The 230,686-nt window shown below is 64.2% G+C and carries 225 protein-coding genes, 3 tRNA genes, 1 other RNA gene and 1 pseudogene (2 of these 230 running past the window's edge); 94 read left to right on the forward strand and 136 right to left on the reverse strand.

The genetic code is table 11. The features are described from left to right. Positions 1–86: the start of a MarR family winged helix-turn-helix transcriptional regulator gene (locus U1702_RS05840; protein ID WP_332722884.1), read on the reverse strand. Its footprint begins 280 nt before the window's first position; the window shows 86 of its 366 coding nt (coding positions 1–86); the start codon lies at positions 84–86; its stop codon lies off the left edge, out of view. A gap of 141 nt (positions 87–227) precedes the next feature. Between U1702_RS05840 and U1702_RS05845 the strand changes: the two genes are divergently transcribed. Next, a complete protein-coding gene (locus U1702_RS05845; RefSeq protein ID WP_332722886.1) occupies positions 228–1,298 on the forward strand; it encodes a PA0069 family radical SAM protein in 1,071 nt (356 codons plus the stop codon). On the opposite strand, the gene U1702_RS05850 is transcribed toward U1702_RS05845, so the two are convergent. Then, a complete protein-coding gene (locus U1702_RS05850) occupies positions 1,295–3,247 on the reverse strand; it encodes an AAA family ATPase (protein WP_332722888.1) in 1,953 nt (650 codons plus the stop codon). The two genes, U1702_RS05845 and U1702_RS05850, sit on opposite strands and share 4 nt — an antisense overlap. Positions 3,248–3,448: 201 nt before the next feature. Here U1702_RS05850 and U1702_RS05855 point away from each other — a divergent pair, with 201 nt between their 5' ends. Together U1702_RS05855 and U1702_RS05860 are read left to right on the forward strand one after the other, a co-directional pair. Continuing rightward, complete coding sequence (locus U1702_RS05855) at positions 3,449–3,985, forward strand: helix-turn-helix transcriptional regulator (protein WP_332722890.1); 537 nt, start codon at positions 3,449–3,451, stop codon at positions 3,983–3,985. 84 nt (positions 3,986–4,069) lie between these two features. Then, the gene (locus U1702_RS05860; protein ID WP_332722892.1) at positions 4,070–4,666 is read left to right on the forward strand and encodes a DUF4199 domain-containing protein; all 597 of its coding nucleotides are present in this window, start codon (positions 4,070–4,072) and stop codon (positions 4,664–4,666) included. On the opposite strand, the gene rutA is transcribed toward U1702_RS05860, so the two are convergent. Further along, positions 4,602–5,663 carry a pyrimidine utilization protein A gene (gene rutA, locus U1702_RS05865; protein ID WP_332722894.1) on the reverse strand — a complete coding sequence of 354 codons (1,062 nt, stop codon included), beginning with the start codon at positions 5,661–5,663 and terminating at the stop codon, positions 4,602–4,604. The two genes, U1702_RS05860 and rutA, sit on opposite strands and share 65 nt — an antisense overlap. A gap of 4 nt (positions 5,664–5,667) precedes the next feature. Beyond that, positions 5,668–6,453, reverse strand: coding sequence for a pyrimidine utilization protein D (gene rutD / locus U1702_RS05870; RefSeq protein ID WP_332722895.1), 786 nt, complete (start codon positions 6,451–6,453; stop codon positions 5,668–5,670). A gap of 78 nt (positions 6,454–6,531) precedes the next feature. Between rutD and U1702_RS05875 the strand changes: the two genes are divergently transcribed. Beyond that, positions 6,532–6,747, forward strand: a complete 216-nt coding sequence (locus U1702_RS05875) for a hypothetical protein (protein ID WP_332722897.1) — start codon at positions 6,532–6,534, stop codon at positions 6,745–6,747. On the opposite strand, the gene rutC is transcribed toward U1702_RS05875, so the two are convergent. Next, positions 6,748–7,131 carry a pyrimidine utilization protein C gene (rutC, locus tag U1702_RS05880; RefSeq protein WP_332722899.1) on the reverse strand — a complete coding sequence of 128 codons (384 nt, stop codon included), beginning with the start codon at positions 7,129–7,131 and terminating at the stop codon, positions 6,748–6,750. It lies immediately after the preceding gene. A 3-nt stretch (positions 7,132–7,134) separates the two neighbouring features. Then, on the reverse strand, positions 7,135–7,866 hold the full coding sequence (gene rutB, locus U1702_RS05885; RefSeq protein ID WP_332722901.1) for a pyrimidine utilization protein B: 732 nt from the start codon (positions 7,864–7,866) through the stop codon (positions 7,135–7,137). A gap of 108 nt (positions 7,867–7,974) precedes the next feature. Here rutB and U1702_RS05890 point away from each other — a divergent pair, with 108 nt between their 5' ends. Next, positions 7,975–9,174, forward strand: coding sequence for a GGDEF domain-containing protein (locus U1702_RS05890; RefSeq protein WP_332722903.1), 1,200 nt, complete (start codon positions 7,975–7,977; stop codon positions 9,172–9,174). Here U1702_RS05890 and U1702_RS05895 read toward each other — a convergent pair. The 7 genes from U1702_RS05895 to U1702_RS05925 form a co-directional block, all read right to left on the reverse strand. After that, positions 9,171–10,766, reverse strand: a complete 1,596-nt coding sequence (locus tag U1702_RS05895) for a long-chain fatty acid--CoA ligase (protein WP_332724591.1) — start codon at positions 10,764–10,766, stop codon at positions 9,171–9,173. The two genes, U1702_RS05890 and U1702_RS05895, sit on opposite strands and share 4 nt — an antisense overlap. Positions 10,767–10,844: 78 nt before the next feature. After that, the gene (dnaE, locus tag U1702_RS05900) at positions 10,845–14,327 is read right to left on the reverse strand and encodes a DNA polymerase III subunit alpha (protein WP_332722905.1); all 3,483 of its coding nucleotides are present in this window, start codon (positions 14,325–14,327) and stop codon (positions 10,845–10,847) included. A 194-nt stretch (positions 14,328–14,521) separates the two neighbouring features. Further along, entirely contained in the window at positions 14,522–15,001 is a 480-nt protein-coding gene (locus tag U1702_RS05905) for a glutathione peroxidase (RefSeq protein ID WP_332722907.1), read from the reverse strand. Positions 15,002–15,010: 9 nt separating this feature from the next. After that, positions 15,011–15,613 carry a signal peptidase I gene (lepB, locus tag U1702_RS05910; RefSeq protein WP_332722909.1) on the reverse strand — a complete coding sequence of 201 codons (603 nt, stop codon included), beginning with the start codon at positions 15,611–15,613 and terminating at the stop codon, positions 15,011–15,013. Further along, complete coding sequence (locus U1702_RS05915) at positions 15,610–16,284, reverse strand: ABC transporter ATP-binding protein (protein WP_332722911.1); 675 nt, start codon at positions 16,282–16,284, stop codon at positions 15,610–15,612. The genes lepB and U1702_RS05915 overlap by 4 nt, the downstream gene beginning before the upstream one ends. After that, complete coding sequence (locus U1702_RS05920) at positions 16,277–17,527, reverse strand: lipoprotein-releasing ABC transporter permease subunit (protein ID WP_332722913.1); 1,251 nt, start codon at positions 17,525–17,527, stop codon at positions 16,277–16,279. The genes U1702_RS05915 and U1702_RS05920 overlap by 8 nt, the downstream gene beginning before the upstream one ends. Positions 17,528–18,086: 559 nt before the next feature. Then, positions 18,087–20,591 (reverse strand): TonB-dependent receptor, encoded by a 2,505-nt coding sequence (locus U1702_RS05925; protein WP_332722915.1) that lies wholly within the window; start codon positions 20,589–20,591, stop codon positions 18,087–18,089. Between the two features lie 251 nt (positions 20,592–20,842). Here U1702_RS05925 and U1702_RS05930 point away from each other — a divergent pair, with 251 nt between their 5' ends. Beyond that, on the forward strand, positions 20,843–21,307 hold the full coding sequence (locus U1702_RS05930) for an Hsp20 family protein (protein ID WP_332722916.1): 465 nt from the start codon (positions 20,843–20,845) through the stop codon (positions 21,305–21,307). A 103-nt stretch (positions 21,308–21,410) separates the two neighbouring features. On the opposite strand, the gene pyrG is transcribed toward U1702_RS05930, so the two are convergent. Together pyrG and secG are read right to left on the reverse strand one after the other, a co-directional pair. Then, entirely contained in the window at positions 21,411–23,048 is a 1,638-nt protein-coding gene (pyrG, locus tag U1702_RS05935) for a CTP synthase (RefSeq protein WP_332722918.1), read from the reverse strand. An 84-nt stretch (positions 23,049–23,132) separates the two neighbouring features. Beyond that, on the reverse strand, positions 23,133–23,480 hold the full coding sequence (gene secG / locus U1702_RS05940) for a preprotein translocase subunit SecG (RefSeq protein WP_332724592.1): 348 nt from the start codon (positions 23,478–23,480) through the stop codon (positions 23,133–23,135). A gap of 191 nt (positions 23,481–23,671) precedes the next feature. Here secG and U1702_RS05945 point away from each other — a divergent pair, with 191 nt between their 5' ends. The 8 genes from U1702_RS05945 to eda all read left to right on the forward strand — a co-directional run bounded on the left by U1702_RS05945 (position 23,672) and on the right by eda (position 30,962). After that, complete coding sequence (locus U1702_RS05945) at positions 23,672–24,031, forward strand: MarR family transcriptional regulator (protein WP_332724593.1); 360 nt, start codon at positions 23,672–23,674, stop codon at positions 24,029–24,031. Between the two features lie 73 nt (positions 24,032–24,104). Further along, positions 24,105–24,341 carry an SH3 domain-containing protein gene (locus tag U1702_RS05950; RefSeq protein ID WP_332722920.1) on the forward strand — a complete coding sequence of 79 codons (237 nt, stop codon included), beginning with the start codon at positions 24,105–24,107 and terminating at the stop codon, positions 24,339–24,341. Then, positions 24,338–25,270, forward strand: a complete 933-nt coding sequence (gene argC / locus U1702_RS05955) for an N-acetyl-gamma-glutamyl-phosphate reductase (protein WP_332722921.1) — start codon at positions 24,338–24,340, stop codon at positions 25,268–25,270. The genes U1702_RS05950 and argC overlap by 4 nt, the downstream gene beginning before the upstream one ends. Before the next feature lie 75 nt (positions 25,271–25,345). Then, positions 25,346–26,803, forward strand: coding sequence for a glucose-6-phosphate dehydrogenase (gene zwf, locus U1702_RS05960; RefSeq protein WP_332722923.1), 1,458 nt, complete (start codon positions 25,346–25,348; stop codon positions 26,801–26,803). 21 nt (positions 26,804–26,824) lie between these two features. After that, complete coding sequence (gene pgl / locus U1702_RS05965; protein ID WP_332722925.1) at positions 26,825–27,532, forward strand: 6-phosphogluconolactonase; 708 nt, start codon at positions 26,825–26,827, stop codon at positions 27,530–27,532. 14 nt (positions 27,533–27,546) lie between these two features. Beyond that, positions 27,547–29,364: a phosphogluconate dehydratase gene (edd, locus tag U1702_RS05970; RefSeq protein ID WP_332722927.1), complete on the forward strand. Its 1,818-nt coding sequence runs from the start codon at positions 27,547–27,549 to the stop codon at positions 29,362–29,364. 9 nt (positions 29,365–29,373) lie between these two features. After that, positions 29,374–30,345: a glucokinase gene (glk, locus tag U1702_RS05975; protein ID WP_332722929.1), complete on the forward strand. Its 972-nt coding sequence runs from the start codon at positions 29,374–29,376 to the stop codon at positions 30,343–30,345. Further along, positions 30,342–30,962, forward strand: a complete 621-nt coding sequence (gene eda, locus U1702_RS05980; RefSeq protein WP_332722931.1) for a bifunctional 4-hydroxy-2-oxoglutarate aldolase/2-dehydro-3-deoxy-phosphogluconate aldolase — start codon at positions 30,342–30,344, stop codon at positions 30,960–30,962. Before glk ends, eda begins: the two co-directional genes overlap by 4 nt. Positions 30,963–31,021: 59 nt before the next feature. Here the strand turns inward: eda and mltG are convergent, their stop codons facing one another. The 5 genes from mltG to fabD all read right to left on the reverse strand — a co-directional run bounded on the left by mltG (position 31,022) and on the right by fabD (position 35,567). Further along, positions 31,022–31,990 (reverse strand): endolytic transglycosylase MltG, encoded by a 969-nt coding sequence (mltG, locus tag U1702_RS05985; protein WP_332722933.1) that lies wholly within the window; start codon positions 31,988–31,990, stop codon positions 31,022–31,024. Between the two features lie 187 nt (positions 31,991–32,177). Continuing rightward, the gene (gene fabF, locus U1702_RS05990) at positions 32,178–33,437 is read right to left on the reverse strand and encodes a beta-ketoacyl-ACP synthase II (RefSeq protein ID WP_332722935.1); all 1,260 of its coding nucleotides are present in this window, start codon (positions 33,435–33,437) and stop codon (positions 32,178–32,180) included. 106 nt (positions 33,438–33,543) lie between these two features. Further along, positions 33,544–33,780, reverse strand: a complete 237-nt coding sequence (locus tag U1702_RS05995; protein WP_332722937.1) for an acyl carrier protein — start codon at positions 33,778–33,780, stop codon at positions 33,544–33,546. A 103-nt stretch (positions 33,781–33,883) separates the two neighbouring features. After that, complete coding sequence (fabG, locus tag U1702_RS06000; protein WP_332722939.1) at positions 33,884–34,621, reverse strand: 3-oxoacyl-[acyl-carrier-protein] reductase; 738 nt, start codon at positions 34,619–34,621, stop codon at positions 33,884–33,886. A gap of 10 nt (positions 34,622–34,631) precedes the next feature. After that, entirely contained in the window at positions 34,632–35,567 is a 936-nt protein-coding gene (gene fabD, locus U1702_RS06005) for an ACP S-malonyltransferase (RefSeq protein WP_332722941.1), read from the reverse strand. Positions 35,568–35,763: 196 nt separating this feature from the next. On the opposite strand from fabD, the gene U1702_RS06010 reads away from it, so the two are divergent. The 5 genes from U1702_RS06010 (at position 35,764) to U1702_RS06030 (ending at position 38,555) form a co-directional block, all read left to right on the forward strand. Continuing rightward, on the forward strand, positions 35,764–36,141 hold the full coding sequence (locus tag U1702_RS06010) for an RcnB family protein (RefSeq protein ID WP_332722943.1): 378 nt from the start codon (positions 35,764–35,766) through the stop codon (positions 36,139–36,141). Positions 36,142–36,395: 254 nt separating this feature from the next. Beyond that, entirely contained in the window at positions 36,396–36,791 is a 396-nt protein-coding gene (gene rpsF, locus U1702_RS06015; protein WP_332722945.1) for a 30S ribosomal protein S6, read from the forward strand. Between the two features lie 12 nt (positions 36,792–36,803). Then, the gene (gene rpsR, locus U1702_RS06020) at positions 36,804–37,028 is read left to right on the forward strand and encodes a 30S ribosomal protein S18 (RefSeq protein WP_332722947.1); all 225 of its coding nucleotides are present in this window, start codon (positions 36,804–36,806) and stop codon (positions 37,026–37,028) included. 11 nt (positions 37,029–37,039) lie between these two features. Continuing rightward, complete coding sequence (gene rplI / locus U1702_RS06025; RefSeq protein ID WP_332722949.1) at positions 37,040–37,651, forward strand: 50S ribosomal protein L9; 612 nt, start codon at positions 37,040–37,042, stop codon at positions 37,649–37,651. Between the two features lie 289 nt (positions 37,652–37,940). After that, positions 37,941–38,555 (forward strand): CAP domain-containing protein, encoded by a 615-nt coding sequence (locus U1702_RS06030; RefSeq protein WP_332722951.1) that lies wholly within the window; start codon positions 37,941–37,943, stop codon positions 38,553–38,555. A gap of 2 nt (positions 38,556–38,557) precedes the next feature. Here the strand turns inward: U1702_RS06030 and mutL are convergent, their stop codons facing one another. Then, the gene (gene mutL, locus U1702_RS06035) at positions 38,558–40,330 is read right to left on the reverse strand and encodes a DNA mismatch repair endonuclease MutL (RefSeq protein WP_332722953.1); all 1,773 of its coding nucleotides are present in this window, start codon (positions 40,328–40,330) and stop codon (positions 38,558–38,560) included. Positions 40,331–40,476: 146 nt separating this feature from the next. On the opposite strand from mutL, the gene U1702_RS06040 reads away from it, so the two are divergent. The 6 genes from U1702_RS06040 (at position 40,477) to U1702_RS06065 (ending at position 46,277) form a co-directional block, all read left to right on the forward strand. After that, positions 40,477–41,520, forward strand: a complete 1,044-nt coding sequence (locus U1702_RS06040) for a rod shape-determining protein (RefSeq protein ID WP_332722955.1) — start codon at positions 40,477–40,479, stop codon at positions 41,518–41,520. Between the two features lie 15 nt (positions 41,521–41,535). Next, complete coding sequence (locus U1702_RS06045; protein ID WP_332722957.1) at positions 41,536–42,417, forward strand: rod shape-determining protein MreC; 882 nt, start codon at positions 41,536–41,538, stop codon at positions 42,415–42,417. After that, positions 42,414–42,926 (forward strand): rod shape-determining protein MreD, encoded by a 513-nt coding sequence (gene mreD / locus U1702_RS06050; protein ID WP_332722959.1) that lies wholly within the window; start codon positions 42,414–42,416, stop codon positions 42,924–42,926. Before U1702_RS06045 ends, mreD begins: the two co-directional genes overlap by 4 nt. Then, positions 42,923–44,971, forward strand: a complete 2,049-nt coding sequence (gene mrdA, locus U1702_RS06055; protein WP_332722961.1) for a penicillin-binding protein 2 — start codon at positions 42,923–42,925, stop codon at positions 44,969–44,971. Before mreD ends, mrdA begins: the two co-directional genes overlap by 4 nt. After that, complete coding sequence (gene rodA / locus U1702_RS06060; protein ID WP_332722962.1) at positions 44,968–46,098, forward strand: rod shape-determining protein RodA; 1,131 nt, start codon at positions 44,968–44,970, stop codon at positions 46,096–46,098. The genes mrdA and rodA overlap by 4 nt, the downstream gene beginning before the upstream one ends. Before the next feature lie 103 nt (positions 46,099–46,201). Next, a tRNA-Lys gene (locus U1702_RS06065) sits at positions 46,202–46,277 on the forward strand. 208 nt (positions 46,278–46,485) lie between these two features. Here U1702_RS06065 and U1702_RS06070 read toward each other — a convergent pair. Next, positions 46,486–46,893 (reverse strand): RidA family protein, encoded by a 408-nt coding sequence (locus tag U1702_RS06070; protein WP_332722964.1) that lies wholly within the window; start codon positions 46,891–46,893, stop codon positions 46,486–46,488. 183 nt (positions 46,894–47,076) lie between these two features. Between U1702_RS06070 and U1702_RS06075 the strand changes: the two genes are divergently transcribed. The 8 genes from U1702_RS06075 (at position 47,077) to U1702_RS06110 (ending at position 59,825) form a co-directional block, all read left to right on the forward strand. Beyond that, the gene (locus U1702_RS06075; protein WP_332722966.1) at positions 47,077–47,406 is read left to right on the forward strand and encodes a hypothetical protein; all 330 of its coding nucleotides are present in this window, start codon (positions 47,077–47,079) and stop codon (positions 47,404–47,406) included. A gap of 60 nt (positions 47,407–47,466) precedes the next feature. After that, the gene (locus tag U1702_RS06080; RefSeq protein ID WP_332722968.1) at positions 47,467–48,750 is read left to right on the forward strand and encodes a TolC family protein; all 1,284 of its coding nucleotides are present in this window, start codon (positions 47,467–47,469) and stop codon (positions 48,748–48,750) included. After that, positions 48,747–49,928, forward strand: a complete 1,182-nt coding sequence (locus U1702_RS06085; RefSeq protein WP_332722970.1) for an efflux RND transporter periplasmic adaptor subunit — start codon at positions 48,747–48,749, stop codon at positions 49,926–49,928. Before U1702_RS06080 ends, U1702_RS06085 begins: the two co-directional genes overlap by 4 nt. Positions 49,929–49,932: 4 nt before the next feature. Then, complete coding sequence (locus U1702_RS06090; protein WP_332722972.1) at positions 49,933–53,166, forward strand: efflux RND transporter permease subunit; 3,234 nt, start codon at positions 49,933–49,935, stop codon at positions 53,164–53,166. Between the two features lie 324 nt (positions 53,167–53,490). Further along, positions 53,491–55,584: a S8 family serine peptidase gene (locus U1702_RS06095; protein WP_332722974.1), complete on the forward strand. Its 2,094-nt coding sequence runs from the start codon at positions 53,491–53,493 to the stop codon at positions 55,582–55,584. Further along, positions 55,581–56,870 carry a ComEC/Rec2 family competence protein gene (locus U1702_RS06100; protein WP_332722976.1) on the forward strand — a complete coding sequence of 430 codons (1,290 nt, stop codon included), beginning with the start codon at positions 55,581–55,583 and terminating at the stop codon, positions 56,868–56,870. Before U1702_RS06095 ends, U1702_RS06100 begins: the two co-directional genes overlap by 4 nt. 313 nt (positions 56,871–57,183) lie before the next feature. Next, positions 57,184–58,818, forward strand: a complete 1,635-nt coding sequence (locus tag U1702_RS06105; RefSeq protein WP_332724595.1) for an alpha-amylase family glycosyl hydrolase — start codon at positions 57,184–57,186, stop codon at positions 58,816–58,818. After that, positions 58,815–59,825: a glycosyltransferase family 4 protein gene (locus U1702_RS06110; protein ID WP_332722978.1), complete on the forward strand. Its 1,011-nt coding sequence runs from the start codon at positions 58,815–58,817 to the stop codon at positions 59,823–59,825. Before U1702_RS06105 ends, U1702_RS06110 begins: the two co-directional genes overlap by 4 nt. A 6-nt stretch (positions 59,826–59,831) precedes the next feature. Here U1702_RS06110 and U1702_RS06115 read toward each other — a convergent pair whose 3' ends face one another. Continuing rightward, entirely contained in the window at positions 59,832–62,354 is a 2,523-nt protein-coding gene (locus U1702_RS06115) for an ABC transporter permease (protein ID WP_332722980.1), read from the reverse strand. Continuing rightward, complete coding sequence (locus U1702_RS06120; RefSeq protein WP_332722982.1) at positions 62,351–63,052, reverse strand: ABC transporter ATP-binding protein; 702 nt, start codon at positions 63,050–63,052, stop codon at positions 62,351–62,353. The genes U1702_RS06115 and U1702_RS06120 overlap by 4 nt, the downstream gene beginning before the upstream one ends. Between U1702_RS06120 and U1702_RS06125 the strand changes: the two genes are divergently transcribed. Both U1702_RS06125 and U1702_RS06130 read left to right on the forward strand, forming a co-directional pair. Further along, on the forward strand, positions 63,051–63,761 hold the full coding sequence (locus U1702_RS06125; protein WP_332722984.1) for an arylesterase: 711 nt from the start codon (positions 63,051–63,053) through the stop codon (positions 63,759–63,761). The two genes, U1702_RS06120 and U1702_RS06125, sit on opposite strands and share 2 nt — an antisense overlap. Before the next feature lie 40 nt (positions 63,762–63,801). Then, entirely contained in the window at positions 63,802–64,830 is a 1,029-nt protein-coding gene (locus U1702_RS06130; RefSeq protein ID WP_332722986.1) for a sensor histidine kinase, read from the forward strand. Here U1702_RS06130 and U1702_RS06135 read toward each other — a convergent pair. Together U1702_RS06135 and U1702_RS06140 are read right to left on the reverse strand one after the other, a co-directional pair. After that, the gene (locus U1702_RS06135) at positions 64,825–65,838 is read right to left on the reverse strand and encodes a cupin-like domain-containing protein (RefSeq protein WP_332722988.1); all 1,014 of its coding nucleotides are present in this window, start codon (positions 65,836–65,838) and stop codon (positions 64,825–64,827) included. The two genes, U1702_RS06130 and U1702_RS06135, sit on opposite strands and share 6 nt — an antisense overlap. An 11-nt stretch (positions 65,839–65,849) precedes the next feature. After that, entirely contained in the window at positions 65,850–68,396 is a 2,547-nt protein-coding gene (locus U1702_RS06140) for a beta-N-acetylhexosaminidase (protein WP_332722990.1), read from the reverse strand. Positions 68,397–68,495: 99 nt separating this feature from the next. On the opposite strand from U1702_RS06140, the gene U1702_RS06145 reads away from it, so the two are divergent. Together U1702_RS06145 and U1702_RS06150 are read left to right on the forward strand one after the other, a co-directional pair. Continuing rightward, complete coding sequence (locus tag U1702_RS06145; protein ID WP_332722992.1) at positions 68,496–69,560, forward strand: glycosyl hydrolase family 18 protein; 1,065 nt, start codon at positions 68,496–68,498, stop codon at positions 69,558–69,560. Between the two features lie 84 nt (positions 69,561–69,644). Further along, positions 69,645–70,385, forward strand: coding sequence for a GntR family transcriptional regulator (locus U1702_RS06150; RefSeq protein ID WP_332724597.1), 741 nt, complete (start codon positions 69,645–69,647; stop codon positions 70,383–70,385). A gap of 12 nt (positions 70,386–70,397) precedes the next feature. Here U1702_RS06150 and U1702_RS06155 read toward each other — a convergent pair whose 3' ends face one another. From U1702_RS06155 to U1702_RS06180, 6 genes are all read right to left on the reverse strand, one after another. After that, a complete protein-coding gene (locus tag U1702_RS06155) occupies positions 70,398–71,258 on the reverse strand; it encodes a DUF3037 domain-containing protein (protein WP_332722994.1) in 861 nt (286 codons plus the stop codon). Next, positions 71,252–72,043: a HipA family kinase gene (locus tag U1702_RS06160; protein WP_332722996.1), complete on the reverse strand. Its 792-nt coding sequence runs from the start codon at positions 72,041–72,043 to the stop codon at positions 71,252–71,254. Before U1702_RS06160 ends, U1702_RS06155 begins: the two co-directional genes overlap by 7 nt. Before the next feature lie 64 nt (positions 72,044–72,107). Continuing rightward, positions 72,108–73,610 carry a tryptophan halogenase family protein gene (locus U1702_RS06165; RefSeq protein WP_332722998.1) on the reverse strand — a complete coding sequence of 501 codons (1,503 nt, stop codon included), beginning with the start codon at positions 73,608–73,610 and terminating at the stop codon, positions 72,108–72,110. Further along, on the reverse strand, positions 73,607–74,962 hold the full coding sequence (locus U1702_RS06170; protein ID WP_332722999.1) for a tryptophan 7-halogenase: 1,356 nt from the start codon (positions 74,960–74,962) through the stop codon (positions 73,607–73,609). Before U1702_RS06170 ends, U1702_RS06165 begins: the two co-directional genes overlap by 4 nt. Before the next feature lie 8 nt (positions 74,963–74,970). After that, positions 74,971–76,476 (reverse strand): tryptophan halogenase family protein, encoded by a 1,506-nt coding sequence (locus U1702_RS06175; protein ID WP_332723000.1) that lies wholly within the window; start codon positions 76,474–76,476, stop codon positions 74,971–74,973. 67 nt (positions 76,477–76,543) lie between these two features. Next, positions 76,544–79,747, reverse strand: a complete 3,204-nt coding sequence (locus U1702_RS06180) for a TonB-dependent receptor (protein WP_332723002.1) — start codon at positions 79,745–79,747, stop codon at positions 76,544–76,546. A 174-nt stretch (positions 79,748–79,921) separates the two neighbouring features. On the opposite strand from U1702_RS06180, the gene U1702_RS06185 reads away from it, so the two are divergent. The 6 genes from U1702_RS06185 (at position 79,922) to U1702_RS06210 (ending at position 88,515) form a co-directional block, all read left to right on the forward strand. Beyond that, positions 79,922–81,004 carry an acyltransferase family protein gene (locus U1702_RS06185; protein WP_332723004.1) on the forward strand — a complete coding sequence of 361 codons (1,083 nt, stop codon included), beginning with the start codon at positions 79,922–79,924 and terminating at the stop codon, positions 81,002–81,004. A gap of 88 nt (positions 81,005–81,092) precedes the next feature. After that, complete coding sequence (locus U1702_RS06190; protein WP_332724599.1) at positions 81,093–82,136, forward strand: SIS domain-containing protein; 1,044 nt, start codon at positions 81,093–81,095, stop codon at positions 82,134–82,136. Further along, positions 82,133–83,299 (forward strand): N-acetylglucosamine-6-phosphate deacetylase, encoded by a 1,167-nt coding sequence (nagA, locus tag U1702_RS06195; protein WP_332723006.1) that lies wholly within the window; start codon positions 82,133–82,135, stop codon positions 83,297–83,299. Before U1702_RS06190 ends, nagA begins: the two co-directional genes overlap by 4 nt. A gap of 11 nt (positions 83,300–83,310) precedes the next feature. After that, a complete protein-coding gene (gene ptsP / locus U1702_RS06200; protein WP_332723008.1) occupies positions 83,311–85,800 on the forward strand; it encodes a phosphoenolpyruvate--protein phosphotransferase in 2,490 nt (829 codons plus the stop codon). Then, entirely contained in the window at positions 85,797–87,479 is a 1,683-nt protein-coding gene (gene nagE / locus U1702_RS06205; RefSeq protein WP_332723010.1) for an N-acetylglucosamine-specific PTS transporter subunit IIBC, read from the forward strand. Before ptsP ends, nagE begins: the two co-directional genes overlap by 4 nt. Beyond that, on the forward strand, positions 87,472–88,515 hold the full coding sequence (locus U1702_RS06210) for an SGNH/GDSL hydrolase family protein (protein WP_332723012.1): 1,044 nt from the start codon (positions 87,472–87,474) through the stop codon (positions 88,513–88,515). Before nagE ends, U1702_RS06210 begins: the two co-directional genes overlap by 8 nt. Here U1702_RS06210 and U1702_RS06215 read toward each other — a convergent pair. After that, entirely contained in the window at positions 88,500–89,321 is an 822-nt protein-coding gene (locus U1702_RS06215) for a glycoside hydrolase family 16 protein (RefSeq protein ID WP_332723014.1), read from the reverse strand. The genes U1702_RS06210 and U1702_RS06215 overlap by 16 nt on opposite strands. Before the next feature lie 95 nt (positions 89,322–89,416). On the opposite strand from U1702_RS06215, the gene U1702_RS06220 reads away from it, so the two are divergent. Then, on the forward strand, positions 89,417–89,950 hold the full coding sequence (locus tag U1702_RS06220; protein ID WP_332723016.1) for a carbohydrate binding domain-containing protein: 534 nt from the start codon (positions 89,417–89,419) through the stop codon (positions 89,948–89,950). An 88-nt stretch (positions 89,951–90,038) separates the two neighbouring features. Beyond that, a complete protein-coding gene (locus U1702_RS06225) occupies positions 90,039–90,677 on the forward strand; it encodes a YceI family protein (RefSeq protein WP_332723018.1) in 639 nt (212 codons plus the stop codon). An 18-nt stretch (positions 90,678–90,695) separates the two neighbouring features. Here U1702_RS06225 and U1702_RS06230 read toward each other — a convergent pair whose 3' ends face one another. Then, complete coding sequence (locus U1702_RS06230; RefSeq protein ID WP_332723020.1) at positions 90,696–91,091, reverse strand: BLUF domain-containing protein; 396 nt, start codon at positions 91,089–91,091, stop codon at positions 90,696–90,698. Between the two features lie 271 nt (positions 91,092–91,362). On the opposite strand from U1702_RS06230, the gene leuA reads away from it, so the two are divergent. Both leuA and argJ read left to right on the forward strand, forming a co-directional pair. Continuing rightward, a complete protein-coding gene (gene leuA, locus U1702_RS06235) occupies positions 91,363–93,027 on the forward strand; it encodes a 2-isopropylmalate synthase (protein WP_332724601.1) in 1,665 nt (554 codons plus the stop codon). A gap of 10 nt (positions 93,028–93,037) precedes the next feature. Next, positions 93,038–94,261 (forward strand): bifunctional glutamate N-acetyltransferase/amino-acid acetyltransferase ArgJ, encoded by a 1,224-nt coding sequence (argJ, locus tag U1702_RS06240; RefSeq protein WP_332723021.1) that lies wholly within the window; start codon positions 93,038–93,040, stop codon positions 94,259–94,261. Here the strand turns inward: argJ and U1702_RS06245 are convergent. The 8 genes from U1702_RS06245 to U1702_RS06280 all read right to left on the reverse strand — a co-directional run bounded on the left by U1702_RS06245 (position 94,239) and on the right by U1702_RS06280 (position 106,543). Beyond that, positions 94,239–94,829: a hypothetical protein gene (locus U1702_RS06245; RefSeq protein WP_332723023.1), complete on the reverse strand. Its 591-nt coding sequence runs from the start codon at positions 94,827–94,829 to the stop codon at positions 94,239–94,241. The two genes, argJ and U1702_RS06245, sit on opposite strands and share 23 nt — an antisense overlap. A 26-nt stretch (positions 94,830–94,855) precedes the next feature. Continuing rightward, a complete protein-coding gene (trxA, locus tag U1702_RS06250) occupies positions 94,856–95,182 on the reverse strand; it encodes a thioredoxin (protein ID WP_332723025.1) in 327 nt (108 codons plus the stop codon). 51 nt (positions 95,183–95,233) lie between these two features. Next, positions 95,234–98,632, reverse strand: a complete 3,399-nt coding sequence (gene addA / locus U1702_RS06255; RefSeq protein ID WP_332723027.1) for a double-strand break repair helicase AddA — start codon at positions 98,630–98,632, stop codon at positions 95,234–95,236. Continuing rightward, complete coding sequence (gene addB, locus U1702_RS06260) at positions 98,619–101,552, reverse strand: double-strand break repair protein AddB (RefSeq protein WP_332723028.1); 2,934 nt, start codon at positions 101,550–101,552, stop codon at positions 98,619–98,621. Before addB ends, addA begins: the two co-directional genes overlap by 14 nt. A gap of 351 nt (positions 101,553–101,903) precedes the next feature. Further along, positions 101,904–102,602, reverse strand: a complete 699-nt coding sequence (locus U1702_RS06265) for a nucleotidyltransferase family protein (protein WP_332724603.1) — start codon at positions 102,600–102,602, stop codon at positions 101,904–101,906. Between the two features lie 59 nt (positions 102,603–102,661). Then, on the reverse strand, positions 102,662–103,627 hold the full coding sequence (locus U1702_RS06270; RefSeq protein ID WP_332724605.1) for an aminoglycoside phosphotransferase family protein: 966 nt from the start codon (positions 103,625–103,627) through the stop codon (positions 102,662–102,664). Between the two features lie 14 nt (positions 103,628–103,641). Continuing rightward, on the reverse strand, positions 103,642–104,088 hold the full coding sequence (tsaE, locus tag U1702_RS06275) for a tRNA (adenosine(37)-N6)-threonylcarbamoyltransferase complex ATPase subunit type 1 TsaE (RefSeq protein WP_332723030.1): 447 nt from the start codon (positions 104,086–104,088) through the stop codon (positions 103,642–103,644). Positions 104,089–104,200: 112 nt separating this feature from the next. Next, entirely contained in the window at positions 104,201–106,543 is a 2,343-nt protein-coding gene (locus tag U1702_RS06280; protein WP_332723031.1) for a PAS domain-containing sensor histidine kinase, read from the reverse strand. Between the two features lie 246 nt (positions 106,544–106,789). Between U1702_RS06280 and U1702_RS06285 the strand changes: the two genes are divergently transcribed. From U1702_RS06285 to U1702_RS06295, 3 genes are all read left to right on the forward strand, one after another. Then, a complete protein-coding gene (locus U1702_RS06285) occupies positions 106,790–109,891 on the forward strand; it encodes a TonB-dependent receptor domain-containing protein (protein WP_332723033.1) in 3,102 nt (1,033 codons plus the stop codon). Positions 109,892–109,969: 78 nt separating this feature from the next. Continuing rightward, positions 109,970–110,755, forward strand: a complete 786-nt coding sequence (locus U1702_RS06290) for a sulfotransferase family protein (RefSeq protein ID WP_332723035.1) — start codon at positions 109,970–109,972, stop codon at positions 110,753–110,755. Then, complete coding sequence (locus U1702_RS06295) at positions 110,752–112,323, forward strand: tetratricopeptide repeat-containing sulfotransferase family protein (RefSeq protein ID WP_332723037.1); 1,572 nt, start codon at positions 110,752–110,754, stop codon at positions 112,321–112,323. The genes U1702_RS06290 and U1702_RS06295 overlap by 4 nt, the downstream gene beginning before the upstream one ends. A gap of 59 nt (positions 112,324–112,382) precedes the next feature. On the opposite strand, the gene ahcY is transcribed toward U1702_RS06295, so the two are convergent. Beyond that, positions 112,383–113,798, reverse strand: a complete 1,416-nt coding sequence (ahcY, locus tag U1702_RS06300) for an adenosylhomocysteinase (protein ID WP_332723038.1) — start codon at positions 113,796–113,798, stop codon at positions 112,383–112,385. A gap of 198 nt (positions 113,799–113,996) precedes the next feature. Between ahcY and U1702_RS06305 the strand changes: the two genes are divergently transcribed. After that, a complete protein-coding gene (locus tag U1702_RS06305; RefSeq protein ID WP_332723040.1) occupies positions 113,997–115,586 on the forward strand; it encodes a hypothetical protein in 1,590 nt (529 codons plus the stop codon). On the opposite strand, the gene U1702_RS06310 is transcribed toward U1702_RS06305, so the two are convergent. Further along, a complete protein-coding gene (locus tag U1702_RS06310) occupies positions 115,583–116,143 on the reverse strand; it encodes a YqgE/AlgH family protein (RefSeq protein WP_332723042.1) in 561 nt (186 codons plus the stop codon). The genes U1702_RS06305 and U1702_RS06310 overlap by 4 nt on opposite strands. Positions 116,144–116,251: 108 nt before the next feature. Between U1702_RS06310 and U1702_RS06315 the strand changes: the two genes are divergently transcribed. The 4 genes from U1702_RS06315 (at position 116,252) to U1702_RS06330 (ending at position 119,315) form a co-directional block, all read left to right on the forward strand. Further along, positions 116,252–116,731 carry a peroxiredoxin gene (locus tag U1702_RS06315; RefSeq protein WP_332723044.1) on the forward strand — a complete coding sequence of 160 codons (480 nt, stop codon included), beginning with the start codon at positions 116,252–116,254 and terminating at the stop codon, positions 116,729–116,731. Positions 116,732–116,826: 95 nt separating this feature from the next. Further along, positions 116,827–117,069: a hypothetical protein gene (locus U1702_RS06320; protein ID WP_332723045.1), complete on the forward strand. Its 243-nt coding sequence runs from the start codon at positions 116,827–116,829 to the stop codon at positions 117,067–117,069. Positions 117,070–117,163: 94 nt separating this feature from the next. Next, positions 117,164–118,600 carry an AMP nucleosidase gene (locus tag U1702_RS06325; protein ID WP_332723046.1) on the forward strand — a complete coding sequence of 479 codons (1,437 nt, stop codon included), beginning with the start codon at positions 117,164–117,166 and terminating at the stop codon, positions 118,598–118,600. A 73-nt stretch (positions 118,601–118,673) separates the two neighbouring features. Further along, positions 118,674–119,315, forward strand: coding sequence for a hypothetical protein (locus U1702_RS06330; protein WP_332723048.1), 642 nt, complete (start codon positions 118,674–118,676; stop codon positions 119,313–119,315). Between the two features lie 75 nt (positions 119,316–119,390). Here the strand turns inward: U1702_RS06330 and U1702_RS06335 are convergent, their stop codons facing one another. Both U1702_RS06335 and U1702_RS06340 read right to left on the reverse strand, forming a co-directional pair. Beyond that, positions 119,391–121,226 (reverse strand): M2 family metallopeptidase, encoded by a 1,836-nt coding sequence (locus tag U1702_RS06335; protein WP_332723050.1) that lies wholly within the window; start codon positions 121,224–121,226, stop codon positions 119,391–119,393. A gap of 59 nt (positions 121,227–121,285) precedes the next feature. Next, on the reverse strand, positions 121,286–122,038 hold the full coding sequence (locus U1702_RS06340) for an alpha/beta fold hydrolase (RefSeq protein WP_332723052.1): 753 nt from the start codon (positions 122,036–122,038) through the stop codon (positions 121,286–121,288). 128 nt (positions 122,039–122,166) lie between these two features. Here U1702_RS06340 and U1702_RS06345 point away from each other — a divergent pair, with 128 nt between their 5' ends. Genes U1702_RS06345 through U1702_RS06355 form a run of 3 tightly spaced genes read left to right on the forward strand, consistent with a single transcriptional unit; the run spans position 122,167 to position 125,248 of the window. Then, the gene (locus U1702_RS06345) at positions 122,167–122,610 is read left to right on the forward strand and encodes a MarR family winged helix-turn-helix transcriptional regulator (RefSeq protein WP_332723054.1); all 444 of its coding nucleotides are present in this window, start codon (positions 122,167–122,169) and stop codon (positions 122,608–122,610) included. Next, positions 122,603–123,661 carry an HlyD family secretion protein gene (locus U1702_RS06350; RefSeq protein WP_332723056.1) on the forward strand — a complete coding sequence of 353 codons (1,059 nt, stop codon included), beginning with the start codon at positions 122,603–122,605 and terminating at the stop codon, positions 123,659–123,661. Before U1702_RS06345 ends, U1702_RS06350 begins: the two co-directional genes overlap by 8 nt. After that, on the forward strand, positions 123,662–125,248 hold the full coding sequence (locus U1702_RS06355) for a DHA2 family efflux MFS transporter permease subunit (RefSeq protein ID WP_332723058.1): 1,587 nt from the start codon (positions 123,662–123,664) through the stop codon (positions 125,246–125,248). A 2-nt stretch (positions 125,249–125,250) separates the two neighbouring features. Here the strand turns inward: U1702_RS06355 and U1702_RS06360 are convergent, their stop codons facing one another. Beyond that, entirely contained in the window at positions 125,251–125,715 is a 465-nt protein-coding gene (locus U1702_RS06360) for a hypothetical protein (RefSeq protein WP_332723060.1), read from the reverse strand. Between the two features lie 46 nt (positions 125,716–125,761). Next, positions 125,762–126,787 carry an aspartate-semialdehyde dehydrogenase gene (locus U1702_RS06365; RefSeq protein ID WP_332723062.1) on the reverse strand — a complete coding sequence of 342 codons (1,026 nt, stop codon included), beginning with the start codon at positions 126,785–126,787 and terminating at the stop codon, positions 125,762–125,764. Between the two features lie 387 nt (positions 126,788–127,174). On the opposite strand from U1702_RS06365, the gene U1702_RS06370 reads away from it, so the two are divergent. The 8 genes from U1702_RS06370 (at position 127,175) to U1702_RS06405 (ending at position 134,813) form a co-directional block, all read left to right on the forward strand. Next, positions 127,175–128,104 (forward strand): alpha/beta hydrolase, encoded by a 930-nt coding sequence (locus tag U1702_RS06370; RefSeq protein ID WP_443026830.1) that lies wholly within the window; start codon positions 127,175–127,177, stop codon positions 128,102–128,104. After that, entirely contained in the window at positions 128,101–128,607 is a 507-nt protein-coding gene (locus U1702_RS06375; protein WP_332723064.1) for an RNA pyrophosphohydrolase, read from the forward strand. Before U1702_RS06370 ends, U1702_RS06375 begins: the two co-directional genes overlap by 4 nt. Before the next feature lie 32 nt (positions 128,608–128,639). Beyond that, on the forward strand, positions 128,640–129,563 hold the full coding sequence (locus U1702_RS06380; protein WP_332723066.1) for a DUF481 domain-containing protein: 924 nt from the start codon (positions 128,640–128,642) through the stop codon (positions 129,561–129,563). Between the two features lie 159 nt (positions 129,564–129,722). Further along, positions 129,723–130,928, forward strand: a complete 1,206-nt coding sequence (locus tag U1702_RS06385; protein ID WP_332723068.1) for a hydrolase — start codon at positions 129,723–129,725, stop codon at positions 130,926–130,928. Continuing rightward, a complete protein-coding gene (locus U1702_RS06390; RefSeq protein WP_332723070.1) occupies positions 130,925–131,935 on the forward strand; it encodes an arginine N-succinyltransferase in 1,011 nt (336 codons plus the stop codon). The genes U1702_RS06385 and U1702_RS06390 overlap by 4 nt, the downstream gene beginning before the upstream one ends. Further along, positions 131,922–133,178: an N-succinylarginine dihydrolase gene (locus U1702_RS06395; RefSeq protein WP_332723072.1), complete on the forward strand. Its 1,257-nt coding sequence runs from the start codon at positions 131,922–131,924 to the stop codon at positions 133,176–133,178. The genes U1702_RS06390 and U1702_RS06395 overlap by 14 nt, the downstream gene beginning before the upstream one ends. Before the next feature lie 64 nt (positions 133,179–133,242). Beyond that, on the forward strand, positions 133,243–133,458 hold the full coding sequence (locus U1702_RS06400; RefSeq protein WP_332723073.1) for a beta/alpha barrel domain-containing protein: 216 nt from the start codon (positions 133,243–133,245) through the stop codon (positions 133,456–133,458). A gap of 47 nt (positions 133,459–133,505) precedes the next feature. Continuing rightward, the gene (locus U1702_RS06405) at positions 133,506–134,813 is read left to right on the forward strand and encodes an ATP-binding protein (protein WP_332723075.1); all 1,308 of its coding nucleotides are present in this window, start codon (positions 133,506–133,508) and stop codon (positions 134,811–134,813) included. 2 nt (positions 134,814–134,815) lie between these two features. On the opposite strand, the gene U1702_RS06410 is transcribed toward U1702_RS06405, so the two are convergent. The 9 genes from U1702_RS06410 to U1702_RS06450 all read right to left on the reverse strand — a co-directional run bounded on the left by U1702_RS06410 (position 134,816) and on the right by U1702_RS06450 (position 144,135). Beyond that, entirely contained in the window at positions 134,816–135,301 is a 486-nt protein-coding gene (locus U1702_RS06410) for an FKBP-type peptidyl-prolyl cis-trans isomerase (RefSeq protein WP_332723076.1), read from the reverse strand. Beyond that, positions 135,298–137,316: an ATP-binding protein gene (locus U1702_RS06415; RefSeq protein WP_332723078.1), complete on the reverse strand. Its 2,019-nt coding sequence runs from the start codon at positions 137,314–137,316 to the stop codon at positions 135,298–135,300. The genes U1702_RS06410 and U1702_RS06415 overlap by 4 nt, the downstream gene beginning before the upstream one ends. Next, positions 137,316–137,696 carry a hypothetical protein gene (locus U1702_RS06420; protein ID WP_332723080.1) on the reverse strand — a complete coding sequence of 127 codons (381 nt, stop codon included), beginning with the start codon at positions 137,694–137,696 and terminating at the stop codon, positions 137,316–137,318. The genes U1702_RS06415 and U1702_RS06420 overlap by 1 nt, the downstream gene beginning before the upstream one ends. Then, a complete protein-coding gene (bioB, locus tag U1702_RS06425) occupies positions 137,693–138,688 on the reverse strand; it encodes a biotin synthase BioB (protein WP_332723082.1) in 996 nt (331 codons plus the stop codon). Before bioB ends, U1702_RS06420 begins: the two co-directional genes overlap by 4 nt. Next, a complete protein-coding gene (locus U1702_RS06430) occupies positions 138,685–139,038 on the reverse strand; it encodes a hypothetical protein (RefSeq protein WP_332723084.1) in 354 nt (117 codons plus the stop codon). The genes bioB and U1702_RS06430 overlap by 4 nt, the downstream gene beginning before the upstream one ends. Further along, positions 139,035–141,170: a methylmalonyl-CoA mutase gene (gene scpA, locus U1702_RS06435; protein WP_332723086.1), complete on the reverse strand. Its 2,136-nt coding sequence runs from the start codon at positions 141,168–141,170 to the stop codon at positions 139,035–139,037. Before scpA ends, U1702_RS06430 begins: the two co-directional genes overlap by 4 nt. After that, the gene (locus U1702_RS06440) at positions 141,167–141,955 is read right to left on the reverse strand and encodes an enoyl-CoA hydratase-related protein (RefSeq protein WP_332723088.1); all 789 of its coding nucleotides are present in this window, start codon (positions 141,953–141,955) and stop codon (positions 141,167–141,169) included. The genes scpA and U1702_RS06440 overlap by 4 nt, the downstream gene beginning before the upstream one ends. 3 nt (positions 141,956–141,958) lie before the next feature. Beyond that, on the reverse strand, positions 141,959–142,378 hold the full coding sequence (mce, locus tag U1702_RS06445) for a methylmalonyl-CoA epimerase (protein WP_332723090.1): 420 nt from the start codon (positions 142,376–142,378) through the stop codon (positions 141,959–141,961). Between the two features lie 230 nt (positions 142,379–142,608). Continuing rightward, the gene (locus U1702_RS06450; RefSeq protein WP_332723092.1) at positions 142,609–144,135 is read right to left on the reverse strand and encodes an acyl-CoA carboxylase subunit beta; all 1,527 of its coding nucleotides are present in this window, start codon (positions 144,133–144,135) and stop codon (positions 142,609–142,611) included. A 99-nt stretch (positions 144,136–144,234) separates the two neighbouring features. Here U1702_RS06450 and U1702_RS06455 point away from each other — a divergent pair, with 99 nt between their 5' ends. Then, positions 144,235–145,629, forward strand: a complete 1,395-nt coding sequence (locus tag U1702_RS06455; RefSeq protein WP_332723093.1) for a helix-turn-helix domain-containing protein — start codon at positions 144,235–144,237, stop codon at positions 145,627–145,629. 267 nt (positions 145,630–145,896) lie between these two features. Here U1702_RS06455 and U1702_RS06460 read toward each other — a convergent pair whose 3' ends face one another. Together U1702_RS06460 and U1702_RS06465 are read right to left on the reverse strand one after the other, a co-directional pair. Further along, positions 145,897–147,480, reverse strand: coding sequence for an MFS transporter (locus U1702_RS06460; RefSeq protein ID WP_332723095.1), 1,584 nt, complete (start codon positions 147,478–147,480; stop codon positions 145,897–145,899). Between the two features lie 148 nt (positions 147,481–147,628). Beyond that, a tRNA-Arg gene (locus U1702_RS06465) sits at positions 147,629–147,705 on the reverse strand. An 85-nt stretch (positions 147,706–147,790) separates the two neighbouring features. Between U1702_RS06465 and U1702_RS06470 the strand changes: the two genes are divergently transcribed. Then, positions 147,791–148,282, forward strand: a complete 492-nt coding sequence (locus U1702_RS06470; RefSeq protein ID WP_332723097.1) for a hypothetical protein — start codon at positions 147,791–147,793, stop codon at positions 148,280–148,282. A 3-nt stretch (positions 148,283–148,285) separates the two neighbouring features. Here the strand turns inward: U1702_RS06470 and U1702_RS06475 are convergent, their stop codons facing one another. The 8 genes from U1702_RS06475 to U1702_RS06510 form a co-directional block, all read right to left on the reverse strand. Further along, on the reverse strand, positions 148,286–150,526 hold the full coding sequence (locus U1702_RS06475; RefSeq protein ID WP_332724608.1) for a fused MFS/spermidine synthase: 2,241 nt from the start codon (positions 150,524–150,526) through the stop codon (positions 148,286–148,288). An 11-nt stretch (positions 150,527–150,537) separates the two neighbouring features. Beyond that, positions 150,538–151,083 (reverse strand): GNAT family N-acetyltransferase, encoded by a 546-nt coding sequence (locus U1702_RS06480; RefSeq protein WP_332723100.1) that lies wholly within the window; start codon positions 151,081–151,083, stop codon positions 150,538–150,540. Continuing rightward, on the reverse strand, positions 151,080–152,066 hold the full coding sequence (gene hemB / locus U1702_RS06485) for a porphobilinogen synthase (protein ID WP_332723102.1): 987 nt from the start codon (positions 152,064–152,066) through the stop codon (positions 151,080–151,082). The genes U1702_RS06480 and hemB overlap by 4 nt, the downstream gene beginning before the upstream one ends. Before the next feature lie 18 nt (positions 152,067–152,084). Continuing rightward, positions 152,085–153,476, reverse strand: a complete 1,392-nt coding sequence (locus tag U1702_RS06490) for an MATE family efflux transporter (protein WP_503623846.1) — start codon at positions 153,474–153,476, stop codon at positions 152,085–152,087. 61 nt (positions 153,477–153,537) lie between these two features. Beyond that, positions 153,538–156,270: a valine--tRNA ligase gene (locus U1702_RS06495; RefSeq protein WP_332723104.1), complete on the reverse strand. Its 2,733-nt coding sequence runs from the start codon at positions 156,268–156,270 to the stop codon at positions 153,538–153,540. Between the two features lie 36 nt (positions 156,271–156,306). Further along, on the reverse strand, positions 156,307–156,768 hold the full coding sequence (locus U1702_RS06500) for a DUF2497 domain-containing protein (RefSeq protein ID WP_332723106.1): 462 nt from the start codon (positions 156,766–156,768) through the stop codon (positions 156,307–156,309). A 67-nt stretch (positions 156,769–156,835) separates the two neighbouring features. After that, a complete protein-coding gene (locus tag U1702_RS06505) occupies positions 156,836–158,347 on the reverse strand; it encodes a TolC family outer membrane protein (RefSeq protein WP_332724611.1) in 1,512 nt (503 codons plus the stop codon). 11 nt (positions 158,348–158,358) lie between these two features. Beyond that, positions 158,359–159,021: a protein-L-isoaspartate O-methyltransferase family protein gene (locus U1702_RS06510; RefSeq protein ID WP_332723108.1), complete on the reverse strand. Its 663-nt coding sequence runs from the start codon at positions 159,019–159,021 to the stop codon at positions 158,359–158,361. 162 nt (positions 159,022–159,183) lie between these two features. Here U1702_RS06510 and U1702_RS06515 point away from each other — a divergent pair. Together U1702_RS06515 and U1702_RS06520 are read left to right on the forward strand one after the other, a co-directional pair. Continuing rightward, positions 159,184–159,257: transfer RNA gene (locus U1702_RS06515), tRNA-Cys, on the forward strand. A gap of 97 nt (positions 159,258–159,354) precedes the next feature. Next, entirely contained in the window at positions 159,355–160,056 is a 702-nt protein-coding gene (locus U1702_RS06520; protein ID WP_332723110.1) for an META domain-containing protein, read from the forward strand. 16 nt (positions 160,057–160,072) lie between these two features. Here U1702_RS06520 and U1702_RS06525 read toward each other — a convergent pair whose 3' ends face one another. Continuing rightward, on the reverse strand, positions 160,073–160,720 hold the full coding sequence (locus U1702_RS06525; RefSeq protein ID WP_332723112.1) for an AAA family ATPase: 648 nt from the start codon (positions 160,718–160,720) through the stop codon (positions 160,073–160,075). Between the two features lie 106 nt (positions 160,721–160,826). Next, entirely contained in the window at positions 160,827–162,221 is a 1,395-nt protein-coding gene (locus tag U1702_RS06530) for a DNA recombination protein RmuC (RefSeq protein ID WP_332723114.1), read from the reverse strand. A gap of 127 nt (positions 162,222–162,348) precedes the next feature. Here U1702_RS06530 and U1702_RS06535 point away from each other — a divergent pair, with 127 nt between their 5' ends. Further along, on the forward strand, positions 162,349–162,786 hold the full coding sequence (locus tag U1702_RS06535) for a hypothetical protein (protein WP_332723116.1): 438 nt from the start codon (positions 162,349–162,351) through the stop codon (positions 162,784–162,786). 4 nt (positions 162,787–162,790) lie between these two features. Here U1702_RS06535 and def read toward each other — a convergent pair whose 3' ends face one another. Both def and recR read right to left on the reverse strand, forming a co-directional pair. Next, entirely contained in the window at positions 162,791–163,318 is a 528-nt protein-coding gene (gene def, locus U1702_RS06540; RefSeq protein ID WP_332723118.1) for a peptide deformylase, read from the reverse strand. A gap of 31 nt (positions 163,319–163,349) precedes the next feature. Next, positions 163,350–163,946, reverse strand: coding sequence for a recombination mediator RecR (recR, locus tag U1702_RS06545; RefSeq protein ID WP_332723120.1), 597 nt, complete (start codon positions 163,944–163,946; stop codon positions 163,350–163,352). 53 nt (positions 163,947–163,999) lie between these two features. Between recR and fmt the strand changes: the two genes are divergently transcribed. Then, positions 164,000–164,914, forward strand: coding sequence for a methionyl-tRNA formyltransferase (gene fmt / locus U1702_RS06550; protein WP_332723122.1), 915 nt, complete (start codon positions 164,000–164,002; stop codon positions 164,912–164,914). After that, positions 164,911–165,657 carry a tRNA pseudouridine(38-40) synthase TruA gene (gene truA / locus U1702_RS06555; protein ID WP_332723123.1) on the forward strand — a complete coding sequence of 249 codons (747 nt, stop codon included), beginning with the start codon at positions 164,911–164,913 and terminating at the stop codon, positions 165,655–165,657. Before fmt ends, truA begins: the two co-directional genes overlap by 4 nt. Here truA and U1702_RS06560 read toward each other — a convergent pair. The 9 genes from U1702_RS06560 to U1702_RS06600 form a co-directional block, all read right to left on the reverse strand. Further along, entirely contained in the window at positions 165,647–166,843 is a 1,197-nt protein-coding gene (locus U1702_RS06560) for a class I SAM-dependent RNA methyltransferase (protein ID WP_332723125.1), read from the reverse strand. The genes truA and U1702_RS06560 overlap by 11 nt on opposite strands. After that, complete coding sequence (locus U1702_RS06565) at positions 166,840–167,634, reverse strand: NAD(P)H-hydrate dehydratase (protein WP_332723127.1); 795 nt, start codon at positions 167,632–167,634, stop codon at positions 166,840–166,842. The genes U1702_RS06560 and U1702_RS06565 overlap by 4 nt, the downstream gene beginning before the upstream one ends. Continuing rightward, positions 167,634–168,344: an N-acetylmuramoyl-L-alanine amidase gene (locus U1702_RS06570; RefSeq protein ID WP_332723129.1), complete on the reverse strand. Its 711-nt coding sequence runs from the start codon at positions 168,342–168,344 to the stop codon at positions 167,634–167,636. The genes U1702_RS06565 and U1702_RS06570 overlap by 1 nt, the downstream gene beginning before the upstream one ends. Before the next feature lie 37 nt (positions 168,345–168,381). Continuing rightward, complete coding sequence (locus U1702_RS06575) at positions 168,382–169,233, reverse strand: CheR family methyltransferase (protein WP_332723131.1); 852 nt, start codon at positions 169,231–169,233, stop codon at positions 168,382–168,384. Next, entirely contained in the window at positions 169,233–170,291 is a 1,059-nt protein-coding gene (locus tag U1702_RS06580; RefSeq protein WP_332723132.1) for a chemotaxis protein CheB, read from the reverse strand. Before U1702_RS06580 ends, U1702_RS06575 begins: the two co-directional genes overlap by 1 nt. 13 nt (positions 170,292–170,304) lie before the next feature. Beyond that, positions 170,305–170,670, reverse strand: coding sequence for a response regulator (locus tag U1702_RS06585; RefSeq protein ID WP_332723134.1), 366 nt, complete (start codon positions 170,668–170,670; stop codon positions 170,305–170,307). A gap of 107 nt (positions 170,671–170,777) precedes the next feature. Next, positions 170,778–171,209: a chemotaxis protein CheW gene (locus U1702_RS06590; RefSeq protein ID WP_332723136.1), complete on the reverse strand. Its 432-nt coding sequence runs from the start codon at positions 171,207–171,209 to the stop codon at positions 170,778–170,780. A gap of 2 nt (positions 171,210–171,211) precedes the next feature. Continuing rightward, entirely contained in the window at positions 171,212–173,512 is a 2,301-nt protein-coding gene (locus U1702_RS06595) for a chemotaxis protein CheA (protein WP_332724613.1), read from the reverse strand. Between the two features lie 59 nt (positions 173,513–173,571). After that, a complete protein-coding gene (locus tag U1702_RS06600) occupies positions 173,572–174,216 on the reverse strand; it encodes a histidine phosphotransferase family protein (protein ID WP_332723138.1) in 645 nt (214 codons plus the stop codon). A gap of 119 nt (positions 174,217–174,335) precedes the next feature. Here U1702_RS06600 and U1702_RS06605 point away from each other — a divergent pair, with 119 nt between their 5' ends. Beyond that, positions 174,336–175,613: a serine hydrolase domain-containing protein gene (locus U1702_RS06605; protein ID WP_332723140.1), complete on the forward strand. Its 1,278-nt coding sequence runs from the start codon at positions 174,336–174,338 to the stop codon at positions 175,611–175,613. Here U1702_RS06605 and U1702_RS06610 read toward each other — a convergent pair whose 3' ends face one another. After that, entirely contained in the window at positions 175,614–175,991 is a 378-nt protein-coding gene (locus U1702_RS06610) for a winged helix-turn-helix transcriptional regulator (protein ID WP_332723142.1), read from the reverse strand. It abuts the gene before it with no gap. Positions 175,992–176,085: 94 nt separating this feature from the next. Between U1702_RS06610 and U1702_RS06615 the strand changes: the two genes are divergently transcribed. Then, a complete protein-coding gene (locus U1702_RS06615; protein ID WP_332723144.1) occupies positions 176,086–176,847 on the forward strand; it encodes an SDR family oxidoreductase in 762 nt (253 codons plus the stop codon). An 18-nt stretch (positions 176,848–176,865) separates the two neighbouring features. On the opposite strand, the gene U1702_RS06620 is transcribed toward U1702_RS06615, so the two are convergent. Continuing rightward, complete coding sequence (locus U1702_RS06620) at positions 176,866–177,012, reverse strand: lmo0937 family membrane protein (RefSeq protein WP_332723146.1); 147 nt, start codon at positions 177,010–177,012, stop codon at positions 176,866–176,868. A gap of 59 nt (positions 177,013–177,071) precedes the next feature. Beyond that, positions 177,072–177,473 carry a M67 family metallopeptidase gene (locus U1702_RS06625; protein ID WP_332723147.1) on the reverse strand — a complete coding sequence of 134 codons (402 nt, stop codon included), beginning with the start codon at positions 177,471–177,473 and terminating at the stop codon, positions 177,072–177,074. Between the two features lie 19 nt (positions 177,474–177,492). Here U1702_RS06625 and U1702_RS06630 point away from each other — a divergent pair, with 19 nt between their 5' ends. From U1702_RS06630 to mtgA, 3 genes are all read left to right on the forward strand, one after another. After that, entirely contained in the window at positions 177,493–178,440 is a 948-nt protein-coding gene (locus U1702_RS06630; protein ID WP_332723149.1) for an RluA family pseudouridine synthase, read from the forward strand. 101 nt (positions 178,441–178,541) lie between these two features. Beyond that, positions 178,542–179,447 carry an RNA polymerase sigma factor RpoH gene (gene rpoH, locus U1702_RS06635; RefSeq protein ID WP_332723151.1) on the forward strand — a complete coding sequence of 302 codons (906 nt, stop codon included), beginning with the start codon at positions 178,542–178,544 and terminating at the stop codon, positions 179,445–179,447. Positions 179,448–179,666: 219 nt separating this feature from the next. Beyond that, on the forward strand, positions 179,667–180,347 hold the full coding sequence (mtgA, locus tag U1702_RS06640) for a monofunctional biosynthetic peptidoglycan transglycosylase (RefSeq protein ID WP_332724615.1): 681 nt from the start codon (positions 179,667–179,669) through the stop codon (positions 180,345–180,347). 3 nt (positions 180,348–180,350) lie between these two features. Here mtgA and U1702_RS06645 read toward each other — a convergent pair whose 3' ends face one another. The 11 genes from U1702_RS06645 to U1702_RS06690 form a co-directional block, all read right to left on the reverse strand. Beyond that, positions 180,351–180,611 (reverse strand): hypothetical protein, encoded by a 261-nt coding sequence (locus U1702_RS06645; RefSeq protein WP_332723153.1) that lies wholly within the window; start codon positions 180,609–180,611, stop codon positions 180,351–180,353. Positions 180,612–180,813: 202 nt separating this feature from the next. Next, on the reverse strand, positions 180,814–181,137 hold the full coding sequence (locus U1702_RS06650) for a YbaB/EbfC family nucleoid-associated protein (protein ID WP_332723155.1): 324 nt from the start codon (positions 181,135–181,137) through the stop codon (positions 180,814–180,816). Continuing rightward, on the reverse strand, positions 181,134–182,750 hold the full coding sequence (locus U1702_RS06655) for a DNA polymerase III subunit gamma/tau (protein ID WP_332723156.1): 1,617 nt from the start codon (positions 182,748–182,750) through the stop codon (positions 181,134–181,136). Before U1702_RS06655 ends, U1702_RS06650 begins: the two co-directional genes overlap by 4 nt. Before the next feature lie 48 nt (positions 182,751–182,798). Continuing rightward, positions 182,799–183,383: a hypothetical protein gene (locus U1702_RS06660; RefSeq protein ID WP_332723158.1), complete on the reverse strand. Its 585-nt coding sequence runs from the start codon at positions 183,381–183,383 to the stop codon at positions 182,799–182,801. A gap of 44 nt (positions 183,384–183,427) precedes the next feature. Further along, positions 183,428–183,526: signal recognition particle sRNA small type (gene ffs / locus U1702_RS06665), an RNA gene on the reverse strand. A gap of 34 nt (positions 183,527–183,560) precedes the next feature. Next, positions 183,561–183,863, reverse strand: a complete 303-nt coding sequence (locus tag U1702_RS17105; protein WP_443026831.1) for a type II toxin-antitoxin system RelE/ParE family toxin — start codon at positions 183,861–183,863, stop codon at positions 183,561–183,563. Then, positions 183,842–184,093 (reverse strand): ribbon-helix-helix domain-containing protein, encoded by a 252-nt coding sequence (locus U1702_RS06670; protein ID WP_332723160.1) that lies wholly within the window; start codon positions 184,091–184,093, stop codon positions 183,842–183,844. The genes U1702_RS17105 and U1702_RS06670 overlap by 22 nt, the downstream gene beginning before the upstream one ends. A 34-nt stretch (positions 184,094–184,127) precedes the next feature. Further along, positions 184,128–184,994, reverse strand: coding sequence for a class A beta-lactamase (gene bla / locus U1702_RS06675; protein WP_332723162.1), 867 nt, complete (start codon positions 184,992–184,994; stop codon positions 184,128–184,130). Then, entirely contained in the window at positions 184,994–185,329 is a 336-nt protein-coding gene (locus U1702_RS06680; RefSeq protein ID WP_332723163.1) for a 2Fe-2S iron-sulfur cluster-binding protein, read from the reverse strand. Before U1702_RS06680 ends, bla begins: the two co-directional genes overlap by 1 nt. After that, complete coding sequence (locus U1702_RS06685) at positions 185,326–186,411, reverse strand: cysteine desulfurase family protein (RefSeq protein WP_332723165.1); 1,086 nt, start codon at positions 186,409–186,411, stop codon at positions 185,326–185,328. The genes U1702_RS06680 and U1702_RS06685 overlap by 4 nt, the downstream gene beginning before the upstream one ends. After that, on the reverse strand, positions 186,408–187,487 hold the full coding sequence (locus tag U1702_RS06690) for a cysteine desulfurase family protein (RefSeq protein WP_332723167.1): 1,080 nt from the start codon (positions 187,485–187,487) through the stop codon (positions 186,408–186,410). Before U1702_RS06690 ends, U1702_RS06685 begins: the two co-directional genes overlap by 4 nt. A gap of 109 nt (positions 187,488–187,596) precedes the next feature. Between U1702_RS06690 and U1702_RS06695 the strand changes: the two genes are divergently transcribed. From U1702_RS06695 to U1702_RS06705, 3 genes are all read left to right on the forward strand, one after another. Then, on the forward strand, positions 187,597–188,253 hold the full coding sequence (locus U1702_RS06695) for an alpha/beta hydrolase (RefSeq protein WP_332723169.1): 657 nt from the start codon (positions 187,597–187,599) through the stop codon (positions 188,251–188,253). A 109-nt stretch (positions 188,254–188,362) separates the two neighbouring features. Then, positions 188,363–188,920, forward strand: coding sequence for a lipocalin family protein (locus tag U1702_RS06700; RefSeq protein WP_332723171.1), 558 nt, complete (start codon positions 188,363–188,365; stop codon positions 188,918–188,920). Beyond that, a complete protein-coding gene (locus U1702_RS06705) occupies positions 188,917–189,384 on the forward strand; it encodes a GFA family protein (protein ID WP_332723174.1) in 468 nt (155 codons plus the stop codon). The genes U1702_RS06700 and U1702_RS06705 overlap by 4 nt, the downstream gene beginning before the upstream one ends. Here U1702_RS06705 and U1702_RS06710 read toward each other — a convergent pair whose 3' ends face one another. Both U1702_RS06710 and U1702_RS06715 read right to left on the reverse strand, forming a co-directional pair. Then, positions 189,385–190,878 (reverse strand): hypothetical protein, encoded by a 1,494-nt coding sequence (locus U1702_RS06710; protein ID WP_332723176.1) that lies wholly within the window; start codon positions 190,876–190,878, stop codon positions 189,385–189,387. It abuts the gene before it with no gap. Between the two features lie 80 nt (positions 190,879–190,958). After that, complete coding sequence (locus U1702_RS06715; protein ID WP_332723178.1) at positions 190,959–191,135, reverse strand: hypothetical protein; 177 nt, start codon at positions 191,133–191,135, stop codon at positions 190,959–190,961. Between the two features lie 215 nt (positions 191,136–191,350). Here U1702_RS06715 and U1702_RS06720 point away from each other — a divergent pair, with 215 nt between their 5' ends. From U1702_RS06720 to U1702_RS06750, 7 genes and pseudogenes are all read left to right on the forward strand, one after another. Then, complete coding sequence (locus U1702_RS06720; protein ID WP_332723180.1) at positions 191,351–191,665, forward strand: hypothetical protein; 315 nt, start codon at positions 191,351–191,353, stop codon at positions 191,663–191,665. Further along, a complete protein-coding gene (locus U1702_RS06725) occupies positions 191,662–192,471 on the forward strand; it encodes a ferredoxin--NADP reductase (RefSeq protein WP_332723182.1) in 810 nt (269 codons plus the stop codon). Before U1702_RS06720 ends, U1702_RS06725 begins: the two co-directional genes overlap by 4 nt. Positions 192,472–192,602: 131 nt before the next feature. Then, a complete protein-coding gene (locus U1702_RS06730) occupies positions 192,603–194,210 on the forward strand; it encodes a GNAT family N-acetyltransferase (RefSeq protein WP_332723184.1) in 1,608 nt (535 codons plus the stop codon). Between the two features lie 80 nt (positions 194,211–194,290). Next, positions 194,291–194,449: pseudogene (locus U1702_RS06735) on the forward strand (ferredoxin--NADP reductase); the annotation flags it as partial. 128 nt (positions 194,450–194,577) lie between these two features. After that, a complete protein-coding gene (locus tag U1702_RS06740; RefSeq protein ID WP_332723188.1) occupies positions 194,578–195,186 on the forward strand; it encodes an SRPBCC family protein in 609 nt (202 codons plus the stop codon). After that, entirely contained in the window at positions 195,186–196,376 is a 1,191-nt protein-coding gene (locus U1702_RS06745; protein WP_332723190.1) for a zinc-dependent alcohol dehydrogenase, read from the forward strand. Before U1702_RS06740 ends, U1702_RS06745 begins: the two co-directional genes overlap by 1 nt. Positions 196,377–196,382: 6 nt before the next feature. Next, positions 196,383–197,168, forward strand: a complete 786-nt coding sequence (locus U1702_RS06750) for an SDR family NAD(P)-dependent oxidoreductase (protein WP_332723192.1) — start codon at positions 196,383–196,385, stop codon at positions 197,166–197,168. Between the two features lie 255 nt (positions 197,169–197,423). Here the strand turns inward: U1702_RS06750 and U1702_RS06755 are convergent, their stop codons facing one another. After that, the gene (locus tag U1702_RS06755) at positions 197,424–198,392 is read right to left on the reverse strand and encodes a threonine ammonia-lyase (protein WP_332723194.1); all 969 of its coding nucleotides are present in this window, start codon (positions 198,390–198,392) and stop codon (positions 197,424–197,426) included. Positions 198,393–198,537: 145 nt separating this feature from the next. On the opposite strand from U1702_RS06755, the gene U1702_RS06760 reads away from it, so the two are divergent. Both U1702_RS06760 and U1702_RS06765 read left to right on the forward strand, forming a co-directional pair. Then, positions 198,538–199,749 carry a type III PLP-dependent enzyme gene (locus tag U1702_RS06760; protein ID WP_332723196.1) on the forward strand — a complete coding sequence of 404 codons (1,212 nt, stop codon included), beginning with the start codon at positions 198,538–198,540 and terminating at the stop codon, positions 199,747–199,749. 4 nt (positions 199,750–199,753) lie between these two features. After that, positions 199,754–200,641, forward strand: coding sequence for a hypothetical protein (locus tag U1702_RS06765; protein ID WP_332723198.1), 888 nt, complete (start codon positions 199,754–199,756; stop codon positions 200,639–200,641). A 26-nt stretch (positions 200,642–200,667) separates the two neighbouring features. On the opposite strand, the gene U1702_RS06770 is transcribed toward U1702_RS06765, so the two are convergent. The 27 genes from U1702_RS06770 to rpsL all read right to left on the reverse strand — a co-directional run bounded on the left by U1702_RS06770 (position 200,668) and on the right by rpsL (position 218,385). Beyond that, a complete protein-coding gene (locus U1702_RS06770; RefSeq protein ID WP_332723199.1) occupies positions 200,668–201,318 on the reverse strand; it encodes an adenylate kinase in 651 nt (216 codons plus the stop codon). A gap of 27 nt (positions 201,319–201,345) precedes the next feature. Next, entirely contained in the window at positions 201,346–202,710 is a 1,365-nt protein-coding gene (gene secY, locus U1702_RS06775) for a preprotein translocase subunit SecY (RefSeq protein ID WP_332723201.1), read from the reverse strand. A gap of 122 nt (positions 202,711–202,832) precedes the next feature. Next, complete coding sequence (gene rplO / locus U1702_RS06780; RefSeq protein WP_332723203.1) at positions 202,833–203,384, reverse strand: 50S ribosomal protein L15; 552 nt, start codon at positions 203,382–203,384, stop codon at positions 202,833–202,835. Positions 203,385–203,494: 110 nt separating this feature from the next. Further along, the gene (gene rpmD, locus U1702_RS06785; protein ID WP_332723205.1) at positions 203,495–203,674 is read right to left on the reverse strand and encodes a 50S ribosomal protein L30; all 180 of its coding nucleotides are present in this window, start codon (positions 203,672–203,674) and stop codon (positions 203,495–203,497) included. Between the two features lie 5 nt (positions 203,675–203,679). Next, positions 203,680–204,393, reverse strand: coding sequence for a 30S ribosomal protein S5 (rpsE, locus tag U1702_RS06790; RefSeq protein ID WP_332723206.1), 714 nt, complete (start codon positions 204,391–204,393; stop codon positions 203,680–203,682). A gap of 1 nt (position 204,394) precedes the next feature. Beyond that, positions 204,395–204,751 carry a 50S ribosomal protein L18 gene (gene rplR / locus U1702_RS06795; RefSeq protein WP_332723207.1) on the reverse strand — a complete coding sequence of 119 codons (357 nt, stop codon included), beginning with the start codon at positions 204,749–204,751 and terminating at the stop codon, positions 204,395–204,397. Next, positions 204,751–205,284: a 50S ribosomal protein L6 gene (gene rplF / locus U1702_RS06800; RefSeq protein ID WP_332723209.1), complete on the reverse strand. Its 534-nt coding sequence runs from the start codon at positions 205,282–205,284 to the stop codon at positions 204,751–204,753. The genes rplR and rplF overlap by 1 nt, the downstream gene beginning before the upstream one ends. Continuing rightward, positions 205,284–205,679 carry a 30S ribosomal protein S8 gene (rpsH, locus tag U1702_RS06805; RefSeq protein WP_332723211.1) on the reverse strand — a complete coding sequence of 132 codons (396 nt, stop codon included), beginning with the start codon at positions 205,677–205,679 and terminating at the stop codon, positions 205,284–205,286. Before rpsH ends, rplF begins: the two co-directional genes overlap by 1 nt. A 10-nt stretch (positions 205,680–205,689) precedes the next feature. Further along, positions 205,690–205,995: a 30S ribosomal protein S14 gene (gene rpsN / locus U1702_RS06810; RefSeq protein WP_332723213.1), complete on the reverse strand. Its 306-nt coding sequence runs from the start codon at positions 205,993–205,995 to the stop codon at positions 205,690–205,692. Positions 205,996–206,014: 19 nt separating this feature from the next. Then, positions 206,015–206,599 carry a 50S ribosomal protein L5 gene (gene rplE / locus U1702_RS06815; RefSeq protein WP_332723215.1) on the reverse strand — a complete coding sequence of 195 codons (585 nt, stop codon included), beginning with the start codon at positions 206,597–206,599 and terminating at the stop codon, positions 206,015–206,017. Next, a complete protein-coding gene (gene rplX, locus U1702_RS06820; RefSeq protein WP_332723217.1) occupies positions 206,592–206,909 on the reverse strand; it encodes a 50S ribosomal protein L24 in 318 nt (105 codons plus the stop codon). The genes rplE and rplX overlap by 8 nt, the downstream gene beginning before the upstream one ends. Further along, positions 206,909–207,277 carry a 50S ribosomal protein L14 gene (gene rplN / locus U1702_RS06825; RefSeq protein ID WP_332723218.1) on the reverse strand — a complete coding sequence of 123 codons (369 nt, stop codon included), beginning with the start codon at positions 207,275–207,277 and terminating at the stop codon, positions 206,909–206,911. Before rplN ends, rplX begins: the two co-directional genes overlap by 1 nt. Positions 207,278–207,364: 87 nt before the next feature. Continuing rightward, complete coding sequence (rpsQ, locus tag U1702_RS06830; protein ID WP_332723220.1) at positions 207,365–207,634, reverse strand: 30S ribosomal protein S17; 270 nt, start codon at positions 207,632–207,634, stop codon at positions 207,365–207,367. Positions 207,635–207,645: 11 nt separating this feature from the next. Continuing rightward, positions 207,646–207,849 carry a 50S ribosomal protein L29 gene (gene rpmC / locus U1702_RS06835; protein WP_332723222.1) on the reverse strand — a complete coding sequence of 68 codons (204 nt, stop codon included), beginning with the start codon at positions 207,847–207,849 and terminating at the stop codon, positions 207,646–207,648. Positions 207,850–207,854: 5 nt separating this feature from the next. Beyond that, a complete protein-coding gene (rplP, locus tag U1702_RS06840) occupies positions 207,855–208,286 on the reverse strand; it encodes a 50S ribosomal protein L16 (RefSeq protein ID WP_332723224.1) in 432 nt (143 codons plus the stop codon). Positions 208,287–208,296: 10 nt separating this feature from the next. Then, positions 208,297–209,004 carry a 30S ribosomal protein S3 gene (gene rpsC, locus U1702_RS06845; RefSeq protein WP_332723226.1) on the reverse strand — a complete coding sequence of 236 codons (708 nt, stop codon included), beginning with the start codon at positions 209,002–209,004 and terminating at the stop codon, positions 208,297–208,299. After that, positions 209,004–209,384 (reverse strand): 50S ribosomal protein L22, encoded by a 381-nt coding sequence (rplV, locus tag U1702_RS06850; protein WP_332723228.1) that lies wholly within the window; start codon positions 209,382–209,384, stop codon positions 209,004–209,006. Before rplV ends, rpsC begins: the two co-directional genes overlap by 1 nt. Further along, positions 209,384–209,659 (reverse strand): 30S ribosomal protein S19, encoded by a 276-nt coding sequence (gene rpsS, locus U1702_RS06855; protein ID WP_332723230.1) that lies wholly within the window; start codon positions 209,657–209,659, stop codon positions 209,384–209,386. Before rpsS ends, rplV begins: the two co-directional genes overlap by 1 nt. A gap of 3 nt (positions 209,660–209,662) precedes the next feature. Next, a complete protein-coding gene (rplB, locus tag U1702_RS06860; protein ID WP_332723232.1) occupies positions 209,663–210,514 on the reverse strand; it encodes a 50S ribosomal protein L2 in 852 nt (283 codons plus the stop codon). 1 nt (position 210,515) lies between these two features. Next, positions 210,516–210,833: a 50S ribosomal protein L23 gene (locus tag U1702_RS06865; RefSeq protein ID WP_332723234.1), complete on the reverse strand. Its 318-nt coding sequence runs from the start codon at positions 210,831–210,833 to the stop codon at positions 210,516–210,518. After that, the gene (rplD, locus tag U1702_RS06870; protein WP_332723236.1) at positions 210,826–211,440 is read right to left on the reverse strand and encodes a 50S ribosomal protein L4; all 615 of its coding nucleotides are present in this window, start codon (positions 211,438–211,440) and stop codon (positions 210,826–210,828) included. Before rplD ends, U1702_RS06865 begins: the two co-directional genes overlap by 8 nt. A 2-nt stretch (positions 211,441–211,442) precedes the next feature. Beyond that, entirely contained in the window at positions 211,443–212,306 is an 864-nt protein-coding gene (rplC, locus tag U1702_RS06875; protein ID WP_332723238.1) for a 50S ribosomal protein L3, read from the reverse strand. Between the two features lie 357 nt (positions 212,307–212,663). After that, positions 212,664–212,972, reverse strand: a complete 309-nt coding sequence (rpsJ, locus tag U1702_RS06880; protein WP_332723240.1) for a 30S ribosomal protein S10 — start codon at positions 212,970–212,972, stop codon at positions 212,664–212,666. 883 nt (positions 212,973–213,855) lie between these two features. Next, positions 213,856–215,049, reverse strand: coding sequence for an elongation factor Tu (tuf, locus tag U1702_RS06885; protein WP_332723242.1), 1,194 nt, complete (start codon positions 215,047–215,049; stop codon positions 213,856–213,858). A 216-nt stretch (positions 215,050–215,265) separates the two neighbouring features. Continuing rightward, entirely contained in the window at positions 215,266–217,362 is a 2,097-nt protein-coding gene (gene fusA / locus U1702_RS06890) for an elongation factor G (protein WP_332723244.1), read from the reverse strand. Between the two features lie 124 nt (positions 217,363–217,486). Continuing rightward, positions 217,487–217,957, reverse strand: a complete 471-nt coding sequence (rpsG, locus tag U1702_RS06895) for a 30S ribosomal protein S7 (protein WP_332723246.1) — start codon at positions 217,955–217,957, stop codon at positions 217,487–217,489. A gap of 56 nt (positions 217,958–218,013) precedes the next feature. Then, positions 218,014–218,385 (reverse strand): 30S ribosomal protein S12, encoded by a 372-nt coding sequence (rpsL, locus tag U1702_RS06900; protein ID WP_126175288.1) that lies wholly within the window; start codon positions 218,383–218,385, stop codon positions 218,014–218,016. A gap of 343 nt (positions 218,386–218,728) precedes the next feature. Between rpsL and U1702_RS06905 the strand changes: the two genes are divergently transcribed. Then, positions 218,729–219,274, forward strand: a complete 546-nt coding sequence (locus U1702_RS06905) for a hypothetical protein (RefSeq protein ID WP_332723248.1) — start codon at positions 218,729–218,731, stop codon at positions 219,272–219,274. Position 219,275: 1 nt separating this feature from the next. After that, positions 219,276–219,794, forward strand: coding sequence for a bactofilin family protein (locus U1702_RS06910; protein WP_332723250.1), 519 nt, complete (start codon positions 219,276–219,278; stop codon positions 219,792–219,794). Positions 219,795–220,370: 576 nt separating this feature from the next. Here U1702_RS06910 and U1702_RS06915 read toward each other — a convergent pair. The 8 genes from U1702_RS06915 to U1702_RS06950 form a co-directional block, all read right to left on the reverse strand. Continuing rightward, positions 220,371–221,642 (reverse strand): Xaa-Pro dipeptidase, encoded by a 1,272-nt coding sequence (locus tag U1702_RS06915; RefSeq protein WP_443026806.1) that lies wholly within the window; start codon positions 221,640–221,642, stop codon positions 220,371–220,373. 11 nt (positions 221,643–221,653) lie between these two features. Further along, positions 221,654–222,118, reverse strand: coding sequence for an MAPEG family protein (locus U1702_RS06920; protein WP_332723252.1), 465 nt, complete (start codon positions 222,116–222,118; stop codon positions 221,654–221,656). Positions 222,119–222,184: 66 nt separating this feature from the next. Further along, complete coding sequence (gene lpdA, locus U1702_RS06925) at positions 222,185–223,585, reverse strand: dihydrolipoyl dehydrogenase (protein ID WP_332723254.1); 1,401 nt, start codon at positions 223,583–223,585, stop codon at positions 222,185–222,187. After that, a complete protein-coding gene (locus U1702_RS06930; protein ID WP_332723256.1) occupies positions 223,578–223,997 on the reverse strand; it encodes a hypothetical protein in 420 nt (139 codons plus the stop codon). Before U1702_RS06930 ends, lpdA begins: the two co-directional genes overlap by 8 nt. Further along, positions 223,994–224,383 (reverse strand): acyl-CoA thioesterase, encoded by a 390-nt coding sequence (locus tag U1702_RS06935; RefSeq protein ID WP_332723258.1) that lies wholly within the window; start codon positions 224,381–224,383, stop codon positions 223,994–223,996. The genes U1702_RS06930 and U1702_RS06935 overlap by 4 nt, the downstream gene beginning before the upstream one ends. After that, positions 224,376–224,588 carry a hypothetical protein gene (locus U1702_RS06940; protein WP_332723260.1) on the reverse strand — a complete coding sequence of 71 codons (213 nt, stop codon included), beginning with the start codon at positions 224,586–224,588 and terminating at the stop codon, positions 224,376–224,378. Before U1702_RS06940 ends, U1702_RS06935 begins: the two co-directional genes overlap by 8 nt. Beyond that, entirely contained in the window at positions 224,588–225,025 is a 438-nt protein-coding gene (locus U1702_RS06945) for a hypothetical protein (RefSeq protein WP_332723262.1), read from the reverse strand. Before U1702_RS06945 ends, U1702_RS06940 begins: the two co-directional genes overlap by 1 nt. Positions 225,026–225,030: 5 nt before the next feature. Further along, a complete protein-coding gene (locus U1702_RS06950; protein ID WP_332723264.1) occupies positions 225,031–226,323 on the reverse strand; it encodes a pyruvate dehydrogenase complex dihydrolipoamide acetyltransferase in 1,293 nt (430 codons plus the stop codon). A gap of 135 nt (positions 226,324–226,458) precedes the next feature. Between U1702_RS06950 and U1702_RS06955 the strand changes: the two genes are divergently transcribed. Next, positions 226,459–226,914: a universal stress protein gene (locus U1702_RS06955; RefSeq protein ID WP_332723266.1), complete on the forward strand. Its 456-nt coding sequence runs from the start codon at positions 226,459–226,461 to the stop codon at positions 226,912–226,914. 4 nt (positions 226,915–226,918) lie between these two features. Continuing rightward, the gene (locus U1702_RS06960; protein ID WP_332723268.1) at positions 226,919–228,220 is read left to right on the forward strand and encodes a M20/M25/M40 family metallo-hydrolase; all 1,302 of its coding nucleotides are present in this window, start codon (positions 226,919–226,921) and stop codon (positions 228,218–228,220) included. A gap of 18 nt (positions 228,221–228,238) precedes the next feature. Here U1702_RS06960 and U1702_RS06965 read toward each other — a convergent pair whose 3' ends face one another. The 4 genes from U1702_RS06965 to U1702_RS06980 form a co-directional block, all read right to left on the reverse strand. Beyond that, a complete protein-coding gene (locus tag U1702_RS06965; protein ID WP_332723269.1) occupies positions 228,239–229,204 on the reverse strand; it encodes an RcnB family protein in 966 nt (321 codons plus the stop codon). Positions 229,205–229,344: 140 nt separating this feature from the next. After that, positions 229,345–229,830: a free L-methionine (R)-S-oxide reductase MsrC gene (gene msrC, locus U1702_RS06970; protein ID WP_332723271.1), complete on the reverse strand. Its 486-nt coding sequence runs from the start codon at positions 229,828–229,830 to the stop codon at positions 229,345–229,347. 212 nt (positions 229,831–230,042) lie between these two features. Next, positions 230,043–230,444 (reverse strand): alternative ribosome rescue aminoacyl-tRNA hydrolase ArfB, encoded by a 402-nt coding sequence (gene arfB, locus U1702_RS06975; protein ID WP_332723277.1) that lies wholly within the window; start codon positions 230,442–230,444, stop codon positions 230,043–230,045. Beyond that, a protein-coding gene (locus U1702_RS06980; RefSeq protein WP_332723280.1) for an RluA family pseudouridine synthase crosses the window boundary here: on the reverse strand, positions 230,437–230,686 show its final stretch. 440 nt of this gene lie beyond the right edge of the window; only the last 250 of its 690 coding nucleotides appear in the window; its start codon lies off the right edge, out of view — the gene reads right to left on this strand; the stop codon is at positions 230,437–230,439. The genes arfB and U1702_RS06980 overlap by 8 nt, the downstream gene beginning before the upstream one ends.

A 230,686-nucleotide genomic window follows, 5' to 3' on the forward strand; every position in this document is an offset into this window, starting at 1 on the left:
ATTCGATCAAGCGTCCGCAGAATGGCAAATTGGGTCGTGCTGAGACCCGCGGGTAAAAGCGCTTCGTCGTAAAGCGTCGCCGCCACTCGCGTCGCACGGCGAAGGCGTGAACAAGTGCAAGAGGCAGGTGTCATAAAGCGTGCATATACACGCTTATCGATAAGTCGCAACCCGTGCCTCATAGCGATTGTTCTTTATTTGTTCTATCGTTGCGCCTAGCCTGTGACATGGCCAAGACTCGCTCAGTTCGCGGCGCCACCAACAACACCGACAGCACGCGCTTCAATGTACCGCAGCGCGAAGCCGATGGCGATTGGCTGGACGAGCGCGAAACAATTGACGGCGACCTGCCTCCATTGCGCACCACCGTCACGGTCGAAAAACCCCGCACGATCCTGACCCGCAACCAGTCCCCGGACATCGCCTTCGACCGCTCGGTAAATCCTTATCGCGGGTGCGAGCATGGCTGCATCTACTGCTTTGCCCGGCCCAGCCACGCCTATCTCGACCTCTCCCCCGGCCTCGATTTCGAGACGCGCCTGTTCGCCAAGCGCGACGCCCCGGTCCTTCTGCGCCAAGCCCTCTCAAAACGCGGCTATAGCTGCCAGCCGATTGCGTTCGGTACCAACACCGACCCCTATCAACCGATCGAACGCGAATGGCGGATCACGCGCGGCTGTATCGAGGTGCTGGCCGCGTGCGACCACCCGATCACAATCACCACCAAGTCCGACCGCGTCACCCGCGACATCGATCTGCTTGGGCCCATGGCGGCGAAGGGCCTTGCCGCCGTGATGATCTCGGTCACCTCGCTCGACCCGAAAATCGCCATGACCGTCGAGCCCCGCGCGCCGCATCCCGAACGCCGCCTTGCCGCCGTCGCCAAATTGCGCGCGGCGGGCATCCCGACCTATGTCTCGCTCTCCCCCGTCATCCCCGCGATCACCGATCACGAGCTGGAACACATCATGCAACGCGCGGCGGAGGCAGGGGCTATGGGCGCATTCTTCCTGCCTGTCCGATTGCCTCACGAGGTTGCGCCGCTGTTCCGCGCCTGGCTCGACACCCACTTCCCCGATCGCGCGGCAAAGGTGATGGCGACGATCCAGTCGATCCGTGGCGGCCGGGACAATGATCCCAACTTCCACACGCGCTTTCGCGGACAGGGACCCTGGGCGGACCTGCTTCACACGCGCTTCAAGATCGCGGCGAAGCGTTACGGCCTCGACAGCGCCTATATTCCACTGCGCCGCGATCTGTTCCGCCCGCCTGCCGGGCCGCAGGGCGAGTTGTTTTAGAACCCGATCCGCCCACCCCCGCACGGCTTCGCCGCGACCTCGTCCCGCAGCCGCTCAACGATCCACGCGGCATCACCCCCGCTAAAGCGCAGCTGCCGCTTTACCACCGCGAAATCCCCCGGCGTCAGCCCGGCAATTTCCGCCAGCCCCGCCGGTGCCGTCATGCCAAAGAACCGCTCGAACGCCCGCACCGCCCGCGTCGGCGACAGCGCGCCAAGGTCGAGCTTGAACACGAACCGCCGCAACGCCGCCGGATCGAGTCGCCCGGCATGATTGGTCGCGGCCACGAACGGCAACGGATGCCGATCGAGCCAGGTCAGCAATTCGTTCACCTGCGTCACTTCCCAGCTCGCCTTCGCGGTGCTGCGATCGAACAGGATCGAATCCGCCTCGTCGAACAACAGCACGCCCTCGCGCCGCTCCGCCTCACGAAAGGCGTCGGCGATATTCTCCTCGGTCCCGCCCACCCATTTAGACAACAGGTCGGACGCGCGCTTGACGATCAGCGGCCGGTCGAGCGTGCGCGCCAGATGCCCCGCCAGCCCGGTTTTGCCAGTCCCCGGCGGTCCGGTCAGCAACAGCGAAACGTCCGCCGCCGCCCCCGACGCGGTGATCGCGGCGAACAGCGCCGGAATATCGCGGTCGGCCTCGAACAGGTCGAGATCGATTGGGTCTTCCTGCGCCCGCACTGGCTCTCCGCGACGCAGCGCCCCGACCAGCGACGCCGCCACCCGTGCGACATCCTCGCCGCCTTCGCCCAACCGTCCCGCGCGCGCCGCCACCCGCATGACACTCGCCGTCTCCGACGCGACACCCGCAAGCGAGCGCACCGATTCCGGGATCGCGACACCCTCTTCGCCCGCAATCCGGTCGATCATCGCCGCCGCCGCCCGCGCCGACGGCGGGTCGAGCCGCAATACGAAGCTCATTCGCCGCAGGATCGCCGGATCGATATTGCCGACCGCATTGGTGGTCCAGATCACCGGCACGGGGTTGGTTTCGATCATGCGGTTGACCCACAATTTCGACCCCTGCCGCCCTTTCATCCAGTCGCCGTCGGACGGTCCGGCATCGCCGATCATGTCTTCCATCTCGTCAAACAACAGCGCCGCCTGGCCACGCGTGGCCAGCATCCGTTGCGCCAGCCGCAGTGCGGTCACGCGATCCCAGCGGGTCGGTTCGTCGCCATCCTCATCCGCCTCGCCGACGCTGTAGAGCGCCGCAGCCGCATCGCCCGCCAGCGTCCGCGCAAGCTCGGTCTTGCCGGTTCCGGGCGGCCCGTGAATCAGGATATTGACCCCTTCCGCCCGCCCCGCGACAGCGCCGCGCAGCAATCGGACGAGGAATCCCAGATCGTCCTGCTGCCCGCCGAAATCGCCCAGCGCGATCCGCGCCTGCTGACGCGGACCGACCACGATCTCCAGCAATTCGTCGCCCGAACTGCCAGGGCGATCGAGCAACCGCTCCAGCGTCCAGCCGATCTCGATCTCGACACCGCCGCCGCGCCGGTCGTGCAGCCGGACCAGGCCCAGCCGCACCGGCTGGCACCGCCGAATCGCATGCGGATCGACGCCCGCAATCTCCGCCAGCATCGCCGCCAGATCGCGCTCCTGATCGAGCAACAGCCGCGACAGGCCGCGCGCGCGCGGACAACGCTCCATCGCGACCGCCGCTATCAGCACGCGCGCGTCCACTTTGCCCAGGCACAGTGCCTCGGCCAGCCGCGCCGTAACCTCAAGCGGGCGCGACTCCACATCTGCCCGCTCATCGACGACCGCCATCGCGGCGCGCAGCTCGCGCCAGTTCAGCCGCTCGGCACGCTTGCCCAGCAGCCATTTCGCATTTGGCCGCGCCCAACCGAGCACGGCCTTCGCCAATGGCGAGGTGCCGGGCGTGTCCCGGCCGATCCGCAGCAATATCGCGCGGACCACATCATGTTCGTCCAACATACCCATCCCTGCCCGCCGGACGGCACGCAGATGCATGCAGTGGTGCGGGACTTGTCCAATTTGTTCTGGGATTTTCGCGGAGGTGCCTTCACCCGCCGCAGCGCTTGGGCAGGCGCTTTACGGAAGGGTGCTGACGGTCCCGGGGTTCATCCCCAACAGGAAATAACGGTCCAGCAATTCACGTCTCCAATGGCTCCGGGCTTGGCCGCGAGCGGCTGGCCGATTAGCCGAATCGTTCCGCTTGCGCAAGACCGGCACATTGCGAACCCATCCAGCATCGGCGATGACAGAATAAAGCGGAACACTGCGACACGATCAACCTTCTGGTGGCGGCAGGTCGCGGTCTATGGTGTCCTGCTCGCGCTCGGCACGGCGCTGTTGCAATTGCTCGACTATCGCTGGCTGGCGCGGGCGCATTCGACCGAACTCTACCTGCTGATCGTCGCCGGAGCGTTTCTCGCGCTTGGATTGGTCATCGGCGCGCGGGTGCTGGGATCGTCTCCCCTCGCCCGGTCTGCGCGTAATCCCGCCGCTCAAGCCACGCTCGGCATCAGTGAGCGTGAGATGGCCGTGCTCCGCGAGATCGCCGCGGGCCACAGCAACAAGCAGATCGCCCGCAACCTCGGCATCTCGCCCAACACCGTCAAAACCCATATCGCCCGGCTGTTCGAGAAACTGGGCGCCAGCCGTCGCACCGACGCGCTCGCCCGTGCCCGCGAGCTTGGTCTGATCGGGTGATTTTCCAGAAATCACCTTTTTGGGCGATTGCCGACCTTCGATCCCACCGCTCTGTTCACCGCATCGATCAACAGGGGAAATCGCATGCTTAGAACCATTTTGACCTACGGCCTGATTGCAGGCGTCGTCGTCGGCACGCCGCTGTTCCTGATGGGCACGCTGATGGCCGACAACCCGCCGACGGGCGCGATCGGCATGGCGATTGGCTATCTGACGATGCTGATCGCGCTCAGCGCCGTGTTCGTCGGGGTGAAAAGGTGGCGGGATCACGAACTGGGCGGGGTAATCCGCTTCCTGCCCGCCTTCGGACTTGGCCTAGCCATCTCGGTCGTCGCGGGCTTGGTCTATGTGCTGGTGTGGGAGGGTGTTCTCGCGGTCAATAGTGGCAACTTCATCGCCGACATGAGCGCACGGATGATCGAGGAGCGCCGCGTCGCCGGGGCCAGCGCTGCCGACCTCGCCGCGCTTCAGGCGCAGATGGCGAGCATGCAGACGCTCTACGCCAACCCGTTCGCCCGCCTCGCCATTACTTTCAGCGAGATTTTTCCGGTTGGTCTGCTGGTCTCGCTGCTCTCCGCAGCGCTCCTTCGCAACCCGCGCTTTCTGCGGCTCCCGATCAACGCTGACGACACTTCATCAGAGGCTGAATCCGTGTCCCGAACGCCTCCACCCCCTCGATGAAGTCGTCGAACGTCAACAACACGCCGCCCGTGTTCGGCACCTCCGACATCTCGTCCAGCATCCGCGCAACGCTCTCATAGCTGCCGACCAGCGTCCCCATATTGATGTTCACCGCCCCCTCCGGCGCGGCGAGCTGGCGGACATTGGTGGTGGCATTATGCTTGTCCGCCGCGCCCTGATCTTTGAGCCACGCGATCGCGTCGATATCGACGCCATCATTATACGATTTCCACTTCGCCATCGCCGCTTCGTCGGTCTCGTCGGCGATAATCATGACCAGCACGAAAACCTTCACGTCGCGGCCCGTCTTGGCGGTCGCCTCGGCCAGCCGTTCGTTGTTGAAGGCGAACGCGGTCGGCGTATTCACGCCCTTGCCCAGGCAAAAGGCATAGTCGGCCCATTTTGCGGAGAAGGCGAGCCCCTCGTCCGACGATCCCGCACAGATGATCTTCATGTCGCCTCCGGGCTTCGGACGGACGAGGCAATCGTCCATCTCGTAATAATCGCCCTTGAAGTCGCTTCGCCCGGTTTCCCACAGTTCACGCAAGATGCCCGCATATTCGTCCAGCATCTTGTAACGATTCCGGAAATGCTCGTCGCCGGGCCACAATCCCATCTGGCTATATTCGGGCCGCTGCCATCCCGTGATGAGGTTCAGCCCGAAGCGGCCATGACTGATCGAATCGATCGTATTGCACATTCGCGCGGCAAAGGCGGGCGGAATGACCAGCGTGGGACAGGTGGCATAGATCTTGATCTTCTCGGTCACCGCGGCCAGCCCCGCCATCAGCGTGAAGCTTTCCAGCCCGTACTCCCAGAACTCGGTCTTGCCCCCGAAACCGCGCAGCTTGATCATCGACAACAGGAAATCGAGGCCGTGCTTTTCGGCACTCTGGGCGATCTGTTTATTGAGATCGAACGACGGCATGTACTGCGGCGCGTTCTCGCTGATGAGCCAGCCATTGTTGTTGATGGGGACAAAAACGCCGACTTCCATGGCCTTAGCTCCTCAGAAATTCGAGAATGATGCGGTTGAACAGCGCGGGATCGGTAACGTTACAGGCATGACCGCCCCGCGGCATATTTTCGAGCGAGCACGAACCCAGTTCGTGGTGCAACCGGCCACCCGCCGACGCCGGGACCAGCATGTCATCGGCGGCGACCAGCACCAGTACACGGTCCCCCAACTCGGAAAGTTTCCCCCGCGCGTCGAATCCGGCGAGTGCGGCAATCCGCTTCTCCATCGTTTCGCGGCCCGGAAACGCCGCGATCTGGTGAGGCAGTTCGGCATCGAGTTCGGCGCTGTTCGCGCTGATCCAGTCGGCGGGATAGAGAAAGATCGGCTGTGCGCGCAGAAAAGCCTCCACACCCGAATGCCGCAACAGGTTCAACCGCGCCTCGAAACAGCGCAGAAAATGCGGGTCCGCGCTCGCCCACCCATTGACCACCACGAGCTTGTCGAGCCGTTCCGGAGCCTTGATTCCCAGCGCCAGCCCCGCGACGCCACCTGCGGCATGTCCGACGATGCCGGCGCGATCCCAGCCCAGCGCATCCATCAGGCCAAGCATATCGTCTGCGAGGTCGTCGACGGTGACCGCATCCGGCAACGCCCGGTCGCTGCGCCCGGTCCCGCGATGATCGTACGCCAGCACGCAATGCCCAGCGGCCAGCGCTTCCAGATTGAGCTGCCAATAGCTCGCCGACCCACCCAGCCCCGACGACAGAATCAGGGGCGGCCCGTCCGACGGACCATGAAGCTCAAAATAGATTCCCGCCGCATGCGGCAAAACGCGATCTCCCCCCAGCGAGAGGCGAGCATAAGAGAGCGTACGTTGTTGTCCAGTTGCACCCGGTTATCATGGGGCATGAGCAATCAAGTGCATGCAGCGATCGAGGCTCTGCTCGACGCCATCGAAGCGGACAATAAAGACCGCATCGAATATGAACCCGCAGTCACGCGCGCGGCGACGCGTGACGTGCTAGGTGCGATCGCATGGCTCTATGGTGCGCGAAACGGATCGGCGGCGAGCATCTACGCCGCCGATTCGCTTCAGAACGCGACCAAGGCGATCACATGGTAGTCAGCCGATATGCGCGATCGATGCAATCTCGATCAGGCAATCGGCCTTGACCAGATCGGTCTTGATGCAAAACCGCGCAGGTTTCGCGCCGGGGAAATACTCGGCATAGACGATGTTGAACGCGGCATAATCGGCATAGTCCTTCAGGAAGATATGGTTCATCGCCACATCCTCCAGCGTCGCCCCGCCCGCCTCCAGCGTCGTCTTGATCACCTCCAGCACGTGCCGCGTCTGGGCCGCCGCGTCACCGACATGCAGCACCACCCCGCCTTCGCCCAGCGCGAGCACGCCGGACACGTAAACGGTGTTACCCGCCTTGGATCCTGCCGAATAGGGCGCGATCGGCGTCGGGAATTGCGGCGGGTTGATCGGCTCGAAGGGCATTATTTACTCCTGTGGACGCTGGCCGAAACTGCCGCAGAAATCGGCAGTCGTCGAAACCCAGCCAAAGAATTTCTCGATATTATAGACGCTCGCCGCCTGCATTTCTGGCGGCCCCAGATGGTGCGTCGCATCCTCCAGCATCACCCCGAAATATTCCAGGTGAAATCCGTCGCGCAGCGTGCTCTCGACACAGACATTGGTGGCGATGCCGACGAATATGATCGTCCGAATGCCGCGCGATCGCAGCACGCTGTCCAGTTGCGAGTTGAAGAAGGCGGAATAGCGCGTCTTGCCGATGACGATGTCCTGCGGCTGCGGTTTCAGCGCATCGACCAGATCATAATCCCACCCGCCGCGCGCGAGCAACTTACCCGCCAGATCCGGCCGCTTGCGCATCGTCTTCAGCGCGTTGGACTTGTGCCAGTTCGGCGACCCCGGCCCGCCTGCCTCGACATAATCGGCGTCCCAGCCATTTTGCAGATACACGACCTGCACGCCCGCGCCGCGCGCCGTATCCAGCACCTGCGCGATCTTGCCGATCACCCCCGCCGCGCCCGAAATGTCGAACCCCGCCTGATCCACATAACCGCCGGACGAGGCATAGGCATTCTGCATATCGATGACGACGACGGCCGTTTCGGCAGGATCGATCCGCAACGCCTCGGGCCGCGCGCTCAGCGTCACCCCCGGTCCATTCGTCGCCGCACCGATATTCAGGGGTTCGCGTTGCTCCATGCCCGCGAAGGTGAACCATTCACCGCATCCAGCGCAAGTGCCGCAAGCCTCTGTTTACCAGTCGGGCTTATATCAGCGCTTTGGGGGCGACCGGCTCAAAGGACGCTCATGGACATCACGACCCACTTCGATAACGATCATCGCAGCAGCCGCAGCCGCCATATCTGGGGCTTTGGCGCGCTGATCGCCGCAGTGCTTCTGCTCGCGGCGATGACCGCGAACGCGATCTGGACCGCCAACGCCCGCAAATCGGCACAGCGATGGCAAATGCACACGCTGGAAGTACTGCTGACCGCCGAACAGGTGCGTTCGGCGACCAACAAGGCGTTGCGCGGCGAGCGCGGCTATCTGTTGACCAATGACGAACGGTTCCTGGAGCCGTTGCGGCAGGGCCGCGTCGAGGCGCCCCGCGCCGCCGCGAAATTGCGCGCACTGACCGCCGACAACCCACTTCAGCAGCGCGACGTTGCCCGGCTGACGCAGCAACTCCCGCCCTATCTGCGACTGCTCGAACGCGCCACCGCTCTGGCGCGACAAGGGCGGCAGAGCGACGCAATTGCCATCGTAAGATCGGGGACCGGACGGCGCGAGATCGAAGCGATCCTTGCCATCCTCAACCGCATCGAGGCCGAGGAGCGCCGTCTGCTCGACGTACGCACCGCCGCCAATGACCGCTCGGCCTGGGCCAGCGAGCTTGCCGATTATGCGCTGGCGACGCTGGCATTGCTGTTCCTGCTGGGTGTGGGCGCCGCCGGATATGGCGCGTCGAAGGCACGCATGCGGACGATTTTGGCCGAGGCTGCCCTGCGCCGTGCTGCGACGATAGACGATCTGACCGGCCTCCTCAATCGGCGCGCTTTTCTCGCCGCGCTTGATGTCGAGATTGCCCGTGCGACGCGCAGCGGCGGATCGATGGCGGTGGCGTTGATCGACCTGGACCATTTCAAGCGGATCAACGACCGCTTCGGCCATCAGGGCGGCGACGAAACGCTCCGGAAATTCGCCGAAATCGCGACTCAGACCATGCGCAACACCGACGCGATGGGGCGGATCGGGGGCGAGGAATTCGCGCTGCTGATGCCCGATACCGACCAAATCCAGTCGGGGATCGCCGGTGAACGCCTACGTGAAGCGATCGCCCGCCGCCATTTCATCCTGCCGAGCGGCGGCATTGCCCCGGTTACGATCAGCGTTGGCGTCGCGCACTTCAAACCGGGCGAAACCGCCGAACAGTTGCTTCAGCGCGCGGACGAGGCGTTGTACGAAGCCAAGGACAGCGGTCGCAATATGACCCGGCTTGCCGCTTAAGCCGCCGCGAGTTTGAAGTCCTTGAACTGCTCGCGCAGCGCGGTCTTCAGCAGCTTGCCCGTTGCGGTATGCGGCAATGAATCGACGAACACGATCTCATCGGGCAGCCACCATTTCGCAACCTGCGTCGCCAGATGCGCCCGGATCGCCTCGACCGTCACGTCGCTATCCGGCTTGCGCACCACGACCAGCAACGGCCGCTCGTCCCAGCGCGGATGATAGATGCCGATCGCCGCCGCCTCGGCCACGCCCGCGCACCCGACTGCCGCATTCTCCAGATCGACCGAGCTGATCCATTCGCCGCCGGACTTGATGACGTCCTTTGCCCGGTCGGTGATCTGCATGATGCCATCGGGGTGCAGCACCGCCACGTCGCCGGTATCGAACCAGCCGTCGTCAGTAAGACAAGGGCCGCCCTCGTCCTTGAAATACTGCTTGATGATCCACGGTCCCTTGACCTGCAAATTGCCTGAACTGGTGCCGTCACGGGGCAATATATTCCCCTCCGGGTCGACCACGCGCAGTTGCACACCGAACGGAGCTCGGCCCTGATAGACGGTCTGGTCGATCTGCTGCTCGAACGACATATCGTCCCAGTTCCACGGCGGCGCCCCCATCGTGCCGATCGGCGACGTTTCGGTCATGCCCCAGGCATGGTTGACGCGTACGCCCATCTTCATGATCCGCTCGATCATCGCGCGCGGGGCAGCCGATCCGCCGATGGTGACGACCTTCAGGTGCCGGGGCGCATCGCCGGTCGCATCCATATGCTGGAACATGGCGAACCACACGGTCGGCACGCCTGCGGTGTGCGTCACCTTCTCACGGTTCATCAGTTCGCACAGTATCTTGCCCTCGTTGATCGCGGACATGACCAGCTTCGCGCCCACCATCGGCGCGGCAAAGGGCATGCCCCAGCCGACAGCGTGGAACATCGGGACCACGGGAAGCGCCACCGTCTGCGTCGACATGTCGAACACCGCCGGCTGAATTTCCGCCATTGCGTGGATCACCGACGAGCGGTGGCTGTACAGCACCCCCTTCGGATTGCCGGTCGTGCCGCTGGTGTAGCAGAGCATGCACGGCTCGCGCTCGTCGCCCTCGACCCAGCGATAATCGCCATCCTCCGCGCCGATCACCGCCTCGAAACTGTCCGCGCCGTCGCCGTCAAAGACGATATAATGCTCGATCGTCGTCCATTGCGATTTCAGACGGTCCACGATCGGCTGGAACATCTTGTCATACAGCAGCACGCGATCCTCGGCATGGTTGCCGATATAGGCGAGCTGATCGTCGAACAGCCGCGGGTTGATCGTGTGGATCACGCCGCCCATCCCGATCGCGCCATACCAGGCGACCAGATGACGGCTGTGGTTCATCGCCAGCGTCGCCACGCGATCACCGGGCCTCAGCCCCATCCGTTCCAGCGCCTGCGCCAGCCTGCGGGCATCGCGCGCGATCCCGGCCCAGTCGGTGCGCGTCTCGCTGCCATCGGCCCAGCGGCTGACGATCTCACGCTGCCCGTGCTCGCGCTCGGCATGCTCGATCAGTCGCGGCACCCGAAGCTCGAAATCCTGCATCGCGCCCAGCATCATACTCTCCTGAATCTCGCGGCTAACCCGCGTTTTGCGCCATCCTGCGGATTCGATGGGGCGGATGCAAGGGGGCGGCTAACTCGCCAGCGCCAGCCTCGGCTGTTCGGTGGGTTTCAGCTCGGCGCGCACGATCCCCGCAAGCGCCTCGATCCGCGTCGCCAGTTCTCCGTCCAGCCGAAAATTGCGGCCCAGCACCAGTTCGGCCTCGCCACCGTCGGGCAGGGGCGCGTCGAGGATCACCTCGCACCGCCCGCCGCGTGCGTCGTCCAGCAATCGTGCGACGTCGGGCAACACCCCCGCCGCCTCCACCGCCAGCCGCAATGTCAGCCGCACGTCCTTGGCCATGGTCTCGAACGGCTGCACCTTGCGTACCGTAACGCGCGGCGTGTCCTCGCCGGCACGCCGATCCAGTTCGATCGTCAGCAATCCGCACCCGCCGACGCGCGACGCATCCTCCATCTCCTTGGCGGTATGCTCGTCGAAACAGGTGCAGGGCACCGTCCCGCTCGCATCGGACAGCGTCGCCATCATATATTTCTTGCCGCGCGCCGAAGTTCGCCAGCGCGCATCCTCGATCAGCGCGGCAATGGTCGCGCCCGCACGCCCGCCTTCGGCAATGTCGATTTCGCCCAGCGTCGCAATGCTGCGTGCCGCGTGGATGCGCGCAAGATGCTGATAGCGGTCGAGCGGATGCGCGGAAAAGAAGAAGCCGAACGCCTCCTTCTCCGCCTCGATCCGCTGACTCAGCGTCCAGCTGGCGCTTTTGGGGAGCTGGATCGCCGACCCCACCGGCTCGGATTCGCCGAACAGCCCGCCCTGCCCGCTGGTGCGGTTGGCGTGCGTGCGTTGCGCCACCGCCAGAATCGTTTCCGCCGCCATGTAAACAGCGGGCCGGTCTGGCGCGACGCTATCGAACGCCCCCGCCCCCGCCAGCGCCTCAACCTGCCGCTTGTTGAGGAGCCGTGGATCGACCCGCCTCGCAAAATCGTCGAGGCTCTGGAACCGCCCCGCATTCTCGCGCTCCTCGACGATCAGTTCCATCGCCTTTTCGCCGACGCCCTTCAGCCCCGCCAGCGCGTATCGCACCGCAAACCCGTCATCGACCGCCTCGACCGAGAATTCGGCATGGCTGGCGTTGATGTCGGGCGTCAGGCAAGCCGCCCCCAGCCGCTTCATATCCTCGACGAAGATCGCCAGTTTCTCGGTCTGGCCAAGCTCGAAGCACATCGATGCCGCGTAGAATTCGTGCGGATAATGCGCCTTGAACCACGCCGTGTGGTACGCCAGCAGCGCATAGGCGGCCGCGTGCGACTTGTTGAAGCCATAGCCCGCGAACTTGTCGATCAAATCGAACAACTCGTTCGCCTTGCCCTCGGCGATATTGTTCAGTTTCGCGCAGCCCTCGACGAAGATCGCGCGCTGCGCATCCATCTCCGACTTGATCTTCTTGCCCATCGCCCGGCGCAACAGGTCCGCGCCGCCCAGCGAATAGCCGGCCAGGATCTGCGTGGCCTGCATCACCTGTTCCTGATAAACGAAGATGCCGTAGGTTTCCTTGAGGATGTCCTCCAGCAACGCGTGCGGATATTCGATCGGCTCCTGCCCCTGTTTGCGGCGTCCGAACATCGGGATGTTGTCCATCGGGCCGGGGCGATAGAGCGAGACGAGCGCAATGATGTCGCCGAAATTGCTCGGCCGCACCGCTGTCAGCGTGCGCCGCATCCCTTCGGATTCCAGCTGGAACACGCCGACCGTGTCACCGCGCTGAAGCAATTCGTACACCGCCGGATCGTCCCAGCCGAGCGTCTCCAGGTCGATCGAAATGTTGCGTTCGGCCAGCAACTCGACGGCCTTTTGCAGCACCGAAAGTGTTTTCAGGCCAAGGAAATCGAACTTCACCAGCCCCGCACCCTCGACATATTTCATGTCGAATTGCGTGACCGGCATGTCCGATCGCGGATCGCGATACAGCGGCACCAGTTCCGCCAGCGGCCGGTCGCCGATCACCACGCCCGCCGCGTGGGTCGAGCTGTGGCGCGGCAACCCCTCTAGCTTCATCGCCAGGTCGATCAGATGCCGGACCGCATCGTCGCCCTTATATTCGGCGTTGAACTCGTTCACCCCGTTCAGCGTGCGGGGCAGCGTCCACGGATCGGTCGGGTGGTTGGGCACCAGCTTCGCCAACCGGTCGATCTGACCATAGCTCATCTGGAGCACGCGCCCGGTGTCCTTCAGCACGGCGCGCGCCTTCATCGTCCCGAAGGTAATGATCTGCGCCACCTGATTGCGGCCGTATTTTGCCTGAACGTAACGGATTACTTCCCCACGCCGCGTTTCGCAGAAATCGATGTCGAAATCGGGCATCGACACGCGTTCCGGGTTCAGGAATCGCTCGAACAGCAGCCCCAGCGGGATTGGATCGAGATCGGTGATCGTCAGCGCCCAGGCGACCACCGAGCCCGCACCCGAACCGCGCCCCGGACCCACCGGAATCCCGTTCGCCTTTGCCCATTTGATGAAGTCGGCAACGATCAGGAAATAGCCGGGGAATCCCATCTGGACGATGACGTCGGTCTCGAAATCCAGCCGGTCGAAATACTCGGTGCGGCGCTCGGGATCGGTAATCCCCAGCTTCTCCAGCCGCGCTTCCAGCCCGGCGCGCGCATCCTCACGCAACTGCGTCGCCTCGCCCGTCAGATCGCCAGCCAAGCTCGGCAGGATCGGCTTGCGATAGGGCGCGGCATAGGCACAGCGCTGTGCGACGACGAGGGTGTTGTCGATCGCCTCCGGCAAATCGTCGAACAGCCGCTTCATCTCGCTCGCTGGCTTCACCCACGCATCGGGTGAGGAGCGCGCGCGTTCGTCGCTGGCGACATAGCACGACCCGGCAATGCACAGCATCGCGTCATGCGCTTCGTGAAACCCCGGCTCGGCGTAACAGGCCGGGTTGGTCGCCACGAGTGGCAGATTGCGGTCATAGGCCAGTTCGAGCAGCTTCGGCTCGGCCTTGCCCTCGACCTCATCCAGCCGCCGCACGATCTCGATATAGAGCCGGTCGCCGAACAGCCCTTGCAACCGGTCGGCATAGGCGAAAGCGGCGTCGTCCTGTTCCTCCGCGAACAACTGCGCCAGCGCGCCTTCCTTGCCAGCCGTCAGTGCGATCAGCCCGTCGCTGCGCCCCTCCAGCGCCGCGAACGACACATGCGCATCCTTTTCGATCGGCCGATCGAGATGCGCCATCGAGACGAGGTAACAGAGGTTCTGATACCCAACTTCGTCCTGCGCAAACAACGCCAGCCAGTCCAGCGGCGGCGTCACGCCTTCCGGCACATCCGGACGCTCGACGCACAGCAAGGTGCCGACGATCGGCTGCACCCCGGCCTTTTTCGCCGCATCCCCGAACGGCATCGCGCCGTACAGCCCGTTGCGGTCGCACAGCCCCGCGGCAGGAAAGCCCAGCTCGCGCGCGCGCGCCGCAATCGCCTTGGGCTCGATCGCCCCTTCGAGCATCGTGTAGGCGGAAAAGACACGGAGGGGCACGAAGCCGGAATGGGGCATGGGCCGGTTATAGGTAGGGATCGGGAAGGGTCAAAGCGACTGGCCGTGTTTTCCACAGCTAATCCTCCTCGACGCGGGGAGGTGGCAGCGCGCAGCGCTGACGGAGGGGCTATCCGCAGCTGACTCCGTTGTCCTATGCCCCTCCACCACGCCGCTTCGTGTCGCGGTCCCCCTCCCCGTGCCGGGGAGGATATTTAAAGCAACTTCTCGATATCCTTGGCGATATCCTCGGGCTTGGTCGTCGGGGCATAACGATCGACGACCTTACCGTCGCGGTTCACCAGGAACTTGGTGAAGTTCCACTTGATCGCCTCCGACCCCAATATCCCAGGCGCTTCTTTTTTGAGGTGCCGGAACAGCGGCGCGGCATCGTCGCCGTTGACATCGACCTTGCCGAACACGGGAAAGGTCACGTCATAGGTCAGCGAACAGAAACTCGCTATTTCCGCCGCATCGCCCGGCTCCTGCGCGCCGAACTGATTGCACGGAAACCCCAGCACCGCGAACCCGCGATCCTTGTCCTCCCGATAGAGCTTTTCCAGCCCCTCATATTGCGGCGTGAACCCGCATTTTGAGGCAACGTTGACGATCAGCAGCACTTGTCCGGCATAGGTCGACAGGTCTGTTTCGCTGCCATCGGCCTTCGTGACAGGAATGTCCGTGATAACGCTCATCTTACCTCCCTAACCGCCGTCGATTTCCTCGGGCGGCACAATGCCATAGACATTCTCGAATGACACGAGCCCGCTTCCCCCGACGGGACCGGCTGGAAAACGGCTGTCCGCCGCATTGTCGCGATTGTCACCCAGCACGAACAGCCGCCTTGCAGGCACTGTCACGTCGGGAACATTGTCTCCCTGCGTCGGTTCGAGATCGAGCACGCGATGCGATTGCGCCTCTCCCGGAAGACGTTCGGTGCGCACCCGTGCCTCGCGCCCTTCGATGCTCAGCTTGCCCGCATCGGTCTGCGCGATCGGCTTGCCGTTGAGGATAACCACACCATCACGCATCCCGATCCGATCGCCTGGAAGTCCTGCGACTCGCATTATCCAGAACGAATCGCCGACCGAAAAGACCGCGATGTCGCCCCGTCGCAGTTCTGCGGGCGCTCGCTTTCGCGCAGTGATCGTCGTGCCGGACCGCAGCGTCGGCGCCATGCTTTCCGACACTGTACGCATCTTCCGGAACGGGAGCCCGTCATTCAGGACGAGCACCGCCGCGCCATAGCCGGCCACCGCGAGGATCAAAACGATCACAGCCAGCAGCAATCCGGTGCGCAGTTTCACTCCAGCACACCCTCGTGCAACCGCATCACGCGGTCCATCTTCGCTGCCAGCCGCTCGTTATGCGTGGCGATCAGTGCCGCCGCGCCTTCGCCGCGAACCAGCCGCAACAGTTCGGCCAGAACGATGTCCGCCGTCTTTTCGTCCAAGTTGCCGGTCGGTTCGTCCGCCAGCACAAGGTTAGGCCGGTTGGCGAGCGCACGCGCCACGGCGACCCGCTGTTGCTCACCGCCCGACAGCTGGCTTGGCCGGTGCGTCAACCGCTCGCCCAGTCCCAAAGCCGTCAGTAAGGATTCCGCCCGCGCCCGCGCATCGGCCAGCGTGGCATTCTGGATCAGCTGCGGCAGCTCGACATTCTCGACCGCGTTGAAATCCGGCAGCAGATGATGAAACTGATAGACGAAGCCGAGCTTGTCGCGCCGGGTGATCGTGCGTTCATGACTCTCCAGCTTGGACGCCTCGACACCCGAGATGCGGATCGATCCCTCGAACCCGCCCTCCAGCAGTCCGACCGCTTGCAACAAGGTCGATTTGCCCGAACCGGACGGGCCGAGGAGCGCGACGATCTCACCCGGCTCCACGGTCAGGTTGACCCCGCGCAGCACATGGATCGTCACCTCGCCCTGTACGAACGCGCGGCACAGGCCCGTGGTCTGGAGGACAGGCTCACTCATAACGCAACACCTGCACCGGATCGGTGCTTGCCGCCTTGAACGCCGGGTACAGCGTCGCAAGGAAGCTGAAGCCCAGCGCCATCAACGCGATTCCGGCAATCTCGACCGGATCGGTCTTGGACGGCAATTCGGTCAGATAGCGCATCGACGGATCCCAGATTTCCTGCCCCGTCAGGAACCCCAGCACGGTCAGCACGCCCTGCCGGAAATAGAGCAGGATGAACCCCAGGATCAGTCCGGCGACGATCCCCAGCGATCCGATCACCGTTCCCACCGTCACGAAAATCTTGATGAGGCCGCTGCGCGTCGCCCCCATCGTCCGCAATATCGCGATGTCGCGGGTCTTGGCGCGCACCAGCATGATGAGCGACGACAGGATGTTGAACACCGCCACCAAAATCAGGATCGACAGCACGGTGAATGTCACCAGCCGGTCCACCGCCAGCGCCTCGAACAACGTCGCATTCAGCGTGCGCCAGTCGGTCAGTTGGCCATATGCCGCAACCTTCTGCGCCAGCGGACGCAGGATTTCGCCGACCTGATCCGGGTCGTTCGTGTCGATCTCCACCATCCCGACCGCATCGCCCATCAGCAACAGGGTCTGGGCGTCCTCCATCGGCATGACCACGAACGCCTTGTCATAGTCATAGACGCCGACCTCGAAGATCGCGGCAATGCGGTAGGACACGATCCGCGGTACGGTCCCGAACGGGCTGGTCAGCCCCTGTGGACTGAGCAGCGACACCGTGCTGCCCACCGAAGCGCCCAGCGATTGCGCCAGCCGCGACCCCACCGCGACGCACTCGCAATCGGGTGACAGTTGTTTCAGGTCGCCCAGTACGACATTGCGATTAAGCGTCGGGTTGGCGCGAATGTCGGACACGTTCATCCCGCGCACCAGCACGCCCTCGACGCGACCCTGAAAGCTGGCCATCAGCGGCTGCTCGATCAGCGGCGTCGCGCTCACAACGCCGGGTGTCTTGCGCGCTTCGTCGGCAATCTCGCGCCATCCGCGCAGCTGGCCGCCATAGCCCTGCACCACCGCATGGCCGTTCAGCCCGGTGATCTTGTCGAACAGCTCGGCGCGAAACCCGTTCATCACGCTCATCACGATGACCAGAGCGGCGACGCCCAGCATCACCGCGACCAGGCTGATCGCAGCCACCAGGAAGATGAAAGCCTCGCCCCGCCCGGGTAACAGGTAGCGGCGCGCGATCATCCGTTCATATCGGGAAAGCAACATATCCCCGCCTGTTAGGGCGGCGTGAAGGGCGGCGCAATCACGCTGTTGCCGATTCAACACAGGATCGTCGCAAAGCGTGCGCGTGACGTCATCGACCGGTGACAAGCGCCGATCCGCGTCCTAGCAGAACGCTACGAAGCGCAGGCAATGGCCGTGGTTCGGGGAGGCTTTTCTGCCCCGTCGGTTTTCGGATCGATGTGCGGGCGAAAAGGCCATCAAGGGGGCTGACGAGGCATCGTCACGCAGGGGCCCGGGTCGGAAACGGCCCGGGCCTTTGCTTTTTTGGGCATTCCGACATTAGCGCACGAAGATCGATGTCTTATCCTCCCCGGCACGGGGAGGTGGCATCGCGCAGCGATGACGGAGGGGGCCGCCTCACCGGATTCCGCTGCCTCGCTCCCTCTCCACCGCTCTGCGAGCGGTCCCCCTTCCCGTGCCGGGGAGGATTAATAGGGTCAGGGAGGAGAACTGCAGGAGCCTAAATTGCAGCTCCCCTCCCCTAGCTTCTGCCGTCCGCGCTTTCCCATATGTGTTCAATCGCGGGGGCAGATGCGTCTCGTCAGAAACTGAACTTTATCGTACCGCCATAGGTACGCGGATCGCCGACCTGTGCCGCGATCAGCCCTGTGTTGCCGCCCGTGCCCGCCAGATACAGGTCGATATAGTCCTGGTCGAACGCGTTGCGGACCCAACCGAAAACATCGAACTTCCCAGTGCGGAACCCCGCACGGAAATTGTGCAGCGAGTAGCCATCGACCCAGGTGTACCTCGAGGGCGACGGGTTGGACGACCAGCGCGAGCGCGAGCTGGCGTCATAGCCGAGATAGAACTGACCATCTTCACCGAACAACTTGCTCGGCTGATTGACCTCGCCACCCCAGGAGAATGCCCATTTCGAAACGCCCGGCAGTGGCGCGCCGGAAGCGTCGTAGACCGGCGGACTGTTACCACCTGGCGTACCCGGCGCGCTGGGCGTCCCGACATAGGCGCATTTGTCGCCCGCCACGCCCGGCAGCGCCGTCCCGCCTGCGAGTTCCGGCGGCGGCGGCGCGTCGCAGAAGCTGTCGAACTTGGCATCGGTGTACGCGCCGCTGACATAGGCGCTGAACCGCGCGCTCGGCCGGACCGAGAAGTCTGCCTCGATCCCTTTGCTGCTGACCTTGTCGGCATTGGCGAGATAGCCGCGCACCGTGGTGCCTTGGCCATTGCTGACGCTGGCCTGGAAGTCCTTGATCTTCGTGTAGAAGCCCGTGAGATTGAACGTCGCGCGACGATCCCAGAACTGCGTCTTGAGGCCGATTTCAAAGTGATCGACCTTTTCCGGTTTGATCTGGAAATAGATCGGGATTGCGACGCCCGCACTGTCCGCCGGCACGCCATTCAAGTTGAGACCCGCCGTTTTGAACGAACGCGCATAGGTTGCGTAGGCGTTGACGTTCTCCGTCACCTCATAACGCAGGTTAAGATCGTAGGACAGGTTCCACGCGCTGACCTCCGGCGCATAGTTCTGCGATGCCTGCACGCCGCGCTGCGCCGCCGTCCATGCATCGGTATAGGACGGCGAGGCGGGATTGGCCGAAACAATCTGTCGCGTGCCGTTGGACGCCGTGCCAGTCACCACCGAGTCGTACAGGCCATCCTTCTTGTCGTAATTGACACGAATGCCCGGCGAAACGGTGAAGCGATCGGTCACTTCCCAATTCAGCTTCGCAAAGGCGGCAACACTGGTGTTATCGAGGCGGATGTCGTTGATCGCCACGACGTTGTTCAGCACTGCCGGATTGTTCGACAAGGCGCTGGTCGGATTGAGCAACCACTTGCTGGCGCCCAAACCAGTTTCCTGAATACCGCTGGTGCGGATCTTCTGGTGGAAGCCGAACAGGCCCACGGTCAGGTTGTAGCCTTGCCCTTCATGGTTGAAACGGAACTCCTGGGTGTACTGGTTCTGCCGCGTCGGATTGTTGACCTTGGTATAGACTGGGTAGATCGTGTAATCGCGGTCGTTCGCCGGCTTCCAGTCCCAATAGCGCCATGCGGTGATCGAGGTCAGCGTGTTGCTGTCGTCAATGTCCCACACCCCGCGCAGCGACAGGCCGCCATGCTCATTGCGGGCTCGCAGCTGAGCATCGACGTCGGTGGTGCGGTCATAGGGATTGGCATTGGCCGGCACGACACCGGGAAACTGCACCTGCTGTGCGGTAACAAGTGCGGGGTATTGCCGGTTCGCGGCGCGCTGGGTCGGGCCATAACCGCCATATTGAAACGCGCAGCAGATTGGATCCTGCAGGTTCCAGTCGCCCGACAGCGTCAGGTTGAAGTTGTCGCTCGGCTTGTACAGCAGCGAGCCGCGAATACCGATGCTGTCCTGCGACTGGATGTAGTTGCCGGTCCGCGTGTTGTAGATCGTACCGCGACGGTCGGTCGAAGTGACACTGATGCGCGCGGCCAGATTCTCGCTGAGCGGCCCGGAAATCGATGCCTTGCCCTGCTTGAAATTGAGGTTGCCGAGCGAAACCTCGGTCTTGCCCTCGAACTCGAACGATGGTGCGCGGGTAGTGATGTTGATCGCGCCGGCAGTCGTATTTTTGCCGTACAGCGTGCCCTGCGGCCCGCGCAGCGTTACGATCTGATCCACGTCGACGAAATCCAGCGTCGCTGACGCGATGCGGTTATAGAACACGTCATCGACATAGATGCCAACGCCCTGTTCGAACCCGTCATTGGTCAAGCCGAACGGCGCGCCGATGCCGCGGATGTTGATGAAGGTGTTGCGCGGGTTCTGCGAATAGAATTGCAGCGTCGGCTGAAGCCGCGTCAGGCCGCTGATGTTATAGGTGCCCTGCGCATCGAGCGTGGTCGAATCGACGACCGAGATCGCGACCGGCACCTCCTGCACATTTTCCGAGCGGCGGCGCGCGGTGACGACGATCTCGGCTTGGCCTGAAGGTTCCGGATCGGCCTCACTGGAAGGCTCAACCGCTACCGGTACGGGCGCTGGCTCTTCCGCGAGCGCCGCTGGCGACGTGCTGGCTAACAACAGAACTGAAAGTGCGCTCAAGCTCATGTGGGGCTCCCTTTTTGCGATGTTGAGCGCAAACTCCACTATTTCGATGGGGTTTAGCGACAAAGTGATTCTATTCCCATCTGTTCACTATGCTTTATATCGCAATCGCGGCACATTCCGTCGCTCTTGAAACCGCAAACACCATCCCCAAATCAATGCTGCATGGTGCCTTCGGGGCCATGCTGGCCACGCGTCGCGGACTGTCCGGGCGCAGCCAAGACGTTGAAATTGCTCATTGGAGGATTAACACCATGCGTCAGATCGACCTTACCCCCTTCCGCCGCTCCGCGATCGGCTTCGACCGGCTGTTCGACATGCTCGAAACCAGCGCGCGCCAGTCCGGCGGAGAGAATTACCCTCCCTTCAACCTCGAACGCATCACCGACGACCGCTATCGGATCACGATCGCCGTCGCAGGCTTCAAATCGGACGAGATCGAAATCACCGCTCAGCAGAACCTGTTGCTGGTGGCTGGCAAGAAGATCGAATCGCAGGATAATGAACCCGCGCAGATGCTGCATCTCGGCATCGCCAACAGGGGCTTCGAGCGGCGCTTTGAACTCGCCGATTTCGTGCTGGTGGAAAGCGCCGACCTGACCGACGGTCTGCTGGTCATCAACCTGCTGCGCGAAGTGCCGGAGGCGATGAAGCCCAAAAAGATCGCCATCGGCGGCACCGCCACGGCGACCCCGATCGAGCATAGCTCGGCGGCCTGACCCGCACCAAAGGCGGCGCGTTTCTCCCCCTTTTCGCGCCGTCCCAGGGCGCGCTCGGACGCAAGTCCGGGCGCGCTTTTGTTTGGATCAGACCTCTATTTGGTCAGACGAGACGCGACTGCTTTACCGCCGCTTCGATAAAGCTGGCGAACAACGGGTGCGGGTCGAACGGCCGGGATTTCAGCTCCGGGTGGAACTGCACGCCGACGAACCACGGATGGTCGGGTCGTTCGACGATTTCGGGCAGCATCCCGTCGGGTGACATGCCCGAAAACACCAGTCCGCCCTGCTCCAGCGCATCACGATATCCGGTGTTCACCTCATAACGGTGGCGGTGCCGCTCGCTGATCTCGTCGCCGCCATAGATCGATGCGACCACCGAATTTCCGTCAAGCTTCGCGGGGTACGCGCCCAGCCGCATCGTGCCGCCCAGATCGCCGCCGTCCTCGCGCGTCTGCACGCCTTCCGCCGACATCCATTCGGTGATGATGCCGACCACCGGCTCGTCGGTCTTGCCGAACTCGGTCGATGACGCGGCCTCGATCCCCGCCAGATTCCGCGCGCCTTCGACGCACGCCATCTGCATCCCGAAGCAAATGCCGAAATACGGCACTTTGCGTTCACGGGCAAAGCGCACACTGGCAATCTTGCCTTCGGCACCGCGTGACCCGAAAGCGCCTGGCACAAGGATGGCGTGACAGGATTCAAGGTTCGCAGCGACCTCGGCATCGTCGCCCTTCTCGAACAGTTCGGCGTCGATCCAGCGGATATTGACCTTCACCCGGTTGGCGATGCCGCCATGCGCCAGCGCCTCGTTCAGCGACTTGTACGCATCGGGCAAGCCGACATATTTGCCGACGACGCCGACGGTCACCTCGCCTTCCGGATTGAACAGTCGGTCTGTGATGTCGGACCAGCGGCTCAGGTCAGGCGCAGGCCCGACTTCCAGTCCGAATGCACGCAGCACTTCGCTGTCCAGCCCCTCGGCATGATATTGCATCGGCACCGCATAGATGCTTTTCGCATCCAGCGCCGGGATCACCGCGCTTGCAGGCACGTTACAGAATTGCGCGATCTTCGCCCGCTCCCCCACCGGCAACGGATGCTCGCACCGGCACACCAGCACGTCCGGTTGCACGCCCAGCGACGCCAATTCGCGCACGCTGTGCTGCGTAGGCTTGGTTTTTAATTCGCCTGCCGCCGCAATATACGGCACCAACGTCACATGCACGCTGATCGAGCGTCCCCGACCGAGCTCGTTCTTCAACTGGCGGATCGCCTCGATGAATGGCAGCGATTCGATATCGCCAACCGTGCCCCCGATTTCGCACAGCACGAAATCCAGCCCCTCGGTCTCGGCCTGTGCGAATTCCTTGATCGCGTCGGTGACGTGCGGAACGACCTGCACCGTCGCGCCGAGATAGTCCCCGCGACGCTCGCGCTGAATGATCTGCTGATAGATACGGCCGGAGGTGACATTGTCCGACTGACGCGCTGAAACCCCGGTAAACCGCTCGTAATGGCCAAGATCGAGGTCGGTTTCCGCGCCGTCGTCGGTCACATAGACTTCGCCATGCTGATACGGCGACATCGTCCCCGGATCGACGTTCAGATAGGGATCGAACTTGCGAATGCGCACCGTGTAACCGCGCGCCTGAAGCAGCGCGGCGAGGCTGGCGGCCATCAGGCCTTTGCCAAGCGAGGAGACCACGCCGCCGGTGATGAAAATATACCGCGTCATGGGAGTATTCGCCTAGCCGTTATGCACGTGTGGGGGCAAGCGCCCGACTCCGGGCGCTGCCGAAAAAACTGTTGAAACGCGGTTTTAGTTGGCGAGCGGAACGGCGCTGTTGTCGGCCGGAGCATTCGGCTGTGCGGCCGGTGCCGGGCCGCTGGCCGGTGCGCTCTGCGTCGGCTGCGCCGCCCGGCTGGTGTCGATCTTGTCGTTTGTCCTAGTCGCCGCCAGCACGGCCAGCGTGATGCTCATCGCCACGAACAGCCCCGCCAGCACCGCCGTCGCCCGCGTCATGAAGTTGGACGCGCCGCGCGCCGACATCAGCCCCGATGGACTCCCACCGGTGGTCAGACCGCCGCCTTCCGAACGCTGCATAAGAATCACCGTCACCAGCAAGGCTGCGATGATGGCGTGAACGACGAGGAGGAAGGTGAACAGCATATCGGTCTTTCGCGGGAAAGCGGCGACATAGGGGAGGTGCGCCCCGCGATCAACCGCTCTTCGCCCCGCCGATCGTCACAGAAGTGGAACATTTCCCGCCCGCCCTGAAACTCGTTGGCTATCGGGGCGTTAATGTCGCTGAAAGCCCGGACCTTTGCGGGTGTGTAACGGAAAACGAGTGTAATGCGATGAACGCCGTGAGCGACCATTCGCTGTATCAGTGGAAAACCACACTGATCCATTATGTCCGGTCAGGCGAGCCGGATCTTACCAATCGCCAGATGGCGCTGATGCTGCTGGTCTATCTCGATTCCGGCCCGCACACCGTGCGTGGACTGGCCAAGGCGTTGAACGTATCGAAGCCGGTCGTCACGCGCGCCTTGAACAGACTGGGTGCCCTAAGCTATCTGCGCCGCCAGCGTGACGATACCGACAAACGAAACATCTTCGTCGCGCGCACACCGGAAGGGGCGGACTTTCTTGCAGAATTCGGGCAATTCGTCACCGGCGACGGCGGCACCGGGCAACCTCTCAGGCGCAGCGCGTAACCGATTCGCACTGACCGGTCGCTCGGCCCATATCGATCCGCGCACGGACGCTGCACGCCGTGACCTTGCCGATGTGCGCCTCGCCGATCGCGTGTTTGCGCCGCATTACGCTGCCGCGATCACGCGCGTCGTCAGCGTCGCCATCGCGCTGCGCGCCAGCCGCGACGCTGACTCGCAAACGCTCGTGACGCTTGCGCCGGGCGATGTGTTCGAGGTGCTCGAGCTTTCGGCCGGGAGCGCATGGGGCCGTGCGCCCGCCGCCGGTCTGGTCGGCTATGTCGATGCCGCCAGCCTGACCGCTGCCGCATGACCGTCAGTGTTTTCATCGACGGTGCCTTCGGGACCACTGGTCTCGAAATCCGCGAACGGCTTTCCGGCCGTAGCGAGATCGAATTGATCTCGCTCGCCGACAAGGATCGCAAGAACGCAAAAAAGCGCGCCCAAGCGCTCAATTCCGCCGATTTCGTGATCCTGTGTCTGCCCGACGACGCCGCGCGTGAAGCGGTCGAGCTGGTCACCAACACCGCCACCCGCATCATCGACGCATCGACCGCGCACCGCGTCGTCGATGGCTGGACCTATGGCTTTCCCGAGCTCGAACCCGCCCAGTCCGCGCTGATCGCCGAGGCACCGCGCGTATCGAACCCGGGCTGCTGGCCAACCGGCTTTCTCGCGCTCGTCCGCCCGCTGGTGCGCGCCGGCTTCATTCCGCCCGACTGGTCGCTCACCGCCAGTGGTGCTTCGGGCTATTCCGGCGGCGGCAAGGCGATGATCGCCGAGTTCGAGGACGGCGCCGACGCCACCGGCTATCGCGCCTATGGCCTGGATCTCGAGCACAAGCATCTGCCGGAAATGCAGAAGCATGCCCGGATCGGACACGCCCCGATCTTCCAGCCCGCCGTCGCCCGCGCCTATCGCGGCATGCTGATCGAAGTGCCGCTCGCACTCCATTATCTGCCGCGCAAACCTTCGCCTGCGCAGGTCGAACAGGCGCTGGCCGATGCCTATCGCGATTCGCCCATCGTCCGCGTGTTACCGACCGAGGATGTTTCCGTCGTGCGGATCGAGGATGATGCGAACACCGATCGCCTGAGTATCCGCGTGTTCGGCAATGCCGATCGCGGTCAAGTTCGTCTCGTCGCCACGCTCGACAATTTGGGCAAGGGCGCGGCGGGTGCGGCCGTCCAGAACCTCAACATCATGGCCGGGTTCGACCAGACCGTCGGACTCGTGCTTTAGCGGTCAAAAGCTCAAGCGCGCTTCGCATGTCGCGCAACCGCTGCTAGGGACCGCGCGACGACAATGGGAGGATCGATGCGACAGCCATTCGGCAAACTGCTGCTGTTCGGAGCGACCGGCGATCTGTCGCAGCGAATGCTGTTGCCGTCGCTCTACGGCCTCCACGCCGATGGATTGCTCCCGCCCGCACTGACCATCACCGGTACGGCGCGGTCAACGCTGTCAGATGCCGAGTTCCGCGACTTTGCCGCCAAGGCGCTCGACACCTATCTGCCCGATGATCGCAAGGATCAGGCGACGATCGCCGCCTTCCTCGACCGACTGCAATATCAGGCGCTGGATGCATCGAACCTCGATGGTTATGCGGAGCTGGCTACGAAGCTCGGCGATATCTTCGACGGTCTTGCCATTTTCCTGTCCACCGCACCGAAATTTTTCGAGCCGACGATCAAGGGCCTCGCGTCGGCCGGACTCGCGGGCCACAACGTCCGCATCGGCCTCGAAAAGCCGCTCGGCTTCGACCTGGAGTCGAGCCGCGAGATCAACGACGCCGTTGCCGCCGTATTCCCCGAAGAACGCACCTTCCGCATCGACCATTATCTGGGCAAGGAAACTGTCCAGAACATCCTCGCACTGCGCTTCGGCAATTCGCTGTTTGAACCCATCTGGAACGCGGCGGGCATCGATCATGTCCAGATTACCGTGTCCGAGACCGTGGGTCTGGAAGGGCGCGCGGGCTATTATGACGATGTCGGCGCATTGCGCGACATGGTCCAGAACCACATCCTGCAACTGCTCGCGCTGATCGCGATGGAGCCGCCTGCCCGCTTCGACGGCACCTCGATCCGCGATGAGAAGGTCAAGGTTCTCCGCTCGCTCCGTCCGATTGCGGGTGCCGATGCGGGCAACCTCACCGTCACCGGCCAATATACCGGCGGCGCATCGAACGGAAAGATCGTCGCGGGCTATGCCGAGGAGCTTGAAAAGCCCTCGCGCACCGAAACCTTCGTGTCGATCAAGGCCAATGTCGACAATTGGCGCTGGCAGGGCGTCCCCTTCTACCTGCGCACCGGCAAGCGCATGACCGAGCGCCGCAGCGAAATCGTCGTCCAGTTCAAGCCCGTCCCCCACTCGATCTTCGCCGAACGCGGCGGCGTGCTGCAATCGAACACGCTCATCATCCGCATTCAGCCGGAAGAATATGTCCGCCTGCTCGTGATGGCCAAGGAACCCGGCCTCGACCGCGAGGGTGTGCGGCTGCGCGAGGTGCCACTGAACCTCAGCCTCGACACCGAATTCGCCGGCACCCGCCGCCGCATCGCCTATGAACGGCTGTTGCTGGACTTGCTCGAAGGCGATCCCACATTGTTCGTGCGCCGCGACGAGGTCGAGGCGCAATGGCACTGGATCGACGCGATCCGCGCGGGCTGGGAAACCGCCGACGTGAAGCCCAAACCTTATGCATCGGGCACGTGGGGGCCATCCGCCTCCGTCGCGCTGACCGAGCGCGACGGCGTCACCTGGAACGAATAAAGCTCACCTGGAGAAGTTGAAATGGCCGAAGAAATCGAATGGTGGGACTATGAGGACACCGATGAGTGGTCCGACGCGCTCGCCGGTGACATCGGTTTCATCATCGAAAGCGCGATCGACGCGCGCGGCGGTGCTGTGATTGCGCTGGCCGGTGGCCGCACCCCGGCCCCGGTCTATGAAAAGCTGGCCAAGGCCAAGCTCGACTGGAAGCGCGTAACGATCATTCCGACCGACGACCGCCTCGTGCCGCTCGGCGATGCAATGTCGAACGTCACCGGCCTCGCCAAGGTCTTCCTGTCGAAGGGCGCGCGCGTGATCCCCCTTATCAGCGAGAAGGCCGACGACTATAAGGCCGCCGGTCGCGCGGCGGACGCCCGGCTTCAAGATCATCACTGGCCGCTCGACCTCGTCCTGCTCGGCATGGGCGCGGACGGCCATACCGCCTCGATCTTCCCCGGCCCCGATTTCGACGAAGCGATGAATGGTCCAAAGGATCGCCGCGCATTGGGCGTCATGCCCGACCCGCTGCCGCCCGAAGCCCCCGTCGCCCGCGTCACCCTCTCGTCGGCCGCCATCGCATCGGCCAAGTCGCTGATCGTCGCCATCACCGGCGCGGAAAAGCGCAAGGTGCTGGAGGCCGCCGCCGAACAGGGACCGTCGTCGGCCTACCCGATCGGCCGCGTCCTCGCCGAAACTGAACTGCCCGTCGATATCCACTGGGCCGCCTGAAACCGGAGCGAAAAATGTCCCTCCATCCCGAAGTCGCCGCCGTCACCGACCGCATCATCGAGCGGTCGAAGCCGGGTCGTGCCGCCTATCGCGCGCTGATGACGCAGCAGCGCGAAGGCGGCGTCGGTCGACCGCGGCTCGGCTGCGCCAACCTCGCCCATGCCTATGCCGGCACGGACGAGCAGCGCGACGCGATGAAGGACGGGCGGCGGATGAATATCGGCATCGTCACCGCCTATAACGATATGCTCTCCGCCCACGCGCCCTATTACCGTTATCCCGAACAGATGAAGGTCTGGGCGCTGGAGGCGGGTGCCACGGCACAGGTCGCGGGCGGCGTCCCCGCGATGTGCGACGGCGTGACTCAGGGCTACGCCGGCATGGAGCTCTCGCTGTTCAGCCGCGACACCATCGCGCTGTCCACCGCCATCGCGCTCAGCCACAATGTGTTCGAGGGCGCGGCACTGCTCGGCATTTGCGACAAGATCGTCCCCGGCCTGCTGATGGGCGCACTGCGCTTCGGCCATCTGCCGATGGTGCTGATCCCCGGTGGGCCGATGCGCACCGGCATCGCCAACAGCGCCAAGGCCCGCGTCCGCGAATTGTATGCCGAGGGCAAGGCAAGCCGCGACGAACTGCTTGACAGCGAAATCGCCGCCTATCACGGCAAGGGCACCTGCACCTTCTATGGCACCGCCAATTCCAACCAGATGATGGTCGAGGCGATGGGCCTGCACATGCCCGGCGCCGCCTTCATCAACCCCGGCACGAAATTGCGGCAGGAACTGACCAAAGCTGCGGTCCAGCGCCTCCCCGAAATCGGCTGGAACGGCGATAATTACCGCCCGATCGGTGAGATTGTGGACGAACGCGCCATCGTCAACGCCGCCGTCGTCCTGCTCGCCACCGGCGGCTCGACCAATCACTTGATCCACTTGCCCGCCATCGCGCGCAGTGCCGGGATCATCATCGATTGGGAGGATTTCGACCGCCTCTCCCGCGCTGTTCCCCTGCTCGCCCGCGTCTATCCAAACGGGTCAGCCGACGTGAACGGGTTTGAGGATGCCGGTGGCCCGACCTTCGTTATCCGCGAATTGCTGCGCGGCGGCCTGATGCATGGCGACACAATGACCATCGCTGGCGACAGCCTTGCCGCATACGGCCAGCATCCCGCATTGGAGGACGACAAACTCGTCTGGCGCGATCATGCCCCGGCCAGCGGCGACGACACCATCCTGCGCACGATCGACGCGCCCTTTTCCGAAGAAGGCGGCTTCCGCATCCTTTCCGGCAATTTGGGTCGCGCCTGCATCAAGGTCAGCGCCGTCGAGCGCGACCGCTGGACGATCGAGGCTCCGTGCCGCGTGTTCAGCGACCAGCACGCGGTCCATGACGCCTTCACCGCGGGCGAACTGAATCACGATGTCGTCGTCGTCGTCCGCTTTCAGGGGCCACGCGCCAACGGCATGCCTGAACTGCATAAACTTACCCCCCCGCTCGGCGTGCTTCAGAACAAGGGCTATCGCGTCGCGCTGCTCACCGATGGCCGCATGTCCGGTGCGTCGGGCAAGGTGCCGGCCGCCATCCACCTCTCACCCGAAGCAATCGGCGGCGGCCCGATCGGCAAGCTGCGCGATGGCGACATCGTCCGCCTCTGCGCGGAGGAGGGCATTCTCCAGGCGCTGGTCGACCCCGCCGAATGGGACGCCCGCGAACTTGCCCCCGCCCCGCCGCCCGAACTGGGCACGGCCCGCGAACTCTTTGCAATGATGCATCAGGCGGACGAAGCCGAAAAAGGCGCGTCGGCCATGCTCGCCGCCGCCGGATTGTAGGAGCCTAGAATGGAAGTCGTCGCGGTCGATATCGGCGGAACCCATGCCCGCTTCGCCATTGCCGAGGTGGCGGGCGGTCGCGTCGTCTCCATCGGCGAACCGGTCACACAGAAAACCGCCGATCATGGCAGCTTCCAGCTCGCCTGGCAGGCATCGGCGGAGGCCTTCGGGCGCGACATGCCCCGCGCCGCCGCCATCGCCATCGCGTCGCCGATCAACGACGAACTGATCAAGCTCACCAACAACCCGTGGATCATCCGCCCGCCGCTCATCAAGGATCGGCTCGACGTCGACAGCTTCTCGCTCATCAACGATTTCGGCGCGGTCGGACATGCCGTGGCACAATTGCCGTCAGAGCATTTCCTGCACCTCTCCGGTCCGGACGTGCCTTTCCCCGAAAAGGGTTCGATCACCGTCTGCGGCCCCGGCACCGGCCTCGGCGTCGCACAGGTGTTCCGTACCGGCGCACTCAGCTATCACATCATCTCGACCGAGGGTGGCCATATCGACTTCGCCCCGCTCGACACGATCGAGGACGCCTTCGTCAAGCGGCTGCGCACGACCTACACCCGCGTCTCCGCCGAACGCATCGTCGCCGGCCCGGGCATCGTCCCGATTTACGAGACGCTCGCGCATCTGGAGGGCAAGCCGGTCCACAGCCGCAACGACAAGGATATCTGGACGCTGGCGCTGGAGGGCAAGGACAGCCTCGCGATGGCCGCGCTCGACCGTTTCTGCCTCAGCCTTGGTGCGGTGGCGGGCGATCTCGCGCTCGCGCACGGCCCGACCGGCGTGGTCATCGCGGGCGGCTTGGGTCTGCGGCTCAAGGATCACCTCCTCAATTCCGGTTTCGCCCAGCGCTTCACCGCCAAGGGGCGGTTTCAGTCGTTGATGGCGTCGATTCCGGTCAAGCTCATCACCCATCCCCAGCCCGGCCTCTATGGCGCAGCGGCAGCCTATGCGCAGGAGCACACGCAATGAGCCCAGCTACGAATATCGAAACCATCATGCGCACCAGCGCCGTCATCCCCGTGCTGGTGATCGACGACGCCGCCACCGCCCGCCCATTGGCCGAGGCTTTGGTGCGCGGTGGCCTGAAGGTTCTCGAAATCACCTTGCGCACCCCCGCCGCGCTCGATGCGATCCGTGAGATGAAAAAGGTCGAGGGCGCGATCGTCGGCGCAGGCACGGTCGTGAATACCGAACAATTCGCGCAGGTGATGGACGCCGGCGCGGAATTCATCGTCTCCCCCGGCCTGACCACGAAGCTGGGCGAAGTGATCGTCCAGAGCGGCGTCCCCTTCCTCTCCGGCATCGCCAATGCCGGCGACATCATGCGCGGCTATGACCTGGGCCTGCGCCACTTCAAATTTTTCCCCGCCGAAACCAGCGGTGGCCTGAAAGCGCTCAAAGCCCTCGCCGCCCCCTTTTACGAAGCCAAATTCTGCCCCACTGGCGGTATCAGTCCGGCAACCGCCCCTGACTGGCTCAGCTTCGACCCCGTCCTGTGCGTCGGCGGCAGCTGGATCACGCCAAAGGGCGCGAGCATGGACGAAGTCGAGGCACTGGCGCGTGATGCGGCGGGGATGCGATCTTGACCGTCATCCCGGCGAAAGCCGGGACCCCGTGTGAAGGAGCAGGGCGCTCGGCATACGTCCTACATCTCGCCCTTCGCCCGGCGCAGCGCATACCATTTCTGCACGTTCGCGTTGTGCTGCTCCAGCGTGTCGGCAAAGATATGCCCGCCGGTGCCATCCGCCACGAAATACAGCGCGCTGGTCGCCTCCGGGTTCAGCACCGCGTCGATACTCGCGCGCCCGGGATTGGCGATCGGCCCGATCGGCAGCCCTGCGCTGGCATAAGTGTTATACCCGTTCTTGTCCTGAAGCTCCGAACGCAGGATGCGGCGGCCCAGCGGCTTCCCCTTTGTCACCGGGTAAATCACCGTCGGGTCGGCCTGTAATGGCATCCCCCGCTTCAGCCGGTTGGAATAGACGCCCGCCACCATCCGCCGCTCCTCCGCCTTGCCCGTTTCCTTCTCGACGATCGAGGCCAGGATCAGCGCCTCGCGCGGCGTATTCACCGCGATACCCGGCTTGCGCTTCTCCCACGCGCTCGCCAGATATTTCACCATCGCCGTCTGCATACGGTCCAGCACCTGCTGCCGGGTGTCGCCGCGATTATAGGCATAGCTGTCGGGCAGCACCGTGCCCTCGACCGGCACCTTCGCCTCGCCCTGCAATTGCGGCGCGGCCATCAGCCGTTCGTGGACCAGCACCGACGGCATTCCTTCCGGCACCATCACGAAGCGCTGGAGCGTCTTGCCGCCCTGAAGCATCTTGAGGATATCGGACTGGCTGATCCGCGCTGGCACGCGATATTCGCCCGCCTGAATCGGCCCGTCCCCGCCGAACACCCGCGCCATCCACAGAAACGTGTCGGCGGAGCGCAACGCCCCCGCCTTTTCCATCTCCTGCGCCGCTGCGGTCATCGTCGCGCCCTCCGGCACCTGCACGGTGACATTCCGCGCAGCCGGTCCCGGCCCACCCCACAACTGCATGGCATAAAAGCCCGCCCCGATCAGGGCGAGGATAACGATCACGCCAAAGCAGCCGATTTTACGCATTCCAGTCTCCAATTCCTCTCCAGGTGGGAGAAGATTAGCGCAGCTTGGCGGCGTGCCGCCTAGCGGAGCTTGGTGAGGGTCTCACGCTGTCGAGAGGGGGACACCCTCACCCAGCTCCGACTAGAGCCGCGTGAAGAACGCGACCGTAGTCTGCGCAACCCTCTCCCACAGGGAGAGGGATCGTTCGTCAAACCGCCTTCATCACCAGCGAAGCGTTGGTGCCGCCGAACCCGAACGAGTTGTTCAGCACCGCCTTGATCTTCCGCTCCTTGGCCTTGTGCGGCACCAGATCGACGCCCGCGCAATTCTCGCTGGGATTGTCCAGGTTCAGCGTCGGCGGCGCGATGCCGTCGCGCATCGCCAGGATACAGAAAATGCTCTCGACCGCGCCCGCACCGCCCAGCAGATGCCCGATCGCGGACTTGGTCGACGACATCGACAGATCCTCGATGCTGCTGCCGAACAGCTTGCGCACCGCACCCAGCTCCAGCTCGTCGCCCAGCGGGGTCGAGGTGCCGTGCGCATTGATATAGTCGATGTCCGACAGATCGAGCCCGGACTTCTTCATCGCCATCTGCATCGACCGGAACGCGCCCGACCCTTCGGGATGCGGTGCCGTCACATGATAGGCATCGCCCGACAGGCCATAGCCGACCACTTCGGCATAGATTTTCGCGCCGCGTGCCTTGGCGTGCTCATATTCTTCCAGCACCACGACACCCGCGCCTTCGCCCATGACGAATCCGTCGCGGCCCTGATCCCATGGACGGCTCGCCCGCCACGGCTCGTCGCGGAATCCGGTCGACAGCGCGCGTGCCTGGCCGAATCCGGCAATGCCGATCGGGCAGATCGCGCATTCGGCACCGCCCGCCAGCATCACATCGGCGTCGTCCATCGCGATCATCCGCGCGGCGTCACCGATCGAATGCGCGCCGGTCGAACATGCCGTTACGACTGCATGATTCGGCCCCATCAGGCCGTATTTGATGCTGACCTGACCCGAAATCAGGTTGATGAGCCGCCCGTGGACGAAATGCGGCGAAACGCGCTTCGGTCCCTTCTCCGCCAGCACCAGCGATTCGCTCTCGATCCCCGGCAACCCGCCGATGCCGGAGCCGATCGAACAACCGGCGCGAAACCGCTGCTCCTCGGTCATGTCCAGCAGTCCGGCATCCTCGATCGCCTGCCCTGCGGCATCGATGCCATAGATGATGAACGGGTCGACCTGACGCTGCACTTTGTGGTCCACGCGCTTGTTCGGGTCGAATCCGTAATCGTGATCCGCCGGTTTGATCTCACACGCATAATTGCTGTGATAATCGGTCGCATCGAACCGGGTGATCGTCGCCGCGCCCGATTTGGCGGCGATGATGTTCTTCCACGCGGTTTCGACATCCGCCCCCAACGGGGTCACGAGGCCCAGGCCTGTCACGACGACGCGGCGCATAACGATTCTCCGTAGTCTTAAAAGCGAAACGGCTCCCCACCCCTTTCGGGAACGGGAAGCCGTTCGTCAAATCCTGCCCATGCGGGCCGGCATAGCGGTTGCCCGCTTAGCCCTGATTTTCGTCGATAAAGGTGATCGCGTCCTTGACGGTCGTGATCTTCTCAGCGGCGTCGTCGGGAATTTCGACGCTGAACTCTTCCTCGAACGCCATGACCAGCTCGACGATGTCGAGGCTGTCCGCACCCAGGTCGTCGATGAAGCTCGCATCCTCGGTCACCTTCTCGGCTTCGACGCCAAGGTGCTCGACGACGATCTTCTTTACGCGATCTGCGGTCTCGCTCATGCCCTGTTCCTTCTTAAATTGGGTCGTTGAATGTCTGGTTCCTGAACGCACGTAGAACGCCACTTGGCCCCGCGCAAGGGGTCCCGAGTGGCACCCTGCCCGTTCAAATCATCGCCATGCCGCCATTCACGTGGATGGTTTGCCCGGTCACGTAACCCGCTTCCTTGCTGGCGAGATACACCACAGCCGCGCCGATATCTGCGCCATCGCCCAGATCGCCCGCTGGAATCTTCGTCAGCAGCGCGGTTTTCTGCGCCTCGGGCAGCCCGTCGGTCATCGCCGACCGGATAAAGCCGGGTGCCACGCAATTCACCGTGATATTCCGGCTCGCGAGTTCCTGCGCCAATGCCTTGGACATTCCGACCAGACCCGCCTTCGACGCTGCATAGTTCGCCTGACCCGGATTACCGGTCGTCCCGACGACAGAGGTGATCGAAATCATCCGTCCGAACCGCGCCTTCATCATCGGCTTGGCGGCGGCGCGCATCAGGCGGAAAGCTGCCTCCAGATTGATGCGGATGACCGTGTCCCACTCCTCATCCTTCATCCGCATCGCCAGATTGTCGCGCGTCACCCCGGCATTGTTGACCAGGATATCGACCTTACCCAGCGCCTCGACGGCTGAAGGCACCAGCGCATCCACCGCCGCCCCGTCCGACAGATTGCACGGCAATGCGACGTGCTCGCCCCCCAGCGCGGCCCGAAACGCCTCCAATTTCTCCGCATTGGACCCCGAAACCGCCAACCGAGCCCCCTGCCCCGCCAACGCCTGCGCAATCGCCGAGCCAATCCCCCCGGATGCGCCAGTCACCAGCGCAGTCATGCCTGTAAGGTCGAACATGCTTTTCTCCTCAGAGCGCCTTAACCAGCGCTTCAATATCATCCATCGTCAACACGCTGGTCGTGGTCGCGTCCGGCGCGCTGCGCTTGACCATCGCGCCTAGCACCTTGCCGCCCAGCTCGACATAATCCGTCACCCCGGCGTCGAACATCGCCACCACCGACTCGCGCCACCGCACCATGCCGGTGACTTGCTCGACCAGCAGCGTACGGATCGTGTCGGGGTCGCTCACCGGGGCCGCCGTCACATTCGCGTACACCGGCACCAGCGGTGCCTGGATCGCGACATCGGCCAGCGCCTTTTCCATCGCATCCGCAGCGGGCTGCATCAGCGGGCAATGAAACGGCGCGGACACCGGCAGTAGCACCGCCCGCTTCGCCCCATGCTCCTTCGCAATAGCTACGGCCCGGTCGATCGCGCCCTTCGCCCCGGAAATCACCACCTGTGACGGGTCATTGTCATTGGCGACGGTGCAGACCTCGCCTTCCGCCGCTGCATCGGCAATCGCCTGTGCCTTGACCAGATCCGCGCCCAGCAAAGCCGCCATCGCACCGACGCCAACCGGCACCGCCGCCTGCATCGCCTGCCCGCGCAGCTTCAGCAGCTTCGCTGTCGTCGACAGATCGATCGCCCCCGCCGCACACAGTGCCGTATATTCCCCAAGCGAGTGCCCTGCGACATAGTCCGCCTTGTCCGCCAGCCGCACGCCGCCTTCACGCTCCAGCACGCGCAGTACCGCGACGGCATGCGCCATGATCGCCGGCTGCGCATTCTCGGTCAGCAACAGCTGATCCTCCGGTCCCTCGGTCATCAGCTTGAACAGATTCTGGCCGAGCGCGTGGTCCACTTCCTGAAACACTTCGCGCGCGATCGCGCTGGCGTCCGCCAACGCCTTGCCCATGCCGACGGACTGGCTGCCCTGCCCCGGAAAGATGAAGGCGCGCATGATCGGGTTCCTCTCAAAAATCAGGTCGCCGCCCTATGACGCCCCGCGCAATCCCGCAAGATGAACGAACCCGTCAGCCTTGCGACAAACGGCGACCATTTAGCCGCATCCCCGCGATACTTCCGCGACACCCTGCGCCCATTTTGTGGATGTCGCCAATCACGGTGACCGCCTGAAACGACGAAGGAAACATGAGATGAAAAAGTTCGTACTCGCGGCGGTGGCCGCATCGATGATCGCCAGCCCGGTCCTGATGGCCGCTCCGGCAGCCGCAGCCCCGCAGCGCCACCAGACGGTGGTCAAGCAGAAGCCAAACGGCAAGATCGTCGTGAAGCAGAAGGTCAACAAGCAGGCTGCCAAGCGCGCCCAGCGGGTTCAGTATCGCACCTTCCAGCGCGGCCAGCGCTTCGATCAGCGCTATGCCCGCAACTATCGCCAGGTCGATTACCGCCAGTATCGCGGTCTTCGGGCTCCCCCGCGCGGCTACCGTTATGTCCAGTCGGGCAATGACGCGGTGCTCGTCGGGATCACCAGCGGCATCATCGCCGCCGTGTTCTCCGGCATGATCCGGTAACGCGACACCATCGCCACCCTTTCCTTCCTCCGGGGGTGGCGAACCGGGCGGCGGGGCAGCAATGCCCCGCGGCTTATTTGTTGAGCGGCTTGGGGGGCAGCAATGCCCCGCCGCTTGCCTTTTCCATCACCCGCGCGTAATGGCGCGTCGTTGAGCGGCAGCTTCGGCTGGCCGCTTTTCATGTTTGAACGACAGCCGGAGGGGCGTTTCGCATGGTGCGGGCGTCAGCGATCGGCCAAAAGTGAGAAGAAAGCATGGCTCTTTACGAGCACGTCTTCCTTGCGCGCCAGGATCTGGCACAGGCGCAAGTCGACGTATTGGCGGAAACCGCCACCAAGATCATCGAAGACAACAAGGGCAAGGTCATGAAGACCGAATCCTGGGGCCTTCGTTCGCTTGCCTACAAGATCGCGAAGAACCGCAAGGCGCATTACGTGATGCTGGAAATCGACGCCCCTGCCGGTGTCGTTGCTGAGCTGGAGCGCCAGACGCAGATCAACGAAGACGTGATCCGCTACATGACTGTCCGCGTGGACGAGTTGGAAGCAGGTCCGACGGTGATGATGCGCAAGGGTCAGGACCGCGAGCGTCGCGGCCGTCGTGATCGTGAAGAAGGTGGCAACACCGGCTTCGGCGGCACTGGCGAGTAAGGAGAAGATATCATGGCACGCCCATTTTTCCGCCGCCGCAAGAGCTGCCCCTTCTCCGCGAAGGACGCGCCCCGGATCGACTATAAGGACGTACGTCTGCTTCAGGGCTTCGTGTCCGAGCGTGGCAAGATCGTCCCTTCGCGCATCACTTCGGTGAGCGGGAAGAAGCAGCGCGAACTCGCAATCGCGATCAAGCGCGCTCGCCATTTGGGCCTGCTGCCCTTCATCGTTAAGTAAGGAGCGGACCCATGCAACTCATTCTGCTCGAACGAGTCGAAAAGCTCGGTCATATCGGCGACGTTGTGACCGTTAAGGACGGGTTCGCCCGTAATTACCTGCTGCCCAACAAGAAGGCGCTTCGTGCCAACGAAGCCAACCGCAAGGTTTTCGAAGCCAACCGTGAACGCATCGTGGCCGAAAACGCCGTGAAGCGCACCGAGGCCGAAACCGAATCGAAAACGCTTGAGGGCGTTTCGGTGACCCTGATCCGTCAGGCATCGAACACCGGCCAGCTGTACGGCTCGGTCGTGGTTCGCGACATCGTCGACGCGCTCGTCGCCGATGGTCACAAGGTCAACAAGTCGCAGGTCGTGCTGGACAAGCCGATCAAGTCGATCGGCCTGACCACGGTTCGCGTTGCACTGCACGCCGAAGTCGCCGTGACCGTAAAGGTCAACGTGGCGCGCTCGCCTGAAGAGGCCGAGATGCAGGCACAGGGCGTCGACGTGATGACCGCGATGTTCGAAAAGGACGAAGCGGGCTTCGTCGAGGCTTACGACCCCAACGCCGAACCCGGCGCGACGGCCGACAAGCCCGAAGCATCTGACGACGCGGATCAAACGGAGCAGGCAGAGGGCTAACCCTCAGCCGCTATCAGTCGAACACAAAATCGAGGCCGCCCGGATCACTCCGAGCGGCCTCTTTTTTCGCTTGGGGGCGAAGGGTATGCGGTTCAGGGAACCGCGATAACGACTGTCAGCATGGCCAAAAACGGACCGAGCGCGAGAGCCAGTGGCATAACCTTGTTCATCTCAGCATCCTCATGAACGCCTGTTCATGGCTAATAATGCGTTGCTGTGAATAAGGTTGCATCGGTCGAAACCTGACAGCGCTATGGCATCGAAAATATCTGGCGGTTAGGCTGGCACAATGCGTTTGCTTGCCATTCCCTGCCTTCTCGCCGTTGTTGCACAACCCTCCGCCGCCAGCCCCCGGCTGGAACGCGAAATTCTCGAAGAAATCAACCGCGCCCGCAGCAACCCTGCGGCCTATGCGGATCGCTTGCGCATCTATCGGGGCTATTTCCGGGGAAAGGTCGTTCGCTACCCCGGAAATCCCAACGGTCTGCGCACCGCAGAGGGGACCGCCGCCGTCGATGAGGCAATCGCAGCGTTGCGACGTCAGCAACCACGCACGCTTGTAAAGCCAGCCACCCTGCTCGCCCACGCCGCCCGCGATCATGTCGCCGAACAGGGGCCACGCGGTGTCACCGGGCACGAATCCGCGAATGGCGATCGCGCGCCCAAGCGCGTCGTGCGACGCGGCGGCGGTAACTATGTCGCAGAAGTCATCACTTACGGCCCACCCAGCGCGGTAGAGGTCGTTCGGCAACTGATCGTCGATGACGATGTCCCCGGTCGCGGTCACCGCATCACCGTCTATGCCGCCGAATGGGCATTCGCCGGTGCCGCCTGCGGCCCGCACAAACGCTATGGCACGATGTGCGTCGTCAACTTCGCTCGCACGCCGACGGGCATTCCCTGAAGTTATTTTCGCCCGAACAACTTCTCGATATCGCCATGCGCCAGTTTCACCCAGGTCGGGCGGCCGTGGTTGCACTGGCCCGAATGCGGCGTGACCTCCATCTCGCGGAGCAGCGCATTCATCTCGGCGACCGACAGCACCCGCCCCGCCCGCACCGATCCGTGGCACGCCATCGTCGCGGCGACATGATCCAACTTTTCCTTCAACGACAATGCCTCGTCGAACGCCGCCAGCTCATCGGCGATATCCGTGACCAACGCGCTCACATCCCCCGCCCCCAACAGCGCCGGGGTCGCCCGTACCAGCATCGCGCGCGGCCCGAACCGTTCCAGCTCCAGCCCGAATTCGGCAAGCTCCGCCGCCCGTGCCTCCAGCCGGTCGCACGCCGGTTCGTCCAGTTCGACCACTTCGGGCAGCAACAATGCCTGACTCGCCACCCCGCCGCTGTTCACGGCGCGCCGCATCCGCTCCAGCACCAGCCGCTCATGCGCGGCATGCTGATCGACCAGCACCAGCCCGTCCTCGGCCTCAGCCACGATATAGGTACGCGCCACCTGCCCCCGCGCCACGCCCAGCGGGAATCGCGCCGTCTCCGGCACCGGTTCTGCGGCGGGTTCAGCGCGAGCCTGCGGTGGCGCGATAAACGATGAGCGGCGATCGAACACCGCGTGCTGGCGCGGCATCGTTGCCACCCCGCCGCTGCCCCATAAATCGTCCTGCGGGGGTTCGACGCGCACCGGCTCCGACGTCCAGTTCCCCATCACCACCGCATCCGCGCGCTGCGCACTCCGATGCCCCGCCTCGTCCAGCGCGCGCCGCAGCCCGCTGACGATCAGCCCCCGCGCCAGTTGCGGATCGCGGAAGCGCACCTCGGTTTTCGCCGGATGCACGTTCACATCCACCTGATCCACCGGCACGTCCAGGAACAGCGCGACCACCGGATGCCGGTCGCGTGCCAGCATTTCGGCATAGGCACCGCGCACGGCACCGGTCAGCAACCGATCCTTCACCGGGCGCCCGTTCACGAACAGATATTGATGATCCGCCACCCCGCGATTGAATGTCGGCAGGCTGGCTACCCCGCCCAGCGCAATCCCCTCCCGATCGAAATCCACACCCACACTGTTCGCCACCAGATCGCGATCCGTGAGTGCCGCGACACGCTCGGGCCGCGTCACCCCCTCCTGCACGCTCAGCACGCGCCGCCCGTCATGCTCGACCGAAAAGCCGATATCCGGCCGCGCCATCGCCAGCCGTTTCACCACATCCATGCACGCCGCATATTCGGAGCGCGCCGATCGCAGGAATTTGCGCCGCGCCGGCACCTTCTCGAACAGCGCCTCGACCCGCACCCGCGTACCCGGCGGCAGCGCCGCTGGCCCCTCCGCCACGACGACCCCATTATCCACCGCGCGCGACCAGCCCTCAGCGCCCCGCACCCGGCTCTCGATCGTCAGTTGCGCCACGCTGGCGATCGACGGCAACGCCTCCCCCCGAAACCCCAATGTCGTCACCGCTTCGATCGCGTCATCGGGCAGTTTCGACGTCGCATGCCGCTCCAGCGCCAGCGCCATTTCGGCCCGGTCCATCCCGCATCCGTCATCGGTCACTTCGATCAGATCGGTGCCGCCCCCGGCCAGTCGCACGGCGATCCGCACCGCGCCGGAATCGATCGCGTTTTCCACGAGTTCCTTCAGCGCGCTGGCGGGGCGTTCCACCACTTCGCCTGCGGCAATTCGGTTGACAAGATGCTCGGGCAAACGGCGTATTGACATGCAGGTTGGTGTAGCCCAAGCGACGCCATCCCGCGACCCGTATCCGCCAGATTTCCGAGGTTGGAGTAATCCACCCCGGGCAGGTCGAGGCTAAACCATAGTGCGAACCGCGCCGCCCCTGTCGAGCGCGAAGGACGGAACAATAAATGGCGCTTTTCTCCCGCTTTTTCAAATTCATGTCTCACGATCTTGCGATCGATCTCGGGACCGCGAACACCGTCGTGTACCTGCGCGGTCGGGGCGTCGTGCTCAACGAACCGTCGGTTGTGGCGGTCGAGACGATCAACGGGGTCAAGCGCGTCAAGGCGGTTGGCGACGACGCGAAGCTGATGATGGGCAAAACACCCGGCTCGATCGAAGCGATTCGCCCGCTTCGGGACGGCGTCATTGCCGATATCGACGTCGCCGAGCAGATGATTTCGCACTTCATCCGCAAGGTTACCGGACACCGCAAATTCATGCGCTGGCCCCAGATCGTGATCTGCGTCCCCTCCGGCTCGACATCGGTCGAGCGCCGCGCGATCCGCGATGCCGCGCAAAATGCCGGTGCGTCGCAGGTCTGGCTGATCGAGGAACCGATGGCCGCCGCAATCGGTGCCGACATGCCGGTGACCGAGCCGATCGGGTCGATGGTCGTCGACATCGGCGGCGGCACGACGGAAGTCGCGGTCCTGTCGCTGCGCGGCCTTGCCTACTCGAACAGCGTGCGTGTCGGTGGCGACAAGATGGATGAGGCAATCGTCTCTTACGTTCGTCGCAACCACAATCTGCTGATCGGTGAAAGCACGGCAGAGCGGATCAAGCAGGAAGTCGGCGTGGCCAAGCCACCGGCTGACGGCATCGGCAAGACGATCCACATCAAGGGCCGCGATCTCGTCAACGGCGTGCCCAAGGAAATCCAGATCAACCAGGGTCAGATCGCCGAGGCGCTGTCCGAACCGGTCGGCACGATCGTCGAGGGTGTTCGCATCGCGCTCGAGAACACCGCGCCTGAACTGGCGGCGGATATCGTCGATCAGGGGATCGTCCTGACCGGTGGCGGCGCGCTGCTCGAGGGAATCGACGAAGTGCTCCGCGATGAAACGGGTCTGCCCGTAACCGTCGCCGAGGACCCGCTGACCTGCGTGGCGCTCGGTACCGGTCGTGCGTTAGAAGATCCTGTGTTTCGTGGCGTTCTCATTCAAGTCTGATAGGATAACGGGGGTATGGCGCCGCCACTGAACCGGCGCCCGGGATTTTCGCGGCGGGCGCAATACGGCCTTTTCATCAGCTATGTGCTCGCGGTCGGCGGTGCGCTGGTCGGCGTGGCCTTGCTGCTGCTCTCGACGTTCAACCCGCCTGCCTATGCCGTGGTGCGCGGTGCCTTCTCCGAACTGGTCACCCCGATCGCGTCCGGGCTGGACTGGACCCGGCGCGGCGTTTCCAGCATTCCCGGTGGCGTTTCCAGCTATTGGGGGGTGCGCGCCGACAATGCGAAGCTGCGCGCCGAACTCAAATCGAACAGCACGCTGGTCGATCGCGCGCGTGTCATCAGCCATGAAAATCGCCGGTTGCGTCAGCTGCTCAAGCTGCGCGACCGGATCACCAACCCCATCGTCGCGGCGCGCCTCGTCTATGCCACCGGTTCCAGCACGCGGCGCTTCGCCACCCTCAACGCCGGTTCGTGGCAGGGTGTGCGGGCGGGCCAGCCCGTGCGCGGCCCCGACGGACTGATCGGCCGCGTGGTCGAGGTCAGCCCGAATACCGCACGCGTGCTCCTGATCCTCGATCCCGAAAGCATCGTGCCGGTGCGGCGCGTGAGCGACGGGCTTCCGGCGATCGCTGCCGGACGCGGCGACGGGCTGATCGAGATTCGCTCGGCGGGTGCCGCGCAAGCGCTGTTCGAGGCTGGCGACGCCTTCGTCACTTCCGGCACCGGCGGGATCTTTCCGCCCAACATCGCCGTGGCGCGCGTCCGTGAACGCGCGCGCGACATCGCCCAGGCGGCCCCGCTCGCCAGCCCGGACTCGCTCGACTACGCCCTCGTCCAGCAAAGCTATTTCCCGGAGGCGGGTGAGGTGCGCGCGCCAGAGGCAGCCCCCCGGTGAGAGGGTCGCCCTTTGTCGGCCTGGGCAAGGCGGATACATCGACCCGCGCCAACTGGCTGGCCCCGCTGACCATCGTCATCGGATCGCTGCTGACCTTGCTGCCGTTCAAGGCGTCGTTCCCGATCCTTCCGCCGTTCGGCCTCATGATGCTGCTCGCCTGGCGTCTCCACCGGCCCGATCTGCTCAAACCGTGGTCACCCGTGCTGCTCGGCCTGCTCGACGATCTCGTCAGCGGACAGCCGCTGGGCAGTTCGATGCTGTTCTGGACGGTGTCGTTCATCGCCATCGATGTGTTAGATACGCGCATCGTGTGGCGTGATTTCTTACAGGACTGGCTATTGGCTGCGGGCGCGATCGGCTTTTGCCTGATCGGCGGACGCCTGGTCGCGGCTCCGATCGGCGCGCATGTCGATACCGTGCTGCTGATCCAGATTTTGATCTCGGTCGCCTTGTTCCCGGTCCTCTCTCGTCTCGTCTCGCGCCTCGATGGCAAACGGCGGACGCGATGAGCGGTCCCATCCGCATGATTAGCGAGGCGCAACAGGGTTACAGCTTCTCGCGTCGTGCAGTGTTCCTCGGCGCGGCACAGGCGACCCTCGGTCTCGTGTTGGCGGGCCGGATGACCTGGCTCGCGGTCTATGAGAATGATAAATACAAGCTGCTGGCGGAGAGCAATCGCGTCAACCTGACGCTCATTCCGCCCCGTCGCGGCTGGATCGTCGACCGGCGCGGCGTGCCGATCGCCAACAACCGCACCGATTTCCGCGTCGACATCATTCCCGACCGGCTGGAGGGCAAGGGCCGAGTGCTCACCACGCTGCGCGACCTGCTCGCGCTCACGCCCGAAGACATCGCCCGGATCGAACGCGATCTGAAGGACGCGGCAGGTTTCCAGCCGGTGCAGGTCGCGGAAAATCTCGACTGGGAACGTTTTGCCGCAGTCAGCGTCCGCCTGCCCGAACTGCCCGGCGTCGCCCCCACCCGCGGCTTTGCCCGCAACTATCCGGCGGGCGCGGCGGTCGGCCATCTCGTCGGCTACGTCGGCGCGGCCACCGCCGAACAGTTCAAGGAAACGAAAGACCCCTTGCTCGTCACCCCCGGCTTCAAGCTTGGCAAGGACGGTCTCGAAAAGATGCTCGAAGGGCCGTTGCGCGGCAAGGCGGGTGCCAAGCGGGTGGAAGTCACCGCGCGCGGAAAGCTGGTTCGTGAGCTTGCCACCCGCCCCGACGAACCCGGCAGCACCGTCCGCCTGACCATCGACGCCGGGCTTCAGGAATATGCCGCGCGCCGCCTGGGCAATGAATCCGGTTCGATTACCGTATTCGACGTCACCAATGGCGACATTCTGGCGATGGTGTCGATGCCTTGTTATGATCCGAACGCCTTCTCGGACGGGATCAGCCGAACCGAATGGGCCATGCTGTCAACGGACGACCATCTTCCGCTGATGAACAAGACGCTTCAGGGCCTCTACCCGCCCGGATCGACGTTCAAGCCCGCCACCGCGCTCGCCATTCTGGGCACGGGGGTCGATCCGAAGCGGGTGGTCTATTGCAATGGCGGCTATCAGCTCGGCAATCGCCGCTTCGGCTGCCTCGGTCGTCACGGCCCGATGACGATGCACACCGCCATCGCGCGCAGCTGCAACACCTATTTCTACACGATGGGGCGTGAGATCGGCATTGATCCGATCGCCGTCGCCGCGCGAAAGCTGGGCTTTGGCGCCGAGTTCAAGCTGCCCACGCCGTCACAACGCTATGGCACGATGCCCGACAGTGCCTGGAAGCTGCGGCGCTACAAACAGGAGTGGACGCAAGCCGACACGCTCAACGCGTCGATCGGTCAGGGTTATGTGCTGGTCAGCCCATTCCAGCTCGCGCTTTCCGCCGCGCGTCTGGCCTCCAGCCGCGAACTTATTCCCGCACTCGTCGTCGGCAAACCGACCCCGCCCCGCCGCCTCGATTTCCCCGAGGAGCACATCGCCATCGTTCGCGCAGGCATGGACGAGGTGGTGAACGGCCACGGCACGGCGGGCGCATCGAAACTGCAACTCGACGGCATCCGCATGGGCGGCAAGACCGGTACCGCCCAGGTCCGTCGCATCATGGACCGCAATCGCGGTCAGGGTGGCGACTGGAAATATCGTGACCACGGCCTGTTCATCTGCTTCGCGCCGGTCGAAAACCCGCGCTATGCCGCGTCCGTCGTGATCGAACACGGTTTGGGCGGGGCGAGAGCGGCAGCGCCGGTGGCCAAGGATGTCCTCACTTGGCTGTTCGACCGCGAACAGGCGATGGAGGCACTGTTGCGGCGTGAGGTGGAATGGGGCGGCGACATCCGCACCCGCATGGCGGCGAAGGAGGCAGCCTATCGCGCTGCCGAGGGGCTTCCCGCCCCGAAGCCCACGCCGGGCGCATCCCCCGTTCCGCTGACGACGCCAACGCCACGCGCCACGACAAGCGCGGGACCCGCATCGACGCCAGCACCTGTACGCACCACGCCCGCTGAGCCCGTCGCAACACTCACGCCACAACCCCAGGTGCCCAGCGAATGAACCGCAGCAGTTCCAGCACCGGCTTCGTCCCCGCCCCGCTCGCACAACTGCCATGGATGGTGATCGTTCTGGTCTGCGCGATCGGCGGCTTTGGCGTGCTCGTCCTGTTTTCCGCCGCCGGTGGCGACCCCAAATGGGCGATGCCCCAGGGTGTGCGCTTCTCCGCGTTTCTCGCCATGGCGCTTCTTCTGTCGCGCGTGCGACAGGATATGTGGTCAATGCTCGCCTTCCCGCTCTTCGGCATCTTTCTCGTCCTGCTGATCGGCGTCGAACTGCTCGGCGCTGTCGCCGGCGGTAGCCAGCGTTGGCTCGACCTTGGCATCATCCGCATTCAGCCGTCGGAGATGATGAAGGTCGCCATCGTGCTCGCCTGCGCCCGTTTCTATGAAATGCTGCCCGCCGGCGAGACGCGCAGCTTCACCGCCGTGGCCGCACCCGCCGCGATGATCGGTGTGCCGTTCGCGCTGGTGATGCTTCAACCCGATCTCGGCACCGCGCTGATGATCGTCGCGGGCGGCCTCACGGTGATGTTCCTCGCGGGCATCCCGCTGCGCCTGTTCATCGGTGGGGCGATGGCACTGGCGGTTTCGATCCCGATCGTCGTCAATTACGTGCTGCACGAATATCAGCGCAACCGCGTGCTGACCTTCCTCAACCCCGAAAACGATCCGCTCGGCACCGGCTATCACATCAGTCAGTCCAAAATCGCGATCGGATCGGGCGGCTGGTTCGGCAAGGGCTTCCTGAACGGCACGCAAAGCCACCTCGACTATCTGCCGGAGGGGCACACCGATTTCGCGCTGGCCACGATGATGGAGGAATGGGGCCTGATGGGCGGCCTGTTCGTCATCATCGCCTATGGCTTGCTGATCCGCTGGGGCATCGTCGTGGGCATGCGCAGCCAAAGCCGGTTCGGCAAGCTCACCGCCGCCGGCATCTCGACCACCATCTTCTTCTATGTGTTCATCAACATGGCCATGGTCATGGGCCTGGCCCCCGTTGTCGGCATCCCGCTGCCGCTCATCAGCTTCGGCGGATCGGCCCAGATGACGACGCTGATCTGCGTGGGCCTGCTGATGTCGTTGGACCGCCAAAATCGCCAGAGCAGCCTTGCCGCGCGCTGGTAACAGAAAACACCGATAGGGTGTTGCAATCCGCAAACCCGGATAGTATGCGCCCCCCTCCCACCGAGGCAGCGCCATCCAACGGCGCATCAAACTTCCCCGGAACGGACGCATAGCTCAGTTGGTAGAGCAGCTGACTCTTAATCAGCGGGTCCTTGGTTCGAGCCCAAGTGCGTCCACCACATTCCAATGACTTAGGGCGGCAATTCAACTCATCCTATAGCGCTTTCATGGCTGCTCTTGGGCCGACTGCCGACTGACAGTATCAAAACGATTTCAGCGGTTAGCTGCCCGTAGTTCATATAAGCTGCTACGGTCTTCATGCCAAAATGATCGCTTGCGCCTATCTGCGGCGACATCTCAACCGCCGTGCCGGGCTGCAAGGACGAATCACGTCGCGATCTCGATCACCGCATCCACCTCGACGGCATAGCCCATCGGCAGTCGGAAGACGCCGACCGCCGACCGGGCATGGCGTCCACGATCGCCGAACGCCTCGACGATCAGGTTGGACGCGCCGTTAATGATGGTTGGTATCGCCTCGAAATCCGGGCCAGCCTGCACGAACCCGCCCAGCTTCAGCACGCGGGTTACACGGTCGAGATCGCCGTCACAGGCGGTCTGAGCCTGGGCGATGAGGTTGATCGCACAAAGCCGCGCAGCGTACACCGCGCGGTCGAGATCGACATCGACGCCGACCGTCCCGCGCACTTCGTCGGCCACGCCCCTGGAGAGCTGACCCGACAGGTGGACGATCCGCCCGGACACGGTGAACGGCACATAGTTGACGATCGGCAAGACGACACGGCGCTACTTCACCGAACTCCGGCGACCGCGCTGAAGGCCGAGCCTGAAGAATAAGGGCGCGGTGCTGCGCTGCGTATTCCTTGTTTCGATGTGCTCAGGAGAGCCTCTCGTTACTCGCCGATGAAAGGTCGCCGTGATGACAAGTCCTGCACAGCGCGGTATGCGGCGGTAGAAATGACCCGCCTTGTTACCTTGATGTTCCTGGCATTTGCGGTGCTGTCGCTCGGCACTGCGCCGGTCGTGCATGCCGCAGAACAGGTGATTTGCGTCGAGGGCACAGAGACGGCGCATATCGATGTCGATCAGAGCGGCGGGGATTCGCCGGAAACCGACAAGACCGTTCAGCACCAGCATGGCGGCTGTCATGGCCATCATTGTGCCTCGCTGACCGCTGGTTCGGCGACCGCGAGCCTCGTGCGCGCCGCTGGATTGCGCATTACCGGCCCCGCCTCCGTGCTGGCCGCCAGCGCCCCCGATCCGGCGCTGAGACCGCCGCAAGCCTGACGACCGTTTCGCCGCCGGCTTGAAGCCGGGCGGCCTCTTCGGTTGTCAGGAGCTATCATCATGAAATCTGTTTATGCGGCGCTGCTTGCCGCAGCGTCGTGCGCAGCGAATGTGCAGGCGCAAAGCGCGCGCCCTGTCGCCTTGGGCGAAGCGGGCGATACGCTGACGCTCGACGCCGCATTGGCGCAGGCCGACGTGAATTCCCCTGCAAACGACGTCGCAACGCTCGGTGTCGAGGTGGCCGAAGCCGGACGTGCGGTCGCCGCGCTGCGACCGAACCCGACGGTGAGCGCGGATGTCGAGAATGTCGTCGGCACCGGTCCTTACAGAGGGATCGACGAAGCCGAGACGACGATCGTTTTCGCATTGCCGTTCGAGCTCGGCGGCAAACGCGGGGCGCGTGTCGCATTGGCCGATGCGCATACGGCACGCGCACGCATAGATGCCGTCATTGCACGGGCCGACCTGAGGCTACAGGTGACCAAGGCCTATATCGAGACGGCCGTTGCCGAGCGCCGGCTGGCAGTGGCGCAGGATCAGTTCGGCGTCACCGTCGAGAATCTGCGGATTGCACGCGACAGGGTCACGGTGGGCGCCAACTCCCCCATCGACGAAGAACGCGCGTCGCTGCTTGCCGCAAATGCGGCGGCCGCGCTTGAAAATGCGCGATACGATGTCGCGGCAAGTCGGTTCGCGCTGACGCAGTTGATCGGCACCGACCTGCGCGGATCGCTCGATCAGGCGTGGTTCGATGCGGTCGACACTGGTCGCGCGGGGCCGGTCGTCCCCGCAAATGCCGATGGCACCCTCGCGCTTAGCGCAGCCGGTGCAGACATCACCGCCGCCGAGGCGCAACTGCGTCTGGCGCGTAGTCAGCGCATCCCCGACCTGACGGTCAGTGCAGGCACGCGCCGCCTGCACGCCAGTGGCGACATGGCAATGGTGTTCGGCGTGTCCGTGCCCTTGCCCGTTTTCAACAATGGCCGTGCTGCGCTGGATCAGGCGGGGGCGTTGCGCAGGCAGAGCGAGGCAAGGCGCCGCCTGGCGCGATTTGAAGCAGAGCGGGCGATCATCGCTGCCCGCGCTGACCGTGACCGGGCGGCTGCCAGCGTGCGCGCGCATCGCCCCGCTTTGGCGGCGGCACAGGAGGCGGTGCGCATCGCGCGGATCGGCTATGGCGAGGGAAAGTTTGACCAACTCGTTCTGCTCGAAGCGGAGCAGGCCTTGCTCGACACGCGCACCGCCGGGATCGACGCGCGGGCGCAATATCACGACGCTCAGGCACGGCTGACCCGGCTTACCGCCGCGGTCCCGACCCCGCCGGTAACAGGAAACGCCCCATGAAGAAGCCCATGTCCGGAGCCACGGCCACATTTGCTTTGGCGATGTTGCTTGCCGGCTGCTCAGGCGGTGAACCAGCCGCCGACGATATCGCGCCGGCCGAAACGGAGACCGAAGCCCATGGCGACGATCATGGTGAGAACGAAGCGGCCCATGACGAAGAAGAAGGCGCAATCACGCTGACGTCGCAACAGATCAAAGCAGCGGGAATCGAGGTCGTGCGGACATCATCCAACAGTGGTGGCGCACTGACGCTGCCCGCGACGATCGATGGCGACCCGCAGGAAACGCAAGTCGTCTCCGCGTCGATCGGGGGCCGCGTCGTCGCGCTCAACCGCAATCTCGGCGAACCGGTCGTGCGCGGGCAAATTGTCGCTGTGATCGAAAGCCGGGAGGCCGCTTCGCTGCGCGCCGAGGTCGAAGCATCGCGTGCGCGCGCCGCTCTCGCCCAGTCGAACTTGCGACGTGAGGAACGGCTGTTCAAACTGCGGGTCTCGCCCGAGCGCGATCTCATCGCCGCACGCACCGGAGCGACCGAGGCCGCCATCGCGCTGAGACTGGCGCAGCAACAGCTTTCGGCGGCAGGTGTCGGCGGCGGCGCGCTGAACCGGATCGGCATCGCCGCGCCGATCGCCGGTCGCATTACCGCACGGTCGGTGGTGCTGGGCCAGACGGTCGCGGCCGATGCCGAGCTGTTTCGCGTGTCCAACCTTTCGCGCGTTGCAGTGAGCATCTCGCTGTCACCCGCCGATGCCGCTCGCATTTCGGCAGGAACGCCGGTGGAAATCAGCGCGGCCGGTCGGCGTTCGTCGGGTCACGTCAGCTTCGTCTCCCCCGTTCTCGATGAAACCACGCGCCTCGTCACGGCAATCGCACTGATCGACAATCGCGCGGGCCAGTGGCGGGTTGGCGAGCCGGTTACCGCGATACTCGGCTTGCCGGGCGAAGGGGGCGGTGCGGTGAGCGTGCCCGCCGCTGCGATCCAGACGGTCGAGAACCGCAATGTCGTGTTCGTGCGCACTGCCGGTGGCTTTCGTGCGCAACCCGTGACGCTCGGCGCGCGCGGCGCGGGCAATGTGACCGTCACTTCCGGCCTTACGGGGCGTGAGGAAGTGGCGGGAAATGGCAGCTTCACCCTCAAAGCTGAGCTCGGCAAAGGCGAAGCGGAACACGGACACTAAACCGATGATCGAACGCATTGTTACTTTTGCGGTCGAGCGGCGCTGGTTCGTGCTGCTGCTGACCCTTATCGCTGCGGTTATCGGCGCGGTCTCACTGTCGAGGCTGCCGATCGACGCCGTTCCCGACATCACCAACAATCAGGTGCAGATCAACATTCGCGCGCCCGCGCTGGCACCCGAGCTGGTCGAGAAGCAAGTCGCCTTCCCGATCGAAACCGCGCTGACCGGTATCCCCGGCCTTGAATACACCCGATCGTTGAGCCGCAACGGCTTTGCGCAGGTCACCGCCGTCTTCACCGATGGCACGGACATATATTTTGCGCGTCAGCAAGTGGCGGAACGCCTGCGCACGGCGGAGGCGAGCCTGCCGGTCGACGCGGTGCCGGAGATGGGACCGATCGCCACCGGCCTGGGCGAAGTCTATATGTGGACCGTCCACATGGCGCACCGGAAGGAGGATCGGCACAGGCCGGGCGATCCCGGTCTTCAGCCGGACGGCAGCTACATCACGCCCGAAGGCGACCGGCTGGTCAGCGAGGCCGACCAGGCGACCTATCTGCGCACCGCGCAGGACTGGATCATCGCGCCCCTGCTCAAATCGGTTCCGGGCCTTGCGGGCGTGGACGCGATCGGCGGCTATGTGAAACAATATCAGGTGGTGCCTGACGTTCAGCGTCTCGCGGCGCTCAAGCTCAGCCTGGGCGACCTCGCCACGGCGCTGGAGCAGAATAACAGCGCAGTCGGTGCGGGCGTCGTCGATCGCAACGGCGAGGGGCTGGCGGTGCGGTCGGACGCGCGCATCGCCAGCGCCGATCAGCTCGCCCGCACCGTCATCGCCACGCGCGAGGGGGTGCCGATCCCGCTCGATCAGGTCGCGTCGATAAAATTGGGCCAGGCCATCCGCATGGGTTCGGGGTCTGAAAACGGCAGGGAGGTTGTCGTCGGCACGGCGGTCATGCGGATCGGCGAGAACAGCCGCAACGTCGCCTCCGCCGTCGCGGCGCGGCTTAAGGAGGTCAATGCCTCTTTGCCCACCGATATCATCATCCAGCCGGTGCTCGACCGCACCGGTCTAGTCAATTCGACGATCCGGACGGTCGGCAAGAACCTCACGGAAGGCGCATTGCTGGTCGTGGTCGTGTTGTTCCTGCTGCTCGGCAATTTCCGCGCGGCGCTGATCGCCGCTCTGGTGATACCGGTCACGATGCTGATGACCAGTTTCGGCATGTTGCAGGGCGGAGTTTCGGCGAATTTGATGAGCCTGGGGGCGCTGGACTTTGGGCTGATCGTCGACGGCGCGGTGATTATCGTCGAGAATGCGCTGCGGCGGATCGCCGAGCGACAACATCAAATCGGCCGGACCCTGGACAAGGGCGAACGGCTGCAAATTGTGGCAAGTGCGACGCGCGAGATGATCCGCCCGAGCGTCTATGGCCAGACGATCATCATCCTGGTGTATTTCCCGCTGCTCACTCTGGCGGGGGTGGAGGGCAAGACGTTCACGCCGATGGCGCTCACCGTCATCCTCGCGCTCGTCTTCGCCTTCATCCTCTCGCTCACCTTCGTACCGGCGATGCTGGCGATCTGGCTGTCGAGGCCGGTGGCGGAAAAGGAAGGGCGGATCATGGCATGGCTGAAGCGGCGATACGAACCGGGGCTGACGGGCGCCATGCGTCGCCCGCGCACGACCATCGCCGCCGCGGTCGGCGCGTTCCTGATCGCGATCGGCATATTCGCCATGCTGGGGCAGGAGTTTCTGCCGCAGCTGGATGAAGGCGACGCGACGGCGCAGGTGCTGCGCGTGCCGGGGACATCGGTCGAGCAGAGCCAGGCGATGCAGTTTCGTGTCGAGCGCGCCATCTCCGCCATTCCGGAAGTGAAGTTCGTCTTCTCCAAAACCGGCACTGCGGAGCTCGCATCCGATCCGATGCCGCCCAACATTTCAGACACGTTCATCATCATAAAGGACCGCAAGGACTGGGCCGATCCGAAACTGCCCAAGGCCGAGCTGGTCGGCAAAATCGAGAACGCCCTGAAAGGGTTACCGGGTAACGCATTCGAGATCAGCCAGCCGATCCAGATGCGGTTCAACGAGCTGATCGCGGGCGTGCGCGGCGACATCGCAGTCAAGGTGTTCGGCGACGACACCGACACGATGAATGCCACCGCAAACCGGATCGCGGGCATCCTGCGCGAGGTCGAGGGCGCGACCGATGTGCGGGTCGAGCAGACCGAGGGTCTGCCGATGCTCGATATCAGACCCAACCGCGATGCGATGGCCCGGATCGGAATCACCGCGCGCGTGATGCAGGATACGCTTGCTGCGGCCATCGGCGGGCGCGATGCGGGGATGATCTTCGAGGGCGACCGGCGCTTTGCGGTGACCATCCGTCTGACCGATGCAGCGCGTGCCGATCTCCAGACGCTGGGCCAGATCCCTGTGCCGACCCCGGACGGCGCATTCGTACCGCTGGAAACGATCGCCGACATCGCCGTGACCACCGGCCCCAACCAGATCAGCCGCGAGAATGGCAAACGCCGGATCGTCGTGCAGGCAAATGTCCGCAACCGCGACGTGGCGAGTGTCGTGGCGGACGCACAGACAGCCGTCGCCGTGCAGCTGCGCCTGCCCGCTGGCGAATATCTGGAATGGGGTGGGCAATTCGAGAATCTCCAGTCCGCCACCCGGCGATTGATGCTGGTGGTGCCGGTGTGCTTCGCGCTGATTATCCTGTTGCTCTATGGCGCATTGGGGAGCGTGCGCGATGCCGCGATCGTGTTTACCGGCGTGCCGCTGGCCCTGGTCGGCGGGGTGCTCGCGCTGTTTCTGCGCGGCATGCCGTTCTCGATCTCCGCTGCCGTCGGGTTCATCGCGCTGTCGGGTATCGCGGTGCTCAACGGGCTGGTCATGGTCACCTCGATCCAGGATCTAATGGCACGCGGCGTCGGCCGGGCCGAAGCGGCATGGCAAGGCGCGCTTGCGCGGTTGCGACCGGTGGTGATGACCGCGCTGGTGGCCTCGCTCGGGTTCGTGCCGATGGCAATTGCCACCGGGGCAGGTGCCGAGGTGCAAAAACCGCTGGCCACCGTCGTGATCGGCGGTCTCGTCTCGGCCACGCTGCTGACGCTGTTCGTGCTTCCCACGCTTTATGCCCGCCATGGTCGGCGGGACACTGGCGTGGCCGAGACAAAGCGGATCGAAACGACCGAATTGAGCTGGGTGCCAGTGCCGCCATAGCTCCGCGCGACATGTCCCAGATACTCCTTGGATATTGAGTTTCAGGGTCGCCATAAATCACCCCAGCCTTTGAGGCGTCGCCCACCCTCGTGTGAAGGGACTGCTGACGAGGCACATGACCGACGTCATCGGTCGGCATGCAATACGTCCGCATCCAAAGTCACGCGATACAGGTTGCCTGAAACATCGATCCCGAACCGCTTTGGGTGCTTTTGCTTTCACGACCGCATCGGAATTCATGCTAGTCTTGTCGCGCTACGCGAGCGCGCCAGGTATCCGCCGATTCGCACAGCAGATATGCGTGCCACTTCTTCGGGGGATAGAATGGCTGGACCGCTGGATCGCCTGACCAAGCTCGACAGCCGCCTGCGGTGCGTCGCCAATGGTGCCACCGAGGTCAACGCCATCCGTGCCGAACAGAATGGCGCTGTCCGGCTCACGCCTCGCTCGCATCAGGCGATGGCGTCATCGCTCGCCATTCCGACCGACGGCGAAAGCCTCAAATCGCGTGGCCAACCCCTTCGCGCCGTCAAACGCGGCAAAAGCCAAGCCAGCCTGCCCACCGACGTCGAGGTCAGTGTGTTCGTGCTATTCAACCAGATCGACGCCCCGACCCCGGCGATCGTCTCGCGACGAAACGGCCGTGTCGGCGTAGCGATTGCTACGCTCGCCGAACTCGAGAAGCTGAACGACAACCCCGCGATCCAGTCGATCGAGCTTGGCGAGACGCTCAAGCTGCCAACGCCGTCGGTTGCCGATGCCATTCCGCTGGCACCCGCCGCCAACCGTCATGCCCATCTCAACAAGGGCATGCTCAACATCGCGGGAGGCGCAAGCGTCTCGCTCGACACTGTCGGTGAAAATGTGCTGATCGGCATCATCGATGTCGGTGGCATTGATTTCGCACACCCTGATTTTCTCGACGACGCCGGCGCATCGCGCGTCATCGCGATCTGGGACCAGGGTGGCGACGCCTTTGCGCCGCCGGACCTGACCGTCAGCGAAGGCAAGGCCGGCAAGCTGACCGGTTATGGATCGGAGATCCGCGACACCGACATCGCGTTCGCCATAGCCCAGGCCAAGACGTCAAAATTGTCGCCGCATGACCTCGCACCGCAATCGGTCCGCGAACGCGGATCGCACGCGACGCATGTTGCCAGCATCGCTGCCGGGCGTTCGGGGCTGTGCAAGCGCGCGAAGATTGCCGGTGTGATGATCGCGCTGAGCGAGCGGGATTACGATCGCGGCCGCAGTTTCTACGACACGACGCGCATCGTCGATGGCCTCGCCTATCTGTTCGACCTCGCGCGCCGCGAGAAGTGCGACGCGGTGTCGATCAATATCAGCCTTGGAACCAATGGCGGCGCGCATGACGGGTCCGAGTTCGTCTCGCGCTGGATCGACACCTCGATGTTCGAGCCGGGTCGCGCGATCTGCGTCGCTGCCGGCAATAGCGGTCAGGACCAGCCGCAGTTCGATGGCGATCTCGGCTTCTGGTCGGGACGCGTCCATGCCAGCGGCACGATCCCGGCGGCGAGCCTTCGCCGCGATCTCGAATGGACCGTGGTCGGCAACGGTCTTGAGGACATATCGGAGAACCAGATCAACATCTGGTATGGCGCGGAGGACGAGTTCCTGGTCGAACTGTTCGCACCTAATGGCGAGCGCATTGGCGCGGTCGCGCCCGGCGAGCAGATCGAGAACCAGATGCTCGCCGATCGAACGATGGTGTCGATATATAACCGGCTGAGCGATCCGAAGAACGGCGACAATTGCATTTCGGTATTCCTGAGCCCGTTCATGGGCCGGCCGGTGATCGGCATCACGGCCGGGTCGTGGAAAGTCCGCCTGACCGGCAAGGTCATCCGCAGCGGCGCGTTCAATGCCTGGATCGAGCGCGATGATCCCGGACAAGGCGCTGCCGGTGGGCAATGGAGCCTGCCCTCCTTCTTCGGCAACACCACCTATATCGACAATTCGACCTTGAGTTCGCTCGCTTGCGGCCCTCGGGTTACTGGCGTCACCAACTATGATCAGGCGCGCGAGGCGCTTGCCGCCTCGTCGAGCCAGGGACCGACTCGCGATGGTCGCCCCAAGCCGGAGATCGCGGCACCCGGCACCGATATTGTCGCCGCCAGCGGGTTCGATCCCACCGCGCTGTGGGTGGCGATGAGCGGGACCAGCATGGCCAGTCCTTATGTCGCCGGCGTGTCCGCGCTGATGCTCTCACTCAACCACAAGCTCACCGCAGCACAGATCAGCGGCATCATTCGCCGCACCTCGCAGCCGCTTCCGGGCGCCGACTATGCCTGGAGCAACGATGCCGGGTTCGGCGTGATCGACGCCCAGGCTTGTCTCGCCGAGGCGGTGCGGATCGGCCTGCCGACCAGGGACCTGACGAAGAAAGGGACGGCATGAAGATCGAGATTTTCCCGAGCGCCAGTGGCGACTGTGTGCTGCTCACCTCATCGGACGACAAGCGACTGCTCGCCGACGCCGGTCTGCCCAAGGCCTATGACCATTTCATCGCCTCGCCGCTTGCCAAGCTGCGCACCGCCGGCAAGTCCATCGATGTGGCCTATGTCTCGCACATCGACCAGGACCATATCGGCGGCATCCTGAAACTGCTCAGCGACGAGGTGGCTTGGCGCGCCTTCGATCATGCTCAGGCCAATGGCGGACGGCTCGGCAAGCCCAAGGTGCCCCGCCCGCCTGAGATCAAGCAGCTGTGGCACAATGCCTTCCTCGAAGACATTGAGCGCACCGAGCAGGTCGACCTCGGCACCGCGCTGGCGTCGAGCGCCGGTGTCTTGTCGGGACTGAATGCCGCAGCGCTTGGTGGACGCGAGGCGCAGCAGATTGCAAGCGAGACGCGCATGCTGGCACTCAGCGTCGGCGAAGCGATCGAGCTCAATTGGCGCATCGGGCGCGATCAGCTCGGTATCCCGCTCAACCCGGAGTTCGCCGGCGAGCTCATGACCGCGCGACCGAACACGCCCATCACGCTCGGCGCGCTCAAGATCACCGTGCTTGGCCCAACCGCCAAGCAGCTCACCGCACTTCGCAAGGCGTGGATCGTCTGGCTGAATAAGAGCAAGAAGCGCATCGAGGAACTGCGCAAAGCGCATCAGCGTGATGCCGACGCCATCGGGTCAAGCACCACCGCGCTCGATCTCGCCAACCTCAGCCGAGACATTGCGCTGGCGGTCGAAAAGGATGTCACGCCGCCCAATCTCGCCTCGCTCGTGTTGCTGGTCGAGGAACGAGGCAAGCGGGTGCTGCTGACCGGCGATGCTGGCGACGAAAGCCTGCTCGAATATCTCGAGGCCGCGAACCTGCTGGACGCATCTGGCAAGATCGAGGTCGATGTGCTGAAGGTCCCGCACCACGGCGCCCACAACAGCTATTCACCCAGGTTCGTCGCGTCGGTGCGCGCCAGCCATCTGATCTTCTGCGGCGATGGCGAGCACCACAATCCCGAGCCCGATGTGGTCAAAGGCTATATCGATGCGGTCAAGGCCGCGCCGCTGAGCGACGGTCGGACAACCACCTTCTGGTTCAACTGGTCGTCGGTGCGGGCATCCGAGTTTCAGGATCTCTGGGATGAAGTCGAGGGTCTGTTCAATGCCGCGACGAGTGCGGCCAAGATCACGCGCCGGTCGCTGCGCAAGACCGAGACCAGCATGGCGATCGATCTGGCATAGCACCCACAAATCAAAGGGGGGCGGCAATTTACGGACCGATGCTCTGGGCCAACTGGAGCAAGGAACCGGTCACGGTGAACCTGAAGCACGTTCACGGGATGCATGACATTCAGAAGGGTAATATGCGCGCGAGGTAACTACCAACACGCGAATTGATCGACTTCATTAATCTATCTTGTCGGATCCTAATCAGCGGATTCTTGGCGCAAGCCAAGTGCATCCATCGCATCTTTCAGATACCGTTCCAGAAAATCCGATGGTCCCCGGCGTCTGTCCGGCGGACCCGCAGCCGGTATTGAAGGGTTGGAGCATCATGCCGCACGAACGACCATGGTGGGAATATGGGGTGGTCTATCAGATCTATCCCCGGTCGTTTCAGGACAGCGATGGCGACGGGGTCGGCGATCTTGCCGGGATCGAGCGTAGGCTCGACCATGTCGCCAACCTCGGCGTCGATGCGATCTGGCTGTCGCCGGTCTTCCCGTCGCCGATGGCGGATTTCGGCTATGACGTTTCGGACTATTGCGGGATCGATCCGATGTTCGGCGACCTCGCCGCATTCGATCGCCTGATCGCCGCAGTCCATGCGCGCGGATTGAAACTGATCCTCGACTTCGTCCCCAATCACAGTTCCGACCAGCATCCATGGTTCCTTGAAAGCCGTCGTTCGCGCGACGATCCGAAACGCGACTGGTACATCTGGCGCGACCCGGCGTCCGATGGCGGGCCACCGAACAACTGGATCAGCGATTTCGGCGGATCGGCATGGGAGTGGGATGCCGCGACCGGCCAATATTATCTCCACGCCTTTCTGAGGGAACAGCCCGACCTCAACTGGCGCAACCCGAATTTGCGCGCGGCGATGATGGAGGTGCTGCGGTTCTGGCTGGACCGCGGCGTCGACGGGTTTCGCATCGACGTGCTGTGGCACATCGTGAAGTCCGAGAGCTTTGAGGATAATCCGCTCAACCCCGACTGGACGCCCGACCGCACCGAGCGCGACCGCGTCCTTCAGCTTTATTCGACCGATCAGCCCGAGGCGCACGCCATTTCGGCCGAGATGCGTGCGCTGGCCGATGATTATGGGGCCAAGACGGGCAACAGGCGCGTGCTCATCGGCGAAATTTTCCTGCCCAACGATCGCCATGCGCGCTGGTATGGCACGGTCGAGCGCCCGCAAGTCCACCTGCCCTTCAATTTCCAGCTGATCGAAAATGACTGGAATGCGCGCACGCTGGAGCGCGTGATTTGCGAGTATGAAGCTTCATTGCCGCACGCCGGGTGGCCGAACTGGGTGATCGGCAGCCATGACGCGCCGCGTATCGCCGCGCGAATTGGCGAGGCACAGGCGCGAGTTGCGGCCATGCTGTTGCTGACGCTGCGCGGTACGCCGACGCTCTATCAGGGGGACGAGCTCGGCATCGGTCAGGTCATGATCCCCCCGGACCGCGTGCGCGACCCGCAACATCTACGTCAACCGCATCTCGATATCGGGCGTGACCGATCGCGCACGCCGATGCCGTGGGACGGATCACCGAATGCCGGTTTCAGCAGCGCTGAGCTGTGGTTGCCGCTCAATGCGGACTGGCCCGTGCGCAATGTGGCTGCGCAAGCAGACGATCCTGGGTCGATGCTCGCGCTGTATCGCAAGCTGCTGGCACTCCGTCGCGCGCACCCGGCGCTGGCGATCGGCGAAATCTCGGACGTAACGGCCGACGACCATGATGTGCTGGTCTATGATCGCACATATGAGGGGCAACGGATCAAAGTCGTTCTCAACCTGACAAGCGACGCAACCCATCATTATCCGGTCGAGGTGCAGTCCGCCCGCGTGTTGCTGTCGACCCGTATGGATCGCATTGCACCGGATATCGTTGAACCGGGATACTTCATCCCGCTGCTGCCCGACGAGGGCCTTATTCTGGAATATGAAATGCCAAAGGCGTGAAGATTGCGATGCTCGCACCCATCGCCTGGCGCACCCCGCCCCGGCATTACGGTCCGTGGGAGCTGGTCACCAGCCTGTTGACCGAGGCGCTGGTTGCGCGCGGGGTGGACGTAACCCTGTTCGCCACGCTCGACAGCGTGACCGAAGCAACGCTGGATGGCGTTGCACCCGCCTCCTATAACGAAGACCCGGCGATCGACGCCAAGGTATGGGAGTTCCGCCACCTCTCGCATCTGTTTGCGCAGGCCGACCGGTTCGACCTGATCCACAATCAGGCGGATTTCCCGGCGCACGCCTTTGCACCGCTGACCGAAACGCCGATCGTCACCACGATCCACGGTTTCTCGTCGGACCGCATTCTGCCGATGTACGAACCCTATCAGGACCGCGTCCATTATGTCGCGATCAGCGATGCCGACCGGCACCCGGCACTGCGCTATGCCGCGACGATCCACCACGGCATCCCGCTCGACGACTTCATCTTCGATCCGACCGGCAGCGATAACCTGTTGTTCTTCGGGCGAATCCATCCGGACAAGGGCGCAAAGGAGGCAATCGCCGCCGCCCGTGCCAGCGGCCGATCACTCGACCTGTATGGCCTTGTGCAGGACGAGGGCTATCACGCCCGCGAAGTCCTGCCCGCGATCGACCCGTCGATCCGCTTTCACGGCGTTATTGGCGGCGCGGAGCGCATCCGCGCGCTCGGCAATGCCCGCGCGCTGCTCCACCTGATCAATTTCGACGAGCCGTTCGGCCTGTCGGTGATCGAGGCGATGGCATGCGGCACCCCCGTCATCGCGATGCGGCGGGGGTCGATGCCCGAACTGATCGAGCACGGCGTGACGGGCATGTTGGTCGGCAGCCTCGACGAGGCGATTGCCGCGATCGACACCATCGGCGATCTTGACCGCGCGACGATACGCCGCGCGGTCGTTGAGCGGTTCAGTGTCGAGCGAATGGCCGATGCGTATCTGGCACTTTACCGCGAGATATTGGGAACCAGCTAACCTAGCCTACAAATCCCGCAACGCCCGCGCCGGTCGCACCGACATCAGCGGGATCGACCCCGCCAGCCCGATGCCCAGCGTAATCAGCGCCCCGCCCGCCAACGTGCCCAGCACCGTCGGCCAGTCGGGTGCCCATCCAAACTCGAACACCTGCACGATGACATACCACGCCGCGCCCATACCCAGCAGCAGCGACACCGATGCTAGGATCAGCGCGAGCAGACCATATTCCAGCGCCTGAGTCCCCAACACCTGCATCCGCGTCGCGCCTAGCGTCTTCAGGATCACGCTGTCGTAGCTGCGCGCCTGTCGCGATGCGGCGATGGCACCGATCAGCACAGCGATGCCCGCCAGAATCGCGATCGATGCCGCCGCGACGATCGCGCTCGACATCTGGCCCAGGATGCCGCTGATCTGCCCGACCACCTCGTTCACCGCGATCACCGACGCGCCGGGGAATGCGGCCAGCAAGGCCCGCGTCACCGCGCCGTCCTTCGCCGGCGGCATCGTCACCGTCGCGGTCAGGCTGTGCGGCGCGGCCTTCAGCGTGTTGGGCGAAAACACCAGCACATAGTTGAATCCCATTGTGTCCCAGTTGACCTTGCGCAGCGACGCGACCTTCGCCTCGATCTCGCGCCCCAGCACGCTCACGGTCATCATGTCGCCGACGCCGATGTTCAGGACTTTCGCCGCATTCTCGTCCAGCGACAATAACGGCGGCCCGGCATAATCCGCTGCCCACCACTGACCCGCCACCAGATCGCTCCCAGCGGGCAGCGTGGCACTGTACGTAACGCCACGCTCCCCACGCAGGAACCACGCCCCCTCGGGCAGTTCCGCCATATCGGCAACGCGCTTCCCGTCATACGCCACGATCGTCCCGCGCAGCGCCGGTACGACGTTCAACTCCGCTTTCTCCGCCTCCCGCGCCACCAGCGAGCGGAACCGCGCCTCGTCGGTTGAGGGAATGTCGAGCACGAACAGGTTCGGCGCGGTCTTAGGCACTGTCCGCGCGATCTCGGAATCCAGGCTTGTCTGGATGCCCGCCAGCGTCACGAACAGGGTTAGCGCCAGCCCCAGCGCGACCACCAGCGCCGATGTCTGCGCGCCCGGTCGATACAAATTCGCCAGCGCCAGCCGCAGCAACGGTCGCTTCGGTCGCGGTATCCGCCGCGCGATTTTGCTCACCGCCCAGTCCAGCGCCAGCAGCAGCAGCAAGACGCCAACCACCGCCCCCAGCACCGCCGCCGAGAACAGCGGTTCGCGCGCCGTCAGCAACGCCACCGCAACCAGCGCCGCGCCCGCAATCGCCACCAGCCCGGTGCTGCGCCAGTCGATCTTTCGCTTCGGGTCGATCAACGACCGAAAAATCGCCGCCGCCGGTTGCGTCCGCGCGCGCGCCAAAGGCGGCAGCGTAAAGATCAACGCGATCAGCAAGCCATAGGCCGCACTCGTCGCCAGCGGTAGCGGATGCACCCGGAACCCCGGCTGCACCGGCAGCACGCTCCCCGCCAGCGTCACGATCGCGGGCGGCAACAGCGCGCCGACCACCAGCCCGCATGCTATCGCAACCGCCGCCACCGCGCCGACCTGCAACAGATAAATACGCTCGATATCGCCCGATGTCGCGCCCAGCACCTTCAGCGTCGCGATTCCGCCGCGCTTCTGCGCCAGATAGGACGACACCCCATTGCTCACGCCAATCCCGGCGATGACCAGCGCCGCCAGCCCGATCAGCGACAGAAACTGCCCCATCCGCTCGAAAAACCGGTTCGCACCAGGGGCCGCGCGCTCATGGTCCTTCAACTCCCAGCCATCGCTGCGATGCGCCTTTTCCAGCCCGTCGCGCACCGCCCGCGCATCGGCACCCGCGGCCATGCGCACGCGATATTTGCTCTCAAACAGACTGCCCGGCTGAATCAGCCCGCTGCGCCGCATGCCCTCCATCGACACGATAGCCACCGGTCCCAGCGTAAAGCCCTCGCTCACCCGGTCCGGCTCGTCGGCGATGATCCCGGCAACGGTGAAATCGGCGGTGCCATAGCGCAAACGCGCGCCCGTCCCGACGTCCAGTCGATCCGCCAGCGCTTGTCCGATCAACACACGATCGGGAGCCAGCGGCGCATAGGCTCCGCTCTGCAACGTCATCGTGCCGTACAGTGGATAGACCCCATCCACCCCCTTCAACTCGGTCAGCACCGCCGCTGGGCCACCATTCGCAACCGCCCCTGTCCGCTGCGCCATCGCGCGCATCCGGATCGTCTCGCTCACCCGGCCCAGCCCGCGCAGTTCCGCCTTCTCCGCCGCACTCGCCTCGCGCTGAGTCATCGCTACTTCGATATCGCCGCCCAGCAACGTGCGCCCGCGCGCGCCCAGTTCGCCGGTGATCGACGCCGTCAAACTCCCGATCGCTGCCAGTGTTGCAACGCCCAGGAACAGGCACACGAACAGCAATCGAAGCCCGCGAAACCCGGTATGCAGATCGCGCCGCGCAATCCGCCAGCTCTGGCTCCAGCCCAACGTCCTCAAAGGACGCGCTCGCCGACGATCTGCCCGTCGCGCATCTCCACGATCCGCTGGCACCGCTCCGCCAATGCCGGATCATGCGTGATGATGAGCAACGTCGCCCCCGCCGCTGCCTGCCGCGCAAACAACAGGTCGATCACCGCCGCCCCCGTCGCCGCGTCCAGATTGCCGGTCGGCTCATCCGCGAACAGGATCGCAGGCTTCGGCGCCACCGCGCGGGCAATTGCCACCCGCTGCTGCTCGCCACCCGACAATTGCGCCGGATAATGGTTCAGCCGGTGCCCCAGCCCGACCGCCGTCAACTCCTCTGCCGCCCGCTCGAACGCACCGTCCGCGCCCGACAGTTCCAGCGGCACCGCGACATTCTCCAGCGCCGTCATCGTCGGCAGCAAATGAAACGCCTGCAGCACGATCCCCACACGCCCGCGCCGCGCCAGCGCCAGCCCATCCTCGTTCAGCGCGCCATAATCGACCCCGCCGACGAACACGGTTCCACCGCTCGCCTGCTCCAGCCCCGACAGGATCGCCATCAGCGACGACTTGCCTGATCCGGAAGCGCCCAGAATCGCCAGGCTCTCGCCGCGCGCGATATCCAGGTCGATGCCCTTCAAAATTTCGACCGGGGCCTCCCGGGTTCCCAGCGACAGGGTGACATTGCGCGCGCGGATCGCAATATGGTCCGCATCGATGGGTGCATGCATGAAGGAAAGTCGCTCCGTGACGAGAAGATTGATGCAATATGGCGCGGCGCTGCTGGTTTTCCACCTCGCGGTCGCATGTTCGCCCGCGACGCCCGATCCTCAGCCGACCGCAACGGTCAGCGCGGCCCCCAAAGCCGCCGAATCCGCCGACACCCGCGCTGTCGTCGTCTTCGGCGACAGTCTGTTCGCGGGCTATCAATTGCCACAGGACAAGGGCTTCGCGCCCGCCCTGCAACGCGCCCTCGCCGCCCGCGGTATTGCCGCAAACGTGTTCAACGCCGGTGTCTCCGGCGACACCAGCGCGGCGGGCTTACAGCGTCTCGCCTTCACCCTCGACGGTCGCCCACGCAAGCCCGACCTCGTCATCGTCGGCCTCGGCGCGAACGACATGCTCCGCGGTCTCAGCCCCGATGCGACGCGCAAGAACCTCGACGCGATTCTCGCCGAACTGAAAAAGCGCGAGATTCCCGCGATGCTCACCGGCATGGTCGCCGCCCCGAACATGGGGCCAGACTATGCCGCATCGTTCAACGCGATCTATCCCGATCTGGCGGAGAAGTACGACTTGCCGCTCTATCCGTTCTTCCTCGATGGCGTGATTACGGATCAAACGTTGCTGCTCGGCGACGGTATCCACCCGAACGAAAAGGGTGTGGAAGCAATCACCGCAAAAGTGGTGCCGGTGGTAGCGACGCGGTTGGGGGATTGATGCGCTAACGGTTGCCGTCCCGCAGGTTAAATATAAGGAAGTGAAACATTTAATCAGAGGTGACGACGTGACCCCCGCACTGCCAACCGAGCATGAGTGGAAGCCTGAGCATCTGCGTCTCGCCGTGACCGCCGCTGGCGTGGCGCTTTGGGCCTGGAATGTGGACACCGACGTGCTGACGATGGATGCCCATGGGTTCGAGCTGTGGGGCATACCGTGGAGCGACAAGGTCACGTTTGAAAAGCTGTCGTCGCATATTCATCCGGCTGACCGCGACCGCGTCCGCTCGGCGTTTGCGGCGACCCGGGCTGTTCTCGGCGCTTATGAAACGGATTTCCGGATCCTCGTTGGCGATGAGGTGCGTTGGATAGCCGCACGGGGCAAAGGCGATGATGCCGGGATCGTCGGTCGCACCATGTTCGGCATTTTTCTTGATGTCACGGGCCGCAAACAGGCCGAAGAAGGACATGAGCTTCTCGCTGGCGAAATGAGTCACCGCGTTAAGAACCTGCTCGCCATCGCGTCCGGGCTGACCAATATTACGTCACGATCCGCGAAAACCACGGACGAAATGGCAAGCGACCTGACCGGTCGCCTTGCCGCACTGGGTCGTGCTCATGATTTGGTGCGCCCATTGCCGAATGGCCAGGGGGCAGCGGCGCTGCTGGGAGACCTGCTGTCGATCCTTCTCGCGCCCTATGACGACTTGGGTGCGTTCAAGGGGCGAATCCGCGTCGCTGTCGAACGGCTCGGCGTCGGCGAAACTGCGGCAACCGGGATCGCACTAACCATTCACGAGCTTGCCACCAACTCGATGAAATATGGTTCACTATCCCAGGCATCGGGCACACTCGACGTCTCAAGCACGTCGGAAGTCGATCATGTGGTTCTGACGTGGCTTGAGCGAGGTGGCCCCAGCGTGGAAGCGCCCGATACGCCGGATGGTTTTGGCAGCCAGCTGGTGCGACGGACCGTCGACAGCCAGCTGAAAGGGTCGATCGACTATAACTGGTCGGAGGGCGGCCTGATCGTCACGCTGCGTATTGCGCGAAACAGGCTGGCGTTATGACCGCGTAGCCGGTCTCCGGCACATCCCAGCCACATATTCCATCATCATCCGGTCCCGCGCCGCCGTCGGCACGCCCAGCACGCCGCGTGCATGCTCGGGCAGATGCGCGGCGGCGGCCTTCGCGCCGTCACCGAACACATAATGGTCGAACCACACCCGCCACGCCGCGCGCTCGGCATCCGGCAACTCGCGGATCGAATGCAGCGCCAGCATCAGTGCCGCGAACGGAAACCGGTCCTGCGGCTGTCCGAACCAGTAATTGACGAGCACGTTCAGCGCGCCCTCCGATCGCACATGATGCCACCACATCGGCGGCATGAAGATCGCGTCGCCGGATTCCAGTTCACCGACCAGCGCATGCCGTTGCGCCTCGGCAAAGCGGGGGAAGCGCGTCAGATCGGGGTTGTCCGGATCGACCATGCTGGTTGGCTGTCCCGCCACGGTGCGCTCGACCGGGCCGACATACAGGTTCACGATCTGCTCGGGCGGGAACAATGTGAAGCGGCGCGTGCCCGCAACCACCACCGCGATATTGGTCGCCATGTCGTAATGCGGCGCGATGCGGCTGGCATTGCCCACCCAGATACGCGGATCGACGCCCTGCACGTCCAGCAGCAACGGGTTCTCGGCGGCAAAGCTGCCCACACTCTCCGGCGTCGGCGTCGATCCGGCATATAGCCCCGGCGCATCCGCCGCACCGCGCACCGCCAGCAACCGCTCAACCAGCGCGCGCATCGGCATCTTCTCGCTGCGAAAGTTCAGCCCGCGCATGTCGTCGCTGTAGAAATATCGCCCGCCCACCTCGGGCGGCGCGACCAGCACCGTCACCGGGCGGCCATTGTCGCGCGCGGCCAGATACCCGGCAATCGCCTCGTCCCCATCCCGCGCAGCCGCCACCGCTGGCCAGTCGGCAGCGATGCCCCGGATCACCGCCGGACGATCCGCCGCCGCCATCACCGCGGCTATGCCTGTGCTATCGCCGCCGTCCAGTTCCTCGATACGCCGCACGCCAACCCCACTTACTTCGCGGGTTCGACCCGAACCGTCCGGCTCGCCCGCTTGCCATCGGCGGAGCGCGTGCGCACGTCCACCGCGCCGCTCACCACCACCGGCCCGGCATAGCGCGTCCAGCCGCCATTCCCCATCCGATATTCGATCGCCATGCCGGGAAGTTCGCTATTCGCCTCCAGCTTGCCGCCAACAATACGTGCACCCGGCGGCGCGACGCGATACGCGATCCCCGCGCGTTCCAGCACCGGCAACTGCGCCGTCACCCGTCCGGCGAAATCCATCCACCCGGCGTCCAGCTTGGCGCGATCGACGCGCTTGTCCGCCCAGTCATAGCTCACCCCGGCCTGATAGGGCGGCGTCCACGGCGCGACGCTCCAGCCGCGCTCGGCCAGTGCCAGCAGGCGCGGGAACAGCATATAGTCGACCTGCGCGTCGGTGCGGACGGTCTCGCTCCACAATTGCGCCTGCACGCCCGCCACGCGCCGTCCTGCTTCCAGCACCGGCTTGTCCTCGATTCCCTTGCCCTCAGCATAAATGTTGCGGATCGTCGCGGCGTTGGCGGGGAGGTTGTCGGGCATGAAGCCGAACACCTGGTAAATGCTCACCCCGCGCGATGCCCAGTCATAGCCGCCCTCTTCCGGATGCGGCGCATAGGGCATGTCGAAATAGCCGAGGTCCGGGATCGACAGCACCACGTCCCACCCGCGGTTCATCTGGTCATGCGCTTCACGGATCGCGCCGGTGTGCAGCACGCCCCAGATATTGGTCTGTGGCCTTTTCGGCATCTTCGCCGCATCGGTATGCCCCATACCGTCGCTCCAGCCGCCCGCCTGAAGCCCCTTCGCCGCCAGCGACTGCGACACGCGCTCGATGAAGCGCGGGGTCAGTTTCGTGGCATCGCCGCCATTCGCCGCGATCATCCCCGCACAGGCCGGCGATTTCACCCACGCCCCCGCCGTCTCGTCCGCACCCAGATGGAATGTCTTCAGCGGCACGCCCGCCTGTTTGTGCATATCCGCCAGCGCATCCACCACCGTATCGACGAAGCGATAGGTGCTGGGCAGGCACACGTTCAGCGTATTGTCGTCGTAATTCTGGATACTGCGATAGACCGTCGTATCCGCCGGGTCGATCAGCCGATAGGCGTCGGCCTCAGCCGGTTTCCCCGCCGCCGTTAGCCGCGCGTGCCGCAACTCCATCGCCTTGATCGCCGCGCGCGAATGGCCGGGCATGTCGATCGACGGAATCACCTCGATCTGCCGCGCCGCCGCCGCCTTCACGATCGCGACATAATCCGCCACGCTCAGATAGCCGTTGACCCCGCTCGTCCCGTCCGGCCCCGCGCCCAATTGCGGCAACAGGCACGTCTTCTCCGTTGGGTCCGCACAACGTTTCGACCCGATCTCCGCCAGTTCGGGCAGCGCCGGAATCTCGATCCGCCAGCCTTCATCCTCCGCCAGATGCAGATGCAGCTTGTTGAGCTTGAACGCCGCCATCCCCTCGACCAGCTTCAAGATCTGGTCTCGCCCGTGAAAGTTTCGACCCAGATCGACGTGCAGCCCGCGATACCCATAGCGCGGCGCGTCCTCGACGCGGAGCGCGCGCATCTTGCCTTTTTCGAAACTCGCCTGTTGCGCCAGCGACCGGAGCGCATGGCTCACCCCCGCCGCATCGCGCGCCACGATCGAAATGCCGCCGGGTTTTGCGTCGAGCACATAGCCCTCAGCCGCGATTTTCGACGACGGATCGACACGGATCGACAGCGGCAGCTTACCCTCGCCAATACCCAAGGCTGCCAAACCTGGCGCCACTGCCGCGCGGTCCACGCCCACCAGCGTAACCGCCACACCGCCGCTCAAATCCACAAACCCGTTACCGCGCTTTACCGTCACCGGCTTGGGCAGGATCACCACACCGCCCGGTGCTGCGCCCTGACGCCCTGCCTGCAACTCGAACGCGCGTTCGGCGGTCAGCCACTTCGTCTTGTCGGCGGCGCTCTTTGTCGCCAGCCGCGCCTCGTCGGTCATGTCCGCCACAAACGGCAGGATTTCCAGCCCCGTCTCCGGATCGATCACCGCCCGCGTCGCCGCAATCGTCCGCGCCTTCAGCCCGTCCGCCGCCAGATAGGCGTTGGGCATCGCAAACGCTTTCGAGAAATTAGCCCCCACGCCCCACAGCTTGACGACATGCACCGCCCCCGGCTTCAGCACCGCGCCGGGTTTCAGCGTCAGCCGGTTGACGTCGCCATTGATCAGCCTGTTCTCGAAGATATCGCTCTCGACCAAAGGGAGCCGGTTGACGAAACTAAACGTCAGCGACAGCCGCTCGGGCAGTCCGGCGGGGATCGTTTCCGGCAAGGTCAGTGTGATCGTCGATAGAAAGCAGGCATCGATGCCGGTAGGACAGGAAGGCCGATTATCGACCATCGTCAGCCGGTATCCGATCGTGTCGGCCAGCTGGTCCAACGCGGTCTGTGGTGCCGGCTCCTGAGCAACCGCGGGCACCGCCATCACCGTCGCCGCCGTCATCGCCAGCCAGCTCATGCCACGCATCATCTTTCCCTCACTCGACAAGTTGTATCTAATTTGTCATGCACCACCCGACCGGTCAACGCCTTTCGGATTCGACTGGATTTCAAAGGGGAGAAGGCGATCATGACGCTTCATCATACACTGCGCACCCTATTCACCGCAGCAATTGGTGCCATATTGATATTGTCGCCCGCCACCGCCGCCCCACCAGAGGCGCGCCCCGTTGTCGTCGGCTATCTCGCCGCGTTCAAGGGCCTCGAAATGTCGATCGCTCGCACCGATCTCAAAAGCTTCACCCATTTCAACCTGTCCTTCGCCAACCCCTCCGCTGACGGCGCGTTCGTCCGCGACGGTCGTCTCACCTGCATGGGTGACGAGACTGGCCAGAACCTCGACGTCGCCACCCTCCGCGCCACCGTCGCCAAGCTCCAGGCGAGCGGTGCAAAAGTCCTCGTCTCGGTCGCCGGCGGCGTCATCCCCGGCTGCTCGGGAGACTGGAAGGCGTTGCTCGCCCCCGACAAGCGCACCGCCACCGCCGCCGCGCTGATTGCCCTTGCCGACACCCTCAACCTCGACGGTGTGGACATCGACATCGAGGGCGAACTGCTCACCGCGATCGACCGCGCGGGCGACTACACCCCCTTCATCCAGACGCTGTCCGCCGCGATGAAGGCGCGCGGCAAGCTGCTCACCTGCGCCACGGCCTCATACGAAGGTGGCATGATCCCGGTCAGCTCGATCCGCTATTTCGACCTCGTCAACGTCATGTCCTATGACGCAATCGGCCCAAGCTGGGGACCGGCCGGTGCCGAACATTCGACCTATGCCATGGCAGAGCGCGACCTCAACCTGTGGCGCGCCCGCGGCGTCCCGCGCGAGCGCCTGATCCTCGGCGTTCCATTCTATGGCTATGGTTTCAACGGCGAAAAACCCAATTGGTCCTATCGCGATCTCGCCACCGAACGCGGGGCAACAGCATCAAAAGGAGACCTGATCGGCAAAGCGTGCGCGGGCTGTCGCTACATCACCTATAACAGCCCCGCCACGATCGAGCGCAAGGCAGCCCTCGCGCTCGCAAAGGGCGGCGGCGTGATGGTGTGGGAATTGTCGCAGGACACGCCCGATCATGCCCTCACGCGCGCCATTCATCGCGGCCTCTCCGGCGACGAAAAACGCGCAAAAGATTGACGCGGTGATACCAATGCAACACATGTGATCCCACGCACTGGTATTATCGCCAGCGCGCCGGGGCCACAGCTGGAGCATTCGTCCTTGTCGTTGATCGAACATGTGGGTCCGCTCCAGAAAAGCGACCCCACCCCGCTCTATCTTCAGCTGCAAAAGATCCTGCGCGACGCGATCGAGGGTCAGGTGGTCAAGGCCGAAGAGGCGATCCCCACCGAACGCGACCTGGCCGAGGAGTTCGAGGTTTCGCGCATCACCGTGCGCAAGGCGATCGACGGCCTCGTCGCCGACGGCCTCGTCGCCCGCCGTCGCGGCGCCGGCACCTTCGTCACCCGCCCGCGCGTCGAAAAAAGCTTCTCGAAACTCACCTCCTTCTCACAGGACATGATTTCACGCGGCCGCAAACCGTATAGCAAATGGGTGAGCAAGACCGCCGGCACCGTCACGCCCGAGGAAGCGCTGTCGCTAGGCCTATCCCCCGGCACGCTCGTCTATCGCTTCCACCGCATCCGCTATGCCGACGACACGTCAATGGCGCTCGAATACGCCACCGTCCCCGCATACTGCCTGCCCTCGGCAGAGACCGTCGCCAACTCGCTCTACGAAGCCCTGGAGGCATCAGGCCACCTCCCCGTCCGCGCGCTCCAGCGCCTGCGAGCGATCGCCTTCACCGAGGAACAGGCCGAAGTCCTCGGCATCGAACCCGGCTCCCCCGGCCTGTTCATCGAACGGAGGGGGTTTTTGACCGACGGCCGCACGGCGGAGTTCACGCAAAGCTATTATCGCGGCGATGCGTATGACGTGGTGGCGGAGTTGAACAGCGGGTAGGTGTGAGGTTGATTACGACGCCGCCCCATGCGTTCGCACTGCATCTTCGATACGATCTACAAGCTGCTCAATTTCAGTCTCTTCAAAGACTTCAACCTGCCCCGGCGATTTCCTAAGAATCTTCAGCGCTCTCCGGTAAGCGGGCTCAAGCTCCGGATCAGACGGTGCCCCAACAATAAAATACGGATGGAAAGGCTCAGTGGCGTCCGGCGCGACCGAAGCCAGTTGCCCCAGCCATCTATGGGCCTTGCGATAAATACCTTCGGCATCTGCCAAATCAAGCGACACAGGCTCATACATGTGCCACGCGCCTTTCTTCCATGCGTGCTGGAAGTCGATTTTGTCGTCACCACCCACAATGGTTTTCGGCTCAAGTGCGATTGGAAGATGTCGCTCTTCCAACCGTTGACGGACGGGCTTCCAGATTTCTTCGTCAGACCGACGTGGAGCGTTACGTGAATCGTACTTAGTGACAAAGCGCTGATATAAGCGCTGAAAAGTTTTGTCTGGATCTTCAGCGATACCGCCGCCAATCGGCGACCACTGCAATGAACTATCATCAGACGGCAAAACCTGACGAGCGAATGTAAGCGCATCGCCAGGCGACGCAAACATTCCATCCTTACCCAATTGATCTGCTAGCTTGATTAACACCCGCTTGATTGAGCGCATAGTGGCACCGAACGCGATTCGATCCAGATCAGGAAACATATCTCGCATCCGGCCGATCGTATTGCGCGTACCTGTTTTCAATATGGCTGGACCGAGCGGCGATTCGGAGAAATGTACGACAAGCCCAACGTTCACGAACTCCGCGGTCAACGGATCGTGAACGTACCTCAAAACGGTATATGTGTAACGGCGCTTCAACATTTCAGCACCCTCTGTACCTCAATCGCACACTCTTCGATATGGTCGCGTGCATTCCCGATCTTTTCGATAGCTGCTTGCACAGCAGGCAGCGATGCTGACCACTCCTGTGGGATGGCGCTCGCATAATCAGATATGGTGGCGTCTGACAATTGTTTCCACGCGTGAGTGATCACTGCCCAATCAACATCTCTCCCCCGCAACGCATCACGGAAAATATGATGGCCGGGAGTTGCCATATGGTGAAGAGCGCCGACCTCCCACGGAGGTCTCCAGCCAATGATCATATCTCCAAAGCATAGCTCGTGGTCGATTATATGCAGTTGGTCACCGCGCTGAAGGCAGTTCGGATTTGTTTGCCGTCTGTCGGGGTTGTCGATCACGGCATCGAACAGAAGGATGGCGGCCGCCGTGGACGTCAGGGGCTCTACCATGCTTGTGCCTGATACCCATTGGCCGAAACCAGCGGGCACTCTCTTGGAGCCAAACGCTAGCGGAACGCTCATGCGGGCAGCCGCTGCCCAGCTGTCATCCACGATAGAATCAATCCATTCGGCATCGAGATCAACGATATAAGGCTGAGGTACTGGCAAATTAAGATCGCCAGCTAAGCAAGCGCAGAGCAATTCCATCGCCAATGATGTCGCGCCACGATCGCATTTTGCCGATAGCTTCGCAATTAACTCGATATCTTCCCCAGTAGAATTCTCGGCGACCACAAATCCGGGGTTAGTGCGACCGTTACCGGCCTGCTTATCGAATTGGATTGCCGCCAGCCGTTCAATCATTTCGCTACCGGCATATCGGCGATAATTGACTTAGTCGATTCCAGAATAACACATTTGGCAAACATTAGTTGAGGTTACCCCCCAACCCCCGCAACCAATCCCCATGCGCCGGCAATTCCCGCACCTGCTCCGCCACCCGCCCGCGCAACGTCGCCAGCCGCGCGTCCAGCTCCGCCCCCGGCAACCCATCCGCAATCGGATGCCAACTTGCCGGCCGCACGCCCTGACCCGTCAGCACGCAATACCAGTTGGTCGGCCCGAACAAATCGCCCGGCTCGAACAGGATATTCCCCGTCGCCCGAAACGCCTCGATCCGTTCGGCCAGCGTGTCCGGCACGCCCGCCGCTGCCACGTCGCGCCAGAAATCCGTGTCGTCGCGCCTGGCCGTCGCATAATGCGCGATCACGAAGTCACGCACCGTCTCCACCTCATGGATCGCGTCGCGGTTGAACCGCGCCGCCACTGACGGATCGAACCCGTCGCGCGGCAACAACGCCAATAGCCGGATAATCGTCGTCTGGATCAAATGGATGCTGGTCGATTCCAGCGGCTCCAGGAACCCGCCCGCCAGCCCGATCGCCACGCAATTGCGGTTCCAGATCTTCCGCCGATGCCCCGCCACGAAGCGCAGCCGGTTCGGCTCCGCCAACGCCGCGCCGGGCAGCCGCTCGGTCAACAACCGCGCCGCCTTGTCATGCGCCAGATGCGCGCTCGAATAGACATAGCCATTGCCGTCGCGATGCTGCAACGGGATGCGCCATTGCCACCCCGCCTCGCGCGCGGTCGATTTGGTATAGGGCGGCGGATCGCCTTCGCGGCTCGCGGGCATCGCCACCGCGCTGTCGCATGGCAGCCAGCGCTGCCAATCGACATAGCCCGTCTCCAGCGCCCCCTCGATCAACAGTCCGCGAAACCCCGAGCAATCGACGAACAGATCGCCCGGAATCACCCGCCCGTCGTCCAGCGTCAGCCGCTCGATAAACCCGTCCTCCGGGTCCAGTGCCACATCGGCAACCTTGCCCTCGACCCGCACCACCCCCGCCGCCTCGGCGTAACGGCGCAAAAACCGCGCATAGCCCGCCGCGTCGAAATGCACCGCGTGATGCACTGGCCCGGCCCTCGTCCCGGGCGCGAACTTGCCCGCGCGCGCCGCCATCGTCTCCAGATTATACGGCCCGTGATCCGCATCCCCGCCCCCGGCCAGATGCCGCAGCCAGTAATGGTGGAAATGGATGCCGGACATCTCCACGCCCAGATAGCCGAACGGGTGGAAATAGCTGTGCCCCGCCCCGCCCCATCCGTCAAACTGGATGCCCAGTTTGATCGTGCCGTTGGTCTCACGCAGGAATTCGGCCTGGTCGATCTTCAGATAGCGGTTGAACTCATGGATCGGCGGCACCGTTGCCTCGCCCACGCCGACCGTCCCGATCGCCTCCGATTCCACCAATGTGATGCTGTAGTGCGGCTGTCCGCTCAGCGCGCGACCGAGTGCAGCGGCGGTCATCCACCCCGCGCTGCCGCCACCGACGATAACGATGCGGCGAACCGGCCGGGTGCGGGCGCTCATGCTGCGGGCCTCCGCATGCGAGCCAGCGCCTCGGCATGCGTCTCCATACCGCGCACTTCCGCCGCCACGCTGCGCAATTGCCGCTGAAATTCCGCCATCAACGCCTGATCCTCCACCAGCAACGCTTGCGGGTCATGGCTGCGCGGCACCACCCCGTGCCCGGCCATGCACAGCGCCCAGCCATCCTCGACATGCGCCTCATGCGCGTGATGCGCGAACATGCCCCGCGCCGCGAACAGCGAGATCTTGGACTCCAGCTCGTGCGAAACCGGAGCCGCCCGCGCCGCCTCCCAGAACGGCTCACTGCGTCCGTTCAGCCGGAAATGCTGCGCGGAAAATTCCGCGATCCGCGCCCGCGATCCTGCCATCTCGTCATTGTAAATGTCGGCTTCCGGCATGGCGTCGCGGTCGATCGGCCATAACAGGATCAACTGCGCGATCGACAGCTGCGACGACAACAATTCCGCCGCGTCCAGCGGTGAAGCGGCGTCACCAATCCGCACGCGATTGCCGACCCACGACGGAGAATGCGGGCCGCCAGCCACTGGCACAGCCACGCTTTGCCCGGTGATCGACAGATTTGCTGCATGCAATGCTGCGTCCGCCGCCGCCTCGGACATGCTGCGGCTGTCATAGAAAAACTCGATCGCCGTGCGGTCGCTCAGCGGGATCAACGTCATCCACCCCGCAGCATGCGCCGTCACCCGGCTGAACAACGGCACCGGATCGAACGCCTGCGCCGACGCCCGGATCACCCGGTCGCACAGCGGCGTATTGCCCCCCGCTTGTCCGGACGAAGCATCGACAATCAGGTCAGCCTCAGCATCCAACGCTTCCACGATCCGCACGCCATCGCGCACACACGCGGCCCGCAACAGCGCAGCATAACCCGCAGCATCCAGATGCCAGCCATGCTTCACCGCCTGCGCCTTCGACGCCCCGAACCGCCCCTGCTTCGCGGCAACCGCAGCCAGACAAAACTCCTCCAGCGCCACGCCCATCCCGGCCCGCCGCGCCCGTGTCCAATGCTGCACGAACGGCAGTGAAGCAAAGGGCGACCCCGCGTCGCCATACGCATGCAGGAACGCCTCCTCGCTGCCCGCCCAGCCCGCGAATTGCTGACCCATGTTCAACGTCGCGGATGCGCGCGAAATCAGCGCAGCATCATCAATCCTAAGCAACCGGTGAAACGTCGCCAGATCGGGCGGTGCGATCAGCGCAGCATGCGCGGGCGGCGCTTCCCCGCTATCGACCCACGTCACCTCGGTCCCCAGCCGCCCATAGGCCCGCCGGATCGCCAGCGCCGCCATCGCCGCCGCCACCCCGCCGCCCAGCACCGCGACCTTCCGCACCGGCCCACTCACGGCACAGGAGCCGGACAATATCGCGCGACGAACTCAGCATGCGACGACACGCCCTCGACACCCCGCGCAATCGCATCAGCCACCCCCGCCAGCCGCTGCTCCAGCACATCATTCGGCAACGCATCCGCCAGCCGGTCCGCCGCCACCGGCTCGATCCCCTGCCCCACGAACACCGCATGCCAGCTCGGCGGTCCGAACAGCCCGTCACGATATGCCGCGACATGCCCGCGATGCCGAAACCGCGCGATCTTGTCCGCCAGCGTGTCCGGCACCTCCATCGTCGTCACCCGCTCCCACAGCGGCGCATCGGCTTCGTTCGCCATGTAATGCAGGATCAGGAAGTCGCGGATCCGATCATACTCCACGTCCATCACCCGGTTGAATTCGGCGGGCAACGCAGCGTCGACCCCGTCCGCGTCCGGCAACAGCGTCAACATATGCATGATCGCCATCTGCACCAGATAGATGCTGGTCGACTCCAGCGGCTCCAGGAACCCCCCGGCCAGCCCCATGCCAATCACATTGCGAGACCACGCCGCCTTACGCTTCCCCGCCTTGAACCGCAGCACCCGCGGCTCCGCCAGCGCCTCGCCATCAAGGTTCGCCAGCAACGTCGCCGCCGCCTCGTCGTCCGAGATATCCGCGCTGGAATAGACGTAACCGTTGCCGGTGCGATGTTGCAGCGGGATGCGCCACTGCCACCCCGCCTTGCGTCGCGTCGATCGTGTATAGGGCGTGAAGTCGCTCGACCGCACCGAAGGCACCGCCGCTGCGCTGTCGCACGGCAACCAGTGCGTCCAGTCGTCGAGCTCGACACCAAGGGTCTGCCCGAGCAGCAACGAGCGAAACCCCGAGCAATCGATGAACAGATCGCCCGCGACCTTCACCCCGGACGCCAGCGTCACCGCCGCAACATCGCCACCCTCGCCGTCCCGCTCGACATCGACGATCCGCCCCTCCACCCGCTCGATCCCGCGCGCCTCGGCCCAGCGTCGCAGGAAGCGCGCGTAAAGAAATGCATCGAGGTGATAGGCATAAGAGAATGCATTGCGCACATCGTCGGGCTTGCCACTCGGTAGCATGAACTTGTTCTGCTGCGCCGCGACGATCGGGAAGCAATAATCGAACAGCGGCGCTGCCTTGTCCGCGCGCCGCGCCCGTACCCAATAGCTGAAGAAATCTGCCTCGCCGATCGGGCGGCCGAACGTACCGAACGGGTGGATATAGCGATCCCCCTCCCGCCCCCAATTCACGAACTCGATGCCGAGTTTGAAACTGGCCTGAGTCGCCTGCATGAACGCGACTTCATCAAGCCCCAGAAAGTCGTTGAAATCCTTCATCTGCGGCAGCGTCGCTTCGCCGACGCCGACCGTCCCGATCTCTTCGGATTCGACCAGCCGCACGCGCGCACGCGCCGGGTCCAGCTTGGCGGCACAGGCCGCCGCGCACATCCACCCGGCGGTCCCCCCGCCCACGATTACGAGTTCAAGCGGTCGCGCCATCGCCATCGACCTTAACCTAGCGGGCATTCGGCGCCAGCCCCCACAGGAAGCCGGCGCCGGTGTCGCATCAGAAGTTCAAGCGAGCGCCAAGCTGAAAACGCCGGTCCTGCTTGAACCAGGCGTTCGGCTTGAGCAGCCCGTCCGAGTTTACCTGCTGCTTCAGCACGGTATCGGTGCTCAGCAAATTGGTACCCTCCAGTACGAACTCCAGCGCCTTGCTCACGCGGAAGCGAAGCGACGCATCCAGATAACCGGCCGCATCCTGCCAGATCGGGAAGCCGACACAGCAATCGATCGCCGTCACCAGATATTTGGAGCGCCAGTTATATGCGACGCGCGCCGATACCTGACCCTTTTCATACATGCCGACCAGGTTGAAGCTGTGCTCGGACACACCTTCCAGCGCCTTTGCCCTTACGGTCGTTGTTTCGGTGGAAAGTCCACCGCCCACCGTGCCTGCACCCGTTTCATTCGTAAGATTGACGGTCTCAATCCCGTCATTCTTCACATAGGTATAGTTCGCCTGCACGCCGAACCCGTCGAATGGCGCAGGCAGGAAGTCGAAGAAGCTCTGAAAAGCAAACTCCGCACCATAAATGCCCGCGCCTTCGCCATTGACCGGCCGGTTGAGCCGGACATTCTCGGTCACGCCGTTGTTGGTGACCGACAGGTTAAACTGTCCCGCCTGAATGTAATCGTAGAACTGCTTGTAGAAACCGGTGACGGTGACCGACCCCGCGCGCGCGAAATAATATTCCAGCGTCAGATCGACTTGGTCCGCCGTGATCGGCTTCAACCCTGGATTCCCGGACTGGCCGGTATATTGCCAGTCATAGGCGATCGCATTGCCCGCGGCATCGCGTGTCACGCGCGGATCGGTCGTATCGTTCAAATTAGGCGAGAGCCGGTTGACGTTCAGGAAGTTCCTCAACAGCCCGAAATCAGGCCGCGACATCGCCCGCGAATAGGCGAAACGCGACACCAGCTTGTCGGTTAGGTCGAACTTGATGTTGAAGCTTGGCAACACATGGAAATGGTTGACCGCGGTCGTGTCGGCCACCGTCGCGCCATTGTTGAACGCCAGTTCCGACCCGCCGACCACGCAGCCCGATGTCGCCGTCGGACGACCCGTCCCCGGATCGGTGCCACGCGTACAAACCAGCGCGTCCGCCGTGAACGGGTTGGCGAAGGTCGTCGCACCTTGCGTCGCATCCTTGGTCCAGATCAGTCGTGCACCCAAGTTACCGGAAACCTTGACGCCACCGATCCGCAGGCTGTCGCCCCCGAACTTCGCCATAGCATAGGCGGCAACCGTCCGCTCGCTCACCTTATGGATCTCGCTGGGCAGGTAACAGCCATAGTCACCCTGGATCGTCTCACCGGCGCGATACCCCGCGCCGGAGCAGACCGGGTAATACTCGCCTACGCCGATCGAAGGACGGCCCAACGTCGATGCCAGCGCGGCGCTATCGACCAGCTTGTCCATGTTGAAGAATACGAACGAGTTCTGGTTGGTCTGGTTGCCCGCGAAGAAATTGCTGCCGAAATTGTGAATCTGGGTGGCGTTCGCACCATAAATTGGGCGATCGGTGTTGAAATAGGATGCCTGGGTATAGGTCCAGTTGTTGGAGATATTCGCCCAGTTATACGCGCCCCAGCGAACCGTCTGATCGCGATCGGAATAGCGCGCGCCGACCTTGATCGCATCCAGCCAGCCCGAGTCCACCGAATATTCCGCGTCCATGCGGAATGCATACTCCTCGCCGTCACTGTCCTCGGTGTGATCGGTGATCGCATAGAAATGATAGTTATTGGCGTTGACCAAACCGCCTGGCGACAGATTGATGTTGTCCGCCACCGTCGGGGTGAACTGCAACCGCGGATATTCGCCGGTCAGATCGACGAAGGTGTTGGCATAGCTGCGCGCCGTAACGGACGCGTTGTAGTTGTTCACGCTGGCGTCGACATATTGGCCGTCGAACGAAACGCGCAGCCGGTCGGTCACGTCCCAGCGGAAGTTGAGGCCGAAATCCTGCGTGATCTGCTTGTTGCGCAGCGCATTTGCGGCGGTATCGACCTGCGGTGCCTTTTGCGTGTTGGTGCAACCTTCCCACGCATAGCAGCGGTTGAAGAACGCCTGCCCGCTCTGGTTGACGCCCAGCCCCAGATTGTCGTTGCCTTCGCCCACATACGGACGCGGTACCGACCACCAGCCGCTCAGGAAATCGCCGTCTTCATCGAACTTGAACGGTGCCGTGCCATTTAACGGACCGATCAGCGCCGAATCGGTGAATTCAAAATTGCTAGGTCGACCATAAAGCTCGGGGCCCACCGCGCTGGAATAAACCGCATATTCGCGCCAGCTGTTATTGTACTGCGACCGGTTATACTGGCCCGTCAACTGCATCGATTCATCGGTCGACTTCCACTGAAACGCCGCGGCAACGCCATAACGTTTCCGGTCATATTCGTTCTCGCGCAGATAGATGCCGCTCGGCATATATTGCTTGCCGGGGCCGAACACGCCGTTGAAGATCGCCGTTCGGTCGAACTGCACACCCTGGCTTGACGTGATTGCGTGCGAATAGGCACCGTTGACCATCAGGCCGATCTCGCCGATCCCGGTATCCCAACGGTCGGAGATGATGCCCGAAACTTCGGGCGTCGATTTCTTGGCGATGTCGCCATAGGTGTTCTTGATCGAGAGCGAAATCAGCCGCCCGTCGCTGTCGAACGGTACACGCGTGCGCAGATTGACCGTGCCGGCGATGCCGCCTTCGATCAGGTCGGCGGTCTGGTTCTTGTAGGTGTCTATACCGCCCAGCAATTCGGGCGAAATATCCTGCCAGCTCAGACCGCGCGAGGAGTTGGCGCTGAACGTGTCGCGGCCATTGAACTCCGACCGCACCTGGCTCAGACCGCGAACGATAACGCCCGACGGCTCGGCCGAAAAGTGCGAGGTATCGTCGGTACCGGCAAAGCGGACGACGGTGATGCCAGGTACGCGTTGCAACGCCTCGGCCACCGATTTGTCGGGGAACGAACCGATATCTTCCGCAGTAATCGAATCGACGACCGTATCGGCGTTGCGCTTGCGATTCTGCGCTGACTCCAGATTTTCGCGCGCGCCGGTGATGACGACTTCATCGGCCGCATCGGCCTCTGCCGCATCCTGCGCCATCGCGGGCGTAATGCCGCTGACCAGCGCCGCGACGCAGATGCCGCGCAGCAGATTCTGACGAACGCCTAACCCCTTAACTCGATCAACCATGTCGCACTCCCCCTTCCCTGAAGGATCTCCCGGTCGCTTTGAACGACCTATATGAGACCAATTGCGCTATTGGACTATTACCAATAGACTACAAATTAGATCGGCTGTCCATTGCAAATTTATGGCATCTCGATGATGCTGCCGGCCGGCGAAGTTCATGGGGGGAGCGAAGCGATGCGCCTGATTTCACTGGATGTGTTGCGCGGCTTGACTGTCGCGGGAATGATTCTGGTCAATTCAGCGGCCGGCATGAAATATAGCGCGGAGGCCAATGTCGCGCCGATTCTGTTGCACGTCAGCTGGGCGGGTCTAACCCTTGCGGATCTCGTCTTCCCGGCCTTTCTTACCATGGTCGGGCTCGCCATTCCGTTCTCGATGCAGAATCGCGCCCCGGGCAACGGACAGAGTGGGCACGCCCTCGCGCGCGCCGGCCGTATCGTCCTGCTCGGCTTTATTCTCTCCAACCTCTACTGGTTCGCGGATTTCGGCGAACGCGACTGGCGGCTGTTTGGCGTGCTTCAGCGAATCGGGCTGGTCTATGGTGCCTGCGCCCTGCTTTTCCTGTTCGTCGGACCGCGCGTGCGACTCGCGCTTATCGCCGTCATGCTCATCGCTTATTGGCCGCTCACGCTCGCGCCGGCACTCGACGGATTGTCCAATGATATCTGGCAACGCGGTCACAATTTCGTCGCCTCGGTCGACCGCGTGCTGCTCGGAAACCACCTCTACGTAAAGGGACCGGAGGGCTATGATCCAGAGGGGATTTTGGGCACCCTGGCTGCCATCGCGCACGGCCTGATCGGCGTCGCCATCGGGGAGTTGCTGATCCGGCGCGAGGGGCAGCGCACGGGCCTGCTGGCGATCGCCGGAACAACGATGCTGGCCGTGGGACTGGCGTGGAGCTTCGCCTTCCCGATCGTGAAAGACATCTGGTCCAGCAGCTTCGTGCTGGTCACCTGCGGCATCACTGTGCTGACGCTGGCCGTACTTCACCATTTCCTCGACCGCGAAGGTCGCGCGCCGGGGTTCGCCGCCACCGCGATGCTGGCATTCGGCGTCAACGCCATTGCCGCCTATACGCTGCATCAGGTGACGGCGGGGGTCGTGACCTGGGACCTGTTGCTTGTCCCCTTCCACGCATCGCGCGCGACTTTGGGCGATCCAATCGCGTCGCTGTTCCCTGTCGTACTCTATATGCTCCTGATCTGGGGCGCGATGGAGTGGCTGCGGCGCAAACGCTGGATCATCAAAATCTGACCCAGTTCAGGATACATCTTGATGAGACCAATATAACCTATATAGTACCTATCGAGCCGGTACGGACTGAGGCGGGGACGATTTGACGATGACGGCGGGGGTGATGGTGGCGCAATGGGCGACTCTGATGGCAAGCGAAGCGGCCGAGGCCAGCGTTGCCGTCGCCCGGATGCTCGCCGCGAACGCCCCGGCTTTTGCTGCAATTGGCGAGCGTCTGCGTGCCGCGCCGCCATCGGGCGTAATCACCTGTGCGCGCGGATCGTCCGATCACGCCGCAACTTATGCCAAATACCTGATCGAAACAGTGACCGGCGTCCCGACCGCATCGGCGGCGCTGTCGATCGCGTCGATCTATGACGCGCCGGTCGCGGCGGGCAACCGCCTGTGCCTAGCCATCTCGCAATCGGGCCAAAGCCCGGACCTGCTCGCCACGGTCCACAACCAGCGCGACGCCGGCGCATTCGTCGTCGCCCTGATAAACGCGCCTGATTCGCCGCTCGCCGATCTGGCCGATGTCGTGATCGCGCTCAGCGCCGGACCGGAAAAATCGGTTGCGGCGACCAAATCCTATATCTGCTCGCTCGCCGCCATCGCCGCATTGGTCGCCGCATGGTCGGACGATGCCGAACTGACCGAAGCCGTTGCCACGCTCCCGGCACAGCTCGATGCCGCACACCGGCTCGACTGGACGGCGGCGGTCGAGGCACTCACCGACGCGTCCAACCTGTTCGTGCTGGGTCGCGGTCTGGGCTATGGCATCGCACAGGAGGCCGCGCTGAAATTCAAGGAAACCTGCGCGCTTCACGCCGAAAGCTTCAGCGCCGCCGAAGTCCGCCACGGCCCGATGGCGATCGTCGGCGATGCCTTCCACGTCCTCGCGCTGGGTGGCAGCGACCGGGCGGGCGAGAGCGTCCGCGAAGCCGCCGCAGAGTTTCGCACGCGCGGTGCCGATGTCCTGCTCGCGGATCCCGGCGCGGACGCGAGCGATCTGCCCGCGATCCGCGCGCATCCGGCGATCGAGCCGATACTGATGATCCAGAGCTTTTACCCGATGGCCAACGCGCTCTCGCTCGCACGCGGCCTCAACCCCGACACGCCCCCGCATCTCAACAAGGTTACCGCTACGCTATGATCGTTCGCATCGACAATGGCCGCATCGTCACGCCATCGGGCGTGCTCGGGGCCGCCGACCTTGTCGTCAAAGGCGACATCATCGCTGCGTTGACCACGCCGGGGATTGGTCGCGCAGACGAGACGATCGACCTCGACGGCGGCTGGCTGTTGCCCGGCTTCATCGACACGCAAGTCAATGGCGGCGGCGGCGTGCTGCTCAACGATCAGGCCGATGTCGACGCCATTGCCGCGATCGGCGCAGCGCATGCGCGCTTCGGCACCACCGCGTTCCTGCCCACCCTTATCAGCGACACGCCCGCCCAGATCGCGGCGGCATTAGCCGCAGTCGACGCCGCGATCGACGCCGGGGTTCCGGGCGTGCTCGGCATCCATATCGAGGGGCCGTTCATCAACGAGGCGAAACGCGGGATCCACGAGGCGCATCGCATTCGTCGCCTCGATGCCGATACGCTGGCCCTGCTGACCGCGCCACGCCGGGGTCGCGTCATGCTCACACTCGCGCCCGAACTGTGCGACGAGGAGGACATCCGTACCCTCGTGCAGCACGGCGTCATCGTCAGCGCGGGCCACAGCAACGCGACCTATGACGAGGCAAAGCGCGCCATTGCTGCCGGACTGCGCGGCTTCACCCATTTGTTCAACGCCATGTCGCCGCTCAACCATCGCAAGCCCGGTGCGGTCGGCGCGGCGTTCGATTCGGACAGCTATTGCGGCCTGATCGTCGACGACGCGCACCTCCACCCCGCCGTCGTCAGGCTGGCGGTGAAGGTGAAGGGCATCGACCGTCTGATGCTCGTCACCGACGCCATGCCCAGCGTCGGCACCGACGTTTCCGAATTCACGCTTCAGGGCAAACGCATTGCTGTCCGCGACGGCGTTTGCCTGTTCGAGGACGGCACGCTGGCGGGGACGCATCTCGATATGGCCTCCGCGCTGCGCAACACGGTGGAGGCGACCGGCCTGCCAGTGCCGGATGTTTCGATGATGGCCAGCGCCACCCCGGCGGACTTCCTCTCGCTGGGCGCCAGCCACGGCACCCTGGCGGCAGGCAAGCGCGCCGACTGGGTCTGGCTCGACCGCGATCTTCAGCCACGCGGCACCTGGATCGGCGGCATGTCGATTGCGGAACCGATGCCCGCGCTGGCCCGCGCAACGCAGTAAAAGGATATTCGATGACGCTGATCGTCACCTCGCCGCTCAGGGGCTGGGCCTCGGCACTCGATTCGGTGCCGGATCCCGTATTCGCCCAGCGGATGATGGGCGACGGCGTTGCGATCCAGCCGCTCGACGACACGATCTGCGCGCCATTTGACGGCGAAATCGTCACGCTCCACGATTCGGGTCACGCCGTCTCGCTGCGCAGCGCGGAGGGAGCGGAGATCCTGATTCATATCGGCCTCGACACCGTCGCGCTGAAGGGGAAAGGCTTCACTCCGCTGGCAAAGGTGGGGCAAATGGTGTCGCGCGGCGACCCGCTGATCCGCTTCGATCTCGATGCCGTCGCGCTCTCCGCCACCAGCCTCATCACCCCGGTCATCGTCACCAATGCAGAGGCGTTCACAATCACCCGCCGCACCGTGGATCGCGCGGTTGGTGCGTGCGAGGAACTGATGGCGCTGACCCTCATCCGCGCCGACACGCGCCGCCGTTCCGACGATGGCATCGTGATCGAGGATCGCGTCACCCTCTCGCTCCCCCACGGCATCCACGCCCGCCCCGCCGCCCGAATCGGCGAGTGCGCGCGCGGGTTCGAGGCTGAGGTGCATCTGCTACTCGGTGAGAAGCGCGGCGACGCGCGCAGCACGGTCGCATTGCTCGCGCTCGGGTCGCGCTTCGGCGACGAAGTCGTCGTGCAAGCGCGCGGCGACGATGCCGAGGCTGCGCTCAGCGCGATTGTCGCATTGTTGGCGTCGGATATGGGCGAAGCCGTTCCGGCACCGCACGCAGCCCCACCAATTGCGGTCGAGGCATTGTTGCCCGGCCAAATCGGTGGCGTCACCGCCTCTCCCGGCCTCGCTATCGGCCCCGTCACACGGCTCCGTCAAACCGCCATCGTTGTCGAGCTTGAGGGCGAGGGCGATGCGCATGAACGCGCCGCTTTGACCGCTGCCCGTGCCGTCGTGCGCGATCGGATCGAGGGTCGCGCCAATGCCGAGGGCGGAAGCATCGCCGCCGTCATGGGGGCGCATCTCTCGCTGCTCGACGACCCGTCACTGCTCACCGCCGCCGAAACCCGCATCGCCACAGGCACCAGCGCCGGATTCGCGTGGCGTGGCGCGATCCACGACCAGATCGAAGTGCTGCGTCAAACCGGCAACGCGCATCTGATGGAGCGGATCGACGATCTGATCGACATCGAACGACAGGTGCTGTCGACGCTCACCGGAGCACCGGCGGAAGCTGCGGCGATACCGACCGGTGCGATTATCGTCGCCGACGATCTGTTGCCGTCGCAGTTGGTCGCGCTGGCCGCAAACAAGCCCGCCGGCATCTGCCTCGCGCATGGTGGCCCGACCTCGCATGTGGCAATCCTGTGCGCGGGCATGGGCATCCCGGCGCTGGTGGCGATGGGCGACGCGCTCGACGGGATTGCGGATGGCATGACACTCTTGCTCGACGCCGATGCGGGCTGCGTTTCGACCACGCCATCCGCCGAAGAAATCACTGCCTTCACCGCCCGTGTCGCCGCTCGCCAGGCCCGCCGCGACGCCGCGCACGCCGCCGCGTCCGACACGTGCCACACCGCCGACGGGGTGCGCATTGAACTGTTCGCCAATCTCGGGAGCGTCGAGGATGCCCGCGCCGCCGCCGGGCAGGGCGCCGAAGGCTCAGGCCTGGTCCGCAGCGAATTCCTGTTCCTCGATCGCGCCGACGCACCGTCGGAGGACGAGCAGTACGCCGCCTATCAGGGCATCGCCGATACGCTCCCCGGTAAGCCGGTCATCATCCGCCTGCTCGATGTCGGCGGCGACAAGCCCGCCGCTTACATCCCGATCGCGGCAGAGGAGAATCCGGCGCTGGGCCAGCGCGGCATCCGCGTCGGCCTCGCCCACCCCGCCCTCCTCGAAACGCAAATTCGCGCGATTCTGCGCGTCCAGCCGGTCGGCCAGTGCCGCATCATGATCCCGATGGTCACCTGCGTCACCGAAGTGCGACAGGTCCGCGCCATCGTCGATCGCCTGCGTGGCGAAATGGGCATCGCGGAACCGGTCGAGGTCGGCGTCATGGTCGAAACCCCCGCTGCCGCGATGACCGCAGATCTGCTCGCCGCCGAAGCCGACTTCCTGTCGATCGGCACCAACGATCTCACCCAATATGTGCTTGCGATGGATCGCGGCAATCCCGCAGTCGCCGCCGGGGTCGACGCCATGCACCCCGCCGTGTTGCGCATGATCGCGCAGACCTGTCGCCTTGCCACCGCGCAAGGCCGTTGGGTCGGCGTCTGTGGCGGCCTTGCTTCCGATCCCGCAGCCGTGCGGATCCTGATCGGCCTGGGCGCGACCGAATTGTCCACCGTCCCCGGCTTCGTGGCCGAGGCGAAAGCGATCGTCCGCACCCTCACTCTCGGCGACGCCCGCGACCATGCGGAGCGCGCACTGGCCTGCACCTCCGCTGCCGAAGTCCGCGCACTGGCTCGCGCATTCGAGGAGTCCTGCCCATGAGAAAGATCCTCGAAACGCTTCAGCCACTCGGTCGCGCGCTGATGCTGCCGATCGCAGCGCTGCCGATCGCCGGGCTGCTGCTGCGGATCGGCGCGCCCGATCTGCTCGATATCGCTTTCATCTCGGCGGCGGGATCGGCCATTTTCGCCAATCTCGGAATCCTGTTTGCGATCGGCGTCGCGGTCGGCTTTGCACGAGACGGCAATGGTGCGGCGGCGCTCGCCGGGGTCACCTGTTATCTGGTGACCGTCACCGGTGCGCAGACGTTCCTGATCGCACCGCCAGAGATCGGCGCGGGATTGCCCGACGCGGCGGCCGCGCTCGCGGCAAAGGACTGGGCGCTTGGCCAGATCGACAAGCTGGAGGTTCCGATCGGCATCCTGTCCGGCCTGATCGCCGGAAAATTCTACAACCGCTTTGCGACGATCGCCTTACCCGAATATCTCGCCTTCTTCGGCGGGCGACGCTTTGTCCCAATCGCCAGCAGCGTCGCCGGACTGCTGCTCGCAGCGGTGATCGGCTATGGTTATGCCCATATCAGCGGCGCGATCGACAGCGCCAGCCGCACCGTCGTTGAAAGCGGCGGGGTCGGCCTGTTCGTGTTCGGCGTGCTCAACCGGTTGCTGATCGTCACCGGGCTCCACCATATCATCAACAACGCCGCCTGGTTCGTCGTCGGCGATTTCAACGGCGCGACCGGCGATCTCGGGCGCTTCTTCAAGGGCGATCCGAACGCCGGCGCATTCATGTCCGGCTTCTTCCCGGTGATGATGTTCGGGCTGCCCGCCGCATGCCTGGCAATGTATCACGAGGCACGGCTTGATCGACGCAAGGCGGTGGGGGGCATGTTCTTCAGCCTGGCCTTCACCAGCTTCCTGACCGGCGTGACCGAGCCGATCGAATTCACCTTCATGTTCGTCGCCCCCTTGCTCTACGCGATCCACGCGCTGCTCACCGGCATTTCGATGGCGCTGATGGACGCGCTGGGGGTGAAGCTCGGCTTCGGCTTTTCGGCGGGGCTGTTCGACTATGTGCTAAACTTCAAGCTGGCGACGCACCCGCTATGGCTGCTGCCGATCGGTGCCGCCTATGCCGCGCTCTATTACGGGCTGTTCCGCTTTGCCATCCGCCGCTTCAACCTCGCCACGCCGGGGCGCGAGCGCGGCGAAACCGCCGAAGCCGCGACCGCGTCAAAGGGCAGCGAACGCGGTGCAGCGTTTGTCGCAGCGCTCGGTGGCGCGACCAATCTGACCAGCGTGGACGCCTGCACCACCCGCCTGCGCCTGATCGTCGTGGACCAGAAGGCAATCGATGACGCCGCGCTCGCCAGCCTCGGCTCACGCGGCATCATTCGCCCTTCGGCCAGCGCGGCACAGGTCGTGCTCGGCCCGATCGCCGATCTGGTGGCGGAGGAAATTCGCGGCGTGCTGGGCGGCGCTTCCGCCACGCCTGCACCCAGATCCGTCGCGGCTGAACCTGCGACCGAAACCGCCACGCTTCCTGCGGCGATCCTCTCCGCACTTGGCGGCAACGACAATATCCGCTCGATCCTCCTGCTCCATGGCCGCATCCGCGTCGAGCTGGCCGATGCGACGCAGATCGACGAACCGGCACTGGCGAGCGCGACGCGCGGCATCGTTCGCCCCCAACCGGATGTCTGTCACATCCTGCATGATTAGGGTCGCCGCCGCCTTTATCACGCTCGCTGTGCCCGCTCTGGCGCAGACAAACGTTGCCCTTCCCGTCCACACCGCTGGTCGGGTCGTGGCGGCAGCGGACGGCAGCTTCAGCTTCGGCTGGCCCGGAATCTATATCGAGGGGCGGTTTCGCGGCACCGCCGTCCGCGTGCGGTTCGATGCGCCGACCGACCATATCCGGCTCTCGATCGACGGGGTGGAGCACACCGTCTTCCGCGCGCCCGGCATGGTCGATACGACCATCAGCGGACTTCCCGACGGCGAGCACGTCGTCCGCCTCGACAAGCTCACCGAGACCCAATTCGGCAGCAGCCGTTTCATCGAATTCGAGGCTGTCGGCGGCACGCCTCTCCCCGCAAAACCCCGCCCGCGCCGGATCGAGTTCATCGGCGACAGTTTCACCGTCGGCTACGGCAACACCGCGCCTGGTCAAAAATGCACCGGACAACAGGTCCACGACCTCACCGACACCAGCCAGGCATTCGGCCCGATCGCCGCGCGCGGCCTGAACGCCGACTATCGCATCAACGCCTTTTCCGGCTTCGGGGTTGTCCGCAACTATGACGGCAACGTGCGCGGCCAAAGCCTGCCCACCATCTATCCGCGCGCCATTCCAGGCAACGACGCCTCGCCCCGCGACGACATCGCATGGCAACCACATGTGATCGTCATCAACCTTGGCGGCAACGATTTTTCCACCGCCTTGAAACCCGGCGAACCTTGGGGGAGCGCCGATGCACTCAAGACGGATTATCACAGGCGTTACGTCACCTTCGTCACCCACCTTGCGGCGCGCGAGCCGCAGGCACGCTTCATCCTGATGGGGGCGGACTTATATTATGCCGAGGTCGAAAAGGTCGCGTCCGACCTGACAGCGTCATTGCCCGGTCGCGTCACGCTGCTGCATTTCACTGGCCTCGACCTCGCCGGCTGCCACGGCCACCCCTCGCTCGCCGATCACCGCCTCCTCGCAAAACTGGTGACCGGCCAGATCGAAAAGATTCAGGGCTTTCGCTGATAAACCCGGACATGTTCGATCTCGAACGTCGCCGGAAAAATCGCGTCGTCCACAGCGCCACCCATCGCCCCGCCGACCGCTAGGTTCAGCAACAAATATTGCGGTTTGTCGAACGGCCATTGCGCAACACCGGTGCCCTCATTCACGTATTTGTGATACGCCTTGCCATCGACGGCAAAGCGCAACTCCTTCGGCGTCCACACCAGCTGATAATCGTGAAACGCCTCGCACGCATCAGCCACCACAACCTTGGCGCCATTGCCGGACGTCCCCACGCTGGCGCGCGTATGCACGGTCCCGAACACGTCGCCGGGAGTCATGCCGACATGTTCCATGATATCGATCTCGCCGCCATCGGGATGGCTCGCCGTCGATCCCAGCGTCCAGATCGCCGGCCATGACCCCTTACCACAGGGCAGCTTCGCGCGGACCTCGATCATGCCATAGGTCCATTCCGCCTTGCCCTTCGTAATCAACCGCGCGGACGTGTATTTCTGTCCACCATGATCGGCCCGATCGCTCAGCGTCTCCTTGCGCGCGGTGATAATGAGACGCCCCTTCTCAACCCGCGCGTTTTCGGACCGGTCGGCGGCATAGTATTGCAGTTCTTTGTTGTACCAGCCAGTCTTGTTGGCGTGCGTGTCCCAAATCCATTTCGCCGGATCGGGCAGACCGTCGCGGTCGAACTCGTCCTCCCACACCAGCTCGTAGCTACCGGTGCGCGCTTCCTGCGGTTCGGACGCCGCAACCCCCGCCAAGGGAACCAGGCTCAACACGAATTTCCAGCGTGAAAGCGCGGTCAACATCGGATCGATCCTTTGCCAATTGGTATTAGATTGATCTGATACTTGTCCCTATAATATCATGCAATCGACTCGGGCGATAAAAAGGGAGAGAAATCGTGATCCAGATCCGACTTGCACTGGCCGCAATCGCCATCGCACTGACCGGAGCCGCTGCTCTCGCGCAGACCGCCGCCGCACCGCCGCCGATGCTCAACGAACCCACCGCCGGGTGGAATGTGTTCGGCCCCGGCCAAACGCATAAGGCGCGCAAGGACGCAGCGGTGCAGGGCGGCATAGCGATGCGCGTCACCATTGCCAGCAAACCCGCCAATCCATGGGATATCGGCGCGTCGGTGCCGGTACAAAAGGGCGTGGCAAAGGGCGACAAGCTGATCCTCGCCTTCTGGGCACGTATTGCCGATGCCGGCGACGGGCGGGCCGATGTCGGCGCAACGATTCAGCAGAACAGTGCTCCCTATGCCCCGATCGTCGCTGGCCGGGTCGAACTCACCAGCGAGTGGAAGCTGGTGCATATCAAGGGGATCGCCGCCGCCGACTACACGGCCGGTCAGGTCAACGCCGCACTCACACTGGGCGACGGCGCGCGCACGATCGACCTCGGTCCGGCGTTTGTGATGAAGAGCGAATAACCGGAAACCTTGTGTTCCCGGATCGTTGTTTGACCGTCACGCTTCCTTGCGAGAGAAGTGGCACCGACTTCATTTCCGGGAGATTTCCATGCGCCTCATTATCGCCGCGCTCGTTGCGACCACCGCCATCGCCACTCCGATTATCGCGCAACAGATGCAAAAGCCCGGCTCGAAGAGCACCGCCGCGCTCACCGGCGGCACTTACACAGTCGATCCCAACCACACGCTGGTAAAGTGGGAAGTCGATCATCTTGGCTTCTCCCCGCTTTACGGCCTGTTCGGTCAGGTCACCGGCACGCTGACGCTCGATCCCAAGAACCCGTCCGCGTCGAAAGTCGACGTGACCATCCCGGTGTCGAAGATGGCGACCGCTGTCCCCGGCTTCACCGCGCACCTGCTCAGCCCCGGCAAGGACGGCAAGAAGCCCGATTTCTTCGGCGCGACCCCGGCTGACGCCAAGTTCGTATCGACCAGCGTCGTCGTCGATGGCGGTGGCGATGAGGCCAAGGTGACCGGGAATTTCACGCTCAACGGCGTGACGAAACAGATCGTCCTCGACGTGGATTTCTATGGCGCGGGCAAGGCTCCGGCCCCGATGGGCGGCAAGGAAAATGTCGGGTTCGAGGCGGAAGCCACGGTCAAGCGCAGCGATTATGGCCTCGGCTATGCTGTCCCGATGGTCAGCGACGAAGTGAAGCTGGAAATCGCCGCCGCGTTCCAGAAATAACCAGTCGCGCCGCGCGGTTCACGCCGCGCGGCGCACCTGACAAAACCCCTCGAACGTCGCGCGCACGCTGGGCGAGGCATTGGCCGCAAGCTGGCCGATACGGGCGATAACAGCGTCGGCGTCGGTGCCCGGATCACGGTGTGCCATCGCCCATTGACCGAACTCGCGCGTCTCGACGTTTCGCATCGACAGCATCACAACGGCGCGATGGCGCGTGTCCTGCTCGATCCGCGCCATCGCCTCCAGCAGCTTGTTCTCCGGCCCCTCCAGCGCCTGAAGAAACCGGCTGGCATCGGCATAGAGCAGCCCACTGATCCCGTCCCGGGCGTTGTTGCGCCGCGATACGGTCAGAATATTGCCGAGCGAAATCACCTGTCCCGGCGTGACCGAACTGACATAGACAAGCTGCAACATACGCGTGCACTCCACTTGGAACCGGCATCGTTATCGCGCGCATTTCTTTAAAATCAGTGACTTGCGCCACCACTCGCCTTTCGCACTGGACAGCCCCGGCCCACTTCGCCATTACCCCGCGCATGACCGCCATCCATGGCCTTCTCCTCCTTGCACGACTTACGCGCCCTTAAGGCGCGTGTCCCCGCGCGGCCATCCGCCAGCGCACACGGCCTTAAGGGCAAATTGAACCCTGAACGCCAATCGTCCTGCCAAGAGAAACGCCATGACCATGTTGCGCGACCCCAGCGTCAAATACCGCCCCTTCCCCCAGATCGACCTGCCTGACCGGCAATGGCCCTCGAGGACGATCACCCGCGCGCCACGCTGGCTTTCCACCGACCTGCGCGATGGCAATCAGGCACTGATCGACCCGATGGATGCGGAAAAAAAGACGCGCTTCTTCGACCTGATCTGTCGCGTCGGGATTAAGGAAATCGAGGTCGGCTTTCCCGCCGCCGGAGCGACCGAGTTCGATTTCATCTCCGGCCTCGTCCGCGACGGTCGCATCCCTGACGACGTGACGGTACAAGTGCTGACACAGGCGCGCCGCGACCTGATCGAAACCACCTTCAACAGCTTGGCCGGTGCCAAGACCGGCATCGTTCATGTCTATAACGCGGTCTCGCCTGCCTGGCGCAAGATTGTGTTCGGGATGACCCGCGACGAGATCAGGGGCATCGCCATCGAAGCAGCAAAGCTGTTGCGCGACAACGCCGCCGCCCGGCCCGATACCGACTGGCGCTTCGAATACTCACCCGAGACCTTCTCCACCGCCGAGATCGACTTCTCGGTCGAGGTGTGCGCGGCGGTGATGGACGTGCTCCAGCCAACGCCCGACAAGCCGATCATCTTCAACCTGCCCGCTACGGTCGAAGCGGCAACGCCGAACATCTATGCCGACCAGATCGAGTATTTCTGTCGCAACATCCCCAACCGCGATGCCGTGATCGTCTCGCTGCATACGCATAACGATCGCGGCACCGGCGTCGCGGCGGCGGAGCTGGGGCTGATGGCCGGGGCAGACCGGGTCGAGGGCTGCCTGCTTGGCAATGGCGAGCGCACCGGCAATTGCGATCTCGTGACCGTCGCGCTGAATATGTACACACAGGGTATCGACCCCGGCCTCGACTTCTCCGACATCGACGAGATCGTGAACACGGTGCAATATTGCACCAATATCCCAGTCCATCCGCGCACGCCCTATGCCGGCGATCTGGTGTTCACCGCCTTTTCCGGCAGCCATCAGGACGCGATCAAAAAGGGTTTCGCCGCGCAGGACGCGAAGAACGATATGTTGTGGGAAGTCCCCTACCTCCCCATCGATCCCGCCGATCTTGGCCGCAGCTACGAAGCGGTAATCCGCGTCAATTCGCAAAGCGGCAAGGGTGGCGTCGCCTGGGTGATCGAACAGGATAAGGGGCTGAAACTCCCAAAGCGCCTGCAAGCTGATTTCAGCCGTCACGTTCAGCGCCTTGCAGACGAGAGCAGCCGGGAGCTCAACGCCCAGGACATCTGGGGCGCGTTCGTCCGCGCCTATCGCCTTGAGGTGCCGCAACGCTTCACGCTGGGCGCCTATGATGAAACCCGCGCCGCCAATGGCGAACGCATCTTCGCGGGCGCGGTCGAGGTCGATGGCGTCCAGAAATCAGTCAGCGGGCGCGGCAACGGGCTGATCTCCAGTGTCGTCGCTGCGATGCGCGAAGGCTTCGGCATCGACCTCGACATCGCCGATTACGCCGAACACGCGATCGGCCACGGCTCTACCGCCCAGGCCGCCGCCTATGTCGAATGCCGCACCGCCGATGGCCGCACGGTGTGGGGCGTCGGCATCGACGAAGACGTCGCCACCGCCAGCGTCCGCGCCGTGTTGAGCGCGGCGAGCGCGGTCGGCTAAAGGAAACGCAATGACTCGCTCCCCCCTCGCTCCGCTCGGTTTTCCCTACCTCCCCCCGATCGCGGGCGTCGCCCTCCGCGTCGCCCGCGCGCGCTACAAGGAATGGGACCGCTGCGACCTCACCTTCGTCACGCTCGACGAAGGCACCGCCGTAGCAGGCGTCACTACCACCAGCAAATGCCCCTCGCCCGAAGTCGAATGGTGCCGCGACGCGCTGATCCTCGGCAAGGCGCGTGCGCTGGTCGTCAACGCGGGCAACAGCAACGCCTTCACCGGCAACAGAGGCCGCGCGGCGGTCGAAGCTATCGCCGCCCGCACCGCACAGCATCTCGGTTGTAACCCCTCTGACGTGTTCGTCAGCTCGACCGGCGTGATCGGCGTCCCCCTCCCCATCGACAAGGCCGAAGCGGGCCTTGATGCCGCCTTCACCGCCACGCCCTGCGGCTGGGAGGATGCCGCCAACACGATCGGCACCACCGACACCTTCGCCAAGGGCGCGGTCACCACCGCCGTCATAGGCGACAAGACCGTCTCCCTCGTCGGGATTATCAAGGGCAGCGGCATGATCGCGCCCGACATGGCGACGATGCTGGGTTACGTGTTCACCGACGCCGCCGTCGATCCGGCGTGGCTGCAACGCGCGCTGAGCGAGGCCAACACCAAATCCTTCTCGTGCATCACCGTCGATAGCGACACCTCGACCAGCGACACCGTCCTCGCCTTTGCCACCGGGGCGGCGGGCAATGCACCGCTGGCCGACGACGATGATGACGGTGCCGACGCCTTCCGCGCCGCGCTCACCGACCTCTGCCTCCGCCTCGCCCACCTCGTCGTCCGCGACGGCGAAGGCGCATCGAAGTTCATCCGCATCGATGTCGAGGGCGCGGAAAGCGACAAGAGCGCGCACCGCATCGCACTCAGCATCGCCAACTCACCTTTGGTCAAAACCGCCATCGCGGGTGAGGACGCCAATTGGGGCCGCATCGTCATGGCCGTCGGCAAGGCCGGCGAGCCCGCCGACCGCGACAAGCTCGGCATCAGCTTCGGCGGCGTGCAGGTGGCGCAGGCGGGCCTCGCGGTCGAAGGCTATGACGAAGCTCCCGTTGCCGCGCATCTGAAAGGACAGGACATCGAGATCGGCGTCGATCTCGGTCTCGACGAAGGCCGCGCCACCGTGTGGACCTGCGACCTGACGCACGGCTACATCTCGATCAACGCGGATTACCGGAGCTGAAGGGCTTACGTATAATTATGTCGGGGCCAGCATATCCTTTGTTCTGGCTCTCATAAATCTGATGCGCCCGGACTACTCGATCGACAACAAAACTATGGTCGGACGTCCCCATATGGCCATGCCGACCCTTTTTCAGGGTTTTTCGGCCGACAAATTCGACCTCAAACGCTCGGGTGCGACCATCTGGCTTTTCCAGCAGGGGCCTGGTGCCAACTGCGTACTGCGTCAAATCGTCGAACTCTGGCCATATCGTTTCTTCGGCTTCACGATAGGGTGGGCCTGAATCCTTACCTTCAATCAGAGAATCGCCTTCAAACTCTTGAAAATAAACTCCGACAAATCGTCGCGGAGATTCGAAATCGTAACATAGGCGCTCGGACAAGGATCGGGCGATCTTGAAACCGTTCGCCGTAGTCTCACTCGGCAATCGACAGCGCGTGTGTGGATCATACCCAAAAACGACGTTCGTCAAACGATCCCAATTGGCCGCGACAATACGAGGGGCGCGACCTGAACTGGTCCATTCACCGATGCCCCAATAAGCGAGCGGCATTGCAAGCAGCGCCATAGCGGCACCCGCAACCCATCGCCACATTACACGATGCTCTCGATCCACGCCTTCAGCTTGGACTTCGTATTGATGTCCTGAATGCCGACCTGTTGCGCGACCTTCTCGCCATTCTTGTACAGGAACAGCGTCGGAATGCCGCGAATACCCAGCTGGCCCGGCGTATCCGGATTTTCCTCGATATTCAGCTTGGTGATCGTCACCTTGTCGGCCAGTTCTTCCGACAGTTCCTCAAGGCTCGGCCCGATCAGCTTGCACGGGCCGCACCACTCCGCCCAGAAATCGACCAGCACGGGCTTTTCGGATTTCAGAACGTCGGCTTCAAACGATGCATCGGTGACGGCCTTGGCCATTTTCATTCTCCTGAACTATTGTTGCCAAGTTAGGGTCGCAGCGCGCCTGTCTCAAGCGCCCGGCACCAAAGTTTCCTCCGTCCCGGCGAAGCCCGGCTTGTGCGCCGCGACCAGATCGTCGGGCAGCGCGTGCAGCACCGGACCCGCCGTGTAGAGCAACGCCGCCTCCACCCGCCGTCCCGGAAACACCACCTCCAGCGCCGCGACATAGGCTGCCATCTGCCGGATATGATAAGGCGGCACATCGGCCAGTGTATCCGGCGCGCGCCGCCCGGTTTTGAAATCCACCACCAGCACGCGATCGTCAGTGACCAGCAGCCGATCCGCCGTCCCCGACACAACATGCCCGCCCGCGACCACCGCCGCGATCGGTGCCTCCGCCAGCGCGTCCGGTCCGAACAGATCGGCGAACCGCGTGTCGCTCAGCACAGCCAGCGCCGCCGCAGCCAGTTCAGCCCGCGCGCCCGCATCGTCAACCCCTCCAGCCCCGGCCAGCCAGTGCTCCGCCACCTCGCCACGCCGCTCGACCGCTACCGCCGGTAACCGTTCCAGCAACGCATGGATCAACCGCCCGCGCTCCGCCGCCGCCCGCAACGCCGGTCCCGGTGGCGGATCGGACACCAGATCGTCGCCCAGGGAAGACGGTGCCAACGGACGCGAAGGCCGCGCCTCGACCGGTGCCGCCTGCGTCACCCAATCCGGCAGCGCTGCCACCGCCTCAGCCACCGCCGCTATGCCACACTTGCGCACGACCGCAACGCCCGGCACCCGCCCGCCAAACACCCGCTCGCCGTCAAATTCCTCGACTCCCAGCGTATCGAACGCTGCCCGTGATGCCGCATACCAGCTGGCCGCCGGAGCCTCGCCCTTCGCCTTCGGCCCCAGCGCGCCCGCAATCACCAGCCGCTCCTCCGCCCGCGTCGCCGCGACGTAGAATAGCCGCCAATGCTCCTCCAGTTCGCGCGCGTCGACCAGCGCGACGACATCGTCCACCGGCCCGCCACGCTCGGCCTTGCCCGGCCGGAACACCGGAAACGGCGCCTGCCCCTCGGGTGCCCATTTCACGAAATCGAACATCTTGTTGCCGCCGCTCGGGTCGGCGCAAGCATCCGCCAGAATGACCAACGGCGCTTGCAACCCCTTTGCCCCATGCGCCGTCATCACCCGTACCGCCGCCTGCGGCGTCGCGGAATCGCGGACGATCTCGACATCACCCCGGTCGAACCAGTCCAGAAACCGCTGCAACGTCGGCGTCGCCAGCCCCTCGAACCCCAGAGCCGCCGTCAGCAATTCCTCGACCGGGTCCAGCGCCTCACGCCCCAGTCGTCGCACCAGTTTCCGACGCCCGTCCAGCGGGCCGGACAATATATCCTCCAGAAACCGATAGGGCGTCTGGAAATCTGCCCGCGCAAGCAGTCCCTGCAACGGAGCCAAACGCTCCGGCGTCTGCGTGGCACGCAAATGCCGCCACAGGCTCCCGCGCGACCGCATCGCGGCATGCATCAACTCGTCCTGGGTCCACCCGATCAACGGTGACGCCAACAGCGCCGCCAGTGACAGATCATCGTCCGGCTGCAACGCAAAGCGCACTGCCGCCAGCAAATCCTGCACCGCCAGCGGCGCGTTCAGCCGCAACCGGTCCACCCCAGCGACCGCTACCCCCTCGGCATAGAGCCGCGCGACCAGCAACGACGCCAGTTCCCCGCGCCGCTTGACCAGGATCATCACGTCCTTCGCTTCCAGCGGCGTCCCGTCCCGCTTCAGCACGCTGCCATCGGTCATCCGCTTGATATAGCGCGCGATCCGGTTCGCCAGTTCGCGTGTCGCATCGTCGACCCAGCTTTCCTCATCTTCGGGATCGCCGCCCGCCACCACCGGCGGCCACAATGTCACCATACCCGGCCCCTCGACCCGGCTGGCATGCGCCTCGCTCTCGGTCCCCATCCCCGGCTCCGGCAGCGCCGCCACCGCCTCGTCGACAAACTCCAGAATCGGCAATGTCGAGCGGAAAGAATGCGTCAGTGAGAGGGTCTCCAACGCGCCATCCGATCGCTCGCTGAAATGCCGGTGCGCTGCCGCGAAATTGACTGGATCAGTCCCCTGAAAGCCAAAGATCGCCTGTTTGTAATCCCCCACGGTGAACAGCGTCCGCACTTCCTCGCCATGCGCGCCCTCGCCTGCGAAAAACTCGTCGGCCAATGCGCGGACGATCCGCCACTGGTTGATATTGGTGTCCTGCGCCTCGTCGATCAGCACATGGCTGGTCGCCTGATCCAGCTTGAACCGGATCCAGTCGCCCATTCCGAGCTGATCCAGCAACGCCACCGTCCGCCGGATCAGATCGTCGAAATCCACCGCTCCCGCGCGCCGCTTGGCATGGACATAGGCCGCCGAATATTCCCGTCCCGCCGCCAGCCCCTGCGCCAGCAGATCGGCGTATCCTGCCCGCGCGATCATCCCGAGCACGCCGATGCACGCCTCCCCCAGCTCCGCCGCCAGCGTCTCGTAGTCCGGATCCAAAGCCGCCAGCCGCGACGACACCTTGCGCGGCTCGTCCTTGGCGGTCAGCGCGAGCTTCTTCAGCTCACCCAGCATCGCCACCCGCGCCGCCGGTTCCGCGTCCAGCCACGCCCCCGCCACGCTCGCCGCCTCGATCCCCGTCGCCGTCCCCCAGGCATGATTGGCATCCGCCATCCGCCGCAGCCCCGCGACGTCGAACGCATCGTCCGAACACCAGTTCGCAGCTTCTTCGAGCACGTCGCCTGAAGGCAGATTCAGACCGCGCCGCAAAAACGGCTGCAACCCTGACGGCAACGCCGCCATCGCATCCGGCGCCCGCGCGCACGCATGCAAGAACGCCTCCGCCTTGCCCTCGCCCAGCCGCAAACTCAGCGCCCCGACCGCGTCGATCAGCCCTTCGCGCCCCTCGCGCCCCGCATCGGCCAGCATCTCCGCCAGCGTCTCGCGCTGCAACGTCCGCTCCTCGCGCGCCTCCAGCGGCCGAAACCCCGGCGTCAGCCCCGCCTCGACCGGAAATGCCGACAGCAAGGTCTGGCAGAAACTGTGGATCGTCTGGATCCGCAGCCCGCCCCCCGGCGCATCCAGCACCTTCGCGAACAACGTCCGCGCCAGCGCGATCCGCGCGTCATCCGCAACCTCGCCCAGCGCCTCCAGATCGTTGAACACCTCGGCACGCGGTGCCCGCACCCAATGCGCCAGCCGCCCGCTGACCCGCGCCGCCATCTCCGCCGCACCCGCCTTGGTAAAGGTCAGGCACAAGATCGCTCCCGGATCGACGCCACGCAGCAACAACCGGAACACCCGCGCCGCCAGCACCTGCGTCTTGCCCGTCCCGGCCGACGCCGACAGCCACACACTACCATCCGGACTGGATGCCGCCGCCTGGTTGCCTTTCAGCGAGGGGAGCGCACCCGAGCTAATTCCGGCCATACCACTCATCCCGCCGCATCAGCTGGTCATATTCCGAGTAGGGCGCATACTCCGGGTGCAGCTTCGCCACAAACGGTGTATCCCCGGTCAAATACGCCCCCGCCACATCCGAAAAGTTCGCCGCCGCGATCCTGACGAATTCGTCCGTCGGAATCCGGTCGCGCTTCCCCGCCGGATCGACCGGCGTCGCGACATACCCGAACTCCCCACCCTTGCGCGCCAGCGACCAATACTCAAACGCACTCGCCCGCCCGGCAATGCCGGCAAACCCGCCGCGCTCCGCGATCAGTCCCAGCAACCCCAGCTGCAAACTATACCCCGCGCGCACCGCCTTCGTAGTTGGCGGCTGCCCGGTCTTGTAATCGACAACCCCGATCGTGCCGTCGCCCATCGCATCGATCCGGTCGAACTTGCCGCTCAATTTCACGCCAGCAATTTCGACAGAGCCGCTCTGCTCCACCGCAATCACCCGCCGCTCCGGTCGCGCCGCCAGCTCGCGCACGATCCAGCGCACCGCCTCGATCAATCGCGGCTGCCACAACGCCCGCATCATCGGATGCGCTTGGGCCAGCATCGTCAGCACGCGCGGCTCCAGCGCGTCCGGCGCACACGCGTCCAGCTTCGCCCATTGCTCCAGCACATCATGCACCGCGGTCCCGCGCCATGCCGCGCTGGGATCCGCATCCACCGGGTCCAGCGCACGCAGCCGCAGCATCCGCTTGGCATAAAAAGCGTACGGGTCCGCCTTCAACCGATCGACATCCGTCACCGGGATATCGCGCGGCCGGGCGGCAGCGGGTGGACAAGGCTCGGGCCGATCCACCGGCGCATGCTCGCCCGGGTCGTCGATAGCCCGCGCCCAGCTCTCCAACACTGCCGCGCGCTCCAGCCCGCCCGACAACGCCTCCAACCGCAACCAAAATCGCGACGCAATCGTCGGTGCCCCCGCATCGCGCCGCGCCCGCGTCAACAGCACCTCGCGCGCACCCAGCCCCATCGCCAGATCATGCGCCGACAACCCGATCCGCCGCTCCAGCCCCGGCAGCCCCAATTCGCTCCGAATACGCGGCGCCAGCCACGGATCGGGTGCAGGCAGCCCGGGCCACACGCCCTCATTCAATCCGCCCAGAATGACCAGATCGGCAGCCTGCAACCGCGCCTCGATCAAGCCATAGATCGCCAGCCGCGGATGCCCGCCCTGCGGCGGTCGCACCGCAACCTCGTCCATCAATGTCCGCAGCATCGCCGCCAGACTCTCCGGCTCGACCAGCGCCGGACCGTGCGGTGCTTCCCGCTCCAGATCGTCCAGCAACGTCGCCGCCGCGCGCCCCTCGGTCCGCCCCCACAAGCCGTCACCGCACAAAGCCGTCGCCGTTTCACGCAATTGCGCCAGCAAGCCCGGCAGCGGTGCGGCCCCGCCCGCATACAGCGCTTCCAGTGGCTCCAGCTGCGGCCTCACATCACGCCACCACCCGAGTGCCGCCGCCCGCACCCGCGCATCATACCCATCGGCATTCGCAAGATGCGCGTCGATACCCGCTAGCCCCGCCGCCGGACGCGGCCCACGCAACGCCAGATCGAGCGACCGCGCACCCTCCAGCCAGCCCAGCCGATCCTCACCCGCCGCGACCAGCGGATGCTTCAGCAGCGTCAGCAGCGCCAGCGGCGCAAACCCCTGCGCCCCCGCCTCGGCCAACGCGAGCAACAAGGTTCCCGGCGGCAGGCTCGCGAGCGGCGCACCGGCGGAATCGTCGATCCCCAGCCCCCAGCGCGCAACATGCGCAGCCACCCGCCGCGCCAGCGCCCGATCCGGCGTCACCAGCGCCGCCGTCCGCCCCGGCGTTTCCAACGCTTCCCGCAGCGCCAGCGCAATCGCCTGCGCCTCCTCGGCCGGCGTCGCCACCTCGATCGCGCGCACGCCGGAAAGACGGCGTTCGGCGGCGGGCAGGTCGCTCCACCCCTTGGTCAAATCGGCGGGCATCATCGCACTGGCAATCGCCTTGCTGCGGGCGGGTGGCGCATCCAACTCGGTCGCCACCCGCCATTGCTGCACCTCCGCGCGAGGGACATCCATCCGGTCAAGCAACAGCTTCAGATGATATTGCGGATGTGTTTCCAAAGACCGTTTGCGCCGCCCCGTCGCCGGATCGGGCTTGAACGGCCCCAACAAATCCCACTCGTCCGACCCCATCGCCAGATCGATACCGGGAAACACCACCATCCCGCCGGGCAATCCCGCCACCACGCGAAGCAACCGCGCAATCGCCGGTGCCGCCGTCGTGATCCCCGCCGCGCAGACAAACCGGTCAGGCGGCTCATCCCGCCACCGCATCGACACCCGGTCCAGCAACGCATTGCGCCGCGCCGCCAGATCGATCCGGCCCAGTTTTTCAAGCTCCTGCGGCCATTTGCTCAGCGCGATCTCGAACAGGTCGAGCGAACGCTGCCAATGCGCCGACAACTCGCCCACCTCGATCTCACGCATCCGCCGGGGATCGACTTCCTCGACCAGCAACTGGTCCAGCGTCCGCCCCAACTCCCCCGCCAGCCGCACCGCCTCCGCCGCGTCCACGCCCGGATCACCCGCCTGCACCAGCCGCGCCAGGATCAGCCGCCGCTGCAGCGGGTTCACGGCGGGCGCAATCGCCACATCATCATCGGCAGGATCCAGAAACGGCCCCGCCGCCTCGTCCAGCTCCGGATCGCCAATTGCCACCAGCCGGGGCAGCAACAACCCACCCCCGCTCGCCCGCACGAAGGCATCGGTGATGGCGCGTTTCGCACGATTGGTGGGGACGAGGACAATGCCCCGCGCTAGGCGCATTGGGTCGCCGCCGAACCGCCGGATCAGCCCCTGCGCGAGGGCATCGGCAAAGGCGCGATGCGGGGGGATGGTGTAGAGGTAAAGGCGGTCGGGCATCTGCAGCGACCCTAGCGCTGGTGGCAGTTGAGACAAGGCCGCCTCTTCTTAGCCCTCTCATGCGAAAGCGGGAGAGGGCTAAGAAAAACGCCCCCATCACGATTGCCTACAATTTAAACCCGGCCACGACGGTTCTCGGCGATATACTCTGGATCATAAGGGCCGACCTTCTTTCGCCGGTTCCGAAAGCTAACGATCGAGATGCCCACACAGGCCGGAACAACGATAAAATAAAGATTCTGAAGCAATCCCTGACCGGACTCATATTCGCTCCACCACAGTAAGACGCCAGCAACCAGCCCGATCGCAATGCCCAGACCCATGTTCCACGGTTTTGGTTTTGATCGCCCCTCACCCATCCGCCAGCACCGCCTCCGTCGCCGCAATCGCAGGCGGACTGCCCACATCGAACCACAGCCCCTGATGCACCAGCCCCCAGGCGCGTCCGGCCTCCATCGCCCGCTCCCAGAACAGGTTCGTCGAAAACGGCCCCTCCGGCCAGTCGCGAATCACGCGCGGGGACAGGATCTGCACGCCGGTGAACACGAACGGTGCCAGCCGCCCCGGCTTGCGCCGCCCGACGATCCGCCCGAAAGGGTCGAGGTGAAAATCCCCCTGCCCGCGATGGCAATGCGCGCGCGCCAGCGGGACCATCAGCAACAGCGCGTCCATGCGCTCGTCGTCCCACGCCGCCGCCAGTTGCCGGATCGCGTCGATCGGACCGTCGACCCACAAATTGTCGCTGTTGACGCACAGGAACGGCTTGTCGCCCAGATACTCCCTCGCGCGGACCAGCCCACCACCGGTCTCCAGCAACTGCGCCCGCTCGTCGGACACGATCACCTCAACGTCCTGCACCCGGTGCATGACATGCGCCTCCAGCGCATCGGCCAGGTAATGGACGTTGACCACTGCTCGCTTCACGCCAGCGCTGCGCAATCGGTCGAACACATGGTCGATCAACGGTTTGCCCGCTACCTCGACCAGCGGCTTGGGCCGCGTCGCGGTCAGCGGGCGCATACGCTTGCCCAGCCCGGCCGCCATCACCATCGCCACTTCCGGCACGTCAGCCGCCGGACGTGGCCGGATCGCCAGCGTCTTTTTTGCGCTCACGCGACCACCATCGGATCGCCCCGCAGCGCGGCGGGGATGTTCGCATCGAACCACGCCGCCACCGGAGCCAGTGCCGGATGCCGCAAATCGCGCTCCAGATAACCCCAGACGCGCGGGCACAGTCCGGCATAACGCAGCTTCCCGTCGCGCTGCCACAGCCGGGTGAAGATGCCGACGATCTTGGCATTCCGCTGCGCACCCAGTACATGATAGGCGTCGAAAAACGCATCGTCCGCGCCGGTGATGCGGCGATAGCGGTCCAGCATCGCCGCCTCCAGCACCGGATGCACGTCGCGTCGCGCATCCTGTAGCAGCGACACCAGATCATAGGCCGGATGCCCCGCCAGCGCGTCCTGAAAATCGAGCAGGCCCAGCGTCTCGCTGCCATCGATCAGCATCAGATTTTCCGCATGATAATCGCGCAGCACCGTAACCGGCGTCCCCGCCAGCACCGGAGCCAACGCCGCATCCCACGCCGCGCGATAACCTTCGACGTCCGCCTCCACGCCAACCGCCGGACAATACCATTCGGTCAGCAGCGACGCCTCCTGCTGATAGACGCGCATGTCGTAAGGTCGCACATCCGCCGCCGCATGCTCGCGCAGCCGGATCAACACGTCGATCGCCGCTTCGTACAGCCGCAACTCGCTCTCCGGCGCGGCGTCGGCGGTTTCCTTCAGCCGCGCGTCGCCGAAATCCTCGATCAGCACCAGCCCTTCGGTCAGATCCTCGCCATAGATAAGCGGCGCGGCGAACCCGCGATCGGTCAGCCAGCGCGCAATCGAGATGAACGGGCGCGGGTCTTCATGTGGCGGCGGCGCATCCATCAGGATCGCAACGCGCCCCGGCGCCTGCACCCGGAAATATCGCCGGAAGGATGCATCGCCCGCCAACGGCAGTATCTCGCCATCCCCCCAACCAATCGAGTTGAGGAACGGAACCGCCGCTTCGGGCGGGTTCATGTCGGGTGGAGAGATCATTTCAGGGGCCATCGATCCCCCCATGCCGCCGGAACATTCGCTGTCAAGCCGCGCGCGCTATCCGGCAGGATCGTCAGGGTCAGCCACAGCGCATCGGCCCAGTACCCGTCCGCCAACCGCTCCGGCCATTCGACCACCAACAGCGAATCGCCGCGCGCCTCATCCAGCCCCAGCTCCTCCGCCTCGTTGGGATCGTCGATGCGATACAGGTCGACATGCAGCACCGGAAACTGCACCTCCGGCGGCTCGTACGGCTGCACGATCGCGTAGCTCGGCGAAGGCGCTTCGCCCTCCAGCCCCAACGCCGCGAGCAGTCCCCGCGCGACACTCGTCTTGCCCGCGCCCAATTGCCCCGACAGCGCGATCACATCCCCCGGCCTCGCCACCGCTGCCAGCTGCGCACCAAACGCCTCCGTCGCCGCCGCATCCGCCAGCCGGATCATCAACCCCTGCCTGTCACCCCGGCCTTGAGCCGGGGTCCCGCTTCTTCTGAGTCCGGCCAATAGCGGGACCCCGGCTCAAGACCGGGGTGACGAAGCAAGGACATAAAACCTGTCATCGCGGCAATTCCACGATCACCATCGTCCCCTGCCCCGGTTCGGACATCAGCTGGATCGTCCCGCCATGCGCCTCGACGAATTGCTTCGCCAGCGGCAGGCCGAGGCCCAGCGCACGGTCGCCATCCCGGCTGATCCCCGGCTGCGCAAACCGCTCGAACGCCTTCGCCGCCAGCGCCGCCGCCATCCCCGGCCCGTCGTCCGACACCACGATCCGCGCCGCCTTCGCATCGCCATCGACATGCAGCAGCACCCGCCCCTGCTCCGGCGTTCCCGCCACCGCATTGCGCAACAGATGCTCGATCGCTTGCCTTATGCGTCGCGCGTCACCCTTCACGCTGCCGGCACTGCCCAGCACGTCCACCGCCAGCTCGATCCGCTTGGCACCCGCTGCGGGCACGACTGCTTCCGCCGCCGCCGCCGCGACCAGCTCCAGATCGACCGCCTCACGCGCCAGCGATCCGCCCTCGCGCGTCAGGTCGAGGACATCGTCGATCAGATCGCCCAGCCGCGCGACCGAGCTCAGGATCGCCTCCATATACTCGGTCCCGCTCGCCGACAGCTCGCCCGCATAGCCTCCATGCAGCATCTCCGCGAACCCCTGAATCGACGTCAGCGGCGTGCGCAATTCATAGCTCATGTTCGCGACGAAGGCGGTCTTCACCCGGTCCGACGTTTCCAGCGCTTCGTTGCGCTCACGCAGCGCATTCTCGCTCCGCCGCCGGTCGGACACGTCCAGCATCGTGAACAGCGCATTCCCGTCCGGCAACGGCACCGCCGCGACCTCGAAATGCCGTCCATCGGCAAACTCGATCGACCCGCCGCGCTGCTGCCGTTCCACCGTCGCCGCGCGCACCAGTTCGGCGATCAGCGTGGCTCGGGCCGGATTGGCAAACATGCCGCCCGCCGCCTGCGCCAGCGCATCGACGCGCGGATGGCCGGTGACGAACGCCTCGTCGAACCCCCATAATTGCCGGAAACGGTTGTTCCACAGCTGCAACCGCCCGTCAGCCGCGAACACGCCCAGCGCCTCGAACAGATTGTCGAACGTCGCCGTCCGCACGCGCAGCAACGTGTCACGCGCACTCGCCAGCTGCACTTGTTCGGTCAGATCCTCGAAAATCACCAGCAATCCGCCCTCGGGCAGCGGCTGCGCCACGACGCGCAAATGCGCACCACCGGGTAGCGCCCAATTCTCCTCGCGCGCCGCGTCCGCCGCCATGAACCATTCGCGCCGCTCAGCCTTCCAGCCGGGGAAGTCGCGTACGACGGGCAGGCGATTGGCCTCGCGCATCCGCTCCAGCACGCGGTCGAACTCTGGCCGGTCTGCCAGCCACTCGTTGCGCAGCTCGAACATCCGCCGGAACGGCTGGTTACAAAAGATCAACCCACGATCCGCGCCGAACTGGGCCACCCCTGCAGACAGCCGGTCGAACGTTTCGCGCTGCGCATCGTCCGCGCGCTTGATCCCCGCACGTGCGCGCTCCAGTTCCTCGACATCCACGGCAAAGCCCGCCACGCCACCGGTCGGGAGCGGCACGTCATGGATATGCAGCGTCCGCCGCGCGCCACCGATGGTCGCGGGCAGTTTTACCATCTGCGGCTTGCCTGCGTCGCGCGCCGTCGCGGCGCTCGCCAGCTGCCCGCCGGGTGCCGATGCATCGATCAGTTCGGTCCCCGCCTTGACCACGCTCTCCGCATCGCGCCCATCGACCGCCGCGACATAGGCATTGTTGACCATCGCCAGCCGCAATTCGGCATCACGATACCACATCGGCATCGGCGCGGACTGAATGAGACCGGTCAGCGCATCATAGGCCTCCCGATACCGCCCCGCCTCGCCGGACAGGCGCGACACTTCCTCCTGCGTCTCGGTGGCGTCGAACGCCCACAGCACCACGCCCCCCGGCGCCCGCACCGCATCCGGCGCGCGCTGACCGATCACCAGCAAGGTGCGCGACGACCCCTTCACCCGCACCGTGATCCGAAAAGGCTTTCCCGCGCGTTGCGCCGCAGCGATCTCCTGCTCCAACAGCGCGCCGTCATTCGCCGCGAACACTGCTTCGTTGCCGACGATCTCCTCGAGCTGTGCCGGCACCGTCTCCAGCCCCAACAGGTCGGCCAGCCGGTCGCTAAGCTCGATCCGCCCGTCTGTGCGCACGATCATCGCCTGCGCGGGCGCACTCTGTGCCAGCGCCAGCGCGCGAGCATGCGAGTCGATCAGTGCCGTTGCGCGCCCACGCGCTCGTAAGCCGACAAACAACATGATCGCGCCCAGCACGATCAGCAGCGCGGCGACGGCCCCCGCCATCACCGCCGCAGTCTGGGAGATTTCGATCACTGCCGTGCGCCGCCGTTCATCCCCGGCTCTTAGGGTCCAGACCGGAGCACGGCAACGGTTCCCGACGCATATCCAAGGCGTAATCCATCGCATGGGCGCACCCGTGCAAACCACAGGCGTGTTGCACGATTACTACAACAGCAAGGCAACATCGTAACACTGGCGACATTCGTGCCCGGATGGGGTTGCCATTTCGATGCGGCGCAGCAAGGATTGGCACTTAGTTGTGTAATAGGGGACACAAAAATGGCGAAATCCAACTTCCTGGGCGCGACTGCGCTCCGGTCTGCCGCGCTTTTTGGCCTTGCCTTCACTACCGTCGCGCCCGCCTGGGCACAGGACGCACCGGCTGAAGAGCCGGCCGCGCCGACGACTGCGCCGCAAACCGAAGATGAAGCCGTCGTCATTACCGGCTCGCGTATTCGCGGCGTTACACCATTCAACAGCCCCGATCCGATTGCCGTGATCGACCCCGAAACGTCGATCAAGGAAGGCAAGTTCGATACCGCGTCGATGCTGCAAAGCTCGCCGATCGCGGCCGGCTCAACCCAGATCACCTCGGCGATTTCGTCGAACTTCGTCACCGCCGGCGGCCCCGGCGCGCAGACGATCGATCTTCGCGGCCTTGGCGCCAACCGCACCCTCGTATTGCTCAATGGTCGTCGTGCCGGTCCCGCAGGCACCCGCGGCGGCGTTTCGTCGTTCGATCTCAACGTGCTGCCACAGTCGATTGCTGCGCGGATCGACATTCTGAAGACCGGCGCATCATCCGTGTACGGTTCGGACGCGGTTGCAGGCGTCGTCAATATCGTCACCAAGACCGATGTCGACGGTCTCGAAATCAGCGCGAACTCCTCGATCCCCGGCGACGGCGGCGGTGAATCCTATCGCGTCAGCGCGATCTGGGGCAAGACGTTCGAGCGCGGCCATGTTCTGGTCGCCGCCGACTATAGCCATGTCAACGAACTCAGCCGGGGTCAGCGCGAATATCTCGCCTGCCCCGAGGCTTACACCTTCCGCCAGGACGGCAGCCGTGCCGACATCATCGATCCCCGTTCCGGTCAGTTCCGCTGCGAGGATCTGCGCTGGGGTCATGTCTGGACCTACAATCTGATCGGCAATTTGCGGCTCGACGGCCCGGGTGGCCCGAACACCGGCCCCAACACCTCGCCCAACGGCGAAACCGTGCTGATGCAATATCAGTATCCGGGCGAAACGCTCGGCATTCCTCGCTTTGGCGCGCCGACCGGTCCGACCGATTTCTTCGCGCCGGCCGGGTGGTACCCGACCGGGTATGACACGCCGTCACTGGCTATTCAGAACGCCTACCACCCGTTCGTCGAGCAATCGACGATCATCCCTAAGACCGACCTTTACACCGGTTTCGCCAGCGCCGCTTACGAGATCACGGAAAATGTCGAACTGTTCGGCGAATTCCTGTTCAACCGGCGCGAGACCTACCAGAATGGCTGGCGTCAGTTCTGGAACTTCGGCGGCACGTCCAACATCTATGGCACGCTCTGGGCACCCGGCTGGCTCGGCCAGAACCTGCTGAGCCCGACCGCGATCACGGATCAGAGCGACAGCAGCCAGAAGGTCGATTATTATCGCGGCGTCGGCGGCGTGCGCGGCGATCTCGGCGGTTCGTGGAAGTTCGAGATTTACGGCCAGTACAGCAAGAGCATCGGTCGTTATCGTCAGCAGCAGATTCTGCAGGACGTGTACGACACCGGCTATTTTCAGACCTCGTCGTGCGTGGGAACCGTTACGCCGGTGTCGGGTAAGCAGTGCATCGACCTGCCCTGGAACGACCCCTACTTCCTGCGTGGTGAACTGACCCAGGCCCAGAAGAACTTCCTGTTCTCCTGGGAAGAAGGAAAGACGATCTACACCCAGTTCAACGGCGAAGCATCGGTCTCCGGCAGCCTGTTCGAGCTGCCCGGCGGTCCGCTGGGCGTTGCCGTGGGCGTTACCGCGCGCAAGGACGAGATCAACGACGTTCCGGGTGAGATTACCCGTGCCGGCAATGCCTGGGGCGCATCGACCTCCGGGATCACGGCGGGCGACGCGGTCACGACCGAAGCGTTCGGCGAACTTAACATCCCGATCCTCAAGGACGTGCCCTTCTTCAAGGAGCTCACCTTCTCGGTCGCAGGGCGCGTCACCAACGTGACGTCGACGCGGGCTACCGCGGTGCCGGGCGGGGTGAATGAGGATACCACCAACGGCAACTGGACGTACAAGGTCGGCGCAAACTGGGCCATGACCGAATGGCTCCGGGTACGCGCCAGCTATGGTACCTCGTTCCGCGCGCCTGCGCTCTTCGAGCAGTTTCTGGCGGACGAAACCAGCTTCCCTGCACAGCGCAACATTGATCCGTGCATCAACTACACCGCTGCACTGGCGGCTGGCCGGATCACGCAACGCGTCGCCACCAACTGCGCCGCCGACGGCATTCCCGGCAATCACTCGGGTGCCGGCGTCAGCGCGACGGCGGTATCGCAGGGTGGCCTTGGCGTGCTCGAACCGGAAACGTCGAAGGCGCTCGTGGTCGGTGCGATCCTCTCGCCCAAGTTCGACTTCCTCGGTGACACGCGCATCAACATCGCGGTCGATTATTTCGATATCCGCGTGAAGGGTGAAATCGCGCAGCTGGGCGCAAGCAGCATCATCTTCGGCTGCTACGATTCGGTCAGCTTCCCGACCGATCCACTGTGCGACCTGTTCACCCGTGGCCAGACTGCGGCACCGAACAACATCAACGAGGTGTTCGACAAGTTTGTGAACATCGCGGCTCAGCGCAACAGCGGCGTCGACCTCAACGTCAACATCCGTCAGAACCTGGGTAGCCTGGGCAATGTCAGCCTGACCGCCGACATGACCTGGCAGACGCGCGACGACTTCACCTTGCAGCCGGGTTCGCCGACGTCCTCGACCAACGGCGAAGCCGGATCGCCACAATGGGTGGGCGACTTCCGCATGTTCTGGCAGCTGCCGAACAACAGCACGAGCGTGTTCTATGGCATGAACGTGATTGGCGGCACGTCGAACGTCCAGGATTTCCTCGACGACAACGGCAACAACGCCTGCATCGCCAGCACCATCCGCGGTACCTATTGCCCGGATCTGACAGCACCGGCGGTGTTCTACCACAATATCTCGATCACTCAGGAGATCGAGGACGTGTTCGACCTGACCCTCGGTGTCAGCAACCTGTTCGATACGAAGCCACCACGGGTTTCCTATCTCAACGGCGGGCAGATTTCGATGCTTGGCCCGGTGGTTGCGGCATCGCAGTACAGCTTCGTGGGTCGCCGGTTCTTCGTGAACGTCTCGCGCAAGTTCTGACGCGAAAGCGATTGTCACTTCGCGGGGCGGCATGGCAACATGCCGCCCCGTTTGTTTGAGCTCAGGGAGCGTTCGTTCATGCCCGCAGTAACGGTTCAACCCGACACCCTCGATGCGGAGAACCAGCGGTTCGATCAGGCGCGGTTGCGTCAGCCCGTGTTTCTCAACAGCGTACCGAAAAGCGGCAGCCATCTGCTCCGCAATATCCTGCGCATGTTCGTGCCGGTCGATCAGCAATATCACCACGACTTCATCCAGTGGCCGACCCTGCAACAGCATCGCGCCGCCTTCGACCCCGCCAACCCAAAGCTCAGCTGGGGCCACCTCTTTCTCGCCGACGCCTCGATCATCGAGACCGCCCCCGCCCGTCGCATCGTGCTGTATCGGGACCCCTATGACTGGGTCATCGCGCGCGCGCGCTTCTTCCTGTCCGAACAATTCAGCGGCAATGTCGATCATCTGAAGAACGACGCGCTCAGCGCCGACGAGCTGCTGACGATGATGATCTTCGGACTCCCCGGCAAAGCGCCGTCGCTCAACGACATTTATGAGTTGAACGCGGCCGCCTGGCTCGGTGCGCGCGCCCACATCGTGAAGTTCGAGGAAATCGTCGAACATCTCGGCGATCTCGACAGTGAAGCTGCCGATGCCTGGTTCGCAGCATTGCTCGACGCCTGCGGCATCGACCGGCCCGCCGACTGGCGTGAGCGGGTGCGCATCGGATCGGATCGCAAACAAAGCGGCACCGCGCGCGAGAATCTGACCGGCGTCGCGATCGACCTGCCCGACACACTCGGCCCCCGGCACCGCGCGCTGGTCGATTATCAGGCACCGGGGCTACGCGCCCTGCTCGGTTACGCATGAGCACGATCACCGCCAGCCCTGCGCTCAGCGAAGCGTCGCGCCTCGCTGAAGACGGCAAGCTCGAACTCGCGGCACAGCATGTGATGGGGCATCTGCGCGCCAATCCCGGTGATCCGCGCGCGCTTGCCCTGCTCGGCAGCGTTGCGATGCGACTGGGCGCACTCGGGCAATCCGAAGCATTTTTGCGCCAGGCACTTGCTCGCGAGCCGACAACCGAGGCGCGCCGGCACCTTGCTTCGAACCTCAATCAGCAGGAGCGCCTGGCTGAGGCACTCGACCTTTTCCGCGCACTGGAGCGCGAGAGTGGAGACCCCGGCACCGCCGCCCTCGTCGCGATCACCCTCGACAAGCTCGGGCGAAATGAGGAAGCGCTGGCAATTCAGGAGCGCCTGACTGCCGCCAATCCCGATCGCCCCGCATATTGGGTCGGTTATGGCCACAACCTTCGCGCTGCCGGTCGCGTGCCCGAAGCGATTGCCGCCTATCGCCGCGCTGTCACCGCCGATTTCGAATTCGGCGAAGGCTGGTGGGGTCTCGCCAGCATCAAGCAAAAGATTTTCACGGACGAAGATATCGTGGCGATGCGCGAAGGGCTGCGCATTGCGATCGACATCCGCAACAGCGCGCCTTTGCACTTTTCGCTTGCCCGCGCGCTCCACGACCGCGAGCGCCACGAAGAAGCCTTTACGCATTACGTCGAGGGCAATCGCCAGCGCGCCGAAAGCATCGGGTATGACGCCAGCGAACTGACCGCCGAAATTGCCGAGGTCGAACGCGTGGTGGACCCCGCCTTTATTGCTTCGCTCAACGCTGCACCGGTCGGCGACGCGACCCCGGTGTTCATCGTCAGCCTGCCCCGCTCCGGCTCGACCTTGCTGGAACAGATGCTCGCCAGCCATTCACAGGTCGAGGCGATTGGCGAACTGCCCTATATCCCCGCAATTCTGCGCACGGCGATGGAGATGGCGACGCGGCGTGGTCGCGTTACCGTGCCCCAGATCATCGCCTCGCTCCCGCCCGAGGTCGCCACCGCGATGGGCCAGGATTACCTCCGCCGCGCCGCGCTGCACCGCAAGACCGACCGGCCGTTCTTCGTGGACAAGCTGCCGCACAACTGGAGCAACATCCTCTTCATCAAACGCATCCTGCCACAGGCAAGATTCCTCGATATTCGCCGCCCAGCGATGGACTGCTGTTTCTCGAACTTCACCCAGTCCTTTTCGACCGCCCACGCCTCCTCCTTTACGCTGAAGGATATCGGCCAATGCTATGTCGATTATGTGCGGTTGATGGATCACCTGAACGGTGTCGCGCCCGGTCTGGTTCATCACGTCAGCTATGATCGGTTGATCGAGGATGCGGAGACGCAATTGCGCGCCGCGCTCGACTATCTCGGTCTCCACTGGGACCCAGCGGTGCTCGAATTCCACCGCCTCGACCGCGTCGTCCGCACGCCCAGCAGCGAACAGGTCCGCCGCCCGCTCAACCGCGACGGTGTCGATGTGTGGAAGCCCTATTCGCAGTGGCTCGATCCGTTGCGCGAAACGCTCGGTCCGCTTGCCGTCTGACACGAAAAAGGGCGCGGCCATCGCTGGCCGCACCCATTTCTCAACAGCTTATGCCGCAATCAATAGCGATAATGATCCGGCTTGAACGGCCCTTCGACCGGCACGCCGATGTAACCGGCCTGCTTTTCGGTCAGCTGCGACAGCTTGACGCCCAGCTTCTCCAGATGCAGCGCCGCGACCTTCTCGTCGAGGTGCTTGGGCAACACGAACACATCGTTCGCATAGGTTTCACCCTTGGTCCACAGCTCGATCTGCGCGAGCGTCTGGTTGGTGAACGATGCTGACATCACGAACGACGGATGGCCGGTCGCGTTGCCCAGATTGACCAGACGCCCCTTCGACAGGATGATGATCTGCTTGCCGTCCTCGAACTCGACCAGGTCTACCTGCGGCTTCACTTCGGTCCATTTGTAGTTCGACAAAGCGGCGATCTGGATCTCGCTGTCGAAGTGACCGATGTTGCAGACGATCGCCATGTTCTTCATGCCGCGCATGTGATCGGCGGTGATGACGTCGGCATTGCCAGTTGCGGTGCAGAAGATGTCCGCGCGCGTCACGGCCTCTTCCATCGTCACGACTTCGAAGCCTTCCATCGCCGCCTGCAATGCGCAGATCGGGTCGATTTCGGTGACCAGTACGCGCGCGCCGCCGTTGCGGAGCGACTGCGCCGAACCCTTGCCGACATCGCCGAAGCCCGCGACGACCGCGACCTTGCCCGCCAGCATCACGTCGGTGCCGCGACGGATCGCGTCGACCAGCGATTCCTTGCAGCCGTACAGATTGTCGAACTTCGACTTGGTCACGCTGTCGTTGACGTTGATCGCCGGGAAGGGCAGCTCGCCCTTCTTCGCAATGGCATAGAGGCGATGCACGCCGGTCGTGGTCTCTTCCGACACGCCCTTGATGTTCTTGACGGTCTCGGTGAGGTAGCCCGGCTTCTTCGCGATGAACGCCTTGAGCGCGCGCTGCATCTCGACTTCTTCTTCGTTTTCCGGCTCGGGCATGGTGTGCCCGGCTTCCAGCTTCGCACCCCACAGTGCGAAGGCGGTGGCGTCGCCGCCATCGTCGAGGATCAGGTTACAGGTCTGGCCTTCGATTTCGGAATCCCAGGTGAAGATGTCACCGACATAGTCCCAATATTCGGCCAGGCTCTCGCCCTTGATCGCGAACACCGGCACGCCCGACGCGGCAATCGCGGCAGCAGCATGATCCTGCGTCGAATAGATATTGCACGTCGCCCAGCGGACTTCGGCACCCAGCGCGGTCAGCGTCTCGATCAGCACCGCGGTCTGAATCGTCATATGCAGCGATCCGGTGATGCGCGCGCCCTTCAACGGCTGCGACTCACCGAATTCTTGGCGCAACGCCATCAGGCCCGGCATTTCGGTCTCGGCAATGTTCATCTCGGCACGGCCGAAATCGGCGAGCGAGATATCCTTGACGACGTAATCGGTCTTTTCGAGCACGGTGGCCACGTTGTTTCTCCGCAAGTAAAGGCTTGCGCCGGAATCCCGGCGACAATTGGCGCGCTCCTAGCGAATTCGCTCTGCTCGCGCAATCCAAATATAAAGATATCTTTATATGAAGTGTTTCAGCTCATAAAAACAGACGCGATTGACTCCGATTTACGGCGCTGCCACCTCTCCGTCTGAAACGGTTTTGGGGGCAGAATCATGAAGTTCGGGAAGAATGCCGGTGCGAAGGCACTGGCGATTGTACTTGCGCTGGGGTCGTCGACTTCTGCCACCGCACAGACGGCGAAGCCCGAGAAGCTGGGCTCAGCCTATGTCCAGTGCGACGGCAATCCGAACAACATGTCCGCTGGCGAGAGCGCCGCGCGACTGCTCGGCGCGATCACCCTGCTCGCGCTGTTCGCCCCCGCGCCGGAAGGCGCCGATCCGTCAAAACGCAAGTTTGGCGCGGAAGGTGTCGATATCTGCACCGGCCTGATCGAAGGCGAGAAGAAGGAAACCAACGCCTATCGCCGCATCAATCTGATCCTGGGCCGCGCGATCCATCGGATTGAGGCCAAGGATTATGACGGCGCGGTCGCCGACGCCGAACTCGCGCGCAAGGAGGCGGAGGCCGGTGGCTTCATGGCCAATCCCTATTATGTCCGGTCACAAGCGCGCGCGTTCGACCTGATCCCGGCGGCGGCGCTTTACCGCGCTGGCAAGACTCAGGAAGCGCGTCAGGCGGCACTGCGCAACCTTGGCGATTCGCGTTTTCTGCTCACCCCGCTGATGGGCGTCCCGGCCTATATGCTGAACGAGCCCGCCGCGCTGCCGCTGGAAGCCGATATGCGCGGCTGGCGCAGCCGCCTGGGCTTTGGCGTGAACGAACAGGCCAACCGGCTGGAGGACTGGGGCGACTTCAAACAGGCCGCGATTGTCCGCGAAGCACTGGTCGATTTCAACGCGCGCACCGCGCCCGAACTGCGCAGCACGGCGAGCATGGCGCGATCGGCGATAACGCTCGCGCTGGCGGGTGATACCGCGCTTTCGGACAAGCGGATCGCAGAGGCACGCGCCAATAGCGACAAGCGCAGGGCGGAGGGCAGCACCGAGCGTGACGCCAGCGAGACCGTCGAACTGTTCGATCTGCACGGCATCATCCGCCAGACTCAGAATGGCGATGTTAAGACCGCCCGCCGCCTGTTCGCCGCGCGCTCGCAATGGGTCGCGGCGTCGTTCGGCAGCGTGGCGGAGGTAACCCGGCGGCTGCGCGACGGTGCCGCCCCCGACGAACTGATTGGCGGCCTGTCGCGCGATCCCGCCGCCTTGTGGAAGGACCGCCTCGACACGGCACGCGCAGAGGCGTTGGCCAAGGACAGCGACAATGCGACGCTGTTCCGTCTGATCCCCGGGGTCGATTCCGCCGCCGCCTATCGCAACCTGTCGAAACAGGTGTGGCGCACCGACAAGTCGAAGCTGGTGTTGCCGGTCAAGGATCCCGCGAAATCCAAGATCAAGATGGAGAATATGTTCCTCTACGGCATCGATTTCGACGCGGTTTTCCCGGCCTATGCGCTGCACGCCGCGCTGCTGGCGAAATCGCGCGGGCATCAGGGGTTCGCCATGGTCCCGATGGCGACCGAACAATATGTGTTCGCCGCCTTTATAACCGGCAACAAGGGCGAACCGGGCCTGAGCGCGCCGATCTTCGCCGATGCCGACGAAGTGATCGCCGCACTGTCGCCCGTGATTCCCTCGCCCGAGACGATCAAGGCGGAGGCGGCAACGAAAAAGAAAAGCGGAACCTAGGCTGTCCCGGTACTGGTCGTGAGCAAACGCGGATCGATGCCGACGGTCTCGAACCCGCGTTCCCAGCGCCGTTCGACCTCCACGTCATACAGCAACGCGGTATCCCCCGGCACGTTGAACCAGCCGTGCCGGGTCATCTCCTCGTCCAGTTGCCCCTCACCCCACCCGGCATAGCCCAGCGCGACCAGCCACCGCGACGGCCCGGTCCCGGCGGCAATCGCACGCAACACGTCGATCGTTCCCGACAATGCCCAGCGTCCGGCGACATCGACCGTGTCCTGCCCGCTCCAGTCGGTCGAATGCAGCACGAACCCTCGCCGCGTTTCCACCGGGCCACCGAAATAGACCGGCGCATCGACCACGTCGCCGGTTTCGATCTCGAACTGGCCCAGCAGTTCATGCAGGCCCAGCCCCGCGATCCGCTGTCCGATGCCCACGCCCAGCGCGCCCTGTTCGTCATGCGCGCACATCGCAATCACCGAACGCTCGAAGCGCGGATCGCCGATACCCGGCATGGCGAGCAGGATTTGCCCGGTAAGATAGGTTGCAGACTCCATCTGGCGAACAACATATCGGCAGCACTTCGGCTCCGCCACGCTTGAAAAAGCCGCGGGCCATGCCAATTGAGGCGAAACCGCATTTCGCGGACGCATAGGAGACCAGGCATGACCATCAACGTCGGCGATCGCGTACCCACGACGACCTTCACCAAGGCGACCGAAAATGGCCCGGAACAGGTCAGCTCGGACGATTTCTTCGCGGGCCGCAAGGTAGCGCTGTTCTCGGTCCCCGGTGCCTTCACCCCGACCTGCTCGGCACGCCATCTGCCCGGCTATGTCGATAATGCGGAAGCGTTAAAGGCAAAGGGCGTCGACGAGATCGCCTGCACCGCCGTCAACGACGCCTTCGTCATGGGCGCATGGGGCAAGAGTGCGGATGCCCGCGACCTGACCATGCTCGCCGACGGCAATGGCGAGTTTGCCAAGGCGGTCGGGCTGGAGATGGACGGCAGCAAGTTCGGCCTCGGCACGCGCGGCCAGCGTTATTCGATGCTGGTCAATGACGGCGTCGTCGAACAGCTCCATGTCGAGGCACCCGGCGAGTTCAAGGTCAGCTCGGCCGAGCATCTGCTCGAAAATCTTTAAGCCTCAGACCGTTTCAGTCGCGCGCCGGTTTGCCGTTGACGCGGGAACCGGTGCGCGGCGAAGCTGTTGTCCTGTCAGCATTAGGGAGACACGCGATGATCGAAGAAACCACCCCGACCACGACCAGCGCCGCACAGGCGGATGAGACGCTGCTCGATCAGGCCAAGGAAAAACTGACTGACGCAGGCGAAGCGATCAGCGATGCTTTTGACGGCGTCGTCGATGCGGCCAAGAAGAACCCTGTCGCCGCCGCCGCGATTGCGGCCGGTGCCGCCGCAGCCGTTGCGGGTGCCGCCTTCGGCATCAGCAAGCTGCTCGACAGCGACGACGATAAATAATCCGTTCGGCGCGCGGGGTTCGCCTCGCGCGCCATTCGTTTCGCTGTCATCTAACAGTCTTGCCAATGTCACGCTGGCGCTTTAGCCGTCAAAGATGACAACAGCAGAACACATCGTTTCCGAACTCGATCGGCTCTATACCGCGTCCGTGACGCGGCTTCAGGGTGCCCTCACCCGCTACCTTACCGATGGCACGCCTCCCGATCCGGCCCAGCGCAAGGACGGCAGTTTCGCATATCCCGAGATCCGCGTCGTCTATCGCAACGAAGTCGACCGCCCGACCCCGACGCGCTCGTTCGGCCGCCTGGTCACCCCCGGCAATTATTCGATCAGCGTCACCAAGCCCGCGATGTTCGCCGACTATCTGATCGAACAACTGACGCTGCTGATCGAGGATTATGACGTCGACGTCACCGCCGTTCCGGGACGACAGGAAATCCCGTTCCCTTATGTGCTCGACCCCGGGCACGCGGCGCGAATGGACCAGATTTCGACGCTTGAACTCGCCCGACATTTCCCGGCGACCGAGCTCGCACATATCGGGGACGAGATCGCAGACGGCACCTGGATCAGCCTCGACGAAACCCGACCGCTCGCTTTGTTCGACGGGCTGCGCACCGACTTCAGCCTCGCGCGGCTGCGCCATTACACCGGCACCCCGACCGAACATACGCAGCAGTACATATTGTTCACCAACTATCACCGCTATGTCGATGAATTCGTTGGCTGGGCTTGCGCGCAACTCGGCCCCGAAAGTCGTTTCACCGGCGTCTCCGGCCCCGGCGGCATCGTCATCGCCGCAGGCGACGACCCGGACAAATTGCTCACCGACAGTGCGTGGCGGCGGCATCAGATGCCGGCTTGGCATTTGATGGCTGCGGACGGCAGCGGTATCACCTTGGTCAATATCGGCGTCGGCCCGTCCAACGCCAAAACGATCACCGATCATCTGGCGGTGCTACGGCCCGAGGCATGGATGATGATCGGCCATTGTGGCGGCTTGCGCCCCAGCCAGCGGATCGGCGATTACGTCCTCGCCCACGCTTATCTGCGCGACGACCATGTCCTCGACGACGTTCTTCCGCCCGAAATCCCGATCCCCGCCATCGCCGAAGTGCAGCAGGCACTTGCGCGGGCGGCGGAGATCGTCTCGGGCCAGTCTGGCGACGAACTTCGTCGTCGGCTGCGCACCGGCACGATCGTCACCACCGACGACCGCAACTGGGAATTGCGCTTCTCGCGCTCCGCCCTGCGCTTCTCGCTCAGCCGCGCGGTCGGCGTGGACATGGAATCAGCCACGCTCGCTGCCCAAGGTTATCGCTTCCGCGTTCCCTACGGCACCTTGCTCTGCGTCTCGGACAAGCCGCTCCACGGTGAACTCAAGCTGCCGGGTCAGGCTAACCGCTTCTACGAACGCGCCATCGCCGAGCACCTCAAAATCGGTATCGAAGCGTGCGAGCAACTGCGCCGCGAAGGCGCGAAACTTCATTCACGCAAGCTGCGCGCGTTCAACGAACCGCCATTCCGCTGAATTCTTTTGATTTGACGGAGGAAACCGATTCGCGTCAGGTTGGTTACAGACGCGAAACCAACGGAGTATCGTGATGGCCAAGGCCCCGAGCAAATCGAAGACCAAGGCGACCGACGCCACCGGAGAAACCCCGGTCAAGGCAAAGAAGCCCGCCGTAACAAAGGCGACAAAGGTACCGGCGGCGAAGGCACCCGCTGCGAAGGCAGCGCCCAAAGCCGCGCCAAAGCCAAAAGCGGCGCCAAAGCCAAAGGCTGCGCCGGTCGTGGCAGCCAAGGTCGAAACCCCGCCCGCACCCGCCACTGCCAAACCCGCTGCGACCAAGGCGGCAGCGTCCAAAGCTGCGGCACCGAAGCCAGCAACCGAAAAGGCACCCCCGCTGCGCCGCAAGGCCGCCGCGCGCAAGGCGCCTTCGGCCACCCGCAAAGCCGGGACCAGCCGACCGCGCGCCGCAGCCGAAGCGGCCGCCGCCAAGGTATCGGCCGCCGCACAATCCGCGGTCGAAACCGTAACGGAGTCAGCACCCGTCAAGCTGGTCGCCGACACGCGTGAGCGCATGGGCGATCGCAACTTCTTCGCCTCGCTCGTCGGCGGCGTCGCCGCGATCGGCGCGGCCATCGCCGGCGTCGTCCTCGCCGTGCAGAAGGGCGAAGGCGGCCCAGCCGACACGGCTGCAACCAAGCCCAAGCCGAAATCAAAGCCCAAGTCCGGCGCCTGATCGCCAGACGGACACACGAAAAAGCCGCCGCGAGCATCCTCGCGGCGGCTTTTTCTCATTCGGCAAACCCGGGCGTCACCAGCCCGTTGGCTTGCCCTTGTTCTGCTCGTCCAGCCAAGTCTTCAGCGGGGCGAAATACTCGACCATCGCCGCGCCGTTCATCTCGCGGCTACCGGTGAACGCCTCCAGCGCATCCGGCCAAGGCTTCGACGCGCCCATCGACAGCATCGCGTTCAGCTTCGTCCCGACTTCCTTATTGTCATAAAAGGAACAGCGGTGCAGCGGCCCCTTCCACCCGGCCTGGTCGCACGCCGCCTTGTAGAACTGGAATTGCAGCAACCGCGCCAGGAAGTAGCGCGTATACGGCACGTTCGCCGGGATATGGTATTTGGCACCCGGATCGAACTTGGTCTCGTCGCGCTTCACCGGCGGCGTGATACCCTGATATTGCAGCCGCAGCGCGTCCCACGACCCCTGATAGCCGCTCGCCGGAATGCTGCCGGAAAACACGCCCCAGCGCCATTTGTCGATCAGCAATCCGAACGGCAGGAACGCGACCTTGTCCATCGCCTGTTTCAGCAACAGGCCCAGGTCCTTGTCCTCACCCGGCACCTTCGACCGATCGAGCAGCCCGATCGACACCAAATAATCCGGCGTGATCGACAGCGCGACGAAATCGCCGATTGCCTCATGGAAGCCGTCATTGGCACCCGTGCGATAGATTAGCGGCAGCTTGTTATAGGCGCGCTGGTAATAATTATGACCCAGCTCGTGATGGATCGTGGTGAAATCATCGCCATTCACCTTGATGCACATCTTGATGCGCAGATCGTCGACATTATCGAGATTCCATGCCGATGCATGGCACTGCACTTCGCGGTCGGCGGGCTTGGTGAACAGCGACCGCTTCCAGAACGTCTCCGGCATCGGAGCCAGCCCCAGCGACGAGTAGAAGCCCTCGCCTGCCTTCACCATCTTGATCGCATCGTAATTCTTGGCGACCAGCAATTCGCCGACATCGTAACCGACGTCGCCCGCACCCTTTGGTGCGACCACGTCGTAGATATTGCCCCATTCCTGCGCCCACATATTGCCAAGCAGATCGGCACGGATCGGGCCAGTCTTGGACTGAACCGCATCGCCGTACTTCTCGTTGAGCTTCCAGCGGGTGTAAGTGTGCAACGCCTCGTATAGCGGCTTCACCTCGTTCCAGAGCTTGTCGGTCAGCTTGGCGAAGTCCTCCGGCGACATGTCGTAATTCGACCGCCACATCGCGCCCGTATCCTTGTAGCCCAGCTCGCGCGAACCTTCGTTCAACAGGCCCGCCGCGCGCTGGTAATCGCTGCGCTGCGGCGCGCCGACATTGTCGTGCCAGCTGGTCCACATTTCCTTCAGCTCGTCGGGGTTGCGATTCGTCCCCATCGCCGCCTCGATATCGCTGCCATTGGTCGGCACGCCCTTCAGCGTTCCCTTGCCAGTGCCATAGACGGTCTGCATGTCGGTCTGCAGCTTCGCCAGCGCAGTCGCCGCGCCCGCACGCGTCGGCGCGGGCGAGGTAATCCCGGCGCGCAGCATGCCCAGCTGACGCGCGGTATCGGGCGAGAGCCCCTTCACCTTGTCGTATTTCGCCGCCTCCAGCGCGAAACGGACCAGCATCTCGGTCCCCTCCGCCCCGCTCTTGGCGACCAGTGCCGACGTGTCGTCGTTGATATAGGTCGCATAGAGCCACTGAATGCGCGCGTCGTCGACCGAGAATGCCTCCGCCTCCTTGGTCGCGCGCGCCAGGAACGCGTCCGCCGCCGCCGGTGTCGCGGCACCTGCGGGCACGGTTTCCTTCTTCGCCGTTTGCGCAAAAGCCGGCGCGGCAAGCAGCATCGCCAGCGCAATCGTCGAAATACCCGTGCGGATCATCAAACCCTCAATCTTGTTGATTTCAGTTGAAACCAGATTGCGCCCCCGACCCCGGCGGGTCAACCCGCGAGGAAGTCGGCGATGGCCGCGCCGAACGCCGATTTCGTCACCGCGCTCATATGATTGCCCGGTATTTCCGCCAGCGTCGCATTGGGGAGCAAGTCGGCCAGCGCGGCGTGCGACCCGTTATCGTCATCGTCCACCCCGGCCAGTACCAGCACCGGCTGCGCAATCGCCGCAATCTCTTCACGCGTCGTATCGACGAACGTGTCCAGAACGCCCAGCAACGCCGCCGGATCGCCCCCGGTCGTTTTCAAGAACGCCTCCGCCATCCACGCGCCGCTGCCGCGCTCATGCGAGCCCAAATTGGTCAGCACGTGCCGGAAATAGCTGGCCCGCTTGCCGGTATCGATCAGCCCCTCCAGTCCCATGCCCGAAAGAACCACCCGTCGCGGTGCCGTGATGTTACCCCGCGCGAGCGCCCGCACCGTCGTCCTGGCACCCAGCGAATAACCACCCAGATCGTAATCGCTTAACGCCATGTGCGCGATCAGCGCTTCCGCATCCATCGCCAGCGCATCGGGCGGATAGGCGGCGGCATCGTGCGGCTTCGCGCTGTCGCCGTGCGCGCGCAGGTCGGGCATGATGACCCGAAACCCCTTCGCCGCGACAGCCGCCGCCGCGCCATATTTGATCCAGTTGGTGTCGGCGTCGGAGAAATAGCCGTGGATTAGCACCACCGCCCGTCCCTCACCCATTTCACGCCAGGCGATCGTCTCGCCGTCGAAGCTTTCGAATGTCTGTGTCTGCATGGCCGGACAGATGCCGGACAATTACCCGCGATGAAACCCCGACCGATTGCAACGGGCGCAATCGCTGCGTTGCACAATGCAACCAATGAGTATGGTATTATATAAGCATGCTTATTATATTGCTGCCCATGAACGAGTCGCTGGGTTTTGTCATGGCCGATGTCGCGCGCTTGATGCGCCGCGATTTCGATGCCCGCGCGCGCGCGATCGGGGTCACCAACGCGCAATGGCGTACGCTCAAGACGCTGGCCCGGAATGAGGGCAGCAATCAGGGCGCGCTTGCCGAGATGCTGGAGGTCGAGCCGATCACGCTCGCGCGCATGCTCGACCGGCTGGAGGAAGCGGGGCTGATCGAACGCCGCCGCGATCCCGCCGACCGCCGTGCCTGGCGCATCCATCTGACTCCGGCCGCCGAACCTTTGATCGGACAGCTTCACACTATCACCGATGCGCTGATCGCCAATGCGCTGACGGGCGTGTCGGAAACCGATCAGGCGCGCCTGCGCCGCACGCTCGAACATATCCGCACCAACCTTTCCCCCGACGACACCAAAGAGGCCGCAAATGGCTGACGCAGACCCCCGCATCGACGCCGGACAGGCCATCGAACTCGCGCCCGCACCGCGCCAGCGCCGCTGGCTGCGCCCGCTGCTGATGTTCGGCGTACCAATCCTGCTGATCGCGCTCGCGGGCGCATGGTGGGCCTCTTCCGGCGGCACCGTTTCCACCGACAATGCCTATGTCTCGCAGGACAAGGTTTCGGTCGCCAGCGACGTAGCCGGGCGCATCGTCGAGGTGTCGGTAAAGGAAAATCAGGCGGTCAAGGCCGGCGACCTGCTGTTCCGCATCGACCCCGAACCTTATCGCATCGCCGTGGCACAGGCCGACGCGGCCATCGCCAATGCCCAGGTTCAGGTGACCACGCTTCAGGCGGGCTATGCCGCAACCGGCGCCGATATCCAGGCGGCACGCGACACCATCTCCTCGGCGCAACAGGACTATGCCCGGCAACAGGCGCTGATGGACCGGGGCTTCACAACGCGCGCCCGCTTCGAGCAAGCTCAGCACTCAGTCGAGCAGGCCCGCGCAACCTATCAACGCGCCGTCGCCGACGCGAATGAGGCGCGCTCGAAACTTTCCACCGGCGCCGCCGTCCCGGGCATCAACCCAGCCATCGCCGCCGCGCGTGCGCAACGGCAAAAGGCGATGCTCGAACTGTCCCGCACCGAACGCCGCGCTCCCGTCGAGGGTGTGGTCAGTCAGGCCGACCGGCTTCAGATCGGCCAGATGATGATGTCCGGCCTTCCCGCCGTCACTATCGTCCGCGCAGGCGGATCGTGGATCGAGGCGAATTTCAAGGAAACCGACCTCAACAAGATGCGCGTCGGCCAACCGGCGGAGGTGCGCTTTGACGCCTATCCCGGCCTGAAGCTGAAGGGGCATGTCGCCTCGATCGGAGCCGGTACCGGGAGCGAATTCGCGGTGCTCCCGGCCCAGAATGCCAACGGCAACTGGGTCAAGGTGACGCAACGCGTGCCCGTCCGCATTGCTATCGACGAAGCCAGCCCGCGCCAGTTGATCGCCGGCCTGTCCGCCGAAGTCACGGTCACGACCGGCAAGTAAGTGGCCACCGCCGCCGCCTCGCCCCCAGCGCCGCCCGCTCCGCCGCCGCCAGCGGCGGACGGTGCCGCGCTGCCTGTGACCAACAAGGGTCTGCTTACCATCGGCGTGATGCTCGCCACGCTGATGCAGATCCTCGACACCACCATCGCCAATGTCGCGCTGCCGCACATGCAGACCGCGCTCGGCGCGACGGCGGACACCGTCACCTGGGTGCTGACCAGCTATATCGTCGCCTCGGCCATCGCTATTCCGATCACCGGCTGGGTGTCTGACCGCATCGGCTCGCGCAATTTGTTCGTCTGGTCGGTGGTCGGGTTCATCGCGGCTTCGGCGCTGTGCGGCATGGCGCAGAATCTGGAGGAAATGGTCGCCTTTCGCATCCTCCAGGGCGTCGCCGCCGCCTTCATGAACCCGCTTAGCCAGACCGTGATGCTCGACATCAACGCGCCAAAAAATCAGCCAAAGGCGATGGCGATCTGGGGCATGGGCATCATGGTCGGCCCGATTCTGGGGCCGGTGCTGGGCGGGTTCCTGACCGAGAATTTCAACTGGCGCTGGGTATTCTACGTCAATCTGCCGCTTGGCGTGATCTGTCTCGGCCTGCTGTGGTGGCTGCTCCCCAGCCGCCCGATCCGCAAGCGCACCTTCGATGTCCTCGGCTTCTCGCTGCTCGCCATCGGCATCGCCGCGCTTCAGCTGATGCTCGATCGCGGACAGGGCGAGGACTGGTTCGGCTCGCCCGAAATCTTGATCGAGGCGCTGGTCGCGGCGATCGCGCTGTGGATGTTCGCGGTTCACATGGCGACGGCCAAAAACCCGATGTTTGAGCGCGCCCTGTGGAAAAACCGCAACCTCGTCACGGCGCTCGCCTTCATGCTGGTGGTCGGCGTGGTGATGATGGCGACGATGGCGCTGCTCCCGCCAATGCTTCAGACGCTGTTCGGCTATCCGGTGGTCGATACCGGCCTGTTGCTCATGCCGCGCGGCGTCGGCGTTCTCATCACGATGGCGCTCTCCGCCCAGCTGGTTCAGCGCGGCGTGGACCCGCGTATCGTCGTTGCCACCGGCTTCGCCCTTGCCGCGCTGTCGCTGTACGAGATGACGACTTGGACGCTCGAAATGGGGTCGAGCAGCTTCATCATGTCGGGTTTCATCCAGGGTCTTGGCATGGGCCTCATCTTCATGCCGCTCAACGGTATGGCCTTTGCCACCCTGGCCCCGCAACAAAGGACCGAAGGCGCCAGCCTGCTCAACCTGTCACGCAACATCGGCGCGTCGGTCGGCATCTCGCTGGTCACGACCGTCCTTGCGCGCAGCACCCAGACCAGCCACGCCGATCTCGCCCAGCATATCACCGCCGAAAAGATGCAGACGTTCGATCCCGGCCTGCTCGCCAATCTCGGCGGTTCCACCGATGTGGTGCTGGCGATGGCCAATGCGGAAGTCACGCGGCAAGCGGCGATGATCGCCTATCTCAACGATTTCAAGGCAATGATGATCGTCACCGCACTATCGATCCCGCTGGTGCTGTTCCTGAAGAAGCCAAAGGGTTCGGTCGAGCAAGATCCGGCGGCGGCGGGGCATTAGGATCAGTCTTCGGCGCGATTTTTCAGCGATTGAATTTCAAGAGACGCTGCCAAAGCCGCCACGCCACGTACTGGGAAGGGGCTCTCGACCCACTGGTCGTAATAACCATCGTGACCATGCCGGGCCTCCAGCTCCTTGGCCCCACTGAGAACCGCGCTTGCAAATTCGTCGGCGTGATCGAGTTCGGCGACCCACAATTCGTCCCAAGCAAACGGCATGGGGTCGCCGTAGTCCGATTGAGAGGAATCAACCCGCAGGAAAACGCGCCGCGCCTCGACGCCCCAATCATACTCTTGAATGCATGACAAACGGAGACGCCCCGGCTCAAGATTGAAGACTGCCTCACCACACATCTGCCCAAGGGAGACGGCTACAGCGGCCGCCACCACATCATCCAGAACCGCACTCAGATAGCTTAGGCCCGAGAGATGATAAGTGGTGTCACCGCGAGCGAGGTGGATATCCATCCACCCCGATCCGGTAAGTTCGAACGCCACCTTCAACGACAAGTCGTCAACCCTTCTTCAAATGCCGCCGCCCGAGCAATTCCGCGATCTGCACCGCGTTCAGCGCCGCACCCTTGCGGAGGTTGTCGCTGACGCACCAGAACGCCAAGCCATTCTCGACCGTCGAGTCATCGCGCACCCGGCTGACGAACGTCGCATAATCGCCGACGCACTCGACCGGGGTGATGTACCCGCCATCCTCGCGCTTATCGATCAGCATGATCCCCGGCGCCTCGCGCAGGATGTTCTGCGCGTCCTCCGCCGACAGTTCATTCTCCATCTCGATATGCACCGCTTCCGAATGCCCGACGAACACCGGCACGCGCACGCAGGTCGCGATCACCTTGATCTTCGGATCGAGGATCTTCTTGGTCTCGACCACCATCTTCCACTCTTCCTTGGTCGATCCGTCGTCCAGGAAGCTGTCGATGTGCGGGATCACGTTGAACGCGATCTGCTTGGTGAACTTCTTCACGGTCGCCGGATCGCCGACAAAGATGTTGCGCGACTGCTCGAACAGCTCGTCCATTCCTTCCTTGCCCGCGCCCGAGACGGACTGATAGGTCGCGACCACCACGCGTTTCACCTTGGCGGCGTCGTGCAGCGGCTTCAGCGCCACCACCAGCTGCGCGGTCGAGCAGTTCGGATTGGCGATGATGTTACGCGCCTTATACCCGTCGATCGCCTCCGGGTTCACCTCGGGCACGATCAGCGGCACGTCCGGGTCCATCCGATAGAGCGAGGAATTGTCTATCACCGTGCAGCCGGCCTTGGCAAAGCGCGGCGCATGCACTGCGGTCGCCTCGCTGCCGATTGCGAACAGCGCCATGTCCCAGCCGGTAGGGTCGAAATTGTCGATATTCTGAACCTTGAACTGTTTCCCGGTCTCGCCGAAATCGACCATCAGCCCCTGGCTGCGCGATGAGGCAACGACCGCCAGCTCGTCGATCGGGAATTCCCGCTCCGCGAGAATGTTCAGCATTTCGCGCCCGACATTGCCCGTGGCACCTGCGACGACGACCCGGTAACCCATGAAAGTCCCTTTCAAGTAACTCGTTCCGCCAACGTTCGGCGGCGAGATAGTGGTTCTGCGATGAAAAGAGTAGCGGGAAGCTGATTGGCTTCACCCAAATGTTCGCGGCATGTGCCCGTGCCACGCGACCGGCCTTTAGCGGCGGGTCACGGTCCGGGCGATGATAATGGGCCGTTTTCGGAACATGATCGCGCCCCTAGCATCGGAATTGCGTGCGGCACACCGAAAAACTTCTTTCATTACCGCGAAGCTGAGGTTCTTGCCCACGTCGGACGGTGGACGGGTGCGCAATCGCTCGCCTAAGACGGTGGAAACATTCAGGAGACGATCGCCTTGGCCAATCCTGCCGCCCCCTATGTCCGCCCCGACGTGCGTGCGCTGCTCGATATGATCGCCGCCATGCCGCAACCCGAATGGCCGCCCCAGCTCGCCGCCTATCGCGCGCAATATGGCGCGATGAGGGACATGCTCGACCTGCCGCTGGGCGAGCTCGGCGCAGTCCGCGACTTTGAAATCCCCGGCCCCTCCGGCCCCATCCCCGCCCGCCTGTTCGACACGCGCCAATCGCGCGAGCCGGGTCCGGTGGTCGTGTTCTTCCATGGCGGCGGCTTCGTCATCGGCAATATCGACACGCACGCGTCATTCACCGCCGAAATGAGCCGCGCGCTCGACCTGCCCGTCGTTTCGGTCGATTACCGCCTCGCCCCCGAACACCCGTGGCCCGCCGCGTCCGACGATTGTGAGGCCGTCGCGCGCTGGGTCGCGTCGAACCCGTCCGAACTCGGCCGGGTCGCCACCTCGATCGCACTGGCAGGCGACAGCGCGGGGGGTCAGATCGCCGCCGTCGCAGCTGTCGACCTGCGCGACAATCCCGCCGCCGTGCCGGTCGTCGCGCAATTGCTGATCTACCCCGCCGCCGATCTCGGCACGCAACATCCGTCGTTAGATGCGTTCGGCGAAGGCTATATCCTGACCGCAAAGGGTATGGACTGGTTCGCCGAATGCTACGCAGCCGATACCGCGCATCGTCGCACCTCACCCATGCTTAACGACACGCTCGAAGGGCTGCCCCCCGCCGTGATCGTAACCGCCAGCCTTGACCCGATTCGCGATCAGGGCCGCGCCTATGCCGGCGCGCTTATCGCTGCTGGCGTGCCGGTCATCTTTCGGGAGGCGGTCGGCACCGTCCACGGCTTCGTCACCATGCGTCGTGCTATCCCTTCGTCACAGGGCGACGTCGCCGGCATGCTCGCCGTGTTCAAGGACCTGATCGTCGAGGCCGAAGCCACCCGCGTCATGGCGCAAGCTGCGGCATGAGCCAGTTCAGCCACCTCCCCTATCGCCCGTGCGCGGGCATTATGCTGCTCAACGGTGAGGGCCAGATCTTCGTCGGCCAGCGCCTCGATTCGACGCTTGAGGCATGGCAGATGCCGCAAGGCGGGATCGATCCCGGCGAAGACCCGCTTGAAGCCGCGTACCGGGAGCTCTGGGAGGAAACCGGCGTCGGACGCGCCGATGTCGAACTGCTCGCCGCGCCCGACGAGGAACTCGAATATGATCTGCCCGACGATCTGGTCGGCAAGGTGTGGAAGGGCAAATGGCGAGGCCAGCGGCAACGCTGGTTCCTGTTCCGCCTGACCGCCACCGATGACGCGATCGACATCGCCACCGCCGAACCGGAATTCCGCGCATGGCGCTGGCTCGACCCCGCCGATCTTCCGGACGTTATCGTGCCGTTCAAGCGCGACCTCTATGCCCGCCTCCTCGAAATCTTCGCCGAACCGCTCGGCTTGCGTGGCGAACGGTCCGGCGCGAACTAGATTTCGCCGCATTGCGGCATTAACAGGACGATATGCGCCGGATGCCCCTCTTCCTCGCCCCCCTGCTGCTCGCCCCCCTGCTTCTCGCCAACACGGGATTGCAGGACCAGCCAGCGTCGGTGGAGAACTCCACCCCGGTTCAGGCGATGCTCGACGCCGCGATGAAGGCGGGCGACGAGAGCGCGGTCAACGCGATCGTCAAATATGCCAAGGCGGCGGACAAGGCGCGCGCCGCCGAGTTCGAGAAGCTGGCGAACAGCTGGAAAACCGAACGCCGCGAGGCGGCCGAGCGCCGTTTGCGTGAGGCTGCATTCCTCGATCTGGTTAAGGGCCGCGCCGAACTGGGCGGCTATGTCACCACCGGCAATTCCGAAACCGTCGGTTTGACCGGCGTGCTCGACATGCGGCGAGAGGCGCTGCGCTGGCGGCACAAGTTGAAGCTTCAGGCCGATTATCAGGAAAGCCTGGGGCAGACCGTCCGCGAACGCTACCTCGCCGCCTACGAACCCAATTTCAAGGTCGACGACCGTGCCTATGTTTATGGCGCGGCGCAGTTCGAGAGCGACCGCTTCCTCGGCTTCGATGAGCGCTATTCGCTTTCCGCCGGTGCCGGCTACACCGCCGTCAAGACACCCAGCCTGAAGATCGATCTCGAACTCGGCCCCGCCTTCCGCCACACCGCCTTTACCGACGACAGCATCGAAAGCCAGCTCGCCGCGCGCGGCAAGCTTGATCTGGACTGGAAACTTAGCAAGGGCGTTACCTTCAGCCAGGACGCCTCCGCCTATATGCAGGATGCGAACAGCACGATCACCGGCATGACCGCGCTGCGCGTGCGCCTGTTCGGCCCAATCTCGACGCAGATGTCCTATGCGGTGAATTACGAAAGCATGCCCCCCGTCGGCCGCACGACCACCGACACCACCAGCCGCGCCTCGCTGCTGATCGATTTCTAACTCCCTGTCCCCCTTAGTAGAGGAGGGAGGCGCGTAGCGCCGGAAGGGTGAGGGCAGCCGCCCTCTCAAAGCGCTTCGTCTGTCGCGCAACCGGTATCGATCGATACTTTCTTGCCGCCGGGGGTTCACCCGCCCCTTACAAGCCGATACACCCCGCTTATGGGGCTCACCGCAATCGAAACCGCTGCTGTCGAACATGCCCGTTCGGCGCCCATGCTGGGGCAAGTCGAAGCATGGGTCGCGGTTAACAGCGGCACGCGCAACTTGTCCGGTCTAACCACAATGGCGGGGCTGCTCTCCGACGCTTTCGCTGCCCTTCCCGGCGACCTCGACCTGATCGACCCTGCCCCGGTCGATGCCGTGGACACCGGCGGCAACGTCCAGCCCATCGCGCATGGCCAGCACCTCCATCTGCGCGTGCGCCCCGACGCACCGGTCCAGATGCTCTTCACCGGCCATATGGACACGGTCTTTCCCGCCGATCACGCCTTCCAGACCGCGACCTGGCTCCCCGATGGCCGCCTCAACGCCCCTGGAGCCGCAGACATGAAGGGCGGCATCGCCGTCATGCTCGCCGCGCTGAAAGCCGTCGAAGCCAGCCCCGCCGCCGCCCGCTTCGGCTATGAAGTCGTCATCAACTCCGACGAGGAAACCGGCTCCTTCGCCTCCGCCGCACTCATCGCCCGCGCCGCGCAGGGCAAGGTCGCCGCCCTCACCTACGAACCCGCCCTTCCCGACGGGACGCTGGCCGGGGCACGCGGCGGCACCGGCAATTTCTCGATAACCGTGCGGGGTCGTGCCGCCCATGCCGGGCGCAATCCGGAGGATGGCCGCAACGCCATCGTCGCCGCCGCCGATCTGGCCCTGCGCCTGAACGCCGCAAAGGGCGCCGACCTCGCCGTGAACCCGGCGCGGATCGAGGGTGGCGGTCCCAACAATGTTGTCCCCAACCTCGCCATCCTGCGCGTCAATTTCCGCCCGCAATCGCCTGAAGCGATTGTCCGCGCTGCCGCCGCCGTGGATACTGCAGCTGTCGAAATCGCCGCGCTTCACGACGTCCACATCCACGTCCACGGCGGCTTCAACCGCCCGCCCAAACCGCTCGACCCCGGGGCCGAACGCCTGTTCCACTTGGTCAAGCAAGCCGGTGCCGACCTCGACATCCCCGTCGCCTGGAAAGCAACCGGTGGCGTCTGCGACGGCAACAACATCGCCGCGTGCGGCGTCCCCGTCGTCGACACGATGGGCGTGCGCGGCGGCGCGATCCACAGCGCCGACGAATTCATGATCCCGGAAAGCCTGCCCGAACGCGCCGCGCTGTCCGCCCTCACCATCCTGCGCATCATCGAACGGGGCCACCCATGACCTTCATCATCCGCCCCGCCCGTGAGGACGACCTTCAACCGCTTTATGAGATGGCCAAGCTCACCGGCGGTGGCTTCACCAACCTGCCGCCCGAAAAGCCCGCGCTGAAGGCCAAGATCGAACGCAGCGCCACCGCCTTCGCGCGCACCGAAGACGTCGTGAAGGACGAACTCTTCGTCCTCGTCCTCGAAAATCTCGAAACCGGCGATGTGCGCGGCACCTGCCAGATCTTCACCCAGGTCGGCCAGCGCTGGCCTTTTTACAGCTATCGCCTCGGCACCGAGACCAAGCATAGCGAAGCACTAAACCGCACTTTCCGCGCCGAAATCCTCAGCCTGGTCAACGATCTCGAAGGATGCAGCGAAGTCGGCGGCCTGTTCCTCCACCCCGGCGAACGCGCCGGTGGCCTCGGCATGCTGCTCGCCCGCAGCCGTTATCTGTTCATCGCCATGCACCGCGCCCGCTTTGCCGATCGCGTGCTGGCCGAACTGCGCGGCGTGATCGACGAAGCCGCCGGGTCGCCCTTCTGGGACGGCGTGGCGGGCCGTTTCTTCGGCATGAGCTTTCAGGAAGCGGATGAATTCAATGCCATCCACGGTAACCAGTTCATCGCCGATCTGATGCCCAAACACCCGATCTACACCGCGATGCTCACCGACCATTCGCGCAGCGTCATTGGCCTCCCCCACCCCTCCGGCCGCGCTGCGATGCGGATGCTCGAGAATGAGGGGTTCGCCTACGAGAAATATGTCGACATCTTCGACGGCGGACCCACGATGACCGCGCGCACCGATCAGGTCGTCACCGTCCGCGATTCAAAGACCGAGAAGGTCACAGTCGTCGCTGAAGGCGGTGCCCCCGCCATTGCCGCTTGCGGCACCCTCAACGATTTCCGCGCTTGTCACGCCCGCATCGGCCCCACCAATAGCGGCGTGGCGATCGATGCCAAGGCCGCCACTGCGCTCGGCATCGAAGCAGGGCAGGAAATCCGCCATGCCCCGCGTTGAAATCAACTTCGACGGCATCATCGGGCCCAGCCACAATTACGCCGGCCTCAGCCCCGGCAACCTCGCCGCCGCGCGCAACAGCGGCGCCGTGTCGCAACCCCGCGCCGCCGCGCTTCAGGGCATCGCCAAGATGCGCGCAAACCTCGCGCTCGGCCTGACGCAGGGCATCCTCCTCCCCCACGCCCGCCCCGATCATCGCTGGCTGGAAACCCTCGCCACCACCTACGCCGACGCCGCCCCGCATCTTCAAGGGCAGGCGATGTCCGCCTCCGCCATGTGGGCCGCCAACGCCGCCACCGTCTCGCCCGCCCCCGACACCGCCGATGGCCGCTGCCACCTGACCGTCGCCAACCTCGTCACCATGCCACACCGCAGCCACGAATGGCCCGAAACGCTGGCGCAACTCCGCCTCGCCTTCGCCGATGACGCCTTTCGCGTCCACGGCCCGATCCCCGCCCCGTTCGGCGACGAGGGTGCCGCGAACCACATGCGCCTTGCTGCCAGCCACGATGCGCCCGGCGTCGAGATCTTCGTCTATGGCGTCTCCGGCGGCCCCTTCCCCGCACGCCAGCACCGTGAAGCCAGCGAAGCCGTCGCCCGCCGCCACGGCCTCGATCCCGCCCGCACGCTGTTCGTCCAGCAGTCCGAACAAGCCATCGCCGCCGGTGCCTTCCACAACGACGTCGTCGCCGTCGCCAACGGCAATGTCCTGTTCGCGCACGAACTGGCTTTTGCATACAAGGACCGCTTCTACGCCGACCTCCGCCGCATCATGCCCGAAGTCGAAATCGTCGAAGTCCCCGCCGCACAGGTCAGCCTCGCCGACGCCATCTCCTCCTACCTCTTCAACGCACAGCTGGTCACGCTCCCCTCCGCCGAGACCGCGCTGATCCTCCCCACCGAAGCCCGCGACACGCCCAGCGTCTGGCGCTGGCTACAGGCCCACGTTGCCGGCAACGGCCCGATCCGGCATCTCGAAGTCGTCGATGTCCGCCAGTCGATGGCCAATGGCGGCGGCCCCGCCTGCCTGCGCCTGCGCGTCGTCGCCGACCCCGCCACCATCGACCCGCGCTTTCTGGTGGATGACGCGAAGCTCGACCAGATTGCCCAAATTATCGCCACCCACTGGCCCGAAACCATCGCCCAGGACCAGATCGGCGACCCGGCGCTCATTGCCCAGATAGAAGCCGCCCGCACCGCGCTGCTCATGGGGCTCGGCACTGTCGAGTTAATTGACAGGTAACCAAACCTCTTAAGGCGAAACCACGGCTTTCCGGGATTGGCCTGTCTCTTGCGTAACGGCTGCCATGATGTCACGCATCGCACGCCTCTTCACGATCAAGACTCGGTTCGAGGCGTTCATGGTGATTTACGCGCTGGGGATGGGCGCGGTGGATCGCGGCATGCATTACTTGGAACAATATCCGGGCGTCAGCGGCTGGATCCTGTTCGCGGCCTGTCCGGTCGCAGTGTTCATGGCGGGCGCGCGGATTCTCGATTCGCTCGACGCCGGGTTGGAGTAACAACACGAACAGTCCTTCGGGGGAAGGCGAGCGCGGGGGAAATCGAAGTGCGGTTGTTTCGGGGAATGTTCACCGCGCTGGCGGCACAGGCACTGCTCGTGGTGGCGGTCCCCGGCGGGCTGTTCCTGTGGAATGTCGAGCACACCAGCCAATGGCTGATCGCCAACCGCGATGCCGAACACCTTTCAAGCTTCGTCGCGCTGGCCGGTGAGGCAACGGAGAACGGCAAACCGTTCGACCGCATCGTCGCCGAACTGGACAAGCGCGATCCGACGATCCTCGGCGGACGCATCACCATTATAGGCCCCGACGGGCGCGTCGCCGCCGGTCCCGCCACCACCGCCTTCACGCTCGAAAAGCCGATCGTCGCGAACGGCCGCAAGGTCGCCACCGCTCACATCATTGACCGTCCGCGCCGCACCGACATCGACCGCGCCATGCTTCGCAATCACTACATCGCCATTGGGGCGGTGATGCTCGGCATATTCCTCCTTCTCCTGCTCGCCGCCTACTGGATGGCCAGCCGCTGGTCGCGCCCGCAACGCGAGTTGCTGCGCATCAGTCAGGAGGTGATGGAGGGTGCCAGCGACGTCGAGTTCGACGAGACCGGCCCGCGCGAAACCGTTGCCACCGGCCGCAATCTGCGCCGCATCGCCAGCCGTTTCGACCGCATCGAGACCGCCCGCCGCACCTGGCTGGTGATGATCGCCGAGGAACTGCGCGAGCCCGTGCAGGCGCTCGGTCAGCGGCTCGCGTCACTCCACGAACGCCTGGCCGAAGAACCCGAAATCCGCGTCGCGCTGGAGGCCGATCAGCTTCGCCTGTCGCAAATGGCCGACGACCTCCACGCCGTCGCGCTCGCCGATCTCGGCCGCCTCCCCGTGCGTTTCGCCGATGTCGATCCACGCGCGCTGATCCACAACGCGCTGTGGAGCCACAGTGCGCGCGCCAAGACAGCCGGCATCACCATCGAAGCCAGCAACCTGCCCCCCTACACCATCCTGGTGAAGTGGGACGGCGAGCGGATCGAACAGCTTTTCGGCGCGCTGATCGAAAACAGCCTGCGCTACGTGCCGCCCGGCGGACGCATCGTCCTCGGCCTCGAAGCCCAGCGCGACGCATGGCGCCTGATCATCGACGACAACGCCCCCGGCGTGGATATCGATCTGGCGCAACAGCTGTTCGAGCCCTTTTACCGCGCCAACGCCACAGAAACCGCAGGCGGCTCAGGGCTCAGCCTCGCCACGGCGCGCGCGATTGTCGAGGGGCATCACGGCCGGATCGAGGCGAGCAACTCCCCGATCGGCGGCCTGCGCATCACCGTCATATTGCCGGCAGCACCGCCGACCGCCTGAACTCATTTGATACCAAGCAACTCGATCTTGAACAGCAACGTCGCGCCGCCGGGGATCGGGCCTTTACCCTCGGGGCCATAAGCCTGCATCGCCGGGATCGCGACTTCGATCGTGTCGCCCACACCCATCTCCGGTACGGCGACCTGCCACCCCTTGATCAGCCGACCCAGCGGGAACGTTGCCGGTTCGCCGCGGTCATAGGAGCTGTCGAACGGCGTGCCGTCGATCAACGTCCCGGCATAATGCAGCGACACCGTGTCCTCGACCGTCGGGTGCTTGCCCGACCCGTCGCCCGCAATGCGCCGCCAGCGTATATTGCCCGGCAACCCGCGCCAGCCATCCGCCGCCTTCAACTGCGCGATCGCCAGCTCCTGCCGGTTATACCACGCCGCATCCTGCGACCGCTCGGGTGCCTGTTGTGCCATGACCGCCATTCCCACCATTGCGCCACTCGCGGCAACCGCCATCCACATCGCCTTGCGCATCATGCCTGTTCAAACTCCAGAATCGCGGCATCCACCGCCAGGCTCTCGCCCGCGCTGAAATTCACCGCCTTCACCACGCCCGCCTTTTCGGCGCGCAATATATTCTCCATCTTCATCGCCTCGACCACCGCCAGCGGCTGCCCCGCCTCCACCCGGTCACCCGCCGCAACTTCCACCCGCGCCAACAGGCCCGGCATCGGCGCAAGCAGGAACCGGCTCATGTCCGGCGGCACCTTCTCGATCATGTGCCGGGCCAGCTCTGCAATGCGCGGACGATAGACCGCAACCTTGTGCGAGGCACCGCGCGTCGTCAGCGTCCAGCCACCCCGCGTCCGCGCGACCCGTACCGCCAGCGTGTCGTCGCCCGATGTGGCCACCGCCAGCCGATCACCGGGCGACCATTCGACATCACCCTCGACGATCTCGCCGTCGATCAGCGCGCCGTCATTGCCCAGCGTCACTTCATGCTCGATGCCGCCGACCTTTACCGTCCAGTCGCACGGCGTCGGCGGCAACGCCCCCAGCTGCCCGGAAATCAGCGATGCCCGCTCCGCCTGACGCCAGCTCAGCGTCGCCGCCACCGCCGCCAATTGCCGTTGAAGCGGCGCATCGGCCGGCGCACCCTCGAACCCGTCGGGATATTCCTCGGCAATGAACCCGGTCGTCAGCGCACCGTCCCGAAACCGCTGATGCTGCATCAGCGCGGAGAGGAAATCGATATTATGGCCCAGCCCGTTGATCTCGAACGCATCCAGCGCCGCGACCTGAAGGTCCGCCGCTTCGTCGCGCGTCGGTGCCCAGGTGATCAGCTTGGCGATCATCGGGTCATAGAACATGCTGACCTCGCCGCCCTCCTTCACCCCGTCATCGACACGGACATAGCCCGCACCGCCAACCGCGCCATAAGGCGTGCCCTGTGCATCCGGCGTGCGATAGCGCACCAACCGCCCCGTGCTCGGCAGGAACCCGCGATACGGATCCTCGGCATAAACCCGGTTCTCGATCGCCCAGCCGGTCAGCGTCACGTCATCCTGCGTAAACGGCAGCGCCTCGCCCGCCGCCACCCGGATCATCTGCTCGACCAGATCGACGCCGGTAATCGCCTCGGTCACCGGATGCTCGACCTGAAGCCGCGTATTCATTTCCAGGAAGTAGAACCCGTCCCCGGTCTTGTCCGCGCCGGACACGATCAGCTCGACCGTCCCCGCCGAATAATAACCCACCGCCCGCGACAGCGCGACCGCCTGCTCGCCCATTTTCCGACGCATTTCCGGCGTCACGAAGGGCGATGGCGCTTCCTCGACCACCTTCTGGTGCCGCCGCTGGATCGAACATTCGCGCTCGCCCAGATAGACGATGTTGCCATGTTGATCGCCGATGATCTGGATTTCGATGTGCCGGGGCGACTCAATGAACTTCTCGATGAACACGCGATCGTCGCCGAACGACGCCAGCCCCTCGCGCTTCGTCGCCTCGAACCCTTCGCGCACGTCCTTCTCGTCGAACGCCAGCCGCATCCCCTTGCCGCCACCGCCCGCCGACGCCTTCATCATCACCGGATAGCCGATCTCGGCCGAAATCCGCACGGCATGCTCGGTATCGTCAATCACCCCGACGAACCCCGGCACGACATTGACCCCCGCCGCCTTGGCCAGCTTCTTCGACTCGATCTTGTCGCCCATCGCCGCAATCGCATTGGTCGGCGGCCCGACAAACGCGATCCCCGCCTCCGCACACGCCTTCGCAAAGCTCTCCCGCTCCGACAGAAACCCGTAACCCGGATGAATCGCATCCGCGCCAACTGCCTTGGCAGCGGCCAAGATCAGCTCCGCCTTCAAATAGCTCTCGGCCGCAGGCGCCGGCCCTAGCCGCACCGACTCGTCCGCCATCAAAACATGCGGCGCGCGCGCATCGGCGTCGGAATAGACCGCGACCGTCGCGATCCCCATTCGCTTGGCCGTCCGAAACACGCGACACGCAATCTCGCCACGATTGGCGACCAGGATTTTCTTGAACATCAGTTTGGCTTCTTCGTCCCAAGGAGTTCGAGTTCAGGCAAAGTGGCCACCGTATCCTCTCCAGCGAGATTACGAAGTCCAACGATCTTCGTGCCATCGGGCGCTAGTTCAGCTTGAATAAGGATCATGGGGTGCCTCTTCCCCTCCTCATCGGACCACCAAACATACTGAGGTATGGTGATTGGCACAGTGCCGCTGCTTTTCCCGTTCATCGAGAAAACGGCGTTCCCCTGCTTGGCATCATCAACGGTCGCAGGCCTGTCAGCGATGAAACCTGATGTTGGAAGATCAGGCCAATTTACCTTCTCGCTGGCAAGGGCTGGCGCAGCAAACAGTCCCAAAGCTGCTGATAATTTTCCAAAGAGTTTCGCGCGCCTCACTCCGCCGCCTCCAGCTCAGCCTTCACCTCGGCCTGCATCGGCACAATCCCCAACCGCGCAAACAAAGCCGCATCCCGATCATCCCCCGCATTGCCCGTGGTCAGCAGCTTGTCCCCGGTGAAGATCGAGTTCGCCCCCGCCATGAAGCACAACGCCTGCGTCTCATCGCTCATGCTCTCGCGCCCGGCGCTCAGCCGCACCATGCTCTCCGGCATCGTGATCCGCGCCACCGCCACCGTCCGCACGAACTCGATGGCATCGATCTTCGCCAGCGGCGTGTCGGCCAGCATATCGCCCAGCACCGTTCCCTTGACCGGCACCAGTGCGTTCACCGGCACGCTCTCCGGATGCCGCGGCAGGGTGCTAAGCGCATGGATGAACCCCACGCGATCCGCCCGCGTCTCACCCATGCCGACGATCCCGCCGCAACACACGTTGATCCCGGCATCGCGGACATGCTCCAGCGTATCGAGCCGGTCCTCGAACGTCCGCGTCGTGATGACCTCGCCATATTTCTCCGGCGCGGTGTCGATATTGTGGTTGTAGTAATCAAGGCCCGCATCGGCGAGCACCGCCGCCTGTTTCTCCGTCAGCATGCCCAATGTCATGCAAGTTTCCATGCCCATCCCGCGCACGCCCTGCACCATCTGCACGATCGCGGGCATATCGCGGTCCTTGGGGTTGCGCCACGCCGCGCCCATGCAGAAGCGTGACGATCCATTGTCTTTCGCCTGCGCCGCCGCCTGCAACACCGCGCGCACGTCCATCAGCTTGGTCGCCTTCAGCCCGGTCTCGGCGCTGACCGATTGGTTGCAATAGCCGCAATCCTCCGGACACCCGCCGGTCTTGATGCTCAGCAACGTCGAAAGCTGAACCTCGTTCGCTGCATGGTTCGCGCGATGCACCGTCGCCGCCTGAAACAGCAATTCGGTGAACGGCAGGTCGAACAGCGCGGCGATTTCCTCGCGGGTCCAGTCAGTCCTTAGCGTCACTTCAAAACCCCGATCCAGTTTGTGAGAAACCCGCCAACCCCCATGCCAAGGAACAGCATGGCACCCTGGCTGCACAGCCATGCGGTACGCGGCACCTGCTGATCCCGCTGACGGGCGCGCAAGATGGAAGCGGTACAGCTGAGTGCACACAGGCCGGACAACGCCAGCAGGACGATCAGCAGTGCCACGATGTTAACCGGGATTTTCTGCCCCTGCGGCGACTGCGCGATCGACAGGATACCGCCCAAACCAAGCAGGGCGAGCGACAGCAAGTGCTTCGAATAATCGTAGAGCAGCATGTCCTTGTCGAACCCCGACTCAGGACCGGCAACAGCGCCCTCTTCGTTCACTCTGCGGCTTCCTCTTCCGGCGGCATGTTGTGACCCAACAGCGTCAGCACTTCCCCGGCCGCCTTCACCAGATTGGTGCCGGGACCAAAGATCGCCTGCACCCCGGCGTCACGCAGTATCTGATAATCCTGCGCGGGGATCACGCCACCCGCAATCACCTTGATGTCCGCGCGTCCCGCATCGCGCAGATGCCCGATCAGTTGCGGGATCAGCGTCTTGTGGCCGGCCGCCAGACTGGATGCCCCGACGATATCGACATCTTCGGCCACGGCCAGCTCGGCAACTTCCTGTGGCGTTTGAAACAACGGGCCGGCCACGATCTGAAAGCCAAGGTCGCCAAATGCCGACGATACCAGATTGGCCCCGCGATCATGCCCGTCCTGCCCCATCTTGGCGACCAGCATGCGCGGTTTGCGGCCCAGCCGACGTTCGGTCGAGGCAACCCCGTCCTTCAACCGCGCCCATCGCGCATCATCGTCATAGGCACCGCCATAGATGCCCTTCACCGGCGTCGGCACCGTCCCATGCCGCCCGAACACATCCTCCATCGCCAGGCTGATCTCGCCCAGCGTCGCGCGATGCCGCGCACATTCGACCGCGAGTGCCAGCAGGTTGCCGTCGCCTCTTGCACCTTCGCGCAGCGCATCCAGCGACGCGCGACAGGCGACATCGTCGCGATCGGACTTAACTTGTTCAATTCGCCGAATCTGGGCTTCCCGCACCGCGACGTTATCGACATCCAGAATGTCGATCGAATCCTCGCTGTCCTTGCGGTATTTATTGACCCCGACGATCACCTGCTCGCCGCGATCCACCCGCGCCGCCTGCGCTGCCGCCGCTTCCTCGATCATCGACTTCGGCCAGCCCGCCGCGACCGCCTTGGCCATGCCCCCGTCAGCCTCGACCCGCTCGATGATTTCCCATGCTTTATCAACCAGTTCAGCGGTCAATGCTTCCACGTAGTATGAACCACCCAGCGGATCGACGACCTTGGTCATCCCCGTTTCTTCCTGGATTACGATCTGCGTATTTCGCGCAATGCGGGCAGAAAAATCCGTAGGCAATGCAATGGCTTCGTCGAGGGCATTGGTATGCAAGCTCTGCGTCCCGCCCAGCATCGCCGCCATCGCCTCGATCGTCGTGCGCATCACATTGTTGTACGGATCCTGCTCCGTCAGCGAGACCCCGGACGTCTGGCAATGCGTCCGCAACATCTTCGACCGCTCATCCTGCGCCCCCAGCCGCGTCATCACCCGATGCCACAACACACGCGCCGCTCGCAGCTTGGCGATCTCCATGAAAAAGTTCATGCCAATCGCAAAGAAGAAGCTAAGACGCCCTGCGAACTTGTCGATATCAAGCCCTGAATTCACACCGTATTTTACATACTCCATGCCGTCGGCGATGGTGAAGGCCAGCTCCTGAACCTGCGTCGCCCCGGCCTCCTGCATATGATAGCCGGAGATCGAAATGCTGTTGAACTTCGGCATTTCGCGCGACGTATAGCCAAAGATGTCGGAGATGATCCGCATCGACGGTTCGGGCGGATAGATGTAGGTATTGCGGACCATGAACTCCTTCAGAATGTCGTTCTGAATGGTTCCGTCGAGCAACTTGCGATCGACCCCCTGCTCCTCACCCGCGACGATGAAGAACGCCAAAATCGGGATCACCGCGCCGTTCATCGTCATGGAGACCGACATCTGGTCGAGCGGAATCCCGTCGAACAGGATCTTCATGTCTTCGACACTGTCGATCGCCACACCCGCCTTGCCGACATCGCCCGTCACGCGCAGATGATCGCTGTCATAGCCCCGGTGCGTCGCCAGATCGAACGCGACCGACAACCCCTTCTGCCCCGCCGCCAGATTGCGGCGATAGAATGCGTTGGACTCCTCGGCGGTCGAAAACCCCGCATATTGCCGCACCGTCCATGGCCGCCCGGCATACATCGACGCCCGCACGCCGCGCGTGAACGGCGCGAACCCGGGCAATCCCGGGTCTGTTGTCACATCCTCGGCGGTGTAAAGCGGCTTGACCGCAATCCCTTCCGGCGTCTGCCAGGTCAGGTCGCGGCCCTTCACTTCCTTGTCGGCAAGGGCTTTCCAGTCGTTGACGGTCGGCTCGGTCACTTGCCCTTGAACTCCGGCGCACGCTTGCCGAGAAACGCCATCACGCCCTCGCGGAAATCCTCGCTGCGCCCGGCAATCCGCTGGTGTGCAGCCTCAACGCTCAGCGTTTCGGACAAAGTGGACGTCAGCGCCGCCTTGATCTGCGCTCGGATCAGCCCCAGCGCAATCGTCGGCTTCGCGGCCAGCTTCGCCGCCAGCGCCTGTGCCGTCTCCAGCAACGCGTCGTCCTCGACCACGCGCGCGACCAGCCCCGCGTCCAGCGCATTGTCGGCCGACATCTTCTCGCCCAACAACGCCATCTCCAGCGCCTTGGCCCGCCCCGCCGACTTGGCGACCAGCCAGGTCGCGCCGCAATCGGGCACCAGCCCGATATTGCTGAACGCCAGCAACAGATAGGCCGACTTCGCCATCACCACGATGTCGCCGCCCAGCGCGATGCCAACGCCTGCGCCCGCGGCGGGACCGTTGATCGCCGTCACCACAGGGATCGGCAGTTTCGACAGCGTCTCCGCCAGCGGGTTATAATGATATTCTAGGTTATCGGCGGGATCGATGCTCGTGCTGCCATCGCCGGACGCTCGCCCGGCCAGTTCCGCACCCGAACAAAACCCGCGCCCCTCACCCGTCAGCAGCACCGCCCGCGCACCCTCATTCACCGCCCGCAGCAACGACGCCCGGATCAGGTCGAGCATGTCCAGCGTCACGGCATTCAACCGATCGGGCCGATTGAGCCGAAGCGTCGCAACGCCATTCTCAAGCGAATAGAGGACCGTGTCGTCGCTCAATGCTCATCTCCCACAGCGGGGGGTTTCCATAATCTCGGTCAGAACCCCGCCCATGTCGCGCGGATGGACGAAGAAGATCAGCGTCCCATGCGCCCCGACCCGCGGCTCACCCAGCACGCGCGCGCCCTTGCCCTCGAACCACGCCTTCGCCTCGTGGATATCCGGCACTTCGTAGCAGACATGATGCTGCCCGCCCGCCGGGTTCTTCGCCAGAAACCCATGGATCGGTGAGTCATCGCCCAACGGCTCGATCAGTTCGATTTGCGTGTTCGGGGTATCGACGAAGCACACTTTCACCCCCTGTGCGGGCAGGTCGAACGGCATATGCACCGTCTCCGCCCCCATCACGTCGCGCCAATAGACGATCGACGCTTCGATCGAGGGCGTCGCGACGCCGATATGGTTTAGGCGACCGAGTTTCATTGCATCAATCCCAAATACCGGAGGACAATCATCATCGGCGTCACGGCCGATAACAACGTCAGCCAAACCAAGCTCCACCGGATTATTCCATGCCCGACTGGATCCTTCAAACGATCCGCTTTCATGGAACCGGTCAATATTGCCTGCCCGCCCCGAAATGCCCGTACTGCGCGCACTCCAAAAAGGAACGTCACTCCAGCCAGGATTACGAAAGCAATGAACATCACGGCCTAAAGCGGAATATTGTCATGCTTCTTCCACGGATTCTCCAGCTGCTTCCCCCGCAGCTTGCGTAGTCCCAGCGCGATCCGCCGCCGCGTCGAATGCGGCATGATCACCTCGTCCACGAACCCCTTGCTCGCCGCGACGAACGGGTTGGCAAAGCGCGCCTCATATTCCGCCGTCTTTTCCGCAATCTCTTCCGGCGTGCGCCCGCGAAAGATGATCTCGACCGCACCTTTCGCGCCCATCACCGCGATCTCCGCGGTCGGCCACGCATAGTTCAGATCGCCGCGCAGATGCTTCGACGCCATCACGTCATACGCCCCGCCATAGGCCTTGCGCGTAATCACCGTGATCTTCGGCACCGTCGCCTCGGCATAGGCGAACAGCAATTTCGCGCCATGCTTGATGATGCCCGAATGCTCCTGCCCGACGCCTGGCAAAAACCCCGGCACATCCACGAACGTCACGATCGGGATTTCAAACGCATCGCAAAAGCGCACGAACCGCGCGGCCTTCTTCGATGAATTGATGTCCAGGCACCCGGCCAGCACCATCGGCTGGTTCGCGACGATACCCACCGTCCGACCCTCGACCCGCCCAAAGCCGATCAGGATATTGCCCGCATGCGTCGGCTGAACCTCGAAGAAATCGCCCTCGTCCACCGTCTTCCGGATCAGCTCGTGCATGTCGTACGGCTGATTGGCGTTCGGCGGGATCAGCGTATCCAGACTGTCCTCAAGCCGGTCCCACGGGTCGTCGCTCGCCCGCTCCGGCGGCGTCTCCCGGTTCGATGCGGGCAGGAAATCCACGAAGTCGCGGGCCGCGAGCAGCGCCTCGATATCGTTATCGAACGCCACATCCGCGACCCCCGACTTCGTGGTATGCGTCACCGCGCCGCCCAGTTCCTCCTGCGTGACGATCTCGTTGGTAACGGTCTTCACTACATCCGGGCCGGTGACGAACATATATGACGAATCCTTCACCATGAAGATGAAGTCGGTCATGGCGGGACTATACACGGCACCGCCCGCGCATGGTCCCATGATCAGGCTGATCTGCGGCACCACGCCGGACGCCAGCACGTTGCGCTGGAAGACCTCGGCATAGCCGCCCAGCGACGCGACGCCCTCCTGAATCCGCGCGCCGCCGCTGTCGTTCAGGCCGATGACCGGCGCGCCGACCTTCAGCGCCATGTCCATGATCTTGCAGATTTTCTGCGCATGGCGTTCGGACAGTGACCCGCCAAACACGGTAAAGTCCTGGCTGAACACAAAAACCAGCCGCCCGTTGATCGTGCCTGATCCGGTGACGACGCCGTCGCCCGGCACGGTCTGCTCGGGCATTCCGAAATCGACGCAATTATGCTCGACATACATGTCGAGTTCCTCGAACGATCCTTCGTCGAGCAACACGTCAAGCCGCTCGCGCGCGGTCAGCTTGCCCTTGGCGTGCTGCGCGTCGATGCGCTTCTGCCCGCCGCCAATCCGCGCCGCCGCCCGCCGCCGTTCCAGTTCCTCGATCGTCGAAGACATGCACCTCTCCTTGGCCGGTCGCCTTCACAGGACACGCGCCAACAAGCAAATGCAATGTTGCGAAGTTGCGTCGTGCACATTTGCAGATATGATGCCGCGATGGAAACCACCCGCCGCCGCCTCTTCGCCGGAGCAAAAGTCCGCGACCTGCGCAAACAGGCCGGCCTGCCACAGGCTGCAATGGCGCAACGGCTCGGTGTATCCGTCAGCTATCTGTCGCAGATCGAGAATGAAGAACGCCCGCTCACCCCGCCCGTGCTGATAGCCCTCACCCGCGAATTTCCGCAGCTATGGGGCGATGTCGGCGAGGACCATAGCGTCTCCGACCTCGTCCGTGCGATCGACGCGGGGACGGACAGCAGCATCGCGGGCGATCCGCTTCCCGAAACCGCCGTCCAGCGCGGCCTGGAGAAACACCCCGCCCTCACTCGCCGCATGGTGGCGCTGCACGACGCATGGCGACGCAGTCAGGCACAGCTCAGCGTTCTCGACGACAAGGTCGAAAGCGGCGCAGGCAGCGGCGGCGCACTGCCGTGGGAGGAGGTCCGCGACTGGTACCAGGCGGAGGGCAATTACATCGATGCGATCGACCGCGCGGCGGAATCGCTGGCGGACGGGTTCGACGGTCCGCGCGGGATCGAGGATCGGCTGCGCGGCTGGCACGGCATCCGCATTGACGATGCCCGCGACGACGACACCCGCCTTTCCCGCTTCGACGCCGACAATCGCCGCCTCACGATCAGCGGCGTGTTGCCCCCCGAAAGCCGCGCCTTCCTGCTCGCCCACGCCCTCGCTCGCCACGAGTTCGCCAATGAGATGCGGGTCGTCAGCGAGACCAGCGGCCTGTCCTCCCCCGCCGCCCGCGAACTCCTCTCGCTCGGCCTCGCCAATTACGCGGCGGGCGCATTGTTGATGCCCTATGCCCGCTTCCGCGACGCCGCGCGCGAAGTCCGCCACGACATCGACCGCCTGCGCCAGCGTTTCGGCACCAGCTTCGAGCAGACCTGCCACCGCCTCTCCACCCTGCAACGCCCCGGTGCGCAAGGCGTCCCGTTCTTCTTCTGTCGCGTCGATATGGCCGGCAACATCACCAAACGTCACTCGGCGACCCGCCTCGCCTTCGCCCGCTTCGGCGGCGCGTGCCCGCTGTGGGTGGTGCATGAGGCGGTTGCGATCCCCGACCGCATCCTCGTCCAGCTTGCCGAAACCCCCGATGGCGCACGCTACGTCTCGATGGCCAAGGGACTGGTGAAACCCTCCGCCAGCTACGCCCGCCCGCCGCGCCGTTATGCCGTAGCCTTAGGCTGCGACGAAGAACACGCCGCCGAGTTCATCTATGCCGATGGCCTGCGCACCGGCGGCATCGCCACCCCGATCGGCACCAGCTGCCGTATCTGCCCCCGCACCGACTGCGACCAGCGCGCCTTTCCGCCAGCAGCCAGCGAAATCCGCATCGACCCGGATGTCCGCGCGGCAGTGCCTTACGCGTTCTAAAACGAAAAGCGGCGTCCGGTCACAGGGGTTGGACCGGACGCCGGAAGTTTCAGGGGATGAATGCGTCTCCGCACCGCCACTAAATGCCCGGCAGGGGCGGTCCTAACCACGGTCGAAATCAGACGTTAAGGCGTGTCGAATTCAGTTCAGGTGGAGTCGAAAAGGGTGATTTTCGAGCACCGGAGCGCAGCGTGCTTATGGCACGTGAGCACTGGAGCGCAGAAAATCGCGCTTTGCAGACCCGCATGGGCTGAATCTCGACGCGCCTTAGGTGGATCTGGTGGGATCGGTCATGGGATCGGCCATTTCGCGCGCCGATGGCAGACGCAGACCCGGCAGCGACCCCGTTTGCCGCTCGATCATGCGATGCACCACCAGCGGCCTGTCACCGTACAGCGCCCGCAACGCCTCGCTATTCGCATCGTCGGCATGCGTCCGCCGCTGATTATGCCGCACATAGTCCAGCCAGGTCGGCACATGATAGCGCTCGACCCACAATTCGGGATCGCCCAGATCGCGCAACAGCGACCAGCCGCGCGCGCCATCCCGCCCCCGAATCCGCCGCCGCTCGCTCATCACGCTCAGGAAGGTCGGGATGTCGCCGGGCGCGATACGATACTCGATCGTCACCACGATCGGCCCACTGCGCGCTTCCACCGGGATTTCGGTCGCCGGTTCGGTCCAGCTACCGCGCGGATCGAGGTTGCTCGACGCCAGCCGTGGCACCGGCAGCCAGAACCCGATCAGCGCGCTGAATACCTGCGCCCCCGCAGCCACCAGCAACGCGATCGAAACCCCATGGTGATCGGTGATCCACCCAAACACCCAGCTGCCTATCGCCATCCCGCCGAACGCCGTCATCTGATACAGCGCCAGCGCCCGCGCCACGACCCAGCGCGGCGCCGCGAACTGAACGCTGACGTTGAAACTCGACAGCGCCATTACCCAACCGGCTCCGGCCAGTGCCAGTGCAGGCAACGTGAGCAACAGCGAAGGACTGAGCGCTGCCACCGTCGCGCCAAATGCGATGCCAACAGACGCAGCCCGTACCAGCTGCTCGGTATTCCACCGCCGCCGCAATCGCCCGCTGGCCAATGCCCCGCCGACCGCACCGACTCCAAATCCGCCCAGCAACAGGCCGAATGTCAACGGCCCGCCGCCGATCAGGTCGCGCGCCACCAGCGGCATCAACGCGGTGATCGCACTCGCCGACAGCCCGAACACCCCCGCCCGCACCAGGACGGCCAATATGTCGGGCGACAGCATCACATACCGCACCCCCGCGACCATCGCGACGCCCAGCCGCTCACGCGGGAGCAGTCGCGGCGGTAAGTCCGGCTTCCACCGCGTCAGCACCCCAATCAGCGCCAGATAACTCACCGCGTTGACCGCGAACGCCGCCGCCGCGCCCGCCACCGCAACGATCACGCCACCGATCGCGGGACCCAGGCTGCGCGCAATGTTGAACCCCATCGAGTTGTACGCGACCGCCTGTGGCAAGGCCGCGCGCGGCACCATCTCGCCCACCGACGCCTGCCACGCCGGCCCGTTGAACGCGACGCCGCACCCGATCAGAAAGGTAAAGCCGAGCAACAGCCACGGCGTCAGCACGCCGAACCACGCGCAGATCGACAATGTCAGCGACACCAGCAGCATGAAGCCCTGCGCCGCCAGCATTACCTTGCGCCGATCCAGATTGTCCGCCACCGCGCCCGCCCACAATGCCAGCAGCATGATCGGCAGCGTCACCGATGCCGACACCAGTGCAATCATCTGCGGCGGCGCGCCCAGCGAGATCATCATCCACGACGCACCCACCGACTGGATCAGCCCGCCAAAGTTCGATGCCATGCTCGCCAGCCACACACGACGAAAGATCGGGATCGCAAACGGCGACTCAGGAGGCTGCATATCGGCCATGCCGCGTGTGTAGAGCGCCGCGCGCGGATCGCCAGAACAACAAAGCCCCGCAAGGCCGATAACCTTGCGGGGCTTTGAATGGTGCGCCCGGAACGATTCGAACGTCCGGCCCCCAGATTCGTAGTCTGGTGCTCTATCCAGCTGAGCTACGGGCGCACATTGGAGGAGCGCAGATAGAAGCGGTTCCCGGTAAACGCAAGCCCGTTGCGCATGGTTTCTTCACGGCATAGACCCGCGCACGATGCGCACCCTGATCCCCCTGTCCGCCCTGACCCTCCTCACCGCATGCGTCGATGTGGATAAGGGCTATCCGTCCCTGTTGCCCCGCCCGATCGAGAGTCGCGACGATGCTGAACCGGTGCGGGAAGATCCGGTCGCCGCCCCGGACGCCGCGCTCGATACGCGTGTGGCGACTCAGCGTGCCGCTGCCGACGCCATTGCAAAACGCTTTCAGACCGCGGCGATCGAGACCGAAGCGCGCGTCGCGGTCGCGCGCGGCGTTCCCGAAGGCAGCGAAAGCTGGCTCGCGGCGCAGACCGCGCTGGCCGACCTCGACATGATTCGCAGCGAAACGCGCGATATTCTCACCGCGCTTGAGGAAACCGCGTCGGCACGCGCACAGGCTGGCGAACCCGCCTATCCCGCGCTCGACACCGCGATTAGCGACATCGGCGCGACGGTGGCTGCGCAGGATGCACGGGCAAAGGCGCTGGAAGACGCGCTTGCCGGATAAACCCTAGGGCAGATCCTTGTTCAGGCTGCGCAGGATCGGCAGGATCGTCGCATAGTCGTCGGTCCACGGCGTGAAGCCCGGCGTCGTCTCCAGCGCCCGCCACTCGCTCCCGCGCGCCTTCAGCGCCGCGATCGTCGCGGGCGAACGCGACAGCGCGATCCAGTCCGATGTTGCCGCTTCCTCCATCTCCTCCATCATCGTCGGATGATAGGTCAGGCCCATCGCGCTCCACCCGCCGGCCTTCGCGGCGGCTTCGACCACCGGCTCCAGCGACAGGAAGCGGTTAGAGATATGGACGAGCAACAACCCGTTCTTCGCTAGCACGCGATCGTAAGTGGCAAATGCCTCCTGCGTCATCAGATGCATCGGCACCGCGTCGGACGAGAATGCGTCGAGCACCAGCAGGTCGAGGCTGGCGGGCGCATCCTCCGCCAGCCTCAGCCGCGCATCGCCCAAGATGATCTCCGCCTTGGGATTGCACTGCTCCAGGAACCGAAACGGCCCCTTTGCCAGCTTCACCACCGCCGGATCGATCTCGTAAAAGCGCCATGACTGGCCCGGCTTCGCGTAACAGGCCAGCGTTCCGGTGCCGAGCCCGACCACGCCGACGCGCGCGGCGGGACCGTAAAACCCCTCCAGCGCCATCATCGCCTGCCCCACGCCCGAACCGAACACATAATAGGTCGTCGGCGTGCGCAATCGCGTCTCGTCACCCTCCAGCTGAACGCCGTGCAACGTGGTCCCGTGCGCCAGCCGCTTCTGATCGAGCAAATCGGTGATCGTGTAGACACCGAAATAACTGCGGGTGCGCACATCCCCGGCCCAGCTCATCGCCAGCGAACGATACCCGCCGAACAGGAACAGCGATCCCGCCAGCACGATCATGAACGGCACGCGCATGCCGATCGTGAACAGCCCGATCAGCGCGATGGCGAGGTAGAGCATCCCCAACACCTTCTCACCCAGCGATGCGGCCGGGCCGAACAACCCGAACCACACGATCACCGCGACCAGCAGCGCGACGATAAGGGTGCGGATGCGCACGCCCTGTGCTTCCGCGTTCCACAGCTTTGCCATTGGTGGCAGCAGGAAGGATTGCGGCACCAGCAGCCCGGCGGCGAGGATCAGGATCGGATATTCATAGGTCCAGTCGAACAGGATCGGCGCGATCAACCCGGCGAACACCCCGCCCAGCGCCCCGCCCACCGACATGGCGAGGTAAAACCCCGTCAGCCGGTCCGGCTCCGGCCGCAGATCATACATATGCGTGTGCAGCGCCACCGCGACCATGAACAACAGCCCCAGCGCCATCAGCGCGTTCAGCTCCGGATTTTCGTTATGCCCGGCGATCATCAGCCCGCCGAACATCAGAATTGTGACCGGCGCGAACCGCGTCAGAATCTCGGCCAGCCCGCGCCGCGCCGCGAACGCAATCGTGAAGCTCAACAGATACAGGCCCAACGGCAGCACCCACAGCATCGGCACCGCGACGATATCGGTGGTCAGGAAACTCGACGTCGCCAGCATCAGGCCCGACGGCACGAACGCCAGCGCCACCCAATGCGCCACGCGACGGCGCGATGGCGGCGCGCTGGTCGCCTGGACATGCGGCTCGCCCGTCGCCTGACGCGGCAACAGGAACGCGCATGCCGCGACCGCGACGAACACCAGCACATAGCCGCCAGTCCACAGCCAGCTTTGCGAATGCAGCGCCATCCCCGGTTCGACCAGCAACGGATAGGCGATCAGCCCGCCAAAGCTGCCGACATTCGACGCGGCGTACAGCGCATAGGGATCGCGCCCGCCCGATGCGATGGCGAACCAGCGCTGCAACAACGGCGCCTGTGCCGAGATCGCAAAGAATAACGGCCCGATCGAGGCCCCTAGCAGCCAAGGCACCCACACCGCCGGCTCCGCATCCGCCGGCATGTTCATCGCCATCAGCCCGATCGGCAGCCACAATGCCGCGACCGCCAGCACCGCCAGATGGATCATCGCCTGCTTGCGCACCGGCACCCGGCCCAGCATGTGCGCATAGGCATAGCCGCCCAGCAGCAACGCCTGATAGATCAGCATCGCGCTGTTCCATACGGCCGGCGCACCACCCAGCCGCGGCAACGCCATGCGTGCAATCATCGGCTGGACGAGGAAGAGCAGAAAACTGCCAAGCAGGATCGTAGTGACGAACAGCGGGCCGCTGATCCGGCTCAAGCACGAAGGTACGTCGTCATTCGGCTCGGCCATCGTCTCAACGGTCACGCATCATTCTCCGGGCGGTCGATAGCATAGACGATCATCGCGCCGATCGGGTCATCTTGCGCGTAATCGGGATGCCGGAAATCGAGATCGGTCCGTCGTTTCATTCCCAGCCGCTCCATCAATCCCCAGGACGGGGTATTTCCGATCACCGTCCATGCCGCGATACGCGGACGCGCCGTGTTCGCCCAGCCCCATGCGATGCTCGCCTCCGCCGCCTCGCGCGCGACGCCCTGTCCCCAGTACGCCTCGCCAATACGCCAGCCGATCTCCAGCTCGTCGGGTACCGGCGTGTCTGGATGCCCGCCGATGCGCAGTCCGCACACCCCGGCTAACGTGCCACTGTCCTTCCACTCGACCGCCCACATGCAGTGGCCGTCGCGTTTCTGCAGCATCATCTGCCGGTCGAGAATCGCATCATGCTTCGCCTGTGGGACCGGCCCGCCGAAATGCGCCATCATCGCAGGCGTGTTGACCAGCGCATGAAAACCCCGCTTGTCCGTCTCACGCCACGGGCGAAGGACGAAGCGTTCAGTCTCGATCACGCGCCCAGCAACCGCGCCGCATGCGCCGCATGATAGGTCAGCACGCCGCTGCACCCGGCCCGCTTGAACGCCATCAGCGTCTCCAGCACCAGCGCGTCACGGTCGCCAGCCCCCGCCGCTGCCGCCGCCTCGATCATCGCATACTCACCGCTCACCTGATACGCGAACACCGGCACCTCGAACCGCTCCTTCACGCGGCGCACGATGTCCAGATAGGGCAGGCCCGGCTTCACCATCACGCTGTCCGCCCCCTCGGCCAAATCCAGCTCAACCTCACGCAGCGCTTCCTCGGCATTGGCCGGGTCCATCTGGTAGGTTTTCTTGTCGCCCTTCAGCAGCCCACGCGAACCCACCGCGTCACGAAACGGCCCATAAAACGCCGACGCATATTTGGCAGCATAAGCCATGATCTGGACGTTGACGTGCCACTCATCCTCCAACGCCGCGCGGATCAGCCCGACCCGCCCGTCCATCATGTCGCTCGGCGCAATCACGTCCGCCCCGGCCCGCGCCTGGTTGAGCGCCTGCCCAACCAGCACCTCGGCCGTCGCATCGTTCAGCACGTAACCCGCATCGTCGACCAGTCCGTCATGCCCGTGCGCCGTATAGGGATCGAGCGCGACATCGGTCAGCACCCCGATATCCGGCACCGCATCTTTGACCGCCCGGATCGCGCGGCACATCAGATTGTCGGGATTCAGCGCTTCCGCACCGTCATCGGTGCGCAAATCGTGCGGCGTGTTGGGAAACAGCGCGAGGCACGGGATGCCCAGCCCAACCGCTTCCTTCGCCCGCGCGACGATCCCGTCGACCGACCAGCGCGACACGCCGGGCAGCGACGCAATCGGCTCCTCCTCGGTCCCGGCGCTGACGAACAACGGCCAGATCAGGTCGGCGGGCGTCAACACCGTCTCGGCATGCAACCGCCGGCTCCACGCGGCGGCGCGGGTACGACGAAGGCGAAGCGCGGGATAATGGCTCATGCCGGTGCTGATGCCCCCTCAACCGGTGGGTTGCAAGCGCCCGGCGGGTTCGGCGGTGCCATGCGCATGCTCCGCCGCATCCTCGGGTTCCGGCGGCACCGCAAGGACAGCGGCGCGCCAGCGCCCATAGCGATAATAGAGTGCGGCCAGTGCCAGCGCGACCGCCGAGCTCAGCGGAAACGCGAACCACAGCGCATCGCCACCGAACCAGCGCGGTCCAACCACCGCAAACCCGATCCGGATCGGGAACAAGGTGAAGGCCAGGATCAGCAGCGGCGCGATCGTCGCGCCATTCGCCCGCACCGTTGAAAACATCACCATCGTCGCGCCAAACATCACGAAGGTCCAGCTGGCGATCAGCTGAATATGCCGCGCGATCGGGATCGCGGCGCTGTCCGCCCCAACGAACAGCGCCATCACCGGCCGGTCGAACAGGATGATGAGCACGATCACCGACACCGTGATCGCGGTGTTATAGACGATCCCCGCCCGCGTGATCGCGCCGACCCGGTCCCATCGCCCCGCGCCGATATTCTGTGCCGCCATGCTCGACACCGCGACGCCGATCGCCATCGCCGGCATCTGGATATAGGTCCATAATTGCTGCGACACGGCATAGGCGGCGGCGGTATCGACGCCCAGCCGGTTGACGAGTCCGACCATCGACAGGCCCGACACCGACATCACCAGCATCTGCGCACCCATCGGCAGCCCCTTGGCCACGATCGTGCGGACCAGCGCGCGCTCGGGCAGCAGGTATCGCAACTCCGCCCCGCGCAGCCGGATCGGCAAGTCGCGCCGATAAACATAGGCCAGCAGCCCAAGCGACGAGACGATCCCCGCGATGAGCGTCGCGGTCGCCGACCCCGCAATCCCCATGCGCGGAAACGGCCCGATGCCCGCGATCAACAACGGGTTGAACACCGAATCGACGACGACGCTCAGCACCATGAACCACAAGGGCGTGACCGAATCGCCTGCGCCGCGCAGGCCCATCTGGATCAGCACGCCAAACATGGCGAACGGCAGGCCGAGGAAGATTACCCGCAGATAATCCTGCGCCAGCCCCTTCGCTTCGCCGGGTGTCGCCAACAGGTCCAGAATCTGTGGCGTGAACAGCCAGCCCAGCGCCGCGATCACCACTGCCCCGCCCGTCACCAAGCCAATCGCCGACCCGAACGCCCGCCGCGCGCCATCGATATCGCCGCGCCCGACCGATTGCCCGATCAGGATTGTCGCCGCCATCCCGAACCCGAACACCGCCGAGAACATGAGGAACATGATGATGTTGGCGTTGCTCGTCGCCGCCAGCGCCTGCTCACCCAGAAACCGCCCGACCCAGATCGAATTGATCGACCCGTTGAGCGACTGCAGGATGTTCGAGCCCAGCGTCGGCAGCGCGAACAGCAACAGCGTCCGACTGATCGGCCCTGTCGTCAGGTCGCGGCGGGCGGCGGGCGGCGGTATCGGTCTAGCCTAACCGCCCGAGTGCAGCCTGCAACCGCGCTGCCTCCGCCGATTTCTCGGCATGGTCGGCGCGGGCTTTTTCCACCGCTTCGGGCTTGGCCTTTTCGGCAAAGGCCGGGTTGGACAGGCGGCTGTTGAGGCTGTCCCGTTCTTTCTCCGCTGCCGCGATTGCTTTGGTCAGGCGCGTGCGTTCGGCGTCGAGGTCGATGACGCCTTCGAGGGGGAGCTTATAGCTGACGCCATCCACGACAATCGTAATTGCCGGACCTTCTGCCCCTGTGCCACCATCTGGCGTCAACATGCCGACATGGCGGCTGAAATGCGTGCGATCCAGACGCGCGAGACGGTGCAATACGTCCGCATTTCGATCCATTCGATCGCGGAGTGACGCATCGTCGCTGTAAACATGAAGCTGCATTTTTATGGAAGGCGCAATCCCGAGTTCGGCACGCGCCGCTCGAATCTCGCTCACCAGCCGGATCAGCCAATCGATCTCCTTCACCGCCTCCGGATCCAACGCCCGCGCATCCGCCATTGGCCATTTCGCGGTGATCAGCGGGTAGTCCGCACGATCGCCCAGCCCGGTCCACAGTTCCTCGGTGATGAACGGCATGAACGGGTGCAGCAGCACTAGAATCTGGTCCAGCACCCAGCCCGCGACCCGCCGCGTTTCATCCGCCGCCGCACCGGTCGCTGGCACGCCGCCCTCGCCCTGAATGACCGGCTTGATCAACTCCAGATACCAGTCGCAGAACCGGCTCCAGGTGAACTGATAAATCGTGTTCGCCGCGCCATCGAAGCGCAAATCGGCCAGCGCCAGATCGACCGCCTGCACCGCCGCGACCGTCTCCGCGATGATCCATTTGTTGACCGCCAGCGTCGCCACTGGCGGCTCGATATGCTCGCTTGCGGTAATCCCGTTCGACTGGGCAAAGCGCGCCGCGTTCCACAGCTTCGTCGCGAAGTTGCGATAGCCCTCGACCCGCTTCTCATCCATCTTGATGTCGCGGCCCTGACTCTCCATCGCCGCCATGAAGAAACGCAGCGCATCCGCGCCGTACTTGTCGATCAGCCCCAGCGGATCGACCGTATTGCCCTTCGACTTCGACATCTTCGCACCATCGGCGGCGCGGACCAGGCCGTGCAGATACAGCGTCTTGAACGGCACCTGCTTCATGAAGTGCAGTCCCTGCATCATCATCCGCGCATCCCAGAAAAACAGGATGTCGAAGCCGGAAATCAGGACGTCGTTTGGATAGCGACCACCTAGGCTGGCGTCGGTGTTTTCCGGCCAGCCCAGCGTCGCGAAAGGCCAGAGCGCGGAGGAGAACCAAGTATCGAGGACGTCTGAATCCTGCGTCAGCGCAACGCCTTCGCCTGCCTGCGCCTGCGCTTCCGCCTCGGATTCAGCAACATAGATGCTGCCATCCTCAGCGAACCAAGCCGGAATCCGGTGCCCCCACCACAATTGCCGCGACACGCACCATGGCTGGATATTCTCCATCCAGTTGAAATACGTCTTTTCCCAGCTCTTCGGTACAACCTTGGTCGCGCCCGACCGCACCGCCTCGATCGCCGGTTTCGCCAGCGTCGCGGCATCGACATACCATTGATCGGTCAGCCACGGCTCGATCACCACGCCCGACCGGTCGCCATAGGGCGTCTGGATCGTGCGCGGCTCGGCGTCATGCTCCACGCCGTCCTTGTCGACATGCGGGATCAGGAAGCCATCGGCCTTCAGCCATTCGACCACCGCCTTGCGCGCATCGGCGGTCGATAGTCCCAGCAGCTCCGCCGGGATCAACCCATCGGCGGTTTGCACGATGGTCGCCTTGGCATCCAGCATGTTGAGCATGTCGCGCGCCTCGATCCCCGCGCGCCGCCCGACCTCGAAATCGTTGAAGTCATGCCCCGGCGTGATCTTCACCGCGCCCGAGCCCAGTTCCGGATCGGCATGCTCGTCGGTGACGATCGGGATCAGCCGCCCGGTGATCGGCAGACGCACCTGCTTGCCGACCAGCGCCGCATAACGCTCGTCGGTCGGATGCACCGCGACCGCCATATCGGCCAGCATCGTCTCCGGCCGCGTCGTCGCCACCCGGATGAACCCGCTCCCATCTGCCAGCGGATATTGCAGATGCCAGAAGCTGCCCTTGATCTCGCGCGTCTCGACCTCAAGGTCCGAAATCGCCGTACCCAGACCCGGGTCCCAGTTCACCAGCCGTTTGTCGCGATACAGCAACCCCTGCTTGTGCAGCTCGACGAACACTTTCAGGACAGCCTTGGAAAAGCCCTCATCCATCGTGAAGCGCTCGTCCGCCCAGTCCATCGAACAGCCCAGCCGCCGCAGCTGGCCGGTGATCGCGCCGCCGCTCTCGGCCTTCCACTCCCACACCTTCGCCACGAATTCCTCGCGGGTGAAGTCGGTGCGCTTCTGCTGGCGCTCGTTCAGCTGCCGCTCGACCACCATCTGCGTCGCGATCCCGGCATGATCCATGCCGACGACCCAGCGCGCATCCTTGCCCTGCAACCGGGCATGCCGGACCAATATGTCCTGCAACGTGTTGTCGAGCGCATGGCCAATATGCAGCGAACCGGTGACGTTCGGCGGCGGATTGACGATCGTCCACGGCTCCGCACCGGGGCGATCAGGGCGGAACAGCCCATTCGCCTCCCAATGCGCATACCAGCGCGATTCGATTTCAGCCGGGTCGAAGGTCTTTGGAAGCTCGCTCATGCCCTGCCCTTAACGGGCAAGACGGGCAAAACAAGATCACCCGTTACGCCCGGTGATCCGCGTGATCTCGCGCTGCACCATATCCTCCACCATCCGCGGCAGATTGGCGTCGAGCCAGTCGCGCAGCATCGGGCGAAGCATTTCGCGCACCATGCCCTCCAGCGTGTCGCTGCCCGCGACCTCCGGCTTCACGATCATGCGCGACAGCTGCTCCAGCGGCCCGCGCGAAGCCTCAGCCGTGGTGGCGGACAGGATCGATTCGACCGGGCCGCGCGGCACGGCAACCGGATGCGGATCGGCAGCGACCGGCTGGGCGGGTTCGGACGGAGCGGGTTCGCTCAATTCGAGAATCTCGTCATCCTCGACCGCCACGGGCGCTGGCGCTCGCGCAGGACGACGCGCACGGCTCCCCACCCCGCCCTCGCCTTCTTCGGCGATGATCCGTTTGATGGACGACAAAATGTCCTCCATCGACGGTTCGTTACTGACGTCCCCCATGTCGTCATTCCCCGTTAGGGATAAAAGATGCGCCACCTGTCGGATTAACCGGGTGTCTGTCAACCGTTCAGCGTGGTGTTCGCGGATCGACTGGACCCGAAACGACCCCGGAGACTGCTGGCGTCTGCGCGGGCGAATCGACCGTGCGCGTCGCTTCCGCCTCCGGCGTCGGCCCGTCGCGCCAGTCGGACACGCTGCGGCGAACGCGGTTGTAATTGGTGAGCGGATCGTAGAGCGGCCCGCCGTCCAGCCCCAGATCGCCGGCCTCCGCCCGGCCCATTGCCGCCAGCACCGCGAAGCCGGCCACATAAGCGTCACGCTCGGCGGTCACGAGTTGCACCTGCGAGTTCAGCAACTCCTGTTCGGCGTTCAATATGTCGAGGATCGTGCGCGTGCCGACACTGTTCTCCGCGCGCACACCCTCCAGGCTCAAGCGATTCGCGCTGACCGCCAGCGCGCTGCTCTCAATCACGCGCTGTGCCGATTGCCAGAACGCATAGGCCGACCGCGTCTGCGCGATCACGCCGCGTTCGGTCGATGTCACTTGCTCGATCGCCGCCGATTGCCGCGCCTGTGCCTGACGAACCTGCGCCGCCGGACGGCCGCCCTGAAACAGTGGCAGAGTCAGGTTGACGCCTGCCGTGCTGGCGAACCCGTCATTGCGTAGCCCGGCCAGCTGGCCGGGACCGCTGATCGATCCGAAGCGATTATAATAATCGCCGCCCACACCGACGCTGACCTGTGGCAGGCGGCTGGCGCGTGCGACATTGACGTCGAACACCGTGGCATCGCGCGCCTTTTGCGCCGCGTCCAGCGACGGATTCTCCGCCAGTGCCACCTCGACCGCCTGGGTCGGGCTGGCCGGAAGGTTCGGCAATGCCGGTGGCGGTGCCAGCGTCCCCGGCGGCGTGCCGACGACACGGATATAATTCTCACGGCTGCCGATCAGCGACGCCTCGGCCCCCCGCAACTGGCTCTGCGACAGCGCCAGCCGCGCTTCCGACTGCGCCACGTCGGTGCGGGTCAGGTCGCCGACCTCGAACCGGTCGCGCGTCGCCTGAAGGTTGACCTCCAGCACGCGGACATTCTGCTGGTTCAGACCGACGATTGCCTCATCGCGGATCACGTCGAGATAGGCGGCGACGACATCGGTGAACAATTGCGTCTCGGCACTGCGCAGACCCGCACGGCCCGCCTCAACCCGCGTTTCCGCCGCGCGGACCGAATTGCGCACCGATCCGCCGCTGAACACGGGTACGCTCAGATTGACGCCCGCGCTGCCCTGCCGCACCGGCCCGACCCCACCATCGCTGTCATAAAGATTTTCGGAATAGGCACCCGTCGAGTTCACTCCCGGCAGCCCCGCCGACCGCGCGATCGGCACATTCTCATCGGTCGCGCGCAAATTGGCGCGTTCGGCGAACAGATCGGGGTTGGTGCCATAGGCTTTGACCATCGCCTCGCGCAGCGTCTCGGTCGGCGCGGGTGCGGGTGCAACTACCGGCGGCGCAGTTTGCGCCAGGGCGGGCAGCGTCAGTCCGGCGGCACTAACCCCGGCAAGGAAATGGCTAAGTCGCATACTCATCTTTCTCAGAACTTGAAGCCTTGGGGCGTGTCGAACCCCGGCAGCACCGCACATTCGATATCGATAAAGGCGTTGAGCCCAAATCCGCTCTCGGTCCGCACGCCCGACGCCAGCCGCGTCACGCCGCGATCGACCAGCCCGGTGACGATGCGCCCGCCCGGCTTCACCTGTTCGGCCAGCGCCGCGGGCAAATGCCCCACCGCGCCGTCGATCAGCAAAACATCATAGGGTGCACCAGCAAGCGCGCCATCGGCCAGCGGCCCTTCGACCACATCCGCGACATCGCCCAGCGCATCACGCGCCGACGCCGCCAGCCCGGCATCCGCCTCGACCGCCACCACCTTCGCCGCCAGCCGCGCCGCAACTGCTGCGGCATAGCCACCAGCCACACCAATCACCAATACGCTGTCCCCCGGCTTGATCGCCGCCTCGGTCAGCAACAGCCCGGTCGCCAGCGGCGGATTCTGCGACCGCCCGTTACCCAGCGGCAGTGGCCGATCCCGATACGCAAGCGCACGCTGCGATTCGGGCAGGAAATCCTCCCGCGCCACCTCGGCCATCGCCGCAACCACGCGCGCGTCGCTGACGCCGCTGGTGCGTAGCTGGCTCACCACCATTGCATGGCGGGCTGCATCAAATCCGGTAGCTTCGACAGTTGCGGTCATCATCACTCCGCTTTCGCATAACTGTTTTAGTCGTGCAATACACTAGTTGGACTGTCGCGCTTCTATCCTGTGCTGCGCCGCACGCCAAGCGAGTGCGGGTGCTATTTTCTCAAACGCGGTTGACATGGATAGCCGCCCGCCGCATCTGCGCCCCTCGCTCCATAAGGCCCGATGGCGGAGTGGTTACGTAGAGGACTGCAAATCCTCGCACGCCGGTTCGATTCCGGCTCGGGCCTCCATCTTCTTTTGCTTGCACACGGCCCGGTTCGGGCCGATCGTTTCGCAAGCGTCCGTTCATCCGGACGGCGGCATATGCCGATGCAAAGGAGATTTTCGATGCGACTCGTTCCCCTGCTGATCGCCGCCACCGCGCCGCTGGCGCTTGCCGCACCTGCTGAGGCACAGCGCCCCGCCCCCTATCGCGCGCTCGGCAACGAACCCGGCTGGACGCTGACGATCGACAGCCGCCAGATGCGCTATGACGGCGATTACGGGAATACCAGGGTCAACGCACCGACCCCACGGGTGCAGCCGATCCGCAACGGACGGCGCTATGTGACACGCGGGCTGACCGTCGAAATCACGAACCGCGAATGCAGCGACGGGATGAGCGACCGCCGCTATGCCGATACCGTCCGGGTCATCGCACGCGGCCGCACCGTCAATGGCTGTGGCGGCGAAGTGTGGGAATTGCCCGAACTGACCGGTCAGCGCTGGCGCATTCAACAGATTGGCAGCGTCTATAACGAACCGCGTCTGGGTAAGGGCGCAGTGCGGTTCGACACCGACCGGCTGAGCGCGACACCCGGTTGCAACAGCTTCAGCGGCGCGTACCGCATTCAGCGCGGACGCCTGATCGCCGGGCCGCTGGCCGGAACGCGCAAAATGTGCCTCCCCAATCTGATGCGCCGCGACGCCGAATTCGGGGCGATCATGCGCCAACCGTTGAAGGTCACGTCGCCGCGTCCGGATGTGCTGCTGCTGACGGCACCCGACGGCAAGCAGATCATGCTGCGCCGCCAGCGCGGGGTGCGCTGATCGGCCTGCGCGCAATTCACGCTTCGAGCATGTCGGTGACGACGCCATGCGGGTCGAGCGCGAACTGGCGATAGATGCGGAAATGCGGGGTGTCTTCGAGTTCGACCGGTTCGATGCCGTATTTGCTCATGCCGAGCAGCCGTGCGCCGGGACATGCCATCAGGATCGGTGAATGCGTGACGACGATCGCCTGCGACTGACCTCCATCCTGCATCATTCGCAGCAGCTTCAGAAACTCGAACTGACGCACCGGCGACAGCGCCGATTCGGGTTCGTCGAAGAAGAAGATTCCGGGTCGGGCGCAGCGTTCCTCGAAGAAACGGATGAACCCCTCGCCATGAGAGTGCGAAAGGAAATCGGCGGAGGGTGACCCGGCTTCGTCGAGATAGCGCGCAACCGAAAAGAAGCTCTCGGCACGGAAAAACCAACCCTGTCCGATCTTGGGCAGCCAGCTTGCCTTGAGGCCCGACGCCAGCGTGCCGCCCCCGCGCTCCAGCGCGCGCGAATTGTCGACCGCGCGATAGCCGGGACCGCCGCCCGATTCATCGAATCCGGCCAGCACTGCCAACCCTTCCAGCAATGTCGATTTGCCGACGCCATTCTCACCGGCGATGATTGTGATCGGACGATCGAAGTCCAGCTCGAACTCACCCGAGCGAAACATCGGCAGGCACCAGGGATAGGCAGCGCGATCCGTTCCCCCCGCCAGCTCGAGCCACACACGCTTTAGATAAGGTGGCGACAGGCTGGTGTGGCGATATTTCGGCACTTTATTCGGCTGCTTCCGCCGGAGACTCCTTGTCAGTCGTCTCAGTGTGGATCGCCAGCAATTCGACCGGCGGGATCGATTCGATCTCGCGCGCACCGGTGTCGATGTTCAGATCCTTCAGCTTGCGCGCGGACACCAGCGCTCGGCTCTCCAGACTGGAGGCAAAGGCATTGAAATTCTTCACTGCAGTGTTCAGCCCGCTGCCCACCACCCGCAAATCGCTCAGCGCCTTGGCCAGTCGGTCGTACAATTCCTTGCCCAGCGCGCCGATCTGCCGCGCCTCGGTCGCCAGCATTTCCTGCCGCCATACCGCCGCCACCGTCCGCGCGATGGCGATCAAATTGGTCGGCGTGGCCAGCAGCACGCGCTTCTCGAACGCGAAGTCCCACAGTGCGTGGTCATGCTCCAGCGCCGCCGACAGGAAATGCTCGCCCGGCACGAACATGATGACGTAATCCGGCGCGTCGTCGAACTGGTTCCAATAGGCCTTGTTGCCCAATGCGTTGACATGCGCCTTCATTGCCGCAGCATGCCGGGCCAGCCCGAGATGCCGCTCGCCCTCATCCACCGCGCCGAACGCATCCTGATAGGCATTCAGCGACACCTTGGCATCGATCACCAGCGCCTTGCCACCCGGCACCCGCACGATCGCGTCGGGGCGCAGGCGGCCGCCATCCTCCCCGGCCACATTCACTTCCAGGTTGAAATCGGTGTGTTCGGACAGACCACACGTCTCCAGAACGTTCTTCAACTGCTGCTCGCCCCAGCGCCCGCGCGACTTGGGTGCGTTGCGCAGCGAATTGACCAGCTTGGCCGCCTCACTGCTGACCCGTTCCTGCCCGATCCGCATCTGCTCGATCTGGCCCTTCAACTCGCCAAAGGCATCGCGCCGTTCGGCCTCGACCTTGGCGACGCCCTCTTCGTACCGCAGCAGCCGCTCGCTCACCGGCTGGAGCAATGCCTTCAGATTCTGCCCCGCCGTCGTCTCCGACTGCTTGAAGCGATCCTCGGCACGCTTCAGAAAGGCTTCCTGCGTCTCGGCGAGCATCTGGCTGGCGGTTTCGCGGAACTGCCCGGCCATCGCGTCCTTGGCACCCTTGAACTCGGCGAGGCGTTCCTCGAACCCCTCCGCCTTGGCGCGCAATTCGGTGAGTTGCAGCCGCGCGACGTCGCGGTCGTCGCGGATCGAATCGATCTGCTCGCGCAGTTCCGGAATCTCGCGCGCACGCTCCTCAGCGGCTGCCAGATCGATGATCGCCGCCTTGAAATCGCCCTCGCGCTTGTCGCGCTCGGCGCGAATTTCGGCGACACCACGCGTGCCGAAAAACCAGCCTGCAAAGGCACCCGCGAGCAGCGCGATCAACGCCACGATGACGATTTCCAGTCCCACATCCATCCTTGAAATGTCGTGATCGAAGACTGGAACATAGTTTGAACACCGGGTTCAGAACAGCCTCAATCTTGCCGATGCGGCGAGCTGCGTTATGCTGGCAAATCGGCGGTGATCGCGGAGGAATTACCTGATGACCGGCGCGACGCTTAATCCATGGCTGATGGCAGCAGGGGTTGCGAACACGATCGCGGCGTTGCTGCACGCCGGATGCATCGTGGGCGGCGCGAACTGGTACCGTTTCTTCGGCGCGGGCGAGCGTATGGCACGCATGGTCGAGCGCGGGCTGATCTTGCCGCATATCTACACCGCGATCATCGTGCTCATACTGACCGGCTGGGCCGCGTTCGCCTTTTCGGGCGCAGGGCTGATCGGCCGCCTTCCGCTGCTTCGCGTCGGGCTGGCGGCGATATCGACGATCTATCTGGCGCGCGCGATCCTCGGCCCGTTTCTGCTCGTCTCGCCGGATCGCAGCGCGACCTTCCTGTGGATCAGTTCGGCGATCGTGCTGGTCATCGGACTGCTGCATGCGATCGGCACGGCGCAGATATGGAACAGCGCCGGACGCTGACCGCTCAAGCCGCCAGACGGCGCGCCTTTTCCAGCTTCTTCATAATCATCTGGCGCTTGAGGCGGGAAAGATGGTCAAGGAACACGATGCCTTCCAGATGATCCATCTCATGCTGCACGCAGGTGGCGAGCAGCCCTGTGAACACCTCGTCATGCGCCTTGCCATTCTCGTCCAGCCATTTGACGCGGCAGGTAGCCGGGCGATCGACATCGGCGAACTGGTCGGGGACCGACAGACAGCCTTCCTGATAAGTGTTCATGTCCCCGGCGGGATCGAGGATTTCGGGGTTGATAAAGACGAGCGGCTTTTTGACCGGCTTGCCCTCCTCGTCCTCTTCCTCCTGCAAATCCATCACCACAACCCGCTTCGGCACGCCGACCTGGATCGCGGCCAGCCCGATGCCGGGGGCGTCGTACATCGTCTCGAACATATCGGCGATCAGCGCGCGCAGTTCGTCATCGACCGTGTCGACGGGGGTGGACACGAGCTTCAGTCGCGGATCGGGAACTTCTAGGATCGGGAGAATGGCCATGGGTCCAATTTAGCCCCACTGGCCGCCAGCTTCAAGCCACCGGACGCCGCGCCCGCAACGCCTGCGCCAATGTACCCTCGTCCAGATAGTCGAGCTCGCCCCCGACCGGCAGGCCATGCGCCAGCTGAGTCAGCCGCACCGGATGCCCCTCCAGCCGCTCGGCAATGTAGTGAGCGGTCGTCTGCCCCTCCAGCGTGGCATTCATCGCCAGCACCACCTCGTCGATCCCCCCGCCAGCCACCCGCGTGACCAGACTGTCGATCGCCAGATCCTCCGGCCGCACCCCGTCCAGCGCCGACAGCTTGCCGCCCAGCACATGAAACCGCCCCGGAAACAGCCGCGATCGATCGAGTGCCCACAAATCCGCCACTTCCTCCACGACGCACAGCGAACGCGGGTCGCGACGCGGATCGGCGCAGATGCTGCACGGATCGGTCGTGTCGACATTGCCGCAGGTCGAACAGGTCGCCAGCCGCTGGCTCACCGCCGTCAGCGCCGCGAGCAGCGGATCGAGCGCCGTCTCGCGCTTTTTCAACAAATGCAGCACCGCCCGCCGTGCCGAACGCGGGCCAAGCCCGGGCAGGCGCGATAGCGATTGCGTGAGGGTTTCGATCTCGGGCGATGCCATAACCCCGACATAGGGGCTTGCATGTCCCCCTGCCAAGCGGTGAAGGGGGTGCCATGCGGATCATCTTCATGGGAACGCCGGACTTCGCGGTGCCGACGCTGAATGCACTCGTCGCGGCGGGGCATGACGTGGTGGCCGCCTATAGCCAGCCCCCGCGCCGCGCCGGACGCGGCAAGTCGCTGACCCCCTCCCCCGTCCACGCCCAAGCGGAAGCACTGGGGATCGAGGTGCGCACGCCCGTCTCGTTCAAGAAGGACCCCGACGCCGTAGCGGCATTCGCCGCGTTGAAGCCCGATGTGGCCGTGGTCGCCGCTTACGGCTTGATCCTGCCGGTATCCGTTCTCGAAGCCCCCCGCCTCGGCTGCATGAACGTCCACGCCTCGCTCCTCCCCCGCTGGCGCGGTGCCGCGCCGATCCACCGCGCGATCCTCGCCGGGGATTTCGAGACCGGCGTCGGGATCATGCAGATGGAGGCAGGCCTCGATACCGGCCCGGTCCGGCTGGAAGGCCGCACCCGGCTCGACAGCAAGACTGCGGGCGAATTGACCCTCGAACTGGCCGAAATGGGCGCACGCCTGATGGTGCAGGTGCTGGCCAATCCCGACGCCTTCCCACCGGTGCCGCAGCCGGATGACGGCGTCACTTACGCCGCAAAGATCGACAAGGCCGAATCGCGGCTCGATTTCACCCGGCCGTTCGACGCTGTCTGGCGACAGATACAGGCGTTCAACCCGCCCGGCGCATTTTTCGAGCATGAAGGCGAGAGGTTGCGTATCCTGAAGGCCAATATGCGCGTCGGCGGGGTCCGCCCCGGCGACACCCCCGGCATCGTCGTCGATCCAAAACTGACGATTGCATGTGGCGAAGGCGCGATCGAACCCGTGCTGGTGCAGCGCGCCGGTCGCGGCGCGATGACGACCGAGGAGCTGCTACGCGGCTTCCCGATCCCGCCGGGCACCCAGCTTTGACCCGTTTCGCGCTCACCATCGAATATGACGGCCGCCCGTTCATGGGCTGGCAGTATCAGGATCACGGTCCCAGCGTGCAGGCGGCGATCGAGGATGCGCTGCACGGGATCACCGGCGAAAACGCGCTGGTCCACGCCGCCGGTCGCACCGATGCCGGCGTCCACGCGCTGGCGATGCGGGCCCATACCGAGATCGACAAGGACCTCACCCCATTCCGCCTGATGGAAGCGCTCAACGCGCATCTGCGTCGCGTCCCGGTAGCGATCTTGGCGTGCGAAATCGTCCCCGACGACTGGCACGCCCGCTTCTCCTGCATCGCCCGCCACTATGTCTATCGCATCGCCAACCGCCGCGCGCCGCTGACGTTTGACGAAGGCCTGAAATGGCGCGTCCCCGCCGATCTAGACGCTGATGCGATGCACAAAGCCGCGCAGCAGCTGGTCGGCCTCCACGATTTCACCACTTTCCGCTCGGTCCATTGCCAGTCGGCCAGCCCGGTCAAGACGCTCGACCGGCTCGACGTGGTGCGCGAAGGCGACGAAATCACGATCCACGCCTCGGCGCGCTCGTTCCTTCACCATCAGGTGCGCTCGATGGTCGGGTGCCTCGCCATGGTCGGGCGCGGGCAATGGCGAGCCGACGATCTAGCGGCGGCGCTGGCGGCGAAGGACCGCTCCAAACTCGGCCTGAACGCCCCGCCCGACGGGCTTTATTTCGTGCGAGCAGATTACCCTACCGGCTGAACTTCGCCGCCAGCTCGGCATGCGTCGACCACCGGAATTGCCCCACCGGCAACACCCAATCCAGCCGATACCCGCCATCGCACAGCGTCTTCGCATCCCGCGCGAACGTACTGGGATTGCACGAAACATACGCGATCACCGGCACCTTCGACGCCGCCAAATGTTCGACCTGCTCCTTCGCCCCCGCACGCGGCGGATCGAGGATCACGGCGTCGAACAGGTCGAGTTCCTTCGGAATCAGCGGGCGGCGATACAGGTCGCGGTGCTCCGCGAACACCTGCCGCCGCGCCAGCGCCGCCGCGCTCTTCAACGACAGGATCGTGTCGCGCGCGGCCTCGCCGGCATAGACCTTCACCGCCGGGTCCATCGCCAGCGCGAACGTGCCAAGCCCGGCGAACAGATCAGCGATCGTCTTCGCCCCGCCCACCACCTCGCGCACCGCCGCGACCAACGCCGCCTCCCCCTCCGGCGTCGCCTGCAGAAAGCTCGCCGACGGAAACCCCACCGCCACCCCGCCGAATGTCACCGTGACCGGGTCCGGCTCCCAGCGCGGCTCCGGCCCGAACCCGTCGTCGATCGACAGCCGCGCCAGACCGTGCCGCCGGGCAAACCCGGTCACCGCTTCGGCCGCAGTCAGGCTGTCAGTCTTGACCCCCTCGACCAGCACGTCCGCACCCTGATCGGTCCACGCCATGTGTACATTGGTGCGGCGACTGGCAGGCAGGTGCGCCGCCAGCAACCCGCGCAACGGCTGAAGCAGCGCGAACAGCCGCGGATCGAGCACTTCGCATTGCTGAATGTCGATCAGCTGGTGACTACCCTGCCCCGTAAACCCCAGATGCACTTGCCGCCCGCGCCGTTCGGCATGCAGCGCGGCGCGACGACGCGTGCGCGGCGGCGACAGCATCGGCGCACGGATGTCCGTCGCCAGTTCATGCGCCGCCAGCGCCCCGCTGATCCGCGCGACCAGAAAATCGGCATAGGCTTCGTCGTCAAGATGCTGAAGCTGACATCCCCCGCACTCAGGAAAATGACGGCACGGCGGCACCTGATGGCGCGGGCCGGGGATCACGCTGTCGTCCGCCGCCAGCCGGTCCCCCGGCGCAGCGAACGCGGCATGGCGGCCATCGGCGGTCACCCCGTCTCCACGCGCGGCCACGCGGACGATGGTATCCAAATCGGTCATAAACTTCGCGCCAATGCTAAAGGAAGTGCGTCCGCCAGTTCGTCGGCGAGGAAACAGCGATCGAGGAGGCGCGCAGCCTCGCCATGGAGCCACACGCCGGCGGAAGCGGCATCGATCGGAGACGATCCGCGCTGCGTCAGCATTGCGCCAATCGCCCCGGCCAGCACATCGCCGGTTCCCGCGACCGATAGCCATGAACTCGCGGGCGGCGCGACATTCGCCAAGCCATCGGGGGCGGCAACCACCGTGTCAGCGCCCTTGAACACCACCACCGCGTTGCTCCGGCGGGCGGCATCCTGCGTCCGCGCAATCTTGCTGCCTTCGCCCTCGCCGAACAGCGCGACAAACTCGCCCGCATGCGGCGTCAGCACAGTCGCTGCCTCGCGCGCCCGCAACCGCTTGAGATCAAGCAAATGCAGCGCATCCCCATCGATCACCAACGGGTGCGGACTGCCCAGCGCCACCTCCAGTTTCTCCCGCGCCCGATCGTCGCGCCCCAGCCCCGGCCCGATCACCACCGCCCCGATCCGCTCGTCCGCCAGCGCGTCCGCGCTCCAGCGCTGCCGCACGATCGCATGCGGCGGATGCGGCAGCCCGCCGGTCAACAGCAGCACATAGCCCGCCCCCGCACGATACGCCGCGAGCGCCGCCAGTTCCGACGCCCCATGCATCGGACCGGAAACCACGACGACCATCCCGCGACTATATTTGTGCGACGCGGGACCGGGCTTCACGATCCGGGGCACGCCCATCGTCCGAACGGGCATGCCCGCCGGGTCATGGTCGGGCATCAATCGTCGCCCTGGGGCTTGGGCAACAGCAGCGCGAGCAGGATCATCCGGCATTCGGCGTCGATCGTGCCATCGACCAACTCGGGCCGAAAGCGCCGCTGAAACGCGACCGTCGCCGCCAACCCGTCGGTCACGTCATAGCCGAACCGGTCCAGCGCCAGCAGGAACCCGCCATCGGTCCAGCCGGGGTCCATCAGCCCCTTGGTCGGACGCGGCAATGCCAGCCGCAGCCGCGCGAGATTGCCCCATGGGAACAGTTCGCCCGGATCCTGTTTCCGCGCAGGCGCGATATCCGAATGGCCAACAACATTGCCACGCGTGATGCCGTGGCGATCCTTGATATCGGCGGTAAGGCGAATCACCGCGTCGATCTGTTCATCGGGAAACGGGCGATAGCCGAATTCATGGCCCGGATTGACGATCTCGATCCCGACCGACGCCGAATTGATGTCGGTCACCCCGCGCCAGTGCGATTTGCCCGCATGCCAGGCGCGCTTGCTCTCATCGACCAGCCGCACGACCTGTCCGTCCTCGGCGACCAGCCAGTGGCAGGAGACCTTGAACTCGGGATCGCGCAGCCGCTCGATCGCCTCCTCGGCGGTCTTCATGCCGGTATAATGCAGCACGATCATGCTGACAGGCAGCTTGCGCTCGTCGAAATTGGGCGACGGCGCGTCGATCCAGTTAAGTTCGGCCCGGTCCTGCATCATCGCGTGGATGCGGCGGCGCGCGCCGAAACGCAAGCCGTTAGGATCGCACCCGCGCGATCTCGCCACTGTCGGCCTGATAAAGCCCGCGAAACTTGTCGCTGGGGCGGAACGCATCGGTCTGGCCGATCACCGTCTCGCCCGCGCCCAGCACCAGCAGCCCGCCGTCGCGCAGCCCCGCCCGCAGCGTCCGAAAGACGCGGGTACGCAGAGCGGCATCGAAATAGAGCAGGACGTTGCGGCATAAAACCAGATCAAACATGCCCACTGGCGGCGGGTCCTTCGCCAGATTGTGCCGGCGAAACTGGATGCGTTTCGCCAGCTCGGGGCGCACGATCCATTCGCCATCGACGCTGTCGAACCATGTCACCATGCGCCGCACCGGCAATCCGCGCTGAATCTCGAATTGCGAAAATCGCCCCGCCCGCGCCCGCGCGACTGCGGCCACCGAAACGTCGGTGGCGACGATCTCCGGCATCGCCACGCCGCGCGTTGCCGCCTCCTCGAACAGCATCGCCAGCGAATAGGGTTCCTGTCCATTCGAACAGCCCGCCGACCAGATGCGCAGCCGCCGTCCGGGCGACGCCGCCTTCAATGCCTGCGCCGCCTCGACCACCTGTTCAAGCACACCGACATCGCGGAAAAACGATGTTTCCTGATTGAGCAACGCATCGACCACGGCGTCGGCCAGCGGCCCGTTGCGATCGGCGGCGAGCCGCCCGATCAGCTGATCGGGTGTGTCGAGATCGTTCGCCCGCAATACCGGCTTCAACGCGGTCTCGACTCGCCACGCGCGGTTGGCAGCGATGTGTTGCCCCGTACGTTGTTCGAGCAGCGCGCCGATCACATTCATCGCCCCGGCGGAGGCGAAGGTCTGCGGGAGCATGGCCATCAGCCCGGCCTCCGACAGGTGGCAACGGTGCGCCCGATCTCGGCCGGCGGCAGCACCGCGCTGGCGTTACCCGCGATCGCACCGGGCATGCCCCACACCACCGAACTTGCCTTGTCCTGCACGATCACGCTGCCGCCGGTGTCGAGCAGCCGCTGTGCCCCGATCGCGCCGTCGCGGCCCATGCCGGACAGGATAATCCCCAGCCCGCGCTCGCCAAACACCGTCGCCACCGAATCGAGCATGGGATCGACCGATGGCATACACCCGCTGACGGCGGGTTCGTCGCTCAGCCGGATCAGGACGCCATTGGTGCTGCGAACACAGCGGATATGCGCGTCGCCGGGCGCCACGACCATCCGCCCTGCCCGAACGGCCATGTGATCCGTAGCAACCTCGCACGGGCGCCCCGCCAGCACCGCGAGCTGCGCGGCGAAATAGCTCATGAACGACGTCGGCAAATGCTGGGTGACCAGGATCGGCGGTTGAAAATCGGGAGGGATCGCGCGCAGCATCTGGCTGAGCGCGTGAATGCCGCCGGTGGATGCGCCGACCGCGACGATATCGAAGGCACCGGCAACCGCATCGGTGCGCGCCGATTGCGGGGTGGGCGTACCATCGGCCTCGAACAACCGGTTCAGCCGGTCCTCCAGCACCACGGCAAAGCGCCCGCCGAAACTGCCGACACCGGGTTTTACCAGCGTGTCCGCTGCGCCGAGCGCCAGCGCCTGCACCGCCGCCGCCGCGCCGTCATCGGCGGCGGAGGAAACGACCAATATCCTGGCTCCACGCCCCGCCACGATCAGGTCGGGCAGTGCCGTCAAACCGTTGACGCCGGGCATTTCGAGATCGAGCAGGATAACATCCGCGTCGGCGGTGGCGAGAAAGGCGAACGCGCCGCGCACGTCGCTGACCGATCCGGCGACCCGGAATCGCGTCATCCCCTCGATCATCCGGCCGATCACCGCACGGGCGACCACCGAATCATCGACGATCAGGACACGAATGCCATCCGCGGCCCGGTTCGGCGTGGGGCCGACCGTGGCGGAGATGCCGGACATCGCCGCCGCGCCTTCAGGCGACGCCGACGATCTGGAGTTTGCTTTCCAGCGTTTCGCGGTCGAACGGCTTCATCACATATTCGTCGGCACCCGCCTCGATCGCGGCGCGGATATAGGCCATGCCGTTTTCCGTTGTGCAGAATACGACCTTCGGCTTGCGAACGATGTCGCTGTCCTTCAGCGCGCGCAGGAAATCCATGCCGCTCATCACCGGCATGTTCCAGTCGAGCAGAACCACGTCAGGCACCGAATCCAGGCAGGAATCGAGCGCCTCGCGCCCATCGCTGGCCTCGCGCACCTGAAAGTTCAGCGTTTCGAGGATGTGCCGCGCAACCTTGCGGATCACCTTGGAATCATCGACGACGAGGCAGGTCTTCATTTATCGGTCCGATCCCGGATTTTACGCGATTATCAGATGGTTGTGCACGAAAGGCGTAATCACCGCGTTAATGCTGAATTGTGGATTTTACTGGCGCTGCCACCCCGTCAAGCGGGCAGAGCAGCTTGACCGGGTATCAGCGCAGTCAGGTCGATGGCCAAAATCGGCTCGCCGTCGCGTTCGATCAATCCACACCCGGCGCGCTGCCACGCCTCCGACAGCGGGACGCCCGACGCCATTGGCTGAAGTGCGAACGGCGCGACATCGTCTAGTGCGTCGACCAGCAGCGCGTAATGATGCCCATCAACCTTGGTAATCACCGCACGGTTTGGCGCGGTGCCGTCGGCGGGCATGCCGAGGGCGACCATCGTGTCGATCACCGTTACCACGCGGCTGCGCAATGCCGCCAGACCGCGAACCTGCGCGCCGGCACGCGGCACCGCCACGATCGTGCCGATATCGACCACGGATTCGACCTGTTCGGCGTCGATCGCCACCGGTTGGCCCGCGACATGCGCGATCAGGAAAAGCCGTTCCATCGTCATGCCCTCCGCGCCATGGCCAGCGCGCCAAGCAACGCCGCACGATCATAGCGATAAATGCTGCCGTCCTCGCCACCGCCGCGCTTGCTGCGCAGCCGCACGATCGGCGCGTCGAGCGCCGCAACCTCCTGCTCGCAATCCAGCGTCAACAGGACGTCGGCCCGCTCGCCCGCCGCAAGCGCTTGAGTTACGCGATACCCGGCGCTTTCCAGGATCGGCGCGACGAATGTCTGCATCCAGCCCGAATCACCGCCCGACAACAGGCATAAAGGCGCGGTTTCATCCTGACCGTGCCCTTCGCCATGCTCGGCGAACAGCCAGTGCGCATCGAGCAGCTCGACCGGTTCGCCGTAGAGCAGGACGACGCCCGCCACCGCCCCCGGCGCATCGGCGGGGACCAGATCGACGGGCAGGACCACGATGTCCGCCGCTTCGGCAATGGCATAGGCGATTTCGCTCGCACCGTCTTTCAGGCGCAGGACGGACCAGGTGCCGATTCCGCCGACATCGCCCTGCGCGGCCAGCGGCAGGATCCGCCCGTCGATGGTCAGCCGCAGGCGTCCGGCGGCAAATCGGATCGCTTCGGCCTCGACCTGCTCGATGCGGTCGACCACGGCCAGCGGCACTGCGCGGCGCACACCGTCGAGATCGATGAAGACCAGCGCGGTAATGCCCGCCTCTTCCACAACGGTTTCCGCTTCTTCGACCACCGCATCGCGCACGAATTGCAGCCGTGCGTCGCGCGCGATCCCGCCACAGTCGAGCAACAGCATCGGCAGCCCGCTATCGGGCAATGTCTGACCCGCATACAGCCCGGTCGCCATGATCGCGGGCGCTGCGGGCTTGATGACCAGTTCCTCATTATCGAGCACGTCGTCCACGCGCAGCGCAAAGCTGCCTTCCCCGATGCCGACGATCACCAGCATCGTGTGAAGCGCACAGACGTTGCTGCCCAGACCCAGCTGCCCGGCCAGATCGACCAGCGGCAGCCGCCGGTCGCGCACCGTTGCCACCTCGGCGCTGCCGATTCGGTCGATGCGGATCGCGGCCCCGCGCTCGCTGACGATCTCCTCGATCGCCTGACGCGGCACCGCGAAACGCTGCCCGCCCGCCGCCAGCACGATGGTGGGAATGATCGACAATGTCAGCGGCACATGGATCAGGATGCGCAGGCCCCGCCCGGGAACATTGTCTAGGTCGATGCGCCCGCCAATCTGCTCGATTGCGGCGCGCACCACATCCATCCCGACCCCACGCCCCGAAACTTCGGTAACCTGATCCTTGCTCGACAGCCCCGCCTCGAACACCAGCTCCAGCTTCGCGCGTTCGCCCAGCGCGCGCAGCCCGCGCTCGTCGCGACCCGCCTCCGCCAGCTTGCGGATCAGCGCGTCGGTATCGATCCCGCGCCCGTCATCAGCGATCTCGACAACTATCTGGTTGCCCGATTGTCGCGCCGACACGGTCAGGCGACCATTTTCGCGCTTGCCCGCCATCCGGCGATCGGCGGGATGCTCGATGCCGTGGTCGATCGAGTTGCGGATGATATGGACCAGCGGATCGCGCAGCACCTCGATCATCTCGCGGTCCAGCTCGACCTCGGCACCCTCGATATGCAGCGTCACCGACTTGCCCAGTCCCGCTGCGGTATCGCGGACCATGCGCGGTAATGCGGAGAACAGCGCGTCGATCTTCTGCATCCGCGTGCGCGTCACCGTGTCGCGCAGCTCGGCGACTGTCGCTGACATCCGCTCCAGCGACGCTTCGACCTCGGGATCAATCTCGGCGTTACGCAGCCGCCGCGACAGTTCGTTGCGGGCCAGCACCATGTCCGACATGCCACTCATCATCCGGTCGAGCAGATCGACGTTCAGCCGCACGCTGCGCGCCGGCGCACGCTGCGCGACCGGGCCGGTGGTCTGCGCGACCTCCGCCGATCCGTCTGCCAGTGCCGCGATCAGGAAATCCTCGCCGCTATCGTCCAGGCTGCTGCCGGCATCGATCGCCTCGACCAGCTCTCCGATGCGATCGACGATGGCGAGCACCGCGTTGACCAGCGCGCGATCCGGCGCACGCTTGCCGTCCCGCGCCGCCGCCAGCACGTCTTCGGCGGCATGGCTCAATCGGGCGAGGCGCGGCAGGTCGAGAAAGCCGCAGCTCCCTTTCACCGTGTGAACAAAGCGGAAAATGGCGTCCAGCCGCGTGCGATCGCCGGGGTTGGCCTCCCACGCCACGATCTCGCCCGACAACGCCTCCAGTGTCTCGCGCGTCTCGGCAATGAATTCTTGCAGCAGGTCGTCCAACATTGCCCCCAACGCAGTTGCATCGGGTCATGGCAGGTCAGGCGTTAAGGGGGCGTTAGCTAGGCGGTTCTGAAAGAAGCGCCGAACAACAACACTTCCGCATCCGCTGGTGACACCTGCAACTCGCCGCCACCCTGCGTCACCAGTTCATGCACCAGATAAGCGGCCGCCGCGCGCGGCGTCACCGGCATGGCGTCGTCGCCGCCCATCAATGCGGCGCGCAGTTCCTGATCGAGCACGATCCGCGGACCATCGGCGCGCACGACGATCTCGACGCTGCCGTCCTGCACTTCCGCGCCGATATCTAGCTGTCCGCCGCGCACCAGCGCATCGCCGCCGATCAGGGCGAGGTTGAGCAGCACCTTGATGACCTGCTTGGGCAGCACCGGATTTTCGACCATCCAGCCGACGCTCACGCGATGATTGTCGCCGAACAACCCGTCGATCGCCGCCTGTGCCTCACGCGTGTCGACCGTATCGCCGAACCCGCCCGCCGCGCCGAACGCCAGGCGAAAGAACTTCAGCTTGTTCGCGCTCGCTTTTGCGCTCTCGGCCAGCAATTCCAGGCAACGCTGGCGCATCTCCGGGTCCTGCTCGTCGGCCAGCAGTTCCAGCCCGTTGTTGAGCGCCCCCACCGGACTCAGCAGGTCATGGCACAGGCGCGAACATAGCAGGCTGGCGAAATCGGTGGGCGAGATGTTCATGGATGCTCCGGTGGTCAGCGGACTCTTTGGCGCAGCCGTGCCGATGCTGCAAGCGCACGATCTTTCGCACAAGCGTAAAGCCGGTTAGCATGGCCGCAAAACAGGTCCGGAGCGGATGAATGAAGCAAGCGATGACAGCGTTGACGGCGATTTTGCTTCTCGGCACCGTTCCCCTGCCCGCCCTCGCGCAACAACGCCCGGTTGCTGCGGAAGCCGCGAAGATCGACAAGGCCCGGATCGACCGCATGCTCGCTGACATGGTCGCAAAGGGCCGCGCCGCCGGGGTTTCGACGCTGGTGTGGAAGGACGGCCGCGAGGTCTATTTCGGCGCTCAGGGCAATGCCGACCGGGAAGGCAAACGCCCGTTTCAGCGCGATACGCTCGTCCAGATCTGGTCGATGACCAAACCCGTTACCGGCGTGGCGCTGATGCAATTGTGGGAACAGGGCAAGTTCCGCCTCGACGATCCCCTAGCCCGCTACCTCCCCGACTTCGCCAACATGCTGGTGCAAGACGGCACCGACGCAGCGGGCAAGCCGCTCTGGCGCCCCGCCACCCGCACGATCACCATCCGCGACATCCTGCGCCACACCGCCGGCTTCGCCTATGGCGACGGCCCAAGCGCGGCGCACGAGGCGTTCGTAACCACCGATCCGCTCAATATCGACCATGATCTTACTGAGTTCGGGCGGCGACTGGCGCGTTTGCCTTTGCTGGCCGATCCCGGCACCGAATGGCATTACAGTGTCGCGGTCGACGTTCAGGCGCTGCTGGTCGAGCGATTATCGGGCCAGAAATTCGCCGACTATGTCCGCGCCCACATCTTCGAGCCGCTGAAAATGCGCGAGGCCGCCTGGGCGCAGCCGATGGACCGCCTCCCCCGCCTCGCCGCGACCTATGACAAGCAAACCGGCCCGCTCGTCCGCCAGCCCGACGCAATCACACATCGGATGAACTTTCCCGGTGCCAAGCTAACGATGGGCGGCGCGGGCATCGTCGCGCCGATCGACGATTATATGCGTTTCGCCCGCATGCTGCTGAACGGCGGCGAGCTGGACGGCGCGCGCATCCTCAAACCCGCCACGATCCGCCTGATGGCGACCGACCAGCTCGACCCGGCGGTCAAGGAGCGCGAATGGCTCCCCGGCAAGATCGACGGCGGTTTCGGCTTCGACTTCGCCGTCCGCACCGTTCGCCCCGCCACGCCCGACCGCAATCGCGGCGCGGTCGGCGAATTCTTCTGGGACGGCATGGCCTCGACCCTGTTCTGGGTCGATCCGGCCAACAACATGGCCGTGGTGTTCTTCACCCAGACGCTACCGTTCGACGGCTCGCTCCACACCGACATCCGCAAGGCCGTGTACGGCGCGGACTATCTGGGGCGGCCGGGCGACTAATCACTCCCGCCCGTCGAACTTCGCCCGCGCCGTCGCCACAGCTTCCAAATTCGCCTCGGCCCAATGCCACACCCCGCAGAACGCCTCGCCCAGACTGTCGCCCAGCGGCGTCAGCCGATAGTCGACGCGCGGCGGCACAACCGCATGCACGGTCCGCGTCACCATCCCGTCGCGTTCCATCCGTCGCAGCGTCTGGGTCAGCATTTTCTGGCTGATCTCGGGGATCGCCTTCGACAATTGGGTGAAACGCTGCTCACCGCGTTCGTCCAGCGTCTCCAGCACGATCATCGACCATTTGTCCGCGACCGCACCGATCAGCTCATGCACCAACGCATCGACCTGCGGGTTCACCGCATGCCAGTCGCTCGACTTCTTCATGCTCTCCATTGGGTGGGTATAAATCTTTCCGGTGCCTTCTTTCCACTCGAAAGCGCGTCGCTACATCGCAGCCATCGGATCAAGGAGAACCTCCATGCAACCAACCGGCAACACCATCCTTATCACCGGCGGCGGCTCCGGCATCGGCGCGGCACTGGCACAGCGTTTCCATGATGCCGGGAACACCGTCATCGTCGCGGGACGACGCCGCGAAGCGCTGGAGGAAACGATCGCTGGCCGCCCGAACATGCACGCCATCACGATCGATATCGACAGCGCCGACGCGATCGAGGCGTTCGCGCGCGAAGTGATCGCCGCGCACCCGACACTCAATATCCTCGTCAACAATGCCGGGATCATGCGTTCCGAGGATATTGCCGGCCACCGCGATCTTGCCGATGCGGAGGCGACGATCACCACTAACCTGCTCGGCCCGATCCGTCTCACGAATGCGCTGATCGATCATCTGAAGGCGCAGGCCGACGCCGCCATCGTTAACGTCACGTCGGGTCTCGCCTTCGTGCCGCTGGTCACCGCCGCCACCTACTCGGCGACCAAGGCGGCGATGCACAGTTATTCCGTTTCGCTACGCGCGGAACTGGCGGGACAGGTGGAGGTGATCGAACTGGCTCCGCCCGCCGTGCAGACCGGGCTGACGCCGGGACAGGCAACGCGTCAGGGCTATCAGCCGCTCGCTGAATTCGCGGACGAGGTAATGGCGCTGTTCGGCCGGACTCCGACGCCCGCCGAAATCCTGGTCGAGCGCGTCAAATTCCTGCGCGATGCCGAGGCTGAAGGCCGCTTCGATGGCGCGCTCGCGGCAATCACCGCGCTGATAAGGGGCGGCGGGCACTAATGCCCGCCGCCCGGTCGGTTAAACGCTGCGGCGTCCCTGCAGGAACTGCACGATAATCACGATCGCGGCGACGACGAGGATCAGGTGAATCAGCCCGCCGCCGAAATCGAGCGCAAAGCCCAACAGCCACAGGATGAACAGAACGACGGCGACGGTCCAAAGCATGGCGATTTCCCTTATTGCGATAGAGACTTAACCAAGCCGCATCCGAAACGTTCCACCGGTTATTCGGTGGCGATTTCCACCGCATCGAATCGGCCATGCACGGCCCCCGCCTGCACCGCGCGCCACAATGTCACATCCGCCCCGGCGGCGATCAGCCACAGCTTCCCGTCACCTGCCGCCATCGTGGCGTCGGTGACGGACGGCCGCGCGTCGCCGGATGGATGCGAATGCCAATATCCCGCCACCCGCTCGCCACCCGTTCGCTCTGCCCGCAACGCCGCGATCAGTGCGCGCGGATCGACCTCGAAATGCCGCGACGGATCGGCCGCGACATTCGCCGTCACGCTCGCCTGCGTCACCGCCTCGCTGCCGAACAACAGCCCGCACGCCTCCATCGGCGCAGCCTCCGCCGCCGCCCGCTGGATTAGTTCGATAACACAGCTTGAAATCCGTATCGCCATTCCCATTTGCCCTAGCAGAATGAGTCCGGGGGTTGCCACACACGAAGCGCGAATCGCGGATGCGGCGGATGGCTGGCGGCTGGACCGGGCTTTGGCCGACGCGCTGCCCATTTTCTCGCGCGAACGCATCAAGGCGCTCATCTCCACGGGCAACGTCACCGGCCCCGATGGCCTCGTGCGCGATCCCAAGAAAAAAGCACCCGGCGGCGCGCTGTTCATCCTGAACGTCCCCGCCCCGGCCGAGGCGCATAACGAACCGCAGGACATCGCCCTGAACGTGGTGTTCGAGGACGAACATCTCATCGTGATCGACAAACAGGCCGGTCTCGTCGTCCACCCCGCCGCGGGGAATTTCGACGGCACCCTCGTCAACGCGCTCCTCCATCATTGCCACGGCAGCCTCTCGGGCATCGGTGGCGTCGCCCGTCCCGGCATCGTCCACCGCATCGACAAGGATACGTCCGGCCTGATGGTCGCCGCCAAGACCGATCGCGCGCATGTCGGCCTCGCCCGTCAGTTCAAGGCGCATACGATCGACCGCCGCTACAAGGCGATCGTCTCCGGCCGACCGAAAACGTCAGGCGGAACCATCGATGCCCCCCTTGCGCGATCGCCGCAGAACCGCAAAAAGATTGCCATTGTTTCAGGCGGCAAACGCGCGGTGACGCACTGGACACTGACGAAACCGCTGCATGAAGCCGCTCTGGTCGAGTGTCGGCTGGAAACCGGGCGCACGCATCAGGTGCGCGTACACATGGCGTCGATCGATCACCCGTTGATCGGCGACCCGGTTTATGGTAGAACGAAGAAGGAACACAGGCAGGCACTGGAAACCCTGGGTTTCCATCGTCAGGCCTTACACGCGGCGCATTTGGGGTTTATCCACCCTCTGAATAGCCACGCTTTGGCGTTCGATAGCGAAATGCCTGCGGACATGCAGGAACTGTTCGATACGCTCCTCGTATAGATGTGAGCGCTTAGATTTTTACCGACTCGTCCATCCGGAGGGTCACCATGCCAACCTCGCCGCAACAGGGGGGAAGGCACTAGAAAGGGAGTATTTAGATCATGGCAAGCGGAAGCAACGTCCCCTCGACGATCCCCGCACTTGGCGGTGAGCAAAGCCTCAACCGCTATCTCGCCGAGATCAAGAAGTTTCCGATCCTCGCGCCCGAGCAGGAATATATGCTCGCCAAGCGCTTTGAGGAGCATGGCGACACCGACGCCGCGGCGCAGCTGGTGACCTCGCATCTTCGCCTCGTGGCCAAGATCGCGATGGGGTATCGCGGCTATGGTCTGCCCGTGTCCGAGCTGATTTCCGAGGGCAATATCGGCCTGATGCAGGGCGTGAAGAAGTTCGAGGCCGATCGCGGCTTCCGCCTCGCCACCTATGCGATGTGGTGGATTCGCGCGTCGATTCAGGAATTCATCCTGCGCAGCTGGTCGCTGGTGAAGATGGGCACCACCGCCGCGCAGAAAAAGCTGTTCTTCAATCTGCGCCGGATGAAGGCCAAGCTCGACGCGTTCGAGGATGGCGACCTGACGCCCGAACATCTGACCAAGATCGCCACCGATCTGGGCGTGACCGAGGATGAGGTCACGTCGATGAACCGCCGCATGGCGATGGGCGGTGATACGTCGCTCAACGTGCCGATGCGTGAGGATGGCGACGGTCAGTGGCAGGATTGGCTGCAGGACGACGCGCCGTTGCAGGATACGGTCGTCGCTGAGGCGCAGGAGGCGGATGTGCGCCACACCATGCTGACCGAGGCGATGGACGATCTCAACGAGCGTGAACAGCACATCCTGACCGAACGCCGCCTGACCGACGATCCCAAGACGCTGGAGGAACTGAGCCAGGTTTATGGCGTCAGCCGTGAGCGCGTTCGCCAGATCGAGGTGCGCGCATTCGAGAAGCTGCAAAAGGCGATGATGCGGCTTGCGGGCGACCGGCGCTTGCTCGCTGTCGGCTGATCGGCCAGATCACCGGCGATGACCAATCGCCGAATTCCTGATGACCAACCCGCACCGGGCGGCAGCGATGGCAACATCCAGCGCGCCTCCCCGTCCGACTGGCCCGCGCCGACCCCGCCGGTCGCGCGGGTCAAGTCGCCCGTTGTGACCACCCGTGACGCCGGCCCCCCCCCTCCCTTGAAGCCAGCTGCAAAGAAGAAGGCGAAACCGCGCCGCCCGCTGGGTCGCAGGCTGACCGTCGCGGCGGGCAAGGGGCTGCTGCTGTTCGTCGTCGGATCGGTGCTGTGGGTGACGCTGTACCGCTTCGTCCCCCCGCCCTTTACCTTTACGATGGCGGGCGACGTTCTCGCCGGGCATGGCGCGACCAAATATTGGGTGCCGATCGAGCGGATCGATCCCGACATGGCCCGGGCGGCGATCGCAGCGGAGGACTCCAGCTTCTGCACGCACAGCGGTTTCGATTATGATTCGATCGCCGCCGCGATGCTGCGCAACGCTCAGGGCGGGAAAGTGCTGCGCGGCGGATCGACGATCAGCCAGCAGACCGCGAAGAATGCCTTTCTGTGGCAGGGCGGCGGCTTTTTCCGCAAGGGGCTGGAGTCCTGGTTCACCGTGTTGATAGAACTGATCTGGTCGAAGCAGCGGATCATGGAAGTCTATCTCAACATCGCAGAGACCGGCATCGGCACCTATGGCGCGGAGGCCGGGGCGCAACGCTATTTCAAGCACGGCGCGTCGAACCTGACCCGCGCCGAGGCGGCCCGGATCGCCGCCGTCCTTCCGCTTCCGAAAAAAAGGGCGGGTGCCGCCCCGCAAGGCTTCACCCGCCGCTATGGCAATTCGATCGCCCGCCGCATCGCCGTCGTCCATAACGACGGTCTCGATAGCTGCGTGCGCTAGAAATCAGTCCTTCGGCGTCGACTTGTCGATCGCGTCGCCAGCCTTCTCCGCCGTATCGCCAACGCTCTTCGCCGCCTCGGCGATGGCGTCGTCCTTCTTGGTTTCGCTGCTGTTCTGGCTGAGGAAGTAGAAGCCGCCGACCACAACGATCACCAGCGCGATGATCCCCAGGATCAATCCGCCGCCGCCGCCGCGGCGCTCGACCACAGTCGTGGTGTGAGTCGGTGTTTCAACGCGCGTTGCTTCGGTCCGGTCGTCACTCATCTTGCATCTCCCTAAAGACTTGGATTGGCGAGAAAACGACACGCAGAACCGATTGTTCCCGTTGTGTAATGTTCAGCTTTATGTGGCGGTGCCAGCCCGCTCCCCCACCCGGCCACCCATCAAGATATACTGAAGTGGGTGGCCGGGTGGGGGAGCGGGCCGGCACCGTCCGGGTGCGCATCGCGCATCCGCAAACGAGCGTTCAGAAAGGCAGCTTGAACCCCGGCGGCAACGGGATGCCACTCGACATCTTCGACATTTCCGCCTGCGCCGCCACATCGGCCTTGACCCGCGCATCGTTCAGCGCGGCAGCCACCAGATCTTCCAGCATCTGCTTCTCGCTAGGCGCGAGCAGCGACTCATCGATATCGACGCCGATGATCCGGCCCTTGGCGGTCGCCTTGACCTTCACCAACCCGCCGCCCGATGCGCCCTGCACCTCGATCCCGTCGAGATTGGCCTGTGCCTTTTGCAGTTCGTCCTGAACGTTCTGCGCCATCGCCATGATGTCTTCGATGCTCTTCATGCTCGCTTCCTGTCTTGGGTCCAGCCGATCAATTCGGCGTCGGGAAATGCTTCAAGTGCCGCCGCGACCACTGGAGAACGTAGCACTGCGTCCCGCTCCGCCGTCGCCTCGGCCGCCTTGATCTCGGCCAGCGTCTCGCCGCCCGGTGCGTCGGTCACCTTCAGCGACCATTGCTTACCCAGCAACCGCCGCACCGCCTGCTCGAAATCGCGTACCAGATCGGCGGGTAGCCCGTTGCTGCTGACCTCAATCACCGGCGCTTCAAACGAAATAACCCGCATCAGGTTGCGTGCACGCGCGGCGACATGATGATCCTGCACACCCTCCAGCCTCTCCAGCAACTCGGCCAGATCGCGCGGTGCAGGCGCTTCGGCGGGTGCAGATGGCAAGGAAGGCGCGGCACCACCCACCGGCATCCCGTCGGCGATCTTGCGCGCCAGCTCACCCGGATCGGGCAAAGTCGAAGCATGAATCACCCGCAGCAACGCCATTTCGCACGCCTCGATCGGCAGCGCCGCGCGCGCGACCTCGTCATGTCCCTTCAGCAACAACTGCCACAGCCGGTGCAGCGCCGGAAAGCCCAGCTTCGCCGCCCATTCGGCCAGCGCCGCCGTCTCCTCCGCCGCCTGTCCCGGCATGCCCTCATTACCCAGTCGGGCGAGAGTCACGCGGTGCACCGTCTCCAGCAACGATTTCAGCACCGCCTGCGGATCGACGCCCAGATCATATTGTCCGCGCAATGCCGCCAGCGCGCCAACCGCATCCCCCGCGATCACCAGCCCGAACAGGTCGCGGATCGCGTTGCGGTCGGACAGCCCCAGCATCTCTCGCACGGCGTCGGCGGTGACTGCCCCACCCTCCATACCCGCATGCGCGATCGCCTGATCCAGAATCGACAGCCCGTCGCGCGCCGACCCTTCCGCCGCCCGCGCGATCATCGCCAGCGCCTCCGGCTCCGCCTCCGCGCCCTCCGCCGCCGTCACATGCGCAAAATGCTCTGCCAGCGCGGCCGCCGAAATCCGCCGCAGATCGAACCGCTGGCACCGCGACAGCACCGTCACCGGCACCTTTTGCACCTCGGTCGTGGCGAACAGGAATTTCACATGCCCCGGGGGCTCCTCCAGCGTCTTCAGCAATGCGTTGAACGCATTCTTCGACAGCATGTGAACTTCGTCGATGATGTAGATCTTATAGCGCGCCGACACCGCCGCATAACGCGACGCATCGATGATCTCACGGACGTCATCGACGCCGGTATGGCTGGCAGCATCCATCTCGATCACATCGATATGCCGCCCCTCGGCAATCGCGCGACACGGCTCGCACACCCCGCATGGGTCGATCGTCGGCCCGCCCTGCTCGTCCGGCCCGATGCAATTGAGCGCCTTGGCAATCAGCCGCGCGGTCGACGTCTTGCCGACCCCGCGCACCCCGGTCAGCAGGAATGCATGCGCCAGCCGGTCGCGCCTAATGGCGTTCCCCAGCGTCTGCACCATCGCATCCTGCCCGATCAGCTCGGCAAAGGTCTGCGGCCGGTATTTGCGCGCAAGCACGCGATACGCCGCGTCTTTGGGCTGGGGCGGTTCGTCTAGGCCAAGGAAGGAATCGGACATCGTCCCTTCTCTAGCCACCCGTGCGCCCGTTGTCGAAATGTTCGGTGCCTATTGGACCGCCGTGGTGCCCCAGTTGGAATGCGGCAGCAGATGAGTCACATAGACGATATACTGAGCCACCTCGATGCCGAGCAGTGTAAGATCTGCACGTCGGGATTTCGTGAACAGCAACGCGATCAGCGGTACCCAATAGATCGCGAGCCAGAAGTAAAACCAGGTGTCGTCAAGCGTCGGTGTATGCCGCGACAGGCTTTGCGCCGTGCTAACGACATTGGCAAAGATCACTCCGCCCAGCACGATACGCTTGTGACGCCAATAATGGTCGTCAAGCGATGCCCACTCGTCGGCTTGACGGGGAAAAATGAGCGCGGCCGCCAGAAAATAGCTTACGGCCAGGGCCAGAGCGCCAAACATCACACCCCACGAAACCGTGACCCATTCCCGCGCGGCCCACGCCCACAACCAAAAACTGGTAATATCGAACAGGACGAAGATCGCGAGCGCCGGCGTGAGCAGCCCCATGGCAATGCGTTTTCGCGCGCCGACGGCATCTGCCATCTTCGTTGCGACTTCGACCACCGTCAGGCCCAGCAGCAAGCCGTAGAAAGAGAAGAAGAACTCGAATTCGCTCATGCCGCCCCCCACAGGAGCTGTCTGGCAGAATCGGTTCGTCTAGAAAAGGTGGGAGCCGGGACGACCCGACACGAATATCGTTACGGCTGCTTCCTTCCGGATCTGACCGGGTTGGCGACGGCATCGTCCGCCCGACTCCCACGGCGCATATGGGGGAAGTGCGTGCGGGACGCAAGATCAGCCGAGATGACGACGCTCGTCCATTGCGGCGTGGAGGATACGGATAATGTGAAGGCTACGTCCACGAACTTGAAACACGATTGCGTGACTGCCGATTACCCATCGACGGCAGGGGCGCCCCCGAATTAGCCGCCACGATCCGAAATCTGGATGTTCACGCAGCAACGTAATCGACGCGACCAGTTTTTCATAATAGCTGTCGGCTTGATCGACGCCCCATTCGCGCGCACTGTAAAGCCAGATACCGGTCAGATCGCGCTCCGCCCGCCGAGAAATGTCTAATCGGAGCGGTATTTCGATCTCGCCTCATTCAACAGCTTTACGGGATCGAATGGCACATAACCGCTTGCCTCGCCTTCTTCGATCGCAGCCTCAAGCTCGGGGGTGACTTCCCAATCACCCTCCGCACCCAAATCAGCCCGAATCAAGTTGCGGATATAGTCGCTGACATCTGCGTAAAGTCCGTCACGGACGTGCGACTCGACGAGCGTTTTCATGTTGTCCGGCACTGAGATTTGCATCGTTGCCATACCCAAACATTCCTTACCGCAGCACCCTTGTCAATTACGCGAACAACGCCCCGACCAGCGCCCCGACCTTCGCATGCGCCGCGTTCGCCTTTGCCCCGTCCAGCCCCGGCGCGTCCAGATAACAGGTCACCAAAATCGGCTTCCGCCCCGGCGGCGTGGCAATGGCGATGTCGTTGAAATAGCCTTCCCCGCTCGTGCCCGTCTTGTCACCCACCCGCCAGGTCTTGGGCATTCCCGCGCGCAGCCGCTCCTTGCCGGTCGGCGACGCCTCCATCCAGCCGAGCAGCTTCGCGCGCGACGCGGGCGACAGCGTCTCGCCCAGCAGGATTGCGTTGAGCATCCACAGCATCGCCATCGGCGTCGTGGTATCCCGCACCTCACCGCCACGCACGATATTGAGCGAAGGCTCGTCCCGATCCGACCGGCTGATCGCATCCCCGGTCGAGCGAATGAACTTGGTCAGCCCGCGCGGCCCCGAAATCTGGCCGAACACCAGATTCGCGGCGGCATTGTCGCTCATCACCACCGCCGCCTCCAGCAACGCCTCGATCGACAGCGCCCCCTTTGCCAGATTGGCCTTCACCACCGGCGCATAGTCCAGCAGATCGGCCTCCCCGAACCGAATTTCCCGCTTCAGGTCGATCTCGCCCCGATCGGCACGCGCCAGCACGGCGGCGGCCAGCGGCACCTTGAACGTCGAGCACATCGCAAAGCGCGCCTCGGCCCCGTCGAAGTAACGCCGCCCGGTCTCGCTGTCATACACCGCCACGCCAATCCGCCCGCCAGTCTCCTCACGGATGCGGTCGAGCACGCTCTTCTTCTGAGCAACAGCGGGGAGCGCGGCCAGCATGGCGGCCCCGGCGATCAACTGGCGGCGACCAAGGGTCCTGAAATCGTTCATCATCTTCCCTGCATATCGCGGTGTTCTGAAGGCAGCCTGACTGTCAGCCCGTCCAGCGATGCATCCAGCAAAATCTGGCACGACAACCGGCTCGTCCGTGTCGCACCCACGGCGAGGTCGAGCATATCCTCTTCCTCCTCGCTCGCCCGCGGCAAGCGATCGAAATCCTCCGGCGCGACGATCACGTGACAGGTGGAACACGCCATCTGCCCCTCGCACGTCCCCTCCAGCGGCATGCCCTTCGCCTGGCCCACTTCAAGCAACCGGTCGCCCGCAGCCGCCTCGGCCTCGGTAACCCCGTCACCGTCTGGATCAATGAACCGCACCCGGATCATGCCGCCACCCGCTGCGCCCGCGCCGCTGAATCGATCCGCTCAACGGCGCCCAACAATTCCTCCTCGGTCGTATAGCGCCCAAAGCCCAGCCGGATGCTCGACCGCGCCTCCGCATCCGACAGCCCGATCGCCCGCAACACATGGCTCGGCCGCCCCGACCCACTCGCGCAGGCCGACCCGGCGGAAAAGGCGATGTCGCGCAGATCGGACATCAACCGCGCCACATCCAGCCCCGGATAATGCAGGTTGAGGTTCCCCGGATACCGCTCATCCTTCGACCCGTTCAACGTCCACCCCGCGCTGCCCAGCGCCTGAAACGCCGCGCGGAACAGCTGCGACACATGTGCCCGATCCGCCCCGAACCGCTGCTTTGCCAGCGCCGCCGCCGCGCCGAACCCCGCACACAGCGAAGGCGACAACGTCCCCGATCGCCCCCCGGGCTCCTGTCCCCCGCCATGCAGCAACGGCTCCAGCGTCACGCCATCGCGCACCCACAAAGCCCCGATCCCTTTTGGCCCGTGTACCTTGTGCGCCGACACCGCGACCAGATCGCACACATCCGGGATCAGCTCGCGCCCGAACCCCTGCACGGCGTCGCACAGGAACAACGCCCCCGCCGCCTTGGCCAGCCCCGCCAGTTCCTCGATCGGCTGCACCGTCCCGATCTCGTTATTGACCAGCATCACCGCGACCAGCCCAGTCCCCGGTCCAATCGCCGCTCGCGCCGCCGCGAACTCGATCAGTCCATCGCTGCCCACCGGCAGGACCGTCACCTCGCGCCCGGTGGCCGCCACGGTATCCAGCACCGCCGCATGCTCGGTCGCCAGCGTGACAATATCTCCGCGCGTCCCCTTGATCGCCCAGTTCAGCGCCTCGGTCGCACCGCTGGTGAAGCTCACGGTGCCGCCATCCGGCATCAAATCCGCGACCTGCTCGCGCGCCACCTCGACCGCCGCCTTCGCCTTCCGCCCGGCAGCATGCGCCGAGTGCGGGTTGGCGAAGTCATCGCTCAACCACGGCAGCATCGCCGCCAACGCTTCCGGCGCTAATGGCGTCGTCGCCTGATAATCGAGATAGGTCATGCCGCCCGCGCCCGTGCATCCGCCGCGATCTCGCGCCATAACGCCGCAAAGCCGTCCACCTCGACTTCGGTCGTGCCGCGCCCGAAACTCACCCGGATCACCTCGCGCAACGCCGGTTCGGTCCAGCCCATCGCGCTCAGTACATGGCTTGGCCGCAAGCTGCCCGAGGCGCAGGCGCTGCCTGCCGAAACCGCAAAGCCGGCCATGTCGAACCGGATCAGCTGCGCGGCGGCGGAGACACCCGGCATGCGATAGGCCCCGATCAGCGGCGACCGCGAATTCGCCGCGCCGACGATTTCGACGTCCGGCAACGCCGCCTCCAGCCGGGCGCGCAAGGTGTAGAGCGGATCCGTATCCTCCGGCACCTCGACCGCTGCGGCAAAGCCGAGCGCGCCGGGCAAATTCTCGGTCCCGGCACGATAGCCCTTCTCTTGCCCGCCCATCGGCATCAACGTGGCGAAATCGCGCACGAACAGCGCCCCGATCCCCGGCGGCCCGCCGCGCTTGTGCGCGGAGACCGCGACCAGATCGGCATGCCGCAGCACTGCCGCAGACGCGCGCGCCGGCATTTGCGCCGCATCGACCAACAGGATCCCGCCCGCCTCGCGCACGATCTGCCCGATCGCCTCGATCGGTTGAATCACGCCGGTCTCGCTGTTGGTCCGTTGCACGCACAGCAGCACGCCCGGCGCGATCGCCGCACGCAGCGCGTCGAGGTCCAGTGTTCCGTCCGACAGCACCGGCAGCACGCTAGCGCCTTCAGAATGGCGCAGCACCGAATCATGCTCCACCGCAGTAATCAGCCGCCGCTGCGCCATCGATCGCTTCAGCGCGATATAGAGCGATTCGCTCGCCCCGCTGGTAAGGATCAGTTCGTGTGGCCAGCCATAGGCCGCCGCGATCCGCGCCCGCGCATCCTCCAGCGCCGCCCGCGCCGCGCGCCCCTCGGCATGCGGCGAACTCGGATTGGCCCAACGCAGCATCGCCTCCTGCACCGCGGTCACCGCTTGCGGCAGCATCGGGGTGGTCGCGGCATGATCCAGATAGATGCGCCTGTTTTGTATTGTGGCGGCCAAGGGGGGATTCGTTCCAATTGCTTGTCGGGGCTTGTCGCTTATATAGCCTCCATCGTTTTTCGCGCCCAATCGTTTTAGGAGTGGGCGCCCCAATTCAAGCGAGTCTGCCTTGCCCGAAGTCATCATCCCCGGCCCCGAAGGCCGCCTCGAAGGCCGTTTCACCCCAGGCCCGCGCCCGCGTGCGCCCGTCGCCATGATCCTGCATCCGCATCCCAATGCCGGCGGCACGATGAACAACCGCATCACGCAGGAGCTGTTCAAGACGTTCCAGCGTCGCGGTTTCGCGACCCTGCGCTTCAACTTTCGCGGCGTCGGCAAGAGCCAGGGCGTGTTCGACAATGGCATCGGCGAATTGTCCGACGCGGCATCGGCGCTCGACTGGGTGCAAAGCTTTCACCCCGAGGCTTCGACCACCTGGATCGGCGGCTTCGGCTTCGGCGCGTGGATCGGCATGCAGCTGTTGATGCGCCGTCCGGAGATTCGCGGCTTCATCTCGATCGCGCCGCCGGCCAATATGTTCGACTTCACCTTTCTCGCCCCCTGCCCGTCCAGCGGCATCATCATTCAGGGCGAGAATGACGAGGTCGTCACCCCCGGCGCGGTGCAAAAGCTGGTCGACAAGCTGCGCACGCAAAAGCACATCACCATCCACCACGACACGATCCCGCACGCGAACCACTTCTTCGAGCAGGAAATGGAAGAGCTGATGGGCAGCGTGGACAAATATCTCGACATGCGCCTCGACCCCAACTCCCCGATCCGCTGATCTTCTAGCCTTCTTCCTCTAGCCCTCTCCCGTTCTTCACGGGAGAGGGTTGGGTGAGGGTCTTCTTCTTTTCTTGCCTGCAGACCACGCCCCGCCGCATACTCCCCCCATGAAGCAGTCCACCGCGATCAAGATCGCCACCGGCGTCGCCGCCGCCACCATCGGCGGCCTGTTCCTCTTTTCGCGCGCCACCCGCCCGCCGGTCATCAACCCAAACGTGCCGCAACCGGCCAAATCGGTCGATCTCGCCCGCTACATCGGCAAATGGTTCGAACTCGCCCGCCACGAAAACCGCTTCCAGAAGGGGATGGACGCGGTGACGGCGGAATATGCGCTGGAGCCGAACGGCAAGCTCGGCATCCACAACAGCGGCACCCGCAACGGCGAGCGCTCAACCGTCAGCGGCAACGCGGTCATCGCCGACGAAGCGACCAACGCCAAGCTCAAGGTCTCGTTCTTCGGCCCGCTCTACACCGGCGATTACTGGGTGCTCGATCACGGCGATGCGTATGACTGGTCGATCGTCGGCGAGCCCGCCGGCCGCTATCTCTGGCTCCTGCACCGCGAACCGCGCCCTGCGCCCGCCACGCTCCAGTCACTGCTCGAGCGGGTCGAGGCGCTCGGTTACGACCGCTGGGCGCTGCGCATCACACAGCAGCAGCCATGAACCGCCGCGAGATCACCGCGACCGGCGGCTGCCAGTGCGGCGCAGTCCGCTACCGCGCCACCGCGATGCTCGACAACGCGCATATCTGCCACTGCCGCATGTGCCAGAAGGCGGTCGGCAATATCTTCGCCGCCCTTGTCGCCGCGCCCGACGATGCGATCGAGTGGACACGCGGAACCCCTGCGACTTTCCGCAGCTCCGAACATGTCGATCGCGGCTTCTGCGCCGCGTGCGGCACGCCGCTCTTCTATCACGGCCTGGAATCCGGCCGCACCAACTTCACCATCGGCTCGCTCGACGCCCCCGCCGCCTTCCCGCCCAAAACCCAGATGGGTGCCGAAGCCCGTATGCCATGGTTCGCCACGCTGCCGGAGGTCGAGGACGAAGGCGTCACCGAAACCGCCGACCCCGACTGGGCCGCCGCCATCGCCGCGAGCAGCAACCAGTCGCCGGATCGCGATTAGCTACAACTCCCCGCGTTGCAGTCGCACACGGCGGATGCCGCCAGCCTTGTCGATTGCGGCCTTCACGTCCGCCCGCGCCTTCAGCTCGTTCAGCCGCTTTTCGAAGCTGTAGAGTGGCCGCCCCGGCAACGCGGCGTCATAGTCGCTCAGCCAGACCAGCGCCTCCGCGCGATTATCCGCGTCCGTCAGATTTCCGATCAGCGCCACTGCCGCCCCATCCAGATCGCCCCCGCACAAATACAGGTCGACCAATACCTGCCAATTGTCCTTTGCATGTTCGCGCGCATAGCTCAGATCGGTGGCATAGGCCGGCATATTGCCCAGCGCCGCATTGGCGCAGCCGCGCGCCAGACGCATTTCCATGGCGCCATATGGGCTCGCCGAAAATCCCTTGTCGGTCGACGGCAGCGTCTTCAGCGCATCGGCATGGCGGCCAAAGCGATTCTGCGCATGCGCCAGATTGATCGTCTGGCTGACGTTGTCGCCACCATTCTCCTTCTCACCGGCCCCTTGCGTAAAGGCGACGAAGGTGGCGTCCGCATTGCCCATCATCTCCTGCGTTCGCGCCATCGCGTCCCACCACCAATTGCGAAACTCGTCGGCGTCGGCATAGTCTTCGATCTTCTTGCCCCCCGCCCGCGCCGCTTCAAGCAGCTCGAGCGCTTCCTTTGGTCGACCGAGCGCCCGCAGATTCCCCACCGCGCCCAACAACGGGGATAGCGCATCGGGATGCCGCAGCATGTTCGCCCGCGCATTGGCCAGTTCGCGCTCCATCGCCGCGCGCGGGTCGAAACCGGCGGGCATCAGCGGGCCGGTGCGGGCGTCGTAACTCATCGTCAACAGGATCGAGGCGGAATCGATCAGCGCGATCTGCGCCGCTGCGGCTGCCGTGTCGCCGTTGCCCGCCAGAATCTTCGCCAGATCGTACCGAAAACCGTTCTTCGAAGCACCCGCCTCGTCCGGGTCATAGGCATCGGCGGTCATGATCCGCAGGAATTGCAGCCGCAGCCCCTCCGATCCAGCGCCGTTCAGCTTGCGGCTGAGCTGGTAGAGCCAGCGCATCGGCACCGTGTTCAGCGCGCCGCCCCGCCCCTCGGTCATGGCGGCCAGCGTCGCCAGCGCCGCTGCATTGTCCCCCGAATCGAGGTCGATGCCCAGCCGCAGGTGCCACAGCCCGTCCGGCGCCTCCGCCAGCGCGGTTCCGGCGATCGCCATCCGCCGTGCTTCCGCGAGATCCTTGCCCGCAAGACACGTCGCCGCCAGATAATAGGCCGCGGCCGCCACCGCCTCCGGCAATTGCGCCGCCGCAGCCGGCTTCAACGCCGGCTTGAGCAAGCGCACGGCACCCGGGCAATCCTCACGCTCGAACGCCGCCAGCGCGCGCTTGACCGTCTCCACGCCCTTGTCCGCACTTTCCGCACGCGCTGTCGGCATGACCGGCGAAACCATGCCGAGCGCGAACGCAACCCCGACCGAGACTGAAACACGCCGCATTTCTTCCCCCCAACAGAAACATCGCACAGTGCCGTGATCGGGCACCGGACGAAAGGCGCCTTCCACTACGGACTCGCCGTTTACACCGTCCAGATCAGAACATTCCCCACCAGCACCACCGCACAGACGAGCATCAGCACACCCTTGGTCCGGTCCCCCCGGCGCAGGATCGTCACCCCGCCCCACACCAGTCCGCCCGCCGCCAGCATCAGCAGCGCGAGCAGGGTCGATGCGGCGGGGGTAAGTTGGACGTCCATCGCCTTTCCCTAACCTCCACCCCGCGCGCCGTCGAGCCATCCGCTTAATTGCGATTGACTTGCAATAGCGTATCCGGCAACTCGCCTTGCAAGGAGTTTCCGGTGTACCATTATCTCGATCGCCCCATATCCTCGCTCGACCTCGGCGGCCGCTTCTTCGTCTGGGCGATGCGCGGCTGGGTTCAGGCGGTGAACCTCGTCACTGCCCGTGCAACGTGCTGGGCGAGGGTTTTGCGCGCTGGAACGCCGAAGCGGGATTGCAATCCTTCTCCATGGCCATGGCAATTCTTAATTGCGAAGCGCGCGATCCCCTCTATTTCCGCCGCATTGGGCATCCGCGCATCGCCGAGCATGAAGCGCTGCTGATGGGCCTGTTTGAGAGCGTACGGCACCGACCACACGCCGCATTTCGAGAGACTTTGGCAATGATCGTTCCCGCCGCCAGCGCCCCCGCGCTGCAACTCGCCCTGGAGACCGCCGCCGCCGCGTTCGACGCCGTCGGCCTGCGCCCGGAAGGAGCCGCCCGATGAGCGACCGCAACGCCGCGATCCTCGCCCCCTCCGCCTCGCTGACCGTGGAAACCGTGACCAGCGTCCGCCACTGGAACGAACATCTGTTTAGCTTCACCATCACCCGCCCGCAAAGCTTCCGCTTTCGCTCGGGCGAGTTCGTGATGATCGGCCTCCCCGGCGAAGGCCGCCCGCTGCTCCGCGCCTATTCCATCGCCAGCCCCGCCTGGGCCGAGGAAATCGAGTTCCTGTCGATCAAGGTGCTGGACGGCCCGCTCACCTCGCGCCTGCAACAGATTCAGCCCGGCGACCCGATCTTCCTCGGTCGCAAGCCCACCGGCACGCTCGTCACCGACGCGCTGCTCCCCGGCAAGCGCCTGTTCTTCCTCTCCACCGGCACTGGCCTTGCCCCCTTCCTCAGTCTGGCGCGAGACCCCGACGTGTACGACCTGTTCAACCAGATCCTGCTCGTCCACTCGGTCCGCCGCGTCAGCGACCTCGCCTTCCGCGAGGAACTCGAATCACAACTGGCGGGCGATCCGCTGGTGCAGGATCAGGCGCTGCTCCAGTTCAACTATCTCCCCACCGTCACCCGCGAGCCCTTCCCCACCAGCGACCGCATCGGCACGCTGATCGAAAATGGCGGCCTGTTCGGCGCACAGATGCTCGGTAAAAAACGCCTCGACCCCGAAACCGACCGCATCATGATGTGCGGCAGCATGGACATGATCCGCGACCTCTCCGCGATGCTGGATGGGCTTGGATTTGCAGAAGGATCGAACGCGAAGCCGGGACAATATGTGATTGAGCGGGCGTTTGTAGGGTAAGGCAGGAGCTCATACCGCGTCACGATCGGTATCGAATACGCGACAAATGACTGGATCGGATCGTCTGTTGAAGGCAGGCGTTGCCGCGATACCCCACCGCCGAACTGTCCCGATCCAGCCGGAGCCAATCATTGTCCAAAAAAAGCCCTGCCAAGCTGAAGGTTCGCGTTGCCGTCCCCGCCGACGTGCGCGGCATCCTCGCGTTGATCAGCCAGGCCTATCCGGACACCGAAAACTACACCGCAGGCGAAATTCGCGGACAGATCAACAATTTCCCCGAAGGGCAGTTCGTCGCGGTCCTCGAGAAAAAGGTCGTCGGCTATTGCGCCTCGTCGCGCATCGACGAAGCCATCGCGCTCGCGCCGCATGATTGGGCGACCATCTCCGGCAACGGTTTCGGCAGCCGCCACGACCCGACCGGCGACTGGCTCTACGGCATCGAATTGGCGGTCGACGAAAGCCAGCGCGGCCTGCGCATCGGCAAGCGCCTGTACGAAGCGCGCCGGGTATTGGCCGAGCAACTCGAACTGCGCGGCATCGTCTTTGGCGGACGTATGCCCGGTTACTCACGCGTCAAATCCAAGGCGGGCAGCCCTGAAGATTACCTCCTCGGCGTGCGTGAAGGGAAGTTCCGCGACCCTGTGGTCGGCTTCCACCTCGCCAACGGCTTCACCCCGATCGGCGTCCTCCCCAAATATCTGCCGGCGGACAAGTCTTCGGGCGGGTTCGCCACGCACATGGTCTGGCGCAACCCTTATGTCGACCCGAACGAGCCCCCCGAATTCCGCGTCCCGCGCCATGTCGAAAGCGTCCGTCTGGCGACGGTCCAGCTTCAGGCGCGTGCGGTCAAGGACTTCGCCGAGTTCGTCAAAAACGTTGAATATTTCGTCGATGTCGCGGCGGATTACCGCTCGGACTTCGTCGTCTTCCCCGAACTGTTCACGCTGTCCTTGCTTTCGTTCGAGACCGAAACCCTGTCGCCGATGGAGGCGATCGACCGGCTGACCGAGCATCGCGCGCCGATCGTCGCCGAACTTTCGCGGATGGCGATGCGCTACAACATCAACATCGTCGGCGGATCGCATCCGACGCGCACTGAAGACGGCACGATCCAGAACATCGCCTATGTCTGCCTGCGCGACGGATCGGTGCATTCGCAGGAAAAAATCCACCCGACCCCCAACGAAGCCTATTGGTGGAAGATCAAGGGCGGCAGCTCGGTGAACGTCATCCAGACCGATATCGGTCCGGTCGGCGTGCTCATCTGCTACGACAGCGAGTTCCCCGAGCTGGCCCGCCGCCTGGTCGACGAAGGCGCGCGGATCATCTTCGTCCCCTTCTGCACCGACAATCGCCAGGGCTATATGCGCGTGCGCTATTGTGCCCAGGCCCGCGCGATCGAGAACCAGTGCTTCGTCGTCATGTCGGGCAACGTCGGCAACCTGCCTGGAGTCGACAACATGGACATCCAATACGCCCAGTCGTGCATCCTGACGCCATGCGACTTCCCCTTCGCGCGCGACGGGATCGCTGCGGAAGCCAGCGAGAATATCGAGGCCCTGACCATCGCCGACGTCAACCTCGCCGACCTGACCTGGGCCCGCGCGGAAGGCACCGTCCGCAACCTCGCCGATCGCCGCTTCGATCTCTACCGCATCGACTGGAGCCGCAACAAATCGAGCGACACCCCCAATGTCGAGGCGGCACCGCGCGGACCGAAGGTACCCGGCGGGGGTTAGACGGCGCTAGGCGTGCCCGGTGCTTTACCTGCAAATATGTTTGGCACGCTCCTCGAGAACGATACCTCCCGCGAATGCCCGGCGAAAAGTGCCTCGCCCCCGAAACCGACCCCATCATGATGCGTGGCAGCATGGACATGATCCGCGACCTGCCGGCAATGCTCGACGGCCTGGGTTTCGAGGAACGCTCCGACGCCAAGCCGGGGCAATATGTGATCGAGCGGGCGTTTGTGGGGTAACAGGCCCGCTTTCGTCGAAGCAACTTAACCCATTATAAGACAATCTATTTTTCCGCGTCTCCGCACAATCGGTGTGGAACGCTGACCGTTACGCATCGTTGGGGCAGCAGTTCTCCAAAGGATATGCGATGGCCGACGATATGGACCTTACGGTCGTGGACGACGCTCCGCTGACCGCCTCGAAACATGTGCGTGCTGCGGTCGATACAGCTACCGCATCATGGCTCGACAAGCCTGATCAGGGCGACGCCGATACGCTGATCGGCCGGACGGTAACGATCAATCGACCCCGTGCCGAACTGTTCGCCTATTGGCGCGACTTCACCAAGCTCACGACGTTCATGGACAATATCGAGCGGATCGATGTGCTTGACGACAAGCGCTCGCACTGGGTGGTCAAGGCGCCCGCCGGCAAGACGGTCGAATGGGATGCGGTAATCACCGATGAGCGCGAGGGCGAGTATATCGCCTGGGCGTCGGAAGACGGCGCGGACGTTCCCAATAGCGGGCGGATCGATTTCCGCGATGCGCAGGGCGATCGCGGGACCGTGGTAACGGCGACAATCCTGTACGATCCGCCGGGCGGCATCATCGGCAAGGTGATCGCCAAGATGTTCCAGCGCGAACCGGCCATCCAGGCACGGCGCGACCTGCGCCGCTTCAAGCAGCTGATGGAAACCGGCGAGATCGCCACGGGCGCGCGCAACCGCGTCGCTCAGGAAGAAGGAAAGAACTGATGCGCGCTTTGGCCTGGCACGGGAAGCATGACGTGCGCGTCGATACGGTCGACGATCCCGAAATCCTGAACCCGCGAGACGCGATCATCAAGATCACCTCGACCGCGATCTGTGGCTCCGACCTGCATCTGTATGACGGTTATATCCCGACCATGCAGAAGGGCGACATTCTCGGCCATGAATTCATGGGCGAAGTGGTCGAGACGGGTGCGAAATCGACGCTGAAAAAGGGTCAGCGCGTGGTGGTCCCATTCACCATCGCATGTGGCTCATGCTTCCATTGCGGCAAGCATCAATATTCGGCGTGCGACAACGGCTTGCCAGCGGACAATCAGGATATCGGGCAGGAGCTGTACGGCCAGCCGATGTCGGGACTGTTCGGCTATAGCCATCTCACCGGCGGTTATGCGGGCGGTCAGGCGGAATATGTCCGCGTGCCGTTCAGCGATGTCGGGCCGATCGTCATTCCCGACGGCGTGGAGGACGAGAAGGTCCTGTTCCTGTCGGACATCCTCCCCACCGGCTGGATGGCGGCGGAAAATGCCGACATCGAACCGGGTGATACCGTCGCGGTATGGGGTTGCGGCCCGGTCGGCCTGTTTGCGGTGCAATCGGCGTTCCTGATGGGGGCCGAGCGCGTCATTGCGATCGACCATTTTCCGCACCGGCTTGAACTGGCGAAGAAATTCGGCGCGGAGACGATCAATTTCGAGGAAACCAGCACCTATGAGGCACTGATCCAGATGACCGGTGGAATCGGTCCGGATGCGTGCATCGACAGCGTCGGGCTGGAGGCGCACGGCTTCTTTGTCGATAACGTTATCGATCAGATCAAGGTATCGACCTTCCTGGGCACCGATCGTGCGCACTCGATCCGGCAGGCGATCCTGGCATGCCGCAAGGGCGGAAGGGTTTCGATGCCTGCCGTCTATGGCGGGTTCGTCGACAAATTCCCGCTGGGCGCGTTCATGGAAAAGGGGCTGACGCTCAAGACCGGACAGACGCACGTCCAGCATTACATGCCCGCGCTGCTCAACGCGATCATGGAGGACAAGATCGATACCACCTTCCTCATCAGCCACACCCTCCCGCTCGAACAGGCACCCGAGGGCTACAAGATGTTCCACGACAACCAGAATGAAGTGACCAAGGTCGTGCTGAAGCCCGGCCTGGCGCTCGCAGCGGAGTAAGCGATCATGGCGAACAAACTGGCGGTCATCACGGGTGCCTCGACCGGCATCGGGTTCGAGCTGGCGACGCTGGCGGCGAAAGAGGGTTACGACCTGATCGTCGTGGCGAACGAGGCGCTGATACAAGCGGCGGCGGCCGATTTCGGGCAGTTCGGCACGGCGGTTGAATCGGTCGAAGCGGATCTGGCCACGATCGATGGCGTGGACCGGTTGCTGGCCGCAGCAAACGGACGGCAGATCGACTTGCTGGCTGCCAACGCCGCCACCGGGACGGGCGGCGCCTTTCTCGATCAGGATGTGTCGAAATGGCGGCATGCGATCGACACCAACGTCACCGGAACCGTCTACCTGATCCAGAAGGTGTTGCGCGATATGGTGGCGCGCGACGCGGGCAAAATCCTCGTCGTCGGGTCGATCGCTGGCTACATCCCGGGCAGCTTCAACGCGATCTATAATGCAACCAAGGCTTTCGTGGACAATTTCACCGAAGCGCTGCGCAATGAAATCAAGGATGTAAAGGGCGTGACCCTGACGACGTTGATGCCGGGACCGACCGACACCGAATTCTTCGCGCGTGCGGGAATGCTGGATACCAAGGTTGGTCAGGACGACGACAAGGCGGATCCAGCCGATGTCGCCAAGGATGGTTGGGACGCGCTGATGTCGGGCAAGGGCCATATCGTGTCGGGCCTCGGCAATAAGATTCAGGTGCTGGGTGCCGGTGTCGTACCTCAATCGGTACTGGCGGAGCAGCATCGCAAGATGGCTGAGCCGGGTTCAGGCGAGGACTAAGACGACTCAGGTCCGCCCTTCCAATGTTGGATCTCATCTGTTCTATGCTGGTCGGTGACACACCGATCAGCATATCTGCACCGGTCGTATGTCGGCGCAAGTTCGCGCCGGTGCGCGTCGTCGGAGCGTGAAGGCTGCCTCACTGTCGCGAAGGTGTCGCGTCACCGTCGTGTTGCAGGCGCAAACCTGGCGCGTTGTCGTCGCCTCGACCCGACAACCCCTTCAAACCGTCAAGACTGTCAACCGCCCACCAACTCAATCGACCCCGCTCAAAACCGCCGCATACGCCGCAGGATCGGCATTCCCCCCGCTCAGCACCACCAGCATCCCCGGCTCGACAGCCACCTTGCCCGCCAGCAGCGCCGCCAGCGCCACCGATCCGCCCGGCTCGACCACCAGCCGCAACTTCGCCGCTGCCCAGCGCTGCGCCGCCCGCACTTCGGCCTCGCTCACCGCAACCCCGGTCACCCCGCGTCGCGACAGCACGTCGAACGTCAAGGGCGACACCTGCAGCGTCTGCAACGCATCGCATGCCGTCGGCGGCGGATTGTCGCCGACCGGCTCGATCCACCCCGCCTCCAGGCTGCGGCACATATCGTCCCAGCCCTCCGGCTCGACGATCGTCATCCGCGCATCGGGCAGCGCCAGCGCGACGCCCGCAGCCAGCCCACCGCCCCCGCACGGCACCACGACATGGACCGGATCGGGCAGCCGCATCTCCGCTACCTGCGTCAGCACCTCGATGCCGATGCTCCCTTGCCCCTCGATGATCCACGGGTCGTCGAATGGCGGCACCAGTGTCGCGCCGCGCGCATGTGCCAGATGCGCGGCGATCTTCGTGCGATCCTCGCTCATCCGGTCATACGTCACGACCTCGGCCCCCAGTGCCAGCGTCGAATCGCGCTTCGGCTTGGGCGCATCCGCCGGCATCACGATCACCGCTGGCATCCCCAGCCGCTTCGCTGCCCATGCCACGCCCTGCGCATGGTTGCCGGAAGAGAAGGCGACAACGCCGTTTTCGCGAAGATCCGGCGCGATCGCCGTCAGCCGGTGCCACGCGCCGCGAATCTTGAACGCCCCGATCGGCTGCAGCGATTCGGCCTTGAACATCACCGGAATCCCACGGATTTCCGCGATAAACAGCGGCGTGGGCGGCAGGATCGACGCCACCTTTGCCGCCGCATCCCGCACCCCGGCCCGTGTCGGCTGTCGCAAAATCGTCACATATCACCCCACTGCGTCACAGGGGGTCCATATCCGCTTTACATTGCGGACCCCCGTCCCTATTTGAGCCGTCCGCTGCCCCATGGGACTTCCAACCGCAAGGCAGCTTCACCGTACGGCGAAAGCCACTTGGAGGTCCCTTGAGTTGCACAAGCATCATAGCGCGCTCGGGCTAGCGAAAGCCCTACGTCCCGTCGAGCCGGTAACGCTCGTTCGTCCGCACGCAGCACAGCGCGCAGCCCGATTCTTCGTCGAGAAGTTTCCGGGAACGACGATGTATGCCGTCAAGGCAAACCCCTCGCCCGAGCTGCTTCAGCTGCTGTGGGACAGTGGGGTCACGCATTACGACGTCGCGTCGATCGGCGAAGTGCGCCTCACGCGGCGCACGCTGCCCAAGGCGACTTTGTGCTTCATGCACCCGGTCAAGGCCGAGGAAGCGATCGAGGAAGCGTATTTCAACCACGGCGTGCGCACCTTCAGCCTCGACACGATGGACGAGCTGGAAAAGATCGTCCGCGCCACACGTGGTGCGGAAGACCTGTATCTGTGCGTCCGCATCCGCGTGTCGTCCGATCACTCGAAACTCAGCCTTGCATCGAAATTCGGTGCTGAGCCGGAGGATGTGAAGGACCTGCTCGTTGCCACCCGTCAGGCCGCCGATGCCCTAGGCATCTGCTTCCATGTCGGGTCACAGGCGATGACCCCGACCGCCTATATCGAGGCGATGGAGCGCGTGCGCATCGCCATCGTCGCGTCGTCGGTCACGGTCGACATCGTCGATGTCGGCGGCGGCTTCCCGTCCACCTATCCGGGCATGGAGCCACCCCCGCTGGAGGCCTATTTCGGCGTCATCCACAACGCGTTCGAGAATCTGCCGATCTCGTACAGCGCCGAATTGTGGTGCGAGCCGGGCCGGGCATTGTGCGCCGAATACAGCTCGCTGATCGTGCGCGTCGAGAAGCGTCGCGGTGACGAACTGTATATCAACGACGGTGCCTATGGCGCGCTGTTCGATGCGGCGCATGTCGGCTGGCGCTTCCCGGTGCGGCTGCTGCGCGACGGAGCGGACAGCGCCGAGACGGTCGAATACAGCTTCTACGGCCCCACCTGTGACGATCTCGATCACATGGCGGGTCCGTTCGATCTGCCGGCGGACGTTCAGGCGGGTGACTATATCGAGGTCGGGATGCTCGGTGCTTATGGCTGTGCCATGCGTACCGCGTTCAACGGTTTTGGCGCTGATGCCCAGGTTGAAGTGACGGACGAGCCGATGGACACGCTCTATTCGGGCATCGCCATCGAACGGCCAAGCAACGTGGTCAGCCTCGACCAGTTCAAGCGCCGCGCGCGCCGCTGATCGCATGGCTGAACAGGGCGACCTGATCGTCCGGCAAACCGATATCGGCGAAGGCGCGGTGTTCGACCGCTTCTTCGCCGGTTACGACCGCGCGTTCGTGTTGCCCGATGAGAAGGAGGACCGGGACGGCTTTATCGCCTGTCTCGCCCTCAACCACGGCACGGAAAAGGCCCGTCTGACCGCGCTTTACGGCGAGTTCCGCGAAATCTGCCTGACGGTGGACGAACCCGACGGCACCCATGTCGGCGGTGCAAACCTGATCGCCGCGCCGCTGCCCGAAGCGGCAGGCCGGAGCATCGCCACCGCCAACCTCAACTACCTCTATGTCGATCCCGCCCAGCGCGGCCGCGGCCGCCTGAAACAACTCGTGGCGATCGTCCGCGACACGATCCGGGACATGTTCGGGGTGGATGAGGTGCTGATCTTCCTCGAGCAAAACGACCCCTTCGCCATGAGCGAGGAAGCCTATGCCCTCGACTCCAGCGTGGCAGGCGTCGATCAGATCGACCGGCTGCGCATCTGGACCAAACAGGGTGCCCGCATTGTCGACTGGCGCTACATCCAGCCCGCGCTGACCCCGGCACACGAGCCCGATGACGGCCTGCTCTATGCCGTGATCGGTGCGGACACCCCCCTGCCCGCCTGCTGGCTCGCCGCGCATCTGCGCCGCTTCTACGGGATTTCGGTACTCAAGGGCGCGCCGATCGACGCCGACCCGGTGGCCTGGCCCCAGATCGTGGCGCTGGATGCGGACTGCGCGGGCGGCGCAACGATTGCCCTGCTCGACCCGTCCCCGCTGCTGGCCGTGCTACCCAACCGCGACGCAGCAACCGAAATGCTGGGCCAGACGCCTCCGAACCTGCTCGACGCGATCCGGACTTTCGCCCGCTGAACTGATTCAGCGAGCGACCGCTTCACTCACTTTCCGTCGAGGATCGCCTCGATCGCGTCGGTCACTTCGGCGATGTCCGCCATCCCGTCCACCCGCTTCACCAATCCGCGCGCTTCATAGATCGGCAGGATCGGTGCAGTCTTGGCGCGATATTCGGCCATGCGCGTGCGCACCGTTTCCTCATTATCGTCGGGCCGACGCTTGAACTCGGTCGACTGGCACACGTCGCACACGCCCTCGACCTTGGGCAGGTTGAAGGTGTCGTGATAATTCGCGCCGCATTTGCCGCAGCTGAAACGACCCGTGATCCGCTCGACTAGCGCATCCTCGTCCACCACCAGCTCGATGACGTGCGACAACACCCGCCCGCGTTCGGCCAGCAGCTCATCTAAAGATGCCGCCTGCGGTGCGGTGCGCGGATAGCCGTCGAAGATCGCACCCTTGGCCGTGTCCGGCTGGTCGAGGCGTTCGCCGATGATCCCGCTGACGATCTCGTCGGAAACGAGCTCCCCTGCTTCCATCACCGCTTTCGCCTTCAGCCCTACCGGGCTGCCGGCCTTCACCGCCGCACGCAACATGTCGCCGGTCGAGAGCTGGACCATGCCACGCTCGTCCTCAAGCCTAGCGGCCTGGGTGCCCTTGCCCGCGCCCGGAGGCCCCAACAGGATGATGTTCACGCCCATTCCCCTCTCATACCGCCCCGCTTAGCGGAGTCGGCCGCCCTTCAGCTTCGCCTTTTTGATCAGATCGCCATACTGGTGCGCCAGCAGATGCGACTGGATCTGCGTCACCGTATCCATCGTGACGTTGACCACGATAAGCAGGCTGGTGCCGCCGAGATAGAAGGGAATGGCCAGCGCTGAAACCAGATATTCGGGCAACAGGCAGATGACCGTCAGATACGCGGCACCGATCACGGTGATGCGCGTCAGCACATAATCGAAATAGGCCTCGGTATTCTTGCCCGGACGGATGCCCGGAATGAATCCACCATATTTCTTGAGGTTGTCGGCGGTCTCTTCCGGATTGAACACCACGGCGGTGTAGAAGAACGAGAAGAAGATGATGCCCGCGCCGTACAGCAGCATATACACCAGGCTGCCATGTTGCAGATACTGGTTGAGGTTGATGATGAGATCGCCCCACGCGCTCTCCCCCGCCGTGGCGGTGCCCGCGAACTGGCTGACCGTCAGCGGCATCAGCAACAACGACGATGCGAAGATCGGCGGGATCACGCCGGCGGTGTTGATCTTGAGCGGCAAATGGCTGCGCTCCGACTGAACGCCGCGCTGCGTCTGGCGCTTCGGATACTGGATCAGGATACGGCGCTGCGCACGCTCCATGAAACAGATGAACAACACCAGCAGCGCGACCGCGACGAAGATGCCGACCAGCTTGATCGGATCGAGCGAACCGGTGCGGCCACCCTCGAACAGCTGAACCAGCGTCGTCGGCAGATGCGCGACGATGCCCGCCATGATGATGAGCGAAATGCCGTTACCGACGCCGCGGCTGGTGATCTGCTCACCCAGCCACATCAGGAACATGGTGCCGCCGATCAGCGAGACGACAGCGGCGACGCGGAACAACATGCCCGGTTCGACCACCGGGGCCAACCCCTGCGTCGCGCCCAGCGTCTCCAGCCCGACCGCGATAACATAGCCTTGGATCGCGGTCAGCGCGACGGTGCCATAGCGGGTGTACTGGTTGAGCTTCTTGCGACCGCTCTCACCCTCTTTCTTGATCGCGGCGAGCTGTGGCGAGAGTGAGGTCGCCAGCTGCACCACGATCGACGCCGTAATGTACGGCATCACGCCCAGTGCGATCACCGACATGCGCTCCAGCGCGCCGCCCGAGAAGGTGTTGAAGAAATCGAGCACGCCGCCCTGCGTGCGCTCGGCCAGCAGGCCCAACTGCGTCGGATCGACGCCGGGCAGCGGGACGTAACTCAGCATCCGGAAGATAATCAGCGCGCCGAGCGTAAACCACAGGCGCTTCTTGAGTTCGGTGGCCTTGCCGAACTTCGACAGGTTGAGGCCGGATGCAAGTTGATCGGCTGCGGATGCCATGTGCACAAATATCCTGGAAACCAAAGCGGCGGAGAAGCGTTTTCCGCCACCCCGCCGCTCATATAGGGCTTGAAACCCGTTGGGCAATCATTCCCGGCACTTCGCCGGAAAGCAGCCCGGGATTATGCCTTGGCGGCTTTCTTGCCGGACGCTTTCAGCTCGGCGATCGCCTTCTGCTTCACGCGATGCTTGGCCTTGTGCTTGTCGGCGGGTGCGATGACCTCGGGGATCGTGACCTTGCCGCCAGCCTTCTCGACCGCCTCGATCGCGCCCTTCGACGCGCCGGCAACTGTGAAGTTCAGCTTCGACGTGATCTCGCCCTTGGCGAGCAGACGAACGCCGTTCTTGCCGCCGCGTGCCAGGCCAACGGCCTTCAGCGCGGCATGATCGATATCGGTCGCGGTCAGCTTGCCAGCATCGACCAGCTTCTGGATCATGCCCAGATTGACCTCGGAATAATCCTTGGCCGACGGATTGTTGAAGCCGCGCTTCGGGATCCGCATGTGGAGCGGCATCTGGCCACCCTCGAACCCGTTGATCGCTACGCCCGAACGTGCCTTGGCACCCTTCTGGCCGCGACCGGCGGTCTTGCCCTTGCCCGAACCGATGCCGCGTCCGACGCGCATCCGGCCCTTGCGAGCGCCTTCATTGTCCTTGATGTCGTTCAGTTTCATATCGTGCACTCGCTTTCGCTTTAGTCGCGCTGGATAAAATGGAAGGGGGCCGATAGCCCCCCTTCCCTATTCTGTCACCCGAAAAGGTGCCGGGACCGAGATGTCGGGGCTTAACCCTCGAGCACTTCGACCATGTGATGCACCTTGCGGATCATGCCGCGAACTTCGGGCGTGTCTTCGAGCTCGCGTACCCGATGCATCTTGTTCAGGCCAAGACCTACCAGCGTTGCACGCTGTTCCTTGACGCGGCGGATCGGCGAACCGGTCTGCTTAATTTTGATAGTCGCCATTTGTGTTACTCCACGATCGCAGCGGCATCGGCCTCGGCGGTCTTCGAACCACCATGGCCGAGCAGATCGGCGATCTTCTTGCCACGACGCTGTGCGACTGCCTTTGGCGACGTCTGATCGATCAGCGCCTCAAAGGTTGCGCGGATCATGTTATAGGGGTTCGACGTGCCGTTCGACTTGGTCACGACGTCCGCCACGCCCAGGCTCTCGAACACGGCACGCATCGGTCCGCCGGCGATGATGCCGGTGCCTGCCGGTGCCGAACGAACGGTAACCTTGCCCGCACCGAAATGACCGAGACCATCGTGATGCAGCGTCCGGCCCTCACGCAATGGCACGCGGACCATCGACTTCTTGGCAGCAGCGGTCGCCTTGGAAATGGCTTCCGGCACTTCGCGTGCCTTGCCATGACCGAAGCCGACCCGGCCCTTGCCGTCGCCGACGACGACGAGTGCTGCAAAGCCGAAGCGCTTGCCGCCCTTTACCGTCTTCGAGACGCGGTTGATGTGGACCAGCTTCTCGATCAGCTCTTCGCCATTCTCGTCACGCGGAGTGCGGTCGTCACGACGGCCGCCACGACCGCGATTGTCGCGGTTGCCACCGGGGCCACCACCACGATTGTCGCCACCACGGCCACCACGGCCACGGCGTGGTGCGTCGGCTGCACCGGCGTCTGGCGTTGCGCCCTCGACGGGCGTTGGGGTCTGTTCGTCAGCCATATTAGAACTCCAATCCGCCTTCACGGGCGGCATCGGCCAGCGCCTTGACGCGGCCATGGAACAGGAAGCCGCCACGGTCGAACACGACCTGCGTCACGCCTGCATCCTTCGCCACCTGGGCGATGCGCAGGCCGACGGCCTTGGCGGCATCGATGTTCGCGCCGGACGTGCCGCGCACATCCTTTTCGAGCGTCGATGCTGCTGCCAGCGTCTTGCCCTGCGCGTCGTCGATGACCTGCACATAGATGTGCTTGCCCGAGCGATGCACCGAAAGCCGCGGACGGCTGCCGGCGCGTGCCTTCAGCGAGGTACGATTGCGGCGGCGCCGCTTCTCGAAGAGTGAGAGACCTTTGCTCATTACTTCTTCTTCCCTTCCTTGCGGAAGATGAACTCGCCGTCGTACTTGATGCCCTTGCCCTTGTAAGGCTCAGGCTTCCGCCACTGGCGAATTTCAGCCGCGAACTGGCCGACCTTCTGCTTGTCGTTGCCTGAAATCTCGACCGTGGTCTGATCGGGCGTCTTGACCTCGACGCCTTCCGGAATATCCAGATCGACGTCGTGCGAATAACCCAGCTGAAGCTTCAGCTTGCGGCCCTGCGTGCTGGCGCGATAGCCGACGCCGGTGATGAGCAGCTTCTTGGTGAAGCCATCGGTCACACCCGTCACCAGGTTCTGAACCAGCGTACGCTGCATGCCCCAAAAGGCGCGAGCCTGCTTGGTGTCGTTGGCCGGCTTCACCACCAACACGCCTTCGCCCATCTCGTATGAGATGTCATCGACGGTCGGCATCGACAGCGTCCCCTTCGGACCCTTGATCGAAATCTGGCCGTTGCCGACATCGGCGGTGACACCCGCCGGAATCGGAATGGCTTTTTTACCCGTGCGGCTCATCAGAACACCTCCGCAAGGACTTCGCCGCCGACATTCTGGTCGCGCGCTTCGGCGTCGGACAGAACACCGCGAGGCGTCGAGACGATCGTGATGCCAAGGCCGTTGCGCACCTTCGGCAGCTCTTTCGAGCCCGAATAGACGCGGCGACCGGGCTTCGAGACCCGCGCGATCGACTTGATCGCGGGCTGGCCCTCGAAATATTTCAGCTCGATGCGGATGCCGGCCGCTGGCCCCATCTGCTCGTCGCTGTAACCACGGATATAGCCTTCGCGCTGCAACACGTCGAGCACGCGGGCGCGCAGCTTCGACGCGGGCGTCAGGACGGAGTCCTTTCGCGCACGCTGGCCGTTACGGATGCGGGTGAGCATATCACCCAGAGGATCGGTCAATGCCATCTTCTAACCCTTACCAGCTCGACTTCGTGACGCCCGGGATCATGCCCTTATTGGCAAGATCACGCAGAATCACGCGTGCCAGACGGAACTTGCGGTAATAACCACGCGGACGACCGGTCATTTCGCACCGGTTGCGCACGCGGGTCGGATTCCCGTTGCGGGGAATCTCCGCCATCTTGAGGCGAGCGATCAGGCGCTCGGTCTCGTCGAGCGACTGGTCTTTCGCCATCGCCTTGAGCTTCGCATATTTGCCGGCATACTTCTTCACCAGCAGCTTGCGACGCTCATTCTTGTTCACGGAACTCAGTTTCGCCATGACTTAAGTTCTCTTTCCCTTACGCTGCCTGCTTCGCTTCGCCGTCCGCCTCGATGGGGAACGGGAAACCGAAGAGACGAAGAAGCTCACGAGCCTCGTCGTCGGACTTGGCGGTGGTGGTCACGATCACGTCCATGCCGCGCACCTTGTCGATGCGGTCATAGCTGATCTCGGGGAACACGAGCTGTTCCTTCAGGCCGCAGGCATAATTGCCACGGCCGTCGAACGACTTCGGGTTCAGCCCACGAAAATCCCGAACGCGCGGCAGCGCGATCGTGACGAAGCGGTCGAGAAACTCGTACATCCGCTCGCGGCGCAGCGTGACCTTGCAGCCAATCGCCATGCCTTCGCGCAGCTTGAACTGAGCGATCGACTTCTTCGCCTTGGTCACGACAGGCTTCTGGCCGGCGATCAGCTCCATTTCGGAAGCTGCTTGGTCGACCTTCTTCTTGTCCTGCGTCGCTTCGCCCACGCCCATGTTGAGCACGATCTTCGAGATCGAAGGGACTTCCATGACGTTCTTGTAACCGAACTTCTCGGTCATCGCCTTGACGATCGTCTCGTCATAAAGCTTCCGCATGCGCGGTGTGTAGGAATCAGCCATTGATGACCTCCCCGGTCTTGACGGCCACGCGAACCTTCTTGCCGTCGCGCTCTTCAAAGCGAACGCGCGTCGCCTTGCCGTCCGCGGTCACATGCGCGACCTTGGATGCATGCATCGGCGCTTCGGCGCGCTTCAGGCCACCCTGCGGGTCGCCCTGAGTTGGCTTGGTGTGGCGCACGGCCACGTTGACGCCCGAAACGACGACCTTGCCGTCCTTGGGCATCGACTTGACGACTTCACCGGTCTTGCCCTTGTCCTTGCCGGACAGAACGATAACCTGGTCGCCCTTCTTGATCCTTGCAGCAGCCATTACAGCACCTCTGGCGCGAGCGAGATGATCTTCATGAACCCCTTCGAGCGCAGTTCGCGCACGACCGGGCCAAAGATACGCGTGCCGATCGGCTCTTCGTTCTTGTTGACCAGCACGGCGGCATTGCCGTCGAAGCGGATCACCGTGCCATCGGCGCGGCGGACGTCCTTGGCGGTGCGAACGATGACCGCGCGATGCACGTCACCCTTCTTCACCTTGCCGCGGGGTGCTGCTTCCTTGATGCTGACGACGATGACGTCGCCCACACCGGCCACGCGACGCTTAGAGCCGCCCAGCACCTTGATGCACTGCACCCGCTTCGCGCCGCTGTTGTCAGCGACGTCGAGATTGGACTGCATCTGGATCATAGATCCGGTTCCTTCTCTCTTGGCCTTCCGGGACCAGCCCGGGGGTTCCAGTTAAAAGTCTCAAGCCCGTTCGGGCCAAAGCTCAAATTAGGCGTTGTCGGCCCGCTCAGGCGTCGCGTGGGTATCGACCCGCTCGATCACCTTCCAGGTCTTCAGCTTGGAGATTGGCGCGGTCTCTTCGATCCGCACGGTTTCACCCGCCTTATACTCGTTGCCCTCGTCATGGGCATGATACTTCTTCGAGCGACGCATGATCTTGCCATAGAGCGGGTGCTTGACCTTGCGCTCCACGTTCACGACCACCGTCTTGTTGCCCTTGTCGGACACGATCTGCCCGGTCAGCACGCGCTTCGGCATGTCTTGTCCTCTTACTTCGCAGCCGAGCGCGAACGCTCGTTCTGCAGCGTCTTGATCTTGGCGATGTCACGACGCACTTCGCGCACGCGGCTCGGCTTCTCCAGCTGGCTGGTCGCCGCCTGGAAACGCAGGTTGAACGCCTCGCGCTTCAGATTGCCCAGCTCTTCGCCCAGCTGATCGTCGCTCTTGGCGCGCAGATCGGTTGCTTTAGTCATGTCTCTCAACCCTCCAGGTGCGACGTGTCGCCGAGGCGGGCCACGACCTTGGTCTTGATCGGCAGCTTCATCGCCGCACGCTCGAACGCTTCCGCCGCGAGCGGGCCGGGAACGCCGTCCAGCTCGAACAGGATGCGGCCGGGCTTTACGCGCGCCGCCCAATATTCCAGGGCACCCTTGCCCGAACCCATGCGGACTTCCGCAGGCTTCGACGACACCGGCACATCCGGGAAGATGCGGATCCACAAACGCCCCTGGCGCTTGATGTGACGCGTGATCGCGCGGCGAGCCGCCTCGATCTGGCGCGCGGTGATCCGCTCCGGCTCCATCGCCTTCAGGCCATACGAGCCGAAGTTCAGCGTCGCGCCGCCCTTGGCCTCGCCCTTGATCCGCCCCTTAAAGGCTTTGCGGAACTTGGTCTTTTTCGGTTGCAGCATTGCCTAACCCTTAGCGACGGTCATCGCGCGCCGGGCGAACGCCCGAGGTCTGCGATTCCATGTTCAGTCGATCGGTCGCCATCGGATCATGGCCGAGAATCTCGCCCTTGAAGATCCAGACCTTCACGCCGCACACGCCGTAAGCGGTGTGGGCTTCGGCCGTGGCGTGATCGATGTTCGCGCGCAGCGTGTGCAGCGGAACGCGACCTTCACGATACCATTCCGACCGTGCGATTTCAGCACCACCCAGACGGCCGCCGCAGTTGATGCGGATGCCTTCCGCGCCCAGACGCATCGCCGACTGAACGGCACGCTTCATAGCACGGCGGAACGCGATGCGGCGCTCCAGCTGGTCGGCAATGCCCTGTGCGACGAGCTTGGCGTCGACTTCGGGCTTGCGGATTTCGACGATGTTCAGCGACACGTCGGACGACGTCATCGACGCCAGCTTCTTGCGAAGCTTCTCGATGTCCGTGCCCTTCTTGCCGATGATGACGCCGGGACGCGCAGCGAAGATCGACACGCGGCACAATTTGGCCGGACGCTCGATCACCACCTTGGAGATCGCGGCCTGCGGCAGCGTCTTCATGATGTACTGGCGCATCTTGAGATCTTCCAGCAGCAGGCGACCGTAATCGGCGCCCTCGGCATACCAGCGGCTGTCCCAGGTGCGGTTGATCTGCAGACGCAGACCGATGGGGTTGCTCTTGTGACCCATTATGCTTCTTCCTGCACTTCACGCACCACGATGCGCAGACGGCTGAACGGCTTGAGGATGCGTGTCGACTTGCCGCGACCACGGGTGTGGAAGCGCTTCATCGTGATCGACTTGCCAACCGAAGCCTCGGCAACGACCAGTGCGTCGACGTCGAGATTATGGTTGTTCTCGGCATTGGCGATGGCCGAGGCCAGCACCTTGCGCGCGTCGACTGCCATCGCCTTCGTCGAAAAGGACAGGATGTTCAGCGCGTCGCCGGCACTCTTGTTGCGGATCAGCGCCGCGACCAGGTTCAGCTTCTGCGCCGAACCCCGGATCTGCGTGCCGACCGACAGCGCCTCGTTATCGCCGACGCGACGGGGGGCTTTTGGCTTGGACATTAGCGCTTACCCTTCTTGTCGGCAGCGTGACCGGGGAAGAAGCGGGTCGGAGCGAACTCGCCCAGCTTCATGCCAACCATGTCTTCGTTGACCGACACCGGCACGAACTTGCGGCCGTTATAGACGTTGAACGTAAGGCCAACGAAGTCGGGCAGGATCGTCGAGCGACGCGACCAGGTCTTGATCGGCGAGCGCGAGCTGGCTTCCTGTGCGGTCTGGGCCTTCTTGAGAAGGTGAAGGTCCACGAACGGACCCTTCCATACTGAGCGAGCCATCGATTAGCCCTTCTTCTTGGCGTGACGGCTACGGATAATGAACTTGTCCGTTGCCTTGTTATGACGAGTGCGCGCACCCTTGGTCGGCTTGCCCCACGGAGTGACCGGATGACGGCCGCCCGAGGTCCGGCCTTCACCACCGCCATGCGGATGGTCGACCGGGTTCTTGGCAACGCCGCGCGTGAGAGGACGAATGCCCTTCCAGCGGTTGCGGCCAGCCTTGGCGAGGTTGGTGTTGCCATTGTCGGGGTTCGACACGGCACCAACGGTGCCCATGCAGTCCGACCGGATGTAGCGCTGCTCGCCCGAGTTCAGGCGAACGATCACCATGCCGCGATCACGACCGACGACCTGCACATACGTGCCTGCGGACCGTGCGATCTGGCCACCCTTGCCCGGCTTCATCTCGATGTTGTGGACGATCGTGCCGACCGGCATCGAACCCAGCTCCATCGCATTGCCCGGCTTCACGTCGGTCTTCTTCGCGGCCAGCACCTTGTCGCCAACGGCGAGGCGCTGTGGCGCGATGATGTACGCGACATTCGCCTTGCCCTCTGGCGTATCGCCATAGTTGATGAGCGCGATGAAGGCGGTGCGGTTGGGATCATATTCGATCCGCTCCACGGTGCCTTCGACGTCCCACAGCCGACGCTTGAAGTCGATGATGCGATAACGCTGCTTGTGACCGCCGGCGATGCCGCGGCTGGTCACATGGCCCTTGTTGTTCCGGCCACCGGTCTTGCGCTTGCCTTCGGTCAGCGCCTTGACGGGGCCGCCCTTGTGCAGCGCCGAACGGTCTACCAGGACGAGGCCACGCCGGGCTGGCGAAGTCGGATTATAATGCTTCAGAGCCATGTCAGTTGACCCCCTGCGTTACGTCGATCGAGTCGCCGTCCTTCAGCGTCACGATCGCCTTTTTGATGTCCGAACGCTTGTAGGGCTTGCCCTTCCAGCGCTTCGTCTTGCCCTTCTGGACGATCGTGTTCACCGCGGTGACCTTCACGTCGAAAATCGCCTCGATCGCCGCCTTGATTTCAGGCTTCGTCGACGTGTTTGCGACCTTGAAAACCACGGCATTCGCTTCCGAAACCAGGGTCGACTTTTCGGTGATGTGCGGCGCGACAATCACGTCGTAATGACGGTTGTCGATCGCGCCTGCCTGCTTCTTAGCCATTGAAGCGCGCCTCCAGCTTTTCGACGGCAGCGCGGGTCAGGACCAGCGTGTCGTGCTTCAGGATGTCATAGACGTTGGCACCGACCGCCGGGAGGACGTTGACGCCCACCAGATTGCGAGCCGCCAGGAAACCGTTGCCGGCCTCACCATCGATCACCAGCGTCTTCTTGCCGACGTTCAGGCCAGCGAACTGACCCTTCAACGACTTGGTCTTTTCACTCTCGAACCCGTCGAGAACGATCAGCGTGCCGGCCTTGGCATGGCTCGAAAGCGCCATCTTCAGGCCGAGTGCGCGAATCTTCTTGTTCAGCGACATGTTGAAGTCGCGGAGACGGGCACCGTGAGCCTTACCACCACCGATGAAGATCGGCGCGGCGCGATCGCCGTGACGAGCCGTACCGCCGCCCTTCTGGCGACCGAACTTCTTGCCGGTGCGCGACACTTCCGAACGCTCACGCGTCGGACGTGCGGTACCGCGGCGGTTCCACAACTGCCAGGTAACGACGCGATGCAGGATGTCCGCACGCGGTTCGACACCAAACACGTCGTCGTTGAGCTCGATGTCGCCCGATGCCTTGGCGTCCAGGGTTTGAACCTTGAGCTTCATGTTCAGCCCTCCTTGCCAGGCGCGGCATCGCCGTCGGTGGCACCGCTGATCTCGCCATCGCTCTGGCCGGCGCCATGGGCGTCAGCTTCCGCAACACCGGCTGCAACTTCTTCTGCGCTCGGCAATGCTTCGATCTCGTGGACCGCACCTTCTTCGACCGCTGCGATGTGATGCTCTTCGCCCTTGTGCTCCGGATCGCGGATGCCTGCGGGGAACGGAGCGGTTTCAGGACGATCGATCTTCACCGAGTCCTTGACGAACAGCCAGCCACCCTTCGAGCCAGGGACCGAACCCTTGACGAAGATCAGGCCGCGCTCGACGTCGGTACCAACGATCTCGAGATTCTGCTGGGTGCGATACTTGTCGCCCATGTGACCGGCCATCTTCTTGTTCTTGAAGACCTTGCCCGGATCCTGACGCTGACCGGTCGAACCGAGTGCACGGTGGCTGATCGAGACGCCGTGCGTCGCGCGCATACCACCGAAGCCCCAGCGCTTCATGCCGCCCTGAAAGCCCTTACCCTGGGTCTTACCCTGGATATCGACATACTGGCCCGCGACATAATGGGCGGCCGAAATCTCGGCACCCACGTCAAGCAGTCCGTCCTGGTCGACGCGGAATTCCGCGAGGATTGCCTTGGGCTCCACTTCGGCCTTGCCGAACTGGCCGCGCTGCGGCTTGGCAACATTCTTTGCCTTGGCGCTGCCTGCGCCAAGCTGGACGGCGGTATAGCCGTCACGATCTGTTTCGCGAATGGAGACCACCTGCAGGCCTTCGAGGCTCAGGACGGTAACCGGCACGTGGCGGCCGTCGTCCTGGAACAGGCGGGTCATCCCCATTTTCTTCGCGATCACGCCAGTGCGCATGATCCGTTGCTCCTCAATACAGAGGCACCCCGCGGACCATTCCGAAGGGTGCATGCTTCAGCCCATAATTCAGATGCGAGCCCCGTCCGGGCTGAGCTCCAGCCCGGAGGCTGGAAAGACGGGGGACGCAGACCCGGGCGAACCCGGCGGTATCCCTAGTGTTTTTGAGCCTAAGCCCTGGGTCGTGACATCGGATCGGGAGGATCCGGACGACCCGGCGCAGCTTCAGTGAAACCGCGCGAATCTCGTGTGGAAGCGGCGCATTACTGTACCCATCCACTGCTGTCCACCCCTATGCGCAGGTCGCGCCCGAAAGGATGGCGACCCCGGCTTTCGCCGGGGCTTCGGCAAATTGGCTCAAGCCAATTTGATCTCCACGTCAACGCCAGCGGCGAGGTCCAGCTTCATCAGCGCATCGACCGTCTGTGGGGTCGGCTGCACGATATCGAGCAGGCGCTTGTAAGTGCGGGTCTCGAACTGCTCGCGCGACTTCTTGTCGATGTGCGGGCCACGGTTGACCGTGAACTTGTCGATGTGGGTCGGCAGCGGGATCGGGCCACGGATCAGCGCGCCGGTGCGACGGGCGGTCTCGGCAATGTCGCCGGCAGCCTGGTCAAGCACGCGATGGTCGAACGCCTTCAGGCGAATGCGGATATTGTTGTCCATGGTACCCTACCGATGCGAAAGAGCGGGCTCCGTAACCGGAGCGCTTGCTGTTCTGTTTAAACTGGAGGCGGGCCATTACAGGGGAGACCGGTGGAGATCAAGGGGGGTGTGAGGGATTTTCCGTTCCCGGACCATTTTGTCTCTGCGGCCTAGGGCTTACCACCTGCCTGTCACTCTCCGCTACCGTCGATAGATTTCCAGATCAGAGGAAGTCGCCACGATCAACGACCGGCCTGTGGGTGAGAACCCATATGCAATCAACGTGGATGGCAGCGGCCTTAGCTTCGTAAGTGCGGATTCCTCGCCCGGCCGTTGCCAGAGCATTGTTTGTCCGGGAGGACAGAGAAACAGCTCTTCCTCTGGCCACGAAAGCGGGTGCAGTTCGATGCCCCAACCGTCATAAGTCGTCCGAGTGAGAGCACCGCCGTCAGCACCCGCGATCGAAATCATCTGACCGCCTAGCGGACCGATACCCATTGCTTTCAGCGAGGGCACGTCCGCGTAGTATTCGGCATCATCTCTAGCAAGCCTGGCCCCAGATCTGCAGTCGAATACACCGCGCCCATCTGAAGAGAGCGCCAGAAGAATATCCGATTCTGGGGCAAAGCCCACGTGACATAATCCACCGACTGCTATTGCCGGAAGAGACGACCAAGGCGCTGTGGGCTCGGTTACCGCAAGCGCATCTAGATACAAGAATCTCTCCCGCAGATGGTCGGGAACAACGCCTTTACGGCGGGGATTCGTTCGCTTGAACATTGCTCACCTATAGCGATCCTATTGTCATCATCCACCCGATCCACACCCGGCCCAACCACAACAAAAAACCCGGCCTCCCTCGCGGGAAGCCGGGTTCCTGTCTCTCGGCCCTTGCGGGCGTCGATTACTTCTCGATCGAGCTCACAACGCCTGCGCCGACGGTGCGGCCGCCTTCGCGGATCGTGAAGCGCTGACCGACGTCCATCGCGATCGGTGCGATGAGCTTGATGCCCAGTGCGACTTCGTCGCCCGGCATCACCATTTCGGTGCCCTCAGGCAGCTCGATCGTGCCGGTCACGTCCGTCGTGCGGAAGTAGAACTGCGGGCGATAGTTGGCGAAGAATGGCGTGTGACGGCCACCCTCGTCCTTCGACAGCACGTACACCGACGACTGGAATTCGGTGTGTGGCTTGATCGAGCCTGGCTTGCAGAGAACCTGGCCACGCTCGACTTCTTCACGACCGACGCCGCGGATCAGCGCGCCGATGTTGTCGCCGGCCTGGCCCTGATCGAGCAGCTTGCGGAACATTTCGACGCCCGTGACCGTGGTCTTGCGGACTTCAGGATGGATGCCGACGATCTCGACTTCCTCGCCAACCTTGACGATGCCGGTCTCGACGCGACCGGTGACAACCGTACCGCGACCCGAGATCGAGAACACGTCCTCGATCGGCATCATGAACGGCTTGTCCAACGGACGCTCTGGCTGTGGGATCGACTCGTCGACCGCCTTCATCAGCGCCAGGATCGCGTCCTTGCCGAACACGTCGTTCGAGCCGGACAGCGCGCAAGTTGCCGAACCGCGTATGATCGGAATGTTGTCGCCGTCGAACTCGCGCTTGCTGAGCTCTTCACGGATTTCCATTTCGACCAGCTCGAGGATTTCCTCGTCGTCGACCAGATCGACCTTGTTCAGGAAGACGACCATGGTTGGAACGCCGACCTGCTTGGCGAGCAGGATGTGCTCCTTGGTCTGTGGCATCGGGCCATCGGTGGCCGACACGACCAGGATCGCGCCGTCCATCTGGGCTGCACCGGTGATCATGTTCTTCACATAATCGGCGTGGCCCGGGCAATCGACGTGCGCATAGTGGCGTGCTTCGGTCTCATACTCGACGTGTGCGGTCGAGATGGTGATGCCGCGCTCGCGCTCTTCAGGTGCCTTGTCGATGTTGGCGAAGTCGACGGCGGTGCCGCCGGTCGTCTCTGCCAGAATCTTCGTGATAGCGGCCGTCAGCGACGTCTTGCCATGATCGACGTGACCGATGGTGCCGATGTTGAGATGCGGCTTGTTCCGCTCAAACTTTGCTTTTGCCATGATTTCCTACCTTCTGGATCAATTCCGCGCCGCTGAGGGGAATCGCGAACGCGGCCCTTTAGCGACTGATTTCAAACTATGCCAGCATCCTTTGTTTGAGAGCGGCTCCTGCCCGCTCCCCCACCCGGCCACCCACGCCAGTGTATTTTATGGGTGGCCGGGTGGGGGAGCGGGCCGGTGCCGCGGATGCGCCGCAGAGCGCATCCCCCAAACAAATTAAGCCATTTTCGCCTTGATTTCCTCGGCTACGTTCGAGGGAACCTCGTCGTAATGCGAGAACTGCATGCTGTACTGCGCGCGGCCCTGCGTGAACGAACGCAGCGCGTTCACATAACCGAACATGTTGGCCAGCGGGACCATCGCGTCCACCGTCTGCGCGTTGCCGCGCGTATCGGTGCCCTGGATCTGGCCACGACGGCTGTTCATGTCGCCGATGACGTCGCCCAGATAATCCTCAGGCGTCACGACCTCGACCTTCATGATCGGCTCGAGCAGCGTGATGCCCGCCTTCTGTGCCGCTTCGCGCATTGCACCGCGCGCACAGATTTCGAACGCCAGCGCCGACGAATCGACGTCATGATAGGCACCGTCATACAGCACGATGTCGAAATCGATGATTGGGAACCCGATCAGCGAACCCGTTGCAGCCGTCTCGCGGAAGCCCTTCTCGATCGCCGGGATATATTCCTTGGGAATATTACCGCCCTTGATCTCGTCCTTGAACACGATGCCCGCACCGCGCTCGCCCGGCGTCAGCTTCACCTTGACCCGGCCGAACTGGCCGGTGCCGCCCGACTGCTTCTTGTGGGTATAATCGATATCCACAGGCTTCTTGAGATACTCGCGATACGCCACCTGCGGCGCGCCGACATTCGCCTCGACCTTGAACTCGCGCTTCATGCGATCGACCAGAATCTCGAGATGGAGCTCGCCCATGCCCTTGATGATGGTCTGGCCGCTCTCATTGTCGGTCGACACGCGGAACGACGGATCTTCGCGCGCCAGACGGTTCAGGGCGACGCCCATCTTCTCCTGGTCGGCCTTGGTCTTCGGCTCCACCGACAGCTCGATCACCGGCTCGGGGAATTCCATCCGCTCCAGGATGATCGGCGCGTTGATCGCGCACAGCGTGTCACCGGTCGTGGTGTCCTTCAGGCCCGCCAAAGCGACGATGTCACCGGCATAGGCGATCTGGATGTCCTCGCGGTCGTTCGCATGCATCAGCAGCATGCGGCCAACCTTTTCCTTCTTGTCCTTGACCGAGTTGGTGACCTGCGACGAGGTCTCCAGCTTGCCCGAATAGATGCGCGCAAAGGTCAGCGTACCCACGAACGGATCGTTCATGATCTTGAAAGCCAGTGCCGAGAACGGTGCGTTGTCGTCCGAAGGACGCTCGTCAGGCGTTTCGCCGTCCAGAAGCACGCCCTTGATCGCAGGAACGTCGAGCGGGCTCGGCAGGTAATCGACAACCGCGTCGAGCAACGGCTGAACACCCTTGTTCTTGAAGGCCGAACCGCAAACCACCGGCACGAACGACATGTTGAGCGCACCCTTGCGGATCAGCTTCTTCAAATCGGCGACCGAAGGCTCGTTGCCCTCCAGATATGCTTCCATCAGGTCGTCGTCCTGCTCGACGGCCATTTCGATCAGGTCGCTGCGATATTTCGCAGCCTTTTCGACCATGTCCTCGGGGATGTCCTGATATTCGAACTTCGCGCCCAGGCTCTCTTCGAGCCAGATGATCGCGCGGTTCTCGACCAGATCGACCAGGCCCTTGAACCCACCTTCGATGCCGATCGGCAGATACAGCACGGCCGGACGCGCGCCCAGCCGGTCGATGATCGACTGCACGCAGAAATAGAAATCGGCGCCGGTGCGGTCGAGCTTGTTGATGAAGCACATCCGCGGAACGCCGTATTTGTCGGCCTGACGCCATACCGTCTCCGACTGCGGCTCAACGCCGGCAACACCGTCGAAGCACGCAACCGCGCCGTCGAGCACGCGCAGCGAACGCTCGACTTCGATCGTGAAGTCGACGTGCCCGGGGGTGTCGATGATGTTGATCAGATGCTCTTCGCCCTTGCCCTCTGCCGCGCGCCATTTGCACGTGGTGGCAGCGGACGTGATCGTAATCCCGCGCTCCTGCTCCTGCTCCATCCAGTCCATCGTCGCCGTGCCTTCATGCACTTCGCCGATCTTGTAGGACTTGCCGGTGTAATAGAGGATGCGCTCGGTCGTCGTCGTCTTGCCGGCGTCGATGTGCGCCATGATGCCGATGTTGCGATAACGGTCGAGCGGATGGCTGCGGGCCATGGTCGTTAATCCTTAGCGATGTAGGGAGCCGGAACAGGCCCGGCTCCCCATCATATAGTGTCGATTGTTACCGGCAAAAGACCGGCAACCCGCCGTTACCAGCGGCGTCAGCGATTTATCGCTGTTACCAGCGATAGTGGCTGAACGCGCGGTTGGCTTCGGCCATGCGATGCGTGTCTTCGCGCTTCTTCACGGCGTTGCCGCGATTGTTCGCCGCATCCATCAACTCGCCCGACAGGCGTGCCGACATGGTGTTCTCGCTGCGATTGCGGGCCGACGTGATCAGCCAGCGGATCGCCAGTGCCTGCGCACGCTCGGGACGAACCTCGACCGGCACCTGGTACGTCGCACCGCCAACGCGGCGCGAACGAACTTCGATGCCCGGCGCGATGTTGTTCAGCGCGTCATGGAACACGCCGATCGGCTCGCGCTTGGCGCGCTGCTCGACGGTTTCCAGTGCGGTATAGACAATGCCCTCGGCGACGGACTTCTTGCCGTCCAGCATCACCGAGTTCATGAACTTGGTCAGAACCTGATCACCATAAACGGGATCGGGCAGAATTTCCCGCTTTTCGGGACGACGACGACGAGCCATCTGAATTTCCTTCTAAACTTCAGCCGGTCCGGAACCTGTCCGGGGCTTACTTTGGCTTACTTCGGACGCTTGGCGCCGTACTTCGAACGGCTCTGCTTGCGATCCTTGACACCCTGGGTATCGAGGACGCCGCGCAGAACGTGATAGCGCACACCGGGAAGATCGCGCACACGGCCACCACGGATCAGGACCACGGAGTGCTCCTGAAGGTTATGGCCTTCACCCGGAATATAGGTGATGACTTCGCGCTGGTTGGTGAGGCGAACCTTAGCAACCTTGCGCAATGCCGAGTTCGGCTTCTTTGGCGTCGTCGTATAGACGCGGGTGCAAACGCCGCGCTTTTGCGGGTTCGCTTCCATCGCAGGGACCTTGGACTTGGCCTTCTGCGGCTCGCGGCCCTTGCGGACCAGCTGGTTAATCGTCGGCATGAAGCCCTTCACCTTTTTCTTTACCGGGTAGCCCGGCGGTTACTTTGCTGAAGCCCTTTTACGAGGGAATACGAAAAGGCCCCGGCGGTCTCAACGACCTCCCAGGCCACACGTCTTCAGCAACGTTCAGCTCTTGCCCCTCACGGAATCGACCGTTCGGGACGCGGGCGCCTATACGCATGGGGCGTTGCCCGGTCAATGGGCGCCAGCTTGGTTCTCGCGACCCGTGCGCAAGAGAATCGAAACCCTCCTGCGCCATAGAAAGCGCGTGACCCGCCCCCTACCCTTTGCCCGCAATGGAATCCACCCCGCGATTGCCGCTGCGGTCGCATTTGCCGTTGCCTTGATGCTGGGCCTGCTCGATCTGCCGCTGCTGCCATCGCTCCCGCATATCGCTGCGCAGTTCGGGTTCGACCCCGCCACGGCGATCGGTCTGTCGCTGGCCACCGCGATCGGCCTGCTCGCCTGGCACATCGCAACGCTGACCGTGCCGCCGCGCCCAAGCTGGGCCTCCGGGAGTATCGCGGCGGCATTGCTGCCCGCATTGCTGATTCCGGGGCTGGGTTTCGCGGCATTGCTTCCCGCGCTTGCTTTGTCATTTGCGCGCAGCGGGATGGACCGCCGCCAACGGATCGTCGCACTTTTGGTGCAGTGCGGCGCAGCCCTCGCGCTGCTGCCGCTGGCCTTTCCTTCCGCACGGATTGAAACAGATGGTTTCCTCCTCGCAACAATGGCGTTTTGCTGCGGTTTGAGCTTCATTTGCGCCGTTCCGCGCGCGGCAAATGACAATCCCCTTCTGAAACGACCTTTACGCACAGCATGGTTTTACGCGAGCGACGGAAATGTTAGCTTTGCGCCAATTCAATCCGGGGAAGTGGGGAGTCATTGAAATGTTCAACAATAATCGCACGCGCGACGATCGGCCGGCAATGCCGCCTGCGCCGCCGATGCAGCAGCCCAGCAGCGGCGGCAGCACTGCCAAGCGCGGCATGTTTTCGGTGATCGGGCCGGACATCACCATCACCGGCAACGTCAAGGCGAGTGCCGAACTTCACATCGAGGGGCGGATCGAGGGTGATGTCGATTGCGGCACGCTGGTCCAAGGGGCCGAGAGCCAGATCATGGGCAGCGTGGTCGCGGAGAGCGCCCGCCTCGCCGGCACGATCGAGGGCGCGGTTCGCGTCCGCCAGCTCACCATCGAACGCAACGCGCGTATCACCGGCGATGTCGAGTACGAGAATATCACGATCGAAAATGGCGGCCATATCGACGGTCGTCTGAAGCATATGAGCGCGGTCAGCGTTGCCCCCGCCCCGGCGCGGACGACGGGTTACGATCCAACACCGGTCGCACCGGCCGCCGAGATCGTCTCGCCGAACTTCGGCCAGAACAACAGTAGCGCAGCCTAAAATCGGAACCAGTGGATCGAAGGGCCGCTCCTGCCGGGGCGGCCCTTCTATTTGACAATGTTAAAATCGACACATTCGATCCGCGGGCAACTAATCGCCTCCAACGCGCTCGCATACTGCCTAGCAGGACCGGTGCGGTGAACTAAGTCCTTAGCGGCATTGCTGACGCATCCGCTCATAAGCTCTGATATAGGCTGCATGAAGCGCCCAATAGCGCGTATCGCCCGAGCAGTTTCGTGGCCTGCACGTGGCGTTTTCATATAAGGTTCGGGCAGCAATCATGTCCCGCGTTGCGCGTTCGCATGGATCATAACCGGCCTTCGCCGGAGAGGTTACGAAAAGCGCGGCAGAGAGCAGCGCAAAGCTGAGGGGTGCAGCGACATTACGGACCATCTCAAGTCTCCCACAATCACCAAAGGAGAAATAATTCTGGCGAATTTCGTTCCTGATCGTGCGCCGAAGCGGGTATCCTTAGCGATCGACGCGCGCGATCCATAGCGCGCGGTCGAAACAATACAGGCTTGGGACAGCGTACTATCCACTAGTAGCCGGCACCGGGACGAGCCTCGGCAGCCGTCACTCCCCCACCAGCACCCCGCCCTTGACCACCGCCGACACCTTGGTCAGCACCGTCACATCCTTCAACGGGTCGCCCTCGACCGCGACGATATCGCCATAACGCCCCACCGCGATCGCCCCGACATCCTTCGTCCGTCCCAGCGCCTCGGCCGCATTGACGGTGGCCGAGCGGATCGCTTCCAGCGGCGTCATGCCGTACTGGACCATCACCTTGAACTGCCCCGCCGCCGAGCCGTGTGGCATCACGCCGGCATCGGTGCCGAACACCATCTTTACGCCCGCCTTGTGCGCCTTGCGGAAATTGTCGCGCTGCAATTGCGCGATCTCGCGGTCCTTGCGCAGATTGTCCGGCAACACGCCATTCTTCGCACCCTCCGCCTGGGTGTAATCGGTGTTATAGATATCCATCGAGAACCACACCGGCCGCTTGCGTGCGACCGCCAGCCGGATGCCTTCGTCATCGACCAGGCTGGCATGCTCGATCGTATCGATGCCCGCGCGGATCGCCGCGCTGATCCCCGCCGCACCATGTGCATGGGCCGCAACCTGTAATCCCCATTGATGCGCCTCGTCGGCAATCGCGCGCATCTCCTCTTCGGACAGCTGTTGCTGCCCCGGCTCGGTATTGCGCGAAAATACGCCGCCGGTCGCGCAGATCTTGATGACCTCGGCCCCATATTTGCGCTGCTCGCGCACCCGCACGCGCAGTTCCTGTGGCCCATCGCCGACCGCCACGCCCTTAGACTTGAACGAAGGCGGCAAATAGGTGCTATCGCAATGCCCGCCGGTCGCGCCCAGCGAATGCGCCGCCGGCACGATCCGCGGCCCGACGATCAGCCCTTCCTCGATCGCCTGCTTATACCCGACATCGTCATAATTCTCCGACCCGACATTGCGGACCGTCGTGAACCCGGCTTTCAACATCGCCTTCACATTGGCGGTGCCCTGAATCGCCCAGAAGCTGTCGGTAAATTGCAACCCGGTATAGCCGCCGTACAGCGGGTTGCTATCCAGATGGACGTGCATGTCGATCAGGCCCGGCAGGATCGTCTTGCCGCTCAGATTGATATGCCGGACATCGCTGCCCCAGCGCACCGTGCGCGCATCGGCGATGCTGGTGATCCGTCCGTCGGTGATGAACACGGCGGGGAACTCGACCATGGTCCCCGCGACCACATCGACCATCCGGTCGGCCGTTACCACCACCGATTCCGCACTTGCGGGGGCTGCGATCATCGCCAGCGCCGTTCCGATCATCCACCGCTTCATCGTCTGCATCCTCATGCCGTCGCCAGATTGCCCATCGCCGCGTCATAGGCCATCTGCGCGCCGCAAATGTCCACCGCAAAGCCGATCCACATCGCCATCAGCACCACGGTCGAGAGCACGAACAACATCGCCCGCACCGGCACCTTTTTCGGCCCGATATGCACGAAACTGTGGACCGCACGCAGCGCGACATAGACCCACGCCAGCACCACCTGCACGAAACTGTCCTGACTGGTGATCAGCAGCAGCGGCACCAGCGCAAAGAACAGCACCGGCATCTCGAACAGGTTGCGATAATTGTTCGCGGGCATCTCGACCGGCGCGAAATAGCGCATCGCCGCTTCCCCGCTGGCCAGATCGTCGCGGCGCGGCGGATTCTTCCGGATATGCCCGCCGCGCGTCACGAACATCGTCAGAAACACGATGAAGATCAGCGCGACCATCGCAAAGGTCGGCCACAGAATTGCCAGCTTCATGTAACCCACTCCCCCGGTTCGCACCCAGAGACTGGCTGCGCCGGGAGAGTCTGTCCAGCCTTACGCTTACATATGCAGCTGCCGCCCGTAAGCCGCCAGCACCGCCTCGTGCATCGTCTCGCTGATCGTCGGATGCGGGAACACCGTTTCCATCAGCTCCGCCTCGGTCGTCTCCAGCGTCTTGCCGATGGTGTAGCCCTGGATCATCTCGGTCACTTCCGCGCCGATCATGTGTGCGCCCAGCAGTTCTCCGGTCTTCGCGTCGAACACCGTCTTCACGAAGCCTTCGGCCTCGCCCAACGCGATCGCCTTGCCATTGCCGATAAAGGGGAAATTGCCGACCTTGACGTCATACCCGGCCTCCTTCGCCTTCGCCTCGGTCAACCCGACCGACGCGATCTGGGGATGGCAATAGGTGCAGCCCGGGATGTTGAGCGGGTCCATCGCATGCGGATGCCCGCCCGCAATCGCTTCCGCCGCGATCACGCCCTCATGGCTCGCCTTGTGCGCCAGCCACGGCGGCGCAGTGATATCGCCAATCGCGTAAATGCCCTCGACATTGGTCTTGCAGTCCGGCCCGGTTTTCAGGAACCCGCGATCGTCCACCGCAACGCCCGCTTCCTTCAACCCGATGTCCGCCGTGTTCGGTACGATGCCGATGGCGACGATGACATGGCTGAAGTCGCTGGCCGTGACCTTGCCGTCCTTGTCCTTGATCGACGCCTTCACGCCGCTCGCGCTCGCCTCGATCTTCTCGACGCCCGCCTTGGTCAGGATCGTCATCCCCTGCTTCTTCAGCGCCTTTTCCAGATGCGCGGAGATGTCGGCATCCTCGACCGGCACGATCCGGTCCATCATCTCGACCACCGTCACGTCCGCGCCCATATCGTTATAGAAACTCGCAAACTCAATCCCGATCGCGCCCGATCCGATGACCAGCAGCTTGCTCGGCATCTCCGGCGGCGTCATCGCGTGGCGATAGGTCCACACGCGCTTCCCATCGGCGGGCAGGTTCGGCAAATCCCGCGCCCGCGCGCCGGTCGCCACGATAATGTTCTTGGCCGTCAGCTCGGTCGTCTTGCCGTCCTCGGCCGTGACGGTCAGCTTGCCCTTGCCGGACAGCTTGCCGGTGCCGAAATGCACCGCAATCTTGTTTTTCTTCATCAGGTGCGTGACGCCCTGATTCAGCTGCTTGGCCACCCCGCGTGAGCGCTTGACCACCGCCGCGATGTCCGCGCTGATCTTCTCGGCGGCGAGGCCGTAATCCTTGGCGTGCTGCATGAAGTGGAAGATCTCCGCCGAGCGCAGCAGCGCCTTGGTCGGGATGCACCCCCAGTTCAAACAGATGCCGCCCAGCAATTCGCGCTCGACGATCGCCACTTTCTTGCCCAGCTGGCTCGCGCGGATCGCCGCGACATAGCCGCCGGGGCCGGAACCGAGCACGATCACGTCATAGGATTCAGCCACGTCGATCTCCACTTTGCCGCGCCGTCGGGCGCAGGACGTCGTAATTGAGGATCAGCCAGAACAGTGCCGCCACCGGCCCCACCACCAACCCGAACTTGATATACTCGTCCGCCGTATCCGGCACGATCTGCATCGCAATCAGCCAGGCGATGACCGCACCGATCGCCGTCCCCAACGCCAGCAACGCCACCGCCAGCAGCACGGGATGCAACCGCAACCGCCGCAACACCACAAACCCCGGCCACCCGACGATCAGCCCCGCCAGCACGATCCCAACCAGCACGCCGATGCTCTTCCAGTCGCTCAGCGCGCCTTCCGATTCCAGCATGCGATACACCGCGATATTCGCCAGAAACCCGCCGATCAGCGCGGGCGCGATAAACCGGCGCAGGATCGCCACGACCCATGTCATGCGCCCTCGTCCACCGGGCGTGCCTTGCGATCCTCGCCCACCGCGACGAAGGTGAATACGGCCTGCGTCACGAGCTGATATTCGTCGCCATGCCGGCCCCGCCGCCATGCCTCGACATCAATCTTCATCGACGTGCGGCCGACGCTCACCAGCGTGGCATAGACCGACACTTCGTCGCCGACGAACACCGGCGCATGAAACTGCATCCCGTCCATCGCCACCGTCGCCGCCCGCCCGCGCGCGCGACGCGCAGCGAGCAACCCGGCGGCAAGATCCATCTGCCCGATCAGCCACCCGCCGAAGATGTCGCCATAGGCATTGGCATCGCTCGGCATCGTGCTGACACGGATCGTCGGCTCGACTGTCGGGGGTGCGCGATCAGGCATCGGTGCCTTCCTTGTCCGCCCGATCCGCCGCCACCGCCCGCCGCATCGGCCCGATCCCCATCAGCATGATGCAGACAATAGCGATGGCCGTCACGATCCACACATCGCGCGCCGCCAGCACATAGGCCCAGGCGGCGACCGCCCCGGTCATCAGCGCAAACGCGATCCCGGCGGCGATATGCAATGCTTCAGTCAGCGCGCGCATCAAGCGTTGCTCTTTCGCTTCTCAAGCCATGCGGCAAAGCAAAAAGCCGCAACGAGAATCGTAATGATAATCGCGGGCCAGGTGAGTGCCCCAGGGTCCGCTTCCCCCAGATAGTTGATCGCCCGCCCCGTCGGCACGCCCAAAGCGACTGCAACGACAATCTGCAGAATTATTCCAACAGGTTGCTCGAACTGGCTAAAAATCGCCCGGACCGCCGTAACGATGGGCAGCATGACCAACATCAGCATCAGCGCCATCACCGCTACGCTGCCCAAACCTAGCAGCGCGACACCTAGATTCCAGTGCGGCTCGGGGGTCGGCGGATAAAGAATCACCCCGATTGCCACAAAGACACTCATTGCCAACCAGAACGCAGCACACGCACCCACAACACCGCGAAACCCCGGCGAATAGCGGAATTTCGTGCTGTCCCGCACGGCCCTTAAGCCAGCAGGCCCATCGGCGATTCGATCAGCGCCTTCAGCACCTTCATCAGTTCGGCCCCGTCCGCGCCATCGACCGCGCGATGGTCGAAGCTGCCCGTCGCCGACATCACCGTCGCCACGCCCAGCGCGTCGTCGACAATATACGGCCGCTTCTCGCCCGCGCCGACCGCCAGGATCATCGCCTGTGGCGGGTTGATGACGGCATCGAACTGCTTGATTCCGAACATACCCATATTGCTGATCGACGCGGTGCCGCCCTGATATTCATGCGGCTGGAGCTTGCCTTCCTTCGCACGCTGGCCAAGCTCCTTCATCTGCGTCGAGATGCTGGCGAGACCGATGTTCGCGGCGTCGCGGATGATCGGGGTGATGAGACCGGTCGGGGTCGAAACCGCCACTGAGACATCGGCGCGGCTGTATTTGATGAGCTTGTCGCCGGCATAGGTCACGTTGCACTTCGGCACCTGCGTCAGCGCCACGGCCAGCGCCTTGATGAGCAGATCGTTGACCGACAGCTTCACGCCGCGCGCTTCCAGGCTCTTGTTGAGCTGGCCACGCAGCTTCAGCAGCGCGTCGAGCTGGATATCGACGGTCAGATAGATATGCGGAATCGTCTGCTTCGCCTCGGTCAGGCGGCGCGCGATCGTCTTGCGGATATTGCTGAGCTTTTCTTCCTCATGCGGAATGCTCTCGTCATACCACACCGCCGATGGCGCAGCAGCCGGTGCCGATGCGGCCGGCGCGGCAGGTGCCTCCGCAGCCTTCGCCGCAGGCGCCGCCGCGCCCGGCTTCGCACCCTCCAGATCCGCCTTCACGATGCGCCCGCCCGGACCCGACCCGGTCAGCGACGCCAGCTCGACGCCCTTCTCCGCTGCGATCCGCCGCGCCAGCGGGCTCGCCTTTACGCGATCACCACCCTCGGCCACAGCCGCGCCGTTGCTCTTCGGCGCTGGGGCCGCAGCAGGTGCCTCGGCTGTCTCTTCCTTGGGCGCTTCGGCTGCCTTGGGCGCCTCAGTCTTCGGAGCCTCGACCGCCGACGCATCCTCGCCGTCCGCCGCCAGCACTGCGATCACGGTGCCGACCTTCACCCCATCGGTACCCTCGGCCACCACGATCTTCGCAATCACGCCCTCGTCGACCGCCTCGAACTCCATCGTCGCCTTGTCGGTTTCGATTTCGGCCATCAGGTCGCCGGCCTTGACCGAATCGCCCTCCTTCACCAGCCATTTGGCGAGGGTGCCCTCCTCCATCGTCGGGGAAAGTGCTGGCATCTTGATGTCGATCGACATGGGCGGGGAGGATCCTGTCGTAGGCGTGAGGTTCGCGCCCTCCTTGCGCGATGAACGGCGCGGGTCAAGTCCGGCGCACTTGCGCTCGGCCCCTTCGCACGTCACGACCTGTATGAAACGGGAGGGGATGGTTTCATGCGTACCTATTTGGTCGTGATCGATGAGACGCCGGAGGCGCAGATCGCGCTGCGCTTCGCCGCCCGCCGCGCGGTCAAGACCGGCGGCAGCGTCGAGATTCTCGCGCTGATCCCCAAGCCCGATTTCGTCCAGTGGGGCGGCGTCATGGCCACGATCGAGGACGAAGCCCGCCAGCGCGCCGAATCGCTCGTCACCGGCGCGGCGGGCACGCTGATCCAGGAATCCGGCCTGAAACCCACGATCACGGTGCGCGAGGGCGACGGCCCAAAGATCATCCGCGATATGATCGCCGACAATCCGGAGATCGCGGCACTGGTGCTCGGCGCGGCGGAGGGCGGCGCACCCGGCGCATTGGTCACCCATTTCGCCGGGGGCGACATGGCCGCGCTGCCGGTGCCGCTGATGATTATTCCTGGCAGTCTCGACCGCGAGGCGATCGACAGGCTAAGCTGAGCCCATGCGCACCCTCCCCTTGCTCGCCCTGCTCGTCGCAGCCCCCGCAACCGCCCAGCAACGCCCCGCCGATATCGCGCCAAGTCCGGAGCGGCTGAAGGCCGATGTCGAGAAACTGGTCAGCTTCGGCACGCGCCACACTTTGTCCTCCGCCACCGACCCGAAACGCGGCATCGGCGCGGCGCGCAACTGGGCCGCAAGCGAACTCAACCGCATCGGCGAAGCTTGCAAATGCATCGAGGTCGCCAAGATCGGTCGCACCTTCACCGGCCCGCGCGCACCGAACGGGGTCGAGGTGGTCAACGTCCTCGGCTTTCAGGCCGGCGAAGACCCCAAACGCGTTGTGATCGTCCAGGGCCATATCGACAGCCGCGTCACCGATGTGATGAACTTCACTGCCGATGCGCCAGGCGCGAACGACGATGCTTCCGGCGTGGCGCTGGTGATCGAAGCCGCGCGCATCCTGTCGAAACAGAAGCTCAAGGCCACCGTGATCTATGCGGTGCTGTCGGGGGAAGAACAGGGGCTATGGGGCGGCACCTTGCTGGCGGAAACCGCAAAAGAACGCGGCTGGACCGTCACCGCCGTGCTCAACAACGACATCGTCGGCAATACGCTGGGCCAGAATGGCGTCCGCGTCGCCGACCGCGTCCGTGTCTTTTCCGAAGGCATCCGCGCGTCCGAACTTCAGGACGACCAGATCAAGCGCCGCGGCGATGGCGGTGAGGATGACGGCCCCAGCCGCGCACTGGCCAAGGCGATCGACGGCATCGCCGCCGAAAAGCCAGACAGCCTCGACGTGTTCGTCGTTCGCCGCCCCGATCGCTTCGGGCGCGGCGGCGATCACGAGCCGTTCCTGAAACTCGGCTACCCCGCCGTGCGCTTCTCGGTCGGGGTCGAAAATTACGACCAGCAGCATCAGGATCTGCGCACCGAAAGCGGTCGCGTTTATGGCGACACGGTCGACAAAATGGACTTCCCTTATCTGGCGAAGGTCACGTCGCTCAACATCGCCGCGATCCGCCGTCTCGCCAACGCTCCTGCTGCCCCGACCGGCGTCACGCTAAACGGCGCGCTGTCGAGCGATATTGCGGTAAAGTGGGATGCCGTCCCCGGCGCGCGCAGCTATCGCGTCTACTGGCGGCGCAACGACACACAGACCTGGACCGATCAGCGCGGCGTCGCCGGACGAACCGAAACGGTGTTGAAGGACGTGATCGTCGACGACCATTTCGTCGGCGTCTCCGCCGTCGCGGAGGACGGCAGCGAGAGCATCGTCACCTTCGGCACCCGCCCGCCGCGCTAGGCGCGACGGGCTAGCCGATCAGCAGTAGCATTTCGCCTTGGTCGGCGTCCGCCACAACCGCTTGCTCGGCGCGCGGCGCACCGCCCGCTGCGTCACATAGCTCGAGCTTTCCTCGATCACTTCCTCGGTCACGGTCGTGGTGGTGACCACGGGTGCCGACTGGATGACGATCGTCGTGGTCACCGGCGCGGTGTAATAATAACCCCCGCTCGCCGCGTACCCGCCCCCGACAAAGCCGCGCTGCTGATAGCCACAGCCCTGTCCACAGGGGCTTTGCGCCGCCGGCGCACGGTAAACCGGCGCTGGCGGCGCATACCCCCCCGGGTATGGCTGTGACGGGATCGGTCGATCCTCGTAGCGATCGTCATAATCGTCCTCGGGTGCCTGATATTGCGCGCCATAGCCCCCGCTATAACCGCCGCCCCCTGCGCCACCCTGTGCCTCGGCATAGGCATAGCCGTCGCCCGCATAGGCATAGGCATCCCCGCGATCCCAATCGAGCCCGCTCACCGAATCCCACACGCGCCCGCCGCGATCGACCAGCACCGCGTCGTCATAATAACGCACCCAGTTATAGCCATAAGGCGGGCGGCTAAGCCCCCAGTTCGACCAGTCGGACAGAAAGAAGCTGCCGCCGATCCAATAGCTGGGCATCGTCCAGCCGCGCACCGGGCGGCGATACGCGCCCCAGCCGCCGGGGGCGCGCATCCCGCCCTGCCAGCGCCCGCCGACCTTCTGGCCCCAGCGGCTGCCCGGGCGTTGCGCGCCGGGGTTCCATCCGCCCGGACGCGGCGCGCCCTGCATCCGCCCGCCCTGCTGCTGTGGCGGATTGATCCGCGCCGGCGGAGTCGCGCGCGGCGGCAGGCTTGCCCCCCGGCCCGACTGCTGCACCCATTGGCCACCGCGCCACACACGCTGCGCCTCGGCTGGAACAGCGAGCGACACGCCGACAGCGGCGGCCACGATCAGGGACAGATTACGCATAAAAACCGACACTCCTGGTGTGAGGCGCGGCTCCCGAAAGCAGGGGACGGAAGTCGCGCCTCTTCACACTTTTTTAACACTGTAGGCCCGGCGTCTCCACCACAGCCTATGGTTAAAAAAGTCCCGATCCGGGGCAGGAATTAACCAGCAATTCTGGGGGCAAGCAATGCAACCAAAGCCTCGCATCCCGCCGCGTCTTCGGCATCGAACCGCCCGGTCAGCGGACTGTCCAGATCCAGCACACCAACCAGCACCCCGTCATGCACAATCGGCACGACCAGTTCCGAATTGCTGGCAACATCGCACGCGATATGGCCGGGAAATTCATGGACGTCGGCCACCAGCTGAGTCTCCAGCGTCGCCGCCGCCGCGCCGCACACGCCCTTGCCGAACGGAATGCGGATACACGCCGCCTTCCCCTGAAACGGCCCCAGCACCAGCTGCTCGCCGATATTGCGGTAAAATCCCGCCCAGTTCAGGTCGGGCAGATATTGCCAGATCAGCGACGCGGCATTGGCCATATTGGCCACCGCATCGCTCTCCCCCGCCGTCAGCGCGTCCAGCGCGGCGTGCAGGTCACGGTAAAGCTCGGCCTTCGAGCCGGCGGCGATATCGAATTCATACATGCACGCGATGTAGGCGAGCCATAGCCCGTGCGAAAGGCGGCAATGGTCGAAACTTGGTCGGAACAAATCCTCCCCCGCCAGGGGGAGGTGTCAGCCTCGAGGCTGACGGAGGGGGCGGATGCCAGACGGTTGGCGGCGTGCGTCCGCCCCCTCCGTCGCTTCGCGCCACCTCCCCCTGGCGGGGGAGGATTGAAACCAGATACCGATGCTGCTCAGTCGATCTGCACCCGCCCCCGCCCCGCCTTGATCGCCGCCCGCCCCTTCTTCTCGTCCACGCGCCGCGCCTTGGCCGCCTTGCCCGGCTTGGTCTTGATCCGCCGCGCTTGTCGCTCCAGCGCCTTGTCGATCAGCTCGCCCACCCGCTCGCGCGCATCCTGCCGGTTGGCATCCTGCGTGCGAAAACGCCGCGCGGTGACGATCAGTTCGCCGCCCGCGGTCATCCTGCTGCCCGCCAGCACCTTCAACTGCGCATAGGCATAGGGCGGCAGGCCCAGCCGGAACACGTCGATGCGCAGCTGAACCGCTGTCGCCACCTTGTTGACATTCTGTCCGCCCGGTCCGGATGCCGCCAGAAACTTCTCCTCGACGATCGCATCCTCGGGGATGTCAGCCATCGCCGTTCGGCGCTGCCGCGCCACCCCCGAACCCCATGTCCTTGAACCGCTGCGGCAGCGGCGCTTCGGCATGCACGTCCGGCTTGCCCGGGCGCGGCACGGTCAGCTGCGCGGCGTGCAGCATCACCTTGTGCCCCGGTGCCGCGCCATAATGCGTGTCGCCGGTGATCGGAAAGCCCAGCCCTTCGGCCGCATGCACGCGAATCTGGTGCGTGCGCCCGGTCTCTGGATAAAAGGCGACG

The organism is Sphingomonas sp. LT1P40, assembly GCF_036663835.1.
Lineage (GTDB): Bacteria > Pseudomonadota > Alphaproteobacteria > Sphingomonadales > Sphingomonadaceae > Sphingomonas.

Bases quoted from the DNA above. Each gene is read 5' to 3' on its own strand.
- U1702_RS05845 (WP_332722886.1), top strand. From the start codon at position 228: ATGGCCAAGACTCGCTCAGTTCGCGGCGCCACCAACAACACCGACAGC.
- U1702_RS05850 (WP_332722888.1), bottom strand. From the start codon at position 3,247: ATGTTGGACGAACATGATGTGGTCCGCGCGATATTGCTGCGGATCGGC.
- U1702_RS05860 (WP_332722892.1), top strand. From the start codon at position 4,070: ATGCTTAGAACCATTTTGACCTACGGCCTGATTGCAGGCGTCGTCGTC.
- rutA (WP_332722894.1), bottom strand. From the start codon at position 5,663: ATGGAAGTCGGCGTTTTTGTCCCCATCAACAACAATGGCTGGCTCATC.
- U1702_RS05875 (WP_332722897.1), top strand. From the start codon at position 6,532: ATGAGCAATCAAGTGCATGCAGCGATCGAGGCTCTGCTCGACGCCATC.
- rutC (WP_332722899.1), bottom strand. From the start codon at position 7,131: ATGCCCTTCGAGCCGATCAACCCGCCGCAATTCCCGACGCCGATCGCG.
- rutB (WP_332722901.1), bottom strand. From the start codon at position 7,866: ATGGAGCAACGCGAACCCCTGAATATCGGTGCGGCGACGAATGGACCG.
- U1702_RS05890 (WP_332722903.1), top strand. From the start codon at position 7,975: ATGGACATCACGACCCACTTCGATAACGATCATCGCAGCAGCCGCAGC.
- U1702_RS05895 (WP_332724591.1), bottom strand. From the start codon at position 10,766: ATGCTGGGCGCGATGCAGGATTTCGAGCTTCGGGTGCCGCGACTGATC.
- dnaE (WP_332722905.1), bottom strand. From the start codon at position 14,327: ATGCCCCATTCCGGCTTCGTGCCCCTCCGTGTCTTTTCCGCCTACACG.
- U1702_RS05905 (WP_332722907.1), bottom strand. From the start codon at position 15,001: ATGAGCGTTATCACGGACATTCCTGTCACGAAGGCCGATGGCAGCGAA.
- U1702_RS05915 (WP_332722911.1), bottom strand. From the start codon at position 16,284: ATGAGTGAGCCTGTCCTCCAGACCACGGGCCTGTGCCGCGCGTTCGTA.
- U1702_RS05920 (WP_332722913.1), bottom strand. From the start codon at position 17,527: ATGTTGCTTTCCCGATATGAACGGATGATCGCGCGCCGCTACCTGTTA.
- U1702_RS05925 (WP_332722915.1), bottom strand. From the start codon at position 20,591: ATGAGCTTGAGCGCACTTTCAGTTCTGTTGTTAGCCAGCACGTCGCCA.
- U1702_RS05930 (WP_332722916.1), top strand. From the start codon at position 20,843: ATGCGTCAGATCGACCTTACCCCCTTCCGCCGCTCCGCGATCGGCTTC.
- pyrG (WP_332722918.1), bottom strand. From the start codon at position 23,048: ATGACGCGGTATATTTTCATCACCGGCGGCGTGGTCTCCTCGCTTGGC.
- U1702_RS05945 (WP_332724593.1), top strand. From the start codon at position 23,672: ATGAACGCCGTGAGCGACCATTCGCTGTATCAGTGGAAAACCACACTG.
- argC (WP_332722921.1), top strand. From the start codon at position 24,338: ATGACCGTCAGTGTTTTCATCGACGGTGCCTTCGGGACCACTGGTCTC.
- zwf (WP_332722923.1), top strand. From the start codon at position 25,346: ATGCGACAGCCATTCGGCAAACTGCTGCTGTTCGGAGCGACCGGCGAT.
- pgl (WP_332722925.1), top strand. From the start codon at position 26,825: ATGGCCGAAGAAATCGAATGGTGGGACTATGAGGACACCGATGAGTGG.
- edd (WP_332722927.1), top strand. From the start codon at position 27,547: ATGTCCCTCCATCCCGAAGTCGCCGCCGTCACCGACCGCATCATCGAG.
- glk (WP_332722929.1), top strand. From the start codon at position 29,374: ATGGAAGTCGTCGCGGTCGATATCGGCGGAACCCATGCCCGCTTCGCC.
- eda (WP_332722931.1), top strand. From the start codon at position 30,342: ATGAGCCCAGCTACGAATATCGAAACCATCATGCGCACCAGCGCCGTC.
- mltG (WP_332722933.1), bottom strand. From the start codon at position 31,990: ATGCGTAAAATCGGCTGCTTTGGCGTGATCGTTATCCTCGCCCTGATC.
- fabF (WP_332722935.1), bottom strand. From the start codon at position 33,437: ATGCGCCGCGTCGTCGTGACAGGCCTGGGCCTCGTGACCCCGTTGGGG.
- U1702_RS05995 (WP_332722937.1), bottom strand. From the start codon at position 33,780: ATGAGCGAGACCGCAGATCGCGTAAAGAAGATCGTCGTCGAGCACCTT.
- fabG (WP_332722939.1), bottom strand. From the start codon at position 34,621: ATGTTCGACCTTACAGGCATGACTGCGCTGGTGACTGGCGCATCCGGG.
- fabD (WP_332722941.1), bottom strand. From the start codon at position 35,567: ATGCGCGCCTTCATCTTTCCGGGGCAGGGCAGCCAGTCCGTCGGCATG.
- U1702_RS06010 (WP_332722943.1), top strand. From the start codon at position 35,764: ATGAAAAAGTTCGTACTCGCGGCGGTGGCCGCATCGATGATCGCCAGC.
- rpsF (WP_332722945.1), top strand. From the start codon at position 36,396: ATGGCTCTTTACGAGCACGTCTTCCTTGCGCGCCAGGATCTGGCACAG.
- rpsR (WP_332722947.1), top strand. From the start codon at position 36,804: ATGGCACGCCCATTTTTCCGCCGCCGCAAGAGCTGCCCCTTCTCCGCG.
- rplI (WP_332722949.1), top strand. From the start codon at position 37,040: ATGCAACTCATTCTGCTCGAACGAGTCGAAAAGCTCGGTCATATCGGC.
- U1702_RS06030 (WP_332722951.1), top strand. From the start codon at position 37,941: ATGCGTTTGCTTGCCATTCCCTGCCTTCTCGCCGTTGTTGCACAACCC.
- mutL (WP_332722953.1), bottom strand. From the start codon at position 40,330: ATGTCAATACGCCGTTTGCCCGAGCATCTTGTCAACCGAATTGCCGCA.
- U1702_RS06040 (WP_332722955.1), top strand. From the start codon at position 40,477: ATGGCGCTTTTCTCCCGCTTTTTCAAATTCATGTCTCACGATCTTGCG.
- U1702_RS06045 (WP_332722957.1), top strand. From the start codon at position 41,536: ATGGCGCCGCCACTGAACCGGCGCCCGGGATTTTCGCGGCGGGCGCAA.
- mrdA (WP_332722961.1), top strand. From the start codon at position 42,923: ATGAGCGGTCCCATCCGCATGATTAGCGAGGCGCAACAGGGTTACAGC.
- rodA (WP_332722962.1), top strand. From the start codon at position 44,968: ATGAACCGCAGCAGTTCCAGCACCGGCTTCGTCCCCGCCCCGCTCGCA.
- U1702_RS06075 (WP_332722966.1), top strand. From the start codon at position 47,077: ATGACCCGCCTTGTTACCTTGATGTTCCTGGCATTTGCGGTGCTGTCG.
- U1702_RS06080 (WP_332722968.1), top strand. From the start codon at position 47,467: ATGAAATCTGTTTATGCGGCGCTGCTTGCCGCAGCGTCGTGCGCAGCG.
- U1702_RS06085 (WP_332722970.1), top strand. From the start codon at position 48,747: ATGAAGAAGCCCATGTCCGGAGCCACGGCCACATTTGCTTTGGCGATG.
- U1702_RS06090 (WP_332722972.1), top strand. From the start codon at position 49,933: ATGATCGAACGCATTGTTACTTTTGCGGTCGAGCGGCGCTGGTTCGTG.
- U1702_RS06095 (WP_332722974.1), top strand. From the start codon at position 53,491: ATGGCTGGACCGCTGGATCGCCTGACCAAGCTCGACAGCCGCCTGCGG.
- U1702_RS06100 (WP_332722976.1), top strand. From the start codon at position 55,581: ATGAAGATCGAGATTTTCCCGAGCGCCAGTGGCGACTGTGTGCTGCTC.
- U1702_RS06105 (WP_332724595.1), top strand. From the start codon at position 57,184: ATGCCGCACGAACGACCATGGTGGGAATATGGGGTGGTCTATCAGATC.
- U1702_RS06125 (WP_332722984.1), top strand. From the start codon at position 63,051: ATGAAGGAAAGTCGCTCCGTGACGAGAAGATTGATGCAATATGGCGCG.
- U1702_RS06120 (WP_332722982.1), bottom strand. From the start codon at position 63,052: ATGCATGCACCCATCGATGCGGACCATATTGCGATCCGCGCGCGCAAT.
- U1702_RS06140 (WP_332722990.1), bottom strand. From the start codon at position 68,396: ATGATGCGTGGCATGAGCTGGCTGGCGATGACGGCGGCGACGGTGATG.
- U1702_RS06145 (WP_332722992.1), top strand. From the start codon at position 68,496: ATGACGCTTCATCATACACTGCGCACCCTATTCACCGCAGCAATTGGT.
- U1702_RS06155 (WP_332722994.1), bottom strand. From the start codon at position 71,258: ATGTTGAAGCGCCGTTACACATATACCGTTTTGAGGTACGTTCACGAT.
- U1702_RS06160 (WP_332722996.1), bottom strand. From the start codon at position 72,043: ATGATTGAACGGCTGGCGGCAATCCAATTCGATAAGCAGGCCGGTAAC.
- U1702_RS06165 (WP_332722998.1), bottom strand. From the start codon at position 73,610: ATGAGCGCCCGCACCCGGCCGGTTCGCCGCATCGTTATCGTCGGTGGC.
- U1702_RS06175 (WP_332723000.1), bottom strand. From the start codon at position 76,476: ATGGCGCGACCGCTTGAACTCGTAATCGTGGGCGGGGGGACCGCCGGG.
- U1702_RS06180 (WP_332723002.1), bottom strand. From the start codon at position 79,747: ATGGTTGATCGAGTTAAGGGGTTAGGCGTTCGTCAGAATCTGCTGCGC.
- U1702_RS06185 (WP_332723004.1), top strand. From the start codon at position 79,922: ATGCGCCTGATTTCACTGGATGTGTTGCGCGGCTTGACTGTCGCGGGA.
- U1702_RS06190 (WP_332724599.1), top strand. From the start codon at position 81,093: ATGACGGCGGGGGTGATGGTGGCGCAATGGGCGACTCTGATGGCAAGC.
- nagA (WP_332723006.1), top strand. From the start codon at position 82,133: ATGATCGTTCGCATCGACAATGGCCGCATCGTCACGCCATCGGGCGTG.
- ptsP (WP_332723008.1), top strand. From the start codon at position 83,311: ATGACGCTGATCGTCACCTCGCCGCTCAGGGGCTGGGCCTCGGCACTC.
- nagE (WP_332723010.1), top strand. From the start codon at position 85,797: ATGAGAAAGATCCTCGAAACGCTTCAGCCACTCGGTCGCGCGCTGATG.
- U1702_RS06210 (WP_332723012.1), top strand. From the start codon at position 87,472: ATGATTAGGGTCGCCGCCGCCTTTATCACGCTCGCTGTGCCCGCTCTG.
- U1702_RS06215 (WP_332723014.1), bottom strand. From the start codon at position 89,321: ATGTTGACCGCGCTTTCACGCTGGAAATTCGTGTTGAGCCTGGTTCCC.
- U1702_RS06225 (WP_332723018.1), top strand. From the start codon at position 90,039: ATGCGCCTCATTATCGCCGCGCTCGTTGCGACCACCGCCATCGCCACT.
- U1702_RS06230 (WP_332723020.1), bottom strand. From the start codon at position 91,091: ATGTTGCAGCTTGTCTATGTCAGTTCGGTCACGCCGGGACAGGTGATT.
- leuA (WP_332724601.1), top strand. From the start codon at position 91,363: ATGTTGCGCGACCCCAGCGTCAAATACCGCCCCTTCCCCCAGATCGAC.
- argJ (WP_332723021.1), top strand. From the start codon at position 93,038: ATGACTCGCTCCCCCCTCGCTCCGCTCGGTTTTCCCTACCTCCCCCCG.
- U1702_RS06245 (WP_332723023.1), bottom strand. From the start codon at position 94,829: ATGGCGCTGCTTGCAATGCCGCTCGCTTATTGGGGCATCGGTGAATGG.
- trxA (WP_332723025.1), bottom strand. From the start codon at position 95,182: ATGGCCAAGGCCGTCACCGATGCATCGTTTGAAGCCGACGTTCTGAAA.
- addA (WP_332723027.1), bottom strand. From the start codon at position 98,632: ATGGCCGGAATTAGCTCGGGTGCGCTCCCCTCGCTGAAAGGCAACCAG.
- addB (WP_332723028.1), bottom strand. From the start codon at position 101,552: ATGCCCGACCGCCTTTACCTCTACACCATCCCCCCGCATCGCGCCTTT.
- U1702_RS06265 (WP_332724603.1), bottom strand. From the start codon at position 102,602: ATGGTGATGGCGGCCGGGCTGGGCAAGCGTATGCGCCCGCTGACCGCG.
- U1702_RS06270 (WP_332724605.1), bottom strand. From the start codon at position 103,627: ATGAACCCGCCCGAAGCGGCGGTTCCGTTCCTCAACTCGATTGGTTGG.
- tsaE (WP_332723030.1), bottom strand. From the start codon at position 104,088: ATGATCCGGCTGGCGGATGCGGCGGCGACGGAGGCGTTTGGTGCGCAG.
- U1702_RS06285 (WP_332723033.1), top strand. From the start codon at position 106,790: ATGGCGAAATCCAACTTCCTGGGCGCGACTGCGCTCCGGTCTGCCGCG.
- U1702_RS06290 (WP_332723035.1), top strand. From the start codon at position 109,970: ATGCCCGCAGTAACGGTTCAACCCGACACCCTCGATGCGGAGAACCAG.
- U1702_RS06295 (WP_332723037.1), top strand. From the start codon at position 110,752: ATGAGCACGATCACCGCCAGCCCTGCGCTCAGCGAAGCGTCGCGCCTC.
- U1702_RS06305 (WP_332723040.1), top strand. From the start codon at position 113,997: ATGAAGTTCGGGAAGAATGCCGGTGCGAAGGCACTGGCGATTGTACTT.
- U1702_RS06310 (WP_332723042.1), bottom strand. From the start codon at position 116,143: ATGGAGTCTGCAACCTATCTTACCGGGCAAATCCTGCTCGCCATGCCG.
- U1702_RS06315 (WP_332723044.1), top strand. From the start codon at position 116,252: ATGACCATCAACGTCGGCGATCGCGTACCCACGACGACCTTCACCAAG.
- U1702_RS06320 (WP_332723045.1), top strand. From the start codon at position 116,827: ATGATCGAAGAAACCACCCCGACCACGACCAGCGCCGCACAGGCGGAT.
- U1702_RS06325 (WP_332723046.1), top strand. From the start codon at position 117,164: ATGACAACAGCAGAACACATCGTTTCCGAACTCGATCGGCTCTATACC.
- U1702_RS06330 (WP_332723048.1), top strand. From the start codon at position 118,674: ATGGCCAAGGCCCCGAGCAAATCGAAGACCAAGGCGACCGACGCCACC.
- U1702_RS06335 (WP_332723050.1), bottom strand. From the start codon at position 121,226: ATGATCCGCACGGGTATTTCGACGATTGCGCTGGCGATGCTGCTTGCC.
- U1702_RS06340 (WP_332723052.1), bottom strand. From the start codon at position 122,038: ATGCAGACACAGACATTCGAAAGCTTCGACGGCGAGACGATCGCCTGG.
- U1702_RS06345 (WP_332723054.1), top strand. From the start codon at position 122,167: ATGAACGAGTCGCTGGGTTTTGTCATGGCCGATGTCGCGCGCTTGATG.
- U1702_RS06350 (WP_332723056.1), top strand. From the start codon at position 122,603: ATGGCTGACGCAGACCCCCGCATCGACGCCGGACAGGCCATCGAACTC.
- U1702_RS06360 (WP_332723060.1), bottom strand. From the start codon at position 125,715: ATGGATATCCACCTCGCTCGCGGTGACACCACTTATCATCTCTCGGGC.
- U1702_RS06365 (WP_332723062.1), bottom strand. From the start codon at position 126,787: ATGGGTTACCGGGTCGTCGTCGCAGGTGCCACGGGCAATGTCGGGCGC.
- U1702_RS06370 (WP_443026830.1), top strand. From the start codon at position 127,175: ATGATCGCCGCCATGCCGCAACCCGAATGGCCGCCCCAGCTCGCCGCC.
- U1702_RS06375 (WP_332723064.1), top strand. From the start codon at position 128,101: ATGAGCCAGTTCAGCCACCTCCCCTATCGCCCGTGCGCGGGCATTATG.
- U1702_RS06380 (WP_332723066.1), top strand. From the start codon at position 128,640: ATGCGCCGGATGCCCCTCTTCCTCGCCCCCCTGCTGCTCGCCCCCCTG.
- U1702_RS06385 (WP_332723068.1), top strand. From the start codon at position 129,723: ATGGGGCTCACCGCAATCGAAACCGCTGCTGTCGAACATGCCCGTTCG.
- U1702_RS06390 (WP_332723070.1), top strand. From the start codon at position 130,925: ATGACCTTCATCATCCGCCCCGCCCGTGAGGACGACCTTCAACCGCTT.
- U1702_RS06395 (WP_332723072.1), top strand. From the start codon at position 131,922: ATGCCCCGCGTTGAAATCAACTTCGACGGCATCATCGGGCCCAGCCAC.
- U1702_RS06400 (WP_332723073.1), top strand. From the start codon at position 133,243: ATGATGTCACGCATCGCACGCCTCTTCACGATCAAGACTCGGTTCGAG.
- U1702_RS06410 (WP_332723076.1), bottom strand. From the start codon at position 135,301: ATGATGCGCAAGGCGATGTGGATGGCGGTTGCCGCGAGTGGCGCAATG.
- U1702_RS06415 (WP_332723078.1), bottom strand. From the start codon at position 137,316: ATGTTCAAGAAAATCCTGGTCGCCAATCGTGGCGAGATTGCGTGTCGC.
- mce (WP_332723090.1), bottom strand. From the start codon at position 142,378: ATGAAACTCGGTCGCCTAAACCATATCGGCGTCGCGACGCCCTCGATC.
- U1702_RS06450 (WP_332723092.1), bottom strand. From the start codon at position 144,135: ATGTCTTCGACGATCGAGGAACTGGAACGGCGGCGGGCGGCGGCGCGG.
- U1702_RS06455 (WP_332723093.1), top strand. From the start codon at position 144,235: ATGGAAACCACCCGCCGCCGCCTCTTCGCCGGAGCAAAAGTCCGCGAC.
- U1702_RS06460 (WP_332723095.1), bottom strand. From the start codon at position 147,480: ATGGCATCGAACTTTGGCGGGCTGATCCAGTCGGTGGGTGCGTCGTGG.
- U1702_RS06470 (WP_332723097.1), top strand. From the start codon at position 147,791: ATGCGCACCCTGATCCCCCTGTCCGCCCTGACCCTCCTCACCGCATGC.
- U1702_RS06475 (WP_332724608.1), bottom strand. From the start codon at position 150,526: ATGGCCGAGCCGAATGACGACGTACCTTCGTGCTTGAGCCGGATCAGC.
- hemB (WP_332723102.1), bottom strand. From the start codon at position 152,066: ATGAGCCATTATCCCGCGCTTCGCCTTCGTCGTACCCGCGCCGCCGCG.
- U1702_RS06495 (WP_332723104.1), bottom strand. From the start codon at position 156,270: ATGAGCGAGCTTCCAAAGACCTTCGACCCGGCTGAAATCGAATCGCGC.
- U1702_RS06500 (WP_332723106.1), bottom strand. From the start codon at position 156,768: ATGGGGGACGTCAGTAACGAACCGTCGATGGAGGACATTTTGTCGTCC.
- U1702_RS06505 (WP_332724611.1), bottom strand. From the start codon at position 158,347: ATGCGACTTAGCCATTTCCTTGCCGGGGTTAGTGCCGCCGGACTGACG.
- U1702_RS06510 (WP_332723108.1), bottom strand. From the start codon at position 159,021: ATGATGACCGCAACTGTCGAAGCTACCGGATTTGATGCAGCCCGCCAT.
- U1702_RS06520 (WP_332723110.1), top strand. From the start codon at position 159,355: ATGCGACTCGTTCCCCTGCTGATCGCCGCCACCGCGCCGCTGGCGCTT.
- U1702_RS06525 (WP_332723112.1), bottom strand. From the start codon at position 160,720: ATGTTTCGCTCGGGTGAGTTCGAGCTGGACTTCGATCGTCCGATCACA.
- U1702_RS06530 (WP_332723114.1), bottom strand. From the start codon at position 162,221: ATGGATGTGGGACTGGAAATCGTCATCGTGGCGTTGATCGCGCTGCTC.
- U1702_RS06535 (WP_332723116.1), top strand. From the start codon at position 162,349: ATGACCGGCGCGACGCTTAATCCATGGCTGATGGCAGCAGGGGTTGCG.
- def (WP_332723118.1), bottom strand. From the start codon at position 163,318: ATGGCCATTCTCCCGATCCTAGAAGTTCCCGATCCGCGACTGAAGCTC.
- recR (WP_332723120.1), bottom strand. From the start codon at position 163,946: ATGGCATCGCCCGAGATCGAAACCCTCACGCAATCGCTATCGCGCCTG.
- fmt (WP_332723122.1), top strand. From the start codon at position 164,000: ATGCGGATCATCTTCATGGGAACGCCGGACTTCGCGGTGCCGACGCTG.
- U1702_RS06560 (WP_332723125.1), bottom strand. From the start codon at position 166,843: ATGACCGATTTGGATACCATCGTCCGCGTGGCCGCGCGTGGAGACGGG.
- U1702_RS06565 (WP_332723127.1), bottom strand. From the start codon at position 167,634: ATGCCCGACCATGACCCGGCGGGCATGCCCGTTCGGACGATGGGCGTG.
- U1702_RS06570 (WP_332723129.1), bottom strand. From the start codon at position 168,344: ATGATGCAGGACCGGGCCGAACTTAACTGGATCGACGCGCCGTCGCCC.
- U1702_RS06575 (WP_332723131.1), bottom strand. From the start codon at position 169,233: ATGGCCATGCTCCCGCAGACCTTCGCCTCCGCCGGGGCGATGAATGTG.
- U1702_RS06580 (WP_332723132.1), bottom strand. From the start codon at position 170,291: ATGTCCGGCATCTCCGCCACGGTCGGCCCCACGCCGAACCGGGCCGCG.
- U1702_RS06585 (WP_332723134.1), bottom strand. From the start codon at position 170,670: ATGAAGACCTGCCTCGTCGTCGATGATTCCAAGGTGATCCGCAAGGTT.
- U1702_RS06590 (WP_332723136.1), bottom strand. From the start codon at position 171,209: ATGGAACGGCTTTTCCTGATCGCGCATGTCGCGGGCCAACCGGTGGCG.
- U1702_RS06600 (WP_332723138.1), bottom strand. From the start codon at position 174,216: ATGAACATCTCGCCCACCGATTTCGCCAGCCTGCTATGTTCGCGCCTG.
- U1702_RS06605 (WP_332723140.1), top strand. From the start codon at position 174,336: ATGAAGCAAGCGATGACAGCGTTGACGGCGATTTTGCTTCTCGGCACC.
- U1702_RS06610 (WP_332723142.1), bottom strand. From the start codon at position 175,991: ATGAAGAAGTCGAGCGACTGGCATGCGGTGAACCCGCAGGTCGATGCG.
- U1702_RS06615 (WP_332723144.1), top strand. From the start codon at position 176,086: ATGCAACCAACCGGCAACACCATCCTTATCACCGGCGGCGGCTCCGGC.
- U1702_RS06620 (WP_332723146.1), bottom strand. From the start codon at position 177,012: ATGCTTTGGACCGTCGCCGTCGTTCTGTTCATCCTGTGGCTGTTGGGC.
- U1702_RS06625 (WP_332723147.1), bottom strand. From the start codon at position 177,473: ATGGCGATACGGATTTCAAGCTGTGTTATCGAACTAATCCAGCGGGCG.
- U1702_RS06630 (WP_332723149.1), top strand. From the start codon at position 177,493: ATGAGTCCGGGGGTTGCCACACACGAAGCGCGAATCGCGGATGCGGCG.
- rpoH (WP_332723151.1), top strand. From the start codon at position 178,542: ATGGCAAGCGGAAGCAACGTCCCCTCGACGATCCCCGCACTTGGCGGT.
- U1702_RS06645 (WP_332723153.1), bottom strand. From the start codon at position 180,611: ATGAGTGACGACCGGACCGAAGCAACGCGCGTTGAAACACCGACTCAC.
- U1702_RS06650 (WP_332723155.1), bottom strand. From the start codon at position 181,137: ATGAAGAGCATCGAAGACATCATGGCGATGGCGCAGAACGTTCAGGAC.
- U1702_RS06655 (WP_332723156.1), bottom strand. From the start codon at position 182,750: ATGTCCGATTCCTTCCTTGGCCTAGACGAACCGCCCCAGCCCAAAGAC.
- U1702_RS06660 (WP_332723158.1), bottom strand. From the start codon at position 183,383: ATGAGCGAATTCGAGTTCTTCTTCTCTTTCTACGGCTTGCTGCTGGGC.
- U1702_RS06670 (WP_332723160.1), bottom strand. From the start codon at position 184,093: ATGGCAACGATGCAAATCTCAGTGCCGGACAACATGAAAACGCTCGTC.
- bla (WP_332723162.1), bottom strand. From the start codon at position 184,994: ATGAACGATTTCAGGACCCTTGGTCGCCGCCAGTTGATCGCCGGGGCC.
- U1702_RS06680 (WP_332723163.1), bottom strand. From the start codon at position 185,329: ATGATCCGGGTGCGGTTCATTGATCCAGACGGTGACGGGGTTACCGAG.
- U1702_RS06685 (WP_332723165.1), bottom strand. From the start codon at position 186,411: ATGACCTATCTCGATTATCAGGCGACGACGCCATTAGCGCCGGAAGCG.
- U1702_RS06700 (WP_332723171.1), top strand. From the start codon at position 188,363: ATGAAGCAGTCCACCGCGATCAAGATCGCCACCGGCGTCGCCGCCGCC.
- U1702_RS06705 (WP_332723174.1), top strand. From the start codon at position 188,917: ATGAACCGCCGCGAGATCACCGCGACCGGCGGCTGCCAGTGCGGCGCA.
- U1702_RS06710 (WP_332723176.1), bottom strand. From the start codon at position 190,878: ATGCGGCGTGTTTCAGTCTCGGTCGGGGTTGCGTTCGCGCTCGGCATG.
- U1702_RS06715 (WP_332723178.1), bottom strand. From the start codon at position 191,135: ATGGACGTCCAACTTACCCCCGCCGCATCGACCCTGCTCGCGCTGCTG.
- U1702_RS06725 (WP_332723182.1), top strand. From the start codon at position 191,662: ATGAGCGACCGCAACGCCGCGATCCTCGCCCCCTCCGCCTCGCTGACC.
- U1702_RS06740 (WP_332723188.1), top strand. From the start codon at position 194,578: ATGGCCGACGATATGGACCTTACGGTCGTGGACGACGCTCCGCTGACC.
- U1702_RS06745 (WP_332723190.1), top strand. From the start codon at position 195,186: ATGCGCGCTTTGGCCTGGCACGGGAAGCATGACGTGCGCGTCGATACG.
- U1702_RS06750 (WP_332723192.1), top strand. From the start codon at position 196,383: ATGGCGAACAAACTGGCGGTCATCACGGGTGCCTCGACCGGCATCGGG.
- U1702_RS06765 (WP_332723198.1), top strand. From the start codon at position 199,754: ATGGCTGAACAGGGCGACCTGATCGTCCGGCAAACCGATATCGGCGAA.
- secY (WP_332723201.1), bottom strand. From the start codon at position 202,710: ATGGCATCCGCAGCCGATCAACTTGCATCCGGCCTCAACCTGTCGAAG.
- rplO (WP_332723203.1), bottom strand. From the start codon at position 203,384: ATGAAACTGAACGACATCAAGGACAATGAAGGCGCTCGCAAGGGCCGG.
- rpmD (WP_332723205.1), bottom strand. From the start codon at position 203,674: ATGGCGACTATCAAAATTAAGCAGACCGGTTCGCCGATCCGCCGCGTC.
- rpsE (WP_332723206.1), bottom strand. From the start codon at position 204,393: ATGGCTGACGAACAGACCCCAACGCCCGTCGAGGGCGCAACGCCAGAC.
- rplR (WP_332723207.1), bottom strand. From the start codon at position 204,751: ATGAGCAAAGGTCTCTCACTCTTCGAGAAGCGGCGCCGCCGCAATCGT.
- rplF (WP_332723209.1), bottom strand. From the start codon at position 205,284: ATGAGCCGCACGGGTAAAAAAGCCATTCCGATTCCGGCGGGTGTCACC.
- rpsH (WP_332723211.1), bottom strand. From the start codon at position 205,679: ATGGCATTGACCGATCCTCTGGGTGATATGCTCACCCGCATCCGTAAC.
- rpsN (WP_332723213.1), bottom strand. From the start codon at position 205,995: ATGGCGAAACTGAGTTCCGTGAACAAGAATGAGCGTCGCAAGCTGCTG.
- rplE (WP_332723215.1), bottom strand. From the start codon at position 206,599: ATGGCTGATTCCTACACACCGCGCATGCGGAAGCTTTATGACGAGACG.
- rplX (WP_332723217.1), bottom strand. From the start codon at position 206,909: ATGGCTGCTGCAAGGATCAAGAAGGGCGACCAGGTTATCGTTCTGTCC.
- rplN (WP_332723218.1), bottom strand. From the start codon at position 207,277: ATGATCCAGATGCAGTCCAATCTCGACGTCGCTGACAACAGCGGCGCG.
- rpsQ (WP_332723220.1), bottom strand. From the start codon at position 207,634: ATGCCGAAGCGCGTGCTGACCGGGCAGATCGTGTCCGACAAGGGCAAC.
- rpmC (WP_332723222.1), bottom strand. From the start codon at position 207,849: ATGACTAAAGCAACCGATCTGCGCGCCAAGAGCGACGATCAGCTGGGC.
- rplP (WP_332723224.1), bottom strand. From the start codon at position 208,286: ATGCTGCAACCGAAAAAGACCAAGTTCCGCAAAGCCTTTAAGGGGCGG.
- rpsC (WP_332723226.1), bottom strand. From the start codon at position 209,004: ATGGGTCACAAGAGCAACCCCATCGGTCTGCGTCTGCAGATCAACCGC.
- rplV (WP_332723228.1), bottom strand. From the start codon at position 209,384: ATGTCCAAGCCAAAAGCCCCCCGTCGCGTCGGCGATAACGAGGCGCTG.
- rpsS (WP_332723230.1), bottom strand. From the start codon at position 209,659: ATGGCTCGCTCAGTATGGAAGGGTCCGTTCGTGGACCTTCACCTTCTC.
- rplB (WP_332723232.1), bottom strand. From the start codon at position 210,514: ATGGCTCTGAAGCATTATAATCCGACTTCGCCAGCCCGGCGTGGCCTC.
- U1702_RS06865 (WP_332723234.1), bottom strand. From the start codon at position 210,833: ATGGCTAAGAAGCAGGCAGGCGCGATCGACAACCGTCATTACGACGTG.
- rplD (WP_332723236.1), bottom strand. From the start codon at position 211,440: ATGAAGCTCAAGGTTCAAACCCTGGACGCCAAGGCATCGGGCGACATC.
- rplC (WP_332723238.1), bottom strand. From the start codon at position 212,306: ATGCGCACTGGCGTGATCGCGAAGAAAATGGGGATGACCCGCCTGTTC.
- rpsJ (WP_332723240.1), bottom strand. From the start codon at position 212,972: ATGGACAACAATATCCGCATTCGCCTGAAGGCGTTCGACCATCGCGTG.
- tuf (WP_332723242.1), bottom strand. From the start codon at position 215,049: ATGGCAAAAGCAAAGTTTGAGCGGAACAAGCCGCATCTCAACATCGGC.
- fusA (WP_332723244.1), bottom strand. From the start codon at position 217,362: ATGGCCCGCAGCCATCCGCTCGACCGTTATCGCAACATCGGCATCATG.
- rpsG (WP_332723246.1), bottom strand. From the start codon at position 217,957: ATGGCTCGTCGTCGTCGTCCCGAAAAGCGGGAAATTCTGCCCGATCCC.
- rpsL (WP_126175288.1), bottom strand. From the start codon at position 218,385: ATGCCGACGATTAACCAGCTGGTCCGCAAGGGCCGCGAGCCGCAGAAG.
- U1702_RS06910 (WP_332723250.1), top strand. From the start codon at position 219,276: ATGTTCAACAATAATCGCACGCGCGACGATCGGCCGGCAATGCCGCCT.
- U1702_RS06915 (WP_443026806.1), bottom strand. From the start codon at position 221,642: ATGAAGCGGTGGATGATCGGAACGGCGCTGGCGATGATCGCAGCCCCC.
- U1702_RS06920 (WP_332723252.1), bottom strand. From the start codon at position 222,118: ATGAAGCTGGCAATTCTGTGGCCGACCTTTGCGATGGTCGCGCTGATC.
- U1702_RS06930 (WP_332723256.1), bottom strand. From the start codon at position 223,997: ATGACATGGGTCGTGGCGATCCTGCGCCGGTTTATCGCGCCCGCGCTG.
- U1702_RS06935 (WP_332723258.1), bottom strand. From the start codon at position 224,383: ATGCCTGATCGCGCACCCCCGACAGTCGAGCCGACGATCCGTGTCAGC.
- U1702_RS06940 (WP_332723260.1), bottom strand. From the start codon at position 224,588: ATGCGCGCGCTGACTGAAGCATTGCATATCGCCGCCGGGATCGCGTTT.
- U1702_RS06950 (WP_332723264.1), bottom strand. From the start codon at position 226,323: ATGTCGATCGACATCAAGATGCCAGCACTTTCCCCGACGATGGAGGAG.
- U1702_RS06955 (WP_332723266.1), top strand. From the start codon at position 226,459: ATGCGTACCTATTTGGTCGTGATCGATGAGACGCCGGAGGCGCAGATC.
- U1702_RS06960 (WP_332723268.1), top strand. From the start codon at position 226,919: ATGCGCACCCTCCCCTTGCTCGCCCTGCTCGTCGCAGCCCCCGCAACC.
- U1702_RS06965 (WP_332723269.1), bottom strand. From the start codon at position 229,204: ATGCGTAATCTGTCCCTGATCGTGGCCGCCGCTGTCGGCGTGTCGCTC.
- msrC (WP_332723271.1), bottom strand. From the start codon at position 229,830: ATGTATGAATTCGATATCGCCGCCGGCTCGAAGGCCGAGCTTTACCGT.
- arfB (WP_332723277.1), bottom strand. From the start codon at position 230,444: ATGGCTGACATCCCCGAGGATGCGATCGTCGAGGAGAAGTTTCTGGCG.